The following is a 230,686-nucleotide window of genomic DNA, read 5'->3' as shown; positions in this document are numbered from 1 at the left end:
ATCTGGCTGCTGGAGCACTTCGCGGACTGGCTCAGCGTCAAGTGCGGGCAGGCGGGGACATACCACGCCATGACGGTGGTCTCCCGGGAGCTGGTGGACAACCTGGACGAGCCGAACGTCTACGCGGCGGCCCGCAAGGCGGTCAAGGAGGTGCTGGCCCAGGACCAGGATGCGGCCAAGGCGCTCAAGGATGCGGTGGCCACCGCCGTACACAACGAGGACGAGATCAGCCAGAACCGGATCGATGCAGCAGCCATAGACACCAGGACGGCCGCCGGACTGGGCACCGTAGGCTCCACGCCTCGGCCGGAGGATTCCAAGGATTCCAAGGTTGCTTCTGTCTCTGCTTCCGCTTCTGCCGACGGCGTGGCCAAGGATTCGGATTCGAGCGCCGCCGGTTCTGCAGCCACCGGACCGTCTGCAACCAGCCAAGGCCGCGGCTCTGAGGCTGGGCGGCCTGCCTCCTCTGACAAGTCCGCGTCCCCGGAGCCGCAGGCAACGGGCGGCATCACGGTCCGGCAGGCGCACGAACGCCTGGACCTGATCGAGCGACGCAAACCCCTCTATTCGCCCCTCTTCTCGGGCTTCGCCTCGGCCGTGGCCTGCGCAGCCTTCGTCTTCCTGCTGGGCGGCGGCCCCTATGACATGGCCGGAGCCTTCGTCGGCGCTGGCATAGGCCAGTGGGTGCGCCGTCAGATGCTGGGCAGGCGGATCAACCAGTTCTTCGCCACCGGGGTGGCGGTCATCATCGCCGCCCTGGCTTGTGTCGGCACGCTGAGGCTGGTGGGCATCTTCGACCCGGTGGCCCTCAGGCACGACACGGCTTATATCGGCGCCATCCTCTTCGTCATTCCAGGCTTCCCCCTGGTCACCGGCGGCCTGGACATCGCCAAGCTGGACTTCCCGTCTGGGGTGCAGCGCATCACCTATGCCTTCTCGATCATCCTGGTGGCCACGCTGGGTGGCTGGGCCGTGGCGCGGATGGTCATGCTCAACCCCCAGGGCTTTGAACCCATGAACCTGAGCCCCTGGCTGATGGCCGGCCTGCGCTTGATTGCGGCCTTCTGCGGGGTCTGGGGCTTCTCGGTCCTCTTCAATTCACCCCAGCGCATGGCCCTGGTGGCCGCCATCATCGGCGCTCTGACCGACACCATGCGTCTGGAGATGCAGGACATGTTCCATGTCCCCCCGGAGATGGCCGCCTTCCTGGGCGCTTTCCTGGCCGGCATGCTGGCCACGGTCTGGCGCTCCTCGGTCCGCCACGGCCTGTTGCCGCCCGACCTGGGCTATCCAAGAATCAGCCTGACCGTGCCCTCAATCGTCATCATGGTGCCCGGCCTGTATATGTACCGGGCTATGTTCTACCTGGGGCAGTTCAATACGCTCAACGCCCTGGACTGGGCCTTCCGGGCCTTCATGGTCATCATCTGCCTGCCGATCGGCCTGGTCACGGCCCGGGTGCTGACCGACCGCTCCTGGCGGTACGACGTCTAGTAGCGCATGCCCATGGCCGAGCGGACCTGATCGAGGGTCTCCTCGGCTATCTGGTTGGCGCGCTTGTTGCCCTCGACCAGGATGTCGCGCACGGCGTCCATGTCCTTGGCCAGCTCGGCCCGGCGCTCCCGGTGGGGTGCCAGGAATTCGTTGACCGACTTGGTCACGTAGGCCTTGAGGGCGCCCGATCCTGCATCGCCGATCTCCTCAGCGATGTCCTCGGGCTTCCGGTCGGTCACCAGGCCGGCCGTGGTCAGCAGGGCGGAGACCTGGGGGCGGTTGACAGGGTCGAAGGTGATCCTGCGCTCGGAGTCGGTGGGCGACTTGCGGATCAGCTTGGCCGTCTCCTCGGCGGTCGCGCCCAGCATGATGGAGTTGCCGTAGGACTTGCTCATCTTGCGGCCGTCCAGACCCGGAATCTCAGGGGTGTCGGACAGGATGGCATCAGGTTCGGGGAAGACCGGGGCCTGGCCGGGGTAACGCTCGTCGAAGCGGCGGGCGATGGTCCGGGTCAGCTCCACATGCGGCAGGTTGTCCTTGCCGATGGGCACGACGTTGGCCTTGCAGAAGAGTATGTCGCAGGCCTGGTGGACCGGGTAGGTCAGCAGCAGGCCGGTCAGGGCGTGGCCGCTGGCCTCCATCTCGGCCTTGACGGTGGGGTTGCGGTGAAGCTCGGCCTCGGTCACCAGGGAGAGGAAGGGCAGCAGCAGCTGGTTCTCCGCCGGGGTGGACGAATGGGTGAAGATCATGGTCTTCCTGGGGTCGATGCCCGCAGCCAGATAGTCCAGCACCAGGTTGAGCACGTTGTCGCGGATGTGCTCGGTGGTGTCCCGGTCGGTGATGACCTGGTAGTCGGCGATGACGATGTTGGTGTGCACGCCGCGATTCTGCATCTGGACGCGCTCGCGGATGGAGCCGAAGTAATGGCCCAGGTGGAGCCTGCCGGTCGGGCGGTCGCCGGTCAGCATGGTGTAGCGGCTCGGATTCTTGTCCAGCTCGGCCAGCACCTGGTCGGACCGATGCTTGGCGGCTCTGAAGCTGTCGCTGATCTCGTTGCCTGCCGCTGTGACTTCTCCCTGCATGGTCCCACCCTTGCCGTCGTGCCGAATGTCGTTCTGGGAATTGCTTTTATGGTAAAAGTCCGAGCCGACAAGATGCTCAGGTGGTACTCTCATAAATGATGCAAATTCACATTCAAGTTGCCTAAGTGCACGTTACCTGGCGAAGGGGGTCGGATGGGCCGCGGACGTCAGAAGGCTAAGCAGACGAAAATAGCCCGGAAGCTCAAATATCTGACAACGGACACGGATTACGACGAGCTGGCCAAAGAGCTCAGCAGCAAGGAACCCGGAACCAGGGGCAAAGATCCCTTCAAAATGGTTGAAGAGGAATACTCCAAGCCGGATTCGCGCAAATCGGGGGGCCAGGACCCCGATGATTCCAGGGACGATGATCTGGACGATTACGCCCGGTGGGCCGCCGAGGCTGCTGCCAAGGCCACCTCGGGGGAGATGCCAGCCACGCCCAAGCCGCACAGGCGCATACCCATTCCCGTGCCCAGTGCGCTCAAACACCATAAGGACCATAAGACCTCAGCCAAGGGGTCGGCGGACAAGTAGCCCAGGCAGTCAGCTTGCAGAAATAGTCGGTCGACAGTGGCGGTTGACTAGCGGTCAAGGTCCCGGCCTGAATCCGTGGTTTGGCTTCCAGCTATTTGATATTTGCGATTGTTCGCCATAGGCAGCCGCCCTTGGTGGCGGTGTGGTCATACCAGTGGCAGCAGCTCGTGCAGATCGTCGCGCTCACCCACGGCGCTGATGTGCCCGGCATCGGCTTCTTCGCTCCAGCTGGTGATGCCGGCGGCCAGCCGCAGCCAGACATCCGGATCCAGTTCAATTACGTCAGGCGGGGTCAGGTTGTGCGGATCGGATGCCGGTCCGTCCAGAATCTTGACAGCTCCCCAAGGGGCTACCCTGACCTCCACGCCGGGGCCGGGGGCCTTGATCTCCAGCATGTGCAGGGAATAACGGACAGCCATGGCCTTGCTGCGCCTATCTGTTTGGGGTTCCACTGTCAGTCGGTCACCCTCCGGGCCCAGATTGTCTGCGACCTCCTTGGCTGCGTCGCGCCAGGCCAGAAAATCCCGGCGGCCTTCTTTCACATCTGCTTCCCGTATGACACTCATGGCTCCATTGTGACGCGCCGCCCCAACAGGCGTGTCCAGCAGACTGCGGTCAGGCATGAAAAAAGGAATCCGTTGCCCTCACGTCATTGGCGCTGGGTCGGATTCCTTCCCGACTGAAACAGTCAGGCCTGTGCGCCCGCTTGAAGAGGGGTCTCGGGATCCTCGGACCCCTTGTCGTCCTCGTCCTTGGCCAGGCCCAAGTCGACTGGCGATGAGCTGTTCTCCCAGGGCTCCTCCCAGGGATCGTAATCCGGGTTCTGCTGCTTGTATACGAACAGAGCGACAACGCCGGCCAGCAGCGTGCCGAAGAGCAGAGCAAAGAACTTCCAGCCGTTTGAAGATGAATTCTCCATGTTTGGCTCCTTTCGACGACTTTCGTCGGTCCTGCCCACTTCGACCGACCTAGTCAACATCCTAGTAGAAAGCAGCGAATTGTGGGGTGCATCGGCGACATTGCGGCACGGAAACCGCACACCCTGTGCCGGGCAGTCGGGTAAGGTATGGTTCATGGTCAATGGCATGAGCACCGGTTTCGCAGGCGGAGGGAACGGTCGGGGGCCGCTGGGATGGATCCGGCGGCGTTGGGGCGACCAGGCGCCGGTGGTGACCATGGCCATCACCGTGATCTGCCTGACGGTCTGGGTCATCCAGATGGCCCTATACCTGCTGGCTCCGTTTCATTACCAGCGGCTTTTGTTGGAATACTGGGCCTTTGTGCCGATTGTGGCCATTCATGAGCCCTGGATGTTTGTGACCAGCATGTTTCTGCACGCCACCAATGTTTCGCACATCCTCTTCAACATGATCACCCTCTGGGTTGTGGGGCCGGTGCTGGAAAAACTGATAGGGCATGGACGTTTTCTGGCTCTCTACATGATCAGCGGGTTGGGCGGAGACCTGGGGCTCATGGTCTATGCGGTCCTGGCGCCAAGTGGGTGGGGCACGTCGGCCGTCGGAGCCTCGGGCGCGCTCTTCGGACTGTTTGCCGCCATCCTGGTGGTTTACCGCCGTCTGGGGATTGACATCCGTTCCATGGTGATCTGGATGGTCATCAACTTCTGCATGCCCCTGTTCGTGCCCGGCATCGCCTGGCAGGACCATGTGGGCGGTTTCCTGATTGGCGGCCTCTTCATGCTGGTCCTGCTGCGCATGGGTCGGCCCGGCTCGCGGTTGCGCGGTCTGCTCTCTTGGCTGCTGCCCACCTTGATCTTCCTCGCGGCCCTAGTCCTGTTGGCTTTGGCATGCAACACAGCCAACCCCATGCGCTGAGGATCAGCGTCTATCGGCCGCTAACGACTAACCGTCGCACCTTCCGCAGCCAGATCTTCATGTTTTCCTGGCTCAGGGTCGCCTCTCGTCGAATGCCGTATCGCTGGCCCGGCTGTGCCTTCGTGATCGGTAAATGACATGAATGTCATCTATCCACATTTGTTGACAATCATGTGGATAACCTGGGAATAAGTATCCAGATCTGGTGCATATATGCCGGTTAAAAGTGGACAAGTTAACCCAAAACCTTATCAGTAGTAGGGCTGCCAGTGAATATTTAAACTGTCCACGATAAATTCGGGCGATTGTGGATAACTTTGGCCCAAGCTTAGACGTAGTGGATGAATAAGTGAACCAGAGGGTTGAATTCCCATATGTACGGACACCCGGATGCGGACGGATATGCAAAGACCCCGCAACCATGCCTGAGAGGTTGCGGGGTTTATGAAGAACAATGCAGCTAGATCAGTGCCACCACATGGTCATGAGGAAGCCGACCAGCAGGATGCCGAAGCCCACGGCCAGATTCCAGTTGCCGATGCCGGGGATAGGGAAGACATTGCCCCTGGTGGAGGCGATGTAGTAGACCACGATCCAAATCAGGCCCACCACCATCAGCGTGACGAAGAGGGGCACGAACCAGCGCGGATTGGCCTTGGTGCTCTTGATGGTGTCTTCCACGCGGCGGGTGTTCTCCTCCTGGCGCTGCACGATGCGGCGCATCTGCGGAGTCATGTGCTTTTTGTCCACGCTCTGGTTGAGAACGGCCTCTACCTTGTCCATGGACAGGCCGTACTCCTCGTCCTCGGCATCCTCGCCAGTGTCAGCGGTCTTGTCCTCGGCCTCGGTCTTCGTGGCCTCGTCCACCGCCTCGTCCTCGTCATCATGGAGTTGATGCTCTGCCATGAGGTTATTCTCCTTCAGTAGATCTACTAAGCCATAGTAGCGGTTAGACTCGAACGTAATACTATCGCAGACGAGGATGAAGGTATGCCTATGGCCAGACGAACGGGGCGGCATGGTGCGCGCAGGTCCCTGGTCGGCACCTTGTCCGTTGCTATAGTGCTGGCCCTGGTCGGGTTCATGCTGGCCACCAACATCCGCGTCAACAGGACGGTCACGGTCACTTCCGACACAGCCGGGCTGGTGGAGGAGCGCGAGAACAAGGCTGCTGAGCTGCGCAAGGACATCAACGACATGAGCTCGCAGATCAACGCGCTGAAGACCCTGACCGACGACGACAAGGACAACTCCGCCCAGGCCCGCGAGGATCCTGGCTCGGGCACGGTGCTCAAGGCCGTCCAGGGGCCAGGATTGACGGTGACTCTCGACGATTCCCCCCTCTGGCAGCAGAAGGTGGGGTCCGACGGGTCGACGGCCAATATCAACGATTACGTCATCCACCAGCAGGATGTGGAGAGCGTGGTCAACGCGCTCTGGGCCGGGGGAGCCGAGTCCATGAGGATTCAGGATCAGCGGGTTCTGCCCACCACGGCCGTACGATGTGTGGGCAATGTGCTGCTGCTGCACGGTCGAAAGTACTCGCCGCCATATAAGATTTCAGCCATAGGGCCAGTCGATCGGATGACCAAGTCCTTGGATGCCTCGCCGTCTATCCGAATTTACAAGGAATATGTGAATACGGTAGGGCTGGGATGGAATGTCGAGTCTTCGGACAATCTGAGATTCCCCAAGACGACGGCTGTCCTGCAGCCCCTCCAGTACGCATCTCTAGATGAGAAGGCACGGTAAATGACGACAGAAGGCTCGGAGAACGACAGGACGTCGGTCGATAAACCGGCAGATAAGCGACGAAACTGGCTGGTTGGCATAGCCGAGATCGTGGGGGAGCTGCTGATTACGCTGGCCGTCATCTGCGCCCTGTACGTGGTTTGGCAGCTCTGGTGGACCGGTGTGCAGTCCGAGCATCAGCAGCTGAAGGCCCGGACTTCGACCTCTTGGAGCGACCCAGGATCGGGAGACACCCGCAAGGTGGCCAAGCCTCAGAACGGAACGCCGCCGGTGCAGCCCGAACAAGCATCCGAGGGCGACTTGATGGCTCAAATGTATATTCCGCGTTTCGGCGAGCATTGGGAGCGCAATGTGGTCCAGGGCACATCGCCCCGCCAGCTGGCCTACGCAGGACTGGGACACTACACCAATACGCAGATGCCGGGCGAGCTGGGCAACGTAGCCATAGCCGGGCACCGCGCCGGATACGGTGAGCCGCTGGGCCATGTGGACGAGCTGCGAGTGGGGGACGCCATCGTTCTGCGCACCAAGGATTACTGGTACGTCTACCACTACACCCGATACAAGATCGTCTCCCCCAACGAGGTAAACGTCATCGCTCCCAACCCTGATTCGCCTGGCGCGGCTCCTGATCGCCGCATGATCACGCTGACCACCTGTGAGCCCAAATACACTACGGCAACCCATCGCTGGATCAGCTGGGGCGAGTTCGATTACTGGGCCAAGGTCTCTGACGGAGTGCCCAAGGAACTGCTGGGCGAGCGTGGCGGCAATGTGGTGTTTGCAGACGACAAGGGCTCGGTCATGGCCAGGATGGGATCCCTGCAGCCGGTACTCCTGGTTCTTGTGGCGGCCTATCTGATCATCTATCTGGCGGCCTTGGCGGCATGGCGCTACCCGCTGCTGAGGCAGATCCGCAAGGGTGAGCGGCCACAGCCCATGGTCAGCATCTATGGCTGGTTGCTGCGGCACCAACCCGGCATAGCTCCGATCCGGTGGCTCCTGCTGATTCTGCTCCTGCTGGCTCTGGCTTGTGCCTTGATGGAGTGGGGCTTCCCATGGCTGGCCAGCAACGTGCCCATACTTAAACAGATGTCCAACTACTCTGCCTTCTGACATAGGCGGCGTAGGAAGAGCGGCTGGGCCGCAGAATCCGTTGCGATTCTGCGGCCCAGCCGCTTATTGATAATCATGTCTTGCCGGCTGCCAGAAGCCTTGACCGAGATTTGTGGCCGCGGAGTCGCAGTTCACAGACTAATGAGCGGACTGGTAGCCGGCGCTCTACCCATCCCGTATTCACACTGCTTAGCCCTGTATGACCAAATCAAATGGCCTGGTGACCACAGCCCTGCCACCAGGCCATTTGGTCAGTTGGCGGAGCTGGCGGTGGTCACCGTGATGGGGGTGTTGCCGTCCACCAGGCTGTTGGCTCCGCCGGGGGTTACCCCTATCACCGTGTCCGTGTCCTTGCCGCTGGAGCTGATCCTGTCGGCGCTGACGCCGCTGTTGATCAGCCTCTGCCGGTAGCTGCCCAGAGTCTCACCCGAGAATGGCGGAATGCGGATGGCTGTGGTCAGGGTGATGGTGTCCTTGGACTTGTCGAATGAGGTGCCTGCGGCAGGAGTCTGTTCGGTGACCACAGCGTTGTCGTTGTTGGGGCCGTTGACGGTGATATTGGCCCCCTGGCCCAAGGCGCGCTTGACCTCGCCCAGGGTCCTGCCGACATAGCCGTCCAGTTGCATGCCGTTGCTGACGGTGACCGTGATCATGGCTCCCTGCTGGATGGAGGACCCGGCAGCCGGGTCGGTGCTGATGACCATGTCCTTGGCCACGGTGTTGGAGGCCTGCTCGCGGATGGTGATGTTGAAGTGCAGGCCCTCCAGGATCTTGGTCGCGTCGTCCTTGGTCTTGCCGGACAGATCAGGCACCTTGGTCATACCCGAGGAGATGTAGAGCAGAACGCTGGTTCCCTTGGCCACGCTCTGACCGGCGGCGGGATCCGTGCGGGTAACATGGTCCTTGGGCACGTCCTGGCTGTCTTCCACTGACGCTGCGGGCGAGACCTTGAATCCGGCCTTCTCCAAGGCCTTGCGCGCATCTTGCTGATTCATGCCCTTGACATCCGGGATGGCCGTGTCCTTGGGCCCGGAGGAGAACCATACGGTCACTGTGGAGCCCTTGGGAGCCATGCTTCCGCCCTTGGGGCTTTGCTTGGTGAAAGTGCCTTTGGGCTCGGCCGAGTCGTGGTCTTCCTTCTCCTGGTAGTGGAAGCCTGCGGCGGTGACTTTCTCGCGGGCAAGAATCCGTGACATCTGCGCGTTGATGGTGGGCACCTCGGCCATCGGATGACGGTTTCGGCTGATGAAAGTCCAGGCGCCCAATCCGATGGCGACCAGAAGTACAGCCCCCAGGATGGCGCCGATGACGATCTTCTTGCGTCGCTTGGATGTTTGCTGGGCCCTCCTGGCGGCAGTGCGCTCAGCTGTGGCGACACTGGTGGCAGCGGCCGGGTTGAGCGGGTCCTGAACAGGGTTGAAGGCCTGTGTGGCCGCCGTCTCCTCTGCGGTCAGCGGCATGGTAGCCGTTTCGGTCCCCTGCTCGGCATCCTTGCGGGCCTTGACGTTGGCCAGGTCGGTCAGCGGGTTGAAGGCGGCGGCCACCGGGGTTCCGCCGTTCATGAAGGCCTGGATGTCGCTCTTGAAGGCGGCGGCTGTAGCGTACCGATTCTGACGGTCCTTGGCCATGGCCTTGGCGCAGATGGAATCCCACATCTTCGGCAGGCCGGGCACGATGGCGCTGGGCGGGGTCGCCACCTCGGTGACGTGCTGGTAGGCGATGGCCACGGCCGAATCCCCGTTGAAGGGCGGCCGCCCGGTCAGCATCTCGTAGAGGACGCAACCGGCCGAGTAGATGTCGGAGCGCATGTCCACGCTTTCGCCGCGGGCCTGCTCAGGGCTCAGGTACTGGGCCGTGCCCACAACACCTTGGGATTGGGTCATGGTGGCGGCCGAATCGTCCATGGCCCGGGCGATGCCAAAGTCCATGACCTTGACGATGCCCTGCTCGGAAATCATGATGTTGCCGGGCTTGATGTCCCGGTGGATGACGCCCATGTGATGGGAGTATTCCAGGGCATTCAGCATACCCAGCATGACCTGCTCGCTGTCGCGCTGGCTCAGGGCGCCGTTCTCCTTGAGGATGGACCGCAGGGTTTGGCCCTTCACATATTCCATGACCAGGTAGGGAACGCGCTCATGATTGCCCTGGTCGTCGGTCAGCAGCTCTTCGCCCGAGTCGTAGATGGAGACGATGTTGGGGTTGTTGAGCAGGGCGACCGAATGGGCTTCCCGCCGGAACCGCGACAGGAAGACCTCGTCGTTGGCCAGATCGGAACGCATGATCTTGATCGCGACCGTCCTGCCCAGACGTGTGTCCACAGCCTTGTGAACTTCGGCCATGCCACCGCGTCCGACCAGCTGTCCCAGACGGTAGCGTCCGTCCGCTAGGGACGGCGGCAGTGTGATGCTCATAGGGTATCCCCTCCGTTCGTCGCTTCAAGGCCGCGCTGCGCGCTTCCTTCTCCATAGTGCCCCCAGTCGGGCTTGAAGATGTCTTTTGCCGGGTGTGGACTGCTTACAATGCGTCGAGGCATGGGTGCGCGCGGGCTGATGATCTCCGTTTCGCCCAGCTGTTGGTCCAGCAGCCGCTGTTCGATCCTGGCCAGCGTGTGCGATACCACCAGGGCATTCGCTGGGCGGTCACGCGGGTCCTTGGCCAGCATGGACATGACGAAGTTCATGAGTTGGGTGTCCACCGAGTCGGGCAACGGCGGCACAGGATCGTTGACATGTGCTGCGGCGATGTCCACCGGAGTGGCGCCGGTGAAGGGGCGGTGCCCGCAGAGACCCTCGTAGGCCACCACGCCCAGGGAATAGATGTCGGACTGGGGCGTGGCCTGGAGGCCCTGGGCCTGCTCGGGCGAGATGTACTGGGCCGTGCCCACCACCATGCCGTCCTGGGTGATCTGCCCTTGGTTGGTGGAGTAGGAGACCCCGAAGTCGGTGATCTTGACTTCGCCGGTGTCGGAGACCATGATGTTGGCCGGCTTGACATCCCTGTGGATGACCCCATGGGAGTGTGCTACGTAGAGCCCCCGGGCCGTCTGGATCAGGATGGGCAGCAGCTCGATGGGATCCAGCGCGCCGCGAGTTCGGTAGATGTCAGCCAGGGATTGGCTGGGCACATATTCCATGATCAGGAATCCGATGCCGTCATGCTCGTAGTACTCGAAGAGGGCGGCGATGTTTGGATGGGCCAGGTTGGCGGAGTTGTGCGCCTCGGCCCGAAGCCGCAACAGTTTGGACTCCTCGTTGGTCAGGTCTTCGCGCAGAGCCTTTATGGCCACTACGCGGCCCAGTTCGATGTCGTAGCCCTTCCAGACTTCGCCCATGCCCCCTTGCGCAAGGCGGCGGTCCAGACGGTACCGTCGATGAATGAGCTGTCCCTGTATCAGTTTCACTTGGCAGCCTCCTGCATGACGCGTTTCATAATCGGCCCGGCGATCTCCATGCCATAGGAGGAGATTCCATGTACCACGACGGCTACGGCTACCTTGGGCTTGTCGGCCGGGGCGAATCCTATCATCCACCCGTCATTTGCCGTATTGCCCGTGCCGATTTGGGCTGTGCCGGACTTGGCGGCCACCTGCATGCCGGGGATGGCCAGATCGGGGTAGCTCTTGGTGATCACTGCTTCCATCATGCCGGTCAGGGCCTTGGCGGTGTCCGACGAGAAGGCCTGTGAGTAGACCGAGGGCGTTGTTTCGCTGATGACGCTCAGGTCGCTGGAACGCACCCGGTCCACTAGGGTCGGCTGCATGAGCTTGCCGCCGTTGGCCACGGCAGCGGCCGTCATGGCAGCCTGCAGCGGGGTGGACAGGGTATCCCCTTGGCCGATGGAGGCAAGGGCAAGCCGGTCCTGGGACTGGTCCTCGGGGAACTTGGAGGCCACGGCCTTCATGGGCCGTCCTGTGGAATTGGTCCCGTCCAGGGTGATGGTGGAGCCGTAGCCGAACTTGCGGGCCTGCGTTGCCAGCGTCTTGTCGCCTAGGGCGACCCCCAGCTGGGAGAAGGCCGTGTTGGAGGAGTAGGCCAGGGCATTCTCCAGGCTGATCTTGCCATTGACCCCGTTGGCCGTGGCAGTGGCGTTGGTCAGGTTGTAGTTGGTGTTGGGCAAGGTGTATGAGGCTCCGGCCGGCAACTCGCTGTCGGGGTGGTAATGGCCGGACTCCAGGGCGGCGGCGGCTACGATCACCTTGAAGGTGGACCCGGGCGGATAAAGCTGTGAGGTGGCCCGGTTGAGCATGGGGTTGTCTGAGCGGGAGGCCAGCTTCTGATAGGCCTGGGAGGCATCGCTGCTGTCGTGGGCGGTCAGATCTTCGGGGTTGTAGCTTGGCGTGCTGACCATGGTCAGGATACGGCCTGTGGAGGGCTCGATGGCCACTACTGAACCAGACAGGTTGCCCAGCATGGCGTAGGCGGCCTCTTGCATCTTGGGGTTGATGGAGGTCTCGATGGAGGCGCCCTTGTTCTGGGTGCCAGTGAAGAGGGACTTGAGCCGATCCATCCACAGGCTGTCCGACTGGCCGCTCAGCAGACGGTCGCGCGAGGCCTCGATTCCCCTGTCTGCTGGGCTGGTGATGGAGTAGTAGCCAGTGATGGGCGAGTAGACGGCCCCCTTGTGGTAGTGCCGCTGGTACTGGAAAGAGTCGTTGATGGGGTCGGACTGGGCCATGACGGCTCCGTCCGATGTCAGGATGGCCCCTCTGGGCGCCGCATACTCGTGGTAGAGGGCGCGCAGATTGCGAGGATCCGAGTTTAAGGTCCCTGCCCGGATCACCATGATGATAGAGCTGGAAAGCCCCAGGATGACGAAGAGGACGATGACGGCGTTGAAGAGTTGACGCAGGGACTTGTTCACTGTCCACCTCCTCGAACCTGGCGAACGGGGATGCGGCCGGTGGCTGGCAGGTCGTTTTCCTCATCCTGAGCGGCCTGCTCGGCCGAGCCTGCATGACGGCCATGGACCTGTTGCTTTCGCGAGGCCCTGCCTTCAGGATCTGAGTCGTCCTGGCCGCTGCGCTGGCTGGTCTCCTGCTGGCGCAGGACTGCCAGGGCCTCGTACTTGAAGGTGTCCGAACTGACCTCCGGTGCAGGCTTGTTGGCTGCGTTGGAGATGATGATCAGGAGGACGGCCAGGATGCAGTTGGCCACCAGGCTGGAGCCGCCCGCTGCCATATAGGGCATGGTCAGTCCGGTCAGGGGGATGACCAGGGTGATGCCGCCTACGACAGTGAAGACCTGGAAGGCCATGGTGAAGACCAGACCGGAGGCCAGGAGCTTGCCGAAGCCGTCCTTGATCTTCATGGCCGTGATCATGCCCGAGGCCACGATGACCAGATAGAGCGCCAGCACCACCAGCAGGCCGCTCAGCCCCAGCTCTTCGCCTACCGATGTATAGATAAAATCGGAGTTGGCCAAGGGGGTGATCCAGGGGCGTCCCTGGCCAAGGCCGGTGCCGGTCAGCCCGCCCGCGGCCAGGCCGAAGATGCCGCGCACCAGCTGGCCGGACCCCCCGAAGGACTTGCTGAACTCAGCGTCGCTGAAAGGGTGCAGCCAGGCATCCACGCGGGCGCCTACATGGGCGAAGATCATGGAAGCGGCCACGGCCCCGATGACGAAGAAAACCGCGCCGATGGCGATCCAGCTGGTGCGGCCGGTTGCCACGTAGAGCATGGAGACGAACATGGCGAAGTACATCAGCGAGGTGCCCAGATCATGCTGGATGACCAGGACGGCCAGCGAAATAAGCCAGACGATGATGATAGGGCCCAGATCCTTGATTCGGGGCATCCGCATGCCCAGGACCTTCTTGCCGCCCACGGCCAGCTGGTCTCGGTGGTCGAACAGGTAGGCGGCGAAGAAGAAAGCCAGAAAGAGCTTGGCGAATTCACCGGGCTGCAGGGTGTGCGACCCTATTCCTACCCAGATGCGGGCGCCGCCGATCTCGCGGCCGATGCCGGGCAGCATGGGCGACAGGAGCAGGACCAGGCCCACCACCATGCTCACGTAGGAGAAACGGCGCAGCAGCCTATAGTCCCGGAGCAGCACCACCAGCAGTCCGCACAGAACCAGCGCCAGACATAGCCAGATCAGCTGGGTGAAACCCACTCGCGTAGGCTGGCCGATCCGGGCATTGCGCAGATCTATGCGGGTGATCAGAGTGATGCCTATTGAACTCAGGATGACGATGCTGGGCAGGATGGCCTGGCTGCCATACGGCTGGAAAATTTCCAACAGGACCCAAAGGGCGATGAAGAGGACGGCGGTGACTGCCAGCAGGGCGGCGTAGTCCCCGGGGAAACGGCCTGCTGCACGGGCGAACATCTGGAAGAAACCGATGAACCCCACCAGCAGGGAGAAGAGCAGAAGGCCTATGCGGCGCAGTCGTGTGACGATCATGACTACTGCCGCCCGCTCTGGTCGGTTTCCGACGGTGAAGGCTGGGCTGAGGGAGAAGCCGTCGTCTGGCCGGACTCGTCCCTGGCCTCCTTGGCGTATTCGCGTTTGAGGTCGTCGGCCTCCTTGCGGATCAAATTGGCGTGCTCCTTGGCATCGTCCATGCTGGAGACAGTGATGCCCTCTTCCAGTTGGTCACGCCAGGACTGGGGAAGCCCCTTGACGGCAATGTCCGTGGTCTGCACCGGGTGGGAGAGCGAGAGGGCGAAGGCCTTGGTGGGCACACCCTGGTAGATGGCCACGCGGCCCTGGTCCGTGCCCAGATAGTACTGTTCTTGGCTCCATCGATAGGCAGCGCCGGTGCCTCCGGCCAGGGCCAGAATCACCAGGGTGATGATGCCAGCCAGTATCAGCCGAATACGCCGATGCCGGGAGCGCTGGCGCTTGCGCTGTTCCAGGTGCTCCTTGTGAATGGCATTGGCCACGTCAGGATCGTAGGGGTCGGCTGAGTCCGAGCCGTCCTTCTTGTGGACGACGGGAATTTCGCTGGTGTCGGGCACATGCCGTTCGCCGCTCTCTTCTCGGGCAGCCGAGGGCTGGGCGGTGCGGCCGTCGTCATCCTCGTCCTCCTGCGTGGCGGAATCACGGTCCTGGCTCAAGTCGGCGGCCCGCTTGGCAGGGGATTCCCGAGACTCATCGCGTAGGCGCGGTGCGGCTGCTACGGGTTCATCCAGGATGTCGGCCAGGGCCTCCAGGTTGGAGCTGGCTGCGCCGCCTACCAGAGGGGTCTGATGGGGCAGATCAAATGCATCAGCGTCCAGGGCCAGTGTGGCATCGGCGATGACCACGGTCACGTTGTCGGTGCTGCCGGCCTTGAGGGCGAAGGTGACCAGCTGCTGGGCACACTCTGCCTGGTCAGAGACCGAAGACAGCACCTCGGCGATGGTCGAGTCCTCCAGAACGCCGCAGAGGCCGTCCGAGCAGATCATCCAGCGGTCTGCGGGCAGGGCCTTGGAGATGGAGATGTCCGGGCGGGGGTCGATGTCGAAGTCCCCGAGGACCCGCATGACCACGTTGCGCTGAGGGTGGTTGCGGGCTTCGGCCGGGGAGATGCGGCCGGTGTCGATCAGATGCTGCACGTAGGAGTGGTCCTGGGTCATCCGGATCAGCTGGCCCTCCCGCAGGAGGTAGCCCCGGGAGTCCCCGATATGGGCCAGCACCCAGGAGTCGTCGGCCAGAGCCAGGGCTGTGACCGTGGTGCCCATGCCTGACAGGCGGTGTTCGCGCTTGGCCTTGCCCACAATGGCATCATGGGCCGCGATGACCGAGGTCTCCATCATCCGAGCCAGGGACTGCACGTCCTGTTCCCGGTCATCGCGTTCGATGTGGGCCAAGGATCGGATGGCTATGGTCGAGGCCGTATCCCCGCCTGCGTGGCCGCCCATGCCGTCGCACATGGCCACCAGGCGCTCGCCGGCGAAAGCCGAATCCTGGTTGTTGCTGCGCACGTACCCCACGTCCGAAACCGCCGTGGAGTAGAGGAACAGCTTTTGACTCGCATCGTTCCTGGTCATGGGCGGCTACCTCAACTCGAAGGTGGTGGCTCCGATGCGCACGGGAACCTCCGCCGGTAGGATTGTCGGCGCCGTGATTTTCTGCCCCGAGACGACGGTGCCGTTGGTGGATCCCAGATCCTCGATGGCCCATCGGCCCGATGCTGGATCCTGGTAGACCCGCGCATGATGGCCAGATACGAATTCGTCATCCAGCACCAGGGTGTTCGATGAAGAGCGGCCCAGTGTGATGGGGCGTCCAGACAGCGGCGTGGAGGAGCCGGCCAGAGGTCCGTCAATGACCACCAGCAGGGAGGGCTCGTCCCTTGTTGGTTCAGTCTTGCTGACCGGGGCGACGGGTACGGATCTGGCGGCTGCTGGCAGCTTGCGCTGGGCTGCGCGTTCGCTGCGTCGGCGGGTATGAGAGGTCTTGGGGCTGAAGGTCTCGATGTCTTTGCGGAGTGAACGGATGGCCAGCCAGACGAATACCCATAGCAGAGCCAGGAATCCGTATTTGAGGATGGCGAATGTCAGTTCAGTCAGCATAATGATTCGACCTTACTTCAAGGCCTGGGCGACTTACGAATCCTGTTCCTGCGACGATGCCCAGTAGAGGATGCGGGTACGGCCGATGGTGATGGTATTGCCGTCCAGCAGAGTGGCGGCGGGAACCTGATGCCCCTCCACATAGGTGCCGTTGGTGGACCCCAGATCGCGGGCTATCACGCCCTTGTCAGTGATCTCGATCTGCAGGTGTCGGCGTGAGATGCCCGCGTCATCAATGACGATGTCGCAGGCGGATCCACGGCCGATGGTGGTGATGGGGGCGGTCAGCAGATATTGGCGGCCGTTGATCTCCAGCACTGGGCAGTCCTTGGATTCTTCGGGGGTAGTGACCGGCGCCGCGTTGCCCTGGACCGACTCGGCGGACAGATGGAAGTCGCCCTTGTTCAGGTTGAGGTCCTCCTCGAAGATGACCACGACTGGGCCGACGAAGGCATAGTGCTGGCTTTCGGCGTACTTGGTCAGATTGTCCGCCAACTCGTTGGCCAGTGCCTCCGAACCCCACTGCTCGATGCGGTCGAAGTCGGGGGTGGATAGTCTGAATCGGTACTCGTTGGGTGCCACGGTACGGTCGCGGCCGACGGGCATGGCCTGTGAGTCTATCTCACGCTCGAGGGCGCTCGACAGGTCGACGGGCTGCAGGTCCTTGGAGCCGAACTTCGAGAAGACACCGTTAACGGCGCCTTCCACGCTCTTCTCGAAACGATCGAGAACGCTCATAGTCATCCCTTTCCATATAACCCCTTCATAGTACGTGACCCTGTCGGAAGGAGGTAATGGGCGCTCGGATGCTTGCAATTTCTTCAATGAAAAGGATCAGTCGCGCTCGACTGCCAGGTATGGATAAGGCCCCGTGGTCGCCATGGACCAGGGACCTTTGAACTTTAATCATCATGAGTCAGGCCGAAGCCTGCGGGCTCACAGAGCCAGCTTGCGACGCAGACCTAGGGTGATGCCGGCAGCCAGGCAGAGGCCGGCGGCGATGATCAGGGGAGCCGCGGCATCAGAGCCGGTCTTGGCCAGGGTGTTGTTTTCGGTGTTCTTCTTTGCCGGATCCTTGGCGGGATCCTTATCGTTGTCCTTGACAGGCTGCTTGGTGTTGTCAACCGGAGTGGTCTGACCAGGTTGATCGGAAGTGTCTTCTGACTTCTGAGCTACCCACTTGGCCATGTAGACGATGTCATCACCTTCGCCGATTGCGGAGTTATAGTACTTATCAGCCAATACGTTGTACCAGCCTTGGAAGACGAAACCGGGGTAGTCTGGCGGGTCGACGGGCTGCTCCTTCAGCGTATGCTCGATTCCAAAGGTCTCAAACTTCTGAGTGGTGGTCTCACCGTTGGGGTCCGTCGGATCCTGATTGATGAAGGTGACGTAGTTCTGCTGATTCCAGTGGGCCCAAACTTTGGTATCCTTGGTGAAGGTTTCAGTCCTGAAATTGATAGGGTCAGTGTCTTTGTTGAAGAACGTTGGATCGTGGCACCAGCCGTCAGATTCCCAAGGCTTGTCAGAAGTGTGATCGTCAGCCAAATAGCTCGGCAGCACCGGATCGGGGATATCCTCAATCTTCATCTTCCCGTTTGTGTCGGTCTGCCGTACCACTCCAGTGGTGCCCTCAAGGTCTCCTAAGTCGCTGATGAATGTGATTTTATAGGAGCCGGACTTGGTCTCAGTCTCCTTTTTGCCTTCCATGGCCTGGGCCACGGTTGGCAGCAACGCCAATCCTCCTGCCAGTGTGGCGCCGGCAGCGAGTACCGCACATGCGCGTTTGAAACGAACCATGATGTTCATCGATTACCTCTATTTTCTCTATTGTCGGTTGTCCCCCTAGATGCAGTCATGGGGTGTCCTGCCTTGGCACTCCTACCCTGGGGAACAGGCATAATCGGCAAATCTGTGACGATAATGCGATAAAATTCTATCGCAGGGAAGGGCCATCGGCAGGTCGTAGTCCGGAGCTATGTCTTACTCGACAATAAAAGTTGCTTATGTAGAACGATTAACGTCCGCTGCAGGTAGAGCAGCACATCGCAGTTGAGGTTATTTCGAATTCACCTTTGGCACCTGGGCGCCTATCATCGTGGCAGACGCATGGTCATGGGGATCATGTCAGAGATATTTGAGGAGCGAGCATGGCCGAAGAGGTGGATCGGGCGATGGAGGCATATCCGCGGGCCAAGGCCCGGACCCTGCGGTTTACGTTGGGTGCGCCACGGTCGGCCTTGGCGGTGGGGGACGGTTCACGGGCCGTCTTCCTGCGCTCCGACGGGCCTGAGGACTTGGTGACCGGGCTCTGGCTGTCCGTCTTTGACCAGGAAGGCCGCCATCATGAGGTGCTCCTGGCCGATCCCAGGGGTCTGCTGGAGGATGCAGACCAGGAACAGGTGCCGGCCGCCGAGCTGGCCCGCAGGGAGCGCTCGCGAGAAGGTGGCGAGGGCATCGTTGACTACAGCGTGGATGCGGCCGGGGATCGGGTGGTCTTTGCCTTGGGCGGCCGGCTCTGGCTCTCGCTGATAGCCCCCGATGGTCTCACCGCCTCCACACGGGCTCTGGGCTTGGAAGGCAGCGATTCGGCTGTGCTCAATCCCGCCATCAGCCCGGATGGCGCCATGGTGGCCTATACGACTGGCGACCGGCTGATGGTGGTCACCATCGGTCAGGATGCCGGGCAGGACCGTGAACGGGCTGTCCTGGCTCTGCGCCCCGGTACTGATGATCGGATGCAGCTGGGGCTGGCCGAGTTCGTGGCTGGCGAGGAGATGGACCGCTACCAGGGTTTCTGGTGGTCACCGGACTCCCGGGCCCTGCTGGTCGAGCACACTGATTCCTCCGATGAGCCGATCTGGTACATCAGCGATCCGGCCAATCCACAGGTCGGGCCGCGCGCCCGGCGGTATCCCCAGGCTCTGACTGCCAACGCCCGCGTTGGGCTGAGCCTGGTATTCCTGGGCCATGATGATGCAGATCCCTGGGTGGGCGAGGTGGATTGGGACCACCAGGCCTTTGAGTACCTGGCCGTGGTCCGTTGGCAGGAAGGGCGCCGGCCCCTCCTGTTGGTTCAGAACCGTCGGCAAACCGAAGACAGGATCCTGGACGTGCAGGTGCCGGATATCCGCCAGGGCCTGGAGCGGGGGCAGGATATGACCTTGCTTGATCCCAAGGCGGCGCCAAAGGTAGCCGCCAGGGTTCTGCAGGAGCATGGCAACGACCAGTGGATCGACCTGGTTCCCGGGTTGCCGGCCTACCGTCCCCAGGGCGGTCTTGTGGATGCCTTCATTGACTTAGAAGCCGACACTACGAGGTTGCGCCTGGACGGAAAGGTCTTCTCTCCGGCTGGCTGCCAGATTCGGCAGGTGCTGTCTGTGGAGGACCACGATGTGCTGGCGGTGGTCTCCACCGATCCTCGCAGTTTCGACCTGATGCGTCTGAGTTATGACGGTTCCATCCACGTGCTCAACCGGCTGCCCGGAGTGTGGTCCGCCTCGCGTGCTGGCCATGGCATCGTGGTCAGCGGCCGTACCATGGCTTCGGCGCAGGGGCAGGTGCGCCACTGCTACCTGGGTGCTGATGGGGATCTGGACCGCCTGGGTGCTGAAGGACTGGGCCTGGTAGGTGAAGCGCGCCCCGACAGCAGTCTGAAATCGGCTGCTGATCGCTCTGTCTCGGGCCAGGTTAGCGGCCGACAGGAGCATCAGGATCGTCCTGATCGCCGAGCCGTGGATGCTGGTCATATCAATAGCCAGGGAGCCATGAGCGCCGTTCTTGCCGACGCCAGCAGCGATCCAGGGTTCACCCCCAACGTGGACTTCGTGCGCATGGGCCAGCACGAGCTGTTCGCAGCCATCGTCAGGCCGTCTGAATCCAGCCCCTACGCCAGTGCCGACAGCCTGCCCGTCCTGCTCAAGCCTTACGGCGGACCTGGCGCCCAGCAGGTGGTCTTCAACCAGTCCTACTACTGGGAGTCTCAGTGGTGGGCTGATCAAGGCTTCTTGGTCCTGACCGCCGACGGCCGGGGTACGCCTGGTCGTGGTCCTGCCTGGGATCGGGCCATCTTTGAAGACATGGCCCAGGTGACTCTGGATGACCAGCTTGAGGCTCTGGGGGCCCTGCCGGACTTCGCTCCCGAGGCCGACCTGGGGCATGTGGCCATGATCGGCTGGTCCTACGGCGGCTTCCTGTCGGCCCTATCGGTTCTTCGGGCCCCCGACCGGATCCATGCAGCCTGCGCGGGCGCCCCGCCTACGGACTGGACTCTTTATGACACCCACTACACCGAGCGTTATCTGGGCATGGACCCGGCCGTCTACCGACGCAATGGGATCATTGATGACGCACCCTCGCTGCGCCGACCGCTGATGCTGATCCATGGGTTTGCGGATGACAACGTCTCCGTCGCCAACACTCTGAGGCTCTCCAGCGCTCTGATGGCGGCTGGCCGTCCCCATACCGTTCTGCCGCTGACCGGCATCACCCACATGACCAACGACGAGACCGTGGCCGAGAATCTGCTTATTCTGCAGCGGGACTTCCTGCGGGAGGCCCTCAAGAAGAAGACGGACTGACGAAAGGCTGTTTGGGCTAACGCTCTGCTGGCGGCTGCTTCCGCTAGATTGGGGTTGTGCATACCCAACGAAAGCCTGATCAGGCTTCAGGTCCCGAACGAGGATTCCAGCTTCCCCGCAGCTGGGGCCTGGCGGTCTCAGTGCTCTGCTTGGGCCTGCTGGCAGGACTTTCTTCGGGCCTGCTGGCAAGGTTCTTCGAGCTGACTCAGGTCGGTCTGCTGGGTTTCTCGGAGACTTCAGGCGCGCCCACGGCTGCAGCGGTGCCGCCGATCAGAAGGCTGGCCTCGGTGACTCTTGCAGGTCTTGTGGCCGGTCTGGTCTGGGCCTGGCTGCGGACGAGGGCCAGGCTGGTTCCTTCGGTCGGCCAGGCCGTCAAGGGTGAGTACATGCCGCCGGGGCGGACTGTCATCCATGTGCTCACTCAGATCTTCTTCGTGGCTGCTGGCGGCTCTATCGGCAGGGAGGTGGCTCCGCGAGAGGCCGGGGCCCTTCTGGGCGGTCTTTGGACCAGGATGGGCCGACGGCTTGGGCTGCGTGATCAGGATGGTCCGCTGCTGGTGGCCTCTGCAGCCGGAGCCGGATTCGCCGGCATTTACATTGCGCCCCTGACAGGTGCCTTTTTCGGCATAGAGGTGCTGCTGCGGCGGGTGGATGCCGAAGTGGTCACGGTCAATCTGGCCATGTCAGCCCTGGCTACTCTGGTCGGCGGATCCATCAAGGGATTTGCTCCTTACTATAAGGTCGGCTCAGAGCCTTTCCGGCCCTGGCTCATGGCAGTGGTTCTGCTGATCGGACCGGTCATGGGACTGCTGGGGGCCGGATTCCGCCGGATGACCTCCTGGGCTGAGGCCCGTAGGACCACTGGTCCTGCGGCCATCTGGCAGCTGACGGGGGTGGCTCTGCTGACTGGCCTGGTCGCTCTGGTCATCCCGCAGGTTTTGGGCAACGGCCGGGCCCTGGCTCAGATGGGGATGGATCAGCAGCTGTCCGCCGGGTTCTCCGGACTCCAGCTGGTTCAGTCGCTCGTCTTGCTGGCTTTCTTCGCGCTGGCCAAAGCTCTGCTGACCACAGCCACCATCCGTGCCGGGGCCTTCGGCGGTACTTTGACTCCTTCCATAGCCCTGGGATCCGCTATGGGCGCTGTACTGGGCCTGTTGCTGGCTTGTCTTGTGCCTGGCCTGCCGGTCTGGCAGTGTGCTGTGGTCGGCGCCGCCTCCCTGCTGGCAGCCTCACAGCAGGCTCCGCTCATGGCTATGGCCATGCTGATGGAGGTCTGCCACCTGCCGGTCATGGCCTTCATGCCCATGGGCCTTGCCGTTGCCCTGTCGATGGCGGTCTCACGTCTGTTCGTGGCCAAGGCATAAATCGTTGTCGGAACCTCTTGTCGCTCTGAGGGTCCGGCCCTGCGTGATGCCGAAAGATTCCGTCCTTGTTCATATACGATGAGACCACCGTTGGTCACGTGCATGTTCTGCTGCCTCAACCTCGCATGGGCATTCACGATCAGCTGACCGGTCTGGGCCAGTAAGGAAGGGTGGCTATACTCGGGCCGGACGTAGGTCCTGCGAGGACGAAGCCAATCCGAGCGGAGCAGGTCATTGCCCTGATTCCCTGGACAGACAAGAAGGAGGTGCCTGGCGGTGAAGACCGTGTTGGCCATCTTCAGGCGAGATCTCTGGCGGATACTGCGCAACCCCGTAGCCCTGGTGGTGACCATTGGCGTGGCCGTGCTTCCCTCCCTCTACGCCTGGTTCAACATCATGGCCCTCTGGGACCCTTACAGCAACGCCAAGAACCTGCCAGTGGCCGTCGTCAGCATGGACCGAGGAGCGCAATCCGCGCAAACAGGCAGGATCAACGCCGGCAGATCGGTCATTCAGGAGCTGCGCGCCAATAAAAGCCTGGGTTGGAAGTTCATGGATGATGACCAGAGAGCCATTGAAGAGGTTCATTCGGGCCAGTGCTACGCGGCAATCATCATCCCTGAAGGGTTCAGCGCCGATCTGGTCGGCATCGTTGAGGGGACCGGCAACAGGCCTGCCCTGAACTATTACGTCAATGAGAAGAAGAACGCCATCGCCCCCAAGGTGACCGACACTGGCGCCTCCACCATCGATCAGGAGATCAACACAGTCTTCGTCTCGGCCGTCAGCGATGCCCTTGCCGGGAAGGTCCTGCAGACCGCAGGCGATGCCCAGGGCGCGGCTGAGCAGAGCCGTAGCCAGGCGGTAGGCGATTTGGGAGAAATCATCGACCAGCTGGATCGGACGGACGGCCAGCTTGGCAGGATCGGTTCAACTATGGGCCAGGCCCGGCAGACCGTGGCCAGCTCCAGAAGCGACATCAAGGACCTGCAGAGTCAGATATCGGCCACCCAGGCCACCCTGAGCAAGGCCCAGGACCACATGACCAGGACCCGTGACGACAGCCTTCGCTTCTCCTCTGCCCTGAACCAGGCCCTGGCGGACGGGTCGGTGCGGCTGTCCAGCGCGGTCACTGATGTGAATACGGTGGCAGGCGGGATCACCGCCGATCTGAACGCCACCCAGGACAAGGTCGACCGGGTCAATTCCGGCCTAGGACAGCTGGTCGATGCCAACGGGAAGGCTGTGGACCGGCTCCAGTCGGGTCTGGACCAGTCCGGGCTGCATCCCGGGGATCCAGCCTACGAGAGCATCCAGCGCCAGATCGAGGATCTGAAAAAGACCAACCAGCAGCAGAAGGCATCCCTGGATGCTTTCAAGAAGAACTCTTCGACAGCTCTGAACTCGGGCAAACAGGCCGCATCAGACCTGAGCTCGGCCATGACCGACACCGGCGACACAGGCATCAAGGCACTGACAACGGCTAGCCAAAGCCTAACGGGAACCACCATGCCCAACCTCCTTACCGGGCTGGACAATCTCAACGCCTCCAACGGTTCGCTCCAGGGCGCTTTGAGCAGCGTGTCCACCACGGCGGCCCAGACCGATGCCTTGCTGGACCAGCTGGATTCCACTATCGGCCAGGCCCAGTCGACCCTGTCCGCCACCAGGGCTTCCCTGGTCACGGTCAGGTCCGACCTGGAGGGGGTCCGCACCGATGTGGCGGCCCTAGGGTCCTCAGCGGCCTGGAACCGGATGTCCCAGACCCTGGGGCTGAGCCCTGAATCCTTCGGAAAGGCTATGGCCTCGCCGGTGGAGCTGGCTTCCCACACGGTCTACCCGGTCAGCAACTACGGGTCATCCGTGGCGCCCTTCTATACCAATCTGGCCCTCTGGGTGGGCGGGTTCATCCTGATAGCCATCTACAAGCTGGAGGTCGACAAGGAGGGCATCCGCAGGTGCACAGCCACCCAAGCCTATTTGGGCCGTTGGCTTCTGCTGGTCTTCGTCGGCTTCTTCCAGGCGCTGATCGCTACAGTGGGCGACCTGATGCTGGGCATTCAGTGCCACCAGCCGGCGCTGTTCGTCCTAGCCGGGGTCTTCGCATCCTTCGTCTACATCAACATCATCTATGCCTTGGCCGCCTCCTTCAGGCATATCGGCAAGGCCCTGGCCGTGGTCCTGGTCATCCTGCAGATACCGGGCTCTTCGGGCATGTATCCCATTGAGATGATGCCCGACTTCTTCCGCAACCTGAACCCCTGGCTGCCCTTCACCTATGGGATCAATGCCATGCGCGAGACCATCGGCGGCATGTACGGCAACCATTACTGGCAGGATATGCTCCACGTCTTCTGGTATCTGCCTGCAGCCCTCTTGATCGGATTGGTGGTGCGGCGGTACCTGCTCAACCTGAATGCCCTCTTCGACCGGCGACTCGGCGCTACTGACCTGATGCTGACCGAACAGAACCATTCGGCCGACCGTCGCCTGAGCCTGAGCAGCCTTGCACGCTCCATCCTGGGCGAGGGCGACTACCGTGCCATCATCAGGCGGCGGGCACATCGCTTCCTGGCCCTCTATCCCACCCTGATCCGGGCTGGTCTGGTTCTGGTTCTGCTGCCGGTCCTCTTCCTGATCCTGCTGTTCAGCACCGAGGCCAAGATCGTCATGCTGATCGCCTGCATCGCCTCCATCGTCCTGATCGACGCCTACCTGATCATCGTTGAGTACATCTGTGACAGCTATGTCCAGCAGCTGGGTCTGGCAGAACGTCCAGGCATGGACTTCCACACCCTGATCCGCCCGCGCAGGCAGGGTTCTTCGGCTGTGACCAGGCTGACCACAGCCGTGCGCGAATCAGTTCTGAACCGAGATGAGGAAGGCGCTCCCGAGGACGGTGACCGTCGATGAGGAATATCTGGAGGATCCTGCGCAAGGACCTGGCCGATGCCACCAGCAACGTCATCGCCATTATCGTCCTGATGGGCCTGATCATCGTCCCGGCCCTCTATGCCTGGTTCAACATCGCCGCCAGCTGGGACCCCTACAAGAACACCAAGGCCATCAAGGTGGCCGTGGCCAACACCGACAAGGGATACAAGTCCGACCTGATCCCGATCAAGATCAACGTGGGGGAAACGGTCACCAGCACCCTGAGAGCCAACGACCAACTGGACTGGAGGTTCGTCAACCGCGACAAGGCCTTGGAGGGCGTGCGCTCAGGCGAGTACTACGCCGCCATCGTCATTCCCAAGGATTTCAGCGCCGACATGATGACCCTATTTTCGCAGGATGTAAAGCACGCCAACCTTGAGTACTACCTGAACGAGAAGAAGAACGCCATCGCTCCCCATGTCACCGAACAAGGGGCCGACACTGTGGCCACGACCATCGACAAGACCTTCGTCAAGACGGTGGGGCAGGTGGGGATCGACCTGGCCAGCCAGGTCTTCACCTACTCTCAGAGCCCCGAAGTCCAGGATTACCTGACCAGGACGACCGGCCACATCGATCAGATGTCGGAGAGGCTGACCACTGCCTCCAGCCAAGTGAATGCCTATGCGGGCCTTCTGGACTCCTCCGGAAGGATGATCGACTCCACCGGCCGGATTCTGGGCCGGTCCGATTCCGCCATGGCTGATGCCAGGAAAGCCCTGAATCAGGGAACCAAGGGATCCAAGGATCTGGGCAAGTCCCTCTCCGGGTCGGCCCAGGCGGTCGACACTGCCCTTGACCAGGCCTCGGGCGCCTATGACACCATCGGTTCCAAGATCGACGACGCTTTCGATAAGGTGGGCCAGCAGAGCGATGCCGTCAGCAGCCAGCTGAACGATCTGAGCGAACGGATCAGAGACTCGGCGGCCGACTACGACCAGATGATCGCCAGCCTGGAGGATCTGCGCAGCACTGTGGAATCCGATGCCAATCTGACAGCGGACCAGCGCCGAGCTCTTCTGACTGCCATCGATCAGGCCCAGGCCGGAATGCGGGCGGCCCAAGCGGCCCAGCGCGACCTGGCTGACCGGATTAGCCAGGCCTCCCAGACAGCCAAGGAGGGCAAGGACAAGCTGAGCGGTCAGCGGCAGGATCTGAAGAACAGGATTGCCCGGGCCCGCGCCTCGGTGGATCAGGTCCGTACCCAGTACCGCAATGACCTGAAGCCCCGCTTGGATGATCTGGCTTCATCCATGGATACCGTGGTCACCTCGACCGACCGGCTGCTGACAAGCTTGGACGGAACCGTCAAGGGCGCCTCTGGGCTGACGGGCCCCATGACCAACGACATCAGCCAGGCCAAGGACCAGCTGGGTGAGATCTCCCAGCGCCTGGACCAGGCCTCCAAACGGCTGACTGACCTGGGAGGACACCTGACACAGGCTTCGCAGGGCGAAGATACGCAGGAGGTCAAATCCCTGTTGAGCAGGGATTCCGAAACCTTGGCCGCGCTTCTGTCCTCACCGGTCGGCATCCATCGGCATGCGGTCTTCCCCGTCATGAACTACGGGTCGGCCATGACCCCCTTCTACACCATCCTTTCCATCTGGGTGGGTGCCACCATTCTGGCGGCCATGATGAAGGTGGCCCTGTCCGACAAGAAGAAGGCCTTCGTTCTGCACCTGGACTCCCTGCAGGATGCCTGGAAGAGGGCCGATGACCTGGATGACGATTCCGAGGGCAGCCGCTCCTGGGGAGCTTTCCGCCCGGAGTCGCCAGGCAACGCCCGCCGCTTCGGGCTTCAGCTCTATCAGGAGTACTTCGGCAGATTCGCGGTCTTCGCCCTGATGGCCATCCTCCAGGGCTGCCTGATCGCCTTAGGAGACCTCTTCTATCTGAAGGTCCAGTGCGTCCATCCGCTGATGTTTGTGCTGGTGGCTGTATTCGCCTCATTCGTCTTCATGAATCTGATCTATACCCTGGTCGTCTCCTTCGGGGACATCGGCAAGGCCATCGCCGTCATCCTCCTGGTCATGCAAGTGGCTGGCTCGGGCGGCACCTTCCCCATGGAGACCCTGCCTGGCTTCTTCCAGGGGGTCTATCCCTTCCTGCCTTTCGTCCACGCCATCGGAGCCATGCAGTCTGCCGTTGCCGGAGCCTACGGCATGGAGTTCTGGCGGGAGATGGCCACCCTGGCCCTCTTTCTGGTGCCCTCGTTGCTGCTGGGGCTGGTTCTGCGCAAGCCCGTCATCCGCTTCAATGACTGGATCGTCAGGAACCTGGAGAGCACGCGGCTCATGTAGGGCCGAGTCCGACAGAAGGTGGTATAGGGTGAGAGCATGAGCGTCCAACTGGTTGAGGAGCGCCGCTACGACCAAATCATGAAGGATCGTGTCCTTCCTGACCTGGCCTCCTGCCGCAGTGAGGGATGGATGATCTCCCATGACGGCGGCGAGGACGGGGGAACCGTGTTGGACAAGGCCCATCTCAGCGGTGTGGACCCCTCCCGGCTTCTGCATTATGTCTGCTATGACAGAACGCTTTTCCGCCAGGGTGCGGTGGAGTCCGGCTCAGCTCGCGTGCGCGGGGCTGTAATCATCTCCTTCGGTTTTTCGGAATTCGCCGACAAGTATCAGGAAATGGCCTGGTATTTCCTGATGCAGGGGTACTCCGTCTGCATTCCCGAGCATTGGGGACACGGTTTCTCCGGCCGGGGCGTGAACGACCCCAGCCTAATCTGGGTGGATCATTGGCATCGGTATGTGGCGGACCTGGCCGCCTTCTGCTCCCAAGTGGGCCAGCAGTATGCCCAGGACAAGCCCATGGTGCTCTATGGCCATTCCATGGGCGGCGGCGTGGCTGCGCGGATGCTGGAAACCTTCCCCTCCCTTATTGACAAGGCGGTCCTGTCATCGCCGATGATTGCGCCGCGGACCGGGTTCATGCCCTCGGTTGCCTGGACTGCCACCAATGCCGCCTGCATGATGGGCCGCTCGCGCAGCATGGTCCCGGGATTCGGCCCCTTCCGTCCCGAACTGGACATGGGCAAGTACCCCAATGGCAGCCAGGAGAGGGTGGCCTGGGCCCATAAGTTGCGCACCAAGGAGCTGCACTACCAGACCAGCGCCGCCACTTTCGGCTGGGTCAGGGAGAGCCTGGAGATGAGCCGGGCCATACTGCGGCCCGACCGATGCAGTCGGGTCGAGACCCCTCTGCTGCTCTTTCAGGCGCAGCCCGACCGTTTCGTGCTGCCGATGCCTCAGAACCGTTTTGTCGACCAGGTCCAGCAGGGCGGCTGCCAGGCCACGCTGGTGCGCATCCCGAACAGCATGCACGAGCTCTACCAGATGCCCGACAAGGTTCTGAGGCCCTACTTGGAGCGCATCTTCGACTTTTTCGATCAGCCCTGGCAGCTCGCTGACGACCGCTGAACAGACGAAGGGCGCGCAATCCTACTTGTTGAGCACCTTCTGTGGATCGGCATCGAAGGTATCGACGCAGTTCTGCGAGCAGAAGTAGTAGGTTTTGCCCTGGTAGTCGCGTTTGGCTGCAGCTGTGCTGGGGTCGATGGACATGCCGCAGACCGGGTCGGTGACCTTGTCTGTTGCTGCCTGATCCTGTTGCATGTCGTCATGATGATGGAAGAGTCCCATCTCATTTCCTTTCTCTTGGTTGTGTTCTTGGTGGGTGGAAATACTGAGGTCCCTGGTCAGGGCATCCATGTCGATTGGCCTGGCCTCTTTGATCGGTCTGGCCTTAAGGGGCGTATGCCGCAGCCGGTTGGCGTTGAGCACCACCGACAGGGAGGAGAAGGCCATGGCTGCACCGGCGATCATGGGGTTGAGCAGGAGGCCGATGAAGGGGTAGAGCACTCCGGCGGCGATGGGGATGCCCAGGCCGTTATACCCGAAGGCGAACCAAAGGTTCTGGTGAATGTTGCGCATGGTGGCAGCAGAGAGGTCAATGGCCTTGACGGCCGCGTTCAGGTCGCCCGAGACCAGGGTCACGTCGGCGGACTCGATGGCCACGTCCGTTCCGGTGCCGATGGCCATGCCCAGGTCGGCCTGGGCCAGTGCCGGGGCGTCGTTGATGCCGTCGCCGATCATGGCCACTTTGTGCCCTTGGGCCTGAAGGGCCTTGACGATGCTCGCCTTGTCCTCGGGATGGATCTGCGCCACCACCCGGGTGACTCCCACCTGGCCCCCGACCTGCTCGGCGGTGCCCTGGTTGTCTCCGGTCAGCATGATGGTCTGGATTCCGCGCTCGTTCATGTCGTGGATGGCCTGCTTGGAGCCGGTCTTGACCTGGTCGGTCACGGCCAGGACCCCGGCAAGCCTGCCGTCGATAGCTACGAAGATGGTCGTACGGCCCCGGTCCTCCCAGCTGCGGGCGGTGTCGAAAAGGGGTTGCGCGCCTGCCTGGCCCGCCATTTCGTTCTCAAGTTCGATTCCCTTGTCTTCGAGCAGCCTGCGGTTGCCGACAAGGACATGGAGAGCATTCTCTTCATTTCGGCTGTTTTCTGCCATGCTCTTGAAAGAGCCGGAGGGGAAGGTCGCATCGATCCCTGCGCCGGTGACCGAATCGAAGTCCTTGACTGGAGCCAGCTCCAGGTCGCGGTCCTTGGCGGCCTGGACGATGGCCTGGGCCAGGGGGTGCTCGGAATTGCTCTCGGCGCTCGCGGCCGCTCTGATCACCAGGTCTTCATCCAGTCCCTGCACGCTCAGGGCATCAGCCAGTTCAGGTCGGCCCTGGGTTATGGTGCCGGTCTTGTCGAGGACGATGGTGTCGACATCATGCGCCCCTTGCAGGGCCTCTGCCGACCGGTAGAGCACGCCGGCACGGGCGCCGCGTCCAGTGCCGATCGTCACGGACAGGGGGGTGGCCAGGCCCAAGGCGCAGGGGCAGGCGATGACCAGTACGGATACCGCCGCCACGATTCCGTATACTCCGCGGGGCATGGGGCCGAACATCCACCAGGCTACGAAAGTCCAGAGCGCCACCAGGATGACCCCAGGGATGAAGATTGACGATATACGGTCAGCCAGCTTCTGGATGGGGGCCTTGGAAGTCTGGGCTGTCTTGACCAGCCGGATGATCTGGGCCAGAACCGTGTCCTGCCCTACTTGGGTGGCCTTGTAGCGCAGGGAACCTGTGCCGTTGACGGTGGCTCCCACCAGGGAATCGCCCTCCTGTTTGAGGACGGGCATGGGCTCGCCGGTCACCATGGATTCGTCCACTGAGGATGATCCGGAGATGACTTGGCCGTCCACTGGCAGCTTCTCGCCCGGATGGACCTGAATCACGTCTCCGACGGCCACATCGTCGACGGCGATCTCCTGGGTGGTCTCTCTGCCGTCCTGGCCGGTCCTCACCACGGTGGCGGTCTTGGGCCTCAGTCCGACAAGAGCGCGGATGGCATCGCCGGTGCCGCGCCGGGCCCGTGCCTCTAGGATCTGGCCGAGGATCATCAGGGTGATGATGGTGCCCACGGCCTCGTAGTATGGTTCACGGCTTCCCTCAGGCAGAAGCTGCGGAGCCACAGTGACCACCAGTGAGTAGAGGAAGGCCGTGGCAGTGCCTAGGGCGACCAAAGAGTTCATCTCCGGTGCCCGGTGTGCCAGTGCCAGCCATCCGGTGCGGTGGATGGGCCAGCCCGAGTAGAACATCACCGGTAATATCAGGACCAGCTGGACCCAGGGGTTCATCAGAATGTGGGGCATGTGCAGGAACATGCCGAACATGGCCGGGATGAAGACCGGGAGCGTGAAGACCAGGGCTACGATGAATCGCCTGGTCAGGTCGCGGATTTCTGCCGTGCGCTCCTGATCCGCCTCGTTCTGGTCACTGCCGCCACTGGTCTGGGCGGGCTTTGCGGATTCCGCCTGTTGTGGGCGCTCGTCTTGTGGCTGGCTGCCTTGTTCTTGTTTGGGTTGTGCCTCGGCGTTGCTGCTCGTCGGTCCATTGGTGGCCCGGAGCATTCCGTGGAGCATGTTCATACCGCAGGCGAAGGGATAGTCGCCAGCCTTAGGCGGGGTCAGTTGAATGGTCGAGGTCTGGAAGGCGGGCAGGGTCTTATCGATGTTGAAGTCGTTGAAGACCACGTGAGAGGAGCACTCTCCGCTCTCCTGGCGATCGAAGACCAACCTGACCGGCCGGCCGGCCTGAACCTGGATCAGCTGGGGACTGTATCCGCCCTTGACTGTGATGTGGACGGTCTGGACGCCACCCTCATCCTTGGCCTGGGTGGCCTTTCTGGGCGCGAAGAAGTACCAGATGATGCCCGCTGTTATGGCTAGGGCCGCGATAAGGACCAAGATGCTGCTCATGTGGCCCACTATACCCCCCAGGGGTATACTGATAGTGAATTTCCAGATGGGTTTCATGGATTCGGGTCGGTACCGGCTCTGCCATGAAGGCCATGGAATGAATAGGAATGGAGTAACCTTGCCCGGATATGCCAACGACAAAAAACGGACCATCACCAGACTCCGGCGTGTCGAGGGCCAGGTCAGGGCCATCGAGCAGATGGTCGAGTCGGACACCTACTGCATCGACATCCTCACCCAGATAGCCGCCTCGACCAGCGCCCTGAAGTCGGTGGCCCTGACCCTGCTGGACGACCACATGAACCACTGCGTCCGGGAGGCTGCCGAAAAGGGAGGCGAGGAGGCCGATGAAAAGATGGAGGAAGCCTCCGAGGCAATCGCCCGCCTGGTCCGCTCCTAGCGACCCTCGTCAGACAAGCCTGATCCGCCCGGGAATAGCAGTCCATAAGCAACGGATATAGGCATTCTTTTGAGAATCGCTGGACTCTCGTCTTTCTCCTGTTAGATTGAACTCCAACCCTGGGCCGCTCGGTCCTGGGGAATGAGAGGTCGGAGGGGAGAGGCAATGTCGGAAACGAGTTGGGATTGGGCGGCCCTGATAGTGGTCGTCATTCTCTTTGCAGGGCTGGCCCTGCTGAGCAGGAGGACCAAGGTCAACTTCAGCTGGCGGGTCATCATAGCGACGGTGCTGGGAATCCTGGTAGGTGTGGGCTTCTCCGGTCACACGACCTACGTGGGGGCGTTCGGCAACGTCTGGTCCGAGGTGATTTCGGCCCTCGTGGTGCCGCTCCTGCTCTTCAGCATCATCGCCAGCATCAGCCGTATCGGCGGGTCTGGTCGGCTGAAGAACATCAGTGTGAAGACCATCGTTCTGCTCTTGGTCAACACCTTCACAGCCGCCGTGGTCGCCCTGGTTCTGGGGCTGCTCTTCCAGGTCGGCAAGGGGTTCAACCAGGCCCTGCCCAAGGGAGTCAAGCCTCGCGAGGTGCCAGGAGTGATCGACACCCTGGTCGGTCTCTTCCCTTCGAACCTTGCGGAAAACTGGGCTCAGAACCAGGTCATTCCTGTGGTGATCTTCGCCATCCTCTTGGCGGTTTCTCTGAACAAGGCCGCCTCAACCCCGCGCGGTGAACAGAGCGTGGCTCCCTTCAAGGCTTTCGTGGAAGCAGGCAATGTGGTCCTTTCCAAGGCCACCCAAATCGTGGTCGGCTTCACCCCCTATGCGGTTCTGTCCCTGATCGCCGCCGCCATCGGTCGCAGCAACCTGAAGAGTCTTTTGCCTCTGCTTGCTGTTCTTCTGGTGGCTTACCTGGGTCTGGCTATTCAGCTCTTCCTGGTTCAACCCCTGATCCTGGCCCTGGTCGGCCGGGTCAATCCTCTGCCCTTCTTCCGCTCCCTTTGGCCTGCGGGCGTGGTGGCCTTCACGTCTGAGAGCAGTATCGGCACCATTCCTGTCACGGTCCGTCAGCTGCGCTCGGCCGGCGTTCCCGAAGAGACGGCTTCCTTCGTGGCTAGTCTGGGAGCCAATCTGGGCATGCCCGGATGCGCCGGGCTCTGGCCCGTTCTCTTGGCGGTCTTCGCCATCAACGCTCAGGGAATTCCTTACTCCCCCCTGCGCTTCGCTCTCCTGATCGTCTTTGCGCTGGTGGTTTCCGTGGGGACGGTGGGCGTGCCCGGTACAGCCACGATCACCGCCACCTCCCTATTTACGGCGGCTGGCCTGCCCGTACCCTTCATCGCTATCATGCAGCCTATTTCCCAGATTGTGGATATGGGCCGCACGCTGGTGAACGTGGCTGGCGCCGCCAACACGGCAGTCATCGTGGCCAGGACCGAGAACGAGCTGGATCTCGATCTTTACAAGGGCCGCAAGGTCTTCGACGACCAGGACATTGAAGCGGACGAGGAGTTACAACAGTCAGAAGACTAGGCCCGGATGCGTTCCATCCCTGCGCACATGAGCAGGAAGGCGCCCACCCCGTGCATGTCGTTGATGCTGGTGGGTCGCCGGCAGTATTCCTCATAGCTGCCGGGGCCGGTTCCTATGCAGATGTCGCCGATGAGGAGGTCATCTCCCTGCCATTCAAGGCTCTTTATGACCCCCTCATACCCCTTGCTGGCCGCTTCCAGATAGGCCTTGTCCAGAATGCCCTGGTCTACGGCCTTGCAGATGGCGGCCACGAAGAGACAGGTGCAGGAGTTCTCAGGCCAGTTGCCCTCTTTGCCAACCTTGTCGAGAACCTGCCACCAGCGGCCGTCTGGGCCCTGATAACGGCAGACGGCAGTCAGCAAGTCGCGGACCAGGTTTCGCAGATCCTCGCGGCCTGGGTGGTCCTGTGGCAGCAGTTCCAGTTCATTGACCACTGCCATGGGCACCCAGCCGATGGACCGCCCCCAGTATTCGGGCGAGAGGCCTGTTACAGGGTCGGCCCAGGGTTCTTTCCGATCGGGATCATAGGCGTGCCGCCAGAGCCCGGTTTCAGGCACGCGGGTTTTTCTTTGCATAAGAAGGGCCTGTCTGACGGCCTCGTCCACCAGATTCATGCGGCCGAAGCGGGTGCCGTATTCCACCATTATGGGGCCGCCCATATAGAGCCCGTCCAGCCACATCTGCCGCGGTACTCCGTCGTTGTGCCAGAATCCGCCCTCGTCGTTCTTCGGATAGGTTCCAAGTTCGTCGGCCAACTGGTCCAGTCCCGTCTTGTAACGGGGTGATCCGAAATGGTCATAGAGAGGGAAGAGGAGGATGCCTGGCTGGATGTCGTCCAAGCATACGGGATCGTGGTTGAGCACGTGGCCCTGGTCATCCATGTTGGATTCGACCCAACCCCTTATGTACTCCAGATAGGATTCGTCATTGTTGATCAGGTAGGTTTGGTGCACTCCAGACAGGAGGACGCCCTGATGGTAGTGAAAATGGCGGATCGGCGGCAGGTCGGCCGGGTTCGGATAAGTACGGCGGAGTGTGTCGACCGCTGCCTGGGCATACTCCAGTGGTGTTGACGGGGTCTGAACCATGGTGCCTTCCTCGTTGATGGTCTGGTTTCATTGAACATCCTACCGTTTTGCAGCCCAGCCCTCTCTTTTGGAATTTCGGCCCGGAGTGTTGGGAATGTGAGCTTGAAAGCGCCTGCAACTTTCTTGTCGCAGAACTCGTTGCCTGATATTTTCAAGCCAGTCCAGCGGTGGTGCTGTTCGGCTTTTACGTCTGCGAATGCGACATACGCTACATAGTTTCCGCGGACGCAACAGTCGGTGATGAGGAGGTCATCATGGCAGAGTTCTCCATGTCGAGGTTCTCTCTGGAAGGGAAGGTGGCCTTGGTAACCGGTGCCGTGTACGGAATCGGGTTCGCAATAGCCTCCGCCCTGCATGAGGCGGGCGCGACCATCGTTTTCAATGCTTCAAGGCGCTCGTCGGTGGATAAGGGAACCCAGGCCTACAGGCAGGCAGGTATCCCAGCACGGGGCTATGTGTGCGACGTGACCGATGAGGGTGCCGTGGCCGACATGGTCGACCGGATTGACAGGGAGGTCGGCACCATCGACATCCTGGTCAACAATGCCGGCATCATCAAGCGGATTCCCATGCTGAACATGACTGTCGAGGACTTCCGCAAGGTGGTGGATGTGGACCTCACCGGGCCTTTCATAGTTTCCAAAGCCGTTCTGCCGGGGATGATCCAGCAGGGACACGGGAAGATCATCAACATTTGCTCGATGATGAGCGAGCTGGGGCGAGAGACCGTATCGGCCTATGCGGCCGCCAAGGGCGGATTGAAGATGCTGACCCGCAACATCTGTGCGGAATACGGCGGTGCCAACATTCAGTGCAATGCCATCGGACCTGGCTACATCGCCACTCCGCAGACTGCGCCTTTGCGTGAGCGTCGGCCCGACGGGTCCAGGCATCCTTTCGATCAGTTCATCGTTTCGAAGACGCCCGCAGCCCGATGGGGCAATCCCTCGGACCTTCAGGGGCCTGCGGTCTTTCTGGCCTCGTCGGCATCGGACTTCGTCAACGGGCAGGTGCTGTATGTTGATGGCGGCATTCTGGCTTATATCGGTAAGCAGCCTGAGTAAGGGCGGGAGTCAGAAGCTTCCGGGCTGCCCGCCCGAGGGGATGCATGGGTTCAGGCAGGCAATGAGATCAATCAATGATGAGGGAGAGTAGCAGAGCATGAAAGTAGCGTTGATCAACGAGAACTCACAGGCCTCGAAGAACGCCCTGATTTTCGCGACCTTGAAGGAGGTCTGCGACCAGAAAGGGCATCAGGCCTTCAACTATGGCATGTACGGCAAGGAGGGGGAAAGCCAGCTGACCTACGTGCAGAATGGCCTGCTGGCTTCGATCCTGCTCAACAGCAAGGCGGCTGATTTCGTCATCAGCGGATGCGGAACTGGCCAGGGAGCCATGACGGCCCTGAACAGTTTCCCCGGCGTGGTCTGCGGTCTGGCCGTGGATCCGACTGATGCCTACTTGTTCAGCCAGATCAACGGGGGCAATGCCCTCTCGATCCCCTTCGCCAAGGGGTTTGGATGGGGAGCCGAGCTGAACCTGAAGCTGATTTTCGAGCGTCTCTTTGCCGAGCCAGCCGGAGGCGGCTACCCCAAGGAGCGTGCAGTGCCGGAGCGTCGCAACGCCGGAATCCTGCGTGACATAAAGAATCAGGTCTATCGTCCTCTGCCAGAGGTGCTGGAGCGGATTGACCAGGGCTTCCTTAAAGAGACCATTTCCGGCGAGCATTTCGCAGAGTACTTCATGGCCAATGCGGAAGATGGGAAAATCAAGGAGATGATCGCCGCTCGCCTGTGAAAGCCGCTTGGCAGGACGGGATATAAAAAGACGCCGTCGGCAGGGAGAATTCCTTGCTGACGGCGTCTTGTTTCGTGCGAACGGAGGGAGTTGAACCCTCACGAGCATCAGCTCACTGCCACCTGAAGACAGCGCGTCTACCATTCCGCCACGTTCGCAGACAACTGGAAACGTTAGCACGGTTGTCTGCGGGGCGCAATAATGGCGTGTTGGTTTAGCCTCTGGATCCGTGGGCGTAGAATCTCGCCAGCGTCTCCCTCTTGTACTCGTCGAAGTAGCCGCCGTCGATGGACTGGCGGATCTCGTCCAGCAGCCTCACGAAGAAGCGTTCGTTGTGGATGGTGGCCAGCGTGTAGCCGTTGAGCTCACGGGCGCGAAGCAGATGATCGATGTAGGCGCGGGAGTAGTGGGTGCAGGTGTAGCAGTCGCAGTCTTCTTCGATGGGTCTGAAATCGGCCTTGAACTGGGCGCGCTTGATGTTCCAGCGGCCGTCGCGAGTGAAGACGGCCCCGTTGCGGCCGCAGCGGGCCGGGGATACGCAGTCGAAGGTGTCCCCGCCGTTCTCGACGCCTGCGAAGATGTCGTCAACAGCAGCGATGCCCAGCACATGCCTGGGTCGGGATTCGGGCATCTCGTCGCAGATCCAGGCGCAGGTCTGTCCCAGCAGCCGTTTCTCTATAGCGCCCCCGATGCCCACGCCGTCGAAGTCCAGGGATGCGATCTGGCGGGCGGCTCGTCGGCGCAGATCCTCGTAGTTGGCCCCTTGCACCACGCCGAACAGCGCCTGATAGGGTTTTCCTGTCCGCGCCTGGGTCAGCCTGCGGTGCTCGTCCACGCAGCGCTTCGCCCAGCGGAAGGTGCGTTCCACTGACTGCTCTTGGTAGGTCCGGGTGTTCATCAGGGTGGTCAGCTCGTCGAAGGCGAACATGATATCGGCGCCGATGCGGTGCTGGATGCCCATGGAGATCTCGGCTGAGAAGCGGTGCCGGTCGCCGTTGAGCGGGGACTTGAAAGTGACCCCGTCCTCATCCACGAAGGCCAGGCGCTCCTTGCCTTCGGCTATTACCTGGTCCGATTTCATGCCGGTCACGTCCATGGCCAGGGTTTTCTTGAACCCCGCCCCCAGCGAGAGGACCTGGAAGCCGCCCGAGTCGGTGTAGGTGGGGCCGTCCCAGTTCATGAACCGGGCCAGGCCTCCGGCTTGGTCCAGAATGTCGGGGCCAGGGCGCTCGAACAGGTGGAAGGCATTGGCCAGAAGGACCTGGGCGCCCAGCTGCCGCATCTGTTCCGGCAGGACGGCCTTCATGGCCGCCTGGGTGGCCACGGGAATGAATGCAGGGGTGTGGATGTCTCCGTGAGGGGTGTGGATGATGCCGGTGCGGCCGTAGCGGCGGCCATTGCGTCCTAGGCCTTCGGGGGTGTCGGACAGGCGATTCAGGGTCTCGAATGAGAAAGCGGTGCGGTCGCCGGGTCGGCCCGGTGTGGCTCCCAGCGGGTTGGTGATCAGGCTCATGGCTCCACTGTATCCAAGACATCCAACCGTCCTCTGCTGCCCGGTGGGCAGTCGATATGACTTTCATGCAATGTCCAGATAATATTCAGCATTCCAGCTCTAGACTTAGTAGCAATGCATGCGAGGACCCTCTTCGCCTGTCAGCCGGAAACAGCAAAAAGCGCTGGCGACGGGGTAGATTGACAAGCGTGACCGAATAGCAGGCAGCGGCATCGATCCGAAGGAGCAGAAATGGCTGAAGAGCACAAGGTCGACCCTTGGAGGGGCGACGACGACGGTCAGTCCTGGCAGCCAAGCCACATCGAGCGCGGGGCCGCCGATCAGGGGCGGGAGGCGGAAGCTTCCAAGGACCAGACCGACTCTGCGCAAACCTCCCTACCCGAAGAAGGCAATCAGCAGACCCAAGCCTGGGATCAGAGGCCCACGACCCCTATCTCCGTGTCTGGCGTTGATGCCCGGGCCACGACTAGGGAAAACGGGTCGAATGACGATCGCGGCGCCGGGGCTTCGGCCTCCGCTGCCAACGGCTCGACCATAGGTCAGGATGCGCAGACGCAGCAGCAGCCTTACTATCGGCCAGCGCCGGAGTATGGAGCCTATGCTCCCGCAGGCTCGCGCCCATCCGCTAACGACGGACGCAATGGGACCGCCGACCAGGGTCAGCAGCAGACTCATCAGGGATATGGCTCTGGTCCTCAGCGGAACTACTTCGGACAATACGGACAACCACGCCAGTTCGGGCAGAACGGTCAGCCGAGCCAGCCGGGCCAGCCCGGCCAGAATGCCGGGCAGAACCCTCAGGGTGGGCAACCCTCGGGCCAGGGACCCTTTGCGCCTTTCGGCTCCGGCGGCCCCAACGGCCGACCCGGTCCTGCCAATAACGCCAGCAGCAATATGAGCGGCACGGGCAAGTACGTCTTCACCGCCGTGGTGGCCGCCCTAGTAGCTGCAGCTCTTATGCTGGGTCTGGGCTGGGCGGCACTGTCCAACGGATGGATCACTCTGCCTTCATCCTCCTCGCTCAGCGGAGTCTCCTCCAACTCCTCGGGTCAGGGCACTGCCAAGGTCCAGGGCGGCCAGGCTCCTGACTGGCAGGACATTAGCAAACAGGTCTCCGAGTCCGTGGTCTCCATCCAGGTGCAGACCAAGAGCGGGGTGGGGGCCGGATCGGGCGCGGTCTTTGACACTCAGGGCCATGTGGTCACCAACAACCACGTGATCGATGGTGCCCAGGAGATCCACGTCACCCTCTCTAATGGGCAGATGTATACGGCCAAGGTTGTCGGCACCGACACCACTGCTGATCTTGCCATTCTCAGCCTGGATCAGGCGCCGTCCGATCTGAAGCCTGTGAAGTTCGCCGACTCCGAAAAGCTGGCCGTTGGCGAGAATGTCATGGCCATCGGCAACCCCCTAGGCTACGAGAACACGGCCACCACCGGCATTGTTTCGGCTCTGAACCGCCCGGTCTCGGTCATGGATGAGAGCAACAACAACCCCATCGTGACCAATGCGGTCCAGCTGGATGCGGCCATCAACCCCGGGAACTCGGGCGGCCCCACCTTCAACGCGGCTGGCGAGGTGATCGGGATCAACTCATCCATCGCTTCCATGGCTTCCTCCAAGTCTGAGGCAGGGTCCATCGGCATCGGATTTGCCATTCCGTCCAACCTGGTCAAGCGGATTGCCGGTGAGATCATCAAGGACGGCAAGGCCAAGCACGTCTCCTTGGGCGTCACCATCCAAAGCAGCACGGCCCAGGCCGACGGGGTCACCCGCGGCGGCGCCAAGGTCACCAATGTGGTTTCGGGCTCCCCGGCCGACAAGGCCGGAATCAAGGTCGGAGACACCATCGTGGCCTTCAACGGCCATGCCGTTAACAACAACTACTCTCTGCTGGGCTTCGTTCGAGCTGCCGCCTTTGGCGACTCAGTCAAGATCACCGTGGTGCGCGACGGCAAGACCGCCGAGGTGAACGCCACCCTGGACAGCGAGGAGCAGACCGTGCAGGGCAAGCCCAGGACCAACAGGAAGAACTCGGACGGCAGCGGTCAGGACGGCGACTCCGACCAGGGCGGTTCGGGCGACGATGACTCCATGGATCCCTTCCGCTTCTTCTTCGGGCAGTGATCCGGTACTGAATTTGGGGCCGCATCCGTCACATGGCAGGTGCGGCCCCTTGTCGTACTGCCGCTCGTTGCTGGCCCTAGCGCGGTATAGGCTTGATATGTCAAGAGCAGAAGAGAGCCGTGATCCGGCTGCAGCTGCCGGGTGGCCAAGCCCGGAGCGGGGAAGTGGTCATGTCAAGAATCCTGAGTTTCGCCAAGAAGGTCCCCATGCTTTGGGTGGTCCTGGCCTGCGGACTGGTTATGGGCCTGCTCTGGCACCCCTATCGCCAGGCCGCCCAATGGTTGGTCGCAGCTCTGGTGGCCGTCTCGCTGGTAGACACCCTCAAGGGGATGATCGATGATGTGCGCCAGGGCCACGTGGGTGTGGATATCCTGGCCGTGGTGGCCATCCTCTCCACCCTTGCCGTCCGGCAGTATTGGGCCAGTTGGGCGGTAGTCCTCATGCTCTACTCAGGCGATGCCATCGAGCAGTACGCCGGGAACAAGGCGCAGAACAACCTGACCGTACTGGTCCAGGCTGCACCCCAGGTGGCCCACGTGGTCCAGTCTGACCTGCAAGAGGGGGAGCATGGCCTTCCCAAGGAGAGCGACTGGAGCACGGTGGCGGTCGATAAGGTCCGTCTGAACGACCTCCTGGTAGTCAAGCCCGGCGAGACTGTGCCCGTCGATGGCGAGCTGATCAGCCCTAACGCCACCCTGGACATGTCCACCATCAACGGTGAGCCCATGCCGCGCAGGCTCTACCAGGATGCCCAGGTCATGTCCGGAGCGGTCAACGGCTCGGGCACTTTCCTGATGCGGGCCCGGCAGCTGGCTCGGGACTCCCAGTACCAGCGAATTCTCAACCTGGTGCGCTCCGCCCAGAACTCGCGGGCTGCAGTGGTCAGAACAGCGGATTTGATGGCAGTCCCTTTCACTGTGGTGGCCTTCATCATCGCCTGCGTGGCCTGGATCATTTCCGGCGTACCGACCCGGTTTGCCCAGGTCCTGGTCCTGGCCACTCCCTGCCCTCTGCTGATCGCCGCCCCTGTGGCCTACATGGCCGGGACCGGGAGGCTGGCTAAGGCGGGGCTGCTGATCAAGACCCAGGACGTGATCGAGAATCTGGGTCGGGTCTCGCATATCTTCTTCGATAAAACCGGCACGCTGACCGTCAAACGTCCCCAAGTGGCCCAGATCGACCTGCCTGACGGTGGGGGGCAGGAGGTCGATACAGACCGGATTCTGGCCATGGCGGGCGCTGTGGAGTCCTATTCGGTTCACATCCTGGCCAACGGGATCGCCGAAGCCGGGGCTGCCGCCAAGGAGCGGTTGCGGGCACAGGGCAATGGTGAGATCCATCTTCATGCGCGGGAGGTTCGTGAGGATTCCGGCAACGGGGTCCAGGGACTGGTTGACGGCCATCAGGTCAAGGTGGGCAGAGCGCAGTTTGTGGCTGACGGGCATCCAAGCGATTTATTCGGCCCCCTGGCACCTGATGAGATGGCCTCCTACATTTCTGTTGATGGCGCCTTGGCTGCCCGGGTCGTCATGAAAGACGTGCCCAGGTCGGATGCCGCTCAGACCATCGCTCAGCTGCGGGAGTTAGGCATCACCCGTCTATCCATGGTCACCGGCGACAAGGAGGCCTCGGCGCGGATCATCGCAGATCAGGTGGGCATCACCGACGTGCATGCTGGTCTCTTCCCTGAGGACAAGGCCGATCTGATCGCTAAGGCCTCCAAAGAGGAGCCCAACCGGCAGCCTTTCTGGGACATCTGGCTGTCTAAATTCCTAGGGGAATCAGTGACCAAATCCATCACCATGATGGTGGGGGACGGGGTCAATGATGCCCCGGTCCTGGCTGCCGCTGATGTGGGCATGGCCATTACCGACGGAACTACCACGGCCGCATCAGAGTCTGCGCAGGCCGTAATTATGAATGACGACATCGCTTGCCTGCCTAGATCGATCACCATCGCCCGCAGGACCAAGCGGGTCATGCTCCAGGCGGTCATGCTGGGGCTGACGCTGGCTACGGTGGGTATGCTCTGTGCCGCTTTCGACCTGATCCCGGTGGTTGTCGGCGCCTTCACGCAGGAGGCCATCGACGTGGTTTCCATTCTCTGGGCCCTGACTGCGCTGATAGACCGGGACTGAGGCTATGCCACGCTTGGTGAAAGTCCCGGGGATGGAGTCCGTCTGGCCCTGTTCCCGACCGTCGCTTTGCGTTAGGCTGACAAGCATGAGCGATAATAATGTCAACGATTCCACCATGCCCGCACCGGCCCGCGGCGAGGAAGCCGACTCACCCCTGCGCGTGGCCGTCATAGGCGCAGGACCTGCAGGGGTCTATGCCTCTGACATTCTGCTGCGGCAGCTTCGGCAGAAGGGTGCCGACCTGGGTCTGGGCGACCGGGCCCGGATCGACCTGTTCGAGAAGCTGCCCGTTCCCTTCGGCCTGGTCCGCTACGGCGTGGCCCCGGACCATCCCAGCATCAAGTACATCGCCGGCGCCTTGGAAAAGACCCTGGATAACCCCGAGATCCATCTCTATGCGGATGTGGAGTTCGGCAAGGACGTCAACCTGGATGACCTGCTTGAGCGCTACGATGTGGTGCTCTTCGCCACCGGCGCTGTGGACGACCGCCCCCTGGAGATTGCCGGGCATGAGCTTGATGGCGTTCACGGGGCCGCCCACTTCGTCGAATGGTATGACGGCTATCCCGACGCTGACCAGGACTGGCCCTTGGATGCCAGGCAGGTGGCCGTCATCGGAGGCGGGAACGTGGCCATGGATGTCTCCAGAATCCTGATGCGGCGGGCCGACGACCTGCTGGGCACCGACATCCCCGATAACGTCTACCAGGGGATTCAGGGCAACCAGGCTCGCGAACTGCACATGTTCATCCGTCGCGGCCCGGCCCAGGCCAAGTTCTCGGTCCAGGAGCTGCGCGAGCTGGAGAAGCTGCCCGGGGTGCAAATCGTCATCGACGAGGAAGACTTCGACGTGGATCAGGAGACCATCGACCGGGCCGGTGCCGACAAGCTGACCCGGCAGATGTTGGAGGAGCTCTTCACCATCAGGGAGATGGCCGAGGACATGGCTGAGGACGGCGGCGTCGACTTCGAGGGCAACCCCGCCGACCGCCGTTTCTATATGCACTTCTACCGGATGCCAGCCGCTATCATCGGCCAGGACGGCAAGGTGACCGGCATTCGGGTGGAGAAGACCACGGTCACGCCCGAGGGCGCCATGGAGGAGACCAGCCGGTACGAGGAGTACCCGGTTCAGGCCGTCTACCATGCCATCGGCTACAAGCCGGCTGAGGTTCCCGGCATTCCCTACGATTTCGCCGGCTATACCCTCTCCAACGTCCACGGTCGTGTGACCACTGCTCCCGAGGGGCAGGACGGCCGACCCATCGACCGTCTCTACGCCACGGGTTGGGCCAAGAGGGGACCTGTGGGTCTGATCGGATCCACCAAATCCGATGCCCTGGAGACCATTGGCAACATGCTGGATGACCTGGCCGCCAGCCCGACTCGTGGCCGCTTCGCCAAGGACCGTGACGACGATTCGATTGATCGCTTCCTGGCGGACAAGGGCATCCAGCCCATCGACTTCGCCGGTTGGAAGCGGGTGGATGCCTACGAGCGGGCCGAGGGCGCCAAGGCCGGCCGCGAGCACATCAAGGTCATCGACCCCGACCAGCTCCGCCAGCTCGCCCACGGCGAGTAGGCGATCGCTCTTAGATCGGCAATGGCAGGGCCTGGATGAGGTTCATGAATCCTCACCCAGGCCCTGTTTTCTTGGCATCCACTACTGGGCGCTTACAGCAGACGGACAGGCCTGGTGCAGCTATCATTATTAGTGGAGCCCCTCACGGAATCGAAGGAGCGTGACATGGCTAATCTGACTCTCTATCCGGCCACCCTCCAGTGGGCCGTTGAGGAGAGCGATGCCGATCCAGCCGCCCTGTCTCAGCGCCGTGGGCTTGGCCAGTTGCCGGATTGGTTGGAATCCAAGGGACCCGTGTCCGTATCCTTCAACAAGGTTGAGCAGCTCAGCAGGGCCCTGCATGTGCCCTTCGGCGCCTTGGTCAGGTCGGTTGTGCCCCTTCGCCGCCTTGAGCCTCTGGTCCAGTACCGGACCGTAGGCAATACGGCTGTGCAGCCCAGCAAAAACCTGCAGGACACCATAGACCAGATGCGATTCAGGCAGGAGTGGGCCAGGGATGAATTGCTTGAGTCCGGCCTGGATGCCAACCCACTGGTCGGTTCGGTGCGCGATGCCGAGCAGGGCGATGCCCTGGCTGATGCGCTTCGCTCCACCCTTGGGTTGGATGGGCGCTCTGCTTGGGAGGGCGGCAATTCCAGCGATCGCTTCCGTCAGCTCAAGGAACGCGCCTCTGATGCGGGCATCATGATCATGCTCAACTCCCAGGTGGGTTCTACCAGATCCCGCAAGCTGGATCTGCAGGAGTTCCGGGGATTCGTGCTGATCGACGACATGGCTCCGCTGGTGTTCATCAACAGAAACGATTCTTTTGACGGCATGATCTTCACCTTGATTCACGAGGTGGGGCACGTACTGCTGGGCACTCAGGAGCTCTTCGACGGCATTGGCGGCCAAGGGGACCGCAAGGCCACGGAGCGCGCGATAAACCGGGCGGTGGTAAAGGCCGTGATTGGCGATGAGTACTTCCGGCGGCTCTGGCAGGAGAAGCTGGACGCGGGCAAGGTGCCGGCGGACGCCGCGGAGTCTATAGCTGACGACTTCCATCTGAGTGCCTTGGCCATGGGGATACAGGCCCATCAGTTCGGCTTGACTGACGAGGATACGCTCGAGGAACTGCGGGCACGAATGGATCGGCATCTTCAGGACAAGACTGCTCATCGTCAGGAGCAGGAAACCCATGGTAATGGCAACAGGACCAATGCCTCCAGGGTTGACACCGGTTTCGTCCGCCTGGTCAATGCCGCCATGGACGGGGGCAGATTGGCTCCGACTGAGGGCTTCGATCTGGTGGGAGTGCGTTCTTCGCAGTCTTATCAGGGGTTGATTCGTGAAAAGAAGCTGATATGACCGCTACCCTCTACCTGCCTGATTCCAACATCTTCATCGCCTCCTACCGGCTCAACCATCCTTTCGACTACAAGGAGTTTCACCCCTTCTGGCGATGGATGGAAAAGCTGGCTGAGGACAAGGCGATTGCCATGGTGGATGTTGTCTACGAAGAGCTGGTCAACGAGCAAGCCGCTGATCCCGATATGCTGGATCTTTGGGTGCGTGCAGTGTTCAAAGGCCGCCAAATAAGTCATAAGGATGACAGGTATGCGCAGGTTTATGCGCAAATCCAGGATTATCTGGTCACCTGCGGGTATTACGCAGAAGAGTCACGCCAATGTTGGGAGCCAGAGAGCAAGGCGGATCCCTGGCTGATCGCCGTGGCCAAGGTCGAGGGAGCAGTCATCGTGACGGACGAGGCCCGGGTCCCGCTGCAACAGGGGCAGCACATGAAGAAAGAGCCCAAGATTCCTAACATCGCAGATCATTTTGGGGTAAGGACCATGAATCTTCGTCGGTTCTTCGATGAAAACGGGAGGTTGAAGAAAGCCCGGTATGTTCCTAAGCCTCATGACAAGAAGAGCGGAGATCCAATCGTATTGTTCTGAAATGGAGAGGGGACATCGCCAGCCTCATCTTTTCAGCGGTCGTTCAGCAAAAATTCAGCGGTATTGTCTACCATAGAATTCATGAATGGCAAGCTGAAGGTTCACGGACATTTCAACGGCCTGAAAACGACGCTTTTGTTCGCCCTCATGTGGGCCGTTATTATGCTCATCTGGTGGCTGACCGGTGGTCGCCAGGGGGCGCTGGGCATCTATATCCTCATAGGCCTGGCCACCACTTTCGGATCCTACTGGTTCTCCGACAAGGTGGCGATCGCCTCCATGCACGCCCGGCCGGTCAGTGAGCAGGAGGCCCCCGACCTCTACCGGATTGTCCGAGAACTGTCGGGGAGGGCCGGCAAGCCCATGCCACGCATCTACATTGCCCCCACCGACTCGCCCAATGCTTTCGCTACAGGCCGCAACGAGCGCCATGCTGCCGTCTGCTGCACCCAGGGGATTTTGCGTATCCTCAACGAGCGTGAGATTCGCGGGGTGCTGGGCCACGAGCTCATGCATGTCTACAACCATGACATTCTGACCTCTGCTGTGGCTTCGGCCATGGCCACAGTCATCACCTACCTGGGTTACTCCCTCATGTATTTCGGCGGCGACAGCCGGGACAGGGATAACGATTCCGGCGTCTTCGGCCTCCTGGGCGTGCTGATCAGCTCGATTCTGGCCCCCCTGGGCGCCTCCCTGATCCAAATGGCCATTTCCCGCACCCGTGAGTATGACGCCGACGAGGACGGCAGTCGGCTGACTGGGGACCCGGCGGCTCTGGCATCGGCGCTGAACAAAATATCCTACGGGTCTCAGGCCACGCCTATGCCACAGACAGCCGGCACCCAGAGTGCCGCTGCCATGATGATAGAAAATCCCTTCTCGGTCAGGGGATTCAGCAGGCTCTTCTCCACCCATCCGCCCACCGATGAGCGCATAGCCCGCCTGATGCAGATGAGCCAGGAGATGGGACAGCAGACCCAGGTGAATTCCGGGCGTGGAGCCCAGGTGGGGTACTGAGAGATCAACGGACTCATGCGCATGCTGATAGCGGTGGTCCCTCCCCGCTGCCTTAGTGCCCTCAGCTGCGAAGAATCCAGCTTGTCATAGAGGCAACGAGGAATCGGAGGCTTTTGGCTATCCGTCTTTAGATCTGAATTCTGCGCCCGTTGCAGACCACGGTTTTGACGGACCAGTCAGCCGGGTTCAGGAGGAGGAGATCGGCAGCATAGCCGGGTGCCAGCAGGCCCAGTGGAGAGCCGGTAATCGGATTGGGACGGTCAAGTCCCAGGGCCCGGGCAGGTGTCAGCGTTGCGGCTTCCACGGCCTGGGGGGCTGGCAGGCCGATGGATTGGACTGCTCTGCCGACTGCCACGTCAAGGGTCAGCGTTGAACCAGCGATGGCTCCGTTGGAGGTCAGGCGGGCGTGGCCGCCCTTCACTGTCACGTCCAGGGAACCCAGCTTGTAGGCGCCGTCCTCGCAGCCGGTGGCCTCCATGGCGTCGGTGACCAGGGCTATCCGATGGGGGAAGAGTCTGAAGGCCAGATCGACGCAGGGGTCCTGCACATGGAAACCGTCGTTGATCAGCTCGGCCGTGACCCGGGGGTCCTCCACAGTGGCCGGAATGGGTCCTGGCTGACGGTGGTGGATGCCGTTCATGGCGTTGAAGACGTGAGTGAGTATGCGGGCGCCGGCATCGAAGGCGCGGCGGGTCTGGTCGTAGTCGGCATCGCAATGGCCGACCGCAGGCACAACACCGGATCCAGCCAGGCGGGATATGGCCTCGTAGCCATGGTCGCGCTCGGGGGCCAGCGTCACCTGGCGTATGCAACCGTCGGCGGCCTCCAGGAGACTGTCGAGAACAGCAGGTTCAGGGTCGCGCAGGCACTTGGGATCGTGCGCCCCTTTACGGGAGAGGGCAATAAAGGGCCCTTCCAAGTGGGCGCCCAGTACGTCGGGTCTGGAGTCCATGACCCGCCTGACCGAGCGCAGATTGGTGCACATCGTGTCGACCGGGTTGGTGATCAGGCTGAGCACCTGCCTGGTGGTTCCATGGATCATATGGCAGGCCCTGGCTGTGCGAATGGCCTCGTCCCCGTCATCGAAGGAGTGAACCCAGCCGCCATGCGAGTGGATGTCGATGAACCCGGGGGTGAGGATGAAGCCGGTCGCGTCGATGAACTCTACGCCGTCCGTATTCGCATCGTGCGCATTGGTTCCAGGCTGGAAGGTGAGGGGCAGGCTGGTCAGGCCAGCGGCCCTCAGAGCGGATTCCAGGCTCTCCCTGCTCTGTCCGACCTTTGCAATCTTGCCCTCCAAGGCCAAAATCCAGCTATCTTCCCTGGTGCCTCGGGCATCTATCAGCCTTGCGCCGGTCAGAATAAGGGGATGGGCCGGTCCATGGAGGGATGACTCGACCGCGAGCCCCGCCGACTCGTATGCTTCCTTGGACATGTTTTTGGTTTGCCTTCTGTGCTTTGCCGATCGGGACAATCAGATGGACTGCCAGTCAGGCTTGTTGGCATATGCCCACTTGTAATAGTCACGGTTGCGCAGCCGGGAGGCGGCGGCCTCGTCCACGATCACGGTGGCGTGAGGGTGCATCTGGAGGGCCGAGGCCGGGCAGAAGGATGATATGCCACCCTCCACGCTCTCGGCCACGGCTTCCGCTTTGCCAGCCCCGAAGGCCAGGAGGACCAGCTGGCGTGCCTTGAGGATGGTCCCGATTCCCTGGGTGATGCAGTGGATGGGTACCTGGTCCATGTCGTTGTCAAAGAAGCGGGCGTTGTCGATGCGGGTCTGTTCGGTCAGGGTCTTGATGCGGGTGCCCGAAGCCAGGGAGGATCCAGGCTCATTGAAGCCGATGTGTCCGTCGGTGCCGATGCCCAGTATCTGCAGGTCGACGCCGCCAGCGTCCTCGATCGCCTGATCGTATGCGCGGCCAGCGTCTTTGATGGTATCCAGGTTTCCATTGGGCACCCTCACCTTGGCAGGGTCCAGGCCCAAGGGTTCGACCACTGTCCGGTCGATGGTGGACCGGTAGGACTGAGGGTGGGCCGGATCCAGCCCCGCGTACTCGTCCAGGGCAAACCCGCGCACCTGAGATACGTCAATCTCTTCCTTGTGGACCAGATCGGCCAGCGCTTGGTATGCCGCCAGCGGGCTGGATCCGGTGGCCAGACCCAGCACGCAGTCGGGCTTGCGCCGGATCAGGTCGGCCGTGCAGCGGGCGTAGATTTCGCCGGCTTCCTCCTGGGACTTGACGATGATGATTTCGGTCATGATGCAATTTCCTTTCCAATAAAGTCGGATGGGCGGCCATCGGCGGCCATGCGTCCTGCCAAGGCGGCGCCGATTGCTGCGATAGGCAGGTCAGCTGGGGCCAGACGCAGACGCTCGGGCAGGCTCAGTGAGGCGATGAAGTGGCTGCGGGCTGCGCTTTTATTGAGATGTTCGGTGACCAGATCAAGCAAGGGTTGACCGGTCCTGCTCATACCGCCGCCAAGGATGATGACTGCGGGATCGATGGTCAAAGCCACGATCTGTACGGCCAGGGCAATGCCATGGCCTATGGTTTCCTGCATCTCCTGTGCGCGCTGGTTCCCTTGGCCTGCCTGGGCGATCAAGTCAGGCAGGGGATGGGTGATTCCCGGCCAGAGGGCTTCCACGGCCGAGCCTGAGGCCACAGTCTCCAGACAGCCGCGCTGGCCGCACTTGCAGGGAAACTGGTGGGAGTCCACTGGGATGTGCCCAATCTCGCCGATTGCCCCGCTGGCTCCGTGTTCGATTCGGCCCCCGCGGATGATGCCCGCTGCCAGGCCGGTGCCTAGGTTGATGAAAACCACTACATGGTCATCCTGGTCGGGCAGGGCCCTGGGGGCGTCTCGTCCAGGCTCTGAAGCAGGGTGTCTGGCCTTATTTTGGGCGGCCTCGGAATGAGGCGTCGTTTCAGGGGATATCAGGGTGCCGCCAGCCTGCGATGCAGCTCCCAAAGCAGCGATGTTGACATCATTCTCGACTCGGACAGGTAGGCCGGTTGTTTTTGCGATGGCAGGGCCCAGAGCCATGTGACGGATGCCCAGGTTGACCGCGTCGTCCACTATTCCCTGGTTGGCGTCAACGCGCCCCGGGATGCCGAGTCCTACGGTAACTGAGCCCCGATTCGGTCCCACTTGATCCAGCAGGTGGCGAATCAGCGTCACCGTGTCGTCATGAACCTCCTGGCCGCCCTCGCGTGTAGGGATTCGATGGCAGGCCAGCAGATGCTTGTCGCCATCCAAGGCCACGCCCTCGATCTTGGTGCCGCCGATGTCAATTCCCAAGCTGATCGGGTCGGCCTGGATGCTATCTGTGTCCGCCCTGGGACGCGGGGTCGATGTTGCCATGGGATCTCAGCGGGCCTGGGCCTGGTCTGCGCGTCCCTGTCCGCAGGGACTCTTGATGGCTGCGGCAGAGACCATCGGATTCTTGTAGGGGGTCAGGGCGTACTGGCGGATCTTCCTGACCAATTCGATTCCGTGACCCGGCGTTGCCCCGTAAGGTTTGAATCGGTCAGTCTGCCGGTCGATCTTGAAACGCTCGGGAATGTGCCACTGACTGCTCTTTGTCCAGCTAATGACCGGATCGATGATGCGGCCGGCGCGCTCGCGGTAGTTCTCGTTGTCCAGCAGGTATTGGGGATTTGTAGCGGACGGTGAGACTCCCGAACGGTTCGGTGTCGTGGTCATGGCGATCGCTCCTTTGCTCGGCGGGGGGTGCAGCTGCTCCCGCTATCTTGTTACAGCCTAACACGTAATTGTTAGGAATCTAAACTTTTTCTGGATGCCTTTTCGTGGTCTTGTCTGTGATGCTGGTGGGCAGGCTTGAAAACAAACTTCTTTCGGTGCCCCAATGGCGAGGTCTGGACCTGTCCGAGCAAGGAAGTTTACAATATAAGGAGCAAACATGGATGGGCATGGTCACGGGGTTCAATGTCTAATCCCCGTGGCGGGTCCCCGTTCCCGCAATATCTATCATCAGGCGAATCATGACCAACAATACCGGTAACCTTTCCAAGGCGCTCCCCAAGTCGGTGCGGCACCACAATCGAGCCATCCTGCTCAAGCTGCTCTACCCCGATGTCAGTATGACCAGAGCCGATCTGGCCCGTGCCTCCGGGTTGACCAGGGTCGCCATATCAGACATCGTGGCCGAGCTGCTGAGCGAGCATCTGCTCATGGAGGTGGGTTATAGCAAATCCACTGGCCCGGGCAAGCGAGGGCGGCTGCTGCGCATCAATCCCGACGGACGCAGCATCCTGGCCCTGGACCTTTCCACGCCCTACGTCTTCAGGGGGGCGGTGCTCAATCTGACCGGGCAGGTGGTGGCGCGTGAAGAGATCCCGCTGACTGCCGACGGCAAGGTCCCCCTGGACTTGGTGGGGGAGCTGACTGATTCATTGATGCAGCGTGCGGCCCACCCCGTCATGGGCATCGGCGTATCCAGTCCTGGCATCGTCAGCGCTGAAGGAGTTGTGGATGATGCCACCAACCTTGGTTGGGTTCAGACTGACCTGCGCGGCTATCTTCATGAGAAGACAGGCTTGGAGGTGACGGTCAACAACGACGCCAATAATGAGGTTCTTGCCGAGCAGCAGTTCGGCTCAGGCCAGTCCGACCTATTGCTGGTCCATCTGGGCGATGGAGTGGGAGCAGGGTTGCTGGTCTCCGGTGAACTGGTGACCGGCTGTAACCGCGCGGCTGGCGAGATAGGCCATGTGGTGGTGGACCCTTCTGGTCCTCAGTGCCGCTGCGGCAAGCGCGGCTGCTTGGAATCGCTGATCAGCGTTCCCAAGCTGACTGCTGCAATGGACCGGGATCCCGACAAACTAGCCAACATTCTGCGGCGGGCAGGTGAACTGCTGGGCCGTGTTTTGACTATGTCTGTCGGCCTTATGGACATTCCTCGCGTGGCTGTCCTGGGGGACTCCAGGGTGGTCAACCGCATATTCCTGAGCGCCATGGAGAAGACCATGAATGATGCCCTGGCTACTGATTTCCGGCGGCCCCTTGTGGTTGATCGCTCGGCCCTGGGTGAGGATGCCGCCTTGCTTGGGGCCTGCAGCACAGTGGTGGCTGACTTGATCGAGCCTGACGGCACGGTCTGAAAGTAAAGTGAAGAACTGCCTCGCAATCGTGCCCGGAGTTGGTGACTCGCGCACATCGCCGAGACCTGCTACCATAGTGTCTCGCATACGGTCGGCCGAGGTCTGATCCTGGTAACCGGATTTGCGGGCGTAGTTCATTGGTAGAATGGAAGCTTCCCAAGCTTCAGAGGCGGGTCCGATTCCCGTCGCCCGCTCTTGGAAATTATTTCTAGATATGGTCTCACCATTCATGCATTGATCTGATACGTAATTCTCTCCAGTTTCCCCATTCCCATCTATTTACAGCGTTCCGATCTTGTTGGCCAAAATCATAAATCTTTCGTAAGAGAACATCTGCACTCAGACGATCATCGTTTAGAAAAGTGATCAGCTCTTGTATTGTGATTGCAAAAATATTAACTCCATCAGCAGGCGCAGCTCCCTTTCGTGAAGAGTGATAAAGCTCTATATTGCTAGTGGCTCTATAAATATTGGCGACATCATTGTCTATAGCATTTGAGCAAAATATCGTCTGCACGCAGCAGTCAGGATTATCAATTGTAAGATTCGTTGAGTGTCTGATTACAGGTTCCAGCTCGCCTCGCTTTTGGGTGTTGCCATTCATTAGCGAAGCTTCGAGAAGAACGATGACAGAATCGCTTTGTCTTACTTCAATGTCCCCCGCACCCCCTGAGGCGTGAGTCAAAGGACGCATGTTTCCGTCGCACGTCAAATTCATTGAAGTAAAGGGGTCTACTTTTTCGTTTGAAAGATAAAACCACGCAATATTAAGGATATACTCAAATATTGTCGGAATGTCTGTCGCATCGGTCACGTTTCTTTTTACATATCTATCAGCACTTTGTGCCACAGATTTGTCTTGATCGTTATGTTGATCGATCTTCCGTAGTATGTCGATGACTTTGTTTTTAGGAAATACCGATCGAATCAGATCCTTGAATCGATCACTTTGTATATTCTGGAACTGTCGTTGCAAGTCTTCTAAAGTGGCTACATCGGATTCTTCAATGAAGTCGTCTAAGAATTGCCTACATAGATCTGTAGAATAGCCTAGAATATCTATCACTGATTGATCGCTGTAGAATATGCTACTTTTGTCTTGTTCATAGGCCTTATACGAATCCAGTCCATTCAGCGGAACATCGCGATAATCAAACAGATCTTTCCACAATTTAGAATAACGCAAGCTGAATTGTCCGCTAATGTTTGTAATTATACCGGACAATAGCATTATTCTACTGCTCATATCAAGGTATTCGGCTCTCAATGATGCGTTCTTGCTATAGATGAACTGCATGTAAATTGCATAAAAATCAAGAGGTTGTTGTAAAAAGATACTAGAACTGTTCGCGTCAAGAAACTGTTGTACGCCTGCATGCGGTTGTTTTCCGGATTGGAACAACTTTCCTCCCGCTGCAAACGCTGATCGAATAGAACGTCTGTTTGAAATTTGCTTGAGTTCCATTAATGTTTGTGAATCATGAGCTGTATTGAAGAGCATCAAAAAATGAAAGAATAGATAATACTCTGAAACAGCATCCGGACTCTTATGGTTGTAGAACGTATTTTTGAAGAGATCTGTAAAGGTATCGGAACAGCTATCGAGAGTCGGGGAGCTAAAGTTATTTTTGCTGAAAAGTTTATTAATGTCGTTCCGTGTTTTATCCCCGGTAGGGCAAGACTCAGGAATGATTTCACAGAGTTTCTTTTTAATCCTTTCCTTTTCGTCCTTCGCAGGCTTGCGGTTGTTGTAAGTGGAGGCTATTTCGATTAATTCGTTTATCGAATCTTTGCTCAAAGAGGGTGTAATTGCAAAGAAAAATAGCGAGAACATATCCTGAGGCATCCGTTCAACAACAGACAATATTTTAATAATCAAACGAAAAGGATATACGTAGTGTCTTTGCTCTTGGTCGTAAAACCTTAATTTAAGCAGTTGCCGTAAATAGAGGAGATTGTCCTTCTTTAGCCCAATCAGATTCTCTATCTGATCTGGTTGCTTGATATTGGACTCAGTATCAATCCAGTTTTTTGCCACTTGACTTACAACTCTATCGGGAGTACAAAGTCCTAGTTTGACTAATATATTTGTGTTCGTTCGACCACGTTGACTAAGTCTGCTTCTGTCTGAGCTTTCTGCGAAGAAATCAGAATTGTCCAAAAGTGACTTGTAATACTCAGCTTGAATTGTGGGATTTCCATTCCAAGAAACTTCTCGATTATCAATTCTAAGTTTGAGCAAAGTTGCTAAGCAGTACGGCAGCACTGTTGCATAGTCGTGCCTGCGAAAACTAGTATCTCCTAAGTTCAATAGCTGCTTTTGTCTCGTTTGATGCATGCAGAGGCCTTTCTCTGAAAATCGTTTCTAGTAGTTGGTAATTAAAACCTCGTCAGTGCTGCCTGAACGCACTGTATTATAACTAGAATATGAATACGACATGTTCAGATGGTGAGTGTGGTATTTACTGGACCATTTTATCAAACTGAAGTTGGTCCTTCCTTTAAGTGTAAATACGTTACTTAAAGCAAATCGACCCCCGAGTTTGTCAATATCATCTAAATATTCAAATAGCTGTTGGTCATTGTTTTCGTTCCACAAAGTCGCTTCATTGTAAACAGCGGTAGTCAAAGAATACGGAGGGTCAGCATATACAAATGCATTTCGACCATAAAAGCCAATGTTGCTAAAATCATCGTTGCAAAAATGTATGTGTCTGGACTGGCTAGCATGTATGAAATCTCGCAGCTTTGCTTGCATACGTATATTGAAGTCCCGTTTCCCAACTGGATTGTTAAAAACTCCATGCTGATTAAAGCGCATTTGATTGTTGTACCCAAAAACTATCAGAGCATATAGCAGATCTAAATTTTCGTTGTTACTGCTGTCTCCGGAGTTATAATCGGAGCGCATACGATTAAATGCTTTTCGATTGATGTTTGCCAAGCCCTCTGATGAGTTTGCTTGATAATACGCATAGCCATATTTGTCTGTGTTCGATAGCCTGTACTGCTCAGCTATGTCTAGAATGTGTTTTTTAAATTCTGGGTATTGTTGATTGCTGACCCTTGATAGCAATTGAATGAGGTGGGTGTCAATATCGTTAGCCAGTATCGTTTCACAGTCAGGGAAGTTTAATGACACTACAGCACTACCGCAGAACAGATCAATAAAAGTGCTGATATTGTCATGCGGGAATAATGGCAATAGCTGAGGAAGTAAGCGAAATTTATTTCCGGGATAATTTAAGAATGACCTTATCGGCTTCATTGAACTATTCCTCTGTGTCAACTAGATACAGGTACTCTCGGTGGTCTTTTAGATGTGTTTTGCCGGTAGTATATGGGTGAAAAGGGGTAGAGAAGATTTGTAGCTTACCTCGTTTGGACAATATGTCCCGCATTTCTTCGTCGCTAATTTTGGCGTTTGAGCGCCCATTTCCTTTTTTCGCCATGTTGTTATAAGACACCAGGATATACCGCGTATTAAGATGTTGAATCAAATCGTCGAACGCAGATCCAGCTTGTGTAGTGCAATAAAGGCTTCTGGTGCTGCTTCGGTCCATAGCCTTACGGGACACCCCATACAATTTTGGTTTTTTCCATAGCACGATGTTTTCTAGCACATGATACGTATCGCCATATTGACGCGAATTATAGGGAGTATCTATATAAATTAGATCATTATAATCTAATTTTCGGACAAGTTTATTGGCGTCTTCTTGGTAGATTCTGGCAGAAGTGGACCTATTTCTTGATTTGTAGTCGGGTAATAGGAAGTGAATAGGTTCGATAGAATCCATAACTTTGCGATAAGCATCATAATGGCCTACGGTGTTGGCTATTTTATCCAATCCATAAATGAGAGAGGTAAGCAGTATATTTTTTTCGCGAGAGGATATATATCTTTGTGCTTCAATGTATTCGCGGGCAGAATCAATTTTCATAGCATTTTCTACGGAGAAATACCTGTCTCCATAATTGTGGGTTACATAACCGCGATGTCCTGGTAGGGCATTCATTTCATTAATCCAGTTTGTGATACATGAGGAGCGCACATGCTGAGCTCCAAAGAAACAGCTGTAGACCACGGCGTTCGAAGCTAATATATCGTTTACGGTGATCTGTGCACCATGTCTACGGAACATGTCAGCAACTGAGCCTGTTCCAGCGAATATGTCTGCAACAGTTGTCACATTGACAGTATGGTTATTAACGACCTCCTGAATAAATGGAAGTAGACGCGTTTTAGAACCTAAATATCTACGATTGCCAATGCTGAAGGTTCTTGGCGATGTCTGCTGCCTCGGGTGATTTCTCTGCGCATCGCCGGAGGAATGGCTTGTTATACGTTTTTTTAGTGATATTAATGCTGCCTGATCCCAGATATAATGACCTTTGTTATCGCGATTGATTTTAATGGCCCCATTTTTTGCCCATTTATAAAGGGTTTGTCTGGTAAGACCTACTTCTTGAGCTACAGCATTTGTAGATTGCCTTAAAGGCATCTGCGCATCGTTCATAGTTAACATTATCGGGTTGTCCATAGACAATTAGTAGACGATCAACTCAAGCACGTTCAGTTTATTGTTTCAGCGGATTCCGGAGTGTCGAAGCACGGTGCCTCAGGCCAGGCAGTGGAAGATAAGGGGGTACAGAGAAGTATGGAAAGGACGGCCATCATGGCTGATTATCACGTGCAATACGACGGGGAACGCGATCTCTGGACAGTCAAGCGGGCCGGAGCCTCACGCGTCTCCCGCACCTTCGCCACCAAGGCGGAGGCCACCAAGCAGGCCAAGGTCTTTGCAGACCGGTCAGGCGGCGGCGAGGTCAACATCCATAACAAAGGCGGCAATAAAATCCGCGACAAGCGCACCATAGGCAAGAAGGATCCCCGAGACATTAAGGGGTGAACGCTAACTGAGCTCTGGGACCTTTCACCGTCATCGGGCCTGTGCATATGTCGGACGTCGCGGTGATAAGTACCTATGCCCATGAACTATGCCCATCCATCAGCCTAGCGGGATGTTGGGATGGTGAAGCATTGGCTGCCCTCGCCTGTCTGCATGCGTCCGTCCCCATAGACTGAAACCAACCGTGAAAGGTGGCGAGGTCGATGGCCGATGGATTCAACCAGCTGGATCAGCGGCTGGCGGACAGCGGGTATGACGAGGGTCTGCCAGACTCCTACCCTCCTCGCCCAGACATTGATGAGCGTCCCATTCAGATAGCCCATGCCAACATCTGGAGTCGGTTTGCGGCGGTTACTGGGCTGGTCTCGGCCTTGGCGGGTGCGGCCTTGCTGGCTCACGCCATAGCTCCCTCCAGGCTGGGGGTCATAGGCCAGGTGGGCATCTCAGCCTGGGTGGGTGTTTCCGTGGCCTTTGCTCTGTTGACCATAATCCTGGTCGTCATAGCCCGTCACTCCGGAACAGTTACGAACCGGCCATCGGTGGGTTCGACGGGAATTATTCTTCTGATCTGCGGAATGCTCTTGACTGTGGCAGGACTGCTCATCGCCAACTCTTCCCCTAAGGGCATCATCAAGGCCCCTGAGCGTGACGAAGCGCCCATCAGCTCGCCCCAGGCCATGAGCGGCGATATCGACAAGGCTGCTGGCCAGTGCGCTTCAGGTTGGCATGACATCAGCCTAGGCGGATATGTGGGCATCTCCCAGGCTCGGTACTGCACTGATACGACCATGGCCTACGTAGTCTTTGACAACGATTCAGCGGCTTCCCTGGCCAAGGGACCCATCCGCGCCCACGTGCCTGACCTGCTCTCCCGCTACGGAGGCGGATTGCGGCCCCAGGACCTATGGCTGCTGACTGGCAAGCGGTGGATGGTAGTGGGCGGCAAGACCCAGGTGACCGGACTGCAGGGCCAGTGGGGTGGCCAGGCCGAGCCGCTCATGAGTCAGCATTGAATGACTGGACCGGTCGACTATCGTGGCAGGTATGGATCAAGCGCAAAAGAATGACGGCGGATTGGTAGGTCGGCCCTCCACGGTGGTGCCCGGACGTTTTGGGCAGGAGCTCAAAGTCGAGCAGGTCCTTTGGTCCCGCAAGCGGGGCACAGCCAACCCCTCGCGGCCCATTTTTGTACTCATGCACGGCTGGGGTTCCAACGAGGAGGACATGGCTGATCTGATGCGTTACGTGGCCCCCTACAATGACTACGCATCCCTGCGAGCGCCCATGGTGGTGCCAGGCAGCGAGCGCGGCATGTTCGGCCCGGGCTACACCTGGTTCCACGATATGCGTCCCGAACAGGAGGACCTGGATCGGGACGGCTACGCAGCAGCTCGGGCTGTGGACGCCTGGGTTTCAGCCAACATCCCCGAGGATCGACCTGTGGTAGTCATGGGCTTCTCCCAGGGGGCCATGCTGGCTGTTCACCTGCTTCGGGTCAACCCTGAGCGCTACCGGGCCTCCATATGCCTGTCCGGATTCCTGGCCCCGGGCCTGGTGTCCGGCACCGCTCCGGCGGATGAGCGCCTGGCTGGCTTGAACAAACCGGTCTTCTTGGGCTTCGGTTCGGATGACACCACTGTGCCCAAGTACGAATTCCGGGCCTTGGCCGCCTGGCTGGACGAGCATGTATGGCTGCACACCACTGAGTACGACCACTTGGATCATGCCGTCGACATGCGCGAGTTGAATGACCTTCGTCAGTGGCTGGGCGAGATTGATGTGACCTCAGGCCTTATGTAGATCGGTTCACAGGGCCGAATCAGCGTCGACCTGCATGACGTAGACGTTGCGGCGCATCTTCCTGGCTGTCGTGCGCGAGATCTCCCCTGATTCGACCATATCCTGGATCTGGCTCAGCTCGATGGCGTACCCCTCGCGTTTGGCCTCCTCCACCTGATCTCTGACGGCAGGTATGCCCGCGTATTCGGTTTTCCCCTCCGCTGAGGATTCGATCATCTGGTGATTGATGATGGTGTTCAGCAGGTCCTCGGTCTTGAATCGTCCCTTGCCTAGCTCGGAGTAGAGCTTTTCGATCAGGAAGTGGTTCATCTCCGCCTGCAGGTGGCGCCCGGCAACGAAAACTCGGTCCTTATCGATCGGCTGGGTCAGGTGCTTCAGGCGGTGAAACTGGCTGTGCAGCAGACCCCTGATTCGCCGACGAGCCGTGTAGGCTCTCCAGCGGATCTCTCCGCCCCTGTCCAGGTGGAAGAGGGACCCGGATATGGTGGACAGGATCCTGCGGGCGGCCTGCTCCTGGCTGCGCAGATTCAGCAGCTCCTCCTGGTCATCGCCACGTTCGCCGCGTCGGTCGATCAGCTGGGCATCGGCATCCCTGTCTGCTACGGTCTCGGCCTCGGTGCTGGGTTCGACCTCAGTCTCAGCCGCAGACTGCGCTGATACAGGTTCCTGCTCAATACTTGCGTCCTCGCTCTTGAGCTTTTCCTCCAGCTGATCCTGAGCCTGTTCGATCCGGCTCAGCCGCTCCTCCATGTAGTCCTGCTCCCACTCCATGGTCTGCACCTGCAGATCCTGGAAGTCTTTGGGGGAATACTGCCCGATTCGCGACTTGAGCTTGGCGATGCGGTGGTTGTACTGCTTGATCACCTGCTGGATGGCCAGCCGGTTCTCGTCAGTGATCCTGCTGGAGAGCTCCCGTACAGTGCCTCTGAGCACCTTGATGGATTTTTCGACCTGCTGGGCTGGCACCTCGCTGCTTTGGGAGGGGGCCAGCAGCGGCAGGGCGAAGTTGGCCAGTACCAGGGTGACGATGATGACTCCGGCAGCCACGAAGATCAGCTCGCTGCGCATGGGGAAGGCCGACCCGTCGTCGGTCATATAGGGGATGGTCAGGGCCAGAGAGAGGGTGATGGTCCCCTTGGGGCCGCCAAAGGTCATGACGGCCGCTGACCTCAGGAGCTTGGATGTGATCTTTGGCCTGCTGCCGGTTTCATGGTCCTTGGTGAAGATCAGGACGCTGACTGTCCAGAGGAAGCGCAGTACGATCACAGTCAGGCAAACCAGGGTGATGGTGGCCACCAGCATCCAGTTGCTGACCCGCTGGTCTCGCCAGCTGGTGCCCATGGCCGCCGGCAGCAGCATGCCCAGAAGGACGAAGACCGCACCGTTGAGGCTGAAGGAGAGCACCTTCCAAACGCTGGATGAAACGATATTGGCCTTGGAAGTATTGGGTCCCACTCCGGTGTGGTCGAAGCGGACCAGCAGACCGGTGGAGACCACGGCCAGGACTCCGGACACATGCAGAATGTTCTGACCAACCATGTAAATCAGGAAAGGCAGGAAGAGCTCCAGCAGAATCCTGGTAGTGGTGGTTTCCCAACCCAGGCGGCGGGCGGATTCGAAAAGCCAGTTGACCAAAAAGCCCATGATCAGACCGAAGCCGATGCCGCCCACAAACTCGAGGAGAAACTCGCCTAGGGCCCGGGGCAGGGAGAAAGAGCCGGTCACAGTGGCCAGGATGGCGAACTGGAAGCCGATGACGCCGGTGGCATCGTTGAAGAGCGATTCACCTGCAAGGATTGAATGTTCGTCTGGCGTAAGGTCGGCGCTCTCACCCAGGGAGGAAACGGCCACGGCATCAGTGGGGCCTAGGGCGGCACCCAAGGCCATGGCTGCGGCAAGGGGGAACATGGGCCAGGCAGCGTGCAGGATGACGCCTACCATGAGCATGGTCAGAGCAGCCAGGCCAATGGCTAGGGAAAGGGATGATCGCAATCCCTTGAGCAGCTCCACCTTGTTGATGGTGTGGGCCTCGTAGTAGAGCAGGGGCGCGATAAAGAGGACCATGAACAGCTGGGGATCCAGCCGCATCCGAGGGAAGATGGGCAGCAGAGCCATGACTGCGCCCAAGACGATCTGAACCAGGGGGGTGGAGATCCGCGGAATGAATCTGGCGATGAAGGAAGAGACGAGGACGGCAGCAAGTATGCACAGAATGAGGATGAATGTTTCCACGGGCTTCCTTTCCGCCACGCAATCCCGGGCGGGCTTCCGCAGGCCCGACTAGCAGGGTTCGTTCGACCAATGAAGGAATCTTCGAGTGCAGGGTCGCATGAGGATCGACGTCGCATAGTCCATTATACGGAATGGCGATATCCAGGAACAGTATTGATGGACAATGTGCGCTAAGTTGACACCTCAAGTCAAAATGGTGGACAGACGGTGCTCGCGATAGGCGAACATTTGTGAAAATCCGGCCCGGGGACCCCCGTAAGCGCATGAAAGGCCGGCTCAATCGGTATACTCGTGAAGACCGGGAAGGCTCCGAACCTCCCAGCGGGCACTGCTTGCGGCGGCTGACCTGGAGCCCCATCTCTTGACCCCGGGGACTTGCATGCACGCTATTGTTTCCCCGATGCTTTTGGACATCCCCCGGTCCAAAAGGAAGATTGCAAGAACGACTGCAGAGGGTCGCATGCGGGGACAAATGACCGATCCGGTTTGGAAAGGCCAGGTTGACCGATGACATCATCCATGACATCTACAAACATTACGAATCAGAGCGCAGCGGCAGCAGGGGCTGACATGCGTTTCGACGACACCGTCTGGCACAGCCTGGAGACCTCGGCTGTGCTGGAGACCCTGCACACCGGGGACCAAGGTTTGGATACGCTGGAGAGCGCACGCCGACTGGAGCTCTTCGGGCCTAATAGCCTGGATGAGGCCCAGGCCAAACCTCGCTGGAAGCTCTTCCTGGAGCAGTTCGCCGGCCCCTTGATCGCCGTCTTGATGGTCTGCGGCATCATCACCATTTTTCTGCAGCACTATGTGGACGCTGCGGCCATCTTCCTGGTTCTTTTTCTCAATGCCATCATCGGCTATGTGCAGGAGTCCAAGGCTGACAAGGCCGTGGAGGCCCTGACTACCCTGTCCACCCCCACCACACGGGTGGTGCGCCAGGGCCGGATGGAGCAGATTGACGCCGACCAGCTGGTCCCGGGCGATCTGGTCCTGCTGGAGAGCGGCGACCGCATCCCCGCCGACCTGAGGCTGATCGAGGCCCTTCACCTGCGCGTAGACGAGGCCATGCTGACGGGCGAAAGCGAGGACGCCAAGAAGAATACAGACCCCGTGGATCGCGATGCAGCCCTGGGCGACAGGCACTGTATGGCCTTCTCAGGCACCATGGTCACCAGCGGCCGTGGCAGAGGTCTGGTGGTGGCCACTGGCTCCGATACCGAGCTGGGCGAGATCAACGATCTGGTCCATGTGGCCAAGGGCCGCACGCCTTTGCAGCGGATCATCCACCGCACCGAGTTGGGCATCGCCGTCGCCGTCATCCTGGTGGCCATCTTCGTCTTCATCGGCGGAGCCATCCTCAATGGCGATGCTACGGGGGCCTTCCTGTCAGCAGTTTCGCTGGTGGTGGCCTCCATGCCCGAGGCCCTGCCCATCGTGCTAACCGTGGCCATGGCCTTGGGCGTCTCGAGGATGGCTGAATACCATGCCATCGTCCGCTCTCTGCCGGCGGTGGAGACTCTGGGCTCCATCACCGTCATCGGCTCGGACAAGACCGGCACGCTGACCCAGAACCGCATGACCGTGGAACAACTCACCCTGGGCGGCGGCCAGCCGGTCCCCGTCGAGGGCATGAACCTGGACGCAGCGGCCGTATCCGACGATGACCGTATGCGCGGCCTGGCCGCCCTTGCTCGGGCCGGGGCTCTGACCAATGAGGCCCACCGGCAGCCGAATGAACAAGGCGGCATCGAATACAGCGGCGACGCGGTCGATATGGCCATGGCCCGCCTGGCCGACCAGACCGGAGCCGTGACTACCGAGGACTTGGACACTCCTATCGTCCTGGAGACCCCCTACGAGCCGGAGCTGCTCCATTCCATGACCATCCGTCGCAGCCCGGACGGCACCCTGACCCAATATGTCAAGGGCGCTCCGGACGCGATCATGGCCATGAGCCGAACCATGCTGGACCCGAGCGGCCAAGTCATTCCCCTGGATACTCAGGCCGTCCACAAGTCCTACGAAGCCATGGGTTCCCAGGGGCTGCGGGTTATAGGCGTGGCCAGCAGGGTCCTTTCCTCTGATCAGGACCCCGCCTCCCGTCGTCGACCTGACGATCTGACCTTCCTGGGACTTGAGGGTATGCTCGACCCGCCTCGACCCGGCGTGCGCGAGGCTATCGCCGAATGCGCAGGGGCCGGCATCCGCGTGGTCATGATCACCGGCGACCACCCGGTGACCGCAGCCGCCATAGGCCGCCGCCTGGGTCTTGAGCACACCGATCAGGCGCTGACCGGCAGCGAGATGCTGGAGATGAGCGACGAGGTCCTCCGGGCCCGTCTGCGTGAGACCTCCATCGCTGCCCGAGTCTCCCCCCAGGACAAGCTGCGCATTGTGGAAGCCCTGCAGGATGAGGGCCATGTGGTGGCTGTGACCGGCGATGGCGTCAATGACGCCCCTGCCCTGAAGGCGGCCTCGGTGGGCATCGCCATGGGTCGTTCCGGCACTGACGTGGCCCGGGAGGCCAGCGATGTGGTCCTGACCGACGACAACTTCATCACCATCACCCAGGCCGTGCGCCAGGGGAGGGTCATCTTCAAGGCCATCCGAGGGTCCGCCTACTTCCTCCTGTCCACGGCCGCAGCCGCCATGATCGCCGTGGGGGTCAATGTCATTGCCGAGGAGCCCCTGCTCTTCCTGCCCCTGCAAATGCTCTGGATCAACTTCGTGACCAACGGCGTCCAGGACATCGCCTTGGGATTCGAACCGGGCAACGGGGATGAGCTGGAGTCGCCCCCGCGTTCGGCTGGAGAGGGCCTGCTCTCGCGGGTGCTTTGGGCGCGACTTGCCGTCTGCGGACTCTGGATGGCCACCTGCATCCTGGTCCTCTACCGCCTCAACATCAACGCGGGGATGGATCTGGCCCATGCCCGGACCATGGCCCTGACCCTGTTGGTCCTCTTCAACTTCTTCGTCGCCATGTCGGCCAGGTCCGAGAACAGGTTGATCTTCCAACTCAATCCCTTGGACAACACCTTCCTTCTGGTGGCCTCGTTCGTGGCCCTGGGCATCCATGCGGGGGCCATGTATCTGGCCCCGATTGCAGGCGTTCTGGGCATGGCTCCCTTGAGCGCAAGCCAGTGGCTTATCTGCCTGGGGATTGGGCTGACGGTCCTGATCTTCAGCGAGGGCGACAAGATGGTTCGTGCCTTCCTGGCCAAGCGGGGCATCGACACGTCCGGGCGGCCCAAGAGCCACCTGCACCATGTGCGCCGCCGCATCGCAGGCATGATCAACTGAACCGACCTGTCGGGCTGAACTGCCAGACTGAATCCGTGCAAGAACGGTGGAAGGCGCCCATGGCGGAGGCCCTGCGGCTGGCCGGCATAGCCGGCGACCGGGGGGATGTGCCCGTGGGCGCCCTGGTCTTGGATGCCTCGGACCGGGTCATCGGCCGGGGCTTCAATCAGCGGCAGGCCCTGGGCCGTCCCCTGGCTCACGCCGAGATGGAGGCCATCGGGAAATCCGACGCGGGCTGGGATCTGGCAGGGTGCACCATGGTCGTCACCCTGGAGCCCTGCCCCATGTGTGCTGGAGCCCTGATGGCCTGCCACTTCAGCAGAGTGGTCTTCGGCGCCTGGGATCCCAAGATGGGGGCCTGCGGGTCGGTCTGGGATCTGCCTCGTGATCCGCACACCGGGACAAGGGTCGAAGTGCTGGGCGGTGTGTGCGAACAGGCATGCGCCGGGATTCTTGCCGATTTCTTCGCCCAGCAGCGCCAGGGCTGAGTTCTGTTTCTCAGCGGTGGCTGTGATTGGACATGTACCGCTGGAAGGCCGGGGTGACCTGGAGGGCCGCCCAGATGCAGCGCAGGACAATCAGGCAGAGGTAGGCGGCGAACAGATTGGCGCCCACTCGCGCGCTGACCCCTGAAGCCGCCCAGGTGCCCACCGGCGTGGTCAGTGCGGCCACGATGCCCAGAAGCAGTCCCTGACCGGCGTGAACCAAGTGGTGGCGCAGGTTGGTGAACGTTCCTGATAATGAACTGGGCAGGATGGCCAGCAGAGAGGTTCCCCTGGCGATCAGGTCGCTGGCGCCCAGCAGGGCCAGGGCCGGTACTGCGATGGCTCCGCCGCCGACGCCTAGCAAGCCGGACAGGGTTCCGATCAGGATACCGACCAGCAGAATGATCAGGGCCACTGCCGGGCTCAGCTGGATGCTGCTCTCCCTGGAGGGTGTGGACAGCAGCTGCTGGGCAATGACGGCCATCAGGAAGCCCACGTAGAGCCACCTGAGCATCACCTCTGGAAGCCGGTCCAGCAGCCAGGTGCCGATCTGCGCCCCAATGACCGTGCCCACGGCCAGCAACAGGGCGGCCAGCCAGTCCACATGCCCACCCAGTGCGTAGGAGGCCACCCCTGCCAGCGACATGGGGATCATGGATGCCAGTGAGGTGGCCGAGGCCTGACGTTGCTGCAGTCCGGTCCAGACCAGCGCAGGCACGATGATCGATCCGCCACCGATGCCGAACATGCCCGACAGGAATCCGCTGATCACGCCCACCAGGATCAGAATGGCCAGCGTCCGCCGGTCCACCCCCCCGGCTCCTCTCTGCTCTTTCTGCATGGATTCCAGCCTAGGTCGACGTCTCCATCGGGATGGCAGGATGTCCGCGTATGTTCGAGGGTTTCCGATCAGGGTGGTTGTGTCTTTCAAGGCGCGGAAATCCTGGCATGTTCCAGTCCCTATGTCCAGCATGCGACCGTTGCCTTGGTTCCCCTCCGCCCTCTCGGCATACTGCTTGGTATCCCCGGGGCCGGTCCCCGGAGGTGCTTTGTCTATTCAAGAGATTAAGAGGGTGTATTTCGATGCGATATACGGTCATCGGTGCCGGAGCCATGGGCTATCGTCTGGGTGTGCTGCTGCAGGAGCAGGCCGGCCTGCAGGTGGATTTCGTGGATACCTGGATGCCCAATATCGACAAGGTTCATGACCAAGGAGGCGTCTATGTCTCCCGTGATCATGAAAATCGGCATTTGGTGCCCGTCAACATTTACACCCCCGAGGACTACAAGGGCGACCCCGATGTCTGGATCGTCATGCTCAAGCAGATGCAGCTGGAGGCCGTCCTGGAGCGTTGCGCACCGCTTTTCCGTGACCATCAGGTGGTCTTCTCGGCCATGAACGGCTGGGGGCACTTCGACAAGCTGCTCAAGTACTTCCCCAAGGAGCGCGTCTACGGCGGCACGGCCATGATCGGCACGGTCCTCAACGGGCCCGGCGACGTGGACTTCATCGGCAAGTCCGGGGCTGGCTCCGTGCATCTGTGTGCCATGACCGAGCAGACCACCGACCTGGAGCGCCGGATGGCCAAGGACTTCAAGGCTGCCAATCTCAACCCCATCCTGACCGAGAACTTCGAGGGCACCTGCCTGGCCAAGATCATCTTCAACTCGGTGGTCAACACCATCTGCACCATGTACCAGATCACCATGGGCCAGTTCGTCTCCTACCCGGGCGCCAAGGATATGTCCCGCCAGCTGATCGACGAGGCCTATGATGCCTGCGAGCGGGCCGGCAAGCAGCTGATCCAGACCCGCCAGGAGACTCTGGACGAGGTGGACTATGTCAGCCGCGTGGGCAATCCCCTCCACTACCCCTCCATGTACCAGGACATGTCCAAGGGCCGCCCAACCGAGGTGGACTATATCAACGGCTACCTGGCGCGCCTGGGCCGCGAGCATGACTACGTCTGCCGGACCCAGGAGTTCCTGACCCACGGCGTCCATCTGGCTGAGCTGGCCTTCCGTGTCCATCATGAGGAGCAGGCCGACCAGGGGTGATGCGAATCAGAAGAGAGCGTGTTTTCACGAATTACTTTCCCAAGTAAGAAAAACACGCTCTTGCAGACAAGTTACCTGTGAGTCTTTAGCATGGAGCCTAATTGTCAGTGTCGGCGACCGGCCTATAAGGTGCGGGATGATATCGCCGGGCTTATGGCGGAGGTGTCATGGAGGATCATCGCGGCGTCCCGAGGATGGGTTCCTATCAGAGGGAATCGAATCTGGGGGTTTCCCTCAGGTTGGTTTACATGGAGCAGTCTGGGCTGTCTCTTGCCGTCCTCTTCCCGGGGAAGGGTCTGCCGAGGATAGTTCACTGGGGCGATCCAGTGGCCGATCCGCAGGCTTTTCTGGGCTCCTACGACGCTCTGGCTCCACAGCAGGTCTCAGGGGGACTGGACCTTACGGCCTGGCCCAGCGTTCTTCCGACCCAGTCCGAGGCTTGGACCGGACAGCGCCGACTGCGCATCTGCCGTGGCGGCGTTGAGGTTTTTTGCCGTTTTCAGGTGGAATCAGTTGATCTTGGTACAGACCCGGTCCGATCTGACGATTCCGCTGTTCCGACGCTGACGGTTCGGGCCTGCGACCGGGGCCAGCGTGTGGGGCTGACCTGGCGTTGCCAGGTGCTGTCGTCCGGTCTTGTTCGGCAACGTGCGGAACTGTTCAACTTGGATACGGTGAGAGATCTGGATGTCAACGGTTTGGAGCTGGCTTTTCCCTTGCCGGCTGGAGCAACCGAGATTCTGACCACTACCGGTCACCACCTGCGCGAACGCAGCCCGCAACGCCAGCCGTTGACAGTAGGCCGTCTGGAGCGCCCAAGCCTGGTGGGCCGACCGGATTTTGATTCCTCTCTGATCATGTGCGCGGGTCGACCTGGGTTTGGATTCGAGCATGATGAGGTATACGCGGTCCACCTGGGCTGGAGCGGCAATGGTCTGCTCAGCGCCGAGCGGATTCCCTCAGCTCCTGCATTGCTGGGCGGCGGCGAGATTCTGATGGCCGGAGAGATCACGCTTCCTCCTGCTGGCAGTAATCCCGACCAGCCGGCGTATTCCACGCCCTGGCTCTATGGTTCCCGGGGCAAAGGTCTGGACCAGGCGGCCCACAGGTATCATGCTTTCCTACGGTCCCTGCATCCTGGTTTTGCATCACGTCCCAGGCCCGTCACCCTGAACACCTGGGAGGCGGTTTACTTCGACCAGTCCTATGACAAGCTGGCCGCCTTGGCCGACCAGGCGGCCCGTATAGGTGTGGAACGTTTTGTCGTTGATGACGGGTGGTTCCAGAACAGGCGTTCGGATGAGTCCGGGCTGGGGGATTGGTCCATAGATCGGCAGGTATGGCCCGAGGGTCCTAAGAGCCTGGAAGCTCTGGCCGCCAAGGTGCATCAGTTGGGAATGGAATTCGGCCTCTGGTTCGAACCCGAAATGATCAGTCCAGGCTCAAGTGTCTTTCGTGATCATCCTGACTGGGTCATGTCCCCAGGGCTTTCCCGGCTGCCGCTCGAAGGCCGTAACCAGCAGGTCATGGATCTGACCAATCCCGATGCCTATGCCCATGTGTTCGACGCTATGGACTCGTTGATTGCGCTTATGAGCATCGACTACATCAAATGGGATCATAATCGCTATGTGACCGAGGCCTGCTCTCCCAGGTCGGGACGTCCGGCTGTGCATGCGCAGACTGAAGCGGTATACACAATCATGCGCGATCTGAAAACCAGACATCCCGGTCTGGAGATCGAATCCTGCGCTTCCGGGGGCGCGCGCATCGATTTGGGCGTATTGGAATATGCCGACAGGGTTTGGGTCTCGGACTGCGTGGACCCGGTCGAGCGGGCCGACATCCAACGGTACACATCCCTGCTGGTGCCGCCGGAGATGATGGGGGAGCATGTGGGCGATTCCCCGGCTCATTCAACCGGTCGTGCCACCTCACTCGGTCTGCGTGCAGCCATGGCCTTCTTCGGCCATATGGGCGTGGAATGGAATCTGCTGACCGTGCCCCAGGATCAGCTGAATGAGCTGGGGCGCTGGATCGATGTTTATAAGCAGTGGCGGCCTATGCTGCACACAGGCCATGTGGTTCATGGCGATGCACCCGATCCGGCGGTCCGCTTGGACGGCGTAGTCTCTGATGACGGCTCCCAGGCGCTCTATCGCTTCACCCAGCTGGCCTCTTCGGTCAATTACCCTCCGCAGCCCCTGGTGCTTCCCGGCCTGGACCCCAAGGCTGATTACCGGATTAGGCCCTTGGACATCTGCCGTGACCTGGACCGGGTCGGCAGCGGACAGAGTCCTCTGACCTGGTGGCGTCCTCAAGGCGTGGTTCTTCCGGGTGCGGCCTTGGGCGAACAGGGAATCCGGCCGCCGGTCATTCACCCTGCTGAGGCGCTGATCTTTGAAGCGAGCCGTATCTGAATCCGTCTAGCCGTTTCCCGATTCATATGGGCTTATCAGCTTCTTCGGGACCTTGCAGGTACCGGGCGATTGCTCTGGCCGCCGGTGCTTGGGCCCACCGGAGCCAGTCGCCGCCAATGATCCTCACGGGGACCTCGACCATCTGGCTGTGACGGAATGAAGCTATGCCCTTGCGGACGGATTCGATGCACCTTTTCATCAAATAGGAAGTCTCGCCGCTTACCAGGACCTTGTCGGGCAAGGCCGCGTTGGCCACCAGGGCGATCAGCACCCCTAGCCGATAACCGGTCAGATTGAGCAGGGTTTCGGCCTGCGGCATGTCCTCCTCCAGGTCTTTGATCAACTTGTCAAGGGTGGCGGCCTGCCCGATGGCATGCGAGTATTGTTCAGCCAGGGATCCTGTAGTCAGGCACTGGGCGCAGCCGCGATGACCCAGATAGCAGACAGGCCCGTCCGGATCCACCAGCTGATGGCCGATCAGCCCAAAACCTTCATCCGGCGAGGAGACGGGCATACTGTGCTCGCTTAAGGCATAACCGATGCCGGATCCCATGGTGATCAGCGCGAACCGATCCAGCCCGATGCCGTCGCCAAACCATCCTTCGTAAAGGGCCAGGGCATCGAGATCGTTGAAGACCAGACAAGGCAGATTACATGTTTTCTCCATCTGAGTGGCAAGATCAACGGGTTCGCTCCAATGCAGGAAGGGGGCGTAGGTGACGATCCTGTCTCGCTCCGCCCGACCGCCCAGGGAGATGGCAAGGCCGGAGGGGCTGGGAAGTCCGGCCTGGCTGATCTCGCGCATGCAATCCTGAGTAAGGTTTGACAGCATCCTCACGACCTGGCCTGGGCTTCGTTGTCGAATGTGATGACTGTGGGACCGGCCGACGGGGCGGCAGGCCAGGTCCGTCGCCGTGGCCATGGCGGTGCCACCGTGAAGATTGATGCCGATAAAGGTCTTAGCTTCCCGACGAACGACTAGGGCCTGCTGCGGTCTGCCTACGCTATTGGAGCTATGGTTGCCGCCATTCTCGCTTCCCGGGTCCTTGTCTGCCTGCGGCAGCGTGCCTGCTTCCCTGATGACCCCGCGATGGGCCAGGTCATTGGTGATGCGTGACACAGCACCCTGGGTCAGATTGAATCGCCGCGCCAGAGATACTCGGGAGATCGGGCCGTGCTGGAGGATCTCAACAGCGATGCGGTGGGTGTACTTGGAGGCCGTGAACCAGGCCGGGAACGGTTGTGCTTCTCCTGAGCAGCCAGCATTCTCGTGAGGGTTGGATATCTGGTTGTCTATGCCGACCATGGTGCCTCCTTCCGGAAAATAGGCCTGCTGATCGCGGACGAACACCATATGCTGAACAGCCTATCCTAATTACTTTCCTAATGAAAGGAACTCGCCGGAGCTGGGAATGAAATATCCCGGTCCCCTAATCTGAACCTCGGAATCATCTAGGTCATTGTTGCCCATGCGGATGGTAAAGGAGCCGGATATGAAGGGTATCGATAATAGAAAAGGAACCGGAGGGATTCTTGTGCGCATATCCGGGCTTGATCGAATATCGGCCTGGGTTCGGAACGGAGCGGCATCGCTCCTCGCCCTGTTGACCATTGTGGCCATGGCGGGCTGTGGTTCTGCGGATTCAGGCGTGGTTACTCTGGACTTCTTCCAGTTCAAGTTCGAGGCTGCAGAACAGTTCAAGGCCATGGTGGCACAGTTTGAGAAGCAGAACCCTGACATCAGGGTGAACATCAACAATTCGGCCGACGCCCAGACTGATCTGCGCACTCGGCTGGTTAAAAACCGGGTGCCCGACGTCATCACTTTCAACGGCGATATCAGCTTCGGCATGTTTGCGGCATCCGGGGTCTTCCATGATTTTACTGACGATCCCCTGGTCAAGGAGCTCAATCCGGGCATGGTGTCGATAGCCAGGAATTTGGTCCAGACCAAGGATCCTTCGGCCAAGCGCCTGTATGGTCTGCCCTTTGCCGGTAACGCCAGCGGCTACATATATAACAAGACGCTTTGGCGAAAGGCAGGGGTCGATCCCGACAATCCGCCGCGCACCTGGTCGGAGTTCACGGCCGTCATGCACAGGTTCAAGAATCAGGGCATCGAACCTGTGCAGGGCACTCTCTCCGATTCCTGGACCGCTCAGGCCCCCTTGGCATCTCTGGCGGGGACCTTGGTCCCCGAGAGTAGGTACAGGGATCTTCTGGCCGGGAAAACCGATTTCAAAACCCTATGGACACAGCCGGCTCGGCGAGAGGTCGAGCTCTTCAGCCATTCCGCTGGCGACAAGGGCGTTACCTACCAGCAGGGCACCCAAAATATGGCCAAGGGTAAGGTGGCGATCCTTCCCCTGGGAACATACGCCATACCGCAAATCAGGATGATCGATCCGGATGCGGACCTCGGTTTCGCCCAGATGCCGGCCAATGATTCCCGCTCCCGGCAGATACTGACGGCTGGCAACGACGTCATGCTGACCATGGGCGCCAACACCAGGCATCCCAAGGAGGCCATGCGGCTGGTCCGTTATCTGATGCAGCCCCAGCAGCTGCGCACGTATGCAAAGGCCCAAACGGCCTTCACGCCGACCAGAAAGGTGGAGGCAGGCGATCCGGCCCTGAACGGGGTTCTTCCCTTCTTCCAACAGAACCGCTTGGCTGACTTCTGCGACCATTACATCCCCTCTTCCATCAATATCGGCGGCTACCTGCAGACCATGGTCACCAAGGGGGATGTGGATGGCTTCATCGGTTCCATGCAGAACGAATGGGACAAGGTCCAGGCAAGGAACTTTCAATGATGAAAGGTCGGGATTCAGAGATGGCACAATCCAAGGTCGTCGGCATCCATACTGCTGACGCAACAGCCAAGGCCAGAAAGCGGCTTTCAAAGTTCTCCAATCGCAAGGTGGACCGCGCCTTCTACTGGATGGCGGTCCCCGCCGCCCTGATTTTCGCGCTCTTCCTCTATGTGCCCTTCCTCCAGGGTGTGGCCTACTCCTTTACGAATTCCCAAGGATACGGGCGCTTCTCATGGATCGGCTTCAAGAATTACGGTGCCCTCTTCCGTGACGGCCGCGTGGGCCACGCTTACCTATTCACTCTGCTGATCGCCATCCTGATTACCCTGCTGGTCAACTTCATCGCCCTGTTCATCTCGGTGGCGCTGAATGGAAAGATCGCTTTCAAGAACGGGTTCCGGGTCATCTATTTCATCCCCTACACGCTCTCGGTCCTGGTCATTGGCTATGTCTTCAAATACCTCTTCATGACGCCCCTGCCGGCTCTAGGCAAGGCCCTGGGCATCGGCTGGCTCTCCCAGTCCCTGCTGACCAGCGAGCACTATGCATGGATCCCCATCGTCTTCCTCTCGGTCTGGCAGGCGGTGGCTTATTCAACCCTGATATATCTGGCTGGTCTGCAGACCATCGACTCGGAGGTCTATGAGGCCGCATCCATCGATGGCGCCAACGAGTGGCAGAAATTCTGGAGGGTCACCTTCCCCTTGATTGGCCCGTTCTTCACCATCAATCTGGTGTTGACTCTGAAGAATGCCTTCAACACCTTCGATCAGGTGGTGGCCCTGACTGCAGGAGGACCTGATTCCAGGACGGAAACAGTCACCTACCTCATCTACAAGGGCGGCCTTACCGGAGGCGAGTACGCCTACCAGACAGCCAACGCGGTCATGTTCTTCATCGTCCTGGCCGTGATTGCGTTCATCCAGCTGGGCATTTCCAGAAGAGGGGAGAAGATCTGATATGGCACAGACAGCGCTTATGCAGCCTCAGACACCGGCACAATCAGCAGGAAGAGGGGGAAGGCGGCATCGGGGATTCCCGGGATCGCGCCTCAAAAGGGTCAACTGGTGGCTGACGGCCACCGTGGCTGTCCTCTCCCTGACGATTCTTGTGCCGCTCTACTTCACCGTGGTCACGGCTCTGAAGACCCCTGCGGAAGCCGGAACCTTCAGTCTGCCCTCTTCCTGGCAGTGGCACAATTTCGCCGATGCCTGGAACAAGGTCAACTATCCCAAGGCCGCGCTGAATTCGGCCATCGTCACGGTCTGCGCAGTGGCACTCACCCTGCTGACCAACACCTTCGTGGCCTATGCCGTAGCCAGAAATATGGACAAGCGCTTCTTCCGCTTCCTCTACTACTTCTTCATCGCGGCCATGTTCGTCCCCTTCCCCGTGGTCATGCTTCCCATCGCCAAGCAGTTCGGCAGCTGGCACCTGGACAACGTGCCCGGTCTGATCCTGCTCTATGTGGTGTTGGGCCTGGGCACCAACCTCTTCATCGCCACGGGGTTCATCCGATCCATCCCTACCGCGCTTGAGGAGGCCGCCCGCCTGGACGGAGCAGGCACTTGGAGAATATTCTGGACCATCATCTTCCCTCTGATGGGTCCAATCAATGCGACCATCGCCATCACCACGGCTCTCTGGGCCTGGAACGATTTCCTCATGCCGCTGATCGTCCTAACGGATCAGACCAGCCAGACCATCCCTCTGGCGCAGTATGTCTTCAGCTCCCAGTTCGCTACCAACTATCCGATGGCCTTCTCTAGCTACCTGATGGCCCTGGCGCCCATACTGATCGTCTACCTATTTGCGCAGAAGTGGGTCATCAGCGGCGTTATGAGAGGAGCTGTCAAGTAGCCCCGTCAGAACAGGCAGTCAGAGCAGCCTATAGTGGAGGTCACAGCACAACGAAGTCCCAGGAATCCAACTTCCGGGAGGAGGACCATGACCCAGGAAGAACGCATGCAGCTGCCCGACCGGGTGCGGACCAACGGAGCCACCCCCAATCCCTGGTGGGCCAACGCGGTGGTCTACCAGATCTATCCGCGGTCCTTTCAGGACACCAACGGTGACGGCTATGGCGACCTGCCTGGCATCACTCAGCGGCTGGACTACTTGGCCGACCTGGGCGTGGACGTGATCTGGCTGAGTCCGGTCTACAAGTCCCCCCAGGACGACAACGGCTACGACATTGCCGATTACCGGGACATCGACCCCATCTTCGGCACCATGGACGATATGGACGAGCTCCTGGACCAGGCCCACCGGCGGGGGATCAGAGTGGTCATGGACCTGGTGGTCAATCACACTTCGGATGAGCACGCTTGGTTCCAGGCCTCCCGCAACAAGGATGACCCGCACGCCGACTGGTACTGGTGGCGTCCTGCCAAGGTCGGTCACGAACCGGGGGCTCCTGGCGCAGAGCCCAACCAATGGGGGTCCTACTTCGGAGGTTCCGCCTGGCAGTACGATCCGCAGCGCGGCGAATACTACCTGCACCTGTTTTCCAAGAAGCAGCCCGACCTCAACTGGGAGAACCCCCAGGTCCGGCAGGCCGTCTTCGACATGATGAACTGGTGGATGGATCGGGGCATCGACGGATTCCGCATGGATGTGATCGTCATGATCTCCAAGACCGTCGACTCCGAGGGCCGCTTGCCCGGCGAGGACGGATCGGGCATTGCTGACGGTCCTGTGGGACCCGAGGGGTACTCGTCCTCGGTGCCCTTCTGCGTGGACGGCCCCAGGCTGGATGAATTCCTCAGACAGATGCGCAGCGAGGTCTTCCAAGGTCGGCAGGGCTACCTGACAGTCGGAGAGGCTCCCAGCCTGGCTCCTGCCCGCAGCGGGCAGATCACCGACCCGGCCAACCATGAGCTGGACATGCTCTTCCTCTTCACTCAGACTGAGGTTGACACCGGGGACAGCAAGTGGGACATCCGCCCCTTCCAGGTCTCCCGGCTCAAGGCGGTCATGGACGAGCAACAGCAGGCTGTGGCCAAGGCTGGATGGGCCAGCCTCTACTTCGACAACCACGACCAGCCCAGGATCGTCTCCCGTTGGGGCGACACCTCCAGCGAGGAGCTGCGCTCGCGTTCGGCCAAGGCCCTAGGGCTCCTCCTGCACATGCACCGGGGGACCCCATACATTTATCAGGGCGAGGAGCTGGGCATGACCAACGCCGGCTTCACCAGCCTGGGTCAGTACCAGGATCTGGAATCCATCAACCTCTACCATCAGCGGGTGGATCAGGCGCATGAGCAGGATCCGGAGTCCATGATGGCCGCCCTGGCCTATATGAGCCGCGACAACGCCCGCACCCCCATGCAGTGGGATTCCACCAAGTTTGCCGGTTTTACGGCCTCTTATGCGCCCAAGGAGCCCTGGCTTGCCGTCAACCCCAACCGGGACAAGGTCAACGCCAAGGCTGAGCTGCGCGACCCGGATTCGGTCCTGGCCTTCTACCGTGAGCTGATCCGCCTGCGTCACACCAATCCGGTCGTGGCGGCCGGCGATTTCACACTTCTGGACCCGGATGCGGACCAGATCTATTCATTTACCCGTTCCCTGGATCAGACGCCGGAACCCAAGTCGGGACCCGAGGCAGCCAGCGTTCTGGATGCCCTGCCCTGCCAGCGCCTGCTGGTTGTGGTCAATCTGAGCAGCCGCCCGGCCTCATTGCCGCCGCAGACCGCAGCGCTTCTGGGCCTGGACCAGACAGGATTTACTTCTATGGCCCTTGGTGCAGTAGATCCCGACCGGATCCTCATATCCACCTACCGACCAGAGCAAACTGCCAGCTCTCTATTGACCGGTCGCCTCTCCCCATGGGAGGGTTTCGTTTACCGACTCTGAGGAAAACCCGGCCGCCGGCGCCCGTTCACGGCTAGAGTGGAAGTCAGCGATGCTCCGATGGGCCTATGCGGACCGGTTGGGTCCCCAGGTCCCGGGGCGATGGGTCCGCGCCGTGGTCAATCCCGACGATTCCGGCGCGGACGGGAAAAGAAAGCGGGTTGCATGTCTCGTCTGATCATTGTCTCCAATCGTTTGCCCATGTCGTTGCAGGCACAGGAAGACGGCTCCTACACCTTGCACCAGAACGTGGGGGGACTGGCCACGGCTATCGGCCCCTACCACCGTTCCCATAAGGACAGCCTCTGGATAGGCTGGAGCGGCATCGATCCGCAGAAGTACTCGGAAAAGGAACTGGCCCGCATCCGTCAGGCCTACCGGGAGAGCCGGTGCATCCCTATCTTCCTGAGCAAGGAAGAGCTGAACGGATACTACGCCGGGTTCTCCAACAACACCCTCTGGCCGCTCTTCCATGACTTTTCGCATGAGGCCGTCTTCCGCCAGGAGGACTGGGAGATGTACCGCAAGGTCAACATGCGTTTCGCACAGGTGGTGGAGCCGCTCATCCGCAAGGGCGACACTATATGGATTCAGGACTATCACCTGATGCTCCTACCCAAGATGCTGCGCGAACGCTATCCTGATGCCTCAATTGGTTGGTTCCTGCACGTGCCCTTCCCCAGTGCCGAGATCTTCCGCTCTCTGCCTTGGAGCCGCGAGATCCTGGAAGGCGTCTTGGGCGCCAACCTGATCGGCTTCCATACAGTGGACTTCTCCGCCAGTTTCCTGGCCTCGCTGCACAGGCTGCTGCCCGAACTGCCGGTCAACCGGGATGGTGTGGTCGAGATGCCTGATGGCCACCGCGCAGCCATCGATGCTTTCCCCATCGGCATCGACTACAACCTCTACCGGCGGACCGCCCACTCCAGCCTGGCTCGGGCCATGCGTCGAGGGATAGACGAGGTCTGCGGCAAGTCACCGCGGCATCGCTACCGCACCTCGGTGACTGCCGAGGGCGTGGCGGCCAACGAAGCTGCGGCTTCGGACGCCAACTGGTGGAGCCACTACATGAAGGAGGACATCCCTGAGTCCACGCTGGCCAAGCAGGCGGCCTCCTCAGTGGGCAGTCGATCCAACAAGGTCATCGTTTCGGTGGACCGGCTGGACTACACCAAGGGTCTGCCTGAGCGGCTTCAGGCCTTCGGCCGCATGCTGGACAGGTACCCCGAGTGGGTGGGCCATGTCACCTACTACCTGCTGGCCACCCCCTCGCGGGAGGTCGTCGAGTCCTATCAACGGCTCAAGGCCCAGGTGGACCAGCTGGTGGGCGAGATCAACGGCCGGTACTCCCTGCTGGCTTGGACCCCTATCCATTACATCACCCGCTCCCTGTCCATCAAGCCGGTCTGCGGCATCTACACGGCCGGCGACGTGGCCCTGGTCACCCCCCTGCGCGATGGGATGAACCTGGTGGCCAAGGAGTATCTGGCCTGCCATGACGGGCGCGACGGCACCCTGGTCCTGTCGGATATGTGCGGGGCGGCCGACGAGCTGACCGATGCCTTCATCGTCAATCCCTACGACATCGACATGGTCTGCGAGGCCCTGCACAACGCTCTGGAGATCACCCCCGAGGAGTCCAAACGGCGCAACATCCGTATGCAGGCCCGGCTCAAGGTGCGCACTGCAGCCAACTGGTGCACCTCCTTCCTTGACTCCCTGCGGCAGGTGTCCGCTCCGGGCATGACAGATAGGAGGCTGCGTATGGATCACCACAACGCCATCGTTCGTCAGTGGGACGGGGCACATCGTCGTCTGGTCCTGTGTGACTATGACGGGACGCTGACCCCGTTGGTTCGTCGTCCTGAGCGGGCCAAGCCCACCCAGTCCCTCCGCCGTCTGCTGACCCAGGTGGGGAGCAATCCCGATGTGGACTTCCTGCTGGTCTCCGGCCGCAGCCATCAGATCATGCAGGATTGGTTCGGCGACCTGCCGGTGGGGCTGATCGCTGAGCACGGCGCCTGGAACCGCAACCTGCCTGGCAGCAACTCGGACGAGTGGCAGCGGGCGCAAGGCCTGCCTGACTCCGACACCTGGCAGAAGGTGATCCGGCCCATCATGGATGAGTCGGCCACCAGGGTCCCTCGCTCCTTCGTGGAGAGCAAGTCCGATGCGGTGGCCTGGCACTACCGGATGAGCGATGCCCAAGTGGCCGAACAGGAGCGTCAGGATCTGCTCCATCGTCTGCGCGGCGTTGTGGTCGGTCTGGGACTGATGATCATGGAGAACTCCAAGGTCGTTGAGGTCACCCCTGTGGCCACCAGCAAGGGTCAGGCCATCCTGCCCTTCGTCAACAGCGATGATTACGACTTCATGATGGCTCTGGGCGACGATGAGACGGATGAGACCATGTTCGCCGTCATGCCCGATAAGGGCTGGACCATCAAGGTAGGGCCAGGGCAGACCAAGGCTCGACTGCGCGTCAATGACCCGACCGCGGTCACTTTGCTGCTGGCCGACCTGGGCGCCGGCGTGGCCCGTGACTCTCATGAGCCCGTAGCCTCCCACGACTTCCGCGATGACCATACCGTGGTCGACGAGGCGCATGCCCAGTTCACTGACGACAAGCAGGGCAGGGACAAGTAAGGCAGGCAATCGCTTACCCTGCCGGTGACTGCTCGTGAAGCCCGTCAAGTTCACGGGCGGGCTGGTGGCAATCGTCGCCCACCGCTGGCAGTCTGTGGCGATCATGGACGGATGATTATGGGCGGTTGGCCGTGCCCGTTGCTTGCCATTCCGTTGCCGCCTTGTTTGTCCTTGACGACTGGCGAGGACTGTCGGCAGCTATCGACTGCAGGGGAATTTTCGTTTATCCTGCTGACTTGTCTTGTTCGGCTTGGCTGTATCGGCATACTGATTCGTCTGTTGCTTGCCTGGTTATCGGCCCGGTTGTTTCAGGACGGTTCTCATACCTGTCTGGTCTTCGGGCTCCCAAACATCGGGTTGCTTGCATATTTTGATTTCCGTTGTGTTCGGGTGTCCACCATGCTGACGAATGGCCCCATCTTTCGGGTCTGGCGGACCATACTTGGAGCATGGATAAGTCAACAATCACTGCCTGTCTCGAGGCCGATCATGCCGCTGATCTGCGCAACGCCGCGCGCCGTCTGGAAGGGGTGGCCCGCCACACCCTTATCGAACAATCCGATGACCTGGGTGCTCGGATAGGCCATCGCGTTCTGCTCAAGCCGGAGAATCTGCAACTGACCGGATCCTTCAAGATCCGCGGAGCTTACAACAAGGTGGCCTCGCTGAACCAGGACGAGCTGGACCGCGGTATCGTCACCGCCTCCGCTGGCAATCATGCTCAGGGGGTGGCTTTTGCGGCCCGCAGCCGAGGCGCAAAAGCCACCATTGTCATGCCCAGAATCACTCCGCCCCTCAAGGTCGATGCCACCCGGGCCTATGGAGCTGAGGTCGTGCTGCAGGGTGAGGTTTTCGATGAAAGCTCTGACTATGCCCTAGAGTTAGCACATGATCGTGGCATGACCTTTGTCCCGCCCTTTGATGACTACGAAGTCATCTGCGGTCAGGGGACCATTGCCATGGAGATTCTTCAGGATGTGCCCGATGTCACCGATATCGTGGTTCCTCTGGGTGGCGGCGGGCTGGGCGCCGGCGTAGCGCTCGCCGTAAAGACCTTTAGGCCAGAGGTCAGAGTCGTCGGAGCCACCCCTGTAGGATCTCCAGCCTGGCGTGAATCCCTGACGGCTGGTCATGTGGTCGCAGCAGATCAGATGCGTACGGCTGCCGAGGGCGTAGCCGTCAGACGTCCCGGGGATCTGAACTATGCTCTGCTCAGCCGTTATATGGATGATCTGGTCCAGGTGACCGAAAGCGACATCTCCGAGATGATCCTGTTCATGCTGGAGAAGCACAAGCTGGTGGTAGAAGCGGCTGGCGCCGTCTCTCTGGCAGCCCTGAGCCAGCTGGATCTGCAGTCCGATGTCTTCCGGTCGGCTCCGGGCCCGCATGTGATCGTCCCCATCATCTCGGGCGGCAACATCGACACGGTCACCATGGGTGCAGTCATCCAGCGGGGGATGATCTCCCGCGGGCGCATCATGCAGTTCGGTGTGGAGCTGCCCGATGTTCCCGGCCAGCTGGTCAAGGTGGCCACGGTCCTGGCTGACCTGCGTGCCAATGTGATCGAGCTCAACCACGACCAGTTCAAATCCTCTGGCCACTATGACAACGGCGTGCTCTTGGAGGTAACTGTGGAGACCAACGGCCCCGATCACATCACCCAGATTCTGGACACCTTGCGCAGCCACGGCTTCCAGGTCCATCAGAACTACTGAGCATGGTTTCCCAATCGGCCCGGGACCCGGTATCCATCTTTCCAGGTTCCGCGATAAGGATGATGGCCGATAGAACAGTCAGACTGGCTGTCGCCAATGCTGAACTTGGCTGATGGGCCCGACAGATTCTTGTATGGCCCAACTATGGCGATCCTTGCGCTATCTTTCGTCTCGTCGCAGGCGGACTCCGCCTTTTTCGATGCTGTAGTGAAGCCCGCAGTTTGCGTCGGCGTCGGCCAGGGCCACGTTCCAGAGAGCGACCACATGGTTCAGTGACTGCTTGGATTTGGTGACGAAGTTTCGTGTTTCTGTATAGTTCGAGCCCATTTGGTTCTGGAGCGATTTCCAGGTGATGAGTGGGGTCTGGTAAGCGTGTGAATGGTTGAGCGCGCATATCCGCTCGACAGCCATGCGAGATGTCGAAGTAGGACAGGACGCTGATCTGGCGTTTGAAGTCCTCGTAATCGGTTTTACGGGGCTTGCGTTGGATGCCCAGGCCTTCCATCAGCTGCCGCGGTGTGGAGGGGAGCATGATGACGCGGCTGGTCTTGTGCTTCTTCTGGCGCACGACTTGGGTGCTAATCCGCACCACGAGCAGCCTGGCTTCCCGTACGACCAGATGTGGGTGATGCCCTCCCCCAGGGTCGTCACGGTCTGCGGTTGGAGGACGTAGGTATATCAGCCTATTTCGATAATCGACGAACAGATTTGCTTTATTTCTTCATTGTGCGTTGAGATGATGACGGCGGCACCTTGTTGGGCAAGTTCGCACAGTATACGTATTACGACGTTAGCGTTGTCCTGATCAAGCGCAGAGGTCGGCTCGTCTGCAAGAATGACATTCGGCTGTTTGAGCAGGAGCCTGGCGAGGGCGATTCTCTGTTGTTCCCCGCCCGATAGGGTGTAAATCTTTTTCTTCTGTGAGCCATTCATCCCGACGATGTCAAGTACGCTGTCGATTCGTTCGTCCCGTTCCTTGCGATGCTCGCGCTTCTTCATTTTGAGGGGAATCTGCAGGTTACGCGATACATTCCACTGTTCGACAAGACCATAGTTCTGGAATAGAAATCCTATGTTTTCTCGAAGACACACTCGCTGCCCCTTCCTGCTCTTGCGTAAATAACCGGAACGGAATGTCCCTTCGTTGTAAGTGACCGATCCTTCATCGAAGTCCTCCAACAAGCCGATGCAGTTGAGCAGGGTCGTCTTGCCTGCACCGGACGGTCCGCTCACTGCGATTATGGAACCAGGTCCAGCGTCGAAGGACAGTCTCGACCATAACGTGTGTTCTGCAAATCTCTTGGTAAGTCCTTCGACTTGCAATGTCGGCTGCATGCCTGCGTCTGTCATATGCATCTTCCTCCGTACCACGGATTCACGGGCGTTTGATGTCATCGGCACGGAACCTTGATTCGTATGCCGATACGGTAATGGCCATGATGAGGCTGGATCCGGCGAAGAGCAATGTTCCAGCCACCAGATCCGCAACCTTGTTCATCGAGCAGATAATGCCGACTGCCATGAGGGTCAGCAGTACCCCGATATTCTGCATGATAAGGAAGCCTCCATGTCTTCTGAAAAACCCGTATCCATGGATGAATTGGACGAAGGAGAGCCTGCGTCGTCTTGCGCAATACGCGGCCGAGCACACAAGGATGGCCATCATGGCAGCGGCCAGACCGAACGATATGGCTATGATGTCCCCGCGTTGCTCGTTCCGGGATAATGACAACGTATACGCCACCGAGTCTTTGGCGTTGTCAATCCCCTGGAAGTATCCGGAGATTCCATAATGGTCCAGCTTGTTTTGCAGGAGTTCCGGATCAGAGAACAATACACTATCGCTTGATGTGTATGACAGGTATTCCATGGGGCTGATCAACCCCGACGATGGGGATGTGACGGCTACCACCGGATTCTTCAAAGACAGCCTCTGCTGATCCTCCGCAGGCATGAACTGCGTTCCCGAGAAGAGGGATATGTCCTGGCCCGAACGTGTGCGGACCAAGACGCCGTGAGGGTTGCAGGAATACGATTTCTGTTTCCGGGTGACATCTCCTCGGCACATTCTCTTGAAATATTCGGCGTATTCCTTCAACAAGGCCCCGGGGTCCCCTTTATATGATGAAGGCACCAGGAGTGTGAAAGCCCCGATATCTTTTCCAACCACCTTGACCGGTTTCCCATCAAGCCCGGCAATGGGTTGCTTGTCGAGATAGTTCGGGCTCACTATCATCGAATCGGATCCTTCCGGTTCATAAGGATTATCGTTGCCATCAGCGGAAAAAACGGAGTCACCTTTATACCCGACCAGCATCGCCTTCCCTCTGCTGTCAAGATCCTCGATCACTTTCATCAGGGGAGGCGCTGCCCGGAGCGTATCCTCCTGTGTGATGTTGATTGAAAACCTCAGGACATATTGATCCGAGATGCGAGACCACTGTGCCAAGGACCGGCTGGTGCTCTGTACCGCGCTGATTCTATTCAGAGAACCGCTGATGGTGCCAAAGAGAACAGCCACCACTATGAACTGGGCAAAACCCGCGATGATGCCATCACGGAGTTCGTTGCCCTCTCCGTTGAGAACGGAGGGTATTCGATCGTGGAATGTACTGGCACCACCTAAAGCCAACGCTAGGAAGACAAGATATGCTGTCAAGACAGCCACGGCGATAAACAGCGCTCGAAGGAGTCGCCAAATCTGGTGGAAGTTATTGATAAACCAGAGGAAAGGTAATCCCACTAAGGTAATTGTCACCAATCCCACGGCGAGTGTGGCGAGCAGTGACACCAGCTCGCCGACGAGTATCCTTCCGCTGGTATAACCGTGCATCGCCTTGATCGCATGTATCTTCCTGTTCCTGGACAGGGAATACGCGGTGGAAACCACCAATGTGATGGCGATGATAACGACTCCCGCCCAAAGGCCACCCTTCCCTAACGCGTATATCATCGCAGCTATCCAGAAGCCTCGTGACCAGAGGCTTTGTGATTCGTCAACCACTATCCGGGAACGTGACAAAGCCTTGGCGAGCTGTTCCATATGCGACCTATCCGCATTGGTCGCATAGCTTCCGCGCAAGTCCTGGGTGGTAATCTCTTCAAAAGAAACTACTTTTGTTGACTGGTCACGCGTTGAAAAGGAAGGATAATCGTACCCTCCATTTCGTTGAAAAGACTTTTGGTCACCCACAAAGGCCACGAGAACACGAGACTTCATTGAATCACGAAATGAAGGTTGGATTTTGAAGACATTAATCCCTAAATTTCTTGATGCTTGAGCAATCGCACGCACAGCATCCGCCTTCGTTGCGGTATCAACCCTCTCGACGGTGAAAGAGGTACCGGTACCAGCTGGAAGCTCCTGGTCGATAGTGATAAGCATCTCGAATGCCACCACCATGGTGAGAATCAAGGAAGCCCAAATCGTCAACCGTTCAATCCAGTGAATTCGCAAATACCTCACCCAAACTTCCTCATCGTCTTCTCCCTTGAAGGCAAATATGATGGCAAAAATCGGCCACCACAAGCTATTTTACCTTATAAATACAGCTGATTCATTCTGGCCTCTCACATATAGAGACCGTTCTTATGCCACTGATACCGATGTGGAATCCGAACCGGTACGATGACGCTGGCTACTCCTGGAACAATACCCTTGCCGGAGTTCGAACAACACATACAAGACCAGTTTGCTTGGTTACACTCACACCATGAGCATGGGATGTTTTAGCGGATGTAGTGCGGAATCATGTAGAGAATGTCGCTGGTGAGGACACTGGTGGGGATGGTGGTGGTCAGCCAGTTGCGGATCTGATGTCGGTCGAGCCGGTTGCCCATTCGTCTGATCTGCTCGCTGGCCTGTCTATCGAGTGAGGCCGGGGCCTCGTCAAGGTGTCGTGTGACGTCGTGGGCGCGCGAGTCGAGCTTGCTGTTCTGCCTGCTCTGCAGACTTAAGAGCTGCTCGTTCACATGCTGCTGCCAGTGGTACATCTTCCTGAGCTGTGTTTCGTTCCTGCTGGCCGTTTGCTACACGCTCTCCTCGAACGCCTTGTAGCCAAAGAGGATGACCTTCCTTGAGGCTTCGTTCTGCCTGTTGCCTGAGTCTTCTAATCGCTGCAAGCTGGTCAACAGCATCTGGTTGGCCTGTTCCGTCGTGGAGGTTATCGCCCCCAATACTCCCTGAGGTTCACCTGGTGGCTGGTGACGAGCTGTATCTGCGCGCCCTGGTAGTTCCTGAGCTCCTCGAGCACCTGCCTCGTCTCGCGCAGTTGCGCGCTCAGGTCCTCCTCGTTGCTCTGGTTTGGGTTCCCGTCCATGTCTCCTCGTTTCGTCCGGCAGCGATTGCAGTTCTCCGGCCACGCTCTTAATCCGTTCGAGCAGCTTCTCAATGAGCGTCTCCCCAATGACCGCGAAGCGAAGTCATCCACCGTCAAAATCAAAATCAAAAATTCAAGTTTTCTAGTACAGGTATATAGGTATATAGGTATATAGGTATATAGGTATATAGGTATATAGGGGGATTTCTTATTAGATTTACTGCGTGTGGGGCTAAGAGGGTTTGCTGCATTCAAAGTCCCTCAAATTACATTCAAGGTCCATCTCTTGAATTTGGTTTGATTGTGGCTTATCTGGACGTGATTGCTGTCTGCGCTGGTTGGTGCACTTGGGATGTGTTGATGATGGTGGATTCGTGATTGCTGGTGGGTCTGATGCTGGGTGGTTACGTTTGGTGGGCTGTGATTGCTGGTGTTTTATGGATGTGGTGAGCTGGTTTCGGGCCCTTTCTGTGATAGCGGTGAAATGCTCGTTTCTGACTGCGGCAGTTCTTCCGGCGCGCACGCCCGGCTTTGTTCTTTCCTGCCGGCTCCGGCAGGCTTGTACCGCGTGCATGGAGGTGGAGAATCTGTCCACCAGGATGGCTCAGGACCGGCTGGCCGTCCTGGGCATGCCCTGCGGGATCGCCTATGCGCAGCCGACCGCATGACCGCATGAACGAAGGGCACCCCCGGAACCGTTATTCATGGGTTCCGAGGGCGCCCTTGCGTCCTCCTGCGGCGGCCGTGTCCTTGACGTACCGGGCGACGGCCTTGCGGATGATGGCCGACTTGGGGATGCCCTCCTTCTTGGCCAGCCGGCTGGCCTTGTCGTCCAGGTCCTCGGGCACCCTGACCCTCCAGGTGCGTCGAGCGGTCCGTGCCTCGGCCCGCCGCTCCTCCAGCTTCTCCAGATTCGCCAGACTCTGGGCCATGAGCGATGCGGCCTGCTCGTCGGTCAGCAGCGGGGCGCCGGGGTCCCGCCGGATGACGGCCTCCGGGTGGTGGATCAGCTCCCCCCGGTCGGCTGCGCGGATCATCGCATCGATGTCCTCCTGGTTCTCAGATGTGACTTGCTTGGCCATTTTGCGCTCCTTTCCCTTCCTGCACGCCTGTCCCTCTCCGCCCTCACCGGGTGGCCTCGGCCCGGCGCAGGCGCATCCGGTCGAATTCCTCCTGGAGGTCGCGGAAGAACTCGTCCTCATCCACTCCGCGGTTCGGATCCTTGCGTCGTACGGACGGAGCCTGGTATGACGTCCAGGCGCTCCCCGCGTTCGGCCTTGGCGTTCATCTCCTCCATCTGTCGGCGCTCTTGTTCCGTCTTAGGCTCGTACTCGTATTCGTTCATGGCTATTCTCCTGTACCCAATAACATGGCTTTTTAAATTATTGGTTGGTATGGTCTGGCCGTCTATTGGTCGTGCTTGTGCGACCTGATCAGCCGCCGCCACAAGTCGGTGACGGTCATGATCTGGAAGGCGACGAAATCCCCGGGCTCGGCTTCTGGAGTCGATTTGCCGTCCTTCTTCTGGGGCAGAGGTTCGCTTCCTGATGCAGAGTATCCGCGTGATAGGAGTGCTGGGGTTCCAAAACGACGCTGACAGGGGTCCGGTACAAGTGGAGTCTGTCTGTAATGAGACGGAAGACGGCTCAAGGATTGCCATAGTGGGCCCTGCAGGTTCTTGCAGGGCCCATCAGAAACCTGCAGATCGCAGATCTGTTCCAGTAATTGCGCGGAGCGGTTGGGGAATCATCCTTGTCCGGCGATGGTTTTGTCGACGAGTTTGAGCAGTGCCTCTTCGATAGGTTCGTGGATGAGTCGGGTTGCCAGGGAATCGTATTGGGTCGAGCCCATGTTCATGATGGTGATTGGCACGCCCGCCTGGGCTGCCACCGGCACCAGCGAAGCTGCTGGATACACTTCCAAGGTGGAGCCAATCACCCAGAACTGATCGGCCTGGCTGGCCAGCCTCACGCTCTTCTCCATGGCTCCTTCGGGCAGGGCTTGACCGAAGTAAACCACATCAGTCTTGATGATGCCGTTGCATGGCATGTTGCCTTGGTAGGGCATGGGCTTGTGGCAGTGTGGATCGGGTTCCTGATCAAGCTTGGCCATGATGTCGGCCGTCCGATATGCCTGACCGCACTTCATGCAATGGGAGCTGCCGATGGTCCCGTGAAGGTTGACGATGACATCCTCGGAGTTGCCGGCTTTCTCGTGAAGGGCATCGAAGTTCTGCGTAGCCAGCAGGTTCAGCATGCCTGCCTGCTCCAGCCTGGCCAGTGCCTTGTGCGCTACTCCGGGCTGGGCCTTCCAGACTGGTGACTCCTTCTGCCACCGCCATGAATACTCTCGCTGCTTCCGATCACTCATGAACAGGTCCAAGTCATACACGTTCATCTGATCGGGATGCTTGGTCCAAACCCCGTCAGGTCCGCGAAAATCCGGTATGCCGGCGGAAGTCGAGATTCCCGCCCCGGTCAGTACTGCAATTGTTGTGCTCATACACCCGTCTTACCATCCGTCAACAGAATCCATGATTCGCAGACCAACATAGTGCGCGAACACACATCTATATCAACATTCGTATTCGTAGGCTGTGGATGACTGACGGTCGAGAACGGAAGGTGAACTCCGCATTGGATACAGTCGACTATGGCCAGAGTTCAAAAGGACTATGAAAGGACTAAGCTGACACGCCTATGGAGCTGGGGTTTGATGCCACTTTGTGAATAAAATGTGTGCATGAAGCCGTGGCAGTGCGCTGAAGTCCCATCTTCGCGACGTCTAAAGTTCAAAAGGGACATGCGGCGACACGCCGTTTGAGGGCTTGTTATTGCTGGTTTTGAGGGTCTTTTCGGAGGGGCCGGGTTGCGTTTTGGCTGGCTCGTGGTAAGTTTATCTCTTGCTGCTCAACACGGCGGTTCTTCTTCCGGGAGGAAGATGAACGCTTGTTGGTGTGGTGGTGGTTTGAGAACTCAAGAGCGTGTTTGTGCTACTTATAGCTTTTTGATTGCCAGTCCGATGCCCGCCCGGCTGTTGTCGGGTACGTGGGAGCGTTGTGAGGGGTGTCGGGGTTTTTCGTGGGTTGGTTTCCTCCTTATGGAAGCTGGCCCGTCAATTATTGATGTGAGTCGTTTCGGCTTCTTCATGGTTTTTTGTGGAGGGTTTGATTCTGGCTCAGGATGAACGCTGGCGGCGTGCTTAACACATGCAAGTCGAACGGGATCCGCCAAGCTTGCTTGGCGGTGAGAGTGGCGAACGGGTGAGTAATGCGTGACCAACCTGCCCCATGCTTCGGAATAGCTCCTGGAAACGGGTGGTAATGCCGGATGCTCCGCATCATCGCATGATGGTGCGGGAAAGGGTTTACCGGCATGGGATGGGGTCGCGTCCTATCAGCTTGTTGGCGGGGTGATGGCCTGCCAAGGCTTCGACGGGTAGCCGGCCTGAGAGGGCGACCGGCCACATTGGGACTGAGATACGGCCCAGACTCCTACGGGAGGCAGCAGTGGGGAATATTGCACAATGGGCGAAAGCCTGATGCAGCGACGCCGCGTGCGGGATGACGGCCTTCGGGTTGTAAACCGCTTTTGATTGGGAGCAAGCGAGAGTGAGTGTACCTTTCGAATAAGCACCGGCTAACTACGTGCCAGCAGCCGCGGTAATACGTAGGGTGCAAGCGTTATCCGGATTTATTGGGCGTAAAGAGCTCGTAGGCGGTTCGTCGCGTCTGGTGTGAAAGTCCATCGCTTAACGGTGGATCGGCGCCGGGTACGGGCGGACTGGAGTGCGGTAGGGGAGACTGGAATTCCCGGTGTAACGGTGGAATGTGTAGATATCGGGAAGAACACCGATGGCGAAGGCAGGTCTCTGGGCCGTCACTGACGCTGAGGAGCGAAAGCGTGGGGAGCGAACAGGATTAGATACCCTGGTAGTCCACGCCGTAAACGGTGGATGCTGGATGTGGGGCCCGTTCCACGGGTTCCGTGTCGGAGCTAACGCGTTAAGCATCCCGCCTGGGGAGTACGGCCGCAAGGCTAAAACTCAAAGAAATTGACGGGGGCCCGCACAAGCGGCGGAGCATGCGGATTAATTCGATGCAACGCGAAGAACCTTACCTGGGCTTGACATGTGCCGGACGGCTGCGGAGACGCGGCTTCCCTTCGGGGCCGGTTCACAGGTGGTGCATGGTCGTCGTCAGCTCGTGTCGTGAGATGTTGGGTCAAGTCCCGCAACGAGCGCAACCCTCGCCTCGTGTTGCCAGCGGGTCATGCCGGGAACTCACGGGGGACCGCCGGGGTTAACCCGGAGGAAGGTGGGGATGACGTCAGATCATCATGCCCCTTACGTCCAGGGCTTCACGCATGCTACAATGGCCGGTACAACGGGATGCGACATGGTGACATGGAGCGGATCCCTGAAAACCGGTCTCAGTTCGGATCGGAGCCTGCAACCCGGCTCCGTGAAGGCGGAGTCGCTAGTAATCGCGGATCAGCAACGCCGCGGTGAATGCGTTCCCGGGCCTTGTACACACCGCCCGTCAAGTCATGAAAGTGGGCAGCACCCGAAGCCGGTGGCCCAACCCGCAAGGGGGGGAGCCGTCTAAGGTGAGGTCCGCGATTGGGACTAAGTCGTAACAAGGTAGCCGTACCGGAAGGTGCGGCTGGATCACCTCCTTTCTACGGAGATATGAGTAAAATCCCCCGCCCGTGTTTGGGTCGTGGGGTCGGGTCCATGGGTCCGGCCGGATGGCCGGATGGCGTGGGCGTGCTGGCGTGGAACGGTCGGAAGGCTGTGGCATGGATGCGCTGTTGGGTTCCCGGACCGCCACCTTGTTGTGGGTGGTGTTCCTGCCGCCCGTCGGGTTCCTGCATGGGGTGTTGCCCTGTGGCGGGTCTTGGCGGCGCGCTGGTGGCTTGAGAACTGGATAGTGGACGCGAGCGGATGGCTGGCTTTGGGCTGGCTGTCTGCTGTATTGTTTCGTCCGAGCCTATTTTTTTGGTGGGTTCGGGTCGATCGTTTTGTGATCGTTTAGTGTGATGATTTGTCGTCTGGCAGTTCGCAGTTGTTGTTGTCGTGGCATGGCCTGTGGTCGTGTTGTCGGCAAGGGCGCATGGTGGATGCCTTGGCAGACAGGACCGATGAAGGACGCGTGGGGCCGCGATAGGCCTCGGGGAGCCGCCGACAGGGCTTTGATCCGAGGGTGTCCGAATGGGGTAACCCGCCGGCTGTTATGGGCCGGCACCGCATTCGTGCGGGGGGTACGCAGGGAAGTGAAACATCTCAGTACCTGCAGGAAAGGATATTCCGTGAGTAGTGGCGAGCGAAAGCGGATGATGGCCAAACCGGTGCCGTGCAAGACCCGTCGGGGGTTGCGGCATGGGTGTTGTGGGACTTGGCGTCCGGGCTCCGACGGGCCCGGCGGCAGTGATAAAGCGGCGTGTGAGGCGAACGGGATTGAATTCCCGGCCGTAGAGGGTGATGGCCCCGTAGCCGAAGGCGTGCCGCCTGCCGGTTCTTGTTCCCAAGTAGCGCGGGACTCGTGGAATCCCGTGTGAATCGGCCCCGACCGTGGGGTAAGCCTGAATATTCCTGTCTGACCGATAGCGTACGAGTACCGTGAGGGAAAGGTGAAAAGCACCCCGGGAGGGGAGTGAAAGAGTTTCTGAAACCGTGTGCCTACAATCCGTCGGAGCCTTTCGGGGTGACGGCGTGCCTATCGAAAAATGAGTCTGCGAGTCAGTGGTGCGTGGCGAGGCTAACCCATGTGGGGCAGCCGTAGCGAAAGCGAGTCCGATAAGGGCGTTTCCAGTCGCGTGTCCTGGACCCGAAGCGGGATGATCTAGCCCTGGGCAGGTTGAAGCGCGGGTAAGACCGCGTGGAGGACCGAACGGACCTGGGTTGAAAACCGGGCCGATGACCTGGGGCTAGGGGTGAAAGGCCAATCAAATTCCGTGATAGCTGGTTCTCTCCGAAATGCATTTCGGTGCAGCGTCGCGTGAGTGCCTCCATGGGGTAGAGCTACTGGATGCTTGAGGGCCCGTATCGGGTACCGACAGCAGCCAAACTCCGAATACGTGTGAGGTGTATCGCGGCAGTGAGTCGGCGGGGGATAAGCTCCGTCGTCGAGAGGGAGACAGCCCAGATCGTCGTCTAAGGTCCCTAAGCGCGTGCTAAGTGGGAAAGGATGTGGAGTCGCATAGACAGCCAGGAGGTTGGCTCAGAAGCAGCCATCCTTGAAAGAGTGCGTAACAGCTCACTGGTCTAGTGGTTCCGCGCCGATAATGTAGCGGGGCTCAAGCACGCCACCGAAGACGCGGCAGCGCAGTTTGCTGTGCTGGGTAGGAGAGCGTTCCGCGTGGGGCGAAGCGGCGGCGTGAGCCGGCCGTGGACCGCGTGGAAGTGAGAATGCAGACATGAGTAGCGAGAGGCGGGTGAGAATCCCGCCCGCTGGATGACCAAGGGTTCCGGGGCCACGTTCGTCGTCCCCGGGTGAGTCGGGTCCTAAGGCGAGGCCGACAGGCGTAGTCGAATGGATGAAGGAGTCGATATTCTCCTACCGGCGTCAAGCCGTCCAATCCAAGACGCGGAAGCGTGCCCTTACCTGTGTCGGGTGATGGTCTTCGGACCGTCCGATGGCATGGGACCGGCGTGTGGATGCGTGGCGGGTAGCGCAGGAGTGACACGGAACGGGAGCCGGGCCGCGGTGGTGGTTATCCGTGGTCAAGCATGCGGCGCGTCGGGCAGGCAAATCCGCCCGGCATGAGCGCGAGGTGTGATGATGGGGGGTCTTGTGCCCCGAATCCGGTGTGCCGTTCCGTCGAGAAAAGCTTCGGCGCGAGGAGTGGCGCCGCCCGTACCCTAAACCGACACTGGTGGTCAGGTAGAGTATACCAAAGCGATCGAGCGAATCCTGGTCAAGGAACTCGGCAAATCACTCCCGTGCCTTCGGTATAAGGGAGGCCCCTGCCGGTGAGACGCCTTGCGCGCGGAGCCGGTGGGGGCGGCACAGACCAGGGGGTAGCGACTGTTTACCAAAAACACAGGTGCATGCGAAGACGTAAGTCGCTGTATATGCACTGACGCCTGCCCGGTGCCGGAAGGTTAAGAGGATCCGTCATCCCTCTTCGGAGGGGGCAGCGGTGAATTCAAGCCCCGGTAAACGGCGGTGGTAACTATAACCATCCTAAGGTAGCGAAATTCCTTGTCGGGTAAGTTCCGACCTGCACGAATGGCGTAACGACTTCCCCACTGTCTCGACCAGGAGCTCGGCGAAATTGCAGTACGAGTAAAGATGCTCGTTAAGCGCAGAAGGACGAAAAGACCCCGGGACCTTTACTATACCTTGGTATTGGCGTTAGGTGCGGACTGTGTAGCATAGGCGGGAGGCTTCGAAGCGGGTGCGCCAGCATCCGTGGAGCCGGAATGTGAAATACCGCTCTGTCCTCATCTGGCCTCTAACCTCGGCCGGTCATCCCGGCCAGGGACAGTGCCTGGCGGGTAGTTTAACTGGGGCGGTTGCCTCCCAAAGAGTAACGGAGGCGCCCAAGGGTTCCCTCAGCCCGGTTGGCAATCGGGTGTTGAGTGCAATCGCACAAGGGAGCTTGACTGCGAGACCGACGGGTCGAGCAGGGACGAAAGTCGGAGATAGTGATCCGGTGCCGGCGTACGGACGCGGCATCGCTCAACGGATAAAAGGTACCCCGGGGATAACAGGCTGATCATCCCCAAGAGTCCATATCGACGGGATGGTTTGGCACCTCGATGTCGGCTCGTCGCATCCTGGGGCTGGAGCAGGTCCCAAGGGTTCGGCCGTTCGCCGATTAAAGCGGCACGCGAGCTGGGTTCAGAACGTCGTGAGACAGTTTGGTCTCTATCCTCTGCGCTCGTTGGAATCTTGAGGAGCCCTGCCCATAGTACGAGAGGACCTGGGTGGACGAACCTCTGGTATGCCGGTTGTCGCGCCAGCGGCACGGCCGGTTGGCTACGTTCGGATGGGATAACCGCTGAAAGCATCTAAGCGGGAAGCCCCCTCCAAGATAAGGATTCCATGAAGCCTCCGGGCTTCTGAAGACCCCATGCAGAACACATGGTCGATAGACCGGACGTGGACACCCCGCAAGGGGCGGAGCCGACCGGCACTAATGGTCGAAGACAACACAACACCCGCCCCCGTAAGGGGTGGCGGCATCAACCCTGCTGCGAAACATGCCTGCGGCAATATGCACGAACATTCGCAGGCGATCGAAACGAAACACGCGTCCGCCATCCGGTCCCCAAGCCGCCAGGAAACCCCGACCCTGCAAGAGAAGGGCCGGAAGAATAGAAGATTCGCGGCGGTCATGGCCTGGGGGAGACGCCCGGTCCCATTCCGAACCCGGAAGCTAAGACCCAGCACGGCAATGGTACTGCACCCGGAAGAGTGTGGGAGAGTAGCACACCGCCGCCACAACATTTAAATAAGGGAGGTCTCTTCAGGAAATGTTCCTGAAGAGACCTCCCTTTTTCTCTATCTTTCTCAGGCCCAGGGCCGGCAATGTAGCATCCCTGCTCAAAGCCTCAGGGGCAGTACGAGACCACGGTCAACGCTGAGCAAAGAAAGACCGCACTACACTTAGCAGTCTGCAATTGGCGATTTGCGGACACGCGTGCAGAAGCTCATGCCATTCTTTTCGCCTGTCGTTTACTGCCCAGGACATCTAGAATGAGAAGCAGCCGAATCAGGCGAACAAACAACTATCCAAAGAAAGCTGATGAGCATGGGCGAAAGAGTCATTCTTGTAGGAGCCACCGGCAGAGTGGGCGCATCGACCCTCGAGGACCTGGTCAGAGCCGGCCATGAGGTGGTCGCCTGCGCACGGGGAGCCTCGAAGATTGCCGCCAGCAAGCAGATGGAGCCTATGACCTTGGACTTGCATGACCCGCTCTCACAAGTCACCGACGCATTCCGCAAGTCGCATGCGGACGCCGTCGTCTTCACCGCTGGCTCGCGCGGCAAAGACATCAACCAGGTCGACGCCCTGGGAGCCATGAAGACCATAGAGGCCGCCAAAGCGGTCGGCATCACCCGGTATGTCATGCTGGGAGCCATGTATGCAGCGGACTGGCGGCGCTGGGAGCAGCCCCAGGTCAAACCCGCAATCGACGCCCTCGCCGACTATTACGTAACCAAGAACATGGCCGACCAGTACCTGATCAGCTCCGGACTGGACTACACCATCATCGAGCCAGGCAGCCTCACCGAGCAGGAGGGCACAGGAACCATCCAGGTAGAGCCGGACGGACCCGGCCCCATACCGATCCCTGACGTGGCACAATGCCTGGCCGACTGCGTCGACCTTCCCCAGACCGCAGGCAGGATATACAACGTCATCAAGGGCAGCACGCCAATCAAACAAGCCCTGACCGCAGAGCAGTGACAAATACCAGCCAACCAATCCCTCAAGAGAAGCGTCCACTGACAGACTATGGCGTGTCTGCACAGTGGCAGGAATGGTACCTTGGTTTGCAATGCTTGTTGCTGTTGATCGCACGCTGACACGCTGAGTTCCCGTGTTCCTCCTGAAGGCGGGGGTGATTTGGAGAAAAGGCGGATCTTAAGGAGGCCATTGATGAATATCACCAATTTTCGTGATCTGGGAGGCATCCGGACCATCCACGGCTGCCAGGTCCGTCCCTGCAAGTTCATCAGGTCAGGACAGCTGGTGGGTTTGGACGAGGAGACCGAGCAAGAGCTCGTCAACCGTTACCAGGTGACGCAGGTCGTGGACTTCCGCAGACCTTTCGAGAGAGCGGAGAGCCCAGACGATCGGATCAATGGCGTGACCTTCACCAACATCGATCTGCTTGAGCAAAGCGGCACCAACAGCGCCAGCTTGGACGATTTCGCCTCGCTGGGTTCGGCGGACCAGGTCAACGGCCACATGCTGAATGTCTACCATGATCTGGTTATGAATCATGCAGCCCAGCAGGGATATGGGAAGTTCCTGCGCATCGTCCTGGGCAACACCCAGGGGGCTACGCTCTTCCACTGCTTCGCCGGCAAGGATCGCACCGGATTCGCCGCGGCTTTGGTCCTTTGGCTGCTGGAGGTAGACGACGACCAGGTGTTTGCGGACTATTTGAAGACCAACGAGGAGCGGGTCAAAGCCAACAATCAATTGCTGAACCAATTCCGCGCACAAGGTTTCGACCAGGATTCGTTGGATGCGCTGCAGATTGCGCTCTGTGTCAAGAAAGAGTACCTGGCCCATGCCCAACAGACCATGATCGAGGCCTACGGGGACGTTTTCACCTATGCACAGCAGGCTCTAGGGTTCGGGCCAGATCAGGTGGATGCTCTGCGCCGCAACCTGCTGGAATAAACAATAAGGCTGGATAGGTGGGGGCTTCACCCTCGTCCCCACTTTTATATCCAAACTGACTACCCTTAAAATACGCTGCTCCTTTCTGTGGCGTCGCACTGTCTTACGTCTGCAACAACACTTTGTCCTTTTCCCTCGTTTATCGAGCCCATCTTGAGATGGAATGGTGAACAGTTCCTCGAGCCGGGTCTTGTTCTTGTCACGTGCAAGAGCCCACTGCAACAGATTGAAAGTTACCAGTCCTAAAGTGTGAGGCATCATACAATATATGGGGTGGTGCGGTGATCAAAGTTGAAACCGCATTGTGCTAACGACAGGTGCCAATAGGTTCTTAACGAAGCTCAGAGGTGAACGGATATGAATGGAAGCGGGAATAATCATAGAAATGCAGCAGAGCAAGCGTATCTGTCTGCCATAGGCGGGGCATTGCGACGGGGAATTCGATTATTGCCTGCCATCCTGGCGGCATTGGCGACCTTGGCTGCGCTTGTGCTGACCGGGGTGATAGGGCCGGTGCAGGCCATGGCGGCAGAGCGGTCCGATGCCGGTGGAAGCTCCGCAGCCGGGAACGCGCGAACCTTTACCTCAGTAGGCGTGTCACAGACCGGTAAAACCTATTACGTTGATTCACGCCATGGCAATGATGCCAATGACGGATTGGACTCGACACGGGCGTGGAAGTCTTTGGACAAGATTTCAGCCACGACCTTCGCCCCAGGCGACCATATCCTTCTTGAGTCTGGTTCTACCTGGCAAGGGCAGATACGCCCGAAAGGGGATGGGAACGACAAGGGAAAGATCGTTCTGGATTTATATACCCGCCAGATGGATGGATCTGCCTCGTATGAAGCGGCACGACGTCCTGTAATCAACGGCGGTGGAACTTATGGCTCGGGCTCTTTTAAAAGGTATGTTTCAGGAGCGGTGCAGCTGACCAATCAGGAATACTGGACCATCAGGAACCTTGAAGTCACCAATTCACCGGAACTCAGCGACCGTGAGGGCTATAAGAAGCACGGTGACGCTCAGAGGGTCGGAATACTCCTGCTGGGGTTCGGTCTGGACAGAATGCTGGAATCCGATACAGTCGAGAACTGCTATGTCCATGATGTCCAATCGGAGTACTATCTCCAGGCTAGACGAGAAGGAAAGCCGCAGACCCTGAAAGCTGTTGGAGGAATCATCGCCCTGGGGCACTGGGTCGATCCGGAGGGACAGACCTTAGATGACGGAGTGACCAACACAGGCTTCCATAACCTGACCATCCAGAACAATATCGTTCAGCGTGTCGGCCTTGAAGGCATACGGACCAAGGCGGACAGCTCCAATGATTCATCCCCTGGACTCTTCGAGAAGGTCACCATCAGGAACAACTACCTTGAGGATATTGCCGGCGATGCCATTGTCATCTCCGAGAACAAGGCACAGGGGCTGGTTGAGGGCAATACCGTGGTAAGGGCCTGCAATGCGGACTATGGAACTGAGAACTACGCAGGCATCTGGGCCATGGCCAGCCAGGACGTCCTCCTCCAGTTCAACGAGGTCTACGGCAACACCCATGGATACAACGACGGCGAGGCCTTCGACATCGACATGGGCTGCGACCGGATCACCTACCAATACAACTACAGCCACAACAACGGTGGCGGGTTCATGCTCCTCATGAGCAATCAGACCAATTCCATCATCCGCTACAACATCTCGGTGAATGACGGCGGCGGGAACTCAGGCACCAATGCGGCCGGACCCGGCCACGGCTCTTACGACTACAAGGAACAGAGCCTCTTCCACTACTGGATATCTGATCCGGGCCCGAGCATGCCGCAGATATACAACAACACCTTCTACGTGGGCGACGGAGTTTCGACCTCCCTCTTCGGTGAGGGCAACTCCGGCGACAACTCCGGCACCATCGCTTACTTCACCAATAACATCCTCTACAAGTCAGGCTCGGGGAGTCTGAAGTTCCTGGCTGCCTATCCGCCGAACGGCAGCGAGCCCATAGAGCACAGCCTGCACAGTAATCCGGGCGACTTCATCAAGCACAACCTGATTTGGCCTGATGCTGTGCCGACCGCCGCCAGCGGCGCTACTGTCGATGAGCTGAAAGCAGCAGGAAACATATTCCAAGCCCCGAAGCTCGATATCGACAAGAGCCAGGATGCAGCCAAGGCAATCCAGGATCAGCTCACTACAACCCTTCCCAACCCTGAGACATCCCTTCCCTGGTCCAATCAGGTTGATCGGATGCGCGAACGGGCTTCTCTCTTCAAAATTCAGACGGATAGCCCTGCGGTCGCTGCTGGTATCAGAATGGAGGGTGCGCCCGATCAGGATATGTTCGGAGGCAGCACCAAGGACCGCGGCATCGATATTGGAGCCAATCAGATATCGAACAATAAGATTACGACCAGATACGAGATCCCGGAGACCAAGGTCAGCACTTTCGCTGGAGTCTATCCAGCATTGCCGGAGACCTTGAATGTTACTGTCAAGGAGTCATCTGGCGGATCCAGCACTGAGAAGGTGACCAGCATGCGGGTCACCTGGGACCAGCTCGGCCTCAATCAGTTCAGCCAGGAGGGCAAGTTTACCGTTACGGGCAGGATTCAGGGGATTCCCGATCTGGCCAAGGCCACGGTGACTGTAACAGGGCAGATGGGTTCGGGCAAGCTCAGGGATATCAGGTCCGTGGCTGATCAAGCAGCCACGGTCGAGAGGGGCTCAAATGAAGCTTTGGGCGCCAAGCCTGGAACTTCATCCAAGGCCGCTGGCGACAAATACCCATTTGGCGTCTCCTATTCAAACAACCTTGCTCTGAAGCTGAAGAATTCGTCTTCGGCCTCCTACAACCGTCGTTTCTATGTCAAGGTCGATCCCTCTGCCTATCCTGGCCAGACTGACCAGATCAAGAATGCCAAGTTGCGGGTCTACCTGTTCAGGTTCGACATCAACAACAGCGCGGGGAGCAGCGACGCGGAGCGGTTAAACAATACTGCTTTCAGCATTGACGTCTACAGGACCGATCCGGGCTGGGATCAAAACACCCTTACCTGGGCCAACGGTCCTCTCAATACCGAGGTGACCGAAGCCAACCATCAGCCACTGGGGACCGGCGAGAATATCCCTGACTATGCCAAACTCAGGCCCGGCAACCACCAGGTATTCACCAACAAGGAGATCATCGACAATGGATATGCCGTCGACATTGATGTGACCTCGATCATTCGGAGCATGGGTGGTTCTCATCCGACGGGGCCGATCAGTTTCCTTGTCGACATCCCAATGAGTGACACCCCCAACTTCAATCGTGACAATGGCGGATTTGATGCTTTCTCGGTGGAGGGGGCCAAGCAGGCCTATGCCGACTTCCAGAACGGCCTGTTGACCGTGCCCGCCGGCGTGAGCAAGCCCACCGACGAACATAGTCTGGCGCCGCAGCTGCTGATTTCCGACACCTACATCACTTCGGTGCAGGACGTTTCGGTTACCGCCAAGCCTGGGCAGGTTCCGGATTTGCCGGAAAAGATCATGGTTGGCTATTCCGACGGGAAGTTCATTCGGAAGGCTGTGAATTGGAAGGTCGACCCGGCCTTGTTGACCCACGACGGTGTATATACCGTCCAAGGAAAGCTACAGGGCGATACCACCATGGTAAAAGCCCAGATCAAAGTCGTGTCCGATCCGATTACGTCCTTCGAATCTCTGCCCGCCATGGATAAGCCTGTTGGACTGGCACGGCAGGAGCTGGGCATGCCCACGACGGTCAAGGCCAGTCTGGCATCAGGAAAGCAGGTGGATTTGACTGTGACCGGCTGGGATGACGATCCCTCCAACTACACGGAGAACAGCGCTCCTGGCACCTATCACTTCCCTGGCGGGGTCAATCTGCCCATGGGTGTCAGCAACCCTCCGAATCTGAAACCCATTCAGGAGGTCCGTACCCATCCCAGGCCTGAATCGATCGAGTTGAAGATGAAGCGCCCCGAGGTAGTTCAGGGCAGGAATGCGCAAGTTTCCATCAAGGTACACACTGCAGCCCCCTTCACGGATCCGGATGACTGGGGCAAGGAGATCAGCTGGACTGTTGATCCAGAGGTTTCAGAGCGGCAGTTGCGGCAGACCCTCCCTGTTGTCGACCAGAGCGGGCAGGTCCGGACTGATCAGGACACGCCCCTCGGGACATACAGGATCACAGCAACCAGCTCCCGGATTGAGGCGGTTGCTGCATCTGTTGAGATTCATGTGGTGTCCCCGGCTGATACTGCTTCTTTGACGCAGAAGGTGAATCAGGCTAAGACCGTCAAGCCTTCAGCAAGCCACCAGTTCACGGTTGCCAGCGCAACTGCATTGAGGACAGCGCTTGCCAATGCGGAACGGGTCATCAGCGATCCTGATGCTCTGCAAACCGAGGTTGATGAGGCTCTTGCCAGCCTGGACGCAGGTCTTCAGGGGCTGCGGGAGGAGCCCTTGGGCGCGGGTGACGGTGCAGACCACACCTCCGATGCCACCCATCAGCCTTCTCGACCAGACCACAGTCAGAAGGGTTCCGCCACTTCTCCATCGAACACCGGAAGTACAGTCCTCAGTGCAACTGGCGCTTCCGTCCGTGCTGCCATCCTGATTACCTTGGCGCTGCTCCTCGTAGGCGCAGCGACCGTAGCTGCTGTTGTCTTGAGGCGTAGACACAACACTGATGGGCGCGAATCGTAGGGGCGCGACGATAGGATTGCATCAGTTGAATTTCTAAGGAAAAATATGAAATATATGAATATCGGGGTCTCGGGTGTAAAAGCCTCCCGCGTAGCTCTGGGAGCCATGCGGATCAATGCCAAGTCGCCCGAAGATGCCGCCAAGATTGTGCAAACGGCCTTGGATGCGGGAATCGACTATTTCGATACGGCCGATTGCTACCACAATGGCGAGAGCAGCAGGGTGCTGGGTCGGGCCCTGAAGGATCTCGGTGTCGACAGGTCCAGTATTGGCATCCAGACCAAGGTCGGCATCGTCCGTAATCCGGAAACCGATGAAATCACACGGTATGATTTCTCCGCCAAGCATCTGATTGCGGCTGTTGACCAGGAGCTGGAGAACCTCCAGACGGATTATGTCGATTATGTGCTCCTGCACAGGCCGGATACCTTGGTTGAGTTGGACCAGCTGGCGGAGGCCTTCAACGCAATGCAGGCCTCGGGCAAGGTTCGCCACTTCGGTGTCAGCAATGTCAATCCCATGCAGGTCGAGCTTCTCCAGAGCGGAGTCAGTCAGAGACTGGACGTCAACCAGATTCAGTTCGGGCTGGGGCATACCGGCATGATCCAGCAGGAATTCCATGTCAATATGATTGACGGGCCCAGCCTGGATCATGATGGCGGGCTGATCTCCTTCTCCCGTCTGAAGCAGATGACCATCCAAGCATGGAGCCCCTTCCAGACGGGGTTCTTCGAGGGAGTCTTCATTGACAACCCCAAGTTCCCCGAGCTGAATGACTGCTTGGAGAAGGTGGCCAGAAAGTATGGTGTCAGCAAGAGCGCCATTGCTGTGGCTTGGATTCTTCGTCATCCTGCCGGCATGCAGGTTTTGCTGGGGTCCATGACACCATCCCGTATTGCCGAGATGGCTGCTGGGGCCGATGTGGAACTGACTGCCCAGGAGTGGTACGACCTCTACATGTCTGCCGGGAACGACCTCCCTTAAGGCGATTCCAGCAGGTCAAGAGGTTCAGTATCAAGGTATTCCATGCATTATTTCACTCCCAAACGATGCGCCAGCACCTCGAAAATCATGTATCACGACAAGGCGAAAGCTTTGCGAGCTGCTGATCAAAGTCTGATGGAGCGGGGTGCCCGGCTCTGGGTGTACCGATGCCAGTATTGCGGTGCTTGGCATCTGACCAGCCATGAGCCGGGTTCATATGCCCGGGTGCCCTTCAACCAGCAGTTGAAACCGCACTCGCGGAAGAAGGGGTATAAGCCCAGGCATATGAAATGAAGGGGCTTCCGGCCGCAGTGGTGCTGGCCGTTCAGCGACTCATATCGAAGCCCTGTGCCTGGATGGATGGGAGCATGGGTTCATGGCCCTCTTTGGGGCTGCAGGATTTGTCGGCCATGATCTGACTAAAGGCCTTGCGCGGAGCGTCCATATGGCGCAGATCCCGGTAGTAGAGCCTTACTGTTTCATCGAAGTCCTTAAGAGCCTGGTCGACCTCACCGGGCTTGTCGGACTGGCCGTAGGAGTTGATGAATATCTGCGCGGGTCGGGGCATGCGAGGCTTCATGGACGGATCCTGGTCGGGGTGGCCGATGGCCAATCCCAACACCGGGTAGACCAGGCGGGGCAGGTCAAGCAGGTCGATCAATCCTTCCACGTCGTTGACGACACTGCCCAGGATGACGGCTCCCAAGCCCAGTGAGTTGGCAGCTGTCTCCATGGCATGCAGTGCAAGGACGGCGTCGTTCTGGGATTGCAGGAAAGCATACCCTGTATTGAGTATGAACGAGTCCGCATCGATATCGACGCCTCCTTGTCGTGCCAGGTCGGCATTGCGGCGCTGGTCTGCGAGGAAGATATACAGGAGGGGCGCCTGGGATACGTAATCTTGGTGCGCCATGCCGGCAATGGCCCGGGCCTTGTCGGAATCGGTGATGCGGATGGCGGACCATTCATTGAAGTACCGGCTAGTGGCGGCATGTTGGGCCGCCTGTTCCAGAGTGGCTACCGTGTCAGGATCTATTGCCTCATTGGTGAAGGCGCGAATGGTCCGGCGGTTGAGCAGTGTACTGATGGTCTGGTTGGGGACGGTTCTCTCGGATTTGACGGATTGGCCGCCCTCCCCGGCTCCACCGGGGGATTGAATTGATGTAGTCATGATGTCATTGTGACCATCGTAGGCAGGGGGACACAAGAACTGAGAAGATAATCTTGCTCTGAGAATAGTGACATATATCCAATTGGGCGCAAGTATCCCGGGCGGTCCTGCTCTGATTGGCAGGGGTGATATGCCGACGACCCACTCGTTTGCCTTCATAGGTGCTCGACGGGCAGGTTTGCGGCAGCCTGGTTAGGGCTGTCTACTCATGGCGCTTGTCGATCAGAGCCTGGGACCCGCGTTCAATCAGACCAGAAGCCAGGGTTGTCACGGCTGCAGAAAGCACTGCAAAGAGCAGCCCCGCCGTTGCGCTCTCTTGATCGCCCTCCTCAGTGTCCATGCCGCCATTGCGCTTGCGTACCAGGCTGCTCCAGAACGCTTGGAAGAGCCTGCCGGCCACCAATCCTGCGATGCTGGGGAGAGCGAACTTCAGCAGCTTGTCCATGAGGGTCTCCGGATCAGATTCGGCTGAAGAACGCATTTGACTCACCTTTTCATCTATTCGGCTGAATGCGCCGACCAGTTGGTCGGCCTGACTGCCCAGTTCCTGTTTTGCCATGTCCATATGGCCATTATTCCACGGTCCCGAGCTTTAATGCCGCTCACTCGTGCATGATAAAATCATGGCCATGGTACTTGCAGCGTTTGCATCAGGCAAGGATGCCCCTGGCAATGGATATGCCGTACTTTTGCGTCACGGACAGACCGCGTGGAGCGAAACGGGCCAGTACACCGGCAGGACGAATCTGCCTCTGACTGCTGAGGGCAGGAACCAGGCAAAGGCAGCAGGGGAGCGTCTGGCCAGCGCTTTTCCAGAGGGATTCGATCCTGGATTGATTTTTTCCAGTCCCTTGCAGAGAGCCCGGGAAACGGCCCAGTTGGCTGGATTTAATCAGCTTACTGATATGCCTGAGATCATAGAGTGGGATTATGGCCGCGCTGAGGGGCACCGACCAGCGCAGGTAAGTACGGAAATGAGGAATGGCTGGCGTCTTTGGGTCGATGGACCACAGGCCTTACGTCGCTGCCAGGTCCAGGACTGGGAGACTGAGCTGCCCTCTGGCGAGCATATCAATGTCCATGTCACAGAGGGGGAAACTCTCAATCAAGTGGCCCGACGCACGCGTAAGGTTGTTGGTCAGATCGAACCGGTTGTCCGCGCTGGCGGGCACGTTCTGCTGGTCGCCCATGCGCACGTTTTGCGCATTCTGGTTACTCAGTGGCTGGATCTGGAGCCGAACAAGGCTCAGCTTTTGCGTATGGATACAGCTCACTATGGTGTTCTAGGCATCTACCAGAATCAGCGTGTTCTCAAGCAATGGAATGTCTGAATCCGCATGTCCAGTGGCTGCTGGCAACCGTGTGAATATCGCTGCTTTTGTGATTGCCTATATGCGGACACGCGGCATTAAAGGGCTCAACCAATTCAGGCCCGTCTTTTCTGGGCCTCATCATATTGCTGGCATCGTTCTGGACGGTATAAGGATGACCTTGGTATTAAGGGACCCTTTACTTCAGGACATGGCCGATACGCCGGGATACTGTTTTAATTATCATCCGCCCAGTGGCCCTCGTTTACGAATACAAGGTAACCACCGTCATGCACGCTTTTTGCAGACTGCTGTGGTTTCGCGAAGCAAAAGGCTGACAGGCGGTTTTTCGTACGGTTCTTCCAATGGATTGCCTTCGATCAGCGCCATGGTCTTTTTGGCCGCAGACTGTCCGTTGATAAAAGGATCTTGGTGCAGCGTCGACAGGCCGATCTCGTCAGCGTAAAGACTGTCATCAAAACCAAGTATGGAAAAATCATCGGGGACCTTGATGCCATATTGTCTTAGACGGAAAAGCACAGGTATGGCAGCCCGGTCGCTTTCGAAGAAAGCCGCTGTGCACGACCTGGCATCAGAGGTAAGACGGCCCAGAATAGTGCTGGTCAGGTCCTGACCGGGGTCGGCTTCAAGCACGTATGGGTTGATTGATTCGCTACTGGATCTGCAAGATCTGAGGAAGGCTTTTTTCCTTGCTTCAGAGCTGAAGTGCAGGTCCTTCGACTCGTTAAGCACAGTGATGTAGGCGATATGACGATGGCCGAGGGATATAAGATGCTCTACGCCTGCTTTTACCGCTTCGGCATCATCAATGGAAACAGTCGCGTTGAATCCCTGTTCAGGGGGCGTATTGATGCCGATGACAGGAACATTCATCTCGCTAAGCTTGGCCACTTCCTCTCCGACGATGTTGAAAGAGCAGACGATGACGGCATCGACATTGCGCCGCATGGGGAGCTCCTCGAAGAAAGCTTTGCGGGATTCCCCGCTGGTGATCCGGTAAATGGATATGTCATAGCCAGCGGTGTGGAATACGGAATCCAGCCCAGCAAGAATTTGTGAATTGAACCACTCGGTTGTCGGGTCGTTGGTGAGCACGGCGATTCTTAGAGATTGGCCAGATTTCAGGGCTGCTGCGGAACGTGAAATATGAAAATTCAGGGTGTGGGCAGCTTGCATGACTTTGGTTTTGGTGCTCTTGGCAACCAGATCGGGCCTTGCGAACGTTCGCGAAACAGTGGACACAGAGACTCCCGCCGCATCTGCCACATTCTGTATTTTGACAGTCATGTTGTGCCTCATTTTGTGCGCCTGAAAATAATGATACGAGTAAATGTTAGTTCACAATCTGTATGGCAGAGCAGGGATCAATGGAGCGGGATCCTTCATCGGGTTGTTGCCATTGCGATTGGCGGATTGAATGTTGCTGCACATGGAATTTTAATATGAAAACGTTGCATACCCTGATATTTGCATTGAGTGCGACCAGGCCAGGGAAAGGTCACGGTCAGCTACTCAGAGGCTTTCAAGGAGAATTTTTCCGGTCCGCTTCTGATTCTGAGATTTGGCGTAATCAGGATGGCTCATGTTTCTCTTACCGAGAAGGTGTTCGTCAAGTACGCACAGGCGTAGCTGGCCAAGCGCTTCAGCATAATCAGCGGATGCGTTTAGAACGGTGAGACCGATATGCAGACCAGGATTTCATCATAAAAGTCAGAGGTTCTTGAGGGGAGTGTTGAAGTGAGGTGCCGCCGTCCAGATGAATCTTGCTCAATTGGTGGCAGCGCATCCTTCAATTTAAGGGCCTCCCTTAGGCTTTGACTAGCCAGACGCTGGTATCGGTTGGAATTTTACCGTCGGCCAGAGGCTCTGAGGAGAGGGCAACACAGCCTTCAGGGACGTCCACCGGTTGGCGTGAGAAGTTGGTGATGCAGACCAGATGGGCGGGCTTATCGTCAAGAAGGGCCGAGCGCGTATAGGTCAGCACACCGTGGTTTTGATCAATGGATTCTATTGTCTGGCTGCCAGCGGCTGTCAGAAGCTGGGCTCTCAGTCGGATTGCCGTGCGGTACAGATTGAGCATTGAGCTCTTATCGCGGCATTCGACATCAACTGCGAATTTCTTGAACCATAGGGGCTGGGGAAGATGGGGTTCGTCGGCGATGGTGCCATCAGCCTTGGTTTTGGGGGAAAAGCCGAATGAGGCGCCCTGTCCAAAGTTCCTGTCCCAATCGGCCGGCTCCGGCGTATCCTCTGCATTCCAAGGCAGGGGAACCCTGCATCCGTCTCGTCCCTTTTCAGTAAACTCCCGACTCGACCTGAATGCAGTCGGATCTTCCAGCCGTTCCCATGGAATATCAGCGACTTCAAAGAGGCCAAGCTCTTCTCCCTGATAAATGTAGAGGGAGCCTGGCAGAGCCGCCTCCATAAGGAAACCTGCACGTGCGCGTCGATTGCCGACAGCGCGGTTTTCCTTATAAGTCCGACCGTTTCGAAGCAGCCAGTCCTTTCCCAGCTGCTGAGTATCGAGGTCCTCCGCCTGGGGAAGCGCATACCGTGTGGCGGAACGAATGATGTCATGGTTGTTCATGACCCATGTAGTCGTGGATCCGGATTCCTTGGCCTCTTCCAGACCCTCCTTGATTGCCGCTGAAAACGCTTGGCAATTCCAGTCGGACTTGGCGAATTCAAAGTTGAAGACCTGTCCCAGTTCATCCTCAGAGGCATAAAGGTGCTGGTGCTCCGGCACTACCCATGCTTCTCCAACGGCGAAGCGATGAGGGGTGTACTCGTTGAACACCTGCCGCCATTCCTTGTATATGTCATGCACCTGGGGCCTGTCCCAGAGCGGATGCTCGTAATTGCGGCTGGCTGATTGCTGCTGCACCGGCCAAGCGTCGAGTTCGGACAGAGGCTTACTGTCAAGGTCCTTGGCCAGTCCATGCGCAACATCGATACGGAATCCGTCGGCGCCATGGTCGGACCAGAATCGGAAGATGTTTTTGAACTCCTCGTGAACATCGTGGTTCTTCCAATTGAGATCCGGCTGCTCCTTAGCGAAGATGTGCAGATACCATTGCCCGTCTTCAACCTGTTCCCAGGCGGGGCCACCAAAAAGAGACATCCAGTTATTGGGAGGGAGTTCCCCTTTTTTGCCTCGTCCCTTGCGGAATATGTATCGATCGCGCTCGGCCGATCCGGGGCGGGCTTTCAGCGCCTGCTGGAACCACTTATGTTTGTTGGAAGTATGGTTTGGCACGATATCCACCATGATCTTGAGGCCGGCCTGGTGGGCCGCTTCAACCATGGCATCAAAATCCTTCATGGTGCCTAGCCTCGGATCGACGTTTTCATAATCAATGACGTCATAGCCGCCATCGGCCAGATCCGACGGGTAGAAAGGCGAGAGCCAGATGGCATCGATGCCCAGCCCCTGCAGGTAGCTCATTTTTTCAGTCACGCCGCTGATGTTTCCGATTCCGTCCCCGTCAACGTCTTTGAAGCTGCGAGGGTAAATCTGATACACAACCGCTTGCTTCCACCAGTCATCGTTCAAGTTATTCGTTGTCATGAGGGGCATCCTTCCTGAATATATTCACCAACACAGTCGGCAATGGAGCAGTATTGATAACGATAGCAAAGAGGTCAGTACGACTTGAAGGTGAAATCCTCCTCACAATATCAGCAATCTTCTATCTGAAGTTCTCATACCGAATCAAAATAATGTGCAACACCCTTATTTTATGCATACGTTTGCATTATAAGTTTTGAGCTAGGCCTTTCCGGCAAAACCAGTTCGCCTGAAGTGGGAATAATATTTGCCAGAAGAAGTTGAGTGATGTAGGCTCAAGTTTCGGAGTGGTCATGATGGCTGCTTGCCCGGGCCGACGGGAGCCGGCCATCGGGACCACGAACGAAGCGCGAGCGGAGAACGTGAACGATGAGGTGCAGGGTCAGACCCCCTGCGCCCCGATTTCATCAGGAGGTAATGAGTATGGCACGTGCAGTTGGCATTGATCTGGGAACCACCAATTCCTGCATTGCAACCTTGGAGGGCGGCGAGCCCACCGTAATCGTCAACGCTGAAGGCGCGCGGACCACGCCATCGGTGGTGGCGTTCAGCAAGTCCGGCGAGATTCTGGTCGGCGAGGTGGCCAAGCGTCAGGCAGTCACCAACGTTGACCGGACCATCAGCTCGGTCAAGCGTCACATGGGCACCGACTGGTCCGTCGAGATCGACGGCAAGAAATGGACCCCTCAGGAGATTTCGGCCCAGATTCTGATGAAGCTCAAGAGGGATGCCGAATCCTACCTGGGCGAACCCGTCACCGACGCGGTCATCACCTGCCCTGCCTACTTCAACGACGCACAGCGTCAGGCCACCAAGGATGCCGGCAAGATCGCCGGCCTGAACGTCCTGCGCATCATCAACGAGCCCACCGCCGCGGCCCTGGCCTACGGTCTGGAGAAGGGCAAGGAGGATGAGCGCATCCTGGTCTTCGATCTGGGCGGCGGCACCTTCGATGTCTCCCTGCTGGAGATCGGCAAGGATGACGACGGCTTCTCCACTATTCAGGTTCAGGCCACCAACGGCGACAACAAGCTGGGCGGCGATGACTGGGATCAGAAGATCATCGACTGGCTGGTCAGCGAGGTCAAGAACAAGTACAACGTGGATCTGTCCAAGGACAAGATCGCCCTGCAGCGGCTCAAGGAGGCTGCTGAGCAGGCCAAGAAGGAGCTTAGCTCCTCCTCGTCCACCAGCATTTCCATGCAGTACCTGGCCATGACCCCCGACGGGACTCCAGTTCACCTGGACGAGACCCTGACCCGTGCGCACTTCGAAGAGATGACCTCCGACCTGCTGGGCCGCTGCCGCACGCCTTTCAACAACGTGCTGCACGATGCCGGCATTTCGGTTCAGGACATCGACCATGTGGTGCTCGTCGGCGGCTCCACCCGTATGCCCGCCGTCAAGGACCTGGTCAAGGAACTGACCGGCGGCAAGGAAGCCAACCAGACCGTCAACCCCGATGAGGTTGTGGCTGTCGGCGCTGCCGTGCAGTCCGGCGTCATCAAGGGCGACCGCAAGGACGTGCTGCTGATCGACGTGACTCCGCTTTCCTTGGGCATCGAGACCAAGGGCGGCATCATGACCAAGTTGATCGACCGCAACACTGCCATCCCCACCAAGCGGTCCGAAGTCTTCTCGACCGCTGAGGACAACCAGCCCTCCGTGCTGATCCAGGTCTACCAGGGCGAGCGCGAGTTCGCCCGTGACAACAAGCCTCTGGGGACCTTCGAGCTGACCGGCATCGCTCCGGCTCCGCGCGGCGTTCCTCAGATCGAGGTCACCTTCGACATCGATGCCAACGGCATCGTGCACGTCTCCGCCAAGGACAAGGGCACCGGCAAGGAGCAGTCCATGACCATCACCGGCGGTTCAGCCCTGCCCAAGGACGAGATCGATCGCATGGTCAAGGAGGCCGAGGCCCACGAGGCTGAGGACAAGCAGCGTCGTGAGGACGCCGACACCCGCAACGCCGCCGAGTCCGCCGCCTACCAGACCGAGAAGCTGGTCAACGACAACAAGGACAAGATCTCTGACGAGGTGGCCAAGGAGGTCACCGACAAGGTCAACGCTCTGAAAGAGGCTCTGAAGGGCGAGGACATGGACAAGATCAAGAACGCCCAGAGCGAGCTGATGACCTCTGCCCAGAAGATCGGCCAGGCCCTCTACGCGCAGCAGGGCACCGGAGATGCTGCAGGCGCCCAGGGCGCTGCAGGTGCCGCTGGAGCTGCCTCGGGTGCAGATTCCTCCTCGTCCGCCGATGACGACGTGGTGGATGCCGAGGTTGTGGACGATGATGACAAGAAGAAGGACGGCGAGTGACATGTCGGCTTTCGACAAGGATGATGCCGGGCCGCTGAAGGGCGACCCGGCCGCCGCCGGCGAACCGGACGGGAATGAGGCCAAGACCTCTGACTCCGCTTCGACGCTCGACCAGGAAGCGGTCCGCGGACGTCATGCCGACAAGAGCGCAGCAGACGAGAGTCAGGCGGCTGGCCAGACCTCGTCGGATTCCTCCGCCAAGGACGCCTCGTCAGCAGATGCTCAGGCTGATGCCGGTGCTTCGAAGTCGGATGACCAGGATGGTTCCGACTCGACCAAGGAGGAGGGTGCCGGCAAGGGGGCCGACGGGCTGACCCCTCTGGGCCAGGCCAAGAAGGAGGCTGCCGATTATCTGGAGGCCCTCCAGCGTGAGAGGGCCGAGTTCGTCAACTTCCGCAACCGTGCCAAGAAGGAGCAGGACATCTTCCGCCAGCACGGCATCGTGGATGTGCTGACCGCCCTTCTTCCGGCGCTTGATGACATTGACCGGATCAAGGAGCACGGGCAGATGGACGACTCCTTCCAGGCTGTGGCCAAGAAGATCGACAAGACCTTCGAGAAGTTCGGTGTCGAGAAGTTCGGTGAAAAGGGCGAGGACTTCGACCCCACCAAGCACGAGGCCATCCTGCACAAGCCTGACCCCGGTGCCAAGAAAGAGACCGTTGACACGGTTGTCGAGGCAGGCTATCGGATCGGCGACCGGGTGATTCGTGCCGCCAGGGTAGTGGTGACCTCGCCCGGGCAGTAGCAGGGACGGTGATTGCGGACCTTCCGCAGGCTGAATCGACGCCTTCGCATGCGGCGGCTGGGTGGGTTACGATCCCGCCCGCCGCCGCACGCGAAAGGGCGGATTCCATTCGATATATTCGTAGCTTATGAGGAAAGGAGACATGGATGGCTGAGAATGAATGGCTGAGCAAGGACTATTACAAGGTCCTTGGTGTCTCCAAGGACGCCAGCGAAGCGGAGATCACCAAGGCCTACCGCAAGCTTGCCCGCAAATACCATCCCGATCTCAATAAGACCAAGGAGGCCGAGGAGAAGTTCAAGGACATCTCCGAGGCCTACGACGTGCTCAGCAACAAGGAGCAGCGTCAGAAGTACGATGCCATCCGCCAATTCGGCATGGGGGGAGCCCGGTTCGCCGGCGGCTCCGGCCAGGGTGGCTTCAACACCGATGCATTCTCGGACATCTTCGGCTCTATGTTCGGTGGCGCCGGGACGCCAGGAGGCACCCGCATCCGTTTCGGTGACGGTTCAGGACAGCCTGATTTCGCTGACATCTTCTCCTCCTTCGGCGGGGGTGCCGGCGGTGGCGGTCGGACCGCCTACCAGGAGAGCAGGCCCAGGCCCGTCAAGGGAGAGGATCGCAACTCGAAAATCGGTCTGTCCTTCCGTCAGGCGGTCAAGGGAGCCACGGTCTCACTGAGCGTGGGCGGCAAGCGCTTCAAGACGCATATCCCCGCCGGGGTTCGCAACGGCCAGCGAATCAGGCTGGCTGGCAAGGGTCGGCCCGGCAGGGACGGGGGCGCCAATGGCGACCTCTACCTGCAGATCAGCGTCCAGCCCAGCCAGCGGTTTGCCATGAAGGACAGGGATCTGGTCATGACCCTGCCGGTGACGGTCTCCGAGGCTGCCCTGGGAGCCAGGGTCCAGGCCCGGGACATCGACGACCAGGTCGTCACCTTCAAGATCCCGGCTGGCTCCTCCAGCGGCGACGAGATTCGCATCGCCGGCAAGGGGGTTCAGGATCGTCGCGGCAAGGGCGATCTGGTGGGGCGGCTTGAGATCCGCATGCCCGGTCGGCTGGGCATGGCCCAGAAGAAGGCCATGCGTGACTTTGCCAAGTCCAGTGGCGACTTCGACGAGCGGATCGCCGGGGAGCGCATGAAGATATGACGATCCGGATGCCGGATCAAGTCGGAACGAACAGCAGAGAGGAGTGATGATCATGGTCAGGGTGGATCCTGAGACCAGGCGGATCTATCTGGCCTGCGCTCGCGGCCTGGTGGCCGGGCGCATCAGCCTGGATGCTGCTGACGATGCCGGCTTGGACATCGAATTGCCGGTCTTCAGCGTCGGCCAGGTCGGGCAGTTGGCCAACATCCATCCGCAGACCCTGCGCCAATACGACCGGCTGGGTCTGATAGTGCCGGAACGGACCGAGGGTGGTGCACGACGCTACTCCCTGCGGGATCTGGACCGGCTAGGCCAGGCCCAGCATCTGAGCCAGGACGAGTCCATCAATCTGGCCGGGGTGACCAGGATTCTGGCCCTGGCCGAGGAGAATCGGCAGCTGAGGCGCCAGTTGCGCCGCTCCCACCAGTCACAGGAATCCAGCATGTTTGCCGCCGCTGCAGACGGCCGGGTCGTCGAAGTCAGGCGGTCCAGCAGGGCTCGGCTCTGGCGCCAGGACATGGCCCATGACGAGGCCGATCCGACTGAGTCCAAATCGCTGATCGTCTGGAGCTTACGCTCCTAAGACAGGTGAGTGGCCTGTGCTATGGTGTACAGGTTGGCCGCTAGCCGAAGAGCAGCGGCTGATCGTCGCCTGAATGCTTTGAGTACGGGGAAACCGCTTGCGCGAAATTCGTCATTCTCTGCTTTGCAAGCGGCCTGCGAACTGTCGACCGACAGTACCGTTTCTTCCCTGTTGTGAAAGGTCATTGTGACTGCTTCATCCATGCCCGATTCCGGTTCGTCCAATTCCTGCAAATCTGCCGCAGAGCCTATGACTTTCGATCAGCTTGGGGTTCCCGAACCCTTGGTCCGTGTACTGCGCAAGGATGGCAAGATCAGCGCATTCCCCATCCAACGGGACACCCTGCCTGACGCCCTGGCTGGCCGTGACATCCTGGGCCGGGGACGAACAGGTTCCGGGAAGACACTGGCCTTCAGCATTCCTCTGGTGGCTCGACTGGCTGCCGACGAGGGAGGACGGGTCCGCAATAGTCGCGGAGGTGCCGCCAGGTCAGGCAATCTGCCTCGCCCGCGCGGTCTGGTTCTGGCTCCCACGCGCGAGTTGGCCAATCAGATCGACGAGGTCCTCAACCCCCTGGCTCAGGCCTACGGCATGCGGACTTGCACTGTTTACGGCGGAGTCGGCCAGGGTCCTCAGGTTGATGCCCTTCGGCGCGGGGCCAAGATCGTGGTGGCCTGTCCAGGGCGCCTGGAGGACCTGCTCCGCCAGCACAAGCTCAGTCTGGAGGACGTGGAGATCGCCGTGCTGGACGAGGCTGACGAGATGGCCGACATGGGCTTCCTGCCCGCCGTTGAGCGGATTTTGGCCCAGGTCCGTCCTGGCGGCCAGCGCATGCTCTTCTCAGCCACCCTGGATCATGGAGTGGATGCCGTAGTCAAGCGCTTCCTCAAGGATCCCAAGGTTCACGAGGTGGATTCCGCCACACAGCATGTGGATCTCATGACCCACCACATCTTCGAGACGACGCAGGCCGCCAAGCACGACCTGGTCCGTACGTTGGCCGCAGGACAGGGCAAGAGGATCCTATTCACCAGGACCAAGTTCCAAGCCAAGAAACTGACCAAGAATCTGATTGACAATGGTATTCCCGCCGCCCAGTTGCACGGCAACCTTTCTCAGAGACAGAGGGACCGGAACCTCAAGGCCTTCTCGGAAGGTCAGGTCCGGGTCATGGTGGCCACTGACGTGGCAGCCAGGGGTATGGATGTCAGCGGGGTGGACCTGGTGGTCCAGGTGGATCCTCCGGCCGACTGCAAGTCCTTCCTCCACCGTTCCGGCCGCACAGCAAGGGCCGGCCACTCCGGCGACGTGGTGACGGTCGTCCTGCCCAATCAGCGGCGAGATACCCGGCGGATGCTGCGTATGGCCCATATAGATGCCAAACCGGTCGAGGTCACGGCCAACTCCCAGGAGGTGGGCGACCTTGTGGGGCCCCACGCCCCCCTGGTTGAGGGCTGGTCCTTGGAGGCCGCCATGGCTGGAAGCCGAGGATCGCAGGACGGCAAGCAGGCCGGTTCCCGTAGTCGTCGGTCTGGTGGACCCGCCCGTAGGAAACGGGGGCGCGAACGGTTTGACAGGCGGACGAGGGGTTCTGGCCGGGGACGTGATGGTGATGGGAGAAGTCCCCATCGCAAGTGGGCTGACGGCCTTGACGAGGATCGCCCCTTCGACGGACGTAGACGGCACGACCATGCCGACTCCAACCATGCTGTCCATACCGGTGATCACCACGGCAGGGGCAATAGGGGCCGTGCGAGCGGGGTCCGAGGGAGGAATCGCCACAATGGCGGTCGTTTCGAAGACGGCGGTCGCAACTACCGCGACGGTGATCGCAGGCACGGGAGAGGCAAGCGGAGGCGGGACGGCAATCCCTTCCGTCAGGCCAAGTCCTACTGACCGCTCCCACTGAGAGGATGTTCCTCGAATTCACCGACTGGCCTCGTCGGCCCGTTGGCGGAGCCGTCAGGTCACATGGGTCAGGCCAAAGTCCCCTCGCAGCTTTCCCGGAGTTGGACTTTCACGGGGAGCTCAGTGGAAATGGGCGGATCGTCCGGAGAGTTCAGTCGTTTGACCAGGGTGGAGACGGCAGCCCGGCCCAGATCGACCATGGGCTGGCGGACCGTGGTCAGGCGGGGCTGGGAGGCGGAGGCTTCCTTGATTCCGTCGAACCCTGTGACGATGACCTGATCGGGAACGCTTATACCCGCATCTGACAGGGCTCTCAGGACTCCTAGGGCCATCTGGTCGTTGGCGCAAACCAGTGCTTGGGGAAGAGTGCCCTGTCTGGCCAGGCTGGCGGCGATCTGGTAGGCGACGGACTGGGAGAATTGCCCCCTGTAGATTGGCGCGGCGGAGGGTTCCAGCCCTTCTGACCTCAGACCCTCACAGAACCCTTCGTATCGTTTGCCATTGTCTGGAGAATCATCCATACCCGTCATGTAAGCCATCCGCCGCACCTGGTGTTTCTCGAACAGGTGCCTGACCAGGGTGTACATGCCCTTGCGGTTGCTCACGCGGACCAGGTCGAATCCACTCTCCTGGCTGACTGGGGCGTTGGCGATCATGACCACGGGCAGGCGTTTGCGCAGGAAGGCCAGGACGCTTTCAGGCACGGACCTTGCCAGGACAATCAGGCCGTCCACCTTTTCCGACATGCTGTTGATCAGCTGGGGGATGTCGCCGTCTTTCCCCTTCAGACCGATGCTGACCATGAGGCTGAGGCCCTGCCGCCAGGATTCCAGTTCGCACCCCCTCAAGACCTCGTCGAAGTAGAGGGCATCCGAATTGTTCTCCTGGCCGTGGGGCGGGTCGACGACCATGTCGGCGGCATCCTCACTGACCAGTTCGAAGTCGCCGATCTGGTCCAATTGGTCGATGTTGGGCAGGAAGAGGCCTATGGTATTGGTCCGCCGGGCGGCCAGGCTGCGTGCGCTGCCGCTGGGGAGGTAGCCCAGGAGGTTTATGGCCTTGACTACGGTCTGTCTGGTCTCGGGCCTCACCCTCTCCGGGGTGCGCAGGACCCTGGAGACGGTGGCTATGGATACGTCGGCCTCGCGGGCGACATCGTAGACGGTCGGTTTCCTTGCCATCCGTTTTCCCTCTTTCATACATCTCATACAGCATATCATTGAAACATGTGGTTGACCGTGGATTTTGATAGCGCTAACATTTTTGCTTCTTATCCGGCTATGTAGGTAGTTATGTTAAGTAAACTAAAGGAAAGCATACGCTGAAAATCCTGTGACGAAAGCAAATTTGCGCATTTAAATGTAAGCGCATACACTAGAAAGCGCGATGGTCAACCCGGTCCGGTCACAGGACGCCGTCCAGGTCCGGGAACCCACCTGCGTATGCACGTGCCGACTGCATCCTGATAGCGGAGGACGGATCCGGCCCGTGAATGTCGATGCGGACAAAGGAGACATATGAGACGGAAAACAGTGGCGGTGAGAATCCTCGCAACCCTGGTTGCAGGGGCCACCCTCCTGGGACTGGGGGCGTGCGGAAGCAAGTCCGAAGCAACGCAGGAGGGTGCCGCAGGCAATCAGATCCTCTTCGGCGGTGACAGCGGCAATCCTACTTTCACCCGTAATTTCAACCCGTTCTCGACCAGCAAGAGGATAGGCATCAACTTCATCTACGAACCCCTCGAGGTGGTCAACAGCCTCGATGGGACCTCAACCCCCTTCCTGGCCAGCGGGCACAAGATCGTGGACCCCAAGACGGTCGAGTTCCAGATTCGTGACGGGGTCAAGTGGAGCGACGGCAAGCCCTTCTCGGCGCAGGACGTGGTCTTCACCTTCAACCTGGTCAAGAAGGATGCGGCCATGGACTCCCTGGGGGTCTGGCAGCACATCTCCTCCCTTGAGGCCTCAGGCTCCAAGGTGACCTTCCACTTCAAGGACAACGATGTGCCTGCGGTGTCGATCGTCAGCCAGCAGAACATCGTGCCGGAGCACGTCTGGAAGGATGTGAAGGACCCGCTCAAGTGGAAGAATGAGAATCCCGTCGGGACTGGCCCTTATAAGTTGGGCGCCTTCAAGCCCAACCAGTACACCCTGGCGAAGAACAAGGACTACTGGCAGGCCGAGAAGGTCGCAGCCGACACCATCGTCCTGCCCGCCTCCAACAAGCAGCTGGATCTGGTCAACAAGAAGTATGACTGGGCCTATTCCTTCATCAACAACGTGGACAAGACCTGGGTGGGCGCCGACAAGCAGCACAACCACTACTGGTTCCCTCCGGGGGGTACGGTCTCCCTATACCCCAACCTGACCAAGGCTCCCTTCAACGATGTGAACTTCCGCAAGGGCCTCAGCTATGCCCTCGACCGCGACAAGATCGCCAAGGACGCTGAGGAGGGCTATGTGGACGGTGCCACACAGACCGGCCTCATCCTGCCCAACCATGACAAGTGGGTCAACGATTCCATCCCCAACAAGGGAAAGGTATCCCAGGACGAAGCCCAATCCTTGGAGTACTTCGCCAAGGCTGGCTACAAGAAGCAGGGCGACCAGTTGGTGGACTCCAACGGCAAGCAGCTCGAGGTCAACATCACCGTGCCCAGCGGCTACACCGACTGGCTGCGCGGCGTGCAGACCATGCAGGGCCAGCTGACCAAGCTGGGTATCGCCGTCAAGCTCACCCAGCCCCAGCCCGCCGCATACACACAGGCGCAGAACAACGGCGACTATGACCTCCTGATCTCCTCCTTCGGAGGTACCGGCAGCGTCTTCCAGGACTACAACGGCCTGCTCAACAGTGAGTTCGCGGTTCCCGTAGGCCAGTCGGCCAATGCCAACTTCGAGCGCTACAAGAACCCCAAAGCTGATGAACTTCTGGCCCAGCTCAAGCAGGCAGCCGACGAGAAGTCCCAGAAGGCCATAGTCGATCAGCTTCAGCAGATCGTTTACGATGATGTGCCTGTGATCGGTCTCTTCTACGGCGGTCTCTGGGGCCTGTTCAGCACACGGAATTACACGGGCTGGCCCAGTGAGGACGACCCCTACACTGCACCCAGCACCTGGACCCAGTCGGTCCTCATGGTGGTAACCCATATCAAGAAGGCCTGAGAGGCCGGGCCTATCAGGGCGGACGGGAGCGGACTAGTCGCGTTAGCGGTCCTGCCGGGCCGTCGGGGCGGCCAGCCCCTCCTGGCCGCCCTACTTGGGCCGCCCCCCGCCCCTGACGGATGAAAGGTCGTCACGTGCGATATTTTTTCGGGAAAATTGGTTTATTCTTCGTTACCCTATGGGCGGCCATAACCGTCAACTTCATACTGCCCAGGATGATGCCGGGCTCGCCTGCCGACGCGGCCATAGCCAAATTGTCCCAGAACGGGCCGGTCACCCCTGAGGTCAGGGCTTCCATAGAAGCCCAGCTGGGCATGCCCAAGGGCAACCTGCTCAGCCAGTACTGGCAATATCTGGGTGATGTGGTCCACCTGAACTTCGGCGTCTCGTACAGCAACTTCCCGCAGAACGTATCGGATCTGGTGGGGGCAGCCCTTCCTTGGACCCTGACACTGGTGGGGCTGGTCACGATCATCTCCTTCATCATCGGGACTGCACTCGGGGCTCTGATGGCCTGGAGGCGGGGGACCGCCGTGGACGTGACGGGTACGATCTCCAGCTCCTTCCTCTCGGCCTTCCCATCCTTCTGGCTAGCCCTCATGCTCCTCTTCTTCCTCGGTTACAAGGCCGGCCTATTTCCGACCTCCGGCGCCTACTCGTCCACCGCGATACCCAACTTTTCGATGGACTTCATATCTGACGCCGTGGAGCATTCCATGCTGCCGGCACTGACCATTCTGCTGACCTCGCTGGGCAGCTATGTGATGGGCATGCGCAACACCATGATCAACACATTGGGTGATGACTACGTCACTTTCGCCGAAGCCAACGGACTGCGCCAGCGGACGGTCATGCTCAAGTACGCTGCCAGGAACGCCCTCCTTCCCAACCTGACCTCCTTCGGACTGGTCCTGGGCGGCGTGGTCGGCGGTTCCCTCCTGGTCGAGCAGGTCTTCAACTATCCGGGGGTCGGCCTCCTCCTCTATCAGGCCGTAACCAACCAGGACTACCCCCTGATGCAGGCCATCTTCCTGATGATCACCATCAGCGTGCTGGTGGCCAACTTCATCGTGGACATTCTTTACGGGGTCCTTGACCCGAGGACGAGGAGGTGAGGGCGATGACGAACAGCATCGTCAGCACAGGGAATCAGACTTCCGCACAGGGGGGCGGGAATGACCCCCAAGGGTCTCAGGCCCGCCTTGCCAGGGGCCAGAACCCCATCCTTCGGGCCCTGGAGGTTATAGGCAAAGGGTTCAAGACGGTCTGGGAAGTGCCCAAGGCCAGGTTCGGCCTGGTCCTATTGGCTCTGATCGTCCTTTCGGCCCTGCTCGCCCCTTGGCTCAGTCCTTATGACCCCAAGGCAGGTGATTTCGAGGCCAGCATCGGCCCCAGCGCCCAGCACTGGCTGGGTACCACCAGCAACGGGCAGGACGTCCTCTCCCAGCTCCTGTGGGGTGGAAGGGTCTCCGTCATGGTGGCCATGGTCTCCGGCCTCCTATCCACCTGCATAGCCGTGCTGGTGGGCCTGAGCTGGGGCTACATCCGTTCCTTCGCCGGGGAGTTCGTCGGTTTCATCGTCAACCTCTTCCTGGTCATCCCCTCCCTCCCCCTGATGATCATCATCGCCGCCTACCTCCAGAACGGAGGCATGAGCGTGATCATACTGGTCATCGTCCTGACAGGGTGGGCCTGGGGATCCCGGGTCCTGCGCTCGCAGACCCAGTCCCTGCGTTCCAGAGACTTCGTCACTGCAGCGGCCTTCAGCGGAGACAGTTCTTGGCGGATCATCTTCCATGAGATCTTCCCCAACATGCTCTCCCTGATCATCAACAACTTCTTCGGTGCGGCCACCTCCGGCGCCCTGTCGGAAGCAGGACTGGAATTCCTGGGCCTGGGCGACTCGACCACAGTCAGCTGGGGCACCATGCTCTACTGGGCCCAGAACAACAATGTGATCCTGACCGGCCAGTGGGCACTCCTGCTGGCGCCCGGTCTCATGGTCGCCCTCCTGGCGGTCTCCATGACCTTCATCAACTTCGGTGTGGACCGCCTGAGCAACCCCCGTCTGCGTGAAGGGAAGGCATGATGGAACTGCTACGTGTCGAGAACCTGTCCGTCGAATATGACAGCCCCGACCAGGAACCGGTCAAGGCCGTCAACGACGTGAGCTTTTCACTGGAACAGGGTGAATTCGTAGGTTTGGTCGGGGAGTCGGGGTCAGGCAAGTCCACACTGGGCTTCGCTGTCACACGACTCTCCAAGCCGCCGGCCCGGATCAGCGAGGGGCGTGTGCTTTTCGGCGGCAAGGACATTACCACCCTCAGCCAGGAGGAGCTCCGCCGGCAGCGGTGCGGCGGATTCGCCATGGTTCTCCAGTCGGGCATGAACGCCTTGAACCCGGTGCGGACCGTCCGCAAGCATTTCGTGGACATCTACAAGGCCCACGGGAACGTGGAAAATAAGGACTACGAGGCACATTCCAGACAGCTTGTAGAGAAGGTGGGTCTGCAGGACTCCGTGCTTGATGCCTACCCGGGCGAACTGTCGGGCGGCATGAGGCAGAGGGTCTCCATATCGCTGGCCCTGGCCTTGGAGCCCAAGCTCATGGTCTTCGACGAGCCGACTACCGCCCTGGATGTCCTGGTCCAGCACGAGGTGATGGGGACCATCCGCGAGCTGCAGAAACAGGAGGGCTTCACTGCCATCCTGATCAGCCACGACCTCGGTGTGGTCCTCGAGTCCACCCAGAGGGTACTGGTCATGCACAACGGGCGGATCGTGGAGGATGCCCCCAGCGAGCGGATTCTGACCGATCCCCGGGACGACTACACCAAGATGCTCCTCAGCCATTATGGTGACCCCAGAGCCGAACACGTTTCGGTGCCCGGTTTGAAGCCGCGAGATAAGGCCGACGCCTCCGGCTCGGTCGGCGAAACCCCTTCACAGGCCGACCATGAGGATGACATGACGGTCACGGTAACCGGCGTCTCCAAAATCTATCCCGCCCGCAAGCGGGGTGAGGATTCAGTGACCGCCGTCAACAATGTCTCTTTCACCCTCTCCCCGGGCCAGTCCTTGGCCCTGGTGGGAGCATCCGGGTCCGGCAAGTCCACGATAGCCAAAATGCTCACCGGCGTGGAAAGGCCCACCTCAGGCAATATCACTTTGGGTGGCAGGCGTGTGGATCGGATGAAGCGGCGCAAGGATCTGAGGTCCCTGCGTTCCGACATCCAGATGATCTTCCAGGATCCCTACGCGGCCCTCAATCCCCTCCACACGGTGGAGTACACGCTGACCAGGCCCATCCTCAATTACACGGACCTGAGGGGGGACGACGCCCGCAAGCGGATGTTGGAACTCCTGGACACAGTGGGTCTGACCCCAGTGGAGCAGTTTGCCGCTAAACTCCCTCACCAGTTGTCAGGAGGGCAGCGCCAAAGGGTGGTCATAGCCCGGGCGCTGGCCAGCAACCCCCACGTTCTGGTGGCCGATGAACCGGTTTCCATGCTGGACATGACCCTGAGAGCCGGAATCCTGGCCCTCCTCGACGACTTAAGGGTCCGGTTGAACGTGAGCATGCTCTACATTACCCACGACCTCCTGTCGGCCCGACTGATCACCGATTCGATCATGGTCCTCAACAAGGGCACGGTGGTGGAGCGGGGGCAGACGGCCCAGGTTCTCCAGCATCCAGAGAACGACTACACGATCAAGCTGCTTGACGCCATCCCCAGCCTGCGCACGCAGGCCTGAAGGCGGCCCGTCTCAGGCAGCGGGACAGCAAAGTTACAGGAGAAACAATGATATCCCACCATGTCGTGGACAGGGGTGTGCCCTTTGGGGGCCTACCCATGCCGGAGAACATCGAAGCCATGGTCATACATGCCCCAGTGGGCGACCTGACCGCACTCCATTCCCCCAAGGGGGTAAGGGGGGCGCGGGGAGTGGCCATGATGATTCCCGGCTTCACCGGTTCCAAGGAGGACTTCTACCAGATCAGCTCCATCCTGGGAGAGGCTGGTTGGGATGTCTGGTCCTACTCGCAGAGGGGGCAGGCAGACTCGGTAGCCCCTCGGGGGCGGCAGGCCTACGGCAGGCGGTCCACGGCCGGTGATGCCGTGGATGTGGCCCGTATTCTGATCGAGCACACCGGGGCCAAACGGGTCCACATCCTGGGCCACAGCTTCGGTGGGGTGGTGGCCCAGGCGGCCCTCCTGGCCGACCCTGACCTCTTTGCCAGTCTCACTCTCATGTCCTCCGGCCCCCACGGTTGGCCGGGCCGGAAGGCGGACCTGCGTCAGCGACTCCTGGACCACCCTGGCGGGGACCTGTGGAGGCTGGACAACCCGGACAGGGCCAGCCTGCCTGATGAGGAGCTGAATCCGCAAGACAGATTCCAGCGCCTTCGGGCAGAGCGGACCAGCCGGGACCAGCTCATCGGGACCATAGACCAGCTGGCTGACCTGCATGACAGGACCGAACAGCTGGCTGCCACCGGCCTGCCCATGATGGTTTTCCACGGCGAGCACGACGACTTCTCCTGGCCCCAGGACTGGCAGGCCAGGATGGCCCGCATGCTTGGCGCCCGCTACGAGGTGGTTGCGGGTGCCGGTCACTGTCCCAACATCGACAGGCCTGAGGAGACGGCGGCCCTCCTGGACGACTTCTGGGCTTCTGCGCAGAACAAACGGTGAACTTCGGCAGGAACAAGCCTATTAGCAACGAAAGCGGAGAAGATGAACACAGACACTCCACGCAGCAAGTCTCCCGATCAGGGCGCAGGTGACGGAGAGAGAGACGGAGGCCGGATGCGACGGCCCAAAGGCATGACCGTCGAGAGGGGGGGCTTCTCGGCTTCGTTCAACCTCAACGGGGACCTGACGCTGATCAATGCAGGAGGCATCCAGGTCACCCAGTTCAAGCCTGGCATCCACGACCGTCCCCTGGCAGGTCTTTGGCTCCGCCGCCATCGGGATGGGCGGATCGATTCCATTCAACTGACCGGATCAGGTTCCTGGGCCTCCTTCGACCCGGCAGCTGGCAGCCCCCTCTGGGAGGGGAGGGGCTTGGGCATCCGATGGCGGGTTCGGCTTCTCTCAAGTGCCATACCCCCTGTGCTTTCCCGGGCTCTTCCATCCGGTGGCGAAAGCGGCGGCCCTGGCAAGGGGGCGTCCTGGACCTGGGAGGTGTCGGTCACGATTGACCAGGGTGGCTCGACTGTTGGTAGTGAGAGGAAGGAATGGGCTGGCGCCATCTTGCCCGGCGATTTGTGGGACCTGGTTTCCGCCCAGGATCTGGCCCTGGTGGAGCCGGCTATGGCTGCCGGAGCCGAGTCCTATATCTCTCAGTACATCGCCTACCATGTGCAGGACGTCCCCATTTTCGGCAGCGTCCTGTCAGCCCGGCAGACGATGGGTTGCGCCCCTCGGCTCCCCTTGTATGTGACGGGAATATCACAGGGATGCAGGGCATTCATGACCGACGGCTACGACTTTTACGGTCTTGGCGCCCGTCTGGACGGTCAGCCTGCTGCCCTCGGCGATGCTGACTGGGACGGGGGGGGCATAGACCAGTATGAGTTCGCCATGGCCTGCCTCCTCTCTCCCAGAGCGCCGTTGACCCAGGGAGGCCTCACCTGGCAGGTGTGGAACACGGTACTGTCCGATTACAGGGGTGACCTGGGCGAGGCCTGTTCCGCCTGTGCAGAGGCTTCTGAAGAAAGCCGGAGTGATGACCAGGGTTGGAGTGAGGCAGACAAGACTGAGGCCGATGGCGGTCTGTCCACCCGCTCCCACGACACCTCGCCCGCCTCTCCTGCTGCCTCACAGGCGCAGTCAGCAACATCACTCCTGATCTCTTCCGCACTGCTGAATGGCGACCCCCTGCCTGAGAGTGAGTTCGGCCAATTGGGCGGAGGGCCCATCCTCCAGCCAGAGGCGGACCAGACAGGCCATCTGCTCTCTTACTTCGGAAATGATGCCTGCCATGTGGTAAGCGCACGCAAGGAACTGGAGGTGGCCCGCTCCCACGGGCAGATTCTCCTGTCCGGCAACCCGGATGCCGACCCATCACGGCCCACCATGGCCTCCACCACCTACGCCGGGGGTGTCTTCGCCTCCCAGGTGGTCCTGGGCAACACCAACATGAACCAGCTGATTTCAGTCCAGAAGACCGGTCTGGGCCTCCTGCGCTCGCGGGGGGTCCGCATCCTGGTCCAGGTGGACGGGGCCTGGCGCCTCCTGGGTGTTCCTTCGGCCTACATCATGGACCTGGGCGGATCCCGCTGGGTCTATCGTCTGGGAGGCCGGACCCTGACGGTGTCCACCATCGCCCACCTGGACAGGGCCGCCATCGACATCCATCTGGAGACCGATAGCCCGATCCGGGCCCTGTTGACGATCAGCCTGGAAGATCCATCCGCCTGGCTTCGAAGGTTCGCCCCTGCCGATGTCATCCGGGGGGTGGGGGGGTCCATTTCCTTTACCCCTGCACCGGGCAACCCTGCGGCTGAAGGTTGCCCGGGACTGAGATACGTCATCTCATCGCCCGATGCAAGGGCCGGGGACGACGGCCCCCTCTTCGAGCCAGGCGCAGGGGTCCGAACCACTGATCCGGCCATGGCCACCTTCCTGTCGGACGGGGGCCAGACCCTGTCCGTCACCATCGCCGGATCAATGGAAGGCAGCGCAAGCGAGGAGAGCACGCCCGATGCGATCTCTGACGACTCCGAACGGGACCTCCTCCATGCCCATTACCTGGCTATGACTTCCTTCATGCAGGGGCTGCATGTGGCAGGGGAGGGAAGATTCGCCGAATTCAATGACCTTCTACCCTGGCTGGTGCAGAATGCCCTGGTTCATTTTCTGTCTCCCCACGGGCTGGAGCAGTATGGGGGCGCCGCCTGGGGTACACGGGACGTCTGCCAAGGGCCCCTGGAACTGGCCTTGACCTTCGGCCATACCGACCTGGCCCGGACCATCCTTCTCAAGGTCTTCGCCCACCAGAACCCCGACGGCTCCCTGCCGCAGTGGTTCATGTTCGACCAGTATGCGGATCTGTACCAGCACGATTCCCACGGGGACATCCCGGTCTGGCCCCTGCTGGCGCTGGCTGAGTATGTCGAAGCGGGTGGTGGGCTGGACCTCCTGGATGAGCCCGTGGCTTTCTGGAGGGATGATGCCCCTGGCCCTTCCGCGTCAGTCGGACCAGTCGAAGCTGCAAGCTCGGTCAATCACGGTAGCCCCTCATCCAGCCTGCCCACGGTGGCCGACCATCTGTCTCGGACGCTGGACTATATCCAGTCGCATAGAGTCCCGGGTACCGACCTCTTCTGCTATGGCGAGGGGGACTGGGACGACACCCTTCAACCGGCCCAAGAGTCCATGAAGAGACAGATGGCCTCCACATGGACCATCGCCCTGCTCTACCAGGCCTGCTGCGGATTGCGACCGTTCCTTGAGGCAGCCGGCCGGACCGACCTGGCCTCCCGCTTTGCCGGAGAAGCTGGCAGAATCAAGGCTGACTTTGCCGATAACTTTATCTTCCAAGGGGTCCTGGCCGGATACGTCAACTTCGTCGATGGCCAACCCCGCCCGGTCATACACCCTTCGGATACCAGGACAGGCATACGGTACAGGTTGATTCCCATGACCCGCTCCATCATCGCTGGTCTGCTCACACCCGGCCAAGAGGCAGACCATGAGAGGATCATCGAAGGCAATCTCCATTATCCGGACGGAGTGAGGCTCATGGACCGCCCGGCCTCCTTCCACGATGGGGCGACCAGGGTCTTCAAGAGGGCCGAACAGGCTGCCAACGTAGGCCGGGAGATTGGCCTGATGTATACGCACGCCCATGTGCGGTACGCGGAGGCCTTGGGCCTGCTGGGCAGGACCCGACTGGGTCAGGAGCTCCTAAGAATCAGCCCGGTGGGCCAGTTCCGCCGCCTGCCAACCAGCGAGCCCAGGCAGCGCAACTGCTACTTCGCTTCGTCGGACGCCGACTTTCCCGACAGATACACGGCTGCCTCCCAATGGTCGAGGCTTAAGGAGGGGGCCAGGGACCCCGTAGGCGTGAGGGGAGGATGGAGGATTTATTCCTCCGGCCCCGGCATCTACTGCCGGCAGGTGGTCCAGCACCTCTTCGGCATCCAGTTGCACGATGGGCGGGTTGTCTTCGACCCGGTCCTGTCCCAGGAGGATGACGGCCTGGAGGTGACTATGACCCTGTTCGGCCAGCCGCGTACCATCCGCTACCATGTGGCTGGCGGGCCGATCGCTGGACCAGGGAATATCGCCTCAGAGGGTGCAGATTCGGACCGTCTGATGGTTGAGGCTGATGGACGCAGGCTTGAGGGCCGGATCCAGGATCTGCCTTACCGCAGGGGCGGATTGGATGTGACCCAGGACCAGTTGGCGGGAGTTGCCCATATCGACATCTTCCTCACGGTCGATGGACAGACTGTACTGTAAGTGCCGAAGCCCATGCCTGTACCTGTCCGCAAAGCCATGTCGACAAGGGAGATGGCAGGGTTGCCAGGGTTCTGCAACAGGTCATCCGGCAGCCGTTCTCGGCCAGATAGGCAAGGTGTGCGTATGTGCAGAGCAAGAGCCCATGATATGGCGGAGGAGGCTGGCGTCTCCATCGTCATGGTGTCGTGCACCTACTGGCGATCCAGTCAGGTAAGGGAATCCGTCCGTCTGAAAATGCTGGAAGTTTCCAGGCGGTTGAATGACATTCTGGGTGCAAGTGCGCGCAATCCGGCCAGGGGGCAACCTGCACTCCCGTCTGGAAGGCGCAAACAGACCGGTTCAAAGGGTGATTCCGGCAGGGGCCACCCCATCAAATCCAACAAGGAAGGTACATCCACATGCCAATGCCTACATACACCTTTCCACAGGACTTCCTCTGGGGGGCGGCCACGGCTGCACACCAGATAGAAGGCAACAATGTCAACGCCGACTGGTGGGAGCGTGAGCACCGGCCAGGCAGCGACCTCAGCGAGCCCTCGGGGGACGCAGACGACAGCTATAACCGTTACGCGGAAGACATATCCCTTCTGGCCGGTAGCGGGTTGAACACATACCGCTTCTCAGTGGAGTGGGCCAGAGTGGAGCCGGAGGAGGGGTTCTTTTCCCAGGCCCAGCTCCTGCACTACAGGGCTATGATTGAAGCCTGCTTCCAGGCCGGGGTGACCCCCATGGTCACCCTGAACCACATGACCCTGCCCCGCTGGCTGGCCGGGCGAGGGGGCTGGCGCGATCCTGCTGCCGCAGACCTCTTCGGCCGGTACGTGGAGCACCTCATTCCCATCCTGGACGGTGTCACCTGGGTGTGCACGATCAACGAACCCAATATGGTGGCGCTGACCCAAGGGGGTCAGGAGGGCAGCGATATGGCTGCCGCCTCCCTGCCCGCCCCTGACCCGGTCATCTCTGAATCCCTGGTCAAGGCTCACAGAAAGGCTCGGGCAGTCCTCTCCCGCCTACCGGGGATCAAGTCCGGTTGGACCATTGCCTGTCAGGATTTCCAGGCATTGCCGGGCTGTGAGCAAGACATGGAGGAGTACCGATACCCCCGCGAGGATTTTTTCACACAGGCTGCACGAGGTGACGATTTCATCGGGGTGCAGGCCTATCTGCGCACTTTCATCGGCCACGACGGCCCCCGGCCGGTCCCGGAGGATGTGGAGAAGACCCTGACCGGCTGGGAGTATTATCCTGCCGCTCTGGGGGAGGCCGTGCGCCACACCTGGCGGACCGCCGAGCACACCCCCATCGTGGTCACCGAGAATGGAATCGCCACAGCCGATGACAGTCGGAGGATCGACTACACCTTTGACGCCCTGTCCGGACTTCATCAGGCCATGGATGAGGGCGTGCGTGTGGAAGGCTACCTCCACTGGTCCCTTCTGGACAATTACGAGTGGGGGTCCTACAAACCCACCTTTGGCCTGGTCTCCGTGGACCACGAGACCTTCGAGCGCCACCCCAGGCCCTCCTTGGCTTGGCTGGGTCAGGTGGCCCGTTCCGGCATCCTTGCCCGTCCCCGGGGCTAATACAGGCACGAGCGTCCGACCCCGGACCGACTTCGTATCGGCCTGGGGGCGGACGCTGCCACATGCCGCACTCGCGCCCACTGGTCTGCCGCGAGCGATGCCCAGGCATGCACGGAGCCAAATCCAGAAGTCATGATGAAATAGAATGAGAAATTCAGCCGATGAGCCCACTGACGGGCCAAGCATGCATACCTGGAATTGCTGTTGAAAAGTGGAGCTGAGGGTAGTCGAAACCCCGACCTCTTCGATGCGAACGAAGCGCTCTACCAACTGAGCTACAGCCCCATTCGTTGCCCGACCGTAGCCGAACAACAGAAGTTTACTCTAGCGCGAGCTCTGGCCAAACGCAATTTGAACCGATTGCCGGCCAACTGAGTATTCCAGGTGGGGTATCAGTCCGCCTTGGAGCTGGCTTTTTCGGCGGAAGTCTTCTTGCGTCCGAACCTTGCCTTGACCAGGCCGATGACCGTGGGCAGAACCGAGATGACCAGGATCAGGATGATGACCAGCTCGAAATGCTGCTGGACTGCGGGGATGCCGCCGAAGAAATAGCCCAGGAGGGTAAAGAGGGTGGACCATATCAGGCCGCCAAGGATGCTGAAGGGGGTGAAGCGCCGCCAGCGCATTCCGGAAATGCCTGATATGAAGGGCATAAAGGTTCTGATGAAGGGAAGGAATCGTCCCAGGACCACGGCCAGGGGGCCCCACTTGTCGATCAGCCCTTCGGTCTTGGCGATTCGTTCAGGGGTCAGTGACTTCACGCGTCCCGAACGGACGATGGCCCGGCCGAAGAAATGTCCGATGAAGTAGTTGCTCTGGTCGCCAAGGATGGGTGCCAGCCAGACGATGGGCAGGAGCACATCCAAAGTCATGCCGCTGGACGGGTCATGGGCGAAGACGCCGGCGGCGAAGAGCAGGGAGTCGCCCGGCAGGAAGGGCATGAAAACCACGCCTGTTTCGATGAAGATAATCAGGAAGATGAACCCGTAAGTCGGCACCAGCCCCATGGCGATCCAGCTCGCGATAGCGCTGCGCGGATCCTTGAGCAGGTGTATCAGCCAGTTGACGAACCCCATGAGTTGCGTTCCATTCCGTCGATGAGTGCTTGTCCAGAACCGAGACACACTTTAACAAGCTGATTGCGGGAAACTGTCCTTACGGGTCTGATTCCTTGCGAGGACAACACAACCTGTGAGCTGCCGGCCACGGCCCTATCGTCAGTTCATCTGCGTGAAAATAGGCAGGGAGGCGGGTGCCCTCAACCAGGCCGGTCTATACTATTGCCGGTGGGTGCTGGATATGCTGCTGGAAAACGGCATCAAGCTTGTGATCACCTCTACTATTGGGATCCGCACCAGTAGTCATAGGGATCTGGAGACTGTCCCAACCGCGACAACGCCCAGCAATATGCTGACAATGCGGACATCCTGGCCAAGGTTCTGAGTGATCAGGTGCAGGCCTAAACCCACAAGCAGCCCTAGGCAGCCCCAAGTGGCCTTAAATGAACCCTGATGCTCAGCACATCTGGGCTGTGGTAATGGCGGTCATACCCCCGCACCTGCGACTACAGCAGATTCTGGCAGCTGCGACATCCAAGAGCAGCTTTGGAAGGATTTTGGTCTGCGGAACGCGCAGACCATTCGCAATCGAGCTGTCTGAGAAGACGGCATACAGACGCAGGCCTAAGGTGGTCGCGCATTCATGCCTGACTATTTCCTTCGTCTTAGATCCAGCTGGGCAGCCACATGTGCATGCGCCAGAAGTCATAGGGGATGGGCATGGCGGTCCATAGCGGGTAGAAGAAGACTGATGTCAGGCCTAGCAGGGTCAGGCCCATAATCATGGTCTGCCGGTAGAGGATGCTATCCGAGCCCTGCCTGAGCCAGTCGACCACGTAACAGATTGCCAGGATCATCCAGGGCAGGATGACGATGGAGTAGAAGGTGAAAGTGGTCCGGTTCATGTATTGGACCCAGGGCAGCCAGCCAGCCAGCATGCCCGCTAGTACCCCCCAGATCCGCCAATCTCCGTGCTTGACCACGACGGCGATGACGATGGCCAGGACCATGCAGATGCTGCCCAGCCACCAGGTCATGGGATTGCCCAGGGAGGTGACGGCTGCCACGCAGGGGGAATTCCTGGCCAATCCGCATAGGCCAGGGAAACCATTGATCTTCTGCCAGTAGAAACTGGTGGGCCTGATCTGCAGAGGCCATGTCAGAGGGTTAGCCATATATGGGTGCGGGGTGTGCAAGGTGGTGTGGAAGTGCCACATCTGCCGGTGGTACTCAGCCAGAGAACGCAGCCCCTCCGGCAGCCAGGTCAGGCCCTGGCCAGGGTGCTCGGCCGCCCAGCTGTGCATGTAGGAATCACCGTGCAGGAACCATCCCGTCCAGGATGCCAGGTAGGTGCTTGCCCAGACCGGGATCATAAGCAAGGCCGCCGGCAGCCCGTCTTTGAACACCGCGCTCTGCAGCCAGAACCCGTATCCAGCCTGATGGCGTTCCCACCCGTCCCAGAGCACTGAAATGAGAGCGAAGACGGCGAAAAAGTAAGCGCCCGACCACTTGGTGCCGGTGGCCAGGCCCAGCAGCAGGGCGGCGCCGGTCCGCCACCAGGACCAAGCGATGAAAGGACCGGTGGTGGCTACAGGCAGCTCAACTCGGTTTTTCCGCCCTTGGCGGCCTGGCGACTGAACAACTCTGACCCGGTAGTGCAGACGGAAATCAGCCTGATCCCTGGCCCAGGATTGCCGCAGCTTGGCCCGAGCCCAGTCCCGATGGCCCATCAGGCATAGCCAGGCTCCCAGGGCGAAAATCATAACGAAGTTGTCCAGCAGGCCGGTACGGCTCATGACGATGCCCAGACCATCGATGGCCATAAGGAAACCGGCCGTCAGAGCGATGGGCAGGTTGTGAAAGAGGCGCAGGGCTACGCGGCCGAGCAGCAGAATGGCAATGGTGCCGGCCAGGGCAGTGGCCGCTCGCCAGGCGAAAGGGTTGCCAGCTCCTCCGAACAGTTTGAGACCCAGGGCTATGCACCACTTGCCTACCGGCGGGTGAACCACGTATTCGGCCTGAGGCAGCCAGCCGCTTGTGTGCCCTTGGGCGAAGACCTGGTCGATGGGAAGGTTGAGCGGGCCGGCTTTTTTCGGCCAGTCGCGTGGCTCGCCGGTCATCAACATGGTCCAGGCATCTTTGACGTAATATGTCTCGTCGAAGACGATGGCTCGGGGGCTGCCCAGCCGAACCAGCCGCAGGAGTCCCCCCAGAAGCGCCATGAGTATGCAGGCTATCCAGCTCTTCTGCCGATAAGAGAGCCGGGAGGTCCAGCCCACCCGTTTCTTAGTGTGCCGACCCTCGGATGTGCTGACGATGGACATCATGACAGGGCGACCGGACCGGGGGGCGGCGTGCCGACCGTGTCTGGAGGAGCGATGCTGCAAAGAAAGCCCTACCGAAGATGTCATTAACCCCTAGATTAGGCCATACTGAAGGCATGATCAGCATGAATGATCGGAGTGATGGACATATGCAGGGCTCAGAGTGCCAGGCGAAGCAGATTCCCCTCAGTGTTTCACGTGGAACGGTGGTGCTGGCGGCTACGCCTATCGGCAATGTCGCTGATGCCTCGGCACGCCTGGTGGAGCTGTTGCAGTCTGCGGATCTAGTGGCTGCGGAGGATACGCGGCGGCTCTATGATCTGGCCAACCGGCTGGGGGTGCGTGTAGGCGGCAGGGTGATGGCTTATCACGACCATAATGAGCGGCAGATGGCTGATCCCATTCTGGATCAGGTTCGTGACGGAGCCTGTGCGCTGGTGGTTTCAGATGCGGGTATGCCCACCATCAACGACCCAGGCATGGCCATAGTCAGACGGGCTATCGAGCGAGGCATACCGGTCACCTGCGCTCCCGGTCCCAGTGCCGTGCTGGATGCTCTGGCTCTCTCCGGCCTGCCGACCGACCGCTTTTGCTACGAGGGGTTTCTTCCCCGTCGGCATCAGGAGCGGTTGCGGCATCTGCGCACCCTGCGCAGCGAGGAGCGGACCATGGTCTTCTATGAGACGCCCCACCGCATTGATCAGGCTATGCAGGACCTTCATGAGGTCTTCGGCTCCGACAGGCTCATGGCACTCTGCCGGGAGCTGACCAAGGAGCATGAACAGATACGACGGGGCACCATCGGCGACATTGTGCGATCCCTTCAGGAGGAGCCTGCCCGGGGAGAGATGGTCCTGGTCGTGGCCGGTGCCTCAGCCTTGGAGGCCAGACGCAACGATCCCGATGCCATGGATGACCGGCAGTTGGCAGTACTGGCACGCGATCTGGCCCGATCCGAGGGCCTGCGGCTCAAGGAGGCCATCGCCCAGGTGGCTGCCGAGCATCCCTTGGCTGATGGCAGCCTGCCCAACCGCAAGCGGATCTATGCCTTAGCTGTAGAAGAGGCTAAGGATGACTGATTCCCGCCCCCCTCATCCAACAGCACCTCCAGTGCTCTGCGCACGCCGGGCCCACCCAGCTGGGAGACGGTCTCCAGCAGGGCTGGCGAGGCGGCAGGATTGGCCACCAGCCACCGACGTAGCCGGGGCTCTTCTCGGGCGATGGTCCAGAGGATGCTCGGGTCGGTCGCGAGATCTGTGGCCATCAGTGCCGTGGGCACCAGGGGAGGCTCTGGCGGTGGGGTGCGGTTGTCAGTCATCGGTTCGAGGTCATTGGGTTCGCCACGGTTCAAAGCGTCTCCCTTTGAAGGACGCGACCGGCTATTGATGGCAGTCATGAGCCGGGCTATGCGTTCAGTTGCGGAGGGTCTACGACGGTTCCGGACTCGATTCCTGCCTCGGCCCCGGTCTCGATGAGCGCCGTGCCCTCCTCTGCTGTTCCTCATCGGCGGATTCATAGGAGCACCTTGAGTCGTCTTATGGTCTCCAGCCCTCGAGCGTGCCCGGGCCACCGCGGGTTGGAGGATAGAAGCGACTCGCAGGATCCGCAGCTGACCTGATACCGCTCCATGAGCTCATGCAGGACTGCCATGATATCCTCCCCGTTGCATCGGCCAGAGGGATCGCAGGCCAGATCGCAGGCGGTCCAGAGCGGCGAAGTTACCCAGAGCCGCCCCAGTCTCATCAGGTAGTGGGCATCCAGCTGTCGCTGGTGGGGGCGCAGGGGTCTGCCGTGAACCGGTGTGCGGAAGTGGGAGTTGGAGATGATGTCCAGGGCATCAGGGAAACGGCCGTTGATCCATATCCAGAGCGCCAGCCCGCCGCACGCTGCTGCTCCGTAAGGAACCATGGGCATGACGATGGAGGCACGTCCGTAGAGTCCCTCCGCCTGTTCGTTCAAGTAGCAGCAGGATCGGTCCAGACAGGTCACGATTCCCTCATTCACCAGCAGGCTGAGGCTGAGCGGGCCGGGTAGGTCTCCGGTTTGTATCAGGCTGGGCAGCGGTTTGGGATCGGGGGCCGAGATCTCAAGCTTAGTAGTAGGTGGACGGCAGCGGGTGCGCATTGGCGCTGCTCCGGATCGCGGGCCGAAACGCTGCTGAGCAGTGTCGGCGTGCTGTGTTCTGCCTGGCGGCTTTGTTGTAGCTCTAAGGGTGCGGCTGGCGCCAGGGGCAGTGGTAGGCGTCCACGTCGCTCCCCCGAGGACGTGTTCTCGATTCATGGTTTGACTGTAAATGGTCGGGTCCGGGTTTGCCTGAGGGCGGGCTGAATTTGTGTACTTGTGGATAATCCGACTGTTCGCTAGCTGTCTTGTGGACGAGCAGGGGGATTGTAGGCCGAAGCCGATAATCTTGCTGGTATGAGTCATATCCTTGTTTCCGTTGCCTGGCCCTACGCAAATGGGCCCCGTCACATCGGCCATGTCGCTGGGTTTGGCGTCCCCTCGGACGTCTATGCACGCTATGAACGTATGAAGGGCAATGACGTCCTTATGGTTTCGGGCACGGACGAGCACGGCACTCCTATCCTGGTGGAGGCTGACGCCGAGGGTGTGGGCCCTCAGGAGATCGCTGATCGCTACAACCGGGTCATCGTCAAGGATCTGTGCGATCTGGGGCTCAGCTATGACCTCTTCACCAGAACCACGACCGGCAATCACGAAAAGGTGGTCCAGGAGCTCTTCCGCCAGTGCCGTGCCAACGGATATATCTATGAGGGCCAGCAGAAGGTGGCCATATCGCCCTCCACCGGCCGGACCTTGCCCGATCGCTACATCGAGGGGACCTGCCCCATCTGCGGCGCTGACGGCGCTCGCGGCGACCAGTGCGACAACTGCGGCAACGAACTGGATCCAGACGAGCTGATCAACCCTGTCTCCAAGATCAATGGGGAGACGCCCCGGTTTGAGGAGTCCAAGCACTTCTTCCTGGATCTTCCCGCTCTGGCCGAGGCTAACCTGGCCTGGTTGAAGACCCGCAAAGGCTGGCGCAGCAACGTGCTCAACTTCTCTCTGGGACTCTTCAAGGAGGTCAAGCCGCGAGCAATCACCCGCGACATCGACTGGGGCATTCCCGTGCCTGTGGACGGATGGGTCGATGATCCCAACAAGAAGCTCTACGTCTGGTTTGACGCCGTCATTGGCTATCTGTCGGCATCCATCGAGTGGGCCCGTCGCCAGGGCGACCCTGAAGCCTGGCGCAAGTGGTGGAACGACCCCAAGGCTCTGGGCTACTACTTTATGGGCAAGGACAACATCACCTTCCACTCGCAGATCTGGCCCTCGGAGATTCTGGCCTACAACGGCCAAGGGTCCAAGGGCGGGCAGCCGGGCTCCTATGGCGAGCTCAACCTGCCTGAGCAGGTGGTGGCCAGCGAGTTCATGACTATGGAGGGCAAGAAGTTCAGCTCCTCCAGGGGCATTGTCATCTACGTCAAGGACATCCTGGCACGCTATCCGGTCGATGCGGTTCGCTACTACATTTCCATCGCTGGACCGGAGACCTCGGACTCGGACTTCACCTGGGCGGAGTTCGTCCGGCACAACAACGAGGAGCTTGCCGCATCCTGGGGCAACCTGGTCAACCGCGTGGCCAACCTGCTCAACAAGGACTTCGGCAGCATCCCAGCCATCGAGCAGTCCTGGCTGACTGAGGAGGACAGCGCCCTGCTGGACCGCAGCCTGCAAGCCTTCGATACCGTCGGGTCCCTGATCGAGCACCATCGCCAGAAGGCCGCCCTGGTCGAGGCCATGGCCCTGGTGGGCGACATCAACAAGTACATCTCTGCCCAGGAGCCTTGGAAGATCAAGGACGACCAGAACCGTCTGGCTGCCGTCCTGCATACCGCAGCCCAGGCCGTGCTGGATGCCAACACCATGTTGGCTCCCTTCCTGCCCCACGCCTCTCAGCGTGTTTGGGAGACCATGGGCGGCGAGGGCGTCTTCTCGCCTTTGCCCCGCGTCCAGGAGGTTGACGATCTGGATCGGCCCGACTTCCACTATCCCATCATCACCGGTGACTACCGGCTGGGAGAGACTGTCCATCCTTGGTCACGCGAGCCCCTCAAGGACGGTACGCCAATCGATCGGCCCACACCCATTTTCCCGCGCATTCCTAAGGAAGCCGTGCAGGAGGAGCTGGACCGTTTCCAGGAGGAGCTGGACCGCCGCAAGGCTAAGGAGCGCGCTCGCTTCGAGGCGGAGCAGGCCAAGCTTGACGCCCAGGGCAAGTGACGATCGACGCGCCCGGGTCCATTTTGTGATTCACAGAGAACTTTGAGGTTTTCGGGCACTTTCTCCAAGGTAGAGCCGGTTATATTTGTTCTGTCGGTTGAGGTACTGGCCGATGGGGGTCATGCGACCCCGATAACTTAACCCCTTCTTCTCTCTCTTCTCGCCCGGCGGTTCTCAGAACCGCCGGGTTCTTTCGTCATGGAAGACCCATAGGATGAGTAACCATGAAGGTTGCCCAATTCGCCTGTGTGCTCTTCGATCTGGACGGGGTGCTGGTGCCCACGACCATCCTGCACAAGGCCGCCTGGAAGGCATTGTTCGATCAGGTCCTGCCCGGGAACGTCCCGGCCTATACGGAACAGGACTACTACGCCTATGTGGATGGACGACCCCGTTATGACGGTGTCGACGCCCTGCTGCGCAGCAGGGGCATCGAGCTGGACTGGGGCAGCCCCGATGACGATCCGCAGTTGGATACAGTCTGTGGATACGGCAATCGCAAGAACATGACTTTTGAGCGGATGCTGAAGCAAAAAGGCATTGATCCCTACCCGGACACGGTGGATCTGCTTCGACATCTGCGCGCTGAAAAGAAGCGTCTGGCTGTAGTGTCAAGTTCGCGCAACACGGCCCAGGTCCTCCAAGCTGCTGGAATCGCAGGATACTTCGACACTGTGGTGGACGGCAACCTCAAGGACGAGATGGGTCTTCAGGGCAAGCCGGCCCCGGACACCTACGCCTATGCGGCCAAGGTGCTCGGACTGCGCAATGAGGATGCCGTTGTAGTCGAGGACGCCCTCTCCGGCGTGGCCGCCGGGCATGCCGGCAGGTTTGGCCTGGTTGTAGGCGTGAACAGGGGCGCTGGTCGTGAGCAGCTGCTCAAGGCGGGCGCGGATCTGGTGGTGGACCAGCTGATCGAGCTGATCGACGATGATGCGGGCGAGCATGGGCAGGGGAAGGACCCCGGTCTGGATGAGGACCGCTTCCCTATAGAAGACTGGGGCCTGAGCGAGATCGGTCAGCCCGACGCCGTCAGCGCCACGGTCTTTTCGGTCACCAACGGCTCCGTCGGCATCAGGGGCGAAGGCGGCGGGGAACGTTGCCTGGGCAACGGAACCTTCCTGAGCGGCTTCCATGACACCTTCCGAATAGCCCATCCCGAGAGCGCCTACGGATATGCCAAGGTGGGCCAGCTGATTCAGGGAGTGCCCGATGCTTCGGACTTCACCCTCAAGGTGGAGGGGCTGCCCCTGGGTCGGCCGGAGAAGACCACTCAGCGTCTGGACTTCCGAACCGGAATCGCGACCACCACTAATCTGTACGATCTGGGTCATGGCATCCATCTGAAGACTGTGCTCACCCGCATGGTCTGCCTGTATGACCGCAGCCTAAGCGTTTGTACGCTCACTGTTCAGTCGCCCGACCGGGATATGGCTGTGGTGGTCGAGGGGCCGGTCAATGCCGACAACCCCCGTCATGTCAACTCCAGCGACCCCCGCAAATCGACCTTTGTGGACGGCTGTGGAATCCACGAGGTGTTGGACAATGCGGTCTACGGTGAGCTGAGTGCTGATTGCAGGGTCTTCCGCTGCAATAATTCACGGCTCAGCCTGGCCCTGGGCGTTCGACAGTTCAGGGACGGCCGGCCTGTCGAGGGCTCCGGATGGCGCATGGACGTGCCCAAGGGCGGTTCCACCCATCTGGTGCGTTACGCCGTCTACCGCAGCCATCCTATTCTTCCGGCTGGCACCAGTGGCAACGGTCTGGTCGTGCAGACCCGGGGCGAGGGTACCAGGAATCTGGTCGAAGACTGCCGCGATCGGCTGGAGGAGGTCAGCACCCTCTCTCTGCAGGAGCTGGAGCGGCGGCAGCGAGAATGGCTGGACCGGTTCTGGGAGCGTCAGGATATCCTCATCCAGACCGACGATGGCGGTCGTACCCAGCAGATGGTGCGCTGGGAACTCTTCCAGCTGGCCCAGTCCACGGCGCAGATCGAAAACGGTGTGGGAGCCAAGGGCCTGAGCGGGTCCGGCTACAGCGGCCACTACTTCTGGGACACCGAGATCTACATCCTCCCCTTCCTGATTTATTCAGCGCCTGCTCGGGCAAGAGCCGTCCTTCACTACCGCTATCTGATGCTGCCTGCCGCCAGGCGCAGGGCCTGCGCCCTCAACCTGAACGGCGCTCTCTTCCCCTGGAGGACCATCGACGGCGAGGAGGCCTCTGCCTACTTCCCTACGGGCACGGCCCAGTACCACATCGATGCCGACATCGCCTATGCGGTGGCCCAGTATGTGCAGGTCACCGGCGATGAAGACTTCCTTCAGGCTGAGGGCATCGACATCCTGGTGGAGACAGCCCGTCTCTGGATGAGCCTGGGGCGCTACAAGGAGGACGGCCGCTTCCATATCCATTGCGTGACCGGCCCCGACGAGTACACGGTCCTGGTCGACGACAACCTCTACACCAACCAGATGGCCCGTTTCAACCTTTTGGCCGCCTACAAGGCCTATCAGCACTTGCGCGAGAAGCACCCAGACCTGGTCGGCACCATACGCGAAAGGTTGCACTTTGCCGAGGAGGAGGTCGACAAATGGTCCAGCGCAGCCGAGGCCATGTTCGTCCCCTTCGACGATCAGGAGGGGGTCCACGCTCAGGATGCCCAGTTCATGCAGCGGCCACGCTGGCACTTTGACAGGTTCACTGCCAGGCCGCTGCTGTTGCACTATCACCCCTTGGTTATTTACCGTCACAAGGTGCTTAAGCAGACCGACGTGGTCATGGCTCTCTACCTGCTCAGCTCCTGGTTCACGCCGGAGCAGAAACGGGCTGACTTCGACTACTACGATCCGCTGACCACCGGGGATTCGACCCTGTCGGCAGCCTCCCAGTCCATCCTCGCCGCCGAGGTAGGGCATGACCAGCTGGCCATGCAGTACTTCCGTCGGTCTCTGTTTACGGATGTGGACGACCTGCATGCCAACACGACCGATGGCATCCACCTGGCCGCCTGCGGAGGCGTCTGGTCCAGCCTGGTCTGCGGCTTCGGCGGCCTGCGGGACACCGGTGGAACCGGGTTGAGCATCGACCCCCGCCTGCCTTCGTCCTGGCGCTCGTTGACCTATGAGTTGGAGGTGCGTGGTACAAGATTCCAGGTTGCCGTGACGCCAGACAGCGTCGATCTGAAGCGCTTGTCAGGTCCTGAGCTGGATCTTCTGGTTCAGGGGCATCCTCGTCATATATGACTATGACCTTCTTCTCTGGACTCGATGTGTCTGGAATCTGAGGTGACGCCGGCTTGAGTTTCCAATGAGTTAGGCGGCTGCCAGGCTGATTGTGGACGGCTGGAACTGAAAGTTGCATGCTCGCGTGGGTCTGCAGCTTCAGGAACGGCTTTCCATAAACACAGAAAGGTTGACGGGCCCGACCGTCCGCGTCAGCGGCGGCTTGGGCCGTACAGGTCCCTAGACTGTGGACCATGAGCAAGCATCATCGCGACCGCAGCTGGGCTCCCGACCCCGAGCCGCTGCCCGAAGGCATTGGGGTCATCGACGATCACACCCACATGGCCTCCGTGGTTCCCTTCACCCAGGAGATGGATCGGCAGGCCAGGGAGCGCGGGCAGGATCCGGTCCCCGTCCGCACAGTCGACCAGCAGCTGGAAAGGGCCCGGGCCGTGGGCGTGGTCGGCGCCATAGACGTGGGCTGCGAGTTGCCCAACCTGCAGACGGCTGTGGACCTGGCCATAGCCCATCCCGGGGTAGTTCACGCGGCCCTGGCCATCCATCCCAATGAGGCCGTCCTGCATGGCCATCGAGGGGTGCCGGGCCCGGACGGACTGCCCTTGAAGTACCAGCCCTGGCATGAGGTTTCTTTCGAGCAGGCGCTTGAGGAGGTCGCCCGCCTGGCCCGCGCATATCCCGACCAGGTGGTGGCCATCGGGGAGACGGGCATGGACCTCTTCCGAACCGGACAGGGGGCCGAACAGATTCAACGGCAGGCCTTCCGCGATCACATCGCCCTAGCCAAGGAGCTCAATCTGCCCATGCAGATCCACGACCGTGACGCCCATCGGCAGGTCATCGAGACCCTGTTGGAGGATGGCGCTCCCGAGCGTACGGTCTTCCACTCCTATTCGGGTGATGCACAGATGGCCCAGGCGGCCGCCGAACACGGCTGGTACCTGAGCTTTTCGGGAACGGTTTCATACAAGGGCAACGAGGGAATTCGCCAGGCTCTGTCCGTAGTCGGCATGGATCACATCATGGTGGAGACTGATGCGCCCTATCTGAGCCCCATGCCCTACCGGGGACGCACCAACTCTCCCTACATGATTCCCTACACCCTGCGCGCCATGGCCGATGCCCTGGACTGCCCCCTGGAACAGGTGGCCCGGGCAACGGCAGTCACTACGCGCCGGGTTTACGGGCTCTGAGGAATGTCCGACGGACGGTGCCAGACCAGGATTAAGCTTATGATGTGTCGCGGTCTGAATCGTTCCTGCCGAGTGTGGGGGGAGAGTGCTACGGTTGTCGTCGCACGTGTGCGCAAACAGCAACATGCGGCACCCGGAAGTAGATGAGTGAAGGCATTGGCCTATGGAGGGCTCTATGGCGGATGAGCGGCATGAGTTGGCGGCTCAGGATGATGGCAGGGGCGCTGACGAACCACCCCGGTTATCCGGTGAAAAAGCGGCGAAGCCGACGGCGGGCCGTCGGAAGGGCCGGTTGACGAAAGAATCGATACTGCCTCCAGAGAGCTTCACCAAGGCTCCCAAGATCTCGGCTAAATCCCGTACCCGGGAGGAGGAGAACGAGCTCAAGCGGGTTCGACGCGAGGCTCAACGGGCGGCTCAGCGTCGCCGTACCCCGCCAAAGGGGCCTCTGGGCCGCTGGTGGCGACGGGTGCAGTCCTCGCCTGACAGGATCAGTCTGGGCATGTGCATTGTGGCCTTGGGCGTGGTCTACGGGGATATCGGCACCTCGCCCCTGTACACCATGCAGGCCTTCGTGGCCGGGCAAGGCGGCATGGCCCGTGTGGACAGGGCGGCTGTGCTGGGCATGCTCTCCCTGGTCTTTTGGTCCATCACGCTGATCACCACGGTCAAATACGTTCTGGTGGCCATGCGCATCGACAACAAGGGCGAGGGAGGCATCTTCGCCCTGTACACCCTGGTTCGGCACTATGGCAAATGGCTGGCCATCCCTGCTATGGTCGGCGGTGCAGCCTTCCTGGCTGATTCTGTGCTGACTCCGGCGGTCTCCATATCCTCGGCAGTCGAAGGCCTCAAGACCATCCCCGTCCTGGCTCCGATCTTCCGTGAGAACGGGAACCTGACCATGGTCATCACCTTCGTGATCATCCTGATTCTGTTCGCGGTCCAGTCGCGCGGAACCGAGCGGATCGGCAAGGTCTTCGGCAGCGTGGTCATGGTCTGGTTCGCCTTCCTGGCCCTGATCGGCATCTACTGCATCGGCAACGACTGGTCCATCTTCGAGGCACTGAACCCGGTCTACGGGATCCGCTTCCTCTTCAGCCCGCAGAACCCGGTAGGCCTGACCATCATGGGGACGGTCTTCCTGTCGACTACTGGAGCCGAGGCCCTTTACTCCGACATGGGCCATGTGGGCCGTGGCAACATCTACGCCACCTGGCCCTTCATCAACATCGCTCTGGTCTTCAACTACTTCGGCCAGGGGGCCTGGATCCTGCGCAATCGCGACAATAAGGCTCTGCAGGGTGTGGATGGGCTCAACCCGTTCTTCCAGATGATGCCTACCACCGTGCGGTACGTGGCGGTGATCCTGTCGGTGACGGCCGGCGTCATCGCCTCACAGGCCCTCATCACGGGCGCCTTCACTATGGTCTCGGAGGCCACCGGCCTCAACTGGATGCCCCATCTGCAGGTGCGCTACCCGGCGCGCACCCGCGGCCAGCTCTATATTCCGACCATCAACTGGGTCCTGTGCGCGGCCACGCTGACGGTGCTGGCCATCTTCAAGGATTCCGAGCACATCTCGGCCGCCTACGGACTGGCCCTGACGGTGACCATGATCACCACCACCGTCCTGCTGGCCGACTACATCTGGCATGACGGCAAGCGGGCGCTTTCCCTGCTCTTCGCCTTGGTCTTTCTGGCCATCCAGATCCTCTTCTTCATGGCCTCCATGGCCAAGTTCATGCACGGCGGCTGGTTCACCATGCTGCTGACCGCAGCCATCCTTTACATCATGTACACCTGGGATGTGGGCACCAAGGTGGAGCGATCGCAACGGCGGCATATGACTGCCAAGGAGTGCCTGCCCGCCCTGGAGATGCTCCACAACGACTTCCGCGTTCCTTATTATGCGGACAACCTTGTCTATCTGACCTCGGATGCGGAGATGCGGCGGCTGGACACCGACATCTTCTTCTCCATCTTTGCCAACCGGCCCAAGCGAGCCCGGGCCTGGTGGGCGGTCTCGGTCCAGACCACGGATGCCCCCTACACTCGCAAGTATTCGGTGGAGAACTTCGGCACCAATTACCTCTTCCGTGTGCGCATGAGGCTGGGCTTCAAGGTGGACCAGAATGTGGCCACCTATCTGCACCAGATCATGCACGAGCTGATCGACAGCGGCGAGCTGCCTAAGCAGCCCTCCATCTACCCCAAGGTGGACGAGGACCCGCAGATCGGCACAGTCACCTATGTGCTGGTCCACAAGGCCCTGATGCCCGAGTCCAAGATCGACTCCCGCGGCGCCTTTTCGCTGAAGGTCAAGTATGCCATCCGCAAAGTGGCGGGCTCGCCGATCAAGTGGTTCGGCCTGGCTCCCTACAACCCCATTGTGGAAGTGCAGCCCCTGTTCGTCTCCACCCGGGCGGTTCCCAAGCTGACGCGCGTGGTCCTGCCGTCTCGCAAGATCAAGGGCGGCAAGCGCCACAAGGACTGAATGAGTGGAATCTCACCCTATGGATTCTGGCCCAAATCGGGCCCGGGCCATAGAATTGACGGCATGGAACCTGGTGCCCGGCCTTTCCGGGCTACCGTCGAAAGGTGATGTGATGACACAAGCTCAAGCCAATATCGGAGTCGTGGGTCTGGCCGCCATGGGTGCCAGCCTGTCCAGGAACCTGGCGCGGCACGGCAATACCGTAGCGGTCTACAACCGCCACTATTCGCGCACCGAGACCCTCATCCGCGACCATGGCCAGGAAGGGAGCTTCGTTCCTGCCAAGACCTTGCAGGAGTTCGTGGCCTCGCTGACCAAGCCCCGCACGGCCATCATCATGGTCAAGGCCGGGGACCCCACCGACCAGATGATCAATGACCTGGCCGACCTGATGGAGCCTGGAGACATCATCGTCGATGCCGGCAATGCCTACTTCAAGGACACCATCCGCCGGGAGAAGGCCATCCGGGCACGTGGGCTGCACTTCGTAGGCTGCGGCGTCTCCGGAGGCGAGCAGGGCGCCCTCTTGGGACCCTCCATGATGCCCGGCGGAACCGATGAGTCCTGGAAGACCCTGGGGCCTATCCTGGAGTCCATTGCCGCCAAGGTCGATGGCGAGCCCTGCGTCACCCATATCGGCACCGACGGCGCTGGCCACTTCGTCAAGATGGTCCACAACGGCATCGAGTACTCCGATATGCAGGTGATCGCCGAGTCCTATGACCTGATGCGCAGGGGCCTGGGCATGGAGCCCGAGGCCATCGCCCAGGTCTTCGAGGAGTGGAACCAGGGGGATCTGAACTCCTACCTGGTGCAGATCACCGCCGAGGTGCTCCATCACACCGATGCTGCCACCGGCAAGCCCTTCATCGACATCGTCACCGACCAGGCCGGCATGAAGGGCACCGGCACCTGGACCGTGCAGACCGCACTGGATCTTGCAGTGCCCGTGACTGGTATCGGCGAGGCCGTATTTGCTCGCGGACTCTCCTCCTCGCCCGAGCTGCGCACCCAGGCGGCCCAGGAGGGTTTGAAAGGTCCTCAGCCCAAGGCTGTCATGGCTGACCTGGCTGCCGACCCCGAGGCTCGCAAGTCCTTCATTGAGGACATCCGCCAGGCGCTTTACGCTTCCAAGATCGTGGCCTATGCGCAGGGGTTCAACGAGATGCAGGAGGGCGCCCGGGTCTACGGCTGGAAACTGGACATGGGTGCCATCGCCCGCATCTGGCGTGGCGGCTGCATCATCCGGGCCAAGTTCCTGAATCGGATCTCCGATGCCTATGCCTCTGGCCGTGAGCCGGGTTCCCTGCTCTTCGACCCCTTCTTCAAGCAGGCGGTTGAGCAGGCCCAGGATTCATGGCGGCGTGTCGTGGCTAGCGCCACCAAGGCCGGCATCCCCATTCCAGTTTTCGCCAGCTCCCTGTCCTACTACGACGGACTGCGTTCCGACCGGCTCCCCGCCGCTCTGATCCAGGGCCAGCGTGACCTCTTCGGCGCTCACACCTATGGGCGTGTGGACCAGTCAGGCGTTTTCCACACCCTCTGGGCCGAGGATAAGTCCGAGATCAAGCAGTACTGAGCTTCGCCAGAATCGAGAGGGTCCGCACAGCCGTTTTAGCTGCTGTGCGGACCCTCTCGTCACTCTGTCAGCGGATGTCGGCTGTGGATTTCCAGACCGCCAACCGACAGTCGTCCGGGTGGGGAAGGTTGAGCTTCACCGCTTACCTGCAAACGGGCCAGCAGGGCATCCAACGGCTTGCGGTCCAGGTCGTCCTTGTCGGTGCTGTTCAAAACTGATCCGGCTACGGGGCGCCTCTGCATGCATCACCCGTGTGCCAGGCCGGGATGACTGGATCATGGCCTGGCACAGGTCCGTCCGCAGGTGGAATCCTACTGGTACCCGATCCGGGAACTGGTCACTCCTTGACGATGGGGTGGCCGCCGAAGGCGCTGCGCAGAGCGGATACCACCTTCATGGTCATGGGGTCCTCGATCTTGGAGGATTGACGGGCATAGAGAGCCGAGGTGATCGCCGGTGTAGGCACTCCCAGCTCCAGGGCGTCCGCGATCATCCACTTGGTTTCGCCAGTCTCGTCGGCCTTGCCGGCGATTTTGCTCAGGTGCGGGTCCTCCTTCAGTGCCTGGGCCAGCAGATCCAGCAGCCAGGACTGGATGACCGAGCCTTTGCGCCAGGATTCGACCACTTCGCCCGGCTCCTCGATCAGGTCGGAGGCTTCAAGGACCGCATACCCTTCGGCCAGAGCCTGCATCATCCCGTATTCGATGCCGTTGTGGACCATCTTGGCATAGTGGCCAGCGCCGGTTCCTCCCGCGTGGACCAGACCGTAGTCGCCCCTAGGTTTCAAGGTGTCCAGGATGGGCTGAATCCTTGCCACATTCTGGTCCGAGCCGCCGACCATCAGGGCGTAGCCCTTCTCCTTGCCCCAAATGCCGTTGGAGGTGCCCACATCCACCAGTCCTATGCCTTTGGCGGCCAGGGCCTTGGAGTGCTCCTGGTCCTGGGTGAAGCGGGTGTTGCCCCCATCCACGACCAGGTCGCCGCGCTCCATCAGCTCGCCCAGCTGATCGAGAGTGGACTCGATGGGCTTGCCGGCCGGTACCATGACCCAGATCACCCGGGGGGTCTCGAGTGCCTGGACCAGGGCCTGCAGGCTGTCCACATCCCTGCCCGAGTCTGGAGCGATGTCGTAGCCGACCACCTGGTGGCCGCCGGTGCGCAGACGGTCTGCCATGTTCTTGCCCATGCGTCCCAGGCCGATCATGCCGATCTTCATAATGTCAGTTCCTCTCCCTTGACTGCAACAGCTTGATGCTGACCGCGATGGTTGGTGGTCGGCCGCGGTCGGGCCGAATTGTCGGCGCTACTGGCGGGCTGCCTGTCGGGCGCGCTCGGCCTGAACCTGGTCGGTGTGCGCTTTGACGTCGCACTGCAGGCCCAGGGTGTCGATGACCTCTTCAGCCTCGATCTCGGGAGACATGCGCAAACCTACATCGATGGTCAAGTGGACCTCGTCCGGCCCCAGGGGCTCCAGGTCATCGAACTGTGAGCGGAGCATCTGCGGCTTCATGAAGTGGCCCTTCCGTTTGGAGAGCCGTTCCATGATGGAGTCGTAGTCCCCGCTCAGGTGGATGAAGACCACGCCCGGCATCCGCAGCCGGTCACGGTAGATTCTCTTCAAGGCCGAGCAGGTGACGGTTCCGGGCACCCCTCGACGTATGTGGTCCTCGATCCAATTGTGGATGCTGTCCAGCCAGGGCCATCGGTCCTGGTCGTTCAGGGGGATGCCACGGGCCATCTTGTCGATGTTGGCCTGGGGGTGGAAGTCGTCAGCCTCGGCCATGTCCCAGCCCAGCTTGTTGCCCAGGTGCTCGTTCATGGTGGTTTTGCCGCAGCCGGAGACCCCCATGATGACCAGGATGGGCGTGCGGCCTTGGAAGTAGTCTGCGGGAACCGTATTGTCCACTGCCGAGGGAACCTGGGGCTCCGCGTGGTTTTCTGTGCTCAGCGCGTCGGGATTCTTCAATGATGTATCGGCCATGTGAAACCTTTCTGAAAAGTGATTTGACAATGACGCTCAGGCTGTGATGGGCACAAAGATGCTGGCGATCATGACCAGGACCAGAACCACTACCGACAGCAGGCATTCCAGAACCGACCAGGTCTTCAGGGTCTCGCCGACACTCAGACCGAAGTACTCCTTGATCAGCCAGAAGCCCGCGTCGTTGAGGTGGGAGAGGAAGATGGAGCCGGCGCCGATGGCGATGACCAGGAGCGTAGTTGCCATGGAGCCCGCATGCATCATGGTCATGGCGTTGCTGAGGATGCCGGCCGTGGTCAGGATGGAGACCGTGGCCGAGCCTGTGGCGATGCGCACGAAGACGGCGATGACCCAGCCCAGCAGGAAGATGGAGATGTTGGAGTTCTCCACAAAGGTGCCGATGATCTTGCCGATGCCGGTGGAGACCAGTACGCCCTTGAAGCCGCCGCCTGCGCCAACAATCAGCAGGATGCCTGCCACAGCAGGAAGCGAGGCCCCCAGGGAGTCATTGACGGTCTTCCAGGAGATGCCAGAGGCGGCCTTGAGGACCAGCATGGAGACGATCAGCGCTATGGCCAGGGCCATGACCGGGTTGCCGATGAAGTTGATGGTCTGCGCCAGGCCGTCCGTGCGATCCTTGAATCTGGGAATGGCGATCTCGAAGATGGAGGTCAGCAGCATGAGGACTGCTGGCAGCAGGATGCAGCAGACCGAGAGGCCGAAGGAGGGCAACCGGGTCTCCTCCTTGCCCGCCTGCTCGCTCTTGGCTACAAAATCGGCAGGGGCTTCGATGGGCACCCAGCGGGAGGCCAGTCGGGAGAAGGCCGGGCCCACGACGACCAGGGTGATCAGGGCGAAGGGGATGCCGAACATCATGGTCATACCTACATTGCCGGTCTGCTTGAACTGGCTCAGGGCCGCCAAGGGACCGGGGTGGGGGGGCACGCAGGCGTGCATGATGGACAGACCTGCCAGGGTTGGGATAGCCACCCTCATCAGGGGGAGTTTGGTGCGGCGAGCCACCAGAATGATGACCGGGACCAGAATGACCAGGCCGACCTCGAAGAACATGGGCAGGCCAATCAAGGCACCGATCAAAGCCATGATCCAGGGGATGGTGGCTGGCTTGGACTTGGCGACCAGAGTGTTGACCACCTGGTCAGTAGCTCCGGTGTCCATGAGGACCTTGCCGATCATGGCCCCCAGGCCAATCAGAATGCCTACAGAGCCCATGGTATTGCCGAACTCGCCAGTGAAGCTGGTCAGAGTGGCCACAGGGCCGTAGCCGGAACCGATGCCGACCACCAGGGCGGCACCCAGCAGGGAGACAAAAGGATGAAGCTTGACGACAGTGACCAGGAAGATGAGCACTGCCAGGCTGAGCACCAGACTGATGCCCAATTGGGTGGTGTTCAGGGATACGGCCTGACTCGCTGCCAGGGTCAGGTGCCCGCCGACTGTCGGCTGCGACGCTAAAAGCATGGCTGCCTCTTCTCTGAGGATGCGAACCGCTCGGCCTGAGCAGCTTCACGGCTCTTATTTTTGCATTACGTAATATCGACAGTGTGATATTACGTATGCCTTAACAGACAGTACCTTACACAAAACTGGAACGGATTGGAAGACGGCATGCCAAGTTCAGGATTGAATTTCGGCTGGTCCGCTCATCCGTCTGGACCGTTTGGGAAAGGGCACGGTTGCTAGAGTGGCATTTGTGGAAAGATCAAGGACACCTGATGACGAATCGGCTGCAGAAGGAACCCTGCATGATCGGTTGCTGGACCAGTGGGGGGCGGCCATCGTCGATGGCGCCATCGCTCCGGGCGACCGGCTGCCGGTTCCGGCTCTGGATAGCCAGAAGCCTTCGCGTACGGTTACCCGGGAGGTCACCAGGGTTCTTGAGGCCATGGGTCTGGTCACTGTCAAGCGCAAGGTCGGAGCCACGGTCAACCCCAGTCAGCTCTGGAATATCTATGATCCGCAGGTGATCGAGTGGAGGCTGCGCGGACCTGACCGGGGGCGGACCCTGCACGAGCTGTCCGAACTCAGAGCATGCGTGGAACCCATGGCTGCCCAGCTGGCTGCCAGTCACGCTGAACAGTGTCAATGGGCGAAGCTGACGCAAGCTGCTATCGATATGGTGGCCAACGCTGACTGGGCCGATGGGCCAGACTATCTTCGGGCTGACGAAACCTTCCATCGAACCCTGCTTGAAGCATCGGGCAACACCATGTTCGCAGCGCTGGGTGATGTGATTGCATCAGTGCTGTCAGGGCGGACCCGGCATGAACTTATGCCTAGGAAGGCTGATGAGAAGGCTCTGCGGCTGCACGGCGACGTAGCTGCCCTGATACGTCGGGGCGATGCAGAGGGGGCACGGCAGGCCATGTATTGGATCGTAGACGAATCCGATCGGGCTATCGAGCAAATGACTCGAAAGGACTGCGAAGACCCCGCCAGTATTCTGGATAGGGAATCTTCGCAGTACTGAGACCTGTAGAGGCTTGTGGCGCAGAAGGCTCAGCGCAGTTTCGAGGCGGCATCGGCGTCCAGGAGCCAGAGCGTTTCCACGGCACCCCTGGCATAAGAGGAGGGGACATGCGGATCGTCTGTGGCACCCAGCGCAGCGGCCACGGCCGAAGCCTTTTCGGCAGTCGAGGTGAAGAGCCAAACCTTGGGGGTTCGGCGGATGAATGGCGTGGTCATGGTGACCCTGAGCGGGGGCAGCTTGGGAGAGTCATTGACACCTGTCACCAGCAGATCATCGTCCTGCAGTCTGACCTCGGGGCGGTCGGGGAAAAGGGATGCATAGTGACCGTCGGGGCCTACGCCGAAGACTGCCAGATCCATGTGGCCATCAGGGCCGAGCTGGTCGATGATCTCCTGCTGATAAGCGGCTGCAGCCTGGGCCAGGGCCTGTACGTTCTCATCCTGATCGGCGGCTTCCACCTGGGCTGGGCTGCGGGTGTCCACGGGCATAGGATGCACGTTGGCCTGTGGCAGCAGCCCCTGGTCGATGAGCGAGCCGTACCAGGCCCGTCGTGCCTGTTCGTCGTTGCGGTCCGGATCTTCCAGGCCCACGAACCGCTCATCGCTCCACCAGAGGTGGACCCGGCCCCAGTCCACGCTCTGGCTCAGAGGATCAGCGCCCATCCGAGCATAGACATCCGCCGCGTCTCGGCCGCCGGTCAGTGCCAAGTCAGCCCGGTCCTGACGGGCCAGCAGGTCTCCCAGCTCCAGCAGAATGCGGACTGCGGTAGCCTGATTGAGCAGCTTGGTTGTGGCATAGGTTACAGTACGACGCTCGGTCATCTGATCCTCCTTGCATGCAGGTGATGCTTGCCTCAGCCTACACCTACACGTTTGCGTATGGATTGAATTGCTGCCGGTGGCTACTGGTGGTCGACCATGTCCCAGCCGGTGTGGATGACCTCCTGGTAAACCTCGTCAGGGTCCAACCGACCGAGTTCCTCGCTCATGCAGTCCACGGCAGAACGCAGGGGCATGGAGATGGTCTGTGAGGTCTGACCGGGCTGGTTGATTTGGGCCTGGTCGTCATTGTGGCGCTCCATGCTCATGACTCCGTCAGGGCGTTCGAAGTAGACGCCGGTGATGGCCTGGGCCTGCGGGTCGCGCTCAACAGTGACCGGCACCTTAAGTTTCAAGGCCAGCCAGGAGGCCAACAATTCCAAGGGCAGGTAGTGGGTCTGACCGGTCACTCTAACCGAACGGATGGGCAGGTGCGGCGGTTGCTGCACCATGGAGGTCAGCTGTGCCCGCCAGATGGTGATCCTGGTCCACGACAGGTCCACGTCCTTGGCGCTCGAATGGACAAGCAGCCTGGCGAAAGCGGCCTGGCGATCGTCGGCTTCCATCACGTCGGTGATTCTGCTGACGGCCATGGCTCCGATAGGATCCTGCGAGGGATCCAGAGGTGGATTGGCGGGCCACCAGACCACCAGAGGGGCATCCGGCACCAAGAGGGGGATGACCAGAGCGTCGGAATGGTCCAGCAGAGCCGCTACAGGTCTGAGCACAATCACCTCGCCAGCGCCGGCATCCGAGCCGAAGCGGATCTCGGCATCCAGGGTGCGGTCGCCGTCGTGGTCGGTGCTCTTGTAGGATACGCAGTCTTCAGACGACTGTACTGCAGCGATCCTCTGGTTCGCATCCTGTTCGGCCTGATGGTCTTCGGCATTGGTCACCATGGCGATGACCCGGCAGGGGTGTTCCCGGCTTGCGGCGTTTACGGTTTCCAGGGCCGTCTCCAGATGGGCCTGTTCGGTGACGATTACCAGGGTCAGCACCCGTCCCTGGGCGGCCTCCCCTCGCTCTACGTGGAGCTCGTCGATCTCCCGGGCGATGGCGGAGGTAGTGGTGTTATTCAGTCTGACGATCATGGCATCCTCCAGTGGTATCCATCGCGGGCCAGCATCTGATCAGCCTCCCGCGGACCCCAGGTGCCGGCACGATAGGGCTGGGGCTGGCCCTGTCCGGCCCAGAACTCCTCAATTGGATCCAGAATCTCCCAGGACAGGTTGACCTCCTCGGTGGTGGGGAAGAGGGGCGGATCGCCTAGGAGCACGTCCAGGATCAGCCGCTCATAGGCCTCGGGGGAGGCTTCGGTGAAGGAACGCCCGTAGGAAAAGTCCATGTTGACGTCGCGCACCTCCATGGCCGAGCCTGGGGTCTTGGCCCCGAAACGCAGGGTCACGCCCTCATCGGGCTGTACGCGGATGACTACGGCGTTGGCGCCCAGTTCACGGGTGGCGGTGGCTTCGAAAGGCAGGTGAGGGGCACGCTTGAAGACAATGGCGATCTCGCTGACACGCTTGCCCAGGCGCTTGCCTGTGCGCAGGTAGAAGGGGACGCCGGCCCAACGGCGGGTGTCCACATCAAGTCTGATGGCTGCATAGGTTTCGGTGGTGGAGGAGGGATCGATCCCGTCCTCGTCCAGGTAGCCGACCACATGCTGTGAGCCCTGCCAGCCTGCCGTGTACTGGCCCCTGGCTGTGTGGGCCGCCAGGTCCTTGGGAATGCGGACTGCGGAAAGAATCTTGGTTTTCTCGGCCGTCAGATCTGATGCCGAGAAGGAGACCGGCTCCTCCATGGCCGTCAGGGCCATCAGCTGCAGGAGGTGGTTCTGGATGACGTCCCTGGCTGCTCCGATTCCGTCGTAGTATCCCGCCCTGCCGCCGATGCCCATGTCCTCGGCCATGGTGATCTGCACGTGGGAGACGTAGTTGGAGTTCCAAACCGGCTCGAACATCATGTTGGCGAAGCGCAGGGCCAGGATGTTTTGCACAGTCTCCTTGCCCAGATAGTGGTCGATGCGGAAGACCGAATCAGGCTCGAAGACCTCGGAGACCACCCGGTCAAGCTCCTTGGCCGAGGCCAGGTCGCGGCCGAAGGGCTTCTCGATGATGACGCGGCGCCAGGCTCCCTGAGAGGAGTGGGAAAGTCCCGACTCGGCCAGCTGGCGAGCCACTTGGGGGAAGGCCTTGGGCGGCACCGACATGTAGAAGGCATGGTTGCCACGGGTGCCCCGGACCCGGTCCAGCTCCGAGACGGTTGCCGACAGACGACGGAAGGCCTCGGCATCGTCGAAGCTGCCCTTGACGAAGCGCATGCCCTGGCTCAGATGTCGCCAAGTTGAATCGTTGAAGGGGGTTCGGCAGTGAGCGCGGACGTTCTCCTCCGCGAAAGCGACAAACTGCTGGTCGCTCCAGTCGCGCCGTCCGAATCCGATCAGTCCGAAACTGGCCGGAAGCAGTCCCCGGTTGCCCAGGTCATAGACGGCTGGCAAGAGCTTTTTCTTGGCCAGATCGCCGGTGACGCCGAAGATGACCAGAGAGCTGGGTCCTGCGATGCGCGGCATGCGCAGATCGCGCGGATCCAGCAGGGGATTGCGCCAAGGCGCCTGCCCGGCGCTGTCCTCATCGGGAGGAGCGGGCCGGTCGGCGGAGCGCGCAAGTGATGAAGTGTCCATAGTGCTCCTCGTGAAATACCGTGACTCCCAGTCTACTGTCGGCGGCAGGGGGGCAGGGTTCGTTGTCCGCTGAAGTGTGATAAGCGTCGCAAAGGTCACATTTGGGGAAGGGATCCCTAGAATGGTCGGTATGATTCCCAATGTTCCCATGGCTGAGGCCTTGCACCGTCAGTATGCGCCGTCCCAGGCCGCCTATGAACTGATACACACCCACTGCCAGATCATTGCCGCGCTCGCGGTGCGCATGGCCGACCAGGTCAACGGGCGCCTGCTTCGCGGCGATGACCCTGACGGGATCCTGCCCGAGCGGCCATTGGACCGTGACCTGGTCCGTACAGGCGCCCTGTTGCACGATATCGGCACCTACCGGATTCTCAAGGACGACGGTTCCCAGGGCCGTCCCCTGACCTTCCAGGGCGAGCGGTACATCGAACATGGGCTGGAGGGCTATCGACTGCTGCTGGATGCTGGAGCGGATGAATCGGTGGCCCAGTTCGCCCGCAACCACACCGGAGTGGGACTGACCCGCCGTCAGGTTGAGGAGGAGCACCTGAACCTGCCGCTTGACGACTATCTGCCGGTCAACACCGAGCAGGAGGTGGTCATGTATGCGGACAAGTTCCACAGCAAGCACCAGCCGCCTATCTTTGTCTCAGAGCCCACCGCCGCCAAGCGCACAGCCAAGTATGGTCCTGACAACCTGGCGCGCTGGAGGCAACTTGTGGCCCGGTACGGGGTGCCTGACCTAAAGCCTCTGGCCAAGCACTATGGCATGACCATCGTCTGATCCGGCCGGCCCGGCCCCCAGGAACTGCGGAAGCGACCACCGAATTCACGCAGCATCCACGGGTCTGGCTGGTAGGGGTCGACCGGATCGGTCCGGCAGGTCGCAACGGCTTTCAGAAAATAGACCATGCCCTGTGCCCCATAAGCATAAGGTGATGCACACCAGACAGGGTTTCCTTCCAGAACGAAAGGCCGGTTCGACCCGCGGAGGAAGGCCAGATCCACGCTGATGGGAGCAGAACATCCACTCCTTGCTGCCTGGAGGGCGCAGTCCTCGGCGATCGTCTGATGCCTGGGATCGAAGACGGCTCCGTCGAAGATCGTGGCAATGGCTCTAGAATCTTCGCCCTCATGTAGACAGTATCCGCTGGAGGCCGCTATCTGGCCCCTGTCGACGATGACCCGCCATTCCTCATGAATATCAGGCAAGTGGGTCTGGATGCGAATCAGTGATTGCGGAGGGGCTGCCCGCAGAGCATCCTGTAGGTCTTCAAGGTTTCGCCGGGCTGCAGGAAATCCCGATACCCGGCCGGCGGCCAGCTGTGACCAGGGGCGCTGACCCAAGCCCAATGGCATCTGGTGCCAAGTCAGAATGGTTTCGGCTGTTACGGTCAGGATCCTGCGTCCCGTCAGAGACTGGTCCAGCTCATCCAGCCATCTGTTCGGTGGGGCTGAAAGGACCCAGGCGGGACGGTCATGGGAGGCCAGCCAGGCGTTCTGGGCGATCAGCAGACCAGGGGTGATCCATATGGCTTCCTTGGCGCCAACCTCTCGAATGGGGCCAAACCCATGGTGATGATGCAGAATGATTCCCTGTTGCCGACGTGGATCTTTATGATAAAAATCCGTGTGTTCGGCTTGGTTGGCTGCCAACTGCTCGGTCATGACCCGGGGTATCCACTCCTCATGGGTGATGACCGAACAGATCAGTGCAGTGCCGCCTGCCCTCTGTCGGGAAGGTTGAGGCTTAATCGACGATGAACCGGTCGTCGTAAGTGCCCTGGTCTACAGTGTCCGAACCGCCCGAGGTCAGGATGATCACGGTGCAGTCATGGCGGCGGGAGACCCGCTTCAATGTGGCCAGCAGGGTGTCCCAGTCGCCCGGCTCCAGTCCCTCGGTGGGCTCGTCGGCGATGAGCACGTCGCACTCGCAGCACAGGGCACGGGCCACAGAGGCCAGGCGGAAGTCCAAGTGGCCCAGGTCGGCGGTCTGCTTGTCCTGCAGACGATCGGGGAAGCCCACCTCATCCAGCAGGTGACGAGCCAGATTGTCCTTGGGGCCCAGGAATGTGCGCCCGCTGGCCTCCATGGTGTAGACAAGATTCTGCACGGCGGTCAGGTCGCGCCTCAAGGCATCGGTGCCGAAGATGGCACCAATCTGGTGGCCGCGATAGTCAGAGGCCAGAAGTTGGCGCAGGTCCGTTCCCCGGAAGAGCACGCTGCCTTGAGTGGGGGCGCGCAGACCGGTCATCAAGGCCATCAGGGCGGCCCGTCCGGAAGGGGAGGTGGTCTCCACCGAGTAGATGCGGCGACGCTGGAATTCCAAATCGACATCGTCCAGGATCTGTTCAGGGCGACCTTGGATTTTTCGTGTGTAATCCACGTGCTTCAAGGAGAGCACCGGGTAGCCGCCAGGGACCAGGACCCGCTGGTCATCGGTCTCCAGCAGCGGGTCCTCCTCCTGATCGTCCTCGAAATCTGCGGCATCTTCCTGGTCGATGACCACTCTGAAAGCGGCCATCGAAGCGTCCTGTTCGGATTCTTCGTCCGCCTGCACAGCTGCCTCTTCATGAAATTCCTCCCGGGATTCCGGCTTTGACCCTGTACCGGGTTCGGACAGCGGTTCGGCGCTGGTATTCTCGCTGATTTTTTGTTCAGAATCAGCTGCTGTTTGAACAGCTTTCTTCTGATTGGCTTGTTTCTGATCAGCCTTTGCCTGGGACTTTTCGTCCGGCTGCTGGTCCGATGTCTTTTCGCTCATGCCTCGTCCTCCAGGTCGTTGGTGTATAGCTGGGCGGTTCTGAAGGCTGCTACCCTTGCGGCTGCTGCCAGCGCGAGGACCAGGCAGACGGCCAGGCCGATAAGAATCATCTTCCAGATCAGGCCAGCATCAGGCATGCTGGCCAGGCTCCCGAGTCGGAAGAGCGACCGGCCCAGAGGTCGACTGATTGCGGTGCCCAGAGCCAGGCCCAGCACCAGTCCGGGCAGGGTGAGCAAGAGAGTCTCCAGGGCGAACTGCCAACCCAACCGGGCCTTGTGGATGCCAATGGTGATGGCCATACCGATCTCGTTGGCTCGTCCACGCAACATGAGAAACAGGCAGCCCAGCAGAATCAGCCCGCCCAGCAGGCAGACCAGGATAACGGCGGTCCGGGCCTGGTCGGCGGCCCGGTGGACCGGCTCCATCCGCCGCTGGTAGTCTTTCAGGCTAGGAGAGTCGATGTCGTACTGCGAGGCCTTGAGCCCGTCCTTGCGCAGTTCCTTGATGAACTTCTGGTAGGTGCTCGGCGAATCCAGGACGAAGGCCACGACAAGCTCATGACCAGGGTCTCCCGGCTTGCTGGCCGTGTCCAACCCCAGCATGGCGAAGGTGGGATAGGCCGTGTAGATGGCCCGGTTGGCCTTCTGGTCGACGGAATTGCGGTAGTGATAGATGCCCGAGACGGTCAGCTTGACCTGCTGATCCTGCTGGTGGGGATCCTTGATGGTCAGGGTGTCGCCCACCTTGAGCTTGTTGGCCTGCGCCATCTGCTTGGAGATCAGCACGGTCTGGGTGCCGGAGGCATTCTGAGAGGCGTAGTCCAGCCCCTTTCCCTGGTCCAGCACGAAGGGACCGTGAGGGAGGGTGGGCTCAGCCTCCTTGTCGGAGACGCCCACCAGGGAGTAAGCGCCTGACTGGGGCAGCCCCATCGGGCTGATGTCGGCGGTCTCATGGAAGTAGGCCTTGTACTGCATGCCGTCCATCTGCAAGCGCTGGGCATACTGGGAGTACTCGTTCCAGCCCAGGGGGGAGGCCTTGGTCCCCTTGCGCGGGCTGATGACGGCATCCACCTGTTGGGATTCGTAGTCTGTGGTACGTGCCTTGGTGTCAGCCTGGATCACAGTGGCTGCTGTCGTGGCCAGCGCCGCCACGACCAGGCAGACCAGAACCATGACCAGGCTCCGCGCCGCATGCCGCCTGATGGTGAACCAGGCGTTCTTGAGAACGAACATGACACCCTTCCTGATAGCGTTCCAGGGATGACCGGGCGGCCCGCCATGGCGGGCCTTAAGTCCGGTCGCCGTCCTCCAGTCTAGCCAGGGACGCTCCCAAGCTAGCGGTGCGAACTTGGAGCTTGCTGAATGTCTCGATCAGCCTCCGGCTGGTCGGCGTGAGAGAAGTTGCGCACCTTCAGAGAGACGGCCAGAGCGGCCAGAATCAGTACCAGGGTGAAGATCAATCCGTAGTGGGTGCCCCTGGTGAAGGCTTCGGCTTTATCAACTCCGGCTGCCTGACCCTCGCCCATGGCCAGCAGGGAAGTGGTGATGGCTGTAGCCACGGCTCCTACGATCTGCTGCATGGTGTTGATGATGGTGCTTCCGTCCCCGGACTGCGGGCCGCTCAGAGAGTTGAGCGCGTAAGTCTGGGCCGGTGACATGGCCAGGGGGCAGCCGATCATGAGGACGATGTGGGCAGCCACCACCAGGGCCACAGGGGTATGCGGGCCGGTGAACAGGAGGATGATCGTGCCAAGCAGGGCGACGAGGAATCCGCAACGGACGGGCATACGGGCCCCGAAGCCGTCGTAGAGTCGGCCGGCGAAGGCCGAGACCAGGGCGTTGATGGCGCCCCCGGGCAGCATGAGGATGCCGGTCATGGCTACGGGCAGAAGCAGCCCACGCTGCAGGAACTGGGGCAGCAGATACATGGAAGAGAGGATGACTGCGAAGTCAAGCATGACCAGGGTGGCACCATAGCGGAAGGCCGGGATGGAGAAGATGCGCAGATTGAGCACCGGGTGCTCCAGGCCCAGCTGACGACGAATATAGAGGACCAGCGCGCCCAGGGCCACGACCAGAATGATCAGGGTGACGGGGGAGAGCCATCCGTACCTGCTGGCCAGGCTGACTCCTGCCACCAGTCCGCCGAAGCCGACAATGGATTCCAGAATGGAGGCCAGGTCGGGCCGCTGGTGGGTGATGGTTCCCACGTTCTTCAGGAAGCAGAGGGCGAAGACCAGAGCCACCACCAGGAAGGGGGTGAAGAACCAGAATATCCAGTGCCAGGACAGCTTGCCCAGGATGATTCCGGTCAGGGTTGGGCCGATGGCGGGAGCGAACATGATGACCAGCGCGCACATGCCCATGACCGTGCCCAGACGGGCAGGCGGGAAGATCAGCATGGCCACGGTGAACATGAGCGGCAGGATCAGGCCCGTCCCGATGCCCTGGATCAACCGTCCCGCCAAAAGGACGGGGAATGTGGGGGCCATGGCCGAGATCACCGAGCCAGCCAGGAAGGCGACCAGGCCGAAGATCACGGTCTGCCTGGTGGTGAACCACTTGGAGATCAGACTGGAGAAGGGTAGGACGATGCCGATGACCAGCATGTACCCCGTGACCAGCCATTGCACGGTGGCGGCGGGGATTTGGAAGCTCTCCATCAGGTTGGGCAGGGCGATATTGAGCGAGGTTTCACTCAGCATGCCCACGAAGGCCCCGATCATCAGCGCGGCGATGGCCGGCCAGGGATGGGGGACGGCCGGGCGTGACCGGTGAACGGAGGCAGAGGTGGACGTGTTTTGCACGATAATGATCTCCTTCTTCAGACAAACAGCACGCCATCTTAGGGAGGCGGTCATTTTTTCGTAAGTCGGCATGTCTGCTCGCTTCGCCGAAGGCGTGCCGCATCGGGACGGAAAAGGTTATGCTCGGGAATGGTCGTCAGAGACCATAAGGAGGGTGCGTGTGGATTGGCATGCAGAGGTCTACGGGTCAAGAGCCGTTGGTTCAGGAGGTCATGGCTTCTATGATCCGGGCGATGAGGAGGAGGGGCGAACCTTTGGCGACCCGGATCCCATCGCTGATTCCACCCTGCGTCGGCTGGGCGGCAAGGCCTACTTCCGTGCCCATCAACTACTGGATGATCGGCGTTTTACGGACCTGCGCCTTCGGCATTTGGGGGCGCTGACCGTTCTCAAAGGGCGTGTGCCCGCCACCTATCAGCCGGATGGCGACTGCATGGTTCAGGCTCGGCTGGACGAGCAGGCCCATCGGGTCATTGACTCCTCCTGCACTTGCCGGGCCTTTGGTCGCCAGGGTCCTGCATGCAAGCATGTAGTCGCTCTGATCATGGCCTACAACGAGTCCAGCCAGGCCTTTGCAGGATCGGACGACTGGACCGGCGACGAGGATCGGCACAGGTCAGCCCGATCGACCTCGGGACCCTTGGCAGCTTATATGCACCGGCAGGAGGGTCGGCGGCGGCAGGCCTTTCGTGACCGCCAGCTGAGCCTGCTCAAGCAGGAGAACGGGCCGGTAGGCGGCCGTCACCTGCCCATCGGCTCGGTCGGACTGATCCCCGACCTGACCAGTGAGCGCGGAGGCTGGCTGGTCCGTCTGCACATCACCCTGTCCTCCCACGGGGTCGCCTACCTGGTCAAGGACCTGCCGGCCCTGCTGCGCGCCGTGGACCATGGCGAATTCATGTCTTACGGACGGCGGTTGGCCTTCATTCATTCTCGTGACACCTTTGATGACCGGGCCCAGGCTCTGTTGACCATTCTGGAAAGGGCCGGTGCCATCCGTCGTAGCCTGGCCGAGCAGGAGGGGGGCATGCGCCGCCGTCTTACACGTGCAGGATTGGCGGGGATCCGCCTCAGCGACGACGAAGTGGCGCAGATCCTCAATCTGTACGTGGACTCAGGGCTCACCTTGGACTACACGCCTCCCGAGGACTCCTTTCTGCAGACCATGCCTGCCCCCGTGATAGACGGAGACCCGGACCCTGGCATTGCGGTCAGCGAGGAGGCGGACGGCTACCGGATCACTCATGCTCTGGGCGTGGAGCGTTTCATCGTAGGTCAGTCCCATTCCTTCGTTATTGTGCGCCCCTCGCAGCCCGGCATAGGGCTGGATTTGGGGCCGGTCATCCACCGTTGCAGCGCGCGTTTCATGCGTCATCGGGACCTGTTGGAGACCCTCTGCCGCCCCGGCGAGGATCGTGATCTGCATCTGGATGCCGACGATCTGGACCTGTTCGCCCGGACAGTCCTGCCCGACCTGGATCAGGGTGCCCATGAAGGACCCGGGCTCTCCGCCAGTCTGCCCGATGAGCTGGATGCCCGGCGGCGGCCGCCTTGCAGGATCGAGCTTTACCTGGACAGGGATCGGCAGGGGGTCAGCTGTGACCTCAAGGCCCGCTACGGGGATCGTCTTCTGTCCGTAAGCGCTGATCCCGGCTCCGAGGATGAACCCGGCAGGGATCGGGAAAACGAGTCTTTGGCCCGGCAGACAGTTCGCCGCTATTTCCCCCTGATGGAGAAGGGGTTGGCCCGCATCCCCGAGGAGAACGAGGAAGCTATCCACACCCTGCTGACCCGGGGCCTGCCAGTGCTCAAGGGTCTGGGGAGGGTCTTCTCCACCCCGGCCTTCGACGGACTGAGCGTCGTCTCTCATCCGCAGATCCGCGTGGGTGTGCGGGTGCGCTCCGGACTGGTCGAGATCTCGCCCATTGCCGATGAAGTAGGGCCAGAGGAAGCCGTTGCCATTCTGGCCGACCATCGCCGTCGTCGGCGCTTCCATCGGCTGCGCAACGGTGCCTTCGTCGAGTTGGCTGATCTGAATACGGATGCTGTGGACACCCTGGCCGAAGACCTAGGCATCGACCCGGCTGATCTGGCCAAGGGGCCGGTCCGAGTGCCTGAATTCCAGCTCGGCTACCTGGATGCGCTGGTGCCCGAGCAGGACCGTGATTCCAGCTTCCGTAACTACCTGAAGGAACGCAAGCCTGATCCTGAGGGGTTCAAAGTTCCCGACGGGTTGCGCGGACAGCTCAGACCCTATCAGATCGAAGGGCTGCGTTGGCTATGCACCCTGAGTGACCGCGGTTTCGGGGGCATCCTGGCCGACGAGATGGGCCTGGGCAAGACCATACAGATGCTGGCCTACCTGCTCTCCCGTCGGGATCAGGCCAGGGATAGGGGACCCTCGTTGATTGTCTGCCCGGCCTCCTTGGTCTACAACTGGGAGGCCGAGTGCCGCCGCTTTACGCCGGATTTGCGGGTAGCGGTCCTGGCCGGAGGACGCAGTCAGCGTCAGGCTCTGCTGGATCAGGCGAAGTCCTACGATCTGCTGATTACTTCATATGATCTGCTCAGGAGGGACCTGGACCGGTATCAGAGTCTGCCCTGGTATGCCTTGGTTCTGGATGAGGCGCAGTACATCAAAAACCATGCCACCAAGGCCGCACGTGCCGTACGTGCGCTGGACAGCCTGCACCGGTTCGCTCTGACCGGCACGCCCATCGAGAACCGGCTGTCCGAGCTTTGGAGCATCTTCGACTTCCTGATGCCGGGGATGCTGGGTCCCTACTCCCGGTTCCGGGACCGCTTCGAAATGCCCATACTCAGCGGCGATCAGGATGCCCAGTCCCGGCTCCAGGCTCTGGTGGGACCTTTCATTCTGCGTCGGCTCAAGTCACAGGTGCTGACGGATCTGCCCGAGAAGATCGAAAACGTGATCAGCGTGCCCTTGCAGGGTCGTCAGCGCAAGCTCTATGCAGCCCTGGAGCAGGAGCTGAGGGCCACGCTCAACAAGGAAAGGGATCAGGAGTACGAGGTCGGCAAAATCCAGGTCCTGGCCCAGCTGACCAGGCTGCGGGAGGTCTGCTGCGATCCGCGTCTGGTCTACCAGGATCAAGGCCGGGACCGGCGGGGCGATTCGGCCAAGCTGGATGCCATCGAGGATCTGGTGGTCTCTTGTCAGGATGCCGGGCGCAAGATGCTGATCTTCTCCCAGTTCACCTCCTACCTGGACCTGATAGCTCAACGGCTCCGTCGGCTGGACGTGTCCTACGATCAGATCACTGGCGCTACATCCAAGAAGCGGCGGCTGGAGATGGTGGAACAGTTCAACAGGGATGCCACGCCGGTCTTTCTGATCTCCCTGAAGGCCGGCAATACCGGACTCAACCTGACCGGAGCCTGTGTGGTGGTCCATGCGGATCCCTGGTGGAACGCCGCTGCCCAAGAGCAGGCCAACGACCGCGCTCACCGGATCGGTCAGACCCAGGATGTCAACGTCTACCAGATCGTAGCCAAGGACACCATCGAGGAACGCATCCTCAATCTGCAACACAGTAAGAGCGACCTGGCATCGCGCTTTGTCGACTCGGCCGCGTCCACCGGCGCTGCCAACGTGGCCAGGCTGAGCAGAAAAGATCTTCTGGCCCTGTTGGGCTGAGTAAGCCGGGTCGGTCAGACGATTGCCAAAGCAGGCCTACATATGATAATTATTTATCATTAATATAAAATATTGTCTTTGTCGGGCAAAGGAGCCTGATAAGATGTCGGCATCAACCAATAAAGAGCCTGCGGCGATAGGATCATATTCAGGGTTCCGACATAGTGGCAGGTTGCTGATCACCTCGGGCCAGCTGCCCTTGAACCCGAAGACCAATCGAATTGAAGCGACAGGCCTTCATGATCAGGCGCTGCAATGTCTTGAGAACATACGTTGCATTCTTCAGAGCGAGCAGCTGGATTTTTCGGATGTGCTCAAGCTGACTGTCTACATGACCGATCTGGCTGCTTTCTCGCAGGTTAATCAGGCCTTTATGGAAAGCATGGCGAGACCTTATCCTGCCGGGACCGCTGTGCAGATCTCAGTCCTTCCTTTTGGGGGCGAACGTTGAGATCGAGGCCATTGCTTTAGGCGGGCAATCATGAGCGAAACGACAAGGAGCGTGATAACCGCATCCGGTCGGCCGTCGTCAATTGAGCGTCATGCCGCCAAGGGGGTGATGAGCGTGGTGGAATGGAAGGAGGCTACCAAGTTCGATGGCACCGACTGGCGATGGGTAATTATGAGCATCGGCATGGCTATCGGCGCGGGCATTGTTTTCTGCCAGTGAAGGTGGGATCGGTCGGTCTCTGGGCCTTTCTGGTCTCAGCCATCATCGCTTACCCGGCCATGTATCTGTTCCAGAAGCTATTCATCAACACTCTTGCCGAATCCAAGGAATGCGTGGATTATCCCAGTGTCATCACCGGTTACTTGGGAAAGAACTGGGGATTCCTGCTTGGGGTGCTGTATTTCATCATGCTGCTGATCTGGGTTTTCGCGTACTCCACGGCCATCACCAACGACAGCGCCTCTTATCTGCGCCCTTTCCACATTACCAAGACGGTGCTGTCTCATAATCCCTTCTACGGACTGGCTACAATCTGCATCTTGGTCGCCATCGCTTCTCGAGTTGAAAAAGTGCTCTTCAAGATCTCCGCTTTTATGGTGATGACCAAGCTGATCATCATCTTCGCCCTGGGAGTGGTCATGATCGGATTGTAGGATGTCCACAACGCAGGAGCCTTCCCGGATTGGGGCTACCTGGTCAAGCAGGCCATCGTTCTTCTGCCCTTCACCCTGACCTCCATGTTCTTTTTGCAATCCCTGTCTCCCGTGGTCGTCTCCTTCCGCGCACATAACAAGAACATCGAAGTCGCACGGTGCAAGGCCATCAGAGCCGTGAACATAGCATTCGTGACATTGTTCCTGGCGGTTTTTTTCTATGCAGCGTCCTTCAACTCGGCGCTTGGGCACGATCAGGCCGTCAAGGCCTGTCAGGGGATTGCCGTCAATGTCCTCAAGCGGTTCATGCCCGAGGGGGAGAATCAATAAGAAGATTCTGGGCTTCGCCATCCTGATCTTCGCTGTGTTGGCAGCCTGGGGAGCTATTGTGCTGAACGCTCCGGTATTGAGCTTCGCATCCATCTGTTCGCCGATCTTCGGCATGATCGGTTGTTTGATGCCGGCCTATCTGGTCATCAAGGTCCCTGCACTGCACGAGTATCGTAATGTCAGCTTGGTGCTGATCGTCTTCGTGGGGATTCTTCTGGCCATATCGCCCTTCCTGGCCTTCCTGTGATTTTTCGTGGCCTTGTCATTGTCGTTAGTCGTAATTCGAATGCTGTGAAGGGTCTATTCATGTGTGAAAATATCGATGATCTGTTCGTTCAGGCGCTTAAGGAAAATGTTCTGCCGGCCATCGGCTGCGCGGAGCCTGTAGCAGTCGCTTATGCAGCGGCCATAGCCCGATTGCTGCTGGACGGTCTTCTGTCGATGCTATTGAAGCGTCGAGGTGCAGGTGTCGCCGAACATTATGAAGAATGCCCTGGCGGTTATCGTTCCGGGAACCGGTAAGCCGGGGCTGAAAGCGGCCACGGCAGCTGGCATCATTTCCGGCGACTGCAAGGCAGGGCTCAAGGTCATAGCTGGCATAAGGGAGGATGAGCTGTCGGCCATCTTGGACCTGGCCCGATCCGGAAAGATCACCGTCAGTGTGGCGCCAGTGGATGATGATCTGTATGTGGAGCTGCGGATTGTCGAGGCCAAGGACGATGCCATCGTTACCATCGCCGGTGATCACACCAATATTTTCCGAATCGAGGAAAACGGGATTCGGCTCAAGGATGAGCCAGACCCGCTGCCCATGAGCTCTCACCTGTTAAGGGGACACTGCAGAAGCACACGCTGCAGGAAATTTGGGATTTCTCCCTCAATGTCCCCTTCGAACACATCGCTTTCATGGAAGAGGCCGGGACCATGAACATGGACCTTTCCAGAGAAGGACTGCGCCATGAGTATGGCTTGGGACTGGGGCTTTCCAAGGACGGGGCCCGGGTAAGGTTCGGCTCGGGAGCCGAAGCTGACCTGTCGACGAAGATGATCGCCTATACTTCGGCGGCTTCCGATGCGCGCATGGGCGGCGTCCAGCTGCCAGCCATGTCAAATTCAGGATCCGGTAATCAAGGAATCACTGCCTCGGTTCCAGCGAGCGTAGCGGCTGAACAAGTCAAAGCTGATAGAGAGACCAGGGTGCGAGCTCTGACCCTTTCACATCTGACGGCCATCCGCATCCATGCATTCCTGCCGATTCTTTCCGCATTCTATGCTGCAGATACAGCGGCCATGGGTGCGGCTGTAGCCATCGTCCACCTGATGGGGCACGACTATGATGTCGCAGCCCGGGCCGTGCAGAACATGGCCGGCGACGCAAACGGCATGATCTGCGATGGTGCGGGATGCTCCTGCGCTATGAAGGTGGCCTCTTCAGTGTCCTCTATGTACCGTTGTGTCAATCTGGCTATGCAGGGGACCGTGATTCCTTCCAGCAATGGGATGGTTCGCCCAGATATAGATGAAACCATCAGAGGGAAAGGCAAGCTTGGCACGACCGGCATGCGGGCTACTGATTTCTTGCTGCGAATCCTGCATCGGGGCTTGGCGGAGGAACGCGATTATGCAGCGGGATATGCCGGGCATTCTGACAAGAGAGATCGGGAATTGGTATCCTCACCCTATTTCATACGGCGGAAGGGTCGAATTGTAGGGATGCTGTGCATCAATACCGATCAGTCGGCCTTGGAGGATTTCCTGGCCGCGACGCCTGCTCTGCAGAGGTACTTCCTATTCGTCGCGACTGGGCAGTTCAATAAACGAAAGGAACCCCAGCCTCAAAGGATTGAACATGATGAAGCTGAACGACCTGTCCAAGAGAATCTTTCTGCTTCGGTTGATGGCATGGGTGAACGGGTAATCGCGGCTATGGTTGCCAAGACAGGACGGCAGCCCGATCATTTCAACTCCTCGGAACGCTTAAGCATCATTCGCGACCTGGATGAAAGCGGATACTTCATGCGCAAAGAAACGGTTTCGGTAATTGCCAGACGGCTTGAACTGGCCGATTCCTCCATCTATCGTTATCTGCATTCGGTTCGTCGAACCTGATCATCGTCAAACTTCATTGTCTTGGTTTGTCGCTCTGATAAGAAGCCCCCGGCCTGTCAGGGGTTATTGCGACAGGACCGGGGGGACCGGATCATGCAGGTGGTTTAAGGTCAGTAGCTGGCTGAGGTGGGCCCCTCGAAGCGGACTTTCAGCCCCCGGCCGTGATGAAGGAACATCTCGGCACCATGGCGGTCAATATCGCGGTGGGTGAAGAGCATGCGGATGGCGAAGGCCGTCTGTACATCATCGGGAAGGTCAAGGAAGGCCTTATGGGCATCCCAGCCATCGGCAGCGACGGCCTTGTTAGGCACGTAGGCATATCCATAGCCGTCTTCGTCAACGTATCCCAAGAATGGCAGGTCCCATGCCTGGTGGTAGCTCAGTTGATCCTTGTAATCCTCAACCTTTTTGAGAGCCTCATCGCTGATACCGTATTTGCGGGCGACCTCGTTGGCCTTGGCGGTCTTCGCGGCGGCATCTTTTTGGAACATGGAAGTATCAACAACAATGACTGTATCGTCTGCCATGACTGACCTTTCTGTCTGACGGCTTGCACGTGTGACAACGACATCATGACCGTGCAGGGCCATGACTATTCGGGTGACCATCCATCATCGACGGTGACCCCTGGATGCGAGATTCCTTCCAATTGCAAGGATACCAAATTTCATCTGCAAATAGGAACAGGCACCATGATGTTCACCATGGGTGCCTGTCTCTAGTGAGGAATAGGTCCGGCTATGTTCGCGTGCAGAGAATTATCTGCCTAGGTCGATGTCCTGATTTCGGCGACGCCGAAGCAGGCAGGTCAGTGCCAGGCCGAGGATGACAGTGCCGACAGTCAACGCTACAGGCATGACTACGTCTGAGCCGGAGGCAGCCAAGGCTGCGGAACCTGTAGAGGATTTCGCCTGGCCGTCAGAAGGCCGGTTTCCTGAAGCCGTTTTTTGACCGTCAGAGTCGGTTTGGCCTGGATTGCTCGGTTCTGCTGGCGGATTCGCCTCGTCATGCTCTCCGGAGTTGCCAGGGTTGTCCGGGTTATCCGGCTGGGCTTTGTAGGCGTTGGTGAAGGTAGGGTTGTTGCCTTGGATGGCGGCCTGGAGCTGGCCGTTGAGGTCGTCGCTGACGTGGACGGCGATCTGGGCGGTGGACTGGTCGTAGGCGATGCCGTCGAGGCTGCCCTGGACCTCGCGCACGGAGTAGGCGTAGTCGCCGGGCTTGCTCAGGGTCTGGGGGGTGAATTCGATCTTCCCGTCAGCCTTGTTGGCTGCCTCGTCCAGCTGGTTGCCGTCCTTGTCGTACAGGCGGAAGGAGAATTCCCCGTCCTTCAGGCTTCTGCCGTCCATGCGTTTGAAGGCGGTGAGCCGGACCTGGGTGGGCTGGGCCTTGTAGGCGTTGGTGAAGAGCGCCTTGCCTATCTTGTTGCCATCGTCGTCAGCCCACTCCGCCTTGGCGGTACGGCGCAACCGGTTTACGTCGCTTTTCAAAGTGATGGTAAGGATTGCATTATTCTGACCATATGTCAGGCCAGGAATGGAACCTGCTTCCTGGTGTACACGGTACTTGTAGCTGCCGTCGCTGAGCAGGGCATGCGTGTTGATGGGCACCTGGGTATCTTGGTTGTCGGCGTTGATGATGATTTGGCTGGGCAACGCTGCGGACGGTGCGCCAGACAGGGGCTCGACAGTCAATGTGAAGGAGTCTGTACGGAGCCAGTTCCTGCCTTTGATCTGTACTTTGACTCCAGCAGACGCTTCATCGGTATCCATCGTTCCTGTCAGACCGCAGTTGTTATAGTCCAGAGACTGGCTGGCCGCAACCATCTCTTCGGCTTCCGCGAAGTTGATCTTGTCGATGTACGCGCCTACCAGCTTTCCGCCATCGACAAGATTGCTGGCTGAAGAGTTCATGCTCGGAGAAGCTTTATCAGCCCCTGGGATTGTTGTGGTGAGATGAGTCCAGTCAGTACCCGAGGCCGGTTCAAACCGCAAGCGGAAATGTCCGGCAGGCATATTGGTCAGCGTGTACTTGCCTTCGCCATCAGTTTCCGTGGTCAGCTTTTTATAGGGGGAGACGACTGAATTGACAGGGTTGTTTTGCGTGTCCAAGAGGGTGACTTTGACATCTTTGAGCCGAGGGTCATCCTCAGAGCATATTCCGTCACCGTTCTTATCGTACCAGACCATACCGCTGACAGAACGTTGAGCTACTCTCGCCTGGGCGGAAACCTGGTTGAGCGAATTTCCCCAGCGGTTTAGGTAGAGATCACCGGGGCCATTGTCTCCGGGATCTATGTGGAAGGTGATGTCATAGCGGAACTTTCCGGACTGATTGCTTACGATGAAGACCCAGGCAACCGCGTTTTTTGGCATGGTCACCTTGCCTGTCTCCTGATTTAAAGTGGCTGGCTCCCAGGATTGGTAATCTGCAGATTTTATAGATCGCGTATCACGCGTCCGCCATTGTTCATCGAGCGTAAATTTGATGGTAAGCCCGCTCAGATCACTCCCTGCGGCTTTTACGCTCATATCGGTAAGAGTCGATCCCTGGAGGTTGGGATTGTCGACAGCCCGCTGGTTGTAAGGCATGATGTCTATGGCGTAGTGACGTTCCTTGCCGCTGCCTGCAGCGCTGCTCAGCATGTTGGTGAATCCGATGGGCTTACCAGAGTCATTGATGGTCTGCAGCGCTGAGGTGGACATGCTGGTGGGATTGATTTTCAATGGGTGGATTTTGAAGCTGCTCGTGGTCCTCAGAGTAGGATTGACTTCAGGCCTGCGGTTGATTTTGGGCAGGGACATGTTGTTTTTTGACTTGACCGAGGCAAGGGTTTCTAGGTCCTCGCCATCAGGGCCGCTGTTTATGTCTTTGCTTGGGTCGGTTGTGTCGCCAATATATGTGGAGAAATAGATGACGTGGGGGCCGCTATCGTTCACTTTGATGTTTGTCAGAGTCCAGGACAGGGTGGTTTTCCCCTGCTCGTTAGTGACCACGTTGGGTTCGAGGCTTTCTCCTTGGTCGACATGACCCATTTCTGGAGTGCCCTCTGTATAGGTGCCGCCCAGATATGCGCTGCCAGGAATGTAGTGGAGCTTGGCGGGCAGTTGGTCCGTTATGTAGAGCTCGGTGGTGCCGTCTTTAGCGGCTTCTGCTGTTGAAGGCACCATATTGACGGACAGTTTCCAGTCCGCGTAACGCTGGTCATCGTCTATGTCGAAGTTCTTCTTGCGGTTCGTATCAGAACCTTGTGCTGTGGTGTTGGAAATATAGTTGGTCTGACCGCCGACATAGAGGCTATCGCCCTGTTCATTGCCGCCAGTGTCATCGCCTTTGTAACCTGTCGTTTGGTCGTAGCTGGCCTTCTTGTACCCATTCATGGCCGTCTGGAAGTGGGGGGTGGTCTCCTGAAACAGCTTGTAGGGGTCTTGTGCCTCAGCCCAATTCTCCCAGTCCTGATTGCTGGAATTATTGGCATCCAAATGGGCTTTGTCTGCCAGTTGGTCGCGACTGAAGGCTCGTGAAACCGAGGTCAGCTGGGCCACCGATCCCACCGGGGCATCTGCCCGTACATTGACCAGAAACCCTCCGAATCCATAGTGAGCGTTGTCACTATTGGCGAAGACGTCTGACGCGGCAGTGCGGGCTCCTAAGAGTATGCCCACGACAGTTTTCCCCTGCTCTTGCGCAGCTTTCGGCGTATCATAGAAACTGAGGTCTTTGATATCAGCCTTGGCCTGCTCGTCATCGTTTTTCCAGGTGGAACCATCTGGCTTGGCGGCATACTTGACCATTGTCGGAGACTTGGAACCGCCTTTGACGTCGTTGGAGGCATCCTGCCAGAGGCCATTGCCGTCCCAGGGCAGGTTGAGCTCACCAGGGTCAGGCAGTTTGATAACACTCGGGTCTATCTTGACCAGGGTTAGTCCCAACAGAGGCAGTTCATCCTTGCTGGTTGTGAATTTGAAGCCGGCCATGACACGCACCTGAGTTCCAGCCATGGCTGAATCGGTTCCCCGTAGGGTGTCAGGCGCATTCCACCAGCCGCAATCTACTCCATCATCGAAGTAATTGGGCTCATACAGGCAACTGTACTGGATGATATTGCGGATGCTTGAGGGCTTGGCATGATCCTGGGTAAAGACGACATCTTTTCGCTCGTCGTCGGTTTGGACTGTTTGGTTGTCTGCACCCATGACACTCGAGGCTGATGGCAGCTTCGTTCCTGATGCCGAAGTTGCCTCGAGTCCGCCGTCATTGATTGTGGCATGCAGGCTGAGTCCGGTCTGGCCGTAGTAATCGGCGACATCCTTGTTCTCGATTGTGGAGGGGTTGAAGACATAGAGGTAACCAGCGGAGATTTCGCCCACCTCTGCGCGTTTGCAATTGGTTGAGGCCAGAATCGGCGTGCATTCAACGTTTGGGGCATAAGTATGCCCCAGCTTGGGAAACGGGTCGTTCGCCTGGTAGCCCTTCAAAGTCAGCTTTACTTTGAGACCCTGCTCATCGCGCTGCTGTTCATCCAGGCTGTATTTGCCGTTGCCTTGGACCCGATCCACTCCGGCATGACCGCCAGTTGCACGGGCGTAGTCATAGTTGTTGAGACGAGGATTCCAGCCCTGGTCGGCAGTATTGCGCCCGCTGTTGGTGAAACCGCCGTCAATGGTGCCAATATCCCAGAAGTATGGCTGCAGCTCGGCTTTCTGGTCATGAGGGTTTCCGTCCTTGTTCTGCCAGGCGTTGCTCAAAGAGAAGGAGAAAGTAATGGGGCCGGCAGGCACCTCCAGACCCTTGAGGCCCTTGGTGCGGTCGGGCCAGCGCATATCTACGGCCCAGTTGAACTTGCTGATGATCCCCTTGCGTTTTCCAAGCTGATGGTTGATGTAGTTTTGTGCTTCCGGAGTGCGGAAGTCGAAATCTTGATTGCTGGACGCGTCACTGGCCCCGCCGGTAATTCGCAGGTTGAGGTTGAGCTTGGCCGAGACGGTAACAGGATCGGAGGTGAATGAAGCCGGATCGGTCATGGTGCTGGCGTCTGGAGCGCCCCAGGCCTCTACCTTGGGAGCAAATTTGCTGCCGTTGGCCATGTTACGGACCCATAGAACCAGGCTGACGCGGGATTTGCCTGGAATTACGGTAGGCGAATCCTGCGTGGGGGTGAGCAGTCGGTAGACGGTAAGCACCTGGGCAGGTTGGCCCTCGATGGTTTCTGTGGACAGTTCGGGTTTGTAGCCTGTGCTTGTGTCCACCCAGCCCATTGAGTCCAGATCAAAGCTGACCTTATCGGCAGGCTGGTTCAGCGTGAATCTGAATCCTATTCGGGCGCGGCGGTAAGCGTTTGCTTCATCTCGGGCATTCACGTCAAAGGAGTAGGTGTATGACACCCTGTCGAAGGAGCGCACAATGTCATTGTCTGCATCATGGTCGTTACCGGCGGCGTCGTCCTTGTCGAAAGGAGCGGTGCCTGTGTCTCGGGAGGATGGGGCCAACGAGGTGACTATGGCATCGTCAGTGTCCAGCATGTCCTTTGTATTCGACCTGCTGGCCGGCGGGCCAATGGATTGGACTGGCATTGACTGGTCTGAAGAGGTGGATTTTTCTGTTTGCACAGATCGAGCCGCGTTGGATTGGACCAATGAGGACTGGTCTGATTTGGATGATGCAGATTTTGCTGATGTCGCTGCCCTTTGCCCATCCTGTTGCGCTTGCGTCGGCACCGATGCCGAGGTGGAGGCGGTGGTTTGGGCATCTGCAGTTTGTTCGCCATCGGCTGCCGCCATGGTAGGTATCAACATGGCCATTGCCATGAGGCCGGCCAGGAATCTTCCGCTCAAATTACCCTTTGCCACGTTTCTCCTTTTGAGCGCCGACGACCGTCTTGGGCGTCGTGCCGGGGCGTCTTCTTCAGGTCATCCGGTCGACTGTATATGATGCTTCTATAAATCAGTATACAAAGTATTCCTCTATTGCTGTGAGCCTGCGGAGAAAAGATCGATTATGGGCAAAGCAAGGAGGGGCGCATGATTGAACGCGATCGTCGTGGGTCAACGGGGGCAGGATCCATGGGCCGTGGAATGCGCGAACGGCTGGCCGTTTATGGTCTCTTCGTCATCATGGGCATCGGTACTTCTGCTTGGATTTCGCGACTGCCAACAGTCAAGGTACGCTTAGGTCCGCAGCCTTCGGGCCTGGCTCTAATGACTATCTTGGGCGGATGCGGTGCTCTGATCGGCATGCTGGTTCAGGGCGATCATCCGCCTTCGACAGGCAGTTGGCAGCCTGGGGCGATGCCCTGGTTCTTATGCTTGCCCTGATCAATGTAGCCCTCGAGGCAGCGAAGGTGCCGTCAATGATTGGAGCGGGACTGGCTTGGTCGATACCTTCGGTGTCCCCGAGTCTCAGGCAGGTCTGGCTCCCACGATTTTCGCTGCAGCCATGATCGTCTCAAGGCTGCTGGGAACCCAACTGATCGAGCGGTTCGGAAACATGCGCTCGCTGGTTCTTGCTCTGCTGGTCCCGGCCCTGGGCATCCTTATCTACGCTCTTTCGCCCTTTTTCGTGCTCAGTCTTGTGGGTACTGGGATCTGGGGCATCAGGGCTGCTCTGGGTGTGCCCAGCGTCACCACTCTGGCAACCAGGGATCCGGCCATGGCAGCCCAGCGGGCTTCAGCCATCTCAACTGCCTGCTACCGGGTCTCTTGGATCATTCCTCCGGCTATCGGATTTTTGGCCGACCACACCGGTGTCAGACCGGCCCTGCTGCCTTTGGCGCTCCTGCTGGCGGCGGCCACCCTCCTGGTGCCCTCGGCAGCTGGACTCACTCGGGAATGATGCTCTTTGACTGGCAAAACTCCGCTAACCGGTTGTCAGGTGAATCCAGTAGATAGAGCCGAGCAGCACAGTCTCTGGGCAGATACTCGGATTCGAACAGCCGCTCCCATACATTGCCATACACATCAGTGAATTTTATGGCCACAGCAGTCAGTCGATACCGGCCTTGACGATCCCCTCTATCCAGAAAGCGGGGGGATTCGAAGAGAGGCTGAGGGCAGATGGCAGGAAGGCTCCAGACGAATCGTTTATCAGGGTCCATAGAGATGACCCAGTCCCCCGTTGGCAGTGTCCGCCAAGCGTGATGATTGCCGAATCCAGGCGCCCGATAATAGTTGGCTGTATTGTTCTGAAGACTGATGGCTTGTAAGCGTGTCTGGTCCAGCAGATTCCAATGAACCAGGATCGAGACCTTACGGATGGTGCCCTCGCTGTGGTTGGTGATGATCAGATGTTCATCGGCCCCCTGCTTCTGATCTTCGGTCCGAGCGGTCTTGGACTCCCAAACATCAACTCGTGAAGCTTGCTTGAGCAGGGTCTGGTAGAGGTCATAGCTGCGCCGTTCATCGTCCTTGGCGAAGGTTGTCTTCATCTGCCGGGCGGAGTACACGATGGTCGCGGGAATGGCCACAACTGTGGCTAAGGCTGTGATGGAATTAAGGATGAGATTAATGACATCGATGATGGGCATGGACACTTTCCTTCAATATCTTCAACGTAGTCCCAAGCAAAATCGTACATCGCTGTTGTATGTGGTCTCATGCCATCCAGGAGCAACCGTCAGATGGTCGGATGGATGCCTTTTCCTGCCAGATTCTTCAAGCATTCCTGTAGATAGGCTGCATTGTGCTCAGGATAGACGGGGGCTGTCAACGGTACTTCAGCAAGGTCCTCATAGGGAGGGCAATGCCTGCCGCGGTAGAGCGGGTCGTACCAAGCAGGATCGGGATGGTAGCCGCGCTCGCGCATGGTCGCCATGACTAATAGATGAAACTGAAAGAGCTTGTATGGGGAGTGGAGAAAGACATAGTCAACGGTGGCATGCCGTCGTCCCCAGCCCAGGCCACGCAGGGCAGTGATCTCCCGATGCTGGCCCAGCAGCTGCTGTCTGGGAAGCAGCGGGATCAGGTCCTGATGCCACAGTCGCATGACGACCCCCCTCATCGGGGTCATAGATGAACCCCTCTTTCAGCCTAGCCGCTTGCATCGCTGTAAAGCGGACTGGCAGAGAGAGGGGTTCCGGCAATTCCTTACTGGAATTCCTTACTGGGCGATGAATCCGCCGTCCACAACGAATTCGGCACCCAGCGCGAACTTGGATTCGTCACTGGCCAGATAGACGCAGATCTCGCCGATGTCCTGAGGCTCGCCGATATGGCCCAGGGGCGTCAGCTTGCTCATCCTGTCCTCAAGGCTTTGGCTGATCAGAGGAGTCTTGATGAATCCGGGATGGACCGAGTTGATGCGAACGCCGTAACCGTTGTTAGCGGAATCCAGAGCAGCGGACTTGGTGAGCAGCCTGGTGCCGCCCTTGCTGGCGTTGTAGGCTCCGGCCCGGCTCAGACCCACGAAGCCTTCGATGGAGGAGATGTTGATAATGGATCCGCCGCGGCCTTTCATGACCCGCATGCCATGCTTTGTGCCCAGGAAGGTTCCGTTCAGGTTGATGGCGATGATCTTCTTCCAGTCATCGTAGCTTTCCTCGTCCATGGTGACACCCTTATCGCCGATGCCGGCATTGTTGACCACGGTAGTCAGCTGGCCCAGCTCCTTTTCAACGGTGTCGATGGTGGAGACCCACTGGTCCTCATCAGTCACGTCCAGTGTGTGGAAGACGACCTGTCCGGGGTGCTCCTGCATGAAGCTGCGGGAGGCATCGCTCTCCTTGATGTCGGTAAGGGCCACCTTGGCTCCCTCACGGACGAAGCATTCGGCGATGCCCACGCCCATGCCGCCGGTTCCTCCGGTGATGATGGCTACCTTACCTTGTAGACGATCAGTCATATCCACTCCTTTATAGAGATGTGCTGTCGTATTCCATCCTATGCGATGGCATGCACACGCTATCTATCGATGAATCCCAGTCCGAGCAGGAAGGCCCGGGTCTGCATAGGATCCTTGAATACTGCGGTGTTGCCTAGGATCCGCTTGCAGACATCGCCCAACTCCCGGCGTATGGCCGAACGAATCCGTTGAGGATCGCGCGATCCCCCCAGCATGACCGTCAGCTCATCCCACTGATTGCGGAATTCTTTCAAGGACACTGGAAGATCCTCGCCGTCTTCCAGGGCCCGGGCAAGTCTTGTCAGCTGGGGCACCAAGCGACCTGGCAGAACGAAGAGACCCTGGGCTTCGATTAATCCAATGGGCTCCTGCTTGATGGCGTAGAATTCAGGATGAACGTGGAAGATGCCGTCCGGATACTGCTCGCTGACCCCGTTGTTGCGCAGAATCAGGTTCATCTCGTATCCCCGATCAGTGATGAGCGCACTGGGCGAGAGCGCTGATTGACGGCCCCGGGGACCCTGTGGGCGGATGTTCAGAGTTTCGTCGGAGTAATCGATCCAGCCGCGCCGGATCAGGTCGCTTACCTCGATGATGGCCTCCCGATCGTGGCCTATCAGGCGGATGGCCGTGCCTGGCCAGTCCGGAATCTCGATCAGAATGCCAGACGTGTCAGGCAGGGACATGGCCATTCTGGCCGGCGCCTTATGCAGAGGCAGGATCTCTCCTCCGCCCTGGTAGTGGTCGTGGGCCAGCACTGACCCGCCGATTCCCGGCAGGGCGGCGTTGCACCCTAGGAAGTAGCCCGGGAAACGATCCACGAAGTCCAGAAGATTGCCAAAAGTCTCTCGGTCCACACGCATGGGTCTGTGTTCCGCATTGACGCATATGCCGTGCTGGTCGAAGTAGCCGTAGGGGGAGAACTGCCAGAACCAGGGATGGCCGCCGAGGGTCATGCCTAGAGTGCGCAGGGTGCTTCTGCCTCGTCCGGCGAAACCTTCGTTGGTCCTGCATATGGTGCATGCCGGGTAGCCGCTGCCTACCCGATTGCCGGCTGCGGCTTTGGCCATGGTGCGGAACTCGGGTTTGGCCTGGTTGATGGTGATGATCAGGCCCTGGGACTCGAACCTGGGGTTGTGATCCAAGTCGGTTTTTTTGATGTAGGCCGATGCGATCCCGTAGCCATAGAGCCAGCGCATGGCGGCCATGGGTCCCTTTTCTGCCTCAACAGCGGCGAATCTGTCGGCCACCTGGGATGGGGAACGGGTGATCTGGCCCATGATGCGATCAGTGACCGCTGCATCCCGATCGGCTGTGAATACGCCTGCGGCGTGGGCATCCCGGCAAAAAGCCGCCAGCAAGTCGGTGATCTCTTCGGCTGTAGAGCCTTGACTCGTCGATCCTTGCGCGGCAGCCCGGTCGCCAGGAGTATAGGAGTCCAAATCCAGCAGCGCCAGCAGACGGTTGCGCGTCCAGTCCGTGTCGCGCTCGTCCAATTCCAGATGTCGACGAGCAAAGTCCAGAAGGGCATCCAGGTCTGCATCCAGGGCAGGTTGTTTTTCAGACTCCCGTGGATCTGTCCGTAGGCTCATCTGGTGGCCTCCATGATTTGCCTGACCATGCTGGCAGTCTCATCTGTGGATTTTTCCATATGACGGGCCAGAGTCACTTGGGTGCGGCAGCGCACCAGATTGTGCTCAGGATAGGCGACAGCGAAGTAGGTGTCCCCCTGCAGGTAGTCGGTCAGGAATCGCATGCCGCATTCCTCGGTCATCAGCACGGCGCTCAGGGGAAGCAGCCGGGCTTCCCGATCGGTGATGCTTGAGCGGACTGCCCCGATGAACCCTTGGGCGTAGGCCTGGAAAAGATCAATGTCAAAGTGCACCTTCCCCAAGTCCTGCTCGTCCTCCAGCGCAGTGGAGGCCCCGAAGCGGATGGAATCCCCGAAGTCGAAGAGCATCGAGCCGGGCATGATCGTGTCCAGATCGATGATTGCCCTGGCTTGGCCGGTGGTCTCGTCCATGAGAATGTTGTTGAGCTTGGTATCGTTGTGGGTCACCCTCAGGGGGATGGTCCCATCTGCCAGGCCCTTCATCACGGTGTCGTAACGATCCGCGCGCTGTCGGAAGAAATCAATCTCCTCCAGGCATTCCTTGACCCGGCCTCGGCGGTCATTCTCCACAGCTGTCATCAGATCACGGAAGCGCTTGGGCGTGTCATGGAAATGGGGGATGGTCACGTTTAGCTGGGAGGCATCGAAGCCGGCCAGATAATTCTGGAAACGTCCAAAAGCGTCTCCGGCGTTGCGAAAGACCTGAGGGTTGGGCACCATCTCGTAGGATCGCGTGTGCTCGATGAATTTGTAGACCCGCCAGGCCCCTTGGTCGCTTTGGTACCAGGATGCGCCCTGATTGGTGGGCACGATGTCCAGGGTCTCCTGTCCTTGCGTGCGCAGGAAATCGGTGACCAGCTCGATGTTGTGCATCAGGGCAGCAGTGTCTGGGAAAACTGTCGTGTTCATCTGCTGCAGAATGTACCGGTGCCGGTCGGTCCTGGCCAGGTAGGTGACATTGATATGCCCGTTGCCGTAGGGGGTGACGTCCTCCAGGTTGCCTTCCATGGCGAAATGTTCCGCCGCCTGACGTGGTGTGCTCTCATCGATTTTCATGATCCCTCTTTTCCGAAGGCAGCGGCTGCCAGACCATGGCGGAGGGTTCCAGGTCAAGGACTCGGCTTGCTCCGCCGGGAAGATGGATCTCGGTCCTCTGCTCCATTCCGCTGTTGTTGATCACGCAGAAGGTTCCGGCCTGCGGAAAGACGGCCACCTCGCATTCAGGATTGTCGCTGCTCCACTTCCGGTACTGACCCTCCTTGCGGGCCGCCCAGAACAGGGCTCGCTCCAGCAGGCGGGCGTTGACTGCCGAATAGGGCAGGCCAGACAGGTATACTCCGCGTCCGTTGCCATAGTCGCGCACAGCCAGCTGGACCTGGCCGCCATCGGCTTTGAGCAGGTCTGTACGTCCATCGATGGGGTAGGTGTCGAGAATCGGATGGCCGAAGTCGGCAGGGGCATTCTCCGGCAGATCATGGATGATGAAGTGGTCTTGGATGGGTGGAGTGAAGTGTTTGTCCACAGAAAGTGTCCAGTAGCGCTCCTGATCCACGCCGAAGATATCAGCCAGCTGGAAGAAGCGTCCCTGCCAGTCCAGAGCCGTGGGCTGGCCGACTCCGATCAGGCCGCCGCCGTTCTCCGTCCAAGTGCGCAGGATCCGGATCAGCTCAGGGTTCTTCCAAACCGCTCCGCCGCTGAAGGCGGTGCCTTCCGGACCGCCGCAGATGATGACGTCGATGTCCGGGTCTACGCCCTGATTCAGCAAATCGTCAAAGCTGATGAAACGGACGGAGACTCGCATGCCCGAGAGGGCCTCCAGGATGCCATAGTAGGAGGCAGTCTGCTGGTTGGGCAGGGCGTGGGCCACGGTGTAGGCCATCCAGGAGCGCATGGCCCCCCAGGAGTTGAGCACCGCAACGGTCAGCTGTGTGGCGGCTGGGCGGCTTCCGGTGTGCCGGTGCAGGTCGCGGAACTCCTCGGCGATGGCTGCTACGGTGTCCACGAACTTGGGGAACTTCATCGCAAGTGAGGGGTAGCCGCCGTAGCCCATGCGGGATATGGGGCTGCGCAGGATGGCCCGTCGGGCCTTCCTCCAGTTGTCCAAGCCCTCGATGCTGGGGTCGTTGCCCTCATGGAAGGTGTCAGGGAAGAAATATGGAAGAAATCGCCCCTCGGTGTATCGGACGCCGGGGACGTCGGCGATCATGCGCAGGGTGGTTCCGTCGCCGACGGATCCGACCACGGCATCCAGTTTGAGATCGGAGAACCCGGGCCGATAGGGTTCGGTGCCGATCCACTGGTCGCCTAGGAACATCATTGCTTCCTTGCCGGCTGCGTGGGTCATGTCGACCATCGTGGCCGCATTGTCCCTTACGAAACGGCTGATGAAGTCCATCCAGTCGCGCTGTGTTCGCGTGGGCACCAGGAAGGAGGAATTGTAGGTGCCGTTCCGAACGAAGTCCTCGGCCCGTGGGCGGTATCCGTACTCCTGTGAGAAATCCTCGATGGCTCTAGGGCTGACCGTACAGGCGTAGCCCAGCCAGTCGACGATCTTTTCCTGCTGATCCTGGTCGTAGAGCAGCGTGAACTGATAGAAGAAGGTGGTGAAGCGAACCACGTCGGTGGAGGGATTCTCATCCAGCCATCGGGCGAAAGCCTTCATGGCGAAGTCGCGGGTGGCAGGGTGGTAGATATCCAGAGGAATCTGGTGCTCCCGGTCGCCCCAGTCGTTGGTCAGGTGGTTGTACATCTCCACGGGATCCCAGATGATTCGGGCCAGGAAGGTGACCGTATATTCATGCATCGGCATGGCACCCTCGATGTGGACGCGGTCCAAGACGGGATCCAGATTCCAGGATTCGTCGGGCAGCACCGCACCGGTGGTCCGGTCTATCACCTCCCAGTATCGGTGGGGGTCGTCATCGCGGTTGGGGGTGAATTGCTGATCGAAGAAGCTGGCCATCAGATCGATGTCGACCCGCCCGTTCTGAGCCAGAACCCGATCGGTCAGCAGGAAGACCTGTGGCGTCTCGTCCATATGCTCGCGGATCCACTCGTTATAGCCTCTGGCCGGGAAATATGCGCTGTAGACTTTCTTGCCCAGCCCCAGAAGTTCCTTGTCCAGACTGGTGCCGTCGGAGTTGCGGATGGCATCCGCCCCCCACCGTTGGCAAAGCTCCTCGGTTTGCTTGACGAAATGCTCCTCGCCAGGCAACGTGAATCGGCCTGTGGTGCTCATATGTCAGCATGCTCCTTCGCGGATGTATAGGTTGTCGGTGGATGAGCTTCAGCCTTTGACGGCGCCGGCGGCGAGACCGGCCTGCCAGAACCGCTGCAGGCATAGGAAGAGGATGATGACCGGCAGCACGCCCAGCAGGGCCCCCATCATCAGGGCGCCTCTGTCGTTGAAGGTGGGCAGGGAGACCATGCCATACAGACCCAGGGTCACTGGGTAGAGCCCCTCTCCGGAGAGCATCATCAGCGGCAGCAGGAAGTTGTTCCAGGTGGCTACGAACAGGAAGAGGAAGATGGTCACCATGGCCGGCGCCAGCAGCCTGAGGACGATGGTGAAGAAGATGCGCGCCTCGCCGGCTCCGTCGATTCTGGCTGCCTCCAGCAGTTCCGTGGGCACTGAACTCTGCGCATATACCCTTCCTAGGAAGAATCCGAAGGGCGAGACCGAGCAGGGGATGATGATGGACAGCATGGTGTTGTCCAAATGCAGTGCCTGGAAGATGGCGTACTGAGGAATGGTCATCAGCGCGGCAGGCATGAGCAGGGATGCCATGACGACGGCCATCGCTATGCCCTTCCCGCGGAAGTTGAATTTAGCTGTTCCATAGCCGGCCATGACCGAGACGATGGTTCCGATCACTGCGGATACGCCTGAGTAGATCAACGAATTGGCAACCCACTGCCAGAACCTGGCATGTGTCCAGCCCAGCAGCTTGCTGTAGTTGGTGGCGATGGCGCCGGGCAGGTCCTTGAGGCTCGATGCGAACCAGATGCCATTGCTGCCGATCAGCTGGGAGGGCGACTTTGTAGAGGCGATGATGGCCCAGTAGATGGGGAAGAGGAAGTAGATCAAGGTGATGATCAGGACGGCCACGGTGATGATCTTGGCCAGGTGGGAGGGGCGCATGGAACGTGGCAGTTCCTGGGCGGCTCCGCTTCTTGAGTGAAAGATGCGCATTATTCGTTCACCTTCCTTTCAATCCAGGCGTAGAGGAATGCCAGCACGCCGGCAATCAGGGCCATGACGATGGCGATGGCCGATGCCGGACCATTGCCCTTGGGGGTCAATGTCCCACGGGAGGTGTTCATGGCCATCATCATGGGCGTGAAGGAGTTGGAGATGCCCGGATCTGCTGTCTGCATGACCTGGGGCTCATTGAAGAGCTGGATGGTGCCGATGATGGAGAGCAGCATGGCCAGCAGGGCGGCGCCGCGCACATTGGGCAGCTTGATGTGCAAGGCGATCTGCAGGCCGGTGGCCCCGTCAATTCGAGCCGCCTCGTACAAATCATGAGGGATGGCCTGCAAGGCCGCTAGGAAGATAAGCATATTGTATCCGGTGAAGGTCCATGTGGTGATGTTGGCCATGGATGCCAACACGACCTTGCCGGCGAAGAAATCTACCGTGATGCCCAGGGAAGACAGGCCCTTGACGATGGGCGATATCTGCGGGTTGTAGAGGAAGACCCAGATGATGGATGCGACCACCCCGGGGATGGCATAGGGCAGGAAGTATCCCAGTCGGAAGGGGGTCACGTGCTTGACCATGTAGGAATCCAGCACCATGGCCAGCGCCAGGGCGGCGATGATCATGATGGGCACCTGAATCAGGGTGTAAATCAGCACTCGCCCGATCCCTGACCAGAAAGCGGCCGAAGTCACCACATACTTGAAGTTGGTCAGACCCACGAATTTATTGACCATGGTTCCGCCTCCATAGGCTCCGCCGCCCGAGGCGACATCCTGGAAGAAGCTGGAATAAATGGCATAGATGATGGGGATGATGAAGACCACGATGAACAGGATGCCGAAGGGGGCCATGAAAGCCCAACCCGTGCGTTCGGCCCGTTTCACCGCATCCGAGCGTCCCGTTCTGCCCGGTCGGGCAGCTGACGACCGCCGTGTAGCACTCATTCTGGGTACACCTGTCCTTGTCTTGAAGAGAAAATGGGATTGTGGCCGAGCATGTTTAGGACCCGAAACGCGTTCACCGGCTTCGGGTCCCAAACTTCGGGGATGGTCCCGCTCGGCCCTGATGGCGTCGACTACTTGGCGACGGCCAGGCCGTAGTCCTTGAGGGTGGCTACAGAGGTGGTCTGTGCCTGCGAGAAGACGTCAGCAACCTTGGCCTGCCCGGTGGCAGCCTTGGCGGCGGTTTCTGTCATGGCCGCAGCCACAGAGGAGAAGCCAGGCATGTAGGTGAAGTCGCCCATGTTCTTGTTGGCAGTGGCGAACTCCTTCATGAGGTCCTGATCGCCGAAGAAGGATGACCAGCTCTCAGGGGTCTTTGCGTCCTCGGTGGTGGCGGCCAGCACGAGACCCTGGGAGGTCAGGTCCTTGACCTGCGTGTTGAACCAATTGAGGAACTCCATAGCCTCGGCAGGATGCTTGCTGCCCTTGAGCACAGCGACGCCGGATCCGCCGTCGGGGCTGGATTTGCCGGAGTTGCCGAACCAGTCGCCAAGCTGGGCTACGCGCCAGTCGCCCTTGCCGGTATCGCCCATGGTGTCAACGATAAGAGGTGCCTCCCAGGCGGAGCCCACAGTGCCGATCAGCTGGCCGTTCTTGAGCGACGCATCGAAAGAGGGGTCCCAGCGGGGATTTGTCGGGGCGGCCTTGGCATCCAGCAGCTGCTGATAAACGTCGGCCACCTGCTTGGAGCCGTCGGTCTGGGTGTCCACCACCCAGGCATCGTTCTTCACGGTGTACCAGGGCTTGGTGGCGCCGGCTAGGCCGGGCATCATGTTGCCGGCTTCGTCGGGCTGGTAGGACATGATGTACTTGCCCTGTGCGGCCGTCTTCTTGGCGGTTTCGATCAGCTGATCCTTGGAGGTGGGCACTGAAATGCCCAGCTTGTCGAATTCGGCCTTGTTATAGAAATAGACCAGTGGGCCGGTGTCCTGGGGCAGGCCGAACATCTTGCCGTCAATGCCCATAAGCTTGTATGCGCCGGGGGAGAAGTTGCTCTTGTACTTGGAGGCTTGGGCGCTGACGTCCTCCAGCATGCTCTTGGTGTAGACCTCCGGCAGTTCTGCATAGCCCACCTGGGCCAGATCCGGTGCATTGCCAGCCTTGACGTCGGTCTCCAGCTTCTTGATCATCTCGGCCGACTTGCCGTTGAACTTGGTCGCCTTGACCTGGATGTTGGGGTGGGACTTGTTCCACCGCGCGACAATGTCATTGACGGGGGTCATGTTCGGCTTGTCCGGCAACCGGTGCAGGTAGGTGATCTGCACCTTTTCGCTCGACTTGGAAGACTCGCTTTCGGATGAGGACTTTGACGTTCCCGATGAGCCGCAGCCCGACAGGGCTATGCTCAGGGCCGCCAGCGACGTCACCGCGGCAAGTAGTCGTTTCCTTTCAGATATCATTTCCCGCTCCTTTACGGTAAATGGCCGTCGTCGTCACCAGACGACCAGTCTCAGGTTAACACACCCGGTCTAATTGTCAACACTATTTACAATTTATTGGCCAGTCTTTTTCCTTGGTTGCCAAGAGCATTTTTCAGGCATGGCCTTGGTTTTGCCGGCTTCATGTAAGTCCTGTCCGATTATGCTGACTTGTTGAGAAATTTATATCAGGGTGCAATTGCTTGTTGGCGATACTAAAAGGGGCGGCGGGGCACAAGACCTCGCCGCCCCTTTTAGTCAGCGGTGCTTGTTATTAGTTAACTTCGTTTCCCATGACTGCGTCTGGTCAGGAGGAGTCCAGCGGTCAGACCGACCATGACAATGACCAGCAGGGAGGTTACCGCGACGCCTGTCGCCGATAGCCATCCGTCCTGTCCATGGCCATTGGGATGGGTTGGCTTCTGCTGAACATTCCCATTGCCGGTGCCGGTGATCGGATTCTTTCCAGGATCTGATCCCGTGCCGATGCCGCCTGTGCCAGTTCCGGGTTTCGCGGGTTGAAGCCCGTTGATGGCCGTCTGCAGATTGACGGCAGCCAAGGCCACCTGATAGGCCGTGGCGTGGTCGTCGGCCAACACCTGCTTGGCTTTGGACAGCTTGTCCTGCAAGGTCTTCCAGCTGTCTGAACTGTATCCGGCCTCCTTGAGCCCGGCAGCCTGATTCACCAGATCCTGCAGCTCGCCCTTGTCCACAGGTTCAGCAATGGTCGGCAGGGCGCGATCGGTGGTCAGGCGGAGCTCGGCTGCTGATACATAACGGTTGGCTTCCGAGCTGCTCATGCCAGTGGTCTCGGTTGCGGTCAATCTGACTGCGACCACATTGGAGACCGGCGCGAAGGAGATCTTCTGCCAGGTTGTCTGCGTGCTGAAGGTGCCGGTTATCTCCACCGGCTCCGACCTCTCGCTCTGGGTCAGAGTGATCTTGTAGCTCTTGATCTTGCCGTTGACCGAATCGCCGCCCGGCCGGGGGAGGTAACGCAGCCCATTGACGGTGGCGGGCTCGTGCAGGTTGAATTGGTACCAGGCTGAGCCGTCCTCAAGGGCATTCGCACCCCACTTGGTGTGCCAGTAGGTTGAGGGCTTGCCATCCTGGGCGTATTCCTTGGGTCCCTCGGTACCGCCGACATCGGGCTGTTCGCTGCCCGCGGTGACAGCATAGCTATCCTTGGCTATGTCACTGGCATCGCTTGCCTGCGAACCGGGTGCTGTGGCCATGTAGTCCTCAAGAGCGGTCAGGATTCCGTAGGCACGTGACCAGTCCTGCGGCCCTGAGCCGTCCTTTTCGATCAGCAGCCGCGCCTGATCCACCGTATGCAGGTAGGTCAGCCAAGCCTGGTCGCTGTACTTTGCCTGGCTGTCGTCGAAGCGATCCCGTACCTCTTGGAGTTTGGCTCGCGCCTCTTCCTGGGTCTTGGACTTGTCTGGAAGCCGTTCGATGCGCAGGTTGTCCAGGACGAAGTCCTGATATCCGCCGAAGTTGGCCGCATCGCCGGAAGTTCCCTGGCGGTCGGGGGCCTTGTCAGTCGAGTAGATGCCGAACCAGGAGGAATCCCGAGGTCCGCCAGTCAGCTCGAATTGGTAGTGGGCAGTGGTGCCTAGGGCCTTCTCCAAGGGTTTCAGCTGGGTGCGGGCCGGGTCGAACTCGCCCTGCCCCACGGCCAGAGCATAGGAGCCGGAGGAGCCGGCCTGGTAGTCGAAGGAGATTCGGTAGGTGGCTCCGGTAAGGAACCGGGCATTCTGGGGAATGGTTTGGTAGACCAAGGTGTTGCGTTCGGTAAGCCCGTTGATCTTGATCGACCAATCTCCCTGCAGCACATCGTCCATCTTCTTGACGTCCCAGCCCGCTTGAGTGTAGGGGGCGTGGAGCTCGGACAGATGGACGCGGTTGTCTTCCACGCCTTCTGCTCCCGAGACCACAAAGGGCCATATGCCTTGGGCGTTGTGCTCGAAGTCATTGGTCAAGGTTTTCACGCCGCCATCTGCGTCGGTTTCCAGACCCTTGTACTCGTTCTTCACCAGGCGCAAATTGTCGAAGTAGGCGGATCCGTCACCCTGATGTGAAAGGGTCAGAATCGTATTGCCCTGATCTGGCGCTGTGAAGAAGACGTACATGTTCTGGAAGAGGCTGCTGCCGTCTACTGTGGCGCAGTTGGTGTTGTGGGGATCGGCCTGTACGAAGTTCCTGGCTATGCTGCGTCCGGTGGAGTTGGTGGCCAGCACCTTGTCGCCGTTGCTGACCTCCAGGCGTGCCTGGCCGTCGCTTCGGTTATCCACGCCCACATAGAGGGCATAACGTGCGCCAGGCTCCAGATCTTTTATGGTCTGCGCGGATTCGACTCGGCCATCCAGCTTGAGCATAGGATTGCTGGAAGCGCTTTTGACGATGGCGGCACTCCCGGAACCCTTGGTCTGCCAGTTATCCTCAAGGCTTTTCTTCCCGCCGTTGAAGCCTGTGTCGACCAAGTGGGAACCTGTGCTCCAGATGACGTTCGGATTGGCTGAGGCCCCGCGATGAACCACGTATGGGGTTCCCGCTTTGGCGTTCAGAGTGATCTGCCCGTTGACTACGGGTATATCCAATGGGTCGGTCTTGCCCTGGTCGCTCAGTCGGTAAACCTTGACTGTAGACAGATTGTTCCAGGAGTCAGGCAGTGTCCAGGTGGTCGTGCCGCCGCGTGTGTTCCAGTGATAGAGCTTCTGGTCGTTCGCAGACAGGGGCTTGCCTGTCTTGGCATCCCAGAGCCATGGCAGCAGGTAGGACTCAGTGCCTTGGCCACTGCCGTCTCCGGGCGAGACCGCTCCCTGCAGGATGGTTCTACCGTCCAAGGTAATGGTGCGCTCGCGGTAGGCGGACGATGACTGGTCATTGGATCCACGGTCGATGACCACTTGGTGGCCCAGGTCGTCCTTCAGGATTATCCGCTCCTGGCCGTTGTTGGCTGACGGATCCTTGGGAGATTGCTGGTCCAAGGGATTGTTGACCCAGCGAATCACCTTGAAGTGCTGGATGAACTTGGTGGACAGATCATGGGTGTAAAGGTTGGCTATGTAGGCATCGTAATCGTTGCGGCCCTGCCAGCCTTCGAAGTCCTTCATGCTGTAGCCGCCTAGGAGAGGAGCATTGGCGGCGCCGCCGTAAGAGGGGTAGTCGCCGTCCCAGCTGTCCTTTTGGTGGTTGCGAAGGAAACGCATGACTTGGGAGTTCTGCCCCTTGCTGGTGTAGCCTCCGTAGGTCAGATCCGCCGCCCAGTGCTGGAAGGAGGCGTCATATTCGTTGGCTGCGCCGAATTCGGTGGCTACTCGCCAGCCGTTGTCGGTAATCATCTTCGAGAGCTTGCGGGTTTCCCAGGAGTCTTCGCTGCCGGAGGTCTGATTGCCCCAGACGTCCACATAGACGAAGTCCAGATTGTCGCCCACCTTTTTCTTCAGATCTCCGAACCTGTTTTGGCGGGAGCCTGATGCCAGATCGTGGATGCCGTCGATGCCGACCGCCTGATCAAGCCAGTTCCAGCCGTATTGCAGGCTGCCGTCAGTCCGGCGGCGAACCAGATCCTCGCTGAAGGCCTTGGCCTCCGGGTACATCTCGTCGGCGTTGACATGCACGCCGAAGCGGGCGCCCTGCTTGGCTCCCTCCTTCATCAGGGTGTTCATGTCCTTGGCGCCGCCCATTCGGGTGCCGATGTCTCCATAGTCCGGGTGGCCGGAATCATGTCCCTCGTTGGCGTAGCCCTTGAGCAGGACGGACTGGCCCAGTCCATCGGTGTTGAGAGCCACTTTCTTTACATTGTCCAAGGTGCTGAGGAAAGGATTCTGAGCCTGACTTCCGAAGTTCATGGCAATACGCCAGGAAACCAGATCAGGCACCTCCTGGGCCCCATAAGGGTTGTTCATGATGTCTCGGTAGGCGATGGCCCCGTCCTGCCAGTCGACCCTGCCGTCCTGATTCTCGTCGCCTGTGATGGCCACGGCCATCTTGGGCATTTCGGTCTGTTCGACTGTGAAAGAGCGGTTCTTGGAGTCCCGAACCTGGCGATGGTAGTACCAGGCAGGGCTGGATAGTCCGAGGGACGTCGATCCATGAATGCTGCTGATGTCTGTGAGCACGCGAGTGTTCCGAGCGCCTCCGGACATTGAGCTGCCCGCCGTGGTGCCGTCATGTTCGCTGTTGCTCCATAATCCGGCGCTCAGTGATCCTCCCGAGACGAATCCGTAGGCGTAATCGGATTTGTTGGGATCGACTGTGGTGTCGTCAGTTACGGGGAAGGTGGTGTCGCCGGGTACCTGGGTGTTCGAGGACATGCGTGCACCAGTGAATTGAGCTCCGTCCTGATCGCTGCTGACGGATACCAGATCCTGCCCGGGCAGGGCTATGGTCTGGATGGGGTGGTCTTCTCCAGCAGCGTTTTCGATCTTGGTGATGTCCAGGTGCAGGGTGTTGGCCTTGAGCCAGAGGGCCGCTGTCACGGTGGCATCGATATTCTGGTCGGGCTTTTGGGCGCGAAGCTGGTAAGTGGCCTTGTCTGTTCCCTGCTGGGTGAAAGTCACGTCCGAATCAGTCAGATCCATGTCTATGCCATTGATGTTCAGACGACGCAGATCCTCATGTCGGCCGTACATGACCCTGTTGTCCAGCTTGGTCATGGTGTATTGAACCACGGACGGGAAGTGCTTTCTGACCTGTACGCTCATCTCGGGGGTGCTCAGGGTGACCTTGGCCTCTGGGGTGGCTTTGTTCAGTTGCAAGGATCCCAGGTCCAGGTCGGCACGGTCCACCTGTATGTCCTTAGTGATGTCCTCGTAGCCCTGTTTTCCGATCTGCAGGGTGTATTTGCCTGATTTGATCTGCTTCAGGGTGAATGCGCCTTCGGCGTCTGTCATTGCCGAGGCTCCCGTCATATGGACCTTGGCCCCGGCGATGGCTCCGCCGTCTGCATCGACGATTCGTCCGACGACCGAGTGCAGATCGGCCGGGTCTTCCTTGAGCTTGAGCCTGACTTCAGTGATCTGGTTCTGGTAGACGCCAGCCTTCATGGCCAACTTTCCGGTTAGCGCGCCAGCCATTGGACCGTAGTCGACATCTTCGAAGGCCGCTCGCCCGTCTACGGTGAGTCCTGCGCGCTGACCGGTCCAAGTGATTCCTATCGTGGTCGGGGTATCCTGGGCCGGTGCCGGAAGTCTGGTTCCCGTGTACCACTGACCGTCCCCGCCGTAGCGCTGCCAGAACCATCCCCCGGAGTCATAGCCGATGAAGAGACCGGAGTTGGGATTGGCATACCCTAGATAGAAACCGAACCTGTTTTCTGTGCCAGGCTGGGGCGAGCTCATGGTAAGAGTCAGAGCTCCTGGGCTGGTGAAGTCGTAAGTGGTGGCGTCCAAAGCGATGGCCGGGTACTGGTCGCTGGCCGTCGTGGAATTGCCGTTGGCTGCTGAGGCCTTGAAGCGCAGCCAGCCATTGGACTTTTCCAGAACCTCGCTGCCTTTGACGGTAACGGGATCCAGAGACCATTTGTGGTCTGCGGGATTGACGGGAGTGATCCGTGGATTGATACCAGCAGCTCTGGTTCTTGCTCCCGATCCTGTAGCCAGGGTTGACGGAGCATTGGCTTGGTACGGCTGACTCCCCGTGGTAGCGAAGGCCGGGTCCGCGGCCCCTGCGGTGGCCAAGGCGAATACGGTCGCCAGGGTCATGGATATGATGCGTTTCATATTCTAGACAAGCCTCCTTGCCGTCCATGTGATGACGGGCGACCGACCCATAAATTCGCGGAAGAGACTGCCCGGAACTACAACATCATTATTGGGCCAGAACGTCACGTCAATGTCAAATGTAAGTGTAGTAAAGATAATGCTAGTACACAAGTCGAGATAGGTTTAAAAATCAGTCTTCATTATTTGTATATGTACTTGTCATATTTTGGAAACGAGGTTCTTTGGACCCTGTTTGCAGTTTCAGCGGCAGTTGATGCGCATGGGTGAATGTGGCAATAGCTGAGCAAGGCCCCTCTCTGCATTCATCGTTGCAGCATGTAATTCCATTGTTGTGTTGCGCCTCGATTACAAGCAGGTGTCGCTCAAGCTCAAGATCCGCTGGTTGGTCAAGACTAAGGGGAAGATATGGTTTCTGGTTTTCACCACCCGCCCGTAGAGGCACAGGCAGGGTGGCGAAAGGATGTGAATGCGGTCGTTGCAGGGTTCGGTCAGCTGGTTTGAGCGGCCGTTTTGCGAGTGCCTTTCAGCGGGATAATGCCTAGGAACAAGGCAGCGACCATGATCAGGATGCTCAGACCGAACATGATGATGTAGCCGTGGGGCTGGTCAGCGATGGCGCCCCAGAAGAGGGCGGCGAAGGCTGAGGCCAGAGATCCTACCATCTGAATGCGGGAGTAGATGTTGGTGTAGTCACGCGAGCCAAAGACCGCTGTAACCAGGATGGGCGTCTGCACAGTAGTGCAGGCGTAGACCAGACCGAAAGCAAAGGCCCCAAGCAGCAGCAGTGCGGGCAACCCAGGGAAGGCGACCATGAGACAGACGCCGAGAATGCCGCCGCCGATGCCCAGACAGAGCCCGCCCACGATGCTGCCGTCGTTGACCATGCCCAGGATGACCTTGCCGATGGCTTGACCGGCCATGCAGGAGGAGGCGATCAGACCTGTGTAGGCTGCCATGGATGGCAGGGATGCCGCATATGAGGGCAGGAACTGGTAGATGGTCTGATTCATCGTGATCAGGCCGCAGAAGAGCGCCAGTGCCCAGAAAGCAGGGGAATGCAGGGCCTTAGAAGCAGTCATGCCCACGGTCGAAGCGACAGGTTCCGAGTTCTTTTTGCCCTTGGCTCCGGCGTCCGTGCTCTTGGTGACTGCCTGAGCGGTCCTAGGCTGCTGGTCCTCGGCACCGTAGGGATGCAGGCCCATCTGCTCGGGCGTGCTGCGGATGACGAAGATGGTGAAGGGTAGGGTGACCACCAGAATGAGAATGGCGAAAACCAGGTATCCCCGCCTCCATCCATCAGGGGCGGATCTGATGATCATGGTGCCAATCTGGTTGAAGATTACTCCGCCTATGCCGGTGAAGGCCATGCACAGGCCGATGAAGAACCCGACCCGTTTGCGGAACCAAGCGTTGATGAGCGTAGGCACTGAAAGATAGAGGATGGCCGGCATGCCGATTCCCAGAATCACTCCGCACAGGTAGAACTGCCACATGGCGGATGATCGAGACATGCCCAGACAGCCGAGTCCGGCCAGGATGGTGCTTGCCGTCAGGACAATGCGCAGATCGTAGCGATGCATCAGCCATCCGGCCACTGGCAGGAAGAAGACCATGGTGATGCTGAATATGCTGAAATACCCGGTGAACGCGGCCTTGGGAACATGGAAGTAGCTGCTGACAGGTGTGAAAAAGATGCCTGCGCAGCTGCAGACCAGCGATACCGGGATGGCCGTGAAGACGATGCCCGACAACACGATCAGGTAGGGATAAACAGCCTGTTTTCGTGATGAGGGCCTTGTTGGTGTCGTCGACATTGCTGCGACCTTCCTCTTATGGAACCGGGACTAGCCAACTGCTGCTTGGTTTGTATGCTCCCATTGACTTGTGGCTCGGCTGCCCGGATGTCCACTATGGGGAATTTAAGAGCCAACTATAGTTCAATATTTGACCCTTACCTATCGTTACAATGCAGACTATGAGGTTTTTTGTCGTCGCTGTTGTTGTCTCCTACAACCGATCCAAACTCCTTCAGGAGTGCCTGGATGGCATAAGTGGCCAGTCCTGCAAGCCTGATCAAGTCCTTGTCGTGGACAACGCCAGCGAGGATGGATCGGTGGACGTGGTCTTGTCGCACCCCTTGAAGCCTGACCTGATCCGTTTGCATCACAATATGGGCGGTGCAGGAGGATTCGTGGCCGGAATGGCGGCGGCCTTGGCGAAGATTCCTCCTCAGCGCGAAGCCTATCTGTGGCTGATGGATGACGATGTGGTGCCCCAGCCCAATGCCCTGTCTGGTTTGCTCGATGCTGCCTCAGAGGCTCGTGCCGAGAATGGCTCCTGGCCGGCCGTTTTAGGTTCTGAAGCTGTCTGGATCGACGGCCGGGTACATGGCATGAACAAGCCCCGTCGTCGTCTGCCGATCAGAAGGGGCAGGCCGCAGTTGCAGGCCAGCGCCCATGCCTACCAGGTCCGCTCCCTGTCTTTCGTGTCCTGCCTGGTGAACGTCAAGGCCATCCAAGCTGCAGGAACCCTGCCGCGGGCTGCCTTCTTCCTTTGGAATGACGACTTCGAATATACTTCCAGACTGCTGAAATCGAGTATCGGTTATTATGTTCCTGCTAGTCGGGTATGGCATAAGACCAAGGTCTTTGGCTCCAGCGATGCCGATCCGGGTTCTCGCTTCTTCTATGAGGTGCGCAATAAAATATGGATGTTCCGATTCAGCAGGGGCAACTTCACAGCGATTGAGCTTCTGGCACTGCTTATTGCTACTGGCAGACGGTGGCTTCTTACCCTTGTCAGGGCGCATGATCGGCGGCAGATCCTGCAATGTTTGTCTCGGGGATTCAAAGCCGGCATGGCTGCACGCCCTGGCAGCAATCATGACCTGTTCGCCCAGGAACCCGATGTTCAGGCACTGATCGACCGTGTCGATCAGGGACGGCAGGCGGTGATCCGGTAGAGCTTCGCCCGGCCTTGGCTGTCGGCCAGTTGGAGGGCTTGAGGAACGGGGTGGAGGCCAGTGAAGATCTGGTGCTGAGGATCGTTGGCGACGTATGGTCCGCCCATATCCGCATACCAGTCAATGTGATGATCGGTCAGAATCCTGCATACCTGTGGGTCTGAGTCTATGTGTTCGAAGTTTGTGGCCAGGTAGGCATGATCATGGTCCCAATTCATATTCAGATGAGCGTAGAACGGTGTGGTACCGCCGACAGCCAGCATATATCCGCTGCCATTCCATGGGTCGGACAGGACTTGCTCGCGGTCTGATACATGACGGCCCATTCTCTTCATCAGCAGGAATTCGTCAGTTGACAGCATCGGAGCATCCGCGTTGTTGGCTGCGAAGGCATACGTTGAGACCAAGGTCTTTTCCATGGAGTCCAACTGCGGATTCACGGCGCAGAACAGCACGGCTACCATGGCTGCCAACATCGTAGCTGGTATCGATGTCATCTTCTCGGCTTGCGGTGCACGTTGTTTCACGGCTTCGATGACATGCTCCAAGGCTATGCCCATGATGGGTATGGCCACTACAGGCCAAGCGCAGAATAGGCGACGTTGATCCTTATACCACAAAGCAGTAAGGATTTTGGCCCAATCGGCATGGGTGCCTGCGCAGGCGACGAAGACCAGACCCAGCAGCAGGAAGGAGAACACAAGAATCATGTCCTTTCTGCTATGGTGCAAGCAGAGCACGATCAGTGCCAGGACCAAGGCCAGAGCCAGGGGCCAGTAGACCGGCAGCCGATGGTTGCCTGAATCGATGGGCTGTCCAAGCAGGAAGCGCGCTATAGCGGATGGCAGATCTTCCGTGGGCTGTGCCGGTCCGCCGTTGAGATGATCTGATATTTTCCGGGCAGGACCACGCAGGTACAGATTGTGGAAGATCTTTAGTCCAATAGCCAGCACGACCAGGAATCCCGCAGTCAGCACCCCGGCGGCTACGCGGAAACGATGCTTGTTGGTTTTGGCTAACCGCTTTCCTGCCCTGATCAGCCAAGACAGAGTCAGCGGCAGCACAAGAAGAGCGCCTGTCATCATGACTCTGAAATGACAGAAGGATACGGCGACGACGCTGAGAAGAATCCAGGCAAGGCCGACTACGGATCGGTGGCTTTCCTGCCATCCGTCTGTACACCAGGACCAGGTAAGCGCGATGAAGACGGGCAGTATGACCTGACCGGCGAACATGGAATATAAGGTGCCCCAATCCAGCAAGAGGAAGGGGAAGCCTGCGCAACATGAGGCAAGTACCGGTGCGAGCAGATCGCTCCACGCATGTCTGCCCAGCAGGGTTCTGATCAGAAAAAGCATGGAAACCGGCCATATCAGAGCAGCAAAGACCAGCCAGGTGCAGGTGACGGCGCTGACTGCCGTCGCTGGGCTGTAGGCCAGTGCTCCCATGGCAGCGAATTCCTGAAACGCTATGGGGTATATTTCCCTGATGGGCGGAAGAGCATGCAGGGATGAAGCCTGACCGGTGAGCGCAATTCGTGCCACTACGTTGTAGTGGAAGACCGAGTCGTAATTTTGCGTGACCTGATCCGGCGAAGGCGCGGCATGCATCAGCCTGATGCCGATGTTGCAGGCGGCCAGTGCCGTGCCGATGACTGCCGGAAAGAAGTGCCCCAATCGGAATCTGGCTTCTCCGTCATTCTTAGACAGCGTAGAGGGTTCTCGGCCAACTCCATCTGAAGTGCGAAAATGCTTGAAAAGCTGACGCGCTAGGAGAATGGCGGCAATGAGCGCTACGGCCGAAAGCCCGTAGGAACGCCAGCTCCAGGATATGCCGAGCGGCTGGAAGAGCACGCCATCAATGCCGGCAAGTGCAATGGAGACCACAGGGCCAAGCGCAGTCACGAAGATGGGTTTGCGGTTGCCCAGTGCCGCTACCAGCAGACACCCGGGCAGATACAGGGCTGCGATGATGAACAGCAGCAGTGGCCAGGATTGTTGCCAGGTCATCAGGGTTGATTGCATGGATCACTTCTTTCGGCTGTTGTTGACCGACTTCCCATGGAACCGGTTGAGCAGGGTGGTCATGATGGCATACAGACAGCTGCGTACTTGGTCGGGCAGCAGACGATAGCAAGCGCGGATGAGGATGTTCCTGACATATTGTATCGGACTGATGAACCCATCTTGCAGAAAATCGTTTTGCAGACGCAGCTCGTCGCGGAACATGCGCATGCCGCCCCTGCGGTGATACATAGCCGTATCGGATCGATAGAGGACCAGTGGTTCCTTGATGTTGCCGATATGTTCGCCAGCAACCAGCATGGTTTCCCAAAGACGGTAATCTTCAAAGCGCCCGGCATTCTCCGGGTAACCGCCCACCCTGCGCACGCTGGTTTTGCAAAAGGCCACGCTGGGGTGGTGCAAGGGGGAATGCAGGGTGGCATATGTCCGAAGTTCGGATCCTCCCTCTGGCAGATAGCGGATCCGGCCTGGAGCGTGCTCGTCTTTTGAAAACTCCTGGACGGCGCTGCCCAAGGCATCTAAGCCGGATGAGGCCAGCAGGGGGATGAGAACGCTGAATCTTGATGGGCGGGATATGTCGTCGCTGTCTGCCCTGGCAACCAGTTCGTACTTGCAGGACCTTAAACCTATATTTAGCGCGTGGGCAAGCCCTCTGTTGGCCTGCAGCCGCACAATCGTGAACTCGGGCATCTGATGGGCTCTGTCGGCGTGGAGCAACTGTGTCTTCAGCTCGGTCGGATATCGATCGATCAACTGGTCCAGTCCTCTGCTCAATGGACCGTCGCACACAACGACTACCTGATTGGGCATCAGCGTTTGTTCGATGGTGTCGGATTTCAAAGCGCGGGCAACGAAGGAGGGCGTGTCTCCGGCATAGACAGCCATCAGGAGCGAAAACGGAGTGTGACTCTGGTTCCTTGCGCTCATGGCAGTGCTGCCGCCTTTCTTCGTGGATTACTGCGTCGATTCTACATGCGCCCATGCTGGTGAGGTCTTGGCTGATCTGTTCTTCCCCAAAGGTTCAGTCCATTACCGCGCATTTGGTCATGATTGTGGGTGTCGATCTGGTTGCGGCAAAGACTTGCGCTTACAGCGACTCGAGGTTGTACCATCAGGCCGATTGAAGATCGAGGAAAGGTGAGACTGTTATGACAGTTGAGGATAAGACAGTGCTGATCACCGGAGCTTCGTCCGGTATTGGGGAGGCCACGGCGAGGCTGTTGGCGCAGCGAGGGGCCAAGGTGGTGCTGGGCGCTCGCCGCAAGGATCGGCTGGATAAGATTGTCAATGACATCGTTCAAGCGGGTGGCCAGGCGGCCTCCATGGCTCTGGACGTTACCGATCGGCAGGCCAATGAGGACTTCGTGGCTTTCGCCAAGGAGCAGTTCGGCGGGGTGGACGTGGTGTTCCTCAACGCTGGACTCATGCCTAACTCGCCACTGTCTGCCCTGCATGTGGACGAGTGGGATCGGACCATTGACGTCAATCTTAAAGGCGCACTGTACGGCATTGCTGCGGCTCTGCCGGAGTTCACCGGGCAGCGTCACGGACAGTTCATCGCTACTTCATCGGTGGCTGGTCTCAAAGCCTATCCGGGTGGAGCGGTCTACGGGGCAACCAAGTGGGGTCTGCGTGATCTGATGGAGGTGCTCAGGATGGAGTCCGCCCAGGAGGGGACCCGTATCCGCACCTCTACCATTTACCCGGCGGCCATTCGTACCGAGTTGCTGGATACCATCACAGACAAGCAGACCCTGGCCGATATGAACAAGACTTACGACAGCTATCAGATCGATCCCGAACGGGTGGCCCAGGTGGTGGCCTTTGCCATTGATCAGCCTGAGGATACCAATGTATCGGAATTCACCGTAGGCCCTACCATTCAGCCCTGGTGAATTCCTTCGCCGCTTCACTCAGTCGCTGCTGGAGGGAAGAAGACGAATGCCGGCCTGGGCCATGGCCTTTCGAGCCTCAACGCCCTGATCTTCGCTGACCGGGACAGTCAGATCTTCGAAGACCGTGACCTGGTAGCCCAGTTTTGCGGCATCCAAGGCCGTCTCCTTGACGCAGTGGGATTCGGCGATGCCTACTACGTCTACTTGGTCGACTCCTGCTTGCGCCAGTGCGTCGGCCAAAGTGACTCCAGATGACCTAGCCGCAGTGAATTCCTCCCTGCTCTGGATCCGATCAGTGTTGTCTTCGATGCCTTCGAATCCGGAGTAGGCGGCGGAATACTGGCCCTTTTTGAAGTGATGGGCTATGCCCAGCTCCCGAATTTCGGGATGAAGCTCCGCCCCGGGTGAGCCCGCCACGCCGTGCTTGGGCCAGGTGTCTACAAAATCCGGGTGATCGGACCAATGAGATCCAGGCTCGATGTGCCAATCCTGAGTGGTGGCCATGTAGGCGTAGCCCTTGGCATGGTCATGAACGTAGTCGGCGATTTTGCCAGCCGTGGCGTTGCCTCCCTCGACTCCCAGCTCACCTCCTTCGCAGAAGGTCGGTTGGACATCCACGACGATCAAAGCCTTGGACATGGTGATCACTCCCTTGGTCGATGCTGACGGCAAGCAGAGGAAATACCGTTTGAAGCTCGGCAAACATCCCTCTTGCGTATCAGTCTAATTCTCGCGGATGCATCAGCCCTTCCGCTTTAGTGCATGTGGACAAATATTACGGCGATTCAGCGTCTTATGGCCAAGATGATAAAGGAGACAGCAAGAGAGGTCAAACATGGCTGCGTCAGGCGGATCCATACGGACTTTTTAGATGTTTGCTTGGTAACCTAGGTGCCAGGATTGTAAGGGATTATATCGGGTGCTTCCTGGGCTGCCTTCTTTCGTACAATGACGGAGCGGGGGTCGTTCCAAGAGAGGGGATGCGGGTATGAGGATCAATGAGTTCGGGCAGCCCATTGGTGATGCGATTGCATTCGCTGGGGCCACGGTGCCGGAGCCTGTCGAGTTGGCTGGCAGAACCGTTCTGGCAGTGCCCTTGGGCGGAAACCAAGGCGATGCCTTCTATGAGCGGATTTTCGGTCCTGAATGCGACAGATCCATCATGACCTATAGCACTCATGATCTCTACCCTGATAGACCAGCATTCGACTCAGGATTCGCATCCATGGTTGCAAGCCAGGATCCTCGCTTTTTCGCTATTCTCCGCAAGCCATCTGGACCTGAATCTGGTGTTGGTCAGTCTGCGGACAGGAAGGATCCGGATATACGGGAGTATGTGAAGCTTCATGATTCGTCGAATCTGTTGGGCATGTATGCCTTGATGCGGATTCGGGCGGACATGGGAAGCGTTGAGATGGGCCATGTCATCTATACCAAGGACCTGCAGAAAAGCAGACAGGCAACCGAAGCCCAGTATCTGATGGCTCGGCATGTCTTCGAGGATTTGGGTTATCGCCGATATGAGTGGAAGTGCGACAGCCTCAACGCGCCCTCACGGTCGGCTGCGCTGAGGCTGGGATTCAAGGCTGAAGGCCGGTTCAGAAACGACATGGTCTATAAGGGCCGAACTCGCGATACGGATTGGTTTTCCATATTGGATAGTGAATGGCCGGCAGTGAAAGAGCGGTTGGAGACCTGGCTGGATGATGCCAATTTCGATGAGGATGGCAGGCAGAAGCGCCGTCTGCAAGATTGCTGAACTGTTGCTGATCTGAATGCAGTTTCTTATGATCGCACTGCTGCATCCTCGATAAAGCCAAAATAGGCATTCATGGCTCGGGCTGTGGGAGTGTCATTGCGGCGCATCAGTGCAAGCGGAGCCCCTTCAAACAGCACCTTGCCTCCATCGTTTCCAGCTCCTAAACCCATGTCGATTACCCAGTCGGCCTGACCTATGAAGCGCAGGTTATGTTCCATGGCGATGACAGTAAGACCTTTGTTGGCGATGAGGCTACGCAAGAGGGCAATCTGCTGCAGGATGTTGGATTCATGCAGGCCGCTGGTAGGCTCGTCCAAAATCAGGGTCTCATGAATTCCTTCCTTGAGCAGTTTGGCCAGTTTGAGGCGTTGCAGCTCGCCGCCCGAGAGCGTATCGAGGGCCTGCCCAATGGACAGGTAGGACAGCCCGACATCCTCCAGGGCCTGCATAGCTGGTCCCAGCACCTCACGATATTGGTGCATGGCCTCGCTGGCAGTCAGTTTCAGCACCTGGGCGATGTTAAGACCGCGGTATCTGGCGGACAGAGCCTGCGTTGAATATCTGGTTCCATGGCAGCTTTCGCAGACAGTGCTGGTATCACCCATGTAAGCAATATCCAGGGTGACGACTCCCTTGCCCTTGCAAACCGGACAGGCTCCAGCAGCGTTGAATGAGAAGAGTGAGGGGAAATTACCTGTAGCCTTGGCGAAGGCTTTGCGCAGCTGGTCGAAGACGCCCAAGTAGGTCAGCAAGTTGGAACGTCCGCTGGCCTTGATCGGCTTCTGATCCAGGAGTATGGCATCATGCTGAGCCATGAAGCCTTCCTTGATCAGGGTGCTCTTACCTGAGCCGGCCACTCCGGTCACCACAGTCAGCATATGCCTAGGTATCTTGGCGCGGGCTTCTCTGACGTTGTGGGCAGTGACCTTGTCTATTGCATAGAAGCCTTGTGCAGGCGCTGCCGGTTCGTTTACTATGCCTGGATCTGACAGGGCTCTGCCCGTGGCTGTGCCGCTTTCCAACAGAGACCGGTGGTCCCCCTCGAAGACGATCTGTCCGCCTTCCGTGCCTGCTCCTGGCCCCATGTCGACGATATGGTCGGCGATGGCGATGAGTTCAGGGTCATGATCCACGATTACCACCGTATTGCCCTTGTCCCGCAAACCTTTGAAGATTTTCCTGATCCCGGTCAGGTCATGGGGGTGCAAGCCAACACTGGGTTCGTCGAAGATGTAGAGCACGTCATTCAAGGGGCTGTTCAGACAGTTGGCGATTTTCAGACGCTGCGCCTCTCCTCCGGAAAGCGTAGATGTGCCGCGCTCCAGGCTCAAGTAGCCCAGACCAACCGTTATCAGGTTGGCTATCTTGCGTTTCAGGTCCTGCAGAATGGTCTCGGCCTGATTGCCGTGAATCTTCCCGAGCCAGTCCTGCAGGTCGGTCACGCTCATGGCGGAGCAGTCAGCTATGTTCAGTCCGGCGATCCTTGCTGAGCGGACCTTGGCGTTGACTCTGGTCCCCTGGCAGTCGGGGCACCGGGTGATTCGTGTAACCTCCTCCAGCTCATGCTGGTATTTGCCATTGCTCTGGTTGATGAAGGTCTTGGTGATTCGGGGCACCAATCCTTCATACATGGCCGTCTTGTGCCAGCTGGGGTCAGGGTGTGCCGGTTTTTGCTTCTTGCCATAGAGCAGGAGGTCAAGGTCGCTGCTGGTCCACTCCCGTAGGGGCAGATCGTTGTCAAAGTAGCCTGAATCCGTATATCTGGTCAGTCTCCAGCCGCCCGGCTGAAAGGTGGGAAAATTGATGGCTCCCTGGTTCAGCGAGAGACCCATGTTCAGCAGGCGATCAAGCACCAGACTGTGCACGGTTCCCAGGCCTTGGCAGTTCGGACACATCCCCGCAGGATTGTTGAAGGAATAGGTCATGGAGTACCCGATGAAGGGCTGGGCCATGCGAGAGAACAGCAGGCGTAGGGCAGTATAGATATCGGTGTAGGTGCCCACGGTTGAGCGGGCATTGCCCGAGAGCTGCTTCTGGGTTACGACAATGGAGAAGGGCAGGTTGTCGATGCGCGCGACTTCTGCAGGTTCATACTTGGGCAAGAGTTGCTGAATGTAGGAGCTGTAGCTGCGGTTGATCATGCGCTGTGATTCGGCAGCCAGCGTGGAAAACACGAGAGACGACTTTCCTGAACCCGACAGGCCGGTGACCACGGTGATGGCTCTCTTGGGTATAGCCAGCGAGACTTGCTTGAGGTTGTGCGTGGATGCCCGATCAATAAAAATGCACTCGGTCCTCATCGGGCAATTCGCTCCTGGCGCAGCTTGGCGATGAGCCTGTTGGCAAGAGCAGTGAACTCTTTTTGTTCGTCTTCGGACCAGACTTGTCGGGCATCCTCCTCAAGGGTTTTATGCTGTTGATCGATGATGTCAAGCATGTCCCGGCCATCCTGGGTCAGATTGGTCTCCAGCTCTCGCCGGTCGTGGGCGTCAGGCACCTGCCTGATGTATCCGAGATCGCGCAGAGTGCTGAGGTTCTTGGAGACCTTGGATCGGGTTATGCCGAGTCGCTGACCAATCTGTGAGGGCATGAACGCTCCCGTGCGTAGAACAGTCAGGATGTCGAACTGCTGCCAGGTGATATTTCCCGGGTTGACCCTGTTGCGCTCTGCCACGAATTCGCACTGCAGATACATGAGAGCGTTGTAAAGAGGGGAAGGCCGATTTGATTTCATAATGAAAACTATATCATATTGGAAACTATCTATCTCTTAGATAGTTAGATATGCTCTGAATTCGGTATTGTCCGACTGTAGCGGACCGATGAATTCAGGTCTCAGGAGGTTTAATATCTGCCTTGTTTTGCTGAAAGAGGACAAGATGTTTCATGGAACGCTTAACTGGATTTTCCTGTGCAAAGGACCCTTTTCCATGCCTTCATTGTTGCTCGAAAGAGCCTCTTGCATGAGAGTGGGCGTGTGTTTGCCTGGTGGATCTCTTGATGCGGTTTAGCGATTCCCTGTGTCGGTTGCCCCAAGGTAAACGAGGTCTGCTGGACTAAAAGCTCGTGATTTGTTGACAGCGGCGGCGGGATGAAGTGTCAACTTATCACCCTACCGGTATTGCTCAGCCAGTCGGCTATGCAGAACGACGATACTGACACCTAGATGCTAGGCAAGCCAACATGTCCACCGGTCGGAGAGGCTGAGCTATGACTCTTCATTTGCTTGAACCCTCCTGTATTAAGAACGTTGTCGGACAGGTTTCTGCACTTCTTTGATTTGACAGCAAGTCTTTCTTCATCAATAATGTAGCATGCTACATTTTAGAGGGGCGGTATCTTTTGGAGCTCTCGGAGAAGCGGCCAGAGGGGCTGGTCAAAATAGCCAACACCCTGCTGGAAAAGCACATGAATGAGTGCGTGCGGAGCATCTTTCCCAATCTGACTGGTCCCCAATTTGTCATGGTCTATTACCTGTATGAGCATGAGGGCCTGGAGGTGACGCAGAAGACGGTGGGCGACAGGTTCCGTTTGAGCCATCCCACGGTTCGGGGAGTTGTCAAACGGCTGGTCAAGGCAGGATGGTTGACGGCAAAGCCTCAGACTGATGACCGACGTCAGATGGTTCTTGAGCTTACCGGACATGCGCGCAATGAGCTGGATGCCCACCAGGTCGAGATCCGGCATGCATTGGAGGCCACGGGCAAGCTTGCCTTGAAAGGGTTCGATGAGCAGGAGAGCAGACAGCTAGTCGGCTACCTGGAACGAATCATTAGAAACATGGAATCCTGATCTGCTTTTAGTTGGATCACGTAGGCTTCGGACCGTGTCGGTGAAGGACAGGGAGGATGCGGTATGAATAAGGACAGCGGCGAAGGGGAAGGCAGCCAAGGCGGGGCTGAGGGAAATCGTACTGCGATGATGGGCACGCTTTTGGCAGGGGCCTTCCTGGCCTTGATGGCGGAGACTTTCCTTAACAATGCTCTGCCTACCATTATGACAGAATTCCATGTGTCCCAATCCACCGCACAGTGGCTGAGCACCTCCTATCTGCTGGTCGTGGGGCTGATGATACCTGTATCGGCTTGGGTGTTTTCTAACTTCCGGTCCAAGCACACCTTCATGGCCATGATGGCTATTTTTTTGACTGGCTCCCTGGTTTGTATCTTCTCCGAAGGGCATTTCCCGCTGCTGTTGGTGGGCAGAATCATCCAGGCTGTGGCCGCTGGATCGCTGATGCCTTTCATTCAGAATGTGGTACTGCTGCTTTTCCCGCCTGACAGGCGCGGTGTGGCCCTTGGCGTGGTGGGTCTGGTGGTGGCCTTGGGTCCCACGGTTGGCCCCACGCTCTCGGGGTTTGTTTTGGAGCACTGGTCCTGGAGGGCCTTGTTTGTGCTGCTTGCCGCCTTGAGTGCCGCGATCCTGGTGGCGTCGTTTTTCCTGGTCTACACGGTCAACCGCCAGGTGAGAACCCGGCTGGACGTGCCTTCCGTGGTATATTCCTGCCTAGGTTTCGGGCTCATTCTTTATGCCCTGTCCGCCATAGGGGACGCGGGTGGTGCGTCAGTGCTTGACTTGGGATTGCTGCTTGCTGGCGTGCTGGTAGTAATCCTCTTCTGCCGGCGCCAGCTGCGTCTGGAGTCGCCGCTGGTGAATTTGCGTGTTTTCACGAACGCTACTTTCAACCTGACCAGTCTGCTCAGCACCTTGAGCAACATTGCCATGGTAGGGGTGGAGCTTGTGCTTCCCCTGTACCTCCAGAATACGCGCGGGTCAAGCGCGCTCACCTCTGGTCTGGTCATGCTGCCGGGAGCCATTGTCATGGGCATATTCAACCCTCTCTCTGGTCTGATCTATCAAAGAATCGGAGCGAGGAAGATTTCCCTTTTGGGGTACACGGTGCTGCTGGCCGGAACCTTGCCGATGATATGGTTTGGCACCACTACCAGTCTTATTGTGATCGCCTCCTCTTATGCTCTGCGCCTGGCAGGAGTGGCACTGGTCATGATGACCACTTTCACCGAGGGCATCAACGCACTGCCCGCAGAACTCACAGCCCACGGCAACGCTGCTGCTTCGACTGTCCGCCAGGTGGGAGGCTCGCTGGGTACAGCTGCAGCCATGATGATCGTCACCATCGGCGCTCAGCGCGGCAGTCTCAGCGGAGCCACTCCAGCCCAAGCTCTCGACCAGGGCTACCAGTGGGCCTTCATCTTCCTTATGCTCGTAGCCCTAATCGGCCTGTGTGCCTCGCTTTTCCTTAAGCGGCATAAAACTGAGAATGAGTAAGAAAGATATCTTTTCGCTTTCAAAGCAGGGGCCATTGCTGACAGCGATTGGCTCATAATGCCAACGAGCAGGGATACATACATCGGTCATAATTTGATACTTAAAACTCTTGGAAACGCCAACTGCATAATTGCATAATGCGAACAGGATTCTGGATCGGCGAAGAGAACCTTTGTTGCCGGAGAATACAAGAATTAAGAGATTCATTGCAGATCCTCAGACACGTATGCATAAGTGACGACGAAAATAAGGGAATTAACTTATCCATCGTCTTTTGTAGCATTTGGCAGCCCTTTTCGGACCCAGACTGCTTCTCGGGCACAGACCAGCAACATCCTGAATAACTCAAGCCCGAAGAGATACCAGAATCCGTCAAGCAGGGAAATGCTGAGGACGTAGAAAACGACTATTGTGCAGGGCAAGGCCAGGAATTCGACAAGGAAGAGAAAAGCGTTATCCAATACTGGGCGAAGGAAGCCCTCGGTAATCGAATCAGTTATGCTCTTGCAGGCGATATATCCCAAAAAGGGCAGAACGATTACATGCACCTGCGACCACACCCTTGTGCTGATGCCTGGTTGCATCAAAGGTATGACGCTTATATAGATGTACGAAATGCAAACTGATATGACGCCGATCATCACATTCGCAGAGCGCATAACCTGCAGTCTACTGTGGACGTACTCAGGGCTTAGCCCAGAAGAGGCGCCTATCAGCCTAGCGACCAGAACCGCCAGTGATTTTGTATATGCCTCAGTGGGAATAAGGATGATGTACACGGCATTGTTCAATAACGCATATGCAGTATATGCGGAAATATCGAGTCTGCCGAAGCTTGAAGAGATGATGATGGTGGATATGTTCCACAGCAATACTGAAAGGCCAAGCGGCACGCACTGCTTCGTATAGGATTTCCACGAGTATTCATAGGCATATCCCCTGCCGGAAACCGATCCACGCATCTTATGCAAGAGCGTGAAAAGCAACATTGCGACTCTTGCTATTTTTGATAGCAGCATTCCCAAGATGATGGCAAAAATGCCCAGATGCATGCAGAAAAGGAAGAAGACCGAAGCTGACAGTTTAATCGCGAATTCACAGATGTAGATAGATAATACTTTCCTCTGCTCTCTCATATTCTGAAGGGCATATTCTGCCACCGTGCCCAAGGTGCTTATGGCAAATGCGACCGTGGCCCACCTGACATAGGTGGTCATCATGTCTGCGGCATCCGGATTATGAATCATTGCAAAAGACACGGTTTGCGATGTTATGAAGAGTCCCGAACCCACGATCAAAACAAGAGCACCGGTAAAGATGAAACATCTCGATATGGCAGTGCGTATCTCTGATCTTCGGCCTGCTCCTTCAAGTCTGCCGACTATAGTCCCGCAGACGTAAGCTGGACACGTTATCAGGGCTTCATACAACCAGATGACTTGAGAACCTGCCGAGACGGCTGACACCTCGTGTTCGCCGACAAAGCCGAGCAGGAAGGAGTCGCAATAGAACATGACGTTAAAGAGAATGCTCTGAAATAACAGGGGGACTCCAATGGCCGCATTGCGTAGGCATGTTTTGATAGTGTTGCTCATGCGTCTAATCCCCGCTCCGCCCCGGTCTCGAACCTCACGGGGAAGCGACCGGTGATTCGCTTGAGTAAGCCCACCTGCTGCAAAGATGCACGGGTGCCAACTTGTAACTGATGACGGGCCTGAGTGTATCCTCGCCTGCATTTGCAGTAAGTCTTCAAAGATATGGCCCTGAACTTTCTTTGTCTCGCCCATGCTCGCAGCGTCTGGTCGCCTCCGGACATCACTGTCTTGCGAGGCACTTAGGTGATGAGGCCTCTTCTGGCAACAAGACTGTCTAGCTCACTATATTAAACGAACGGATAAGATCAAACAAAGTGGAAGATCAGGGGATCGATAGCGCAAAGGATGACAATACCGATATTCTGCATACAAAAAGAGTCTTGGGCCACTGTCCAAGACTCCGCTGGCGGAGGATACGAGATTCGAACCGCAGCCGCCGTTCTCGGCTTGGCTCAGACATTTTGAAGATGCCGCTTAAGTGTTCGGTCGCTTGATTCGCTGCTCTGACGACGTGTCATGATGTGTTGAAACGGGGCTTTGCTTTATGGATTTCTGGTTAGCAGAGCAACCTCAACCTGTGGGCATGGTCGATACTTTGGAAGCCAAAGGCGGGGAGGAATTTGTCCAATTTCCTGAGCACTGCCAAGCATGTAGTGGAGCGATAACTTCCGCAGTTATACAGCATCGGTAAGGAAGATATGTTTGTGATGGTATTCGATAAATTCATGGGAGGGTCGACTGATCGATGGCAACGTGATTCTCTGGTCTTCGAAGGCATAGAGCCATTGATCGTTAATCTGTGAATGCCTCACCTTGTCGTGGTTGACCATGATGCGGTAACCGTCGTCGATGGAGATGAGCCCTTGGTCAAATGCTCGGTCGTGGAATGCATTGAGCAGCAGACCATTCGATGCGGCGGTTTTCTCGGTCGGGGTTGATGCTTTCCAGGGTTTGATATGGCTGGCAATCAGCATCGAAGGTATCTGCATGCCGGTGATGCAGCATGTGCACTGGTAGTTCAAAAGCAGTGAATTACGGAAGTACGACTGGTTAATCCGCTGAATCGTGGTCGCTTCGCGCTCGCCGCCTTCGGGATTGTGTCTGTCAAGCAGCAGTTTTGTTGCGGTTTCGAGCGTGGAATATCGGTCAGAGGCCAATGGTGCTGGGTGGAAATGTTGTTTGTTCGCTTGCAGGAGTGCGTGTTGGAGCAAATCGAGACATTCCGCCATGAAGGCATCGGATTTTCCGCGTACCATTGCCAGACTTGGGAATCCAGCTTGCTGCCATGCATCATGCCCGCCTTGCCTTGGGCCCTCCGATTGACATCATAGGCCGCGATGTTCCAAATTTTCAAAGCAACTGAGTCGGGTGTACGGTGCAGGAATGAAGCCAGACGTTGCACGTCTAGTCCATTGTCGTCACACTCTCTAGGTTCAAGCACGATGTACAAGGCAAACGCCATCATCGTTTCTTCGCGCGACCAGTTGCGACGGCTTGATGCGACATTGACGTTCGTTGCCATACTCCCAGGATACTAGGCCGTTAAGTTTCTGGGATGCGTATCTGCGATAATTTTGAAGTCTGTAAAGGGGAACTGCGAATTACAAGCGAGGGAAGTGCTGGTTGACTGTTTGCAGACGTTCCAATTGCTGTTTTATTCTGGCTATATCGATTTGTTCTGTGTGCACTGTGGAGAGAGAGGGGCGGATGACAAGGGAGTTGGAGCTTTCGCCACGGCATGGCAGCGATTTGATCTCTGCCGAGTACTCGCTGGAGCTTGTAAAAGACAAAGGTATAGAGGATGGAATCAGCACCGCTAAAGCGAACGACGATTTTGGTGACGGAATCTATGTGGAGTCCATTGAAGAAGATGTCACAGGTGACCGTGCGCAAGATGATGGGCAGTTTGATTACAAGATGGCTGCAGCTTGTGGAGTGGTTGCCGGCTTATGCGATTCGGTTTTTGTCGGCAAGTTCTCTTTGGGCGGGGCGAACAAGTGGGGTACGAAGAAAGTCGAAGAATTCGTTGTTTGGGTGGCAAAGCATCATTCTGGTTTTAGAGGAGAGTCCCTGCATGATGCGATTCACTTCCTGGAAGAAAGATACCCATTTGTCGGCGATAAGTACACAGCCGAATTTGGCGGTGGTTTGCAACATCATCTCAGGGATTTTTCTCACCACTTCTCCCTTGGAGGATTGGTGTTTTCGATACTTACGCAAGTTACCGGAAAGGTATACGGCACCAATCAGTACGGAGATTTCATAGCGGTCCCGGTGGAGGAGCAATGGTGTAAGGAAGGACTGATCGGCGATAATCTCAGCGAAAAACTGTTCTTAGGCACGGCGCGATGGTTCTTGCACATGGCATCAGATATGGCAGGGTCAAGTTCGAATCCCGGTCAGGGCACGGGAATACCCGGACCTTTTCTTTCTATCATTAAGGAACTGTCCGTCTTGCCTGTGTTCAAAAATGCCATGGATTCTGGCATGGGGGCACGCAAGTTCATCTCCAAGATGTTCAATGGGACCTTATTTGCGCAAGTTAATGATGAAGGTCGTAAAGTGCCTCTTAGGTTCGACCTGCGAACTGAAATCGGAGTTGTGCATGAACTGGTGCCGCAGGCGCTTCCAGTGCTGCTGAATGAATGCCTGACGCGGTGTTGCTATTTTCTTCGTCATCTTTGTCTGGAGATGAAAAACAATGAGGTCCGCACTTTGATCGACTTGGCGCAGTTGGACAAGGGCAGGATCCTTCCATACAATAACCCCAGAGTCGTTCGTATGGTATCCATTGCCTCGGCCACCTTTACTGCGGTGGATCTAGCAGATGCTGGTATCCGGGCTGCCTTGGTCAGGTTTAGGGGAAGCAAGGTACTTGCTGGCAAGGAGTTCTTGCTGAGAGTCAACTACGTAGGTGTGACTCGTCTGGTTTTCGCCATAGGAGTGGATGTCAAAACGGTATGGGAGCGAAGAACAAGTCACAGGCTGCGGCAGCAGAATGACAAAGCGACCGATCGGCTAACGATGGAAATGCTCTCATTGAAGCCGGAGCATCTGTCTGTTCTGTTTTCGATAGAACGACTGGCTCTTTATGAGGACATAGATCGAAGTAAGGCAGCAGATCGAGGTGAAAAAGAAGAGTGGCTTGACAAATGGTCTGAAAATCTACCTGCAGGCTGTGATTTTCTTAATCGCGGGCAAGTGAAGCAAAGGATTGAAGAGCTTGTTGCACGAAACGGAACCACGTGGCAAGCGCTGGTTCTGATTGAACTCGCACGGTTTGTCCCGTATGCCTCATATCGCTCTGAAATGAAACCAGGGAATTCTGGTGGAGAGTCAGGCTCTTCGGACAAGAGGGCCAGGCACCTCAAATTTGATTCGAGGGTTCTTGAAGAACTATGGAGTGATGTAAGCGGCGATTTGGATAAATCCCCTGTGCAGGAGACCGCTAAGGCACTAAATAAGAATGCCGGCTTATTGGATGGTAGCCGGACCAGGAAAATCGTTGGTGTTGCAGGAACTGCCGCGGTTGCGGTCGCTACGGGAGGTGCGGCGTTTACACTAGCACCAGTCATAGCGCCGGTTCTCGCGGGATCGGCTGCTGCGGGTCTATCTGGTGCTGCTCTTACCAGTGCGAGCCTTGCTGCGGTTGGCGGTGGTGCATTGGCTGCTGGAGGTCTCGGTATGGCAGGCGGCACAGCCTTAATCGCTGGTGGCGGCGCAGTGTTGGGTTTGGTTGGCGGTAGTGGTGTAACTGCTGCCGCTTCGCTTCTCACTGATCCCAAAGGTGCGTTTGCTCTCGACGAATGTTCTAAGCTCCTCACATTTTGCCAATCCGACTTTGCCCGAGCTGATATGAGACGAGAGACGGTTGACCGGATGCGACAAGACTTGCTCGATCAGATTGAACGCACGGAAATTCAACAGGACGTACTCTCTATGCGTTCTGACGATAAGGACTTGGATAAGGCTGAGAGGAAAGAAGCCAGGAAAGAGCTATCGGGTCTTAAGAAGAGCTTGGGTTACATGCGTAACTGCGAAAAGGAACTGTCGAAACTGATTAATCAAAAAGTCGCTCAAAGGAGACTGCGATAGCCGCAAAAGGCGACATCGGATTGGCTTGATCAATGATGGAGCTGGAGCGGGAATCATGCCGAGATGTGCACACATGGGTTCTGTGGATTGTCGTCCTGGGGAATGCGGGGAATGTCCCTAGTTAAAGTCTTGTTTCGCTTTTTGGTATTCCAGAACACTGATCGGCTTTGGAAACGCTAAGGGGTTCCAGTTCTCTCCGTTGTCTGACTGTTTTTTGAAGCGTAGTTTTCACTGAATTCAGTTAATCTTTACCAGAATTCAGTGAAAGAGCATATAATTCAGTTAAGGCCAGTGATGTAGAACAGGTGGTGGGCGACGAATGGCGTGTGAGTACGGCAAGGAGACTTTGTCCAAGGAATTCAAAAGTGATCTCAAGGGCTTGCCGGACTCCGAATTAGTAGAAGCAGTTGTTGCCTTGGCCAATACGGATGGCGGATGCTTGTACTTGGGTGTTGAGGATGATGGCACGCCTACCGGTGCACAGCAAAAGCATCAGGATCCAGTAGGAATGGCTGCGATGATTGCCAATAAGACCGTGCCGCCGATATCGGTTCGTGCGCAATTGGTTGGCAATGACATCGCGGTTGTTCAGGTCGAGGTGCCTAAGGCGCAGAGTGTGGTATCAACAAAGTCGGGTAAGATTCTCCGTCGCATGATGAAAGTGGATAACACGCCTGAAAGCGTGCCCATGTATCCGTATGAGTTTGCAACTCGTCTTTCGGATCTGGGCAGGCTTGACTATTCCGCTCAGCCGGTGAGGGGATCGACTCGGGAAGATTTTGACCCGTTGGAGCGCGATCGTCTGCGCAGGATCATCGCTTCCTATCAATCCGGTGATCAGAATCTTCTTGAGCTTTCGGATGAGGATATGGAGAAATCGCTGCGCCTTGTCGTATCGGTCGGCGGGGATTTGACTCCAACTTTTGCCGGCTTGCTGCTCATTGGCAACGAAGGAGCATTGCAACGGTTCGTTCCGACGAATGAAGCGGCTTTCCAAGTTCTTAGCGGCACTGACATCAAGGTGAACCAGACGTACCGTGGCCCTTTGCTCAAGACCATAGAGCAAATATCCGCGTCGTTTAAGCCGTGGAATCCGGGAACAGAACTGAATGTGGGTCTATTCTCCTCAATGGTCCCTGAGTTTGACGAAAGGGCTTTCCGAGAGGCTTTGGTTAATGCATTTGGCCACAGGGACTATTCGGTTCTCGGGCGTGTGCGCGTATTGGTGGACGATGCGGGCTTGACCATTGCCAATCCCGGTGGGTTTGTGGAGGGCATCAATGTCCATAACCTGCTTACAGCTGAGCCACATGGGCGTAATCCATGTCTGATGGATGCATTAAAGAGAACCGGCCTCGCCGAACGCACTGGGCGTGGGATCGACCGCATTTTCGAAGGTGCCCTGAACTATGGCCGTCCTCTGCCTGATTATTCGAGATCCAACGGGCGTGGGGTGTCGGTGTTGTTGCCGCGCAGTGCGCCCGACAAGGCGTTTGTGGAGTTGCTGGCCGAGGAGCGTGAGCGTAGTGGCAAATCCATGTCTCTCGATGGGTTGCTTATTCTGGACAAGCTCAAGAGAGAGAGGCGCTGCAGCTTTGACGTGTTGTCAGAGTCGCTGGACATGAGCGATCAGCGTTTACGTACGGTTTTGGGACAACTGACTGAATCCGGTCTTATCGAAAGCGCCGGCACTGGGGCTCGTCGAACATATATGTTGGGCGCGAAAGTGTACCGACGTAGCGGCAAGGTGATGGAATACGTTCGCCAATCGGACATCGATAGGGTTCGGTACTCCGAATTAATCATCAAGCTGATCCATGAACAAAAATCGGTGAGTAGAAACGACGTGATGGAGCTGCTGCACCTTAGCGGGAATCAGGCGTATTACCAGTTGCGGAAGCTCGTTGATGAGGGTCGTATCAGAAAAGTTGGTAGTGGAAAACGTAAAGCACGGTACGAGGCGGTGTAGTGGATGAATCATTTAGGATATCAGTAATCAGGCTTACCTGAATTCAGTTATTTTTAACTGAATTCTGAAAAAACAGTATTCGTCTTGAGCCGCTTCTCAACATACTCGGCCGCATACTCGCGAAATGCGATCTTGCTTCCGATATTGGCGTTGCTAGGGACTTTCAGAGGAGCCTACGCAGTCAAGTTGATGAGGCACATGCCTTATTTAATCATGTCTTGGCCTGAGCCTCTTTCTCTTCATCGAAGTTCTTGTGGATGTGGACAGGATTTGTGCTTTGCGAAGTGCATGCCACGGTAATCAACCCCAGCTGCCACAGTCGGATGAACGACGACGTTTTTGGGCTGAGTGCTTGAGCGCTAAAACGATGCCGCTTAACTTACTCCAGATAAGGGGTCAAAAAGAGAGAAGACGGAGTAGGAACAATCTTTGAAGTGCCGCCAACAATGTTGCAATTCCGTCCTTTTAAGCAACAAAAAGGGATTTTTGGAAACCCAAAAATCCCTGCTGGCGGAGGATACGAGATTCGAACTCGTGAGGGCGTGAACCCAACACGCTTTCCAAGCGTGCGCCATAGACCACTAGGCGAATCCTCCAAGTGCTGCGAAAAGCCATTGGCCTTCGTAACGGCACAACAGAAAACTATAGCATAAGCAGTGGATCTTACTGCTCCTGGCGTGTGGAGTCATCGGAGCCCGATTGGCCCGGGCCCCAATGACCGATGTTCATAGCAGATACGGCAGCAACAGGCCCGTAATCCGGCGCCCAAGCCTTTGATAGCCTTCCTGGCTGTAGTGCAGGCCGTCAGGCATGAAGCGTTCATGTCCCTCAATGAAAGGGCTGATGCCGCTCTGTGCAAACAGGTCGATGACCGGGATGCAGTAGCTGGCGCATATTTCCTTCATCCTCTGCACATAGTCCTCCTGCATAAGGTTGCAGGCGTTGAGCTGACGGGTGTTGGGGTAGTTCTTGGTCGGGTGGACGAAGTTGTTCTGCGTGGCCGTAATGACGACCAGGTTCTGCGTGGGATACATCTTCAGCAGACCAGTCAGCATGATATTCAAGGCGCCGGAGAATGTATGGCTGTCCGTGCTGTTTTCCTCCCCCAGCGGTACATCGTGTTGGAAGTCGTTGACTCCACCGAAGACCACAACATCGTCTGCATCGGTATCCATCTGCTCGAACCGTTCGATGAAGGAATCGTCCCTGTCCTCGCAGACGGCGATCCGTGACCCGCAGATACCGTAGTTCCGCACCTCCTTGAAAGGTATGAGCCGCTGAAGGGTCTGGGTCCAGGAGATGCTTTGCCCCCCTGAATCCAGACCGTTATCGCCCCAGGTCGTCGAATCTCCGAAGCAGTTGATGATCTTGTCCTTGAAGTAATCCTCAGACAGCATCATGTCTTGTCTTATACCCCTTCTTCCCTTGCCTTGTCGGGTTTACTTCTGGAATTCGGCCTGGATTTCCTCCAGGGTCTTGCCGTTGGTCTCGGGCAGGACGTTCTTGGCGAACCATGCCATGATAAGGCAGAAGATGGCGAAGATGATGAAGGTCCATGTGGCTCCGATGCCGTTGAGCATGATCGGGAAGCCCTGTCCAACGAAGAAGGAAGCCAGGAACATGGTCAGGGAGCAGAGGGACTGTGCACGGCCGCGAATGCGGGTCGGGAACACCTCAGACATGATGACCCAGGCACCGCCGCCCCAGGAGAGCTCATAGAAGGCGGTGTGGGCGAGGATCCCGATGACGATCAGGATGTTCATGAGGGTGTTGAACTTGCCGATGGAGAAGAAGAGGGCCAGGGCCAGCAGGGCGCCTGCCATGGCCACAGCGCCCCAGGTCAGCAGCTTCTTGCGGCCCAGCTTGTCAATGTAGACCATGAAGATGGCCACAAAGATGATCTTGACCACGCCGATGCCGATGGTTTCGATCAGTGAGGCGTTGGCGCCGATGCCGGTCTTCTGGAAGATGATGGGAGCGTAATACCCGACGGCTATGGTGCCGGTGAGCTGCTGGAAGGCGGCTGCCAAGAGTGCGATGAGCAGAGCGAAGCGGATGCCGGGCTTGAAGAGTTCGCTGAAGAGGCCCTTCTGTTCGGTCTGGACCGTCTTGCTGATCAGGTCAACCTCGTCCTTTGCGGATTTGGCACCGTTCATGCGGGTCAGAACCTTCATGGCCGTATCGGTGCGACCTTTTTCGATCAGGTAGCGCGGGCTCTCGGGAATGATGGGCGTCAGAACGAAGAAGATGATGGCGGGAACCATGCCAGAGCCGAACATGAACCGCCATCCCCAGGCGTTGTTCCAGTCAGGCGGGTTCAGATTAGCGATGGTGGCATTGACTATGTAGACCACGGTCATGCCGATGGCGAAGGCCAGCTGGTTGGCGCTGACAAGAGTCCCGCGGATTCTGGCTGGTGCGACTTCGGAAATATAGAGCGGGACGATGGTCGAGGCCATGCCGATGGCGATGCCGGATAGGATGCGGCCGATGATCAGTACTGTCACCGTGGGCGAGACGGCCATGGTCAGGCTGGAGAGTGTGAAAAGGAGGCCCGCAACGACCATGACGGGTTTACGCCCTACGTGGTCGCTCATCCAGCCGGCGATCAGGCACCCGGCCATGGCTCCCAGAGCCAGTACGGCCGACACGAAACCTACCTGGGCCTGGGACAGCTTGAAATGTACCGAGAAGAAACTGATGGCACCGGATATGACGCCTTGGTCGTACCCGAAAAGCGAACCGCCAATGGCTGCTATCAGTACGACGAATATGACATATTTGGAACCGCTGGTTTCCTTTTGCTCTGAGTATCCTGTGCTCACGCTGACTCCTTTATCAGGCATACGCTTTTATACATTCATATGTGATATATCTGACAATTTTGAATTTCAGTAGTTGTTGCCAGACTTTGCACTGATAAAGGAGTCAGCGTGAACAGGGATTGAACAGTCCTACTTGATCTGGTCCATCGACAGGCCAAGGGCCTCGGCCACACGTTGACCGTAGTCGGGGTCGGCCTGGTAGAACTGCCTGGTTTCAAGAACCTGGATCTCCTGGTCATCGACAGTGCCCAGGGTGTTCTTGATGGTCTGTATCAGGCGGTCTTTCTCCTCCGGGCTCATCAGCCTATAGAGACGGCCGGCCGCGGAATAGTAGTCATTGTCATAGGGGCGGGAGTACTCGGTCTGCCCTTGGACGGCATCGCCATGCATGCGGGCATCGTTGTCCTCCACAGGGCCGCCCTTGCTGTTGGGCTCGTAGTTGACTGATCCATCCTGCCCCTGGGACATGAACCCATCACGCTCGTAGTTGTGGACCTCATTGACCGGGCGGTTGATCGGCAGCTGCTCGTAATTGGCGCCCAGACGGTAACGCTCGGCGTCCTTGTATCCAAATAGCCTGCCCTGCAGCAGCTTGTCGGGCGATGGCTCGATGCCGGGGACGAAGTTGGCAGGGGAGAAGGCTGCCTCTTCCACATCATCGAAATAGTTGGTCGGGTTGGTGTCCAGCACGAACTCGCCTATTTCAATGCGCGGATAGTCCTTCTTGGAGACCACCTTGGTCACGTCGAAGATATCGTCCTTATAGTCCAAGCCCTCCTGATAGGGCAGGATCTGTACGCAGACCTTCCACTTGGGGTAGTCGCCCCGGTCGATGGCATCGTAAAGATCGTGCAGGAGGAAGTCCGTGTCCTCGGAGGCAACCTTGGCGGCGGTCTCATCGGTCATGTTCTTCACGCCCTGCTCGCTCAGGAAGTGGTACTTGACCCAGAACTGCTCGCCCTTCGCATTGACCCACTTGAAGGTGTGGCTTCCATAGCCGTTCATGTTCCGGTAGCTGGCAGGGTTGCCCCTGTCGCCCATCAGATAGGTGACCTGGTGCACAGACTCGGGGGAGTGCGACCAGAAATCCCACTGCATCTCCTGGCTGCGCAGGTGGGTGGCCGGGTCGCGCTTCTGCGAGTGGATGAAGTCGGGGAACTTCAGGGGGTCGTTGACGAAGAATATGGGGGTGTTGTTGCCCACCACGTCGTAGTTGCCCTCCTGCGTGTAGAAGCGCAGGGCGAAACCGCGCACGTCACGCAGGGTGTCGGGATAGCCGGATTCGCCGGCCACCTGGGAGAAGCGCAGCAGAATGGGCGTGGTCTTGCCGGCTCCGTTGAATACGTCGGCCTTGGTGTAGGCGCTCATGTCCTTGGCCAAGGTGAAAGTCCCCTTGGCTCCGGCTCCCTTGGCGTGGACTACGCGCTCTGGTATGCGCTCTCGGTTGAAGTGGGCCAGCTTTTCGAGGAGCTGGTAGTCCTGCATGAGGATGGGTCCGCGGGTGCCCGCTGTCTGACTATGGTTATTGTCTGCCCAGGGCTGCCCTTCGTTGGTAGTGAGTTTGTCGTTCATATCTGCTCGATTCCTCTGACATCTATAATGTTCGTGATCGACAGTCCCATGCGGGCCTGGTCTGCGACCCTGCTCCCGGTTAACCGCTCGATCGCTGATGGCAGGACTCTTGATAAAATCCTGCTATTTTCCAGCGTATCTGACAGGGGATGGAGTTGGTGGATATGCGCGCTGAGCGAGAGTCAGATATGTCACTAATCGAGCAAGATGCTCATGACGACAAAGAGTGATGTGTCTGTTGCGGGCGGAACTGCAAGAGAGCCGCCGACGATGCCTCATTCAATCGGCAAACGGCGACGGCTCTCATCAGAGCACTGGTGCTCAGAGCATCTGTATCAGTTCGCCCACATCCTGGATGACCAGCTGAAGGTTGAGCCCGGTCAGGACAGCCACGACAATCCAGGCCAGGAAGGCCATCCATCGAGGGTTGGCGTACTTGCCCATGATCTTCTTGGAGGAGGTGAACCAGACCAAGGGGATCATGGATATGGGCAGGGCCACGCACAGGAATACCTGGGAGTAGACCAGCAGGCTATCCAAGGCAGACTCCTTGCCGCCGAAGGCGATGGTGCAGATCAACACGGGGATGATGGAGATCACTCGGGTGACCAGCCTGCGCAGCCAGAGAGGGATCCTCATGCGGATGAAGCCCTCCATGACGATTTGTCCGGTCAGAGTGCCGGTGATGGTCGAGTTCTGACCGGAGGCCAGCAGGGCTACGGCGAAGAGGGTGGAGAGCAGTCCTGAGGCGACCGGACCTGCGATGGTCTTGTCGCCAAGGGCGTTGTAGAGGGCGGTGAAGGTGTCCAGCCCTTCACCGTGTCCGAAGAACATGGCCGCACCCAGCATCAGCAGCAGGCAGTTGACTACGAAGGCTGCGGACAGCTGGATGTTGGAATCCCAGGTGGCGAAGCGGACCGCATTGGCAACCTGACGGTCGTCGCTTCGGTCGAAGTCGCGGGTCTGCACGATGGATGAGTGCAGGTAGAGGTTGTGCGGCATGACCGTGGCGCCCACGATGCCCAGAGCCATGGTCAGCTGTCCGTTGCCCAGGATGGCCTTGTCGGGGATAAAGCCGCGGAAGACTGCGGGCATGTCGGGCCTGGCCAGGAACACCTCGTAAAGGAAGACCGCCATGATGACCAGGATCAGGGTGGCCACGATGGCCTCAATGCGTCGGAAGCCGATCTTGGTCAGCAGCAGGAGGATGAGCACATCCAGGACGGTCAGTGTCACCCCTAGGATCAGCGGAATGCCGAAGAGCAGCTTCAATGCGATGGCCCCGCCGATCACCTCGGCAATGTCAGTGGCCATCACGGCCAGCTCCGTGCAGATCCAGAGAGCGAAACTGAGCCGGCGGCTGGTGTGCTGGCGGGTGGCTTGGGCAAGGTCCAGACCAGTCACGATTCCCAGCTTGGCCGACATATATTGCAGCATCATGGCTATCAGGCTGGAAATAAGGATGACGCTCATGAGCAGGTAGCCGTATTGGGCGCCGCCGCCGATGGAGGTGATCCAGTTGCCAGGATCCATGTAGCCGACTGCCACCAGAGCGCCCGGGCCGGAGAAGGCTGCCAGATTCTTCCAGAAGGATGAGGTCGAGTTGGGCACGGAGACCGTGGCGTTGATCTCCTCCAAGGAGCGCCCGTTGGCTGTCTCGATGATGGGATGGGATTGGTGCTGCCGACTGGACGGCGGATTCCTGACTTCGTATCCGGCTGGACTGGCGGACCCTGAGGTTGGGGTCTTAGTGTTCGGCATGTCACCTTCCTTGATTCTGAACCATGGCGGTCGTGCGGCTGGTTATAGACTTCGACCCTTCGAAGTCTAATGGCGCTCGATGAAGAATACCAGAGGTGATCTGTGACAATGTCGAAATATGCGTGCAGGGGCTGCTCGCGGGTCGTTCTATGGATCTGTGCTATAGACTGTGGAGCATGGGAATTGCCGAACTGTCTTCCAGCGCCCAGGACTATCTCAAGGTCATCTGGGATCTTCAGGAGTGGGATCAAGGCCCTGTACAGCCCACAGCGGTGGCCGAGAGGACGGGCGTGAAACAGTCGACGGTCTCTGGCGCGCTGGGCCGTTTGGTTGATGCTGGTCTGGTCACTCACAGGCCTTACGGCAAGGTAGAGCTGACTGAGACCGGTCGTCGCTATGCAGTCACCATGGTTCGGCGCCACAGGCTGCTTGAGACCTTCCTAGTGCAGGTCCTCGGTTATGGCTGGGATGAGGTGCATGAGGAGGCGGACAGCCTTGAGCATGCGGTCTCCGACAAAATGGTCGATCGCATCGACGACTATCTGGGGCATCCCACTGCCGATCCGCATGGTGATCTTATACCTTCGGCAGAGGGGGATCTCCCCCCCGTGCCTACAACCACAAGGCCTCTTTCGGAAGTGGCTGCTGGTTCGACGGTACGTGTGCAACGAGTCAGCGATGAGGATCCACGAATCCTGCGCACGCTCAGCAATTACCATATAGGACCTGGCTGTCTGGTGCAGGTGAAAAGTCGGCAGGCTGGTGATGAACTAGCCGTAAGCCTGACGGATACGCGATCCAGATTCGGCCCCGCTTCGGGCGATCTCCTTGTGCTGTCTAAAGAACAGGCGGCACTGATTCAGGTCAGTCTTACCTGACCAAAAACCATTAGGCGATTTGTTGTGTTGAGCAATGTCACTGCTTATTGCGGTTGGCCTCGCGCTTTTGCTGATGGCGGTGAAGATATGCGAATAAGTTTGAGGTATGGATGTAGGCTCTTCTGTCGTTTTTTGCTAGAACGTCGAGGATAATGCCGGCAATGATGGATAACAAGCCGACCAGGATTAACAGCACTGATCCTATAAGGGTAGGAATACGCGGGACCGATCCTGTGCGCCAGAATTCAAGCATAACCGACAACAGAAAACCGAAACCGACCAGGTCTATCAGCAAACCGCAGCCTCCAAAGAAGGGAAGAGGCTTGTACTCCCTGATCATTCTGAAAATGGTGGAAAGTACGCGGACCCCATCGCCTACAGTGTTGAGTTTGCTGTGGGAGCCTTTAGGACGGTCACGGTACTGAACGGGCATTTCATACAGCCGTAGATTCCTGTCCAGGCTGTGTATGGTCATTTCCGTTTCCACTTCGAATCCATGGGACAGGATCGGATAGCACTTAACATAGGTGAACGAAAAAGCCCGGTATCCCGTCATAATATCTTTGACGTGCGCATGGAAGATGCCGTTGATTGCCGAACGGACCAATCTGTTGCCGACGTTGTGGAAGGGTCTTTTGTTCTCTTGGAAGTAGGTCGAGCTCAGTCTGTCGCCTATCACCATGTCATAGCCCTCGAGGATTTTGTCGACCATGGCGGGAGCGCTTTCCGCTGGATAGGTATCGTCGCCGTCGGCCATGACATACACGTCGGCATCGATGTCTTCAAACATAGCTCGTATGACATTGCCCTTGCCTTGGCGCGGTTCTGGTTGGACTACTGCGCCCTTGGATTGCGCTATGGAAGCTGTCTTGTCTGTAGAGTTGTTGTCATAGACGTAAATGGTCGCCGTTGGAAGCGCTTTGTGGAAATCGTCGACGACTTTTCCTATTGTCTGTTCCTCGTTATAGCAGGGTAAGAGAACGGCAATGGTGACTTCTTCCAAGGCAGGCTTCATGATTAACACTATACATATAGGGATTCTCAGATTGAGGTCGATATGGGATTATGAAATTTGTGGGCAATAGCAGAGGTATGCCCATTCCGCGTACCGCGCTCAGGTTAGCATAGACCACATGCAGCAGCTATTTGAAACTGGACCTGATGTCTGGAAGCAGCTTGATGGCTTGAGCAAACGGCAACGCCGATTGGTTATTTCAGCAGTCAACTATCATTCGTTGATGCAGCCGGGTCGAGAACTGCTCTACAAGATCTATATGGGTGAAGACTGGCAGTATCCCCGCTTGACGGATACGTCGACTCTGAATGGTTCTCTGACCAAGGGAGCCGGGCTTAAACCTGTAGTCGAATTCAAAGCCAGGTCGACAGCTAAGCCTAAGACCGCATTTACGCCTCACTATTTTGACCTGCATCATCAATTGGTTGACTGGAATGAACGGTATGTGTTGCTTACTCCTGACGATGCCACTGATATGACGGTCAAGGCCCGGAATCTATCTTCTCGGTTGCCTATGCGCAACCAAATTTATAACTACTGTGAGCTGCATTTCCCGCTTCTGTTCGATCAGGTACGTGAATTGCTTAGGTGTAAGCGTGAGAAAGCGGGATACCAAGCTATTGAGACTTATCGTCCGGATTCAACCAGCGACCTGTTCGCTCACGGGGCTGTGCATCATCCAGGCAGTCCCATCGAACCTGGGCAACCGGACTCTTCGGCTCCTAAAGCTGTCATCATTGCCATGCATTGGCTGCAGCCTGGGGGAGCCGAGCGTTGGGCCATGGAAACAGTAGCTCTGGCTCGTAAAGCGGGACTATTGCCTATCGTCATCACCAACAATGACAGTCACCAGCCATGGATCGTCAGCAAGGATTTGGATGATGCCCTTGTCATCAATCTGACTTTTCCTGCACAGGAGGGCATCGGCGATGTGCCCCTGCTCAGGGCTCTGTTTGAGCAGTACAACATCTGCGGAGTCATGATTCATCACAATCAGTGGATGTATGACCGGCTCTGGTGGATCAAGCGGTACTACCCGCATACGTTCATTGTCGACTCCTTGCATATTCTTGAATACCACGACCGCGGTGGCTATCCCAACCAGAGCGTGAGCCGTGACCCTTATATCGATCTGCACCATGTCATTTCGCCTCAACTGCAGGACTGGCTGGTAAATCATCATGGCATAGCGGCGAAAAAGGTGGTTATGGCACCCTTGGTTGGTCTGACTGCCGATCAGATGCATCCAAGGTACAAGGATCGGGCGCAACAGGGGGTCCTTCATGTCGCTTTTGTAGGAAGAATGACCAGACAGAAGCGTCCTGAGGCATTTATCAATGTCGCCAAGGAAATGGAGCGTCGTTTTCCCGGTCGTTTTCGGTTCATCATGCATGGCAGCGGCGATATGGACCTGGAGGTACGCAAACTCCTGGAGAAATATGGTCTGGAGCATGTAGTGGAACGTCGTGATGTCTCTCAGCCGGTTTCTGCAACATATGATTGGGCGGACGCTCTGCTGATCACGTCAATCAACGAAGGCATTACTCTTACGACCATTGAGGCAATCAGTAGAGGCATGCCGGTGTTGAGCGCTGATGTCGGTTCCCAATCGACACTGGTTCCTGTCCAGGGGCTATTGCCTCGGCAATCGCTGGGGCTAGTTCGCCAATCGGTCCGTTCCTTGCAGAGGATGAATGATCGTGAACAGGATCGCAGACGGTTGTGGACGGCAGAGCTGGAACGGCTTCAGGAGTTTTCAAGGAAGGAATCGGCCGACTCCTTCTTCACCCGGATGTTGGGAGAATGGGCGCAGTGATGAATGCTGTAGATAACCGACGGAATGTGGCCGCTGTCGTTGTCACCTTCAACCGCTTGGAAAAGCTGAAGAAGGTTCTGGCCTCTCTGGAATCCCAGACCTTCCTGCCCAAGGCCCTGATCATCGTCGACAATGCTTCGACTGATGGGACTGCAGATTACCTGCATGAATATCAGGACACATTCCCCTTGGGAGGGAAGGTGGAGCTCCGCATTGTCACTCTGCCCAAGAACGTCGGCGGGGCCGGCGGCTTCTCTGCTGGCATGCGCGAGGGCTACCGGATGGGTCTCGACTACGTGTGGATCTTCGATGATGACGGATATCCTGAGCCGGATGCCCTTGAAAAGCTGCTCGCAGGCTATGAGCAAGCCACCAAGGCTTTGAGCCCGGATATTCCCTTTGCCTGTTCCTTGATCAAATACATCGACGGAACCATTTCGGAAATGAACAATCCTGTGCCTACATGGGACTGGGGCCGGTTGCGGGCCATGGGGCTCAGGGATCTGGTGCTGATCAATCAGGCATCCTTCGTATCCGTGCTCATTCCACGCTGGGTCATGGAAGCCTACGGTCTGCCCTACAAGGAGTACTTCATCTGGTTTGACGATGCTGAGTACACTTTGCGTATCACCAGAGACTGTCCTGGAGTTCAGGTTCTCGATAGCGTAGTGGTGCACGATATGGGTGAGAACAAGGGAGTCAATTTCTCGATGATCAACGAGAAGAACGCCTGGAAGTTCGCCTATGGCATCCGCAATCAAGGGTCCTACAGACTGCATCACAAGAGCCTGGTCCATTATCTGCTCTTTTGCGCCCAGGTTTGGTATGCCATGCGATCTGGGGGAGTGGATAAGAAACTGCGCCGACAGATGTACGGCAAGATGATTGAAGCTATACGGTTTAACCCGTCGATCGATTATCCGCAGTTATAAGCTATTCGGAGAGACCAATGACCAGCAAAACAAATAGGCCAGGCCTGCAGAAGTTGCGCTGTCTTTTATCCGTGGCCGTAGGAATCCTTTGTGCCCAGTCTTTGGCGTTTAGGAACGTGGATTCTGCAGCGTTCGATAACTTCACCAACTTAACAGCCAAAGGTTTGGATTCAATTGCACAGTTCGGCCCAGCTGGTTCCATCGCTCTTGCTGTGTGTCTTGGAGTCTTATTCTATCGGTTTTATCCAGATTTTAAACATGCAGGAAAGAGAGACCAGCTGATTTCTGCGATTCTTTCTTTCTTCTTGGCTCTGTCAATTGTTGTGCCGCGTCTGATGAAACTGCCTAATAAGTCGTTCGACAGTTATCCGAATTATGTGGGTGGTGTGCCACAGTGGCACAAGCCGATCTTTTGGATGGTTGCTAGTATCCAATTGCTGACAATTGGCTTTACTCTTGCTGTTGTTGTTTGTTGGCTGACGCGTAAAGCAACTGGCTTTGTTGAGCGCCGAAATATAAGCGAAGTTTCAACCGCTATCCCTCCTACCAACCTCAGTATCTGGGGAAAGGGAGTTCGTTTCTTTGACGGCAAACCTATGCACATGACCGTGGCTACCTTGGCTATGGTTCTTTGCTGGGTACCCATGCTCATAATTCAGGGTCCGGCGATTATAGGTGTGGATGCCATGGTGCAACTAGTTCAGTTTCGCACCGGGCATGTTTGGGATCCCATGACGATGGTTGAACTACCGGGATATGCAGGACAGGATCATCACCCTTTTTTTGATACTTATTTATATGGATTATTTGATGAGCTCGGGCTATGGCTTGGTCAAGAAATTCTGGGTTTCCGCATTCTTATAATATTGCAAAGTATAGTAGCGGCCTTTGCGATAGTTGTATCGCTAGTATGGATTAAGAAACGAACGAATCTTCCAGATTCTTGCATTTGTGCCTGTTGGTGCCTGGCAGCAATATTGCCAGCCTTTCCTATGTATATGAGTATTGTGCTCAAGGATTCAACCTGGGTTTCCATCTTTCTCCTATGGATGGTGGCTTTCTTTGAAGTGATTTATCGGTGTAACAATAACCAAGCTGTTGGCTGGAAGTTAGTGCTGTGCCTTGTTGCGCTCGGCTTATTCTCAGGTCTATCTAAAAAGCTGGGAGTTTATGTTACTACTGTGTCGCTCCTATTAGCGATAATTGTTATTAGGAAGCAGTTCGCCGCTTTCTTGATTTCTATGCTCGTGCCCGCTGCCCTAGTGATTGGTTTTGTGCCCATGGTGGTGCTTCCTGCGTTGGATATAGCGCCTGGAGGTCCCCAGGAGACCATCTCCGTCCCTATTCAACAGCTGTCGAAAGTAGCGATACTTCATCAAGATGAGTTATCAAAATCCGATCGACAGGCGATTGACAGAGTCCTCGACATCGATCAGTTAAAACCATATTGGCAAGCTGATTCGGCTGATTATGCCAAGCACTATGGGTATAGGCCGGATGCTAGTTCGTCGGACAGGAAAAACTTTATTCTAACTTGGATACGTCTGTTTTTCCGCTACCCGAAGGATTACATTGCTGCAGTGCCTTATCTAATAAATCCATTTGTATATGGGGAGACCTATTACTATAGCGGACCCGTTCGCTGTGGTTGGTGGGAAGCAGGCGGGTCGCGGATCCTTACTGAGTATCCGGAGTGTGGACTAAGCTACACACAAGAAAAGATCGCGGTTCCGTTAACGAGCGCACTGAATAAAATTCCGCCGTTTTCTTTTGTCGGCAGTGAAGCTTTATACACTGTATGGCTGCCTCTGACGGCGTTAGGACTTACTATATCGATTAGGCGTTATAAGAATCTTTGTTATCTGATTCCTACTGTAGTATCTTGGTGCAGTTTGTTTTTGTTGCCAGCGCATCAGGCGCGATATACGCTTAGCTTTCTTTTTGTTTTCGCACTTACGACTGCAGTGCCATTTGCCGAGGTGCTCACCAATAAACGTAATATAAGTAATTAAGATGAACTTAAAAGATACCCGGTTAGCACTTTCATAAGGTTATTTGATTACTGCTATTTTGCTAATGATAAATTTGCGAAGGGGATGGGTAAGCAATCTGTCGATCAGCATGGCGATTATGTCAAGGACTATAAAGGTCAGCAAACCTGTAACCAGATACGTCAAAATAAAGCCTGATTTGCTGGATACTATTGGTAGCCATGATGCGATAGCACCCCAGATGAATCGGAATCCGAACGTGTTTTCATGCAAGAGATAGACACCGAAGGTTCCTGCTGATACCTGTAGTAGACAAGTGCTCCATATGTGCGGAAGATGGAGCTGCGGAAGCCGACAAGCTGCCACAAAAAAGCAAAAAGCGATGCAGATAGGCAGTATTTGCAGGCCCTGATGGATTTGTTCAGCCCATGTCAGTCTTTGCGCCCAGCGAGATCCTGACAAAACAAAATGATTGAACCCCAGCATGAGCGTTGTACATAAGACTGTGCAGATGGCCAGCGCACCATTTGATATGGTATGCAGTGAATCTCGGTAGCTCCGGATATAGGCACCGATGATGTATCCCAAGATGGCATACACTACATTGTTCCAGTGATTGGCTTTATTGAAGAACAGAGGCCAAGTACCGATGAACATGAGAAGTGCGATCAGTGCAAGAATCTGCTTCTGGGACATGTGCGCATATACAGTATTGATGAATGGGCTAAGAAGAAGCATGAGAATATATGCGTCTATGAACCAGTAGCTATTGTACAAAAATGGGCATAAACTCCATAGGACTGTATCCAAGGACTGGGCACGAGACAGCAGCTCATTCATGCCGAAGGGCAGAGTGAGAAATTGCTTGGCAATGATTGCAATTACTAGGCATAAAACTGCGTAGAGAAACATCTGGAACCAGGTTGAGAAAATTCGCCTCCACGAAAACTGTTTCTTAACCAAGAAGTATCCTGAGATCATAAAGAAGATTGAAACGCCAACTTGACCATACTGTACGATGGTGAAACTGATCGCGGATTTCCATCCTGGATACATGGGCAATACAATGCGCGAGCCCCCGTTGGTGAAATCAACATGGATGATCATATGACAATAGACGACCATCAGCATTGCCAATATGCGTAGTAACTCAATATTAAGGTTGCGAGTTGAGTGGATCGCGACCTTATTCGATTGAGATGTCACTCTGATCTCCCATCGGGATGATATGAATATGTCATAGAATAGTGCCTAGGGCCTACCTGTAGTAGTTCGTGGAGAGCTCCGCCATACGGTGTTATTTGTGAGGATGCCGAGATGGGAGCATATCTTTCACAGCTGTTTGGTAGTCTGTACGGTTGTGAGAAGCATCGTAGATAGATTACGCCAGCGATACCACTATTCATTGGTTATTCTGCGTGAGCTTGTCAAGACCGATTTCAAGCTCAGGTATCAGGGATCCTTTCTTGGGGTTGCCTGGTCGGTTCTGCAGCCATTGATGCTCTTTGTGGTCATGTATTTGGTCTTCGCTAAATTCCTCAGGATGACTGATGGAACGCCGACCTATCCTGTTGTGCTGCTTCTGGGCATAAGCTCCTGGCAGTTCTTCAACGAGTCGACTTCCATAGGGCTGCGTTCGATTGTGGATCGCGGCGACCTCCTGCGTAAGGTGCACTTCCCCAATTACATCGTGGTGGTATCTGCTACCATGGGGGCGCTGATCAGCTACGGCATCAACCTGATCGTGGTCCTCATCTTTGCTATCTTCTGCCGAGTGCATTTCACTTGGAGAGTCCTTTTGCTGCCCATCAGCGTCTTTCAACTATATATTCTGGCCTTGGGCTTCACGCTGATCATGGCTACCATGTATGTCTACTTCCGCGATGTGTCGCATATCTGGGACGTGTTGCAACAGGTGATCTTCTATTCCATTCCTGTCATCTATCCTCTGACCGCGGTATCGGGAATCCACCGTTGGTGGGGCCCTGTCGTAGCCAAGTTGCTCCTGCTCAACCCTATAGCGCAATCCATCCAGGATATCCGGCATTCATTCATCGCTCCGGAAACCACCCCCACGGTATGGAATCAGATCAGCAATCCCTTCGTGACCATGATCCCTATCCTGCTCACTGTGATCATGGTGGTGCTGGGTGTATGCGTATTCCGCAAGTACAATCACAAATTCGCCGAGGTGATGTGATGAGCAAGGCTGGGGAACCAATTCGTCAGAAAGACGATCGGCCCGTAGTCCTGTCCGTAGAACATGTGGACAAGGTCTTTCGGCTGCCTACTGAACAGGCCACAGGACTCAAGCAGGCCTTCATCAACTGGACCCGAGGAATCAAGGGATACAAGGAGCAGCAGGTGCTGCAGGATGTGTCCTTCCAGGTGCGTCGGGGCGACTTTTTCGGCATAGTCGGACGCAACGGCAGCGGCAAATCGACCCTGCTCAAGCTGATTTCCGGCATCTACTACCCTGAGCGCGGCCGCATCTCCTATACGGGCAAGCTGGTTCCCTTCATCGAATTGGGCGTGGGCTTCAATCCGGAGCTGACGGGCCGTGAGAACGTCTACCTGAACGGGGCCTTGCTGGGATTCACCCGCAGCGAGGTCGATGCCATGTACGACGATATCGTGGACTTTGCCGAACTGGGCGAGTTCATGGATCAGAAGCTGAAGAACTACTCCAGCGGCATGCAGGTGCGCCTGGCGTTTTCCGTGGCAATCAAAGCCCAAGGCGACATATTGATCCTGGACGAGGTTCTTGCTGTCGGTGATGAGGCCTTCCAGCGTAAATGCGATGATTACTTCACCGAGGTCAAGAAGGATCCCAACAAGACGGTCATCCTGGTCACCCATGACATGGGCGCCGTGAAGAAGTACTGCGACCGGGCGATCCTTATCAAGGACGGCCACGTGGTGATCAATGGCGATAAGGATGATGTCGCCAATCGGTACACCTTGGAGAATCTCAAAGCTCCCGACAAGCAGTCGGACAGCAGCAAGCCAGGAGACGAATATCCGACCGGCCTCAGCGCTCAGGTGCCTCTTCTGCGTGCCTATCCGGTATCCTCTTCGGTCTGCAAGAGTTCGGATACTTTCCGCTTTGACGTGGAATACGACTGTGCTGAGTACGACAATCTCTATATGGCCGTTGCCATGCACGATACCCGGCGTGGCGGTATAGCCTATGACACGGGTGCCGACACCATACGTCTCAAAGCCTGCGGGCATCGGGTAGTGCATTGTTCGGTACCCTTGAACATTTTCAATAATGGCGAATTCCGTCTTGTCGTGTCCCTGCGTGTGCGAGATGAAGCGCAGACGGACAAAAACGCTCCCACAAAAATGATTGCCTTCACCAATGACGAGAATTCCTGTGTCTTTGCCATCAGAGACAAGCGGAACAGAGAATACGCTTTGTTGAGCGACCGTGGGCTGCAGATCAGTCTCCTGGGCGGGGAATCACTCTAGTTCGTCAGTCCTTGCGGCACTTTCGTTAGAATTATGGCATGAGTCATGAGAGCCAGGGAAAAAAGAGCATGGATTCCCCAGATGAGCCCACCGTCAGGGTCGTCGCCCTGGTATTGGCCGGTGGGGTTGGCGCCCGTATGCGTGGGCCGGTGCCCAAGCAGTTTTTGGTGGTTCGGAACAAGCCGGTACTGGTCTATACCTTGGAAGCTTTCCAACGAGCAGTGGCCGTCGAGGACATCATTGTCGTATCCCTGCCCGAGTGGACAGGAATCGTTGAGCAATACGTCAAAGATTGCGGGCTGACCAAGGTCCGATCCGTCATACCTGGAGGTGTCAGCGGCTTCGAATCCATTCGCTGCGGCCTGCATTATCTGGAGGAGCAGTATTCGCCTGAGGACATCATTTTGATCCATGACGGTGTTCGCCCCTTGTTGACTGAAGAGGTGATCAACGCCAACATAGCCGGCGTGGAGAAATACGGCAATGCCATCACCGTAGTGCCGGCAACTGAGGCCTTGCTCCATACCGATGACGGCGAGTCAAGTAACAGGGTGGTTGAGCGCTCTCACATCATGCGAACACAGACCCCGCAGAGCTTGCGTCTGCGCGATCTTTCGCTAATCCATCGCCAGGCTGATGAGATGGGCATTCATGATTCAGTCGCTACCTGCACGCTGCTGATTGAAACTGGTCATGTGGTTCATGCGGTAGCTGGTGACAATTCCAACTTCAAGCTCACCAGTCCCGAGGATGTAGCGCTCTTCGAGGCCTATCTCGATGCTAAGGGAATGGCCTGATGGCAGAGGGAAGACGGATTGATGCGGACGTTCTGCAGCAGGATGTGAATGACCTGGCTGATGCTCATCCGGCCCTGTGGAGGGAGCTGGACGGCTGCAGAATACTGATGACCGGCGGAACAGGCTTCGTGGGTTCCTTCATTTTGCATCTGATAGCTGCTTTGCGTCGTCGCCATGGCTTGCATATCGATGTTCTCGCTCTGGTCAGGAGCCGGCAACGTCTGCGAGATGTTTTGGGCGACGATTGGGACGGCTCATGGTTGCAAGCGGTGGAACAGGATCTTCGTGCCCCCTTCTGCCTGAAAAACAAAGAGCCGGTGGAGTATTGCATCCATGCCGCCAGCAACGCCGACCCCGTGGCCTACCAGTCCGATCCCTTGGGAACCATGATGGCCAATGTGGTTGGGACTGAGCAGATTCTGCAATATCTGTCAGGCCTGGACGCCAAGCCTTCCCGGATTGTTTATCTGTCCAGCGTTGAAGCCTATTCGGGTCATAGCCAGAAGGGGACACTTAAAGAGGAGGATACGGGCAGCTTTGATCCGTCGGTGGTCCGCAACTGCTATCCAATCAGCAAGTTAGCCGCTGAAAACCTTTGTGCAGGGGCACGTGTGCATCTCGGTCTTCCTGTGACTGTGGCACGGATGGCCTATCTGTATGGGCCAGGTGATCGTCTCGACGATCCCAAGATCGTCACGCTTTTTCTGCGGATGCTTAAAGAGGGCAGGGATATCGAAATGCACAGTCCTGGTCTCCAGCGACGCAGCTATTGTTATATCAAAGATGCGGTTTATGGCATCATGCTGCTTCTGCTGCGAGGTCAGGATTCCACATACAATATCGCCAATGGCGGGGAGGAAGTCACCATAGCCGGGGTGGCTCAGCAATTGACTCAGCTTTTTGGGCGCCCGGGCAGTCTGGTGCGGTATGAACAGCCCAAGCAAGATGAGCTTGCGCGCTTCTCGCCTCCGGAGGACAATATTCTTGATACTTCCAAAATACGAGCTCTGGGATTTGATGCGGAGATCGGCCTGGCGCGAGGACTGGAACGCACCGGTCGGTTTTTTGGCATGCGGCCGTCTACATGGCAGGCCGGCAATGTCGCAGGGAAAGGCATAGACAATGAATAGCCGTCTGATTGCCGGCATCAAAGGGCTCCTGCCCATCTCCTCAAGGTCTTTGCGGGGCTTTCGGGTACAGGATGATGCCAGATATGCCCAACTCTTTCAGGTGATTAATGATCAGCGGAAGGCCCTGGATAAGGCTCAGGAGAGTCTTGACCGCCTGGAGGAGCAATGTCGTGGGTTAAATGAGACCTTGGAATACATCCATGATTCGAATGGTGTCATGTATTGGCAGCTGTTCCGAGGAGATCATGAGACGACTGAGCAGGCTCAACTGAGATTCTTTAGAGGGCTGCCCAAGGCCGAAGGCATTCATGCGCTCTTCCAAGATGCAGAAGCCAGGCTGTTTGAACTCTTCGACCAGTTTTGCCGGGATCACGGGATCTCCTATTGGGGTACCGGCGGCACAGTGCTGGGCGCCTTCCGCCAGCAGGATTTCATCCCCTGGGATGACGATATTGACGTTTACATCGCTCGTGAGCAGTTGAGCCGTTTGGAAACGGCTGTGCGTGAAGATGGCCGTTTCCGTATCACGGTCGTCTGGGACTGGTATGTGCCTTGCAAACAGATCAGATTCCGCTCTATAGATGAGGACAACCCCTGTTTTGTCGATCTTTTCCCGCTGGATTGGGTGTCTGGTGACCCGGAGGATGCATGGCAGGTCTGCACGCAGGAACGTATGCAGTTTGTCCAGGAAATCCGCAAACAATATGCGGGTTCCTCCTGGAGCCGGGATGTTTATATTTCCGGCGCAGATCCTCTGATATCCGCCTTGGAATCGAACCTGTACAGACACCTGGAGGATCTGGCGGATCGCGTAACCATCCTGCCCACAGCCGATGGTGCAACAGGATTGATCAGGGGCATTGAAAACATCGACGAGGTGCGCCCGTCCGGTCCCTACTTGACTGGTGATTGGACCGGTTCGACGACTTTGCCTTTCCGTGGAATCGCTGTTCCGGTGCCCAGCAATTATCGTGAGTACCTGAGCAAGGCCTATGGCGATTACATGGCTCTGCCGCGCGACATGCATTCTCATGAGCATGTCGCTGATGAGTACATTGCCTCGCCGAAATCGGTACGAGCCATGCGTCGGATACTTTCTGATGATGGGGAGCGGACTCCTGGCGATGAAGAGCGAAGGTAAGGCGTCCGGGCTTCATTCGGACAGTGTTGAGGACCACGGGTCAGCTGGGCCTTCATGCCTGATGGTCACTGGGGGAGCCGGGTTCATCGGCACGAATTTTGTGCGTTATGTGCTGGCGCACCATCCTGACACGCACATCGTGGTTTACGATCTGCTCACCTATGCGGCCAAGATGGATAACCTTCATGGCCTTATTCCCGATCGGATCGACATGGTCCACGCCGATATCTGCGATGTTGGATCCGTGGATCGTGCCATCCGCCAGCATCATGTCGATGCCATCGTCCATTTTGCGGCTGAGTCGCACAACGACAACTCCATTCAGGATCCGGGGCCCTTCATCAGGACCAATCTCTATGGCACCTATGTTCTGCTGGAAGCAGCCCGTCGCCACGACCTGCGCTTCCATCAGGTATCCACTGACGAGGTTTTCGGCGATCTTGACTTCGGTGATCCGCGCCGCTTCACTGAAACCAGTCCCTACCGGCCCTCAAGTCCATATTCGGCGACCAAGGCTGGGGCGGACCATCTGGCGCGTGCCTGGTGGCGCACCTATGGAACCCGGGTGACCATCTCCAACTGCTCCAATAACTACGGTCCTTATCAGCACATCGAGAAATTCATTCCACGGCAGATCACCAACATTCTTTCAGGAATCCGTCCGCGAATTTATGGCCAGGGTCGAGCGATTCGGGATTGGATCCACGTGGAGGATGATTGCCGGGCCATTTGGAGCATCCTGGTTCATGGAACGCCGGGCTCGACCTACCTTATCGGCGCGGATGGCGAGTTGAGCAACATGGAAGTGCTCAGGATGATCCTGCATCTTATGGGCCGCGGGGCCGACGAGTTCGATTTGGTGGCAGACCGGCCTGGGGGAGACCGTAGATATGCCATCGATGCCGGAAAGATACGTCGGGATCTCGGTTGGCGGCCTCTGCATCGGGACTTCGAACAGGGTCTGGCCGAGACGATCGACTGGTATAGCAGCCACCGCAAGTGGTGGGAAGGTGATAAGCAGGCGGTCGAGGCTCGCTATCGGGAGCAGGGACACTGATATTTGTGGCTGTACCACCCTTGGATGTAAACTAGTGGGGTTCCCGTCGTGGCCAGAGGATCGTTCTGCTGCGACTGGCATGCAATACACCCTCCTGTCACGGAAGGTCCGTGACCTGTAAGTCCAAAGGAGGTGGGTGATGTCTGCGCATAAGTATGAATTGATGTTCATTGCCGATCCGGCTATGGATGAGCGCTCGCTGAAGAAGCTGACCGACCAGTATCTCGAGGTGGTCACCAAGGAAGGCGGCTCTGTCGACAACATCGACGTCTGGGGCCGTCGCAAGCTGGCTTATGAGATCGACAAGCACAAGGAAGGCAACTACGTGGTGGTCGAGTACACCTGCGAGCCCTCCGCCAGCGCTGAGCTCGATCGTGTGCTCAACCTGAACGAGTCCGTCATCCGCACCAAGATTCTTCGCAAGGATGACAAGTAAGCAAACAGTAAGAGGGCGCCGAAGCGTCGGCTGACATCCGGCCCTCGCGTCAAAGGTCTAAGGTCGCGGGATTCGCCCCCCATCCAGGAGGTCCATTCCCAAGTCCTCATCCCGAGGAAAGGTCGTGACATGGCGGGAGATACATACATCACCGTGGTGGGCAATCTCACTGCGGATCCGGAGGTGCGTACGACCTCCAACGGAGGCACGGTGGCCGACCTGACCATCGCGTCCACGCCCAGGCAGTTCAACAGGAACTCAGGGCAGTGGGAGAACGGCGACTCGCTCTTCATGCGTTGCTCGGCCTGGGATTCCACCTACAGTCCTCTGGCCTCCAATATTCAGGCCAGCCTGACCAAAGGCATGAGGGTGATCGCCCAAGGTCGTCTGGTGCAGCGTTCCTATCAGGATCGTGAGGGCAACAACCGCACGGTTGTTGAGCTGCGTCTGGATGAGATTGGGCCGGCGCTGACGCGGAATACCGCTCAGGTCACCAGAAACGCCAATGTTAGCGGCGGATCCCGTGGCGGCTTCGCTGGCTCCAGCAATGGTGGCTACCAAGGCGGGGCTTCCTACCAAGGCGGTGCCGGTGCGGCATCGGCTCCCATGGGTCGTCAGCAGCCAGCACAGGGTCAACAGGCTCCTGCCCAGGATCCCTGGTCCTCTACCGGGTCCGGCGATTCCTTCGGATCCTTCGGATCCACCGGCGAGTTCGGTGGTTCCGGGGACGAGCCTGAATTCTAAAGTTTCATAGCGTCATCAGTCATTTAAGGAGTATCAATGTCACGTAAAAGGCCGCAACCGCCGGTCAAGCCCTTCAAGAAGAAGCCGAATCCTCTAAGGGCCGCCAAGATTCATACTATCGATTACAAGGATGTGGCTCTGCTGCGCAAGTTCATCTCGGACCGCGGCAAGATCCGTTCCCGCCGCATCACCGGTGTCACCGTCCAGGAGCAGCGCGAGATTTCCAAGGCTATCAAGAACGCCCGCGAGATGGCCCTGCTGCCCTACGCCACCAACGGTCGCTGAGGGAGGTCAGGATTATGGCAAAGGAAACCAAGGTTATTCTGACCGATACTGTGACCGATCTGGGTCACAAGGGCGACGTTGTCGCAGTCAAGCCCGGCTATGCGCGCAACTTCCTGATCCCCCAGGGACTGGCTTTCGCCTGGTCCAAGGGCGCTGCTGCGCAGGTCGAGTCCCTGCAGCGGGCCCGTCGTGCCAAGTCCATGGCCACCCGTGAGGATGCCGTGGCTGCCAAGGCCGCCATCGATGGGCAGATCGTCGAGATCGCAGCGAAGGTGTCCGATTCAGGCAAGCTCTTCGGCGGCGTCTCCAGCGATGCCATCGCTCAGGCTCTTCGTCCCATGGCTGACGTGGATCCCCGCGCCATCTCCGTGGAGACCATCAAGACCACCGGCGAGTTCCCGGCTACTGTAGCTCTGCACCCCGAAATTTCGGCCGCGTTCACGGTCAAGGTCGTCGCAGAGTAGCAAATCTGGGGTCAGCGTTCGTTTCCAATTCGCTGACCCCGATCATCCCGTAATGATTCTTTTGCAATAAGGATCTGGGCTTAAGCAGGAGGCCTTCCCGCAGCAGATAAATGCGTGGGAAGGCCTCCTTATGTGTCACAGGTGGTTGCTCATCTAGAAGTTGTCGCCGTTCCAACCCCAGTCAGTAGTTGCCGTGTAGCGGATATAGGTGCGGTCCTTGGGGATGGACAGCTCTGATTCCAGGGTATCCATGATGGCCTTGGTCAGGCTTTCCCAAGCGGACTTGGGGACGTCGCTGCCGAAGACATTGACTTCCACGTATGCGGCGGGCTTGCTGTCGTCGCCGCCGAAGTAGATGGGCATGTCCGACTCGAAGGGGCACATGAGCCAGCCCTCGGACTTGCCGGGAACGGCGGTGATGGCCTTGCCGTAGGCGGTCTTGATCCGTTCTCGTTGTTCAGCGGAGATGGGCGTGCTTACATGAGTATGGATAACGGGCATGGTGCTTCCTTTCCGGTCTGTCCGGCATGACCAATCAGAATGATCCGGTCCGCCTGACGGATGGCTGACTATTCCCGTCCCATAGTAGCCTCGACCGAGCTGATCAAGCTCAGCGCCAGCCGAAGGGACGATGACCCAGGGAC

Annotated in this window: 168 protein-coding genes, 4 tRNA genes, 3 rRNA genes and 2 pseudogenes (2 of these 177 only partly in view); 95 read left to right on the top strand and 82 right to left on the bottom strand. The window is 58.7% G+C overall.

All coding sequences use genetic code 11. The features are described from left to right. A protein-coding gene (locus ACGG9J_RS04555) for a threonine/serine exporter family protein (RefSeq protein WP_390135312.1) crosses the window boundary here: on the top strand, nt 1-1,494 show its 3' portion. 273 nt of this gene lie to the left of the window's left edge; 1,494 of the gene's 1,767 nt are visible here — the last part of the coding sequence; the start codon falls outside the window, past its left edge; its stop codon occupies nt 1,492-1,494. Here the strand turns inward: ACGG9J_RS04555 and trpS are convergent. Then, entirely contained in the window at nt 1,491-2,576 is a 1,086-nt protein-coding gene (trpS, locus tag ACGG9J_RS04550) for a tryptophan--tRNA ligase (protein WP_024627534.1), read from the bottom strand. The two genes, ACGG9J_RS04555 and trpS, sit on opposite strands and share 4 nt — an antisense overlap. 153 nt (nt 2,577-2,729) lie before the next feature. Between trpS and ACGG9J_RS04545 the strand changes: the two genes are divergently transcribed. Then, the gene (locus ACGG9J_RS04545) at nt 2,730-3,113 is read left to right on the top strand and encodes a DUF3073 domain-containing protein (RefSeq protein ID WP_390134020.1); all 384 of its coding nucleotides are present in this window, start codon (nt 2,730-2,732) and stop codon (nt 3,111-3,113) included. Between the two features lie 146 nt (nt 3,114-3,259). On the opposite strand, the gene ACGG9J_RS04540 is transcribed toward ACGG9J_RS04545, so the two are convergent. Together ACGG9J_RS04540 and ACGG9J_RS04535 are read right to left on the bottom strand one after the other, a co-directional pair. Then, on the bottom strand, nt 3,260-3,679 hold the full coding sequence (locus ACGG9J_RS04540) for a sterol carrier family protein (RefSeq protein ID WP_390134018.1): 420 nt from the start codon (nt 3,677-3,679) through the stop codon (nt 3,260-3,262). A gap of 122 nt (nt 3,680-3,801) precedes the next feature. Next, nucleotides 3,802-4,032, bottom strand: a complete 231-nt coding sequence (locus ACGG9J_RS04535; RefSeq protein WP_390134016.1) for a hypothetical protein — start codon at nt 4,030-4,032, stop codon at nt 3,802-3,804. Nucleotides 4,033-4,198: 166 nt separating this feature from the next. On the opposite strand from ACGG9J_RS04535, the gene ACGG9J_RS04530 reads away from it, so the two are divergent. After that, nucleotides 4,199-4,948, top strand: a complete 750-nt coding sequence (locus ACGG9J_RS04530; protein ID WP_390135311.1) for a rhomboid family intramembrane serine protease — start codon at nt 4,199-4,201, stop codon at nt 4,946-4,948. Nucleotides 4,949-5,413: 465 nt separating this feature from the next. Here ACGG9J_RS04530 and crgA read toward each other — a convergent pair whose 3' ends face one another. Next, nucleotides 5,414-5,854, bottom strand: a complete 441-nt coding sequence (gene crgA, locus ACGG9J_RS04525) for a cell division protein CrgA (RefSeq protein WP_390134014.1) — start codon at nt 5,852-5,854, stop codon at nt 5,414-5,416. Between the two features lie 90 nt (nt 5,855-5,944). On the opposite strand from crgA, the gene ACGG9J_RS04520 reads away from it, so the two are divergent. Beyond that, complete coding sequence (locus tag ACGG9J_RS04520; RefSeq protein WP_390134012.1) at nt 5,945-6,700, top strand: DUF881 domain-containing protein; 756 nt, start codon at nt 5,945-5,947, stop codon at nt 6,698-6,700. Continuing rightward, nucleotides 6,701-7,816: a class E sortase gene (locus tag ACGG9J_RS04515; RefSeq protein WP_390134010.1), complete on the top strand. Its 1,116-nt coding sequence runs from the start codon at nt 6,701-6,703 to the stop codon at nt 7,814-7,816. Nucleotides 7,817-8,067: 251 nt separating this feature from the next. Here the strand turns inward: ACGG9J_RS04515 and pknB are convergent, their stop codons facing one another. The 8 genes from pknB to ACGG9J_RS04475 all read right to left on the bottom strand — a co-directional run bounded on the left by pknB (nt 8,068) and on the right by ACGG9J_RS04475 (nt 18,125). After that, entirely contained in the window at nt 8,068-10,230 is a 2,163-nt protein-coding gene (pknB, locus tag ACGG9J_RS04510) for a Stk1 family PASTA domain-containing Ser/Thr kinase (protein ID WP_390134008.1), read from the bottom strand. Beyond that, the gene (locus tag ACGG9J_RS04505) at nt 10,227-11,219 is read right to left on the bottom strand and encodes a serine/threonine-protein kinase (RefSeq protein ID WP_390134006.1); all 993 of its coding nucleotides are present in this window, start codon (nt 11,217-11,219) and stop codon (nt 10,227-10,229) included. The genes pknB and ACGG9J_RS04505 overlap by 4 nt, the downstream gene beginning before the upstream one ends. Further along, nucleotides 11,216-12,679 carry a peptidoglycan D,D-transpeptidase FtsI family protein gene (locus ACGG9J_RS04500; RefSeq protein WP_390134004.1) on the bottom strand — a complete coding sequence of 488 codons (1,464 nt, stop codon included), beginning with the start codon at nt 12,677-12,679 and terminating at the stop codon, nt 11,216-11,218. The genes ACGG9J_RS04505 and ACGG9J_RS04500 overlap by 4 nt, the downstream gene beginning before the upstream one ends. Beyond that, nucleotides 12,676-14,220 (bottom strand): FtsW/RodA/SpoVE family cell cycle protein, encoded by a 1,545-nt coding sequence (locus ACGG9J_RS04495; RefSeq protein ID WP_390134001.1) that lies wholly within the window; start codon nt 14,218-14,220, stop codon nt 12,676-12,678. The genes ACGG9J_RS04500 and ACGG9J_RS04495 overlap by 4 nt, the downstream gene beginning before the upstream one ends. A gap of 2 nt (nt 14,221-14,222) precedes the next feature. Continuing rightward, complete coding sequence (locus ACGG9J_RS04490) at nt 14,223-15,791, bottom strand: BofC C-terminal domain-containing protein (RefSeq protein WP_390133999.1); 1,569 nt, start codon at nt 15,789-15,791, stop codon at nt 14,223-14,225. A gap of 6 nt (nt 15,792-15,797) precedes the next feature. Continuing rightward, nucleotides 15,798-16,313, bottom strand: coding sequence for an FHA domain-containing protein FhaB/FipA (locus ACGG9J_RS04485; RefSeq protein ID WP_390135310.1), 516 nt, complete (start codon nt 16,311-16,313; stop codon nt 15,798-15,800). A gap of 36 nt (nt 16,314-16,349) precedes the next feature. Continuing rightward, nucleotides 16,350-17,054, bottom strand: coding sequence for an FhaA domain-containing protein (locus tag ACGG9J_RS04480; RefSeq protein WP_390133998.1), 705 nt, complete (start codon nt 17,052-17,054; stop codon nt 16,350-16,352). Between the two features lie 198 nt (nt 17,055-17,252). After that, a complete protein-coding gene (locus ACGG9J_RS04475; RefSeq protein WP_390133996.1) occupies nt 17,253-18,125 on the bottom strand; it encodes an LPXTG cell wall anchor domain-containing protein in 873 nt (290 codons plus the stop codon). Between the two features lie 341 nt (nt 18,126-18,466). Here ACGG9J_RS04475 and ACGG9J_RS04470 point away from each other — a divergent pair, with 341 nt between their 5' ends. The 5 genes from ACGG9J_RS04470 to ACGG9J_RS04450 all read left to right on the top strand — a co-directional run bounded on the left by ACGG9J_RS04470 (nt 18,467) and on the right by ACGG9J_RS04450 (nt 28,628). Next, nucleotides 18,467-20,896: a S9 family peptidase gene (locus ACGG9J_RS04470; protein ID WP_390133994.1), complete on the top strand. Its 2,430-nt coding sequence runs from the start codon at nt 18,467-18,469 to the stop codon at nt 20,894-20,896. 56 nt (nt 20,897-20,952) lie between these two features. Further along, a complete protein-coding gene (locus ACGG9J_RS04465) occupies nt 20,953-22,260 on the top strand; it encodes a chloride channel protein (protein WP_390133992.1) in 1,308 nt (435 codons plus the stop codon). A 276-nt stretch (nt 22,261-22,536) separates the two neighbouring features. Beyond that, a complete protein-coding gene (locus ACGG9J_RS04460; RefSeq protein WP_390133990.1) occupies nt 22,537-25,173 on the top strand; it encodes a YhgE/Pip family protein in 2,637 nt (878 codons plus the stop codon). Further along, nucleotides 25,170-27,500, top strand: a complete 2,331-nt coding sequence (locus ACGG9J_RS04455; RefSeq protein WP_390133987.1) for a YhgE/Pip family protein — start codon at nt 25,170-25,172, stop codon at nt 27,498-27,500. Before ACGG9J_RS04460 ends, ACGG9J_RS04455 begins: the two co-directional genes overlap by 4 nt. 36 nt (nt 27,501-27,536) lie before the next feature. After that, nucleotides 27,537-28,628, top strand: a complete 1,092-nt coding sequence (locus ACGG9J_RS04450) for an alpha/beta fold hydrolase (RefSeq protein ID WP_390133985.1) — start codon at nt 27,537-27,539, stop codon at nt 28,626-28,628. Nucleotides 28,629-28,649: 21 nt separating this feature from the next. Here ACGG9J_RS04450 and ACGG9J_RS04445 read toward each other — a convergent pair whose 3' ends face one another. Continuing rightward, nucleotides 28,650-31,523, bottom strand: a complete 2,874-nt coding sequence (locus ACGG9J_RS04445) for a heavy metal translocating P-type ATPase (protein WP_390133983.1) — start codon at nt 31,521-31,523, stop codon at nt 28,650-28,652. Between the two features lie 118 nt (nt 31,524-31,641). On the opposite strand from ACGG9J_RS04445, the gene ACGG9J_RS04440 reads away from it, so the two are divergent. Next, nucleotides 31,642-31,923 carry a metal-sensitive transcriptional regulator gene (locus tag ACGG9J_RS04440; protein WP_110416674.1) on the top strand — a complete coding sequence of 94 codons (282 nt, stop codon included), beginning with the start codon at nt 31,642-31,644 and terminating at the stop codon, nt 31,921-31,923. 165 nt (nt 31,924-32,088) lie between these two features. After that, entirely contained in the window at nt 32,089-33,453 is a 1,365-nt protein-coding gene (locus tag ACGG9J_RS04435) for a dicarboxylate/amino acid:cation symporter (protein ID WP_390133981.1), read from the top strand. On the opposite strand, the gene ACGG9J_RS04430 is transcribed toward ACGG9J_RS04435, so the two are convergent. Then, entirely contained in the window at nt 33,450-34,541 is a 1,092-nt protein-coding gene (locus ACGG9J_RS04430; protein ID WP_390133979.1) for a glycoside hydrolase family 88/105 protein, read from the bottom strand. The two genes, ACGG9J_RS04435 and ACGG9J_RS04430, sit on opposite strands and share 4 nt — an antisense overlap. 254 nt (nt 34,542-34,795) lie before the next feature. Between ACGG9J_RS04430 and ACGG9J_RS04425 the strand changes: the two genes are divergently transcribed. Together ACGG9J_RS04425 and ACGG9J_RS04420 are read left to right on the top strand one after the other, a co-directional pair. After that, entirely contained in the window at nt 34,796-35,605 is an 810-nt protein-coding gene (locus ACGG9J_RS04425) for a gluconate 5-dehydrogenase (protein ID WP_390133977.1), read from the top strand. A 97-nt stretch (nt 35,606-35,702) separates the two neighbouring features. After that, entirely contained in the window at nt 35,703-36,338 is a 636-nt protein-coding gene (locus tag ACGG9J_RS04420; protein WP_390133975.1) for an RpiB/LacA/LacB family sugar-phosphate isomerase, read from the top strand. A 75-nt stretch (nt 36,339-36,413) separates the two neighbouring features. On the opposite strand, the gene ACGG9J_RS04415 is transcribed toward ACGG9J_RS04420, so the two are convergent. Together ACGG9J_RS04415 and tgt are read right to left on the bottom strand one after the other, a co-directional pair. Then, nucleotides 36,414-36,496, bottom strand: a tRNA-Leu gene (locus ACGG9J_RS04415). Nucleotides 36,497-36,552: 56 nt separating this feature from the next. After that, entirely contained in the window at nt 36,553-37,851 is a 1,299-nt protein-coding gene (gene tgt / locus ACGG9J_RS04410; RefSeq protein ID WP_390133973.1) for a tRNA guanosine(34) transglycosylase Tgt, read from the bottom strand. A 231-nt stretch (nt 37,852-38,082) separates the two neighbouring features. On the opposite strand from tgt, the gene ACGG9J_RS04405 reads away from it, so the two are divergent. From ACGG9J_RS04405 to htpX, 6 genes are all read left to right on the top strand, one after another. After that, entirely contained in the window at nt 38,083-39,981 is a 1,899-nt protein-coding gene (locus tag ACGG9J_RS04405; RefSeq protein WP_390133971.1) for a trypsin-like peptidase domain-containing protein, read from the top strand. 170 nt (nt 39,982-40,151) lie between these two features. Further along, nucleotides 40,152-42,119, top strand: coding sequence for a heavy metal translocating P-type ATPase (locus ACGG9J_RS04400; protein ID WP_390133969.1), 1,968 nt, complete (start codon nt 40,152-40,154; stop codon nt 42,117-42,119). Nucleotides 42,120-42,234: 115 nt separating this feature from the next. Beyond that, nucleotides 42,235-43,701 carry an FAD-dependent oxidoreductase gene (locus ACGG9J_RS04395; RefSeq protein WP_390135309.1) on the top strand — a complete coding sequence of 489 codons (1,467 nt, stop codon included), beginning with the start codon at nt 42,235-42,237 and terminating at the stop codon, nt 43,699-43,701. A gap of 165 nt (nt 43,702-43,866) precedes the next feature. Further along, nucleotides 43,867-45,048 (top strand): ImmA/IrrE family metallo-endopeptidase, encoded by a 1,182-nt coding sequence (locus tag ACGG9J_RS04390; RefSeq protein ID WP_390133967.1) that lies wholly within the window; start codon nt 43,867-43,869, stop codon nt 45,046-45,048. Beyond that, nucleotides 45,045-45,638: a DUF4411 family protein gene (locus ACGG9J_RS04385; protein ID WP_390133965.1), complete on the top strand. Its 594-nt coding sequence runs from the start codon at nt 45,045-45,047 to the stop codon at nt 45,636-45,638. The genes ACGG9J_RS04390 and ACGG9J_RS04385 overlap by 4 nt, the downstream gene beginning before the upstream one ends. An 81-nt stretch (nt 45,639-45,719) precedes the next feature. After that, nucleotides 45,720-46,658: a zinc metalloprotease HtpX gene (gene htpX / locus ACGG9J_RS04380; RefSeq protein WP_390133963.1), complete on the top strand. Its 939-nt coding sequence runs from the start codon at nt 45,720-45,722 to the stop codon at nt 46,656-46,658. A 127-nt stretch (nt 46,659-46,785) separates the two neighbouring features. On the opposite strand, the gene nagA is transcribed toward htpX, so the two are convergent. The 4 genes and pseudogenes from nagA to ACGG9J_RS04360 all read right to left on the bottom strand — a co-directional run. Then, on the bottom strand, nt 46,786-48,093 hold the full coding sequence (gene nagA, locus ACGG9J_RS04375; RefSeq protein ID WP_390133961.1) for an N-acetylglucosamine-6-phosphate deacetylase: 1,308 nt from the start codon (nt 48,091-48,093) through the stop codon (nt 46,786-46,788). A gap of 39 nt (nt 48,094-48,132) precedes the next feature. Then, the gene (gene nagB / locus ACGG9J_RS04370; RefSeq protein ID WP_390133959.1) at nt 48,133-48,921 is read right to left on the bottom strand and encodes a glucosamine-6-phosphate deaminase; all 789 of its coding nucleotides are present in this window, start codon (nt 48,919-48,921) and stop codon (nt 48,133-48,135) included. Then, a complete protein-coding gene (locus tag ACGG9J_RS04365) occupies nt 48,918-50,024 on the bottom strand; it encodes an ROK family protein (protein ID WP_390133957.1) in 1,107 nt (368 codons plus the stop codon). The genes nagB and ACGG9J_RS04365 overlap by 4 nt, the downstream gene beginning before the upstream one ends. Nucleotides 50,025-50,114: 90 nt before the next feature. Then, nucleotides 50,115-50,297, bottom strand: a pseudogene (locus ACGG9J_RS04360) (AGE family epimerase/isomerase); the annotation flags it as partial. Nucleotides 50,298-50,665: 368 nt separating this feature from the next. Here ACGG9J_RS04360 and ACGG9J_RS04355 point away from each other — a divergent pair. Together ACGG9J_RS04355 and ACGG9J_RS04350 are read left to right on the top strand one after the other, a co-directional pair. Then, the gene (locus ACGG9J_RS04355) at nt 50,666-51,784 is read left to right on the top strand and encodes an ROK family protein (RefSeq protein WP_390133955.1); all 1,119 of its coding nucleotides are present in this window, start codon (nt 50,666-50,668) and stop codon (nt 51,782-51,784) included. Between the two features lie 123 nt (nt 51,785-51,907). Further along, a tRNA-Gly gene (locus ACGG9J_RS04350) sits at nt 51,908-51,978 on the top strand. Nucleotides 51,979-52,004: 26 nt separating this feature from the next. Here the strand turns inward: ACGG9J_RS04350 and ACGG9J_RS04345 are convergent. From ACGG9J_RS04345 to ACGG9J_RS04335, 3 genes are read right to left on the bottom strand one after another with little or no spacing between them, the layout of a single operon-like run. Then, complete coding sequence (locus tag ACGG9J_RS04345; RefSeq protein WP_390133953.1) at nt 52,005-54,122, bottom strand: AlwI family type II restriction endonuclease; 2,118 nt, start codon at nt 54,120-54,122, stop codon at nt 52,005-52,007. A gap of 27 nt (nt 54,123-54,149) precedes the next feature. Further along, complete coding sequence (locus ACGG9J_RS04340; protein WP_390133951.1) at nt 54,150-55,052, bottom strand: Dam family site-specific DNA-(adenine-N6)-methyltransferase; 903 nt, start codon at nt 55,050-55,052, stop codon at nt 54,150-54,152. Nucleotides 55,053-55,056: 4 nt separating this feature from the next. Next, nucleotides 55,057-56,304 carry a DNA adenine methylase gene (locus ACGG9J_RS04335; RefSeq protein WP_390133949.1) on the bottom strand — a complete coding sequence of 416 codons (1,248 nt, stop codon included), beginning with the start codon at nt 56,302-56,304 and terminating at the stop codon, nt 55,057-55,059. 159 nt (nt 56,305-56,463) lie between these two features. Here ACGG9J_RS04335 and ACGG9J_RS04330 point away from each other — a divergent pair, with 159 nt between their 5' ends. From ACGG9J_RS04330 to ACGG9J_RS04320, 3 genes are all read left to right on the top strand, one after another. Next, nucleotides 56,464-56,697, top strand: a complete 234-nt coding sequence (locus ACGG9J_RS04330; RefSeq protein ID WP_390133947.1) for a DUF2188 domain-containing protein — start codon at nt 56,464-56,466, stop codon at nt 56,695-56,697. A gap of 203 nt (nt 56,698-56,900) precedes the next feature. Further along, entirely contained in the window at nt 56,901-57,710 is an 810-nt protein-coding gene (locus tag ACGG9J_RS04325) for a hypothetical protein (protein WP_390133945.1), read from the top strand. A gap of 31 nt (nt 57,711-57,741) precedes the next feature. Further along, a complete protein-coding gene (locus ACGG9J_RS04320; protein WP_390133942.1) occupies nt 57,742-58,497 on the top strand; it encodes an alpha/beta hydrolase in 756 nt (251 codons plus the stop codon). 6 nt (nt 58,498-58,503) lie between these two features. On the opposite strand, the gene ACGG9J_RS04315 is transcribed toward ACGG9J_RS04320, so the two are convergent. Beyond that, on the bottom strand, nt 58,504-60,729 hold the full coding sequence (locus ACGG9J_RS04315; RefSeq protein ID WP_390133940.1) for a cation:proton antiporter domain-containing protein: 2,226 nt from the start codon (nt 60,727-60,729) through the stop codon (nt 58,504-58,506). A gap of 519 nt (nt 60,730-61,248) precedes the next feature. Here ACGG9J_RS04315 and ACGG9J_RS04310 point away from each other — a divergent pair. Then, on the top strand, nt 61,249-64,035 hold the full coding sequence (locus tag ACGG9J_RS04310; protein WP_390133938.1) for a cation-translocating P-type ATPase: 2,787 nt from the start codon (nt 61,249-61,251) through the stop codon (nt 64,033-64,035). A 59-nt stretch (nt 64,036-64,094) separates the two neighbouring features. Beyond that, a complete protein-coding gene (locus ACGG9J_RS04305) occupies nt 64,095-64,523 on the top strand; it encodes a nucleoside deaminase (protein WP_390133936.1) in 429 nt (142 codons plus the stop codon). A 10-nt stretch (nt 64,524-64,533) separates the two neighbouring features. On the opposite strand, the gene ACGG9J_RS04300 is transcribed toward ACGG9J_RS04305, so the two are convergent. Then, the gene (locus tag ACGG9J_RS04300) at nt 64,534-65,361 is read right to left on the bottom strand and encodes a sulfite exporter TauE/SafE family protein (protein ID WP_390133935.1); all 828 of its coding nucleotides are present in this window, start codon (nt 65,359-65,361) and stop codon (nt 64,534-64,536) included. Between the two features lie 242 nt (nt 65,362-65,603). Here ACGG9J_RS04300 and ACGG9J_RS04295 point away from each other — a divergent pair, with 242 nt between their 5' ends. Together ACGG9J_RS04295 and ACGG9J_RS04290 are read left to right on the top strand one after the other, a co-directional pair. Further along, nucleotides 65,604-66,578 (top strand): ketopantoate reductase family protein, encoded by a 975-nt coding sequence (locus tag ACGG9J_RS04295; protein ID WP_390133933.1) that lies wholly within the window; start codon nt 65,604-65,606, stop codon nt 66,576-66,578. A gap of 194 nt (nt 66,579-66,772) precedes the next feature. Beyond that, on the top strand, nt 66,773-68,998 hold the full coding sequence (locus ACGG9J_RS04290) for an alpha-galactosidase (RefSeq protein WP_408069110.1): 2,226 nt from the start codon (nt 66,773-66,775) through the stop codon (nt 68,996-68,998). Between the two features lie 22 nt (nt 68,999-69,020). On the opposite strand, the gene ACGG9J_RS04285 is transcribed toward ACGG9J_RS04290, so the two are convergent. After that, the gene (locus tag ACGG9J_RS04285) at nt 69,021-70,304 is read right to left on the bottom strand and encodes an ROK family protein (RefSeq protein ID WP_390133928.1); all 1,284 of its coding nucleotides are present in this window, start codon (nt 70,302-70,304) and stop codon (nt 69,021-69,023) included. A gap of 313 nt (nt 70,305-70,617) precedes the next feature. On the opposite strand from ACGG9J_RS04285, the gene ACGG9J_RS04280 reads away from it, so the two are divergent. The 6 genes from ACGG9J_RS04280 to ilvA all read left to right on the top strand — a co-directional run bounded on the left by ACGG9J_RS04280 (nt 70,618) and on the right by ilvA (nt 80,030). Further along, a complete protein-coding gene (locus ACGG9J_RS04280) occupies nt 70,618-71,814 on the top strand; it encodes an ABC transporter substrate-binding protein (protein ID WP_390135308.1) in 1,197 nt (398 codons plus the stop codon). A 20-nt stretch (nt 71,815-71,834) separates the two neighbouring features. Further along, the gene (locus tag ACGG9J_RS04275; RefSeq protein ID WP_390135307.1) at nt 71,835-72,773 is read left to right on the top strand and encodes a carbohydrate ABC transporter permease; all 939 of its coding nucleotides are present in this window, start codon (nt 71,835-71,837) and stop codon (nt 72,771-72,773) included. A 1-nt stretch (nt 72,774) separates the two neighbouring features. Continuing rightward, the gene (locus ACGG9J_RS04270; RefSeq protein ID WP_229281726.1) at nt 72,775-73,674 is read left to right on the top strand and encodes a carbohydrate ABC transporter permease; all 900 of its coding nucleotides are present in this window, start codon (nt 72,775-72,777) and stop codon (nt 73,672-73,674) included. 87 nt (nt 73,675-73,761) lie between these two features. After that, a complete protein-coding gene (locus ACGG9J_RS04265; RefSeq protein ID WP_390133926.1) occupies nt 73,762-75,672 on the top strand; it encodes a glycoside hydrolase family 13 protein in 1,911 nt (636 codons plus the stop codon). Nucleotides 75,673-75,834: 162 nt separating this feature from the next. Then, entirely contained in the window at nt 75,835-78,315 is a 2,481-nt protein-coding gene (otsB, locus tag ACGG9J_RS04260; protein WP_390133924.1) for a trehalose-phosphatase, read from the top strand. A gap of 449 nt (nt 78,316-78,764) precedes the next feature. Next, a complete protein-coding gene (gene ilvA, locus ACGG9J_RS04255) occupies nt 78,765-80,030 on the top strand; it encodes a threonine ammonia-lyase (protein WP_390133922.1) in 1,266 nt (421 codons plus the stop codon). Nucleotides 80,031-80,708: 678 nt separating this feature from the next. Here ilvA and ACGG9J_RS04250 read toward each other — a convergent pair. The 7 genes from ACGG9J_RS04250 to ACGG9J_RS04220 all read right to left on the bottom strand — a co-directional run bounded on the left by ACGG9J_RS04250 (nt 80,709) and on the right by ACGG9J_RS04220 (nt 86,851). Next, complete coding sequence (locus ACGG9J_RS04250) at nt 80,709-81,380, bottom strand: ATP-binding cassette domain-containing protein (RefSeq protein WP_390133920.1); 672 nt, start codon at nt 81,378-81,380, stop codon at nt 80,709-80,711. Nucleotides 81,381-81,405: 25 nt separating this feature from the next. After that, the gene (locus ACGG9J_RS04245) at nt 81,406-83,559 is read right to left on the bottom strand and encodes a bacteriocin-associated integral membrane family protein (RefSeq protein ID WP_390133918.1); all 2,154 of its coding nucleotides are present in this window, start codon (nt 83,557-83,559) and stop codon (nt 81,406-81,408) included. Between the two features lie 200 nt (nt 83,560-83,759). Beyond that, the gene (locus tag ACGG9J_RS04240) at nt 83,760-84,023 is read right to left on the bottom strand and encodes a hypothetical protein (RefSeq protein ID WP_390133916.1); all 264 of its coding nucleotides are present in this window, start codon (nt 84,021-84,023) and stop codon (nt 83,760-83,762) included. A 170-nt stretch (nt 84,024-84,193) separates the two neighbouring features. Next, nucleotides 84,194-84,349, bottom strand: a complete 156-nt coding sequence (locus ACGG9J_RS04235) for a hypothetical protein (RefSeq protein ID WP_390133914.1) — start codon at nt 84,347-84,349, stop codon at nt 84,194-84,196. Between the two features lie 698 nt (nt 84,350-85,047). Beyond that, nucleotides 85,048-85,431 (bottom strand): ribbon-helix-helix protein, CopG family, encoded by a 384-nt coding sequence (locus ACGG9J_RS04230; RefSeq protein WP_390133912.1) that lies wholly within the window; start codon nt 85,429-85,431, stop codon nt 85,048-85,050. Nucleotides 85,432-85,547: 116 nt separating this feature from the next. Next, entirely contained in the window at nt 85,548-85,694 is a 147-nt protein-coding gene (locus tag ACGG9J_RS04225) for a hypothetical protein (RefSeq protein ID WP_390133910.1), read from the bottom strand. A 401-nt stretch (nt 85,695-86,095) separates the two neighbouring features. Continuing rightward, nucleotides 86,096-86,851: a Sir2 family NAD-dependent protein deacetylase gene (locus ACGG9J_RS04220; RefSeq protein WP_390133908.1), complete on the bottom strand. Its 756-nt coding sequence runs from the start codon at nt 86,849-86,851 to the stop codon at nt 86,096-86,098. Between the two features lie 652 nt (nt 86,852-87,503). On the opposite strand from ACGG9J_RS04220, the gene ACGG9J_RS04215 reads away from it, so the two are divergent. The 8 genes from ACGG9J_RS04215 to ACGG9J_RS04180 all read left to right on the top strand — a co-directional run bounded on the left by ACGG9J_RS04215 (nt 87,504) and on the right by ACGG9J_RS04180 (nt 100,704). Continuing rightward, nucleotides 87,504-89,028 (top strand): 16S ribosomal RNA (locus ACGG9J_RS04215). A 414-nt stretch (nt 89,029-89,442) separates the two neighbouring features. After that, nucleotides 89,443-92,513: ribosomal RNA gene (locus ACGG9J_RS04210) — 23S ribosomal RNA — on the top strand. 168 nt (nt 92,514-92,681) lie between these two features. Then, nucleotides 92,682-92,798 (top strand): 5S ribosomal RNA (gene rrf, locus ACGG9J_RS04205). Together the 16S, 23S and 5S rRNA genes form the textbook arrangement of a ribosomal RNA operon. Before the next feature lie 304 nt (nt 92,799-93,102). Beyond that, nucleotides 93,103-93,768: an NAD(P)H-binding protein gene (locus tag ACGG9J_RS04200; protein WP_390133906.1), complete on the top strand. Its 666-nt coding sequence runs from the start codon at nt 93,103-93,105 to the stop codon at nt 93,766-93,768. Between the two features lie 192 nt (nt 93,769-93,960). Further along, nucleotides 93,961-94,713 (top strand): tyrosine-protein phosphatase, encoded by a 753-nt coding sequence (locus tag ACGG9J_RS04195; RefSeq protein WP_390133904.1) that lies wholly within the window; start codon nt 93,961-93,963, stop codon nt 94,711-94,713. Nucleotides 94,714-95,637: 924 nt separating this feature from the next. Further along, nucleotides 95,638-99,426: an Ig-like domain-containing protein gene (locus tag ACGG9J_RS04190; protein ID WP_390133902.1), complete on the top strand. Its 3,789-nt coding sequence runs from the start codon at nt 95,638-95,640 to the stop codon at nt 99,424-99,426. 45 nt (nt 99,427-99,471) lie between these two features. After that, complete coding sequence (locus tag ACGG9J_RS04185; protein WP_390133900.1) at nt 99,472-100,410, top strand: aldo/keto reductase; 939 nt, start codon at nt 99,472-99,474, stop codon at nt 100,408-100,410. Between the two features lie 42 nt (nt 100,411-100,452). Then, nucleotides 100,453-100,704, top strand: a complete 252-nt coding sequence (locus tag ACGG9J_RS04180; RefSeq protein ID WP_110451533.1) for a hypothetical protein — start codon at nt 100,453-100,455, stop codon at nt 100,702-100,704. A 31-nt stretch (nt 100,705-100,735) separates the two neighbouring features. Here the strand turns inward: ACGG9J_RS04180 and ACGG9J_RS04175 are convergent, their stop codons facing one another. Both ACGG9J_RS04175 and ACGG9J_RS04170 read right to left on the bottom strand, forming a co-directional pair. Next, on the bottom strand, nt 100,736-101,581 hold the full coding sequence (locus ACGG9J_RS04175) for a nitroreductase family protein (protein WP_390133898.1): 846 nt from the start codon (nt 101,579-101,581) through the stop codon (nt 100,736-100,738). Nucleotides 101,582-101,783: 202 nt separating this feature from the next. Then, complete coding sequence (locus ACGG9J_RS04170) at nt 101,784-102,140, bottom strand: DUF4235 domain-containing protein (protein ID WP_390133896.1); 357 nt, start codon at nt 102,138-102,140, stop codon at nt 101,784-101,786. A gap of 64 nt (nt 102,141-102,204) precedes the next feature. On the opposite strand from ACGG9J_RS04170, the gene ACGG9J_RS04165 reads away from it, so the two are divergent. Next, nucleotides 102,205-102,912: a histidine phosphatase family protein gene (locus ACGG9J_RS04165; protein WP_390133894.1), complete on the top strand. Its 708-nt coding sequence runs from the start codon at nt 102,205-102,207 to the stop codon at nt 102,910-102,912. A 267-nt stretch (nt 102,913-103,179) separates the two neighbouring features. On the opposite strand, the gene ACGG9J_RS04160 is transcribed toward ACGG9J_RS04165, so the two are convergent. Together ACGG9J_RS04160 and ACGG9J_RS04155 are read right to left on the bottom strand one after the other, a co-directional pair. Beyond that, complete coding sequence (locus ACGG9J_RS04160; RefSeq protein WP_390133892.1) at nt 103,180-104,199, bottom strand: LacI family DNA-binding transcriptional regulator; 1,020 nt, start codon at nt 104,197-104,199, stop codon at nt 103,180-103,182. A 520-nt stretch (nt 104,200-104,719) separates the two neighbouring features. Next, on the bottom strand, nt 104,720-106,480 hold the full coding sequence (locus ACGG9J_RS04155) for a glycoside hydrolase family 13 protein (RefSeq protein WP_390133890.1): 1,761 nt from the start codon (nt 106,478-106,480) through the stop codon (nt 104,720-104,722). A gap of 423 nt (nt 106,481-106,903) precedes the next feature. Here ACGG9J_RS04155 and dnaK point away from each other — a divergent pair, with 423 nt between their 5' ends. The 5 genes from dnaK (at nt 106,904) to ACGG9J_RS04130 (ending at nt 113,180) form a co-directional block, all read left to right on the top strand. Continuing rightward, a complete protein-coding gene (gene dnaK / locus ACGG9J_RS04150; RefSeq protein WP_390133888.1) occupies nt 106,904-108,802 on the top strand; it encodes a molecular chaperone DnaK in 1,899 nt (632 codons plus the stop codon). Between the two features lies 1 nt (nt 108,803). Then, complete coding sequence (gene grpE / locus ACGG9J_RS04145) at nt 108,804-109,550, top strand: nucleotide exchange factor GrpE (protein ID WP_390133886.1); 747 nt, start codon at nt 108,804-108,806, stop codon at nt 109,548-109,550. A gap of 146 nt (nt 109,551-109,696) precedes the next feature. Further along, on the top strand, nt 109,697-110,701 hold the full coding sequence (locus ACGG9J_RS04140; protein ID WP_390133884.1) for a DnaJ C-terminal domain-containing protein: 1,005 nt from the start codon (nt 109,697-109,699) through the stop codon (nt 110,699-110,701). Between the two features lie 52 nt (nt 110,702-110,753). Next, nucleotides 110,754-111,284, top strand: coding sequence for a heat shock protein transcriptional repressor HspR (locus ACGG9J_RS04135; RefSeq protein WP_390133882.1), 531 nt, complete (start codon nt 110,754-110,756; stop codon nt 111,282-111,284). Between the two features lie 201 nt (nt 111,285-111,485). Next, nucleotides 111,486-113,180 (top strand): DEAD/DEAH box helicase, encoded by a 1,695-nt coding sequence (locus ACGG9J_RS04130; protein ID WP_390135306.1) that lies wholly within the window; start codon nt 111,486-111,488, stop codon nt 113,178-113,180. 80 nt (nt 113,181-113,260) lie between these two features. Here the strand turns inward: ACGG9J_RS04130 and ACGG9J_RS04125 are convergent, their stop codons facing one another. Next, entirely contained in the window at nt 113,261-114,373 is a 1,113-nt protein-coding gene (locus ACGG9J_RS04125; protein ID WP_390133880.1) for a LacI family DNA-binding transcriptional regulator, read from the bottom strand. 336 nt (nt 114,374-114,709) lie between these two features. Between ACGG9J_RS04125 and ACGG9J_RS04120 the strand changes: the two genes are divergently transcribed. The 7 genes from ACGG9J_RS04120 (at nt 114,710) to ACGG9J_RS04090 (ending at nt 126,416) form a co-directional block, all read left to right on the top strand. Continuing rightward, entirely contained in the window at nt 114,710-116,356 is a 1,647-nt protein-coding gene (locus ACGG9J_RS04120) for an ABC transporter substrate-binding protein (protein ID WP_390133878.1), read from the top strand. Nucleotides 116,357-116,490: 134 nt separating this feature from the next. Then, the gene (locus ACGG9J_RS04115; protein ID WP_390133876.1) at nt 116,491-117,471 is read left to right on the top strand and encodes an ABC transporter permease; all 981 of its coding nucleotides are present in this window, start codon (nt 116,491-116,493) and stop codon (nt 117,469-117,471) included. Nucleotides 117,472-117,476: 5 nt separating this feature from the next. After that, complete coding sequence (locus ACGG9J_RS04110) at nt 117,477-118,445, top strand: ABC transporter permease (protein WP_390133874.1); 969 nt, start codon at nt 117,477-117,479, stop codon at nt 118,443-118,445. Next, complete coding sequence (locus tag ACGG9J_RS04105) at nt 118,442-120,112, top strand: ABC transporter ATP-binding protein (RefSeq protein ID WP_390133872.1); 1,671 nt, start codon at nt 118,442-118,444, stop codon at nt 120,110-120,112. The genes ACGG9J_RS04110 and ACGG9J_RS04105 overlap by 4 nt, the downstream gene beginning before the upstream one ends. 47 nt (nt 120,113-120,159) lie before the next feature. Then, nucleotides 120,160-121,053: an alpha/beta fold hydrolase gene (locus ACGG9J_RS04100; protein ID WP_390133870.1), complete on the top strand. Its 894-nt coding sequence runs from the start codon at nt 120,160-120,162 to the stop codon at nt 121,051-121,053. A 114-nt stretch (nt 121,054-121,167) separates the two neighbouring features. After that, on the top strand, nt 121,168-124,830 hold the full coding sequence (locus tag ACGG9J_RS04095) for a hypothetical protein (protein WP_390133867.1): 3,663 nt from the start codon (nt 121,168-121,170) through the stop codon (nt 124,828-124,830). Nucleotides 124,831-125,228: 398 nt separating this feature from the next. Continuing rightward, nucleotides 125,229-126,416, top strand: coding sequence for a glycoside hydrolase family 1 protein (locus ACGG9J_RS04090; RefSeq protein ID WP_390133865.1), 1,188 nt, complete (start codon nt 125,229-125,231; stop codon nt 126,414-126,416). A 212-nt stretch (nt 126,417-126,628) separates the two neighbouring features. Here the strand turns inward: ACGG9J_RS04090 and ACGG9J_RS04085 are convergent. The 3 genes from ACGG9J_RS04085 to ACGG9J_RS04075 form a co-directional block, all read right to left on the bottom strand. After that, nucleotides 126,629-126,701, bottom strand: a tRNA-Ala gene (locus ACGG9J_RS04085). A 107-nt stretch (nt 126,702-126,808) separates the two neighbouring features. Continuing rightward, nucleotides 126,809-127,492, bottom strand: coding sequence for a VTT domain-containing protein (locus ACGG9J_RS04080; RefSeq protein WP_390133864.1), 684 nt, complete (start codon nt 127,490-127,492; stop codon nt 126,809-126,811). Nucleotides 127,493-128,139: 647 nt separating this feature from the next. Beyond that, the gene (locus tag ACGG9J_RS04075; RefSeq protein WP_390135305.1) at nt 128,140-129,696 is read right to left on the bottom strand and encodes a dolichyl-phosphate-mannose--protein mannosyltransferase; all 1,557 of its coding nucleotides are present in this window, start codon (nt 129,694-129,696) and stop codon (nt 128,140-128,142) included. A gap of 227 nt (nt 129,697-129,923) precedes the next feature. On the opposite strand from ACGG9J_RS04075, the gene rsmI reads away from it, so the two are divergent. Further along, nucleotides 129,924-130,877: a 16S rRNA (cytidine(1402)-2'-O)-methyltransferase gene (rsmI, locus tag ACGG9J_RS04070; RefSeq protein WP_390133862.1), complete on the top strand. Its 954-nt coding sequence runs from the start codon at nt 129,924-129,926 to the stop codon at nt 130,875-130,877. Here the strand turns inward: rsmI and ACGG9J_RS04065 are convergent. Continuing rightward, nucleotides 130,841-131,149 carry a variant leucine-rich repeat-containing protein gene (locus ACGG9J_RS04065; protein WP_390133860.1) on the bottom strand — a complete coding sequence of 103 codons (309 nt, stop codon included), beginning with the start codon at nt 131,147-131,149 and terminating at the stop codon, nt 130,841-130,843. The two genes, rsmI and ACGG9J_RS04065, sit on opposite strands and share 37 nt — an antisense overlap. Before the next feature lie 161 nt (nt 131,150-131,310). After that, on the bottom strand, nt 131,311-131,787 hold the full coding sequence (locus ACGG9J_RS04060) for a hypothetical protein (RefSeq protein WP_390133858.1): 477 nt from the start codon (nt 131,785-131,787) through the stop codon (nt 131,311-131,313). A gap of 429 nt (nt 131,788-132,216) precedes the next feature. On the opposite strand from ACGG9J_RS04060, the gene metG reads away from it, so the two are divergent. From metG to gndA, 5 genes are all read left to right on the top strand, one after another. Next, nucleotides 132,217-134,088, top strand: coding sequence for a methionine--tRNA ligase (gene metG, locus ACGG9J_RS04055; RefSeq protein WP_390133856.1), 1,872 nt, complete (start codon nt 132,217-132,219; stop codon nt 134,086-134,088). Between the two features lie 224 nt (nt 134,089-134,312). Next, nucleotides 134,313-137,333 (top strand): HAD-IA family hydrolase, encoded by a 3,021-nt coding sequence (locus ACGG9J_RS04050; protein ID WP_390133854.1) that lies wholly within the window; start codon nt 134,313-134,315, stop codon nt 137,331-137,333. Between the two features lie 233 nt (nt 137,334-137,566). After that, the gene (locus ACGG9J_RS04045) at nt 137,567-138,523 is read left to right on the top strand and encodes a TatD family hydrolase (protein WP_390133852.1); all 957 of its coding nucleotides are present in this window, start codon (nt 137,567-137,569) and stop codon (nt 138,521-138,523) included. A 175-nt stretch (nt 138,524-138,698) separates the two neighbouring features. Further along, nucleotides 138,699-141,020, top strand: a complete 2,322-nt coding sequence (locus ACGG9J_RS04040) for a KUP/HAK/KT family potassium transporter (RefSeq protein ID WP_390133850.1) — start codon at nt 138,699-138,701, stop codon at nt 141,018-141,020. Nucleotides 141,021-141,132: 112 nt separating this feature from the next. Next, entirely contained in the window at nt 141,133-142,599 is a 1,467-nt protein-coding gene (gene gndA / locus ACGG9J_RS04035; RefSeq protein WP_390133848.1) for an NADP-dependent phosphogluconate dehydrogenase, read from the top strand. A 337-nt stretch (nt 142,600-142,936) separates the two neighbouring features. On the opposite strand, the pseudogene gnd reads toward gndA, so the two are convergent. The 3 genes and pseudogenes from gnd to ACGG9J_RS04020 all read right to left on the bottom strand — a co-directional run. Continuing rightward, nucleotides 142,937-143,830 (bottom strand): annotated as a pseudogene (gnd, locus tag ACGG9J_RS04030) (phosphogluconate dehydrogenase (NAD(+)-dependent, decarboxylating)); the annotation flags it as partial. 72 nt (nt 143,831-143,902) lie between these two features. Continuing rightward, a complete protein-coding gene (locus ACGG9J_RS04025) occupies nt 143,903-144,580 on the bottom strand; it encodes a gluconokinase (protein ID WP_390133847.1) in 678 nt (225 codons plus the stop codon). A 36-nt stretch (nt 144,581-144,616) separates the two neighbouring features. Beyond that, entirely contained in the window at nt 144,617-146,062 is a 1,446-nt protein-coding gene (locus ACGG9J_RS04020; protein ID WP_390133845.1) for a GntP family permease, read from the bottom strand. 232 nt (nt 146,063-146,294) lie between these two features. On the opposite strand from ACGG9J_RS04020, the gene ACGG9J_RS04015 reads away from it, so the two are divergent. Continuing rightward, on the top strand, nt 146,295-147,071 hold the full coding sequence (locus ACGG9J_RS04015; protein WP_390133843.1) for a FadR/GntR family transcriptional regulator: 777 nt from the start codon (nt 146,295-146,297) through the stop codon (nt 147,069-147,071). 29 nt (nt 147,072-147,100) lie between these two features. On the opposite strand, the gene pgl is transcribed toward ACGG9J_RS04015, so the two are convergent. From pgl to zwf, 3 genes are all read right to left on the bottom strand, one after another. Further along, the gene (pgl, locus tag ACGG9J_RS04010; RefSeq protein WP_390133841.1) at nt 147,101-147,892 is read right to left on the bottom strand and encodes a 6-phosphogluconolactonase; all 792 of its coding nucleotides are present in this window, start codon (nt 147,890-147,892) and stop codon (nt 147,101-147,103) included. A gap of 80 nt (nt 147,893-147,972) precedes the next feature. Further along, a complete protein-coding gene (locus ACGG9J_RS04005) occupies nt 147,973-148,980 on the bottom strand; it encodes a glucose-6-phosphate dehydrogenase assembly protein OpcA (RefSeq protein ID WP_390133839.1) in 1,008 nt (335 codons plus the stop codon). Beyond that, nucleotides 148,977-150,569, bottom strand: a complete 1,593-nt coding sequence (gene zwf, locus ACGG9J_RS04000) for a glucose-6-phosphate dehydrogenase (RefSeq protein ID WP_390133837.1) — start codon at nt 150,567-150,569, stop codon at nt 148,977-148,979. Before zwf ends, ACGG9J_RS04005 begins: the two co-directional genes overlap by 4 nt. A 121-nt stretch (nt 150,570-150,690) precedes the next feature. Between zwf and ACGG9J_RS03995 the strand changes: the two genes are divergently transcribed. Then, nucleotides 150,691-151,356 (top strand): HD domain-containing protein, encoded by a 666-nt coding sequence (locus ACGG9J_RS03995; RefSeq protein ID WP_390133835.1) that lies wholly within the window; start codon nt 150,691-150,693, stop codon nt 151,354-151,356. Here the strand turns inward: ACGG9J_RS03995 and ACGG9J_RS03990 are convergent. The 4 genes from ACGG9J_RS03990 to ACGG9J_RS03975 all read right to left on the bottom strand — a co-directional run bounded on the left by ACGG9J_RS03990 (nt 151,335) and on the right by ACGG9J_RS03975 (nt 156,142). Further along, nucleotides 151,335-152,240: a hypothetical protein gene (locus ACGG9J_RS03990; protein ID WP_390133833.1), complete on the bottom strand. Its 906-nt coding sequence runs from the start codon at nt 152,238-152,240 to the stop codon at nt 151,335-151,337. The genes ACGG9J_RS03995 and ACGG9J_RS03990 overlap by 22 nt on opposite strands. An 82-nt stretch (nt 152,241-152,322) precedes the next feature. Further along, nucleotides 152,323-153,336 carry an ATP-binding cassette domain-containing protein gene (locus ACGG9J_RS03985; RefSeq protein WP_390133831.1) on the bottom strand — a complete coding sequence of 338 codons (1,014 nt, stop codon included), beginning with the start codon at nt 153,334-153,336 and terminating at the stop codon, nt 152,323-152,325. Then, nucleotides 153,333-154,568, bottom strand: a complete 1,236-nt coding sequence (locus tag ACGG9J_RS03980) for an FtsX-like permease family protein (RefSeq protein ID WP_390133829.1) — start codon at nt 154,566-154,568, stop codon at nt 153,333-153,335. Before ACGG9J_RS03980 ends, ACGG9J_RS03985 begins: the two co-directional genes overlap by 4 nt. Nucleotides 154,569-154,669: 101 nt before the next feature. After that, nucleotides 154,670-156,142 (bottom strand): DHA2 family efflux MFS transporter permease subunit, encoded by a 1,473-nt coding sequence (locus ACGG9J_RS03975; protein WP_390133827.1) that lies wholly within the window; start codon nt 156,140-156,142, stop codon nt 154,670-154,672. A gap of 160 nt (nt 156,143-156,302) precedes the next feature. Here ACGG9J_RS03975 and ACGG9J_RS03970 point away from each other — a divergent pair, with 160 nt between their 5' ends. From ACGG9J_RS03970 to ACGG9J_RS03940, 7 genes are all read left to right on the top strand, one after another. Next, the gene (locus ACGG9J_RS03970) at nt 156,303-159,797 is read left to right on the top strand and encodes an SNF2-related protein (RefSeq protein ID WP_390133825.1); all 3,495 of its coding nucleotides are present in this window, start codon (nt 156,303-156,305) and stop codon (nt 159,795-159,797) included. 103 nt (nt 159,798-159,900) lie between these two features. Next, nucleotides 159,901-160,248, top strand: a complete 348-nt coding sequence (locus tag ACGG9J_RS03965) for a Rid family hydrolase (RefSeq protein ID WP_390133823.1) — start codon at nt 159,901-159,903, stop codon at nt 160,246-160,248. A 30-nt stretch (nt 160,249-160,278) separates the two neighbouring features. After that, nucleotides 160,279-160,467: a hypothetical protein gene (locus tag ACGG9J_RS03960; protein WP_390133821.1), complete on the top strand. Its 189-nt coding sequence runs from the start codon at nt 160,279-160,281 to the stop codon at nt 160,465-160,467. Next, the gene (locus ACGG9J_RS03955; RefSeq protein WP_390133819.1) at nt 160,464-160,901 is read left to right on the top strand and encodes an SLC5/6 family protein; all 438 of its coding nucleotides are present in this window, start codon (nt 160,464-160,466) and stop codon (nt 160,899-160,901) included. The genes ACGG9J_RS03960 and ACGG9J_RS03955 overlap by 4 nt, the downstream gene beginning before the upstream one ends. Before the next feature lie 289 nt (nt 160,902-161,190). After that, nucleotides 161,191-161,478: an amino acid permease gene (locus ACGG9J_RS03950; RefSeq protein WP_390133817.1), complete on the top strand. Its 288-nt coding sequence runs from the start codon at nt 161,191-161,193 to the stop codon at nt 161,476-161,478. A 219-nt stretch (nt 161,479-161,697) separates the two neighbouring features. Beyond that, nucleotides 161,698-162,159, top strand: a complete 462-nt coding sequence (locus ACGG9J_RS03945) for a hypothetical protein (protein WP_390133815.1) — start codon at nt 161,698-161,700, stop codon at nt 162,157-162,159. After that, entirely contained in the window at nt 162,156-163,340 is a 1,185-nt protein-coding gene (locus ACGG9J_RS03940) for an L-serine ammonia-lyase, iron-sulfur-dependent, subunit alpha (RefSeq protein WP_390133813.1), read from the top strand. The genes ACGG9J_RS03945 and ACGG9J_RS03940 overlap by 4 nt, the downstream gene beginning before the upstream one ends. A 110-nt stretch (nt 163,341-163,450) precedes the next feature. Here ACGG9J_RS03940 and ACGG9J_RS03935 read toward each other — a convergent pair whose 3' ends face one another. Together ACGG9J_RS03935 and ACGG9J_RS03930 are read right to left on the bottom strand one after the other, a co-directional pair. After that, nucleotides 163,451-163,867: a glycerophosphodiester phosphodiesterase gene (locus ACGG9J_RS03935; protein WP_390133811.1), complete on the bottom strand. Its 417-nt coding sequence runs from the start codon at nt 163,865-163,867 to the stop codon at nt 163,451-163,453. 231 nt (nt 163,868-164,098) lie between these two features. Next, nucleotides 164,099-168,859 (bottom strand): Spy0128 family protein, encoded by a 4,761-nt coding sequence (locus ACGG9J_RS03930; RefSeq protein ID WP_390133809.1) that lies wholly within the window; start codon nt 168,857-168,859, stop codon nt 164,099-164,101. On the opposite strand from ACGG9J_RS03930, the gene ACGG9J_RS03925 reads away from it, so the two are divergent. The 3 genes from ACGG9J_RS03925 (at nt 168,837) to ACGG9J_RS03915 (ending at nt 170,168) form a co-directional block, all read left to right on the top strand. Further along, a complete protein-coding gene (locus ACGG9J_RS03925; protein ID WP_390133807.1) occupies nt 168,837-169,268 on the top strand; it encodes a hypothetical protein in 432 nt (143 codons plus the stop codon). The genes ACGG9J_RS03930 and ACGG9J_RS03925 overlap by 23 nt on opposite strands. A gap of 89 nt (nt 169,269-169,357) precedes the next feature. Then, nucleotides 169,358-169,651 (top strand): hypothetical protein, encoded by a 294-nt coding sequence (locus ACGG9J_RS03920; protein ID WP_390133805.1) that lies wholly within the window; start codon nt 169,358-169,360, stop codon nt 169,649-169,651. Between the two features lie 55 nt (nt 169,652-169,706). Beyond that, nucleotides 169,707-170,168: an MFS transporter gene (locus ACGG9J_RS03915; RefSeq protein WP_390133803.1), complete on the top strand. Its 462-nt coding sequence runs from the start codon at nt 169,707-169,709 to the stop codon at nt 170,166-170,168. On the opposite strand, the gene ACGG9J_RS03910 is transcribed toward ACGG9J_RS03915, so the two are convergent. From ACGG9J_RS03910 to ACGG9J_RS03860, 11 genes are all read right to left on the bottom strand, one after another. Beyond that, on the bottom strand, nt 170,155-170,859 hold the full coding sequence (locus ACGG9J_RS03910; protein ID WP_390133801.1) for a hypothetical protein: 705 nt from the start codon (nt 170,857-170,859) through the stop codon (nt 170,155-170,157). The genes ACGG9J_RS03915 and ACGG9J_RS03910 overlap by 14 nt on opposite strands. An 89-nt stretch (nt 170,860-170,948) precedes the next feature. Next, entirely contained in the window at nt 170,949-171,341 is a 393-nt protein-coding gene (locus ACGG9J_RS03905; RefSeq protein ID WP_390133799.1) for a TIGR02328 family protein, read from the bottom strand. A gap of 90 nt (nt 171,342-171,431) precedes the next feature. Next, a complete protein-coding gene (locus ACGG9J_RS03900) occupies nt 171,432-172,172 on the bottom strand; it encodes an SDR family oxidoreductase (RefSeq protein ID WP_390133797.1) in 741 nt (246 codons plus the stop codon). 59 nt (nt 172,173-172,231) lie between these two features. Next, complete coding sequence (locus ACGG9J_RS03895) at nt 172,232-173,764, bottom strand: galactose-1-phosphate uridylyltransferase (RefSeq protein ID WP_390133795.1); 1,533 nt, start codon at nt 173,762-173,764, stop codon at nt 172,232-172,234. Continuing rightward, a complete protein-coding gene (locus tag ACGG9J_RS03890; protein ID WP_390133793.1) occupies nt 173,761-174,840 on the bottom strand; it encodes a phosphotransferase enzyme family protein in 1,080 nt (359 codons plus the stop codon). Before ACGG9J_RS03890 ends, ACGG9J_RS03895 begins: the two co-directional genes overlap by 4 nt. Continuing rightward, complete coding sequence (gene gnpA, locus ACGG9J_RS03885; RefSeq protein ID WP_390133791.1) at nt 174,827-177,022, bottom strand: 1,3-beta-galactosyl-N-acetylhexosamine phosphorylase; 2,196 nt, start codon at nt 177,020-177,022, stop codon at nt 174,827-174,829. Before gnpA ends, ACGG9J_RS03890 begins: the two co-directional genes overlap by 14 nt. 48 nt (nt 177,023-177,070) lie before the next feature. Then, complete coding sequence (locus ACGG9J_RS03880; RefSeq protein ID WP_390133789.1) at nt 177,071-177,976, bottom strand: carbohydrate ABC transporter permease; 906 nt, start codon at nt 177,974-177,976, stop codon at nt 177,071-177,073. After that, nucleotides 177,976-178,932: a carbohydrate ABC transporter permease gene (locus ACGG9J_RS03875; RefSeq protein WP_198176904.1), complete on the bottom strand. Its 957-nt coding sequence runs from the start codon at nt 178,930-178,932 to the stop codon at nt 177,976-177,978. Before ACGG9J_RS03875 ends, ACGG9J_RS03880 begins: the two co-directional genes overlap by 1 nt. A 131-nt stretch (nt 178,933-179,063) precedes the next feature. After that, a complete protein-coding gene (locus tag ACGG9J_RS03870) occupies nt 179,064-180,389 on the bottom strand; it encodes an ABC transporter substrate-binding protein (protein WP_390133787.1) in 1,326 nt (441 codons plus the stop codon). Nucleotides 180,390-180,685: 296 nt separating this feature from the next. Then, nucleotides 180,686-186,133 (bottom strand): endo-alpha-N-acetylgalactosaminidase family protein, encoded by a 5,448-nt coding sequence (locus tag ACGG9J_RS03865; RefSeq protein ID WP_390133785.1) that lies wholly within the window; start codon nt 186,131-186,133, stop codon nt 180,686-180,688. Between the two features lie 491 nt (nt 186,134-186,624). Continuing rightward, entirely contained in the window at nt 186,625-187,950 is a 1,326-nt protein-coding gene (locus tag ACGG9J_RS03860) for an MFS transporter (RefSeq protein ID WP_390133783.1), read from the bottom strand. 152 nt (nt 187,951-188,102) lie between these two features. On the opposite strand from ACGG9J_RS03860, the gene ACGG9J_RS03855 reads away from it, so the two are divergent. After that, a complete protein-coding gene (locus ACGG9J_RS03855) occupies nt 188,103-189,098 on the top strand; it encodes a glycosyltransferase (RefSeq protein ID WP_390133781.1) in 996 nt (331 codons plus the stop codon). Here ACGG9J_RS03855 and ACGG9J_RS03850 read toward each other — a convergent pair. Together ACGG9J_RS03850 and ACGG9J_RS03845 are read right to left on the bottom strand one after the other, a co-directional pair. Beyond that, nucleotides 189,071-191,122: a DUF6541 family protein gene (locus tag ACGG9J_RS03850; RefSeq protein WP_390133779.1), complete on the bottom strand. Its 2,052-nt coding sequence runs from the start codon at nt 191,120-191,122 to the stop codon at nt 189,071-189,073. The two genes, ACGG9J_RS03855 and ACGG9J_RS03850, sit on opposite strands and share 28 nt — an antisense overlap. A gap of 3 nt (nt 191,123-191,125) precedes the next feature. Beyond that, nucleotides 191,126-192,049 carry a glycosyltransferase gene (locus tag ACGG9J_RS03845; protein WP_390133777.1) on the bottom strand — a complete coding sequence of 308 codons (924 nt, stop codon included), beginning with the start codon at nt 192,047-192,049 and terminating at the stop codon, nt 191,126-191,128. Nucleotides 192,050-192,270: 221 nt separating this feature from the next. Here ACGG9J_RS03845 and ACGG9J_RS03840 point away from each other — a divergent pair, with 221 nt between their 5' ends. After that, a complete protein-coding gene (locus ACGG9J_RS03840) occupies nt 192,271-193,017 on the top strand; it encodes an SDR family oxidoreductase (protein ID WP_390133774.1) in 747 nt (248 codons plus the stop codon). Between the two features lie 18 nt (nt 193,018-193,035). On the opposite strand, the gene ACGG9J_RS03835 is transcribed toward ACGG9J_RS03840, so the two are convergent. Continuing rightward, nucleotides 193,036-193,656, bottom strand: coding sequence for an isochorismatase family protein (locus ACGG9J_RS03835; protein WP_390133772.1), 621 nt, complete (start codon nt 193,654-193,656; stop codon nt 193,036-193,038). A 349-nt stretch (nt 193,657-194,005) separates the two neighbouring features. Between ACGG9J_RS03835 and ACGG9J_RS03830 the strand changes: the two genes are divergently transcribed. Then, complete coding sequence (locus ACGG9J_RS03830) at nt 194,006-194,776, top strand: GNAT family N-acetyltransferase (RefSeq protein WP_390133770.1); 771 nt, start codon at nt 194,006-194,008, stop codon at nt 194,774-194,776. A gap of 26 nt (nt 194,777-194,802) precedes the next feature. On the opposite strand, the gene ACGG9J_RS03825 is transcribed toward ACGG9J_RS03830, so the two are convergent. Next, nucleotides 194,803-197,076 (bottom strand): ATP-binding cassette domain-containing protein, encoded by a 2,274-nt coding sequence (locus ACGG9J_RS03825; protein WP_390133768.1) that lies wholly within the window; start codon nt 197,074-197,076, stop codon nt 194,803-194,805. Next, entirely contained in the window at nt 197,073-197,450 is a 378-nt protein-coding gene (locus tag ACGG9J_RS03820) for a MarR family winged helix-turn-helix transcriptional regulator (RefSeq protein ID WP_390133766.1), read from the bottom strand. The genes ACGG9J_RS03825 and ACGG9J_RS03820 overlap by 4 nt, the downstream gene beginning before the upstream one ends. Nucleotides 197,451-198,118: 668 nt before the next feature. Here ACGG9J_RS03820 and ACGG9J_RS03815 point away from each other — a divergent pair. Beyond that, nucleotides 198,119-198,568 (top strand): MarR family winged helix-turn-helix transcriptional regulator, encoded by a 450-nt coding sequence (locus ACGG9J_RS03815; protein WP_313837173.1) that lies wholly within the window; start codon nt 198,119-198,121, stop codon nt 198,566-198,568. 63 nt (nt 198,569-198,631) lie between these two features. Beyond that, nucleotides 198,632-200,065: an MDR family MFS transporter gene (locus tag ACGG9J_RS03810; protein WP_390133764.1), complete on the top strand. Its 1,434-nt coding sequence runs from the start codon at nt 198,632-198,634 to the stop codon at nt 200,063-200,065. A gap of 260 nt (nt 200,066-200,325) precedes the next feature. Here ACGG9J_RS03810 and ACGG9J_RS03805 read toward each other — a convergent pair whose 3' ends face one another. Beyond that, nucleotides 200,326-201,660: an MATE family efflux transporter gene (locus ACGG9J_RS03805; protein ID WP_390133762.1), complete on the bottom strand. Its 1,335-nt coding sequence runs from the start codon at nt 201,658-201,660 to the stop codon at nt 200,326-200,328. A gap of 674 nt (nt 201,661-202,334) precedes the next feature. After that, complete coding sequence (locus ACGG9J_RS03800) at nt 202,335-202,916, bottom strand: HNH endonuclease (RefSeq protein ID WP_390133760.1); 582 nt, start codon at nt 202,914-202,916, stop codon at nt 202,335-202,337. Nucleotides 202,917-203,367: 451 nt separating this feature from the next. Between ACGG9J_RS03800 and ACGG9J_RS03795 the strand changes: the two genes are divergently transcribed. Further along, a complete protein-coding gene (locus tag ACGG9J_RS03795) occupies nt 203,368-205,755 on the top strand; it encodes a hypothetical protein (protein ID WP_390133757.1) in 2,388 nt (795 codons plus the stop codon). Between the two features lie 346 nt (nt 205,756-206,101). Further along, nucleotides 206,102-207,724: an ATP-binding protein gene (locus tag ACGG9J_RS03790; RefSeq protein WP_458859752.1), complete on the top strand. Its 1,623-nt coding sequence runs from the start codon at nt 206,102-206,104 to the stop codon at nt 207,722-207,724. 508 nt (nt 207,725-208,232) lie between these two features. Here the strand turns inward: ACGG9J_RS03790 and ACGG9J_RS03785 are convergent. The 5 genes from ACGG9J_RS03785 to ACGG9J_RS03765 form a co-directional block, all read right to left on the bottom strand. Next, a tRNA-Ser gene (locus ACGG9J_RS03785) sits at nt 208,233-208,320 on the bottom strand. A gap of 129 nt (nt 208,321-208,449) precedes the next feature. Continuing rightward, nucleotides 208,450-209,124 (bottom strand): SGNH/GDSL hydrolase family protein, encoded by a 675-nt coding sequence (locus ACGG9J_RS03780; protein WP_390133753.1) that lies wholly within the window; start codon nt 209,122-209,124, stop codon nt 208,450-208,452. Between the two features lie 39 nt (nt 209,125-209,163). Beyond that, on the bottom strand, nt 209,164-210,549 hold the full coding sequence (locus tag ACGG9J_RS03775) for a sugar porter family MFS transporter (protein WP_390133751.1): 1,386 nt from the start codon (nt 210,547-210,549) through the stop codon (nt 209,164-209,166). 129 nt (nt 210,550-210,678) lie between these two features. Further along, on the bottom strand, nt 210,679-212,121 hold the full coding sequence (locus ACGG9J_RS03770) for a catalase (RefSeq protein WP_390133749.1): 1,443 nt from the start codon (nt 212,119-212,121) through the stop codon (nt 210,679-210,681). A 321-nt stretch (nt 212,122-212,442) separates the two neighbouring features. Beyond that, nucleotides 212,443-213,882 (bottom strand): Nramp family divalent metal transporter, encoded by a 1,440-nt coding sequence (locus ACGG9J_RS03765; protein WP_390133747.1) that lies wholly within the window; start codon nt 213,880-213,882, stop codon nt 212,443-212,445. 176 nt (nt 213,883-214,058) lie between these two features. Here ACGG9J_RS03765 and ACGG9J_RS03760 point away from each other — a divergent pair, with 176 nt between their 5' ends. Further along, nucleotides 214,059-214,760 carry a metal-dependent transcriptional regulator gene (locus ACGG9J_RS03760; protein ID WP_390133744.1) on the top strand — a complete coding sequence of 234 codons (702 nt, stop codon included), beginning with the start codon at nt 214,059-214,061 and terminating at the stop codon, nt 214,758-214,760. A 37-nt stretch (nt 214,761-214,797) separates the two neighbouring features. Here the strand turns inward: ACGG9J_RS03760 and ACGG9J_RS03755 are convergent, their stop codons facing one another. Next, nucleotides 214,798-215,775 (bottom strand): glycosyltransferase family 2 protein, encoded by a 978-nt coding sequence (locus ACGG9J_RS03755; RefSeq protein ID WP_390133742.1) that lies wholly within the window; start codon nt 215,773-215,775, stop codon nt 214,798-214,800. Nucleotides 215,776-215,893: 118 nt separating this feature from the next. On the opposite strand from ACGG9J_RS03755, the gene ACGG9J_RS03750 reads away from it, so the two are divergent. From ACGG9J_RS03750 to ACGG9J_RS03740, 3 genes are all read left to right on the top strand, one after another. After that, a complete protein-coding gene (locus ACGG9J_RS03750; protein ID WP_390133740.1) occupies nt 215,894-217,591 on the top strand; it encodes a glycosyltransferase in 1,698 nt (565 codons plus the stop codon). Beyond that, nucleotides 217,591-218,523 carry a glycosyltransferase family 2 protein gene (locus ACGG9J_RS03745; protein ID WP_390133738.1) on the top strand — a complete coding sequence of 311 codons (933 nt, stop codon included), beginning with the start codon at nt 217,591-217,593 and terminating at the stop codon, nt 218,521-218,523. Before ACGG9J_RS03750 ends, ACGG9J_RS03745 begins: the two co-directional genes overlap by 1 nt. Nucleotides 218,524-218,639: 116 nt before the next feature. After that, on the top strand, nt 218,640-220,535 hold the full coding sequence (locus ACGG9J_RS03740) for a DUF6020 family protein (RefSeq protein ID WP_390133736.1): 1,896 nt from the start codon (nt 218,640-218,642) through the stop codon (nt 220,533-220,535). Nucleotides 220,536-220,574: 39 nt separating this feature from the next. On the opposite strand, the gene ACGG9J_RS03735 is transcribed toward ACGG9J_RS03740, so the two are convergent. Further along, nucleotides 220,575-221,720, bottom strand: a complete 1,146-nt coding sequence (locus ACGG9J_RS03735) for an acyltransferase family protein (RefSeq protein WP_390133733.1) — start codon at nt 221,718-221,720, stop codon at nt 220,575-220,577. A gap of 154 nt (nt 221,721-221,874) precedes the next feature. Between ACGG9J_RS03735 and ACGG9J_RS03730 the strand changes: the two genes are divergently transcribed. From ACGG9J_RS03730 to rplI, 10 genes are all read left to right on the top strand, one after another. Further along, on the top strand, nt 221,875-222,714 hold the full coding sequence (locus tag ACGG9J_RS03730) for an ABC transporter permease (RefSeq protein ID WP_198176883.1): 840 nt from the start codon (nt 221,875-221,877) through the stop codon (nt 222,712-222,714). Further along, nucleotides 222,714-223,988, top strand: coding sequence for an ABC transporter ATP-binding protein (locus ACGG9J_RS03725; RefSeq protein ID WP_390133731.1), 1,275 nt, complete (start codon nt 222,714-222,716; stop codon nt 223,986-223,988). The genes ACGG9J_RS03730 and ACGG9J_RS03725 overlap by 1 nt, the downstream gene beginning before the upstream one ends. 68 nt (nt 223,989-224,056) lie before the next feature. After that, entirely contained in the window at nt 224,057-224,785 is a 729-nt protein-coding gene (locus ACGG9J_RS03720; protein ID WP_390133728.1) for an IspD/TarI family cytidylyltransferase, read from the top strand. Nucleotides 224,786-224,892: 107 nt separating this feature from the next. Then, nucleotides 224,893-225,915, top strand: a complete 1,023-nt coding sequence (locus ACGG9J_RS03715) for an NAD-dependent epimerase/dehydratase family protein (protein WP_390133726.1) — start codon at nt 224,893-224,895, stop codon at nt 225,913-225,915. Then, the gene (locus ACGG9J_RS03710; RefSeq protein ID WP_390133724.1) at nt 225,908-227,056 is read left to right on the top strand and encodes a LicD family protein; all 1,149 of its coding nucleotides are present in this window, start codon (nt 225,908-225,910) and stop codon (nt 227,054-227,056) included. Before ACGG9J_RS03715 ends, ACGG9J_RS03710 begins: the two co-directional genes overlap by 8 nt. 61 nt (nt 227,057-227,117) lie before the next feature. Beyond that, entirely contained in the window at nt 227,118-228,113 is a 996-nt protein-coding gene (gene rfbB, locus ACGG9J_RS03705; protein ID WP_390135304.1) for a dTDP-glucose 4,6-dehydratase, read from the top strand. 139 nt (nt 228,114-228,252) lie between these two features. Beyond that, nucleotides 228,253-228,549: a 30S ribosomal protein S6 gene (gene rpsF, locus ACGG9J_RS03700; RefSeq protein WP_015021308.1), complete on the top strand. Its 297-nt coding sequence runs from the start codon at nt 228,253-228,255 to the stop codon at nt 228,547-228,549. Nucleotides 228,550-228,678: 129 nt separating this feature from the next. Beyond that, the gene (locus ACGG9J_RS03695; protein ID WP_390133722.1) at nt 228,679-229,293 is read left to right on the top strand and encodes a single-stranded DNA-binding protein; all 615 of its coding nucleotides are present in this window, start codon (nt 228,679-228,681) and stop codon (nt 229,291-229,293) included. A 36-nt stretch (nt 229,294-229,329) separates the two neighbouring features. Then, nucleotides 229,330-229,578, top strand: a complete 249-nt coding sequence (gene rpsR, locus ACGG9J_RS03690; RefSeq protein WP_015021310.1) for a 30S ribosomal protein S18 — start codon at nt 229,330-229,332, stop codon at nt 229,576-229,578. Nucleotides 229,579-229,592: 14 nt separating this feature from the next. Continuing rightward, nucleotides 229,593-230,042 (top strand): 50S ribosomal protein L9, encoded by a 450-nt coding sequence (rplI, locus tag ACGG9J_RS03685; RefSeq protein WP_390133720.1) that lies wholly within the window; start codon nt 229,593-229,595, stop codon nt 230,040-230,042. A gap of 153 nt (nt 230,043-230,195) precedes the next feature. Here rplI and ACGG9J_RS03680 read toward each other — a convergent pair whose 3' ends face one another. Continuing rightward, nucleotides 230,196-230,543 carry a phenylpyruvate tautomerase MIF-related protein gene (locus tag ACGG9J_RS03680; protein WP_390133718.1) on the bottom strand — a complete coding sequence of 116 codons (348 nt, stop codon included), beginning with the start codon at nt 230,541-230,543 and terminating at the stop codon, nt 230,196-230,198. A gap of 109 nt (nt 230,544-230,652) precedes the next feature. Next, nucleotides 230,653-230,686, bottom strand: partial view of a GtrA family protein gene (locus ACGG9J_RS03675; RefSeq protein WP_390135303.1) — the final stretch only. Its footprint extends 473 nt past the window's final position; the window shows 34 of its 507 coding nt (coding positions 474-507); its start codon lies off the right edge, out of view; its stop codon occupies nt 230,653-230,655.

It is taken from the genome of Bifidobacterium apicola, from assembly GCF_042846865.1.
GTDB lineage: Bacteria > Actinomycetota > Actinomycetes > Actinomycetales > Bifidobacteriaceae > Bombiscardovia > Bombiscardovia apicola.
The sequence above is the reverse complement of the archived record's forward strand: the minus strand, read 5'-3'. Positions and strand labels throughout refer to the sequence as shown.

What these genes read in the sequence shown, in the direction of transcription:
- ACGG9J_RS03965 (WP_390133823.1), top strand. Translation starts at nt 159,901, where the DNA reads ATGTCGGCATCAACCAATAAAGAGCCTGCGGCGATAGGATCATATTCA.
- ACGG9J_RS03890 (WP_390133793.1), bottom strand. Translation starts at nt 174,840, where the DNA reads ATGAAAATCGATGAGAGCACACCACGTCAGGCGGCGGAACATTTCGCC.
- ACGG9J_RS04180 (WP_110451533.1), top strand. Translation starts at nt 100,453, where the DNA reads ATGCATTATTTCACTCCCAAACGATGCGCCAGCACCTCGAAAATCATG.
- ACGG9J_RS03830 (WP_390133770.1), top strand. Translation starts at nt 194,006, where the DNA reads ATGAGGATCAATGAGTTCGGGCAGCCCATTGGTGATGCGATTGCATTC.
- ACGG9J_RS04365 (WP_390133957.1), bottom strand. Translation starts at nt 50,024, where the DNA reads ATGGCAACATCGACCCCGCGTCCCAGGGCGGACACAGATAGCATCCAG.
- ACGG9J_RS04125 (WP_390133880.1), bottom strand. Translation starts at nt 114,373, where the DNA reads ATGGCAAGGAAACCGACCGTCTACGATGTCGCCCGCGAGGCCGACGTA.
- ACGG9J_RS04160 (WP_390133892.1), bottom strand. Translation starts at nt 104,199, where the DNA reads ATGACTGTCAAAATACAGAATGTGGCAGATGCGGCGGGAGTCTCTGTG.
- ACGG9J_RS04390 (WP_390133967.1), top strand. Translation starts at nt 43,867, where the DNA reads ATGGCTAATCTGACTCTCTATCCGGCCACCCTCCAGTGGGCCGTTGAG.
- ACGG9J_RS04475 (WP_390133996.1), bottom strand. Translation starts at nt 18,125, where the DNA reads ATGAACATCATGGTTCGTTTCAAACGCGCATGTGCGGTACTCGCTGCC.
- ACGG9J_RS04250 (WP_390133920.1), bottom strand. Translation starts at nt 81,380, where the DNA reads ATGACAGACGCAGGCATGCAGCCGACATTGCAAGTCGAAGGACTTACC.
- ACGG9J_RS03810 (WP_390133764.1), top strand. Translation starts at nt 198,632, where the DNA reads ATGAATAAGGACAGCGGCGAAGGGGAAGGCAGCCAAGGCGGGGCTGAG.
- ACGG9J_RS04025 (WP_390133847.1), bottom strand. Translation starts at nt 144,580, where the DNA reads ATGGCCGATACATCATTGAAGAATCCCGACGCGCTGAGCACAGAAAAC.
- rplI (WP_390133720.1), top strand. Translation starts at nt 229,593, where the DNA reads ATGGCAAAGGAAACCAAGGTTATTCTGACCGATACTGTGACCGATCTG.
- ACGG9J_RS04075 (WP_390135305.1), bottom strand. Translation starts at nt 129,696, where the DNA reads ATGGCGCTTCTGGGGGGACTCCTGCGGCTGGTTCGGCTGGGCAGCCCC.
- ACGG9J_RS04120 (WP_390133878.1), top strand. Translation starts at nt 114,710, where the DNA reads ATGAGACGGAAAACAGTGGCGGTGAGAATCCTCGCAACCCTGGTTGCA.
- ACGG9J_RS03805 (WP_390133762.1), bottom strand. Translation starts at nt 201,660, where the DNA reads ATGAGCAACACTATCAAAACATGCCTACGCAATGCGGCCATTGGAGTC.
- ACGG9J_RS03905 (WP_390133799.1), bottom strand. Translation starts at nt 171,341, where the DNA reads ATGACCCCGATGAGGGGGGTCGTCATGCGACTGTGGCATCAGGACCTG.
- ACGG9J_RS04495 (WP_390134001.1), bottom strand. Translation starts at nt 14,220, where the DNA reads ATGATCGTCACACGACTGCGCCGCATAGGCCTTCTGCTCTTCTCCCTG.
- ACGG9J_RS04045 (WP_390133852.1), top strand. Translation starts at nt 137,567, where the DNA reads ATGAGCAAGCATCATCGCGACCGCAGCTGGGCTCCCGACCCCGAGCCG.
- ACGG9J_RS04200 (WP_390133906.1), top strand. Translation starts at nt 93,103, where the DNA reads ATGAGCATGGGCGAAAGAGTCATTCTTGTAGGAGCCACCGGCAGAGTG.
- ACGG9J_RS03800 (WP_390133760.1), bottom strand. Translation starts at nt 202,916, where the DNA reads ATGGTACGCGGAAAATCCGATGCCTTCATGGCGGAATGTCTCGATTTG.
- htpX (WP_390133963.1), top strand. Translation starts at nt 45,720, where the DNA reads ATGAATGGCAAGCTGAAGGTTCACGGACATTTCAACGGCCTGAAAACG.
- ACGG9J_RS04355 (WP_390133955.1), top strand. Translation starts at nt 50,666, where the DNA reads ATGACCAACAATACCGGTAACCTTTCCAAGGCGCTCCCCAAGTCGGTG.
- ACGG9J_RS04275 (WP_390135307.1), top strand. Translation starts at nt 71,835, where the DNA reads ATGGCACAATCCAAGGTCGTCGGCATCCATACTGCTGACGCAACAGCC.
- ACGG9J_RS04310 (WP_390133938.1), top strand. Translation starts at nt 61,249, where the DNA reads ATGACATCTACAAACATTACGAATCAGAGCGCAGCGGCAGCAGGGGCT.
- ACGG9J_RS04095 (WP_390133867.1), top strand. Translation starts at nt 121,168, where the DNA reads ATGCGACGGCCCAAAGGCATGACCGTCGAGAGGGGGGGCTTCTCGGCT.
- ACGG9J_RS04320 (WP_390133942.1), top strand. Translation starts at nt 57,742, where the DNA reads ATGGATCAAGCGCAAAAGAATGACGGCGGATTGGTAGGTCGGCCCTCC.
- ACGG9J_RS03870 (WP_390133787.1), bottom strand. Translation starts at nt 180,389, where the DNA reads ATGATATCTGAAAGGAAACGACTACTTGCCGCGGTGACGTCGCTGGCG.
- gndA (WP_390133848.1), top strand. Translation starts at nt 141,133, where the DNA reads ATGACACAAGCTCAAGCCAATATCGGAGTCGTGGGTCTGGCCGCCATG.
- ACGG9J_RS04535 (WP_390134016.1), bottom strand. Translation starts at nt 4,032, where the DNA reads ATGGAGAATTCATCTTCAAACGGCTGGAAGTTCTTTGCTCTGCTCTTC.
- ACGG9J_RS03745 (WP_390133738.1), top strand. Translation starts at nt 217,591, where the DNA reads ATGAATGCTGTAGATAACCGACGGAATGTGGCCGCTGTCGTTGTCACC.
- ACGG9J_RS03780 (WP_390133753.1), bottom strand. Translation starts at nt 209,124, where the DNA reads ATGATGCTGTCTGAGGATTACTTCAAGGACAAGATCATCAACTGCTTC.
- metG (WP_390133856.1), top strand. Translation starts at nt 132,217, where the DNA reads ATGAGTCATATCCTTGTTTCCGTTGCCTGGCCCTACGCAAATGGGCCC.
- ACGG9J_RS04520 (WP_390134012.1), top strand. Translation starts at nt 5,945, where the DNA reads ATGGCCAGACGAACGGGGCGGCATGGTGCGCGCAGGTCCCTGGTCGGC.
- ACGG9J_RS04165 (WP_390133894.1), top strand. Translation starts at nt 102,205, where the DNA reads ATGGCCATGGTACTTGCAGCGTTTGCATCAGGCAAGGATGCCCCTGGC.
- ACGG9J_RS04005 (WP_390133839.1), bottom strand. Translation starts at nt 148,980, where the DNA reads ATGATCGTCAGACTGAATAACACCACTACCTCCGCCATCGCCCGGGAG.
- ACGG9J_RS04425 (WP_390133977.1), top strand. Translation starts at nt 34,796, where the DNA reads ATGGCAGAGTTCTCCATGTCGAGGTTCTCTCTGGAAGGGAAGGTGGCC.
- ACGG9J_RS04020 (WP_390133845.1), bottom strand. Translation starts at nt 146,062, where the DNA reads ATGCTTTTAGCGTCGCAGCCGACAGTCGGCGGGCACCTGACCCTGGCA.
- ACGG9J_RS03855 (WP_390133781.1), top strand. Translation starts at nt 188,103, where the DNA reads ATGCAGACTATGAGGTTTTTTGTCGTCGCTGTTGTTGTCTCCTACAAC.
- ACGG9J_RS04325 (WP_390133945.1), top strand. Translation starts at nt 56,901, where the DNA reads ATGGCCGATGGATTCAACCAGCTGGATCAGCGGCTGGCGGACAGCGGG.
- ACGG9J_RS03755 (WP_390133742.1), bottom strand. Translation starts at nt 215,775, where the DNA reads ATGAAGCCTGCCTTGGAAGAAGTCACCATTGCCGTTCTCTTACCCTGC.
- otsB (WP_390133924.1), top strand. Translation starts at nt 75,835, where the DNA reads ATGTCTCGTCTGATCATTGTCTCCAATCGTTTGCCCATGTCGTTGCAG.
- ACGG9J_RS03880 (WP_390133789.1), bottom strand. Translation starts at nt 177,976, where the DNA reads ATGCGCATCTTTCACTCAAGAAGCGGAGCCGCCCAGGAACTGCCACGT.
- ACGG9J_RS04235 (WP_390133914.1), bottom strand. Translation starts at nt 84,349, where the DNA reads ATGGACGGGAACCCAAACCAGAGCAACGAGGAGGACCTGAGCGCGCAA.
- ACGG9J_RS04195 (WP_390133904.1), top strand. Translation starts at nt 93,961, where the DNA reads ATGAATATCACCAATTTTCGTGATCTGGGAGGCATCCGGACCATCCAC.
- ACGG9J_RS03925 (WP_390133807.1), top strand. Translation starts at nt 168,837, where the DNA reads ATGGCATCGTCAGTGTCCAGCATGTCCTTTGTATTCGACCTGCTGGCC.
- ACGG9J_RS04300 (WP_390133935.1), bottom strand. Translation starts at nt 65,361, where the DNA reads ATGCAGAAAGAGCAGAGAGGAGCCGGGGGGGTGGACCGGCGGACGCTG.
- ACGG9J_RS04295 (WP_390133933.1), top strand. Translation starts at nt 65,604, where the DNA reads ATGCGATATACGGTCATCGGTGCCGGAGCCATGGGCTATCGTCTGGGT.
- dnaK (WP_390133888.1), top strand. Translation starts at nt 106,904, where the DNA reads ATGGCACGTGCAGTTGGCATTGATCTGGGAACCACCAATTCCTGCATT.
- ACGG9J_RS03710 (WP_390133724.1), top strand. Translation starts at nt 225,908, where the DNA reads ATGAATAGCCGTCTGATTGCCGGCATCAAAGGGCTCCTGCCCATCTCC.
- ACGG9J_RS04040 (WP_390133850.1), top strand. Translation starts at nt 138,699, where the DNA reads ATGGCGGATGAGCGGCATGAGTTGGCGGCTCAGGATGATGGCAGGGGC.
- nagB (WP_390133959.1), bottom strand. Translation starts at nt 48,921, where the DNA reads ATGACCGAAATCATCATCGTCAAGTCCCAGGAGGAAGCCGGCGAAATC.
- ACGG9J_RS04385 (WP_390133965.1), top strand. Translation starts at nt 45,045, where the DNA reads ATGACCGCTACCCTCTACCTGCCTGATTCCAACATCTTCATCGCCTCC.
- zwf (WP_390133837.1), bottom strand. Translation starts at nt 150,569, where the DNA reads ATGGACACTTCATCACTTGCGCGCTCCGCCGACCGGCCCGCTCCTCCC.
- ACGG9J_RS04130 (WP_390135306.1), top strand. Translation starts at nt 111,486, where the DNA reads ATGCCCGATTCCGGTTCGTCCAATTCCTGCAAATCTGCCGCAGAGCCT.
- pgl (WP_390133841.1), bottom strand. Translation starts at nt 147,892, where the DNA reads ATGACCGAGCGTCGTACTGTAACCTATGCCACAACCAAGCTGCTCAAT.
- ACGG9J_RS03765 (WP_390133747.1), bottom strand. Translation starts at nt 213,882, where the DNA reads ATGCCGAACACTAAGACCCCAACCTCAGGGTCCGCCAGTCCAGCCGGA.
- ACGG9J_RS04140 (WP_390133884.1), top strand. Translation starts at nt 109,697, where the DNA reads ATGGCTGAGAATGAATGGCTGAGCAAGGACTATTACAAGGTCCTTGGT.
- ACGG9J_RS03990 (WP_390133833.1), bottom strand. Translation starts at nt 152,240, where the DNA reads ATGACCGAGCAGTTGGCAGCCAACCAAGCCGAACACACGGATTTTTAT.
- ACGG9J_RS03750 (WP_390133740.1), top strand. Translation starts at nt 215,894, where the DNA reads ATGCAGCAGCTATTTGAAACTGGACCTGATGTCTGGAAGCAGCTTGAT.
- rsmI (WP_390133862.1), top strand. Translation starts at nt 129,924, where the DNA reads ATGAATGATCGGAGTGATGGACATATGCAGGGCTCAGAGTGCCAGGCG.
- ACGG9J_RS03835 (WP_390133772.1), bottom strand. Translation starts at nt 193,656, where the DNA reads ATGTCCAAGGCTTTGATCGTCGTGGATGTCCAACCGACCTTCTGCGAA.
- ACGG9J_RS04420 (WP_390133975.1), top strand. Translation starts at nt 35,703, where the DNA reads ATGAAAGTAGCGTTGATCAACGAGAACTCACAGGCCTCGAAGAACGCC.
- ACGG9J_RS04230 (WP_390133912.1), bottom strand. Translation starts at nt 85,431, where the DNA reads ATGGCCAAGCAAGTCACATCTGAGAACCAGGAGGACATCGATGCGATG.
- ACGG9J_RS03960 (WP_390133821.1), top strand. Translation starts at nt 160,279, where the DNA reads ATGAGCGAAACGACAAGGAGCGTGATAACCGCATCCGGTCGGCCGTCG.
- ACGG9J_RS04100 (WP_390133870.1), top strand. Translation starts at nt 120,160, where the DNA reads ATGATATCCCACCATGTCGTGGACAGGGGTGTGCCCTTTGGGGGCCTA.
- gnpA (WP_390133791.1), bottom strand. Translation starts at nt 177,022, where the DNA reads ATGAGCACCACAGGCCGATTCACGTTGCCTGGCGAGGAGCATTTCGTC.
- ACGG9J_RS04515 (WP_390134010.1), top strand. Translation starts at nt 6,701, where the DNA reads ATGACGACAGAAGGCTCGGAGAACGACAGGACGTCGGTCGATAAACCG.
- rpsR (WP_015021310.1), top strand. Translation starts at nt 229,330, where the DNA reads ATGTCACGTAAAAGGCCGCAACCGCCGGTCAAGCCCTTCAAGAAGAAG.
- ACGG9J_RS04220 (WP_390133908.1), bottom strand. Translation starts at nt 86,851, where the DNA reads ATGAGCACAACAATTGCAGTACTGACCGGGGCGGGAATCTCGACTTCC.
- ACGG9J_RS04480 (WP_390133998.1), bottom strand. Translation starts at nt 17,054, where the DNA reads ATGAGCGTTCTCGATCGTTTCGAGAAGAGCGTGGAAGGCGCCGTTAAC.
- ACGG9J_RS04285 (WP_390133928.1), bottom strand. Translation starts at nt 70,304, where the DNA reads ATGGTCGGCATAGACAACCAGATATCCAACCCTCACGAGAATGCTGGC.
- ACGG9J_RS04265 (WP_390133926.1), top strand. Translation starts at nt 73,762, where the DNA reads ATGACCCAGGAAGAACGCATGCAGCTGCCCGACCGGGTGCGGACCAAC.
- ACGG9J_RS03725 (WP_390133731.1), top strand. Translation starts at nt 222,714, where the DNA reads ATGAGCAAGGCTGGGGAACCAATTCGTCAGAAAGACGATCGGCCCGTA.
- ACGG9J_RS04490 (WP_390133999.1), bottom strand. Translation starts at nt 15,791, where the DNA reads ATGACCAGGAACGATGCGAGTCAAAAGCTGTTCCTCTACTCCACGGCG.
- ACGG9J_RS04405 (WP_390133971.1), top strand. Translation starts at nt 38,083, where the DNA reads ATGGCTGAAGAGCACAAGGTCGACCCTTGGAGGGGCGACGACGACGGT.
- ACGG9J_RS03845 (WP_390133777.1), bottom strand. Translation starts at nt 192,049, where the DNA reads ATGAGCGCAAGGAACCAGAGTCACACTCCGTTTTCGCTCCTGATGGCT.
- nagA (WP_390133961.1), bottom strand. Translation starts at nt 48,093, where the DNA reads ATGTCCAAGGAAGCATACGAGTCGGCGGGGCTCGCGGTCGAGTCATCC.
- ACGG9J_RS04225 (WP_390133910.1), bottom strand. Translation starts at nt 85,694, where the DNA reads ATGAACGAATACGAGTACGAGCCTAAGACGGAACAAGAGCGCCGACAG.
- ACGG9J_RS04450 (WP_390133985.1), top strand. Translation starts at nt 27,537, where the DNA reads ATGAGCGTCCAACTGGTTGAGGAGCGCCGCTACGACCAAATCATGAAG.
- ACGG9J_RS04445 (WP_390133983.1), bottom strand. Translation starts at nt 31,523, where the DNA reads ATGAGCAGCATCTTGGTCCTTATCGCGGCCCTAGCCATAACAGCGGGC.
- ACGG9J_RS04455 (WP_390133987.1), top strand. Translation starts at nt 25,170, where the DNA reads ATGAGGAATATCTGGAGGATCCTGCGCAAGGACCTGGCCGATGCCACC.
- grpE (WP_390133886.1), top strand. Translation starts at nt 108,804, where the DNA reads ATGTCGGCTTTCGACAAGGATGATGCCGGGCCGCTGAAGGGCGACCCG.
- ACGG9J_RS03715 (WP_390133726.1), top strand. Translation starts at nt 224,893, where the DNA reads ATGACCGGCGGAACAGGCTTCGTGGGTTCCTTCATTTTGCATCTGATA.
- ACGG9J_RS04105 (WP_390133872.1), top strand. Translation starts at nt 118,442, where the DNA reads ATGATGGAACTGCTACGTGTCGAGAACCTGTCCGTCGAATATGACAGC.
- rfbB (WP_390135304.1), top strand. Translation starts at nt 227,118, where the DNA reads ATGGTCACTGGGGGAGCCGGGTTCATCGGCACGAATTTTGTGCGTTAT.
- ACGG9J_RS04330 (WP_390133947.1), top strand. Translation starts at nt 56,464, where the DNA reads ATGGCTGATTATCACGTGCAATACGACGGGGAACGCGATCTCTGGACA.
- ACGG9J_RS04430 (WP_390133979.1), bottom strand. Translation starts at nt 34,541, where the DNA reads ATGGTTCAGACCCCGTCAACACCACTGGAGTATGCCCAGGCAGCGGTC.
- crgA (WP_390134014.1), bottom strand. Translation starts at nt 5,854, where the DNA reads ATGGCAGAGCATCAACTCCATGATGACGAGGACGAGGCGGTGGACGAG.
- tgt (WP_390133973.1), bottom strand. Translation starts at nt 37,851, where the DNA reads ATGAGCCTGATCACCAACCCGCTGGGAGCCACACCGGGCCGACCCGGC.
- ACGG9J_RS04340 (WP_390133951.1), bottom strand. Translation starts at nt 55,052, where the DNA reads ATGAAGCCGATAAGGTCATTCTTAAATTATCCCGGAAATAAATTTCGC.
- ACGG9J_RS04345 (WP_390133953.1), bottom strand. Translation starts at nt 54,122, where the DNA reads ATGCATCAAACGAGACAAAAGCAGCTATTGAACTTAGGAGATACTAGT.
- ACGG9J_RS03720 (WP_390133728.1), top strand. Translation starts at nt 224,057, where the DNA reads ATGGATTCCCCAGATGAGCCCACCGTCAGGGTCGTCGCCCTGGTATTG.
- ACGG9J_RS03995 (WP_390133835.1), top strand. Translation starts at nt 150,691, where the DNA reads ATGGTCGGTATGATTCCCAATGTTCCCATGGCTGAGGCCTTGCACCGT.
- ACGG9J_RS04335 (WP_390133949.1), bottom strand. Translation starts at nt 56,304, where the DNA reads ATGAACGATGCGCAGATGCCTTTAAGGCAATCTACAAATGCTGTAGCT.
- ACGG9J_RS04270 (WP_229281726.1), top strand. Translation starts at nt 72,775, where the DNA reads ATGGCACAGACAGCGCTTATGCAGCCTCAGACACCGGCACAATCAGCA.
- ACGG9J_RS03950 (WP_390133817.1), top strand. Translation starts at nt 161,191, where the DNA reads ATGTCCTCAAGCGGTTCATGCCCGAGGGGGAGAATCAATAAGAAGATT.
- ACGG9J_RS04080 (WP_390133864.1), bottom strand. Translation starts at nt 127,492, where the DNA reads ATGGGGTTCGTCAACTGGCTGATACACCTGCTCAAGGATCCGCGCAGC.
- rpsF (WP_015021308.1), top strand. Translation starts at nt 228,253, where the DNA reads ATGTCTGCGCATAAGTATGAATTGATGTTCATTGCCGATCCGGCTATG.
- ACGG9J_RS04395 (WP_390135309.1), top strand. Translation starts at nt 42,235, where the DNA reads ATGCCCGCACCGGCCCGCGGCGAGGAAGCCGACTCACCCCTGCGCGTG.
- ACGG9J_RS03930 (WP_390133809.1), bottom strand. Translation starts at nt 168,859, where the DNA reads ATGCTGGACACTGACGATGCCATAGTCACCTCGTTGGCCCCATCCTCC.
- ACGG9J_RS03795 (WP_390133757.1), top strand. Translation starts at nt 203,368, where the DNA reads ATGACAAGGGAGTTGGAGCTTTCGCCACGGCATGGCAGCGATTTGATC.
- ACGG9J_RS03920 (WP_390133805.1), top strand. Translation starts at nt 169,358, where the DNA reads ATGATTGAACGCGATCGTCGTGGGTCAACGGGGGCAGGATCCATGGGC.
- ACGG9J_RS04470 (WP_390133994.1), top strand. Translation starts at nt 18,467, where the DNA reads ATGGCCGAAGAGGTGGATCGGGCGATGGAGGCATATCCGCGGGCCAAG.
- ACGG9J_RS03695 (WP_390133722.1), top strand. Translation starts at nt 228,679, where the DNA reads ATGGCGGGAGATACATACATCACCGTGGTGGGCAATCTCACTGCGGAT.
- ACGG9J_RS03770 (WP_390133749.1), bottom strand. Translation starts at nt 212,121, where the DNA reads ATGAACGACAAACTCACTACCAACGAAGGGCAGCCCTGGGCAGACAAT.
- ACGG9J_RS03860 (WP_390133783.1), bottom strand. Translation starts at nt 187,950, where the DNA reads ATGTCGACGACACCAACAAGGCCCTCATCACGAAAACAGGCTGTTTAT.
- ACGG9J_RS03865 (WP_390133785.1), bottom strand. Translation starts at nt 186,133, where the DNA reads ATGAAACGCATCATATCCATGACCCTGGCGACCGTATTCGCCTTGGCC.
- ACGG9J_RS03980 (WP_390133829.1), bottom strand. Translation starts at nt 154,568, where the DNA reads ATGTTCGTTCTCAAGAACGCCTGGTTCACCATCAGGCGGCATGCGGCG.
- ACGG9J_RS04400 (WP_390133969.1), top strand. Translation starts at nt 40,152, where the DNA reads ATGTCAAGAATCCTGAGTTTCGCCAAGAAGGTCCCCATGCTTTGGGTG.
- ACGG9J_RS04175 (WP_390133898.1), bottom strand. Translation starts at nt 101,581, where the DNA reads ATGACTACATCAATTCAATCCCCCGGTGGAGCCGGGGAGGGCGGCCAA.
- ACGG9J_RS04090 (WP_390133865.1), top strand. Translation starts at nt 125,229, where the DNA reads ATGCCAATGCCTACATACACCTTTCCACAGGACTTCCTCTGGGGGGCG.
- ACGG9J_RS03900 (WP_390133797.1), bottom strand. Translation starts at nt 172,172, where the DNA reads ATGACTGATCGTCTACAAGGTAAGGTAGCCATCATCACCGGAGGAACC.
- ACGG9J_RS04540 (WP_390134018.1), bottom strand. Translation starts at nt 3,679, where the DNA reads ATGAGTGTCATACGGGAAGCAGATGTGAAAGAAGGCCGCCGGGATTTT.
- ACGG9J_RS04135 (WP_390133882.1), top strand. Translation starts at nt 110,754, where the DNA reads ATGGTCAGGGTGGATCCTGAGACCAGGCGGATCTATCTGGCCTGCGCT.
- ACGG9J_RS03840 (WP_390133774.1), top strand. Translation starts at nt 192,271, where the DNA reads ATGACAGTTGAGGATAAGACAGTGCTGATCACCGGAGCTTCGTCCGGT.
- ACGG9J_RS04185 (WP_390133900.1), top strand. Translation starts at nt 99,472, where the DNA reads ATGAAATATATGAATATCGGGGTCTCGGGTGTAAAAGCCTCCCGCGTA.
- ACGG9J_RS03825 (WP_390133768.1), bottom strand. Translation starts at nt 197,076, where the DNA reads ATGAGGACCGAGTGCATTTTTATTGATCGGGCATCCACGCACAACCTC.
- ACGG9J_RS04110 (WP_390133874.1), top strand. Translation starts at nt 117,477, where the DNA reads ATGACGAACAGCATCGTCAGCACAGGGAATCAGACTTCCGCACAGGGG.
- ACGG9J_RS04155 (WP_390133890.1), bottom strand. Translation starts at nt 106,480, where the DNA reads ATGACAACGAATAACTTGAACGATGACTGGTGGAAGCAAGCGGTTGTG.
- ACGG9J_RS03875 (WP_198176904.1), bottom strand. Translation starts at nt 178,932, where the DNA reads ATGAGTGCTACACGGCGGTCGTCAGCTGCCCGACCGGGCAGAACGGGA.
- ACGG9J_RS03760 (WP_390133744.1), top strand. Translation starts at nt 214,059, where the DNA reads ATGGGAATTGCCGAACTGTCTTCCAGCGCCCAGGACTATCTCAAGGTC.
- ACGG9J_RS04290 (WP_408069110.1), top strand. Translation starts at nt 66,773, where the DNA reads ATGGGTTCCTATCAGAGGGAATCGAATCTGGGGGTTTCCCTCAGGTTG.
- ACGG9J_RS03940 (WP_390133813.1), top strand. Translation starts at nt 162,156, where the DNA reads ATGAACATGGACCTTTCCAGAGAAGGACTGCGCCATGAGTATGGCTTG.
- ACGG9J_RS03935 (WP_390133811.1), bottom strand. Translation starts at nt 163,867, where the DNA reads ATGGCAGACGATACAGTCATTGTTGTTGATACTTCCATGTTCCAAAAA.
- trpS (WP_024627534.1), bottom strand. Translation starts at nt 2,576, where the DNA reads ATGCAGGGAGAAGTCACAGCGGCAGGCAACGAGATCAGCGACAGCTTC.
- ACGG9J_RS03850 (WP_390133779.1), bottom strand. Translation starts at nt 191,122, where the DNA reads ATGCAATCAACCCTGATGACCTGGCAACAATCCTGGCCACTGCTGCTG.
- pknB (WP_390134008.1), bottom strand. Translation starts at nt 10,230, where the DNA reads ATGAGCATCACACTGCCGCCGTCCCTAGCGGACGGACGCTACCGTCTG.
- ACGG9J_RS03985 (WP_390133831.1), bottom strand. Translation starts at nt 153,336, where the DNA reads ATGAGCGAAAAGACATCGGACCAGCAGCCGGACGAAAAGTCCCAGGCA.
- ACGG9J_RS04050 (WP_390133854.1), top strand. Translation starts at nt 134,313, where the DNA reads ATGAAGGTTGCCCAATTCGCCTGTGTGCTCTTCGATCTGGACGGGGTG.
- ACGG9J_RS04240 (WP_390133916.1), bottom strand. Translation starts at nt 84,023, where the DNA reads ATGTACCACTGGCAGCAGCATGTGAACGAGCAGCTCTTAAGTCTGCAG.
- ACGG9J_RS04170 (WP_390133896.1), bottom strand. Translation starts at nt 102,140, where the DNA reads ATGGCAAAACAGGAACTGGGCAGTCAGGCCGACCAACTGGTCGGCGCA.
- ACGG9J_RS04280 (WP_390135308.1), top strand. Translation starts at nt 70,618, where the DNA reads ATGGCGGGCTGTGGTTCTGCGGATTCAGGCGTGGTTACTCTGGACTTC.
- ACGG9J_RS04530 (WP_390135311.1), top strand. Translation starts at nt 4,199, where the DNA reads ATGAGCACCGGTTTCGCAGGCGGAGGGAACGGTCGGGGGCCGCTGGGA.
- ACGG9J_RS04435 (WP_390133981.1), top strand. Translation starts at nt 32,089, where the DNA reads ATGTCGGAAACGAGTTGGGATTGGGCGGCCCTGATAGTGGTCGTCATT.
- ACGG9J_RS03895 (WP_390133795.1), bottom strand. Translation starts at nt 173,764, where the DNA reads ATGAGCCTACGGACAGATCCACGGGAGTCTGAAAAACAACCTGCCCTG.
- ACGG9J_RS03680 (WP_390133718.1), bottom strand. Translation starts at nt 230,543, where the DNA reads ATGCCCGTTATCCATACTCATGTAAGCACGCCCATCTCCGCTGAACAA.
- ACGG9J_RS03910 (WP_390133801.1), bottom strand. Translation starts at nt 170,859, where the DNA reads ATGCCCATCATCGATGTCATTAATCTCATCCTTAATTCCATCACAGCC.
- ACGG9J_RS04305 (WP_390133936.1), top strand. Translation starts at nt 64,095, where the DNA reads ATGGCGGAGGCCCTGCGGCTGGCCGGCATAGCCGGCGACCGGGGGGAT.
- ACGG9J_RS04545 (WP_390134020.1), top strand. Translation starts at nt 2,730, where the DNA reads ATGGGCCGCGGACGTCAGAAGGCTAAGCAGACGAAAATAGCCCGGAAG.
- ilvA (WP_390133922.1), top strand. Translation starts at nt 78,765, where the DNA reads ATGGATAAGTCAACAATCACTGCCTGTCTCGAGGCCGATCATGCCGCT.